The organism is Pseudoalteromonas sp. KG3 (assembly GCF_030436385.1).
Classification (GTDB): domain Bacteria; phylum Pseudomonadota; class Gammaproteobacteria; order Enterobacterales; family Alteromonadaceae; genus Pseudoalteromonas; species Pseudoalteromonas prydzensis.
Window position 1 is genome coordinate 57,672 of the sequence record NZ_CP098524.1, and the last position, 230,686, is coordinate 288,357.

At 40.7% G+C, this 230,686-nt stretch carries 181 protein-coding genes, 9 pseudogenes, 2 CRISPR repeat arrays and 1 other annotated feature (2 of these 193 only partly in view); of the genes and pseudogenes, 100 read left to right on the forward strand and 90 right to left on the reverse strand.

Going from position 1 to position 230,686, the window contains the following annotated elements; genetic code table 11:
* Positions 1–248, reverse strand: partial view of a VF530 family DNA-binding protein gene (locus tag NDQ71_RS18815; RefSeq protein WP_084448010.1) — the 5' portion only. Its footprint begins 16 nt before the window's first position; the window shows 248 of its 264 coding nt (coding positions 1–248); it begins with the start codon at positions 246–248; its stop codon lies off the left edge, out of view.
* A 60-nt stretch (positions 249–308) separates the two neighbouring features.
* Positions 309–611, reverse strand: a complete 303-nt coding sequence (locus tag NDQ71_RS18820; RefSeq protein ID WP_064665298.1) for a DUF1496 domain-containing protein — start codon at positions 609–611, stop codon at positions 309–311.
* Positions 612–795: 184 nt separating this feature from the next.
* On the opposite strand from NDQ71_RS18820, the gene NDQ71_RS18825 reads away from it, so the two are divergent.
* Entirely contained in the window at positions 796–1,029 is a 234-nt protein-coding gene (locus NDQ71_RS18825; protein WP_192540297.1) for a TIGR02647 family protein, read from the forward strand.
* Positions 1,030–1,036: 7 nt separating this feature from the next.
* Here NDQ71_RS18825 and maiA read toward each other — a convergent pair whose 3' ends face one another.
* Entirely contained in the window at positions 1,037–1,666 is a 630-nt protein-coding gene (gene maiA, locus NDQ71_RS18830) for a maleylacetoacetate isomerase (RefSeq protein WP_301562911.1), read from the reverse strand.
* 7 nt (positions 1,667–1,673) lie between these two features.
* The gene (gene hmgA / locus NDQ71_RS18835; protein WP_301562912.1) at positions 1,674–2,975 is read right to left on the reverse strand and encodes a homogentisate 1,2-dioxygenase; all 1,302 of its coding nucleotides are present in this window, start codon (positions 2,973–2,975) and stop codon (positions 1,674–1,676) included.
* A 129-nt stretch (positions 2,976–3,104) separates the two neighbouring features.
* Here hmgA and NDQ71_RS18840 point away from each other — a divergent pair, with 129 nt between their 5' ends.
* Positions 3,105–3,536 (forward strand): MarR family winged helix-turn-helix transcriptional regulator, encoded by a 432-nt coding sequence (locus NDQ71_RS18840; RefSeq protein ID WP_301562913.1) that lies wholly within the window; start codon positions 3,105–3,107, stop codon positions 3,534–3,536.
* Positions 3,537–3,599: 63 nt separating this feature from the next.
* Here NDQ71_RS18840 and NDQ71_RS18845 read toward each other — a convergent pair whose 3' ends face one another.
* The 3 genes from NDQ71_RS18845 to NDQ71_RS18855 all read right to left on the reverse strand — a co-directional run bounded on the left by NDQ71_RS18845 (position 3,600) and on the right by NDQ71_RS18855 (position 11,023).
* On the reverse strand, positions 3,600–6,677 hold the full coding sequence (locus NDQ71_RS18845; RefSeq protein ID WP_301562914.1) for a carboxypeptidase regulatory-like domain-containing protein: 3,078 nt from the start codon (positions 6,675–6,677) through the stop codon (positions 3,600–3,602).
* Between the two features lie 275 nt (positions 6,678–6,952).
* Positions 6,953–10,129, reverse strand: coding sequence for a TonB-dependent receptor (locus NDQ71_RS18850; RefSeq protein ID WP_301562915.1), 3,177 nt, complete (start codon positions 10,127–10,129; stop codon positions 6,953–6,955).
* Between the two features lie 27 nt (positions 10,130–10,156).
* Positions 10,157–11,023 (reverse strand): S1/P1 nuclease, encoded by an 867-nt coding sequence (locus tag NDQ71_RS18855; protein WP_301562916.1) that lies wholly within the window; start codon positions 11,021–11,023, stop codon positions 10,157–10,159.
* A 221-nt stretch (positions 11,024–11,244) separates the two neighbouring features.
* Between NDQ71_RS18855 and NDQ71_RS18860 the strand changes: the two genes are divergently transcribed.
* Complete coding sequence (locus tag NDQ71_RS18860; RefSeq protein WP_301562917.1) at positions 11,245–12,141, forward strand: hypothetical protein; 897 nt, start codon at positions 11,245–11,247, stop codon at positions 12,139–12,141.
* Positions 12,134–13,081: a hypothetical protein gene (locus tag NDQ71_RS18865; RefSeq protein WP_301563112.1), complete on the forward strand. Its 948-nt coding sequence runs from the start codon at positions 12,134–12,136 to the stop codon at positions 13,079–13,081. The genes NDQ71_RS18860 and NDQ71_RS18865 overlap by 8 nt, the downstream gene beginning before the upstream one ends.
* Before the next feature lie 42 nt (positions 13,082–13,123).
* On the opposite strand, the gene ushA is transcribed toward NDQ71_RS18865, so the two are convergent.
* Positions 13,124–14,758: a bifunctional UDP-sugar hydrolase/5'-nucleotidase UshA gene (gene ushA, locus NDQ71_RS18870; RefSeq protein ID WP_301562918.1), complete on the reverse strand. Its 1,635-nt coding sequence runs from the start codon at positions 14,756–14,758 to the stop codon at positions 13,124–13,126.
* A gap of 77 nt (positions 14,759–14,835) precedes the next feature.
* Complete coding sequence (locus NDQ71_RS18875; RefSeq protein WP_301562919.1) at positions 14,836–15,033, reverse strand: hypothetical protein; 198 nt, start codon at positions 15,031–15,033, stop codon at positions 14,836–14,838.
* A gap of 261 nt (positions 15,034–15,294) precedes the next feature.
* Between NDQ71_RS18875 and NDQ71_RS18880 the strand changes: the two genes are divergently transcribed.
* Positions 15,295–16,044 (forward strand): peptidylprolyl isomerase, encoded by a 750-nt coding sequence (locus NDQ71_RS18880; protein WP_301562920.1) that lies wholly within the window; start codon positions 15,295–15,297, stop codon positions 16,042–16,044.
* Positions 16,045–16,094: 50 nt separating this feature from the next.
* Here NDQ71_RS18880 and NDQ71_RS18885 read toward each other — a convergent pair whose 3' ends face one another.
* Entirely contained in the window at positions 16,095–16,514 is a 420-nt protein-coding gene (locus tag NDQ71_RS18885) for an MAPEG family protein (protein ID WP_064665286.1), read from the reverse strand.
* 174 nt (positions 16,515–16,688) lie between these two features.
* Between NDQ71_RS18885 and NDQ71_RS18890 the strand changes: the two genes are divergently transcribed.
* The 4 genes from NDQ71_RS18890 (at position 16,689) to NDQ71_RS18905 (ending at position 21,693) form a co-directional block, all read left to right on the forward strand.
* On the forward strand, positions 16,689–19,568 hold the full coding sequence (locus NDQ71_RS18890; protein ID WP_301562921.1) for an insulinase family protein: 2,880 nt from the start codon (positions 16,689–16,691) through the stop codon (positions 19,566–19,568).
* A gap of 214 nt (positions 19,569–19,782) precedes the next feature.
* Positions 19,783–20,625, forward strand: coding sequence for an alpha/beta fold hydrolase (locus NDQ71_RS18895; RefSeq protein ID WP_301562922.1), 843 nt, complete (start codon positions 19,783–19,785; stop codon positions 20,623–20,625).
* A gap of 50 nt (positions 20,626–20,675) precedes the next feature.
* Positions 20,676–21,263: a DUF1287 domain-containing protein gene (locus NDQ71_RS18900; protein WP_301562923.1), complete on the forward strand. Its 588-nt coding sequence runs from the start codon at positions 20,676–20,678 to the stop codon at positions 21,261–21,263.
* Between the two features lie 25 nt (positions 21,264–21,288).
* Positions 21,289–21,693: a DUF1801 domain-containing protein gene (locus tag NDQ71_RS18905; protein ID WP_301562924.1), complete on the forward strand. Its 405-nt coding sequence runs from the start codon at positions 21,289–21,291 to the stop codon at positions 21,691–21,693.
* 64 nt (positions 21,694–21,757) lie between these two features.
* Here NDQ71_RS18905 and NDQ71_RS18910 read toward each other — a convergent pair whose 3' ends face one another.
* On the reverse strand, positions 21,758–23,938 hold the full coding sequence (locus NDQ71_RS18910) for an OsmC domain/YcaO domain-containing protein (RefSeq protein ID WP_301562925.1): 2,181 nt from the start codon (positions 23,936–23,938) through the stop codon (positions 21,758–21,760).
* 364 nt (positions 23,939–24,302) lie between these two features.
* Here NDQ71_RS18910 and NDQ71_RS18915 point away from each other — a divergent pair, with 364 nt between their 5' ends.
* Together NDQ71_RS18915 and NDQ71_RS18920 are read left to right on the forward strand one after the other, a co-directional pair.
* The gene (locus NDQ71_RS18915; RefSeq protein ID WP_064665281.1) at positions 24,303–24,737 is read left to right on the forward strand and encodes an antitoxin Xre/MbcA/ParS toxin-binding domain-containing protein; all 435 of its coding nucleotides are present in this window, start codon (positions 24,303–24,305) and stop codon (positions 24,735–24,737) included.
* Positions 24,737–25,210 carry an RES family NAD+ phosphorylase gene (locus NDQ71_RS18920; protein ID WP_064665280.1) on the forward strand — a complete coding sequence of 158 codons (474 nt, stop codon included), beginning with the start codon at positions 24,737–24,739 and terminating at the stop codon, positions 25,208–25,210. Before NDQ71_RS18915 ends, NDQ71_RS18920 begins: the two co-directional genes overlap by 1 nt.
* A gap of 165 nt (positions 25,211–25,375) precedes the next feature.
* Here NDQ71_RS18920 and NDQ71_RS18925 read toward each other — a convergent pair whose 3' ends face one another.
* Positions 25,376–26,758, reverse strand: a complete 1,383-nt coding sequence (locus tag NDQ71_RS18925) for a Na+/H+ antiporter NhaC family protein (RefSeq protein WP_301562926.1) — start codon at positions 26,756–26,758, stop codon at positions 25,376–25,378.
* A gap of 307 nt (positions 26,759–27,065) precedes the next feature.
* Positions 27,066–27,968 (reverse strand): AraC family transcriptional regulator, encoded by a 903-nt coding sequence (locus NDQ71_RS18930; RefSeq protein ID WP_301562927.1) that lies wholly within the window; start codon positions 27,966–27,968, stop codon positions 27,066–27,068.
* A gap of 188 nt (positions 27,969–28,156) precedes the next feature.
* Between NDQ71_RS18930 and NDQ71_RS18935 the strand changes: the two genes are divergently transcribed.
* The 3 genes from NDQ71_RS18935 to NDQ71_RS18945 all read left to right on the forward strand — a co-directional run bounded on the left by NDQ71_RS18935 (position 28,157) and on the right by NDQ71_RS18945 (position 31,628).
* Positions 28,157–29,677 carry an aldehyde dehydrogenase family protein gene (locus tag NDQ71_RS18935; RefSeq protein WP_192540272.1) on the forward strand — a complete coding sequence of 507 codons (1,521 nt, stop codon included), beginning with the start codon at positions 28,157–28,159 and terminating at the stop codon, positions 29,675–29,677.
* A gap of 148 nt (positions 29,678–29,825) precedes the next feature.
* Complete coding sequence (locus NDQ71_RS18940; protein WP_301562928.1) at positions 29,826–31,328, forward strand: S41 family peptidase; 1,503 nt, start codon at positions 29,826–29,828, stop codon at positions 31,326–31,328.
* A 102-nt stretch (positions 31,329–31,430) separates the two neighbouring features.
* Positions 31,431–31,628: a CPXCG motif-containing cysteine-rich protein gene (locus NDQ71_RS18945; protein ID WP_192540269.1), complete on the forward strand. Its 198-nt coding sequence runs from the start codon at positions 31,431–31,433 to the stop codon at positions 31,626–31,628.
* 35 nt (positions 31,629–31,663) lie between these two features.
* Here the strand turns inward: NDQ71_RS18945 and NDQ71_RS18950 are convergent, their stop codons facing one another.
* The 7 genes from NDQ71_RS18950 to NDQ71_RS18980 all read right to left on the reverse strand — a co-directional run bounded on the left by NDQ71_RS18950 (position 31,664) and on the right by NDQ71_RS18980 (position 46,366).
* Positions 31,664–32,671, reverse strand: coding sequence for an alpha/beta hydrolase (locus tag NDQ71_RS18950; protein ID WP_192540268.1), 1,008 nt, complete (start codon positions 32,669–32,671; stop codon positions 31,664–31,666).
* A gap of 164 nt (positions 32,672–32,835) precedes the next feature.
* Positions 32,836–35,829: a TonB-dependent receptor gene (locus tag NDQ71_RS18955; protein ID WP_192540262.1), complete on the reverse strand. Its 2,994-nt coding sequence runs from the start codon at positions 35,827–35,829 to the stop codon at positions 32,836–32,838.
* A gap of 72 nt (positions 35,830–35,901) precedes the next feature.
* A complete protein-coding gene (locus NDQ71_RS18960) occupies positions 35,902–38,565 on the reverse strand; it encodes a glycoside hydrolase family 16 protein (protein ID WP_301562929.1) in 2,664 nt (887 codons plus the stop codon).
* Between the two features lie 449 nt (positions 38,566–39,014).
* Positions 39,015–41,339, reverse strand: coding sequence for a TonB-dependent receptor (locus NDQ71_RS18965; RefSeq protein WP_301562930.1), 2,325 nt, complete (start codon positions 41,337–41,339; stop codon positions 39,015–39,017).
* 224 nt (positions 41,340–41,563) lie between these two features.
* The gene (gene cobN, locus NDQ71_RS18970) at positions 41,564–45,484 is read right to left on the reverse strand and encodes a cobaltochelatase subunit CobN (RefSeq protein WP_301562931.1); all 3,921 of its coding nucleotides are present in this window, start codon (positions 45,482–45,484) and stop codon (positions 41,564–41,566) included.
* Positions 45,481–45,837: a DUF2149 domain-containing protein gene (locus tag NDQ71_RS18975; protein ID WP_301562932.1), complete on the reverse strand. Its 357-nt coding sequence runs from the start codon at positions 45,835–45,837 to the stop codon at positions 45,481–45,483. Before NDQ71_RS18975 ends, cobN begins: the two co-directional genes overlap by 4 nt.
* Position 45,838: 1 nt before the next feature.
* Positions 45,839–46,366, reverse strand: a complete 528-nt coding sequence (locus NDQ71_RS18980; protein WP_301562933.1) for a MotA/TolQ/ExbB proton channel family protein — start codon at positions 46,364–46,366, stop codon at positions 45,839–45,841.
* 173 nt (positions 46,367–46,539) lie between these two features.
* Between NDQ71_RS18980 and NDQ71_RS18985 the strand changes: the two genes are divergently transcribed.
* Positions 46,540–48,720 carry a TonB-dependent hemoglobin/transferrin/lactoferrin family receptor gene (locus tag NDQ71_RS18985; protein WP_301562934.1) on the forward strand — a complete coding sequence of 727 codons (2,181 nt, stop codon included), beginning with the start codon at positions 46,540–46,542 and terminating at the stop codon, positions 48,718–48,720.
* Positions 48,721–48,790: 70 nt separating this feature from the next.
* Here NDQ71_RS18985 and NDQ71_RS18990 read toward each other — a convergent pair whose 3' ends face one another.
* The 4 genes from NDQ71_RS18990 to NDQ71_RS19000 all read right to left on the reverse strand — a co-directional run bounded on the left by NDQ71_RS18990 (position 48,791) and on the right by NDQ71_RS19000 (position 54,189).
* The gene (locus NDQ71_RS18990; protein ID WP_301562935.1) at positions 48,791–49,216 is read right to left on the reverse strand and encodes a hemerythrin domain-containing protein; all 426 of its coding nucleotides are present in this window, start codon (positions 49,214–49,216) and stop codon (positions 48,791–48,793) included.
* 185 nt (positions 49,217–49,401) lie between these two features.
* Complete coding sequence (locus NDQ71_RS18995) at positions 49,402–51,450, reverse strand: S9 family peptidase (protein WP_192540254.1); 2,049 nt, start codon at positions 51,448–51,450, stop codon at positions 49,402–49,404.
* 105 nt (positions 51,451–51,555) lie between these two features.
* Positions 51,556–51,792 carry a hypothetical protein gene (locus NDQ71_RS24450; RefSeq protein WP_367318018.1) on the reverse strand — a complete coding sequence of 79 codons (237 nt, stop codon included), beginning with the start codon at positions 51,790–51,792 and terminating at the stop codon, positions 51,556–51,558.
* A gap of 12 nt (positions 51,793–51,804) precedes the next feature.
* Positions 51,805–54,189, reverse strand: a complete 2,385-nt coding sequence (locus tag NDQ71_RS19000) for a TonB-dependent receptor (RefSeq protein ID WP_367318019.1) — start codon at positions 54,187–54,189, stop codon at positions 51,805–51,807.
* A 758-nt stretch (positions 54,190–54,947) separates the two neighbouring features.
* Here NDQ71_RS19000 and ltrA point away from each other — a divergent pair.
* Positions 54,948–56,303, forward strand: a complete 1,356-nt coding sequence (ltrA, locus tag NDQ71_RS19005) for a group II intron reverse transcriptase/maturase (protein ID WP_301561782.1) — start codon at positions 54,948–54,950, stop codon at positions 56,301–56,303.
* 545 nt (positions 56,304–56,848) lie between these two features.
* On the opposite strand, the gene NDQ71_RS19010 is transcribed toward ltrA, so the two are convergent.
* The 3 genes from NDQ71_RS19010 to NDQ71_RS19020 form a co-directional block, all read right to left on the reverse strand.
* Positions 56,849–58,075, reverse strand: a complete 1,227-nt coding sequence (locus NDQ71_RS19010) for a threonine/serine exporter ThrE family protein (RefSeq protein WP_192540253.1) — start codon at positions 58,073–58,075, stop codon at positions 56,849–56,851.
* Between the two features lie 128 nt (positions 58,076–58,203).
* On the reverse strand, positions 58,204–59,424 hold the full coding sequence (locus tag NDQ71_RS19015) for a glycosyltransferase (protein ID WP_192540251.1): 1,221 nt from the start codon (positions 59,422–59,424) through the stop codon (positions 58,204–58,206).
* Positions 59,421–60,428 carry a LacI family DNA-binding transcriptional regulator gene (locus NDQ71_RS19020; RefSeq protein ID WP_192540249.1) on the reverse strand — a complete coding sequence of 336 codons (1,008 nt, stop codon included), beginning with the start codon at positions 60,426–60,428 and terminating at the stop codon, positions 59,421–59,423. The genes NDQ71_RS19015 and NDQ71_RS19020 overlap by 4 nt, the downstream gene beginning before the upstream one ends.
* Positions 60,429–60,593: 165 nt before the next feature.
* Between NDQ71_RS19020 and NDQ71_RS19025 the strand changes: the two genes are divergently transcribed.
* A complete protein-coding gene (locus NDQ71_RS19025; RefSeq protein WP_301562936.1) occupies positions 60,594–63,056 on the forward strand; it encodes a prolyl oligopeptidase family serine peptidase in 2,463 nt (820 codons plus the stop codon).
* A gap of 248 nt (positions 63,057–63,304) precedes the next feature.
* A complete protein-coding gene (locus NDQ71_RS19030; protein ID WP_192540245.1) occupies positions 63,305–63,922 on the forward strand; it encodes a LysE family translocator in 618 nt (205 codons plus the stop codon).
* Between the two features lie 62 nt (positions 63,923–63,984).
* Here NDQ71_RS19030 and NDQ71_RS19035 read toward each other — a convergent pair whose 3' ends face one another.
* The 6 genes from NDQ71_RS19035 to NDQ71_RS19060 form a co-directional block, all read right to left on the reverse strand.
* Entirely contained in the window at positions 63,985–64,545 is a 561-nt protein-coding gene (locus tag NDQ71_RS19035; RefSeq protein ID WP_013463046.1) for an LPP20 family lipoprotein, read from the reverse strand.
* Complete coding sequence (locus NDQ71_RS19040; protein WP_225736433.1) at positions 64,535–65,710, reverse strand: transglycosylase SLT domain-containing protein; 1,176 nt, start codon at positions 65,708–65,710, stop codon at positions 64,535–64,537. Before NDQ71_RS19040 ends, NDQ71_RS19035 begins: the two co-directional genes overlap by 11 nt.
* 132 nt (positions 65,711–65,842) lie before the next feature.
* Positions 65,843–66,628 (reverse strand): ETEC_3214 domain-containing protein, encoded by a 786-nt coding sequence (locus NDQ71_RS19045; RefSeq protein ID WP_013463048.1) that lies wholly within the window; start codon positions 66,626–66,628, stop codon positions 65,843–65,845.
* Between the two features lie 67 nt (positions 66,629–66,695).
* Positions 66,696–67,532, reverse strand: a complete 837-nt coding sequence (locus NDQ71_RS19050; RefSeq protein WP_138765091.1) for a TonB-dependent receptor — start codon at positions 67,530–67,532, stop codon at positions 66,696–66,698.
* A gap of 54 nt (positions 67,533–67,586) precedes the next feature.
* Positions 67,587–68,654 (reverse strand): hypothetical protein, encoded by a 1,068-nt coding sequence (locus tag NDQ71_RS19055; RefSeq protein WP_192540244.1) that lies wholly within the window; start codon positions 68,652–68,654, stop codon positions 67,587–67,589.
* Positions 68,655–68,928: 274 nt separating this feature from the next.
* Positions 68,929–69,288 carry a MarR family transcriptional regulator gene (locus tag NDQ71_RS19060; RefSeq protein ID WP_225736432.1) on the reverse strand — a complete coding sequence of 120 codons (360 nt, stop codon included), beginning with the start codon at positions 69,286–69,288 and terminating at the stop codon, positions 68,929–68,931.
* 345 nt (positions 69,289–69,633) lie between these two features.
* Here NDQ71_RS19060 and NDQ71_RS19065 point away from each other — a divergent pair, with 345 nt between their 5' ends.
* Positions 69,634–70,254: a haloalkane dehalogenase gene (locus NDQ71_RS19065; RefSeq protein ID WP_301562937.1), complete on the forward strand. Its 621-nt coding sequence runs from the start codon at positions 69,634–69,636 to the stop codon at positions 70,252–70,254.
* Between the two features lie 265 nt (positions 70,255–70,519).
* Here the strand turns inward: NDQ71_RS19065 and NDQ71_RS19070 are convergent.
* Positions 70,520–71,128: pseudogene (locus tag NDQ71_RS19070) on the reverse strand (excinuclease ABC subunit A); the annotation flags it as partial.
* A gap of 102 nt (positions 71,129–71,230) precedes the next feature.
* Between NDQ71_RS19070 and NDQ71_RS19075 the strand changes: the two are divergent.
* Positions 71,231–72,448: an IS4 family transposase gene (locus NDQ71_RS19075; RefSeq protein ID WP_301563113.1), complete on the forward strand. Its 1,218-nt coding sequence runs from the start codon at positions 71,231–71,233 to the stop codon at positions 72,446–72,448.
* A gap of 163 nt (positions 72,449–72,611) precedes the next feature.
* Entirely contained in the window at positions 72,612–73,058 is a 447-nt protein-coding gene (locus tag NDQ71_RS19080) for a hypothetical protein (RefSeq protein ID WP_283709071.1), read from the forward strand.
* A gap of 305 nt (positions 73,059–73,363) precedes the next feature.
* On the opposite strand, the gene NDQ71_RS24455 is transcribed toward NDQ71_RS19080, so the two are convergent.
* On the reverse strand, positions 73,364–73,756 hold the full coding sequence (locus tag NDQ71_RS24455; protein ID WP_283709072.1) for a GreA/GreB family elongation factor: 393 nt from the start codon (positions 73,754–73,756) through the stop codon (positions 73,364–73,366).
* A 790-nt stretch (positions 73,757–74,546) separates the two neighbouring features.
* Between NDQ71_RS24455 and NDQ71_RS19085 the strand changes: the two genes are divergently transcribed.
* Positions 74,547–75,764 carry an IS4 family transposase gene (locus NDQ71_RS19085; protein WP_301562640.1) on the forward strand — a complete coding sequence of 406 codons (1,218 nt, stop codon included), beginning with the start codon at positions 74,547–74,549 and terminating at the stop codon, positions 75,762–75,764.
* Complete coding sequence (locus NDQ71_RS19090) at positions 75,754–77,085, forward strand: DUF4105 domain-containing protein (protein ID WP_225736696.1); 1,332 nt, start codon at positions 75,754–75,756, stop codon at positions 77,083–77,085. The genes NDQ71_RS19085 and NDQ71_RS19090 overlap by 11 nt, the downstream gene beginning before the upstream one ends.
* Here NDQ71_RS19090 and NDQ71_RS19095 read toward each other — a convergent pair.
* Entirely contained in the window at positions 77,057–77,983 is a 927-nt protein-coding gene (locus NDQ71_RS19095) for a LysR family transcriptional regulator (RefSeq protein ID WP_192542427.1), read from the reverse strand. The two genes, NDQ71_RS19090 and NDQ71_RS19095, sit on opposite strands and share 29 nt — an antisense overlap.
* Positions 77,984–78,104: 121 nt before the next feature.
* Between NDQ71_RS19095 and NDQ71_RS19100 the strand changes: the two are divergent.
* Positions 78,105–80,083: pseudogene (locus NDQ71_RS19100) on the forward strand (ligand-gated channel protein).
* Positions 80,084–80,323: 240 nt separating this feature from the next.
* Here the strand turns inward: NDQ71_RS19100 and NDQ71_RS19105 are convergent.
* The 3 genes from NDQ71_RS19105 to NDQ71_RS19115 form a co-directional block, all read right to left on the reverse strand.
* Positions 80,324–81,013 (reverse strand): VC0807 family protein, encoded by a 690-nt coding sequence (locus tag NDQ71_RS19105; protein WP_301562938.1) that lies wholly within the window; start codon positions 81,011–81,013, stop codon positions 80,324–80,326.
* Positions 81,014–81,213: 200 nt separating this feature from the next.
* Entirely contained in the window at positions 81,214–81,516 is a 303-nt protein-coding gene (locus tag NDQ71_RS19110) for an outer membrane beta-barrel protein (RefSeq protein ID WP_301562939.1), read from the reverse strand.
* A gap of 87 nt (positions 81,517–81,603) precedes the next feature.
* A complete protein-coding gene (locus NDQ71_RS19115) occupies positions 81,604–81,801 on the reverse strand; it encodes a hypothetical protein (protein WP_301562940.1) in 198 nt (65 codons plus the stop codon).
* Between the two features lie 316 nt (positions 81,802–82,117).
* Here NDQ71_RS19115 and NDQ71_RS19120 point away from each other — a divergent pair.
* Both NDQ71_RS19120 and NDQ71_RS19125 read left to right on the forward strand, forming a co-directional pair.
* Positions 82,118–84,142: pseudogene (locus NDQ71_RS19120) on the forward strand (ATP-binding protein).
* A gap of 207 nt (positions 84,143–84,349) precedes the next feature.
* Complete coding sequence (locus tag NDQ71_RS19125) at positions 84,350–85,234, forward strand: sensor domain-containing diguanylate cyclase (RefSeq protein WP_301562941.1); 885 nt, start codon at positions 84,350–84,352, stop codon at positions 85,232–85,234.
* 30 nt (positions 85,235–85,264) lie between these two features.
* Here NDQ71_RS19125 and NDQ71_RS19130 read toward each other — a convergent pair whose 3' ends face one another.
* From NDQ71_RS19130 to NDQ71_RS19140, 3 genes are all read right to left on the reverse strand, one after another.
* Positions 85,265–86,128, reverse strand: coding sequence for a DMT family transporter (locus NDQ71_RS19130; RefSeq protein ID WP_192542422.1), 864 nt, complete (start codon positions 86,126–86,128; stop codon positions 85,265–85,267).
* Between the two features lie 130 nt (positions 86,129–86,258).
* Positions 86,259–87,833: a PepSY domain-containing protein gene (locus tag NDQ71_RS19135; RefSeq protein ID WP_192542421.1), complete on the reverse strand. Its 1,575-nt coding sequence runs from the start codon at positions 87,831–87,833 to the stop codon at positions 86,259–86,261.
* Positions 87,830–88,126 carry a hypothetical protein gene (locus NDQ71_RS19140; RefSeq protein WP_192542420.1) on the reverse strand — a complete coding sequence of 99 codons (297 nt, stop codon included), beginning with the start codon at positions 88,124–88,126 and terminating at the stop codon, positions 87,830–87,832. Before NDQ71_RS19140 ends, NDQ71_RS19135 begins: the two co-directional genes overlap by 4 nt.
* Positions 88,127–88,482: 356 nt before the next feature.
* Here NDQ71_RS19140 and NDQ71_RS19145 point away from each other — a divergent pair, with 356 nt between their 5' ends.
* Positions 88,483–90,561, forward strand: a complete 2,079-nt coding sequence (locus NDQ71_RS19145; RefSeq protein ID WP_192542419.1) for a TonB-dependent receptor — start codon at positions 88,483–88,485, stop codon at positions 90,559–90,561.
* Between the two features lie 103 nt (positions 90,562–90,664).
* Here NDQ71_RS19145 and NDQ71_RS19150 read toward each other — a convergent pair whose 3' ends face one another.
* From NDQ71_RS19150 to NDQ71_RS19165, 4 genes are read right to left on the reverse strand one after another with little or no spacing between them, the layout of a single operon-like run.
* The gene (locus NDQ71_RS19150; protein WP_301562942.1) at positions 90,665–91,651 is read right to left on the reverse strand and encodes a Gfo/Idh/MocA family protein; all 987 of its coding nucleotides are present in this window, start codon (positions 91,649–91,651) and stop codon (positions 90,665–90,667) included.
* A gap of 2 nt (positions 91,652–91,653) precedes the next feature.
* Positions 91,654–92,451: a class I SAM-dependent methyltransferase gene (locus tag NDQ71_RS19155; RefSeq protein ID WP_192542417.1), complete on the reverse strand. Its 798-nt coding sequence runs from the start codon at positions 92,449–92,451 to the stop codon at positions 91,654–91,656.
* Positions 92,451–92,822, reverse strand: coding sequence for a hypothetical protein (locus tag NDQ71_RS19160; RefSeq protein ID WP_064665213.1), 372 nt, complete (start codon positions 92,820–92,822; stop codon positions 92,451–92,453). The genes NDQ71_RS19155 and NDQ71_RS19160 overlap by 1 nt, the downstream gene beginning before the upstream one ends.
* A 57-nt stretch (positions 92,823–92,879) precedes the next feature.
* Entirely contained in the window at positions 92,880–93,299 is a 420-nt protein-coding gene (locus NDQ71_RS19165; RefSeq protein ID WP_192542416.1) for a DUF3429 domain-containing protein, read from the reverse strand.
* 240 nt (positions 93,300–93,539) lie between these two features.
* Between NDQ71_RS19165 and ahpC the strand changes: the two genes are divergently transcribed.
* From ahpC to NDQ71_RS19180, 3 genes are all read left to right on the forward strand, one after another.
* Positions 93,540–94,109, forward strand: a complete 570-nt coding sequence (gene ahpC / locus NDQ71_RS19170) for an alkyl hydroperoxide reductase subunit C (RefSeq protein ID WP_192542415.1) — start codon at positions 93,540–93,542, stop codon at positions 94,107–94,109.
* Positions 94,110–94,232: 123 nt separating this feature from the next.
* Positions 94,233–95,807 (forward strand): alkyl hydroperoxide reductase subunit F, encoded by a 1,575-nt coding sequence (gene ahpF / locus NDQ71_RS19175; protein WP_301562943.1) that lies wholly within the window; start codon positions 94,233–94,235, stop codon positions 95,805–95,807.
* A gap of 129 nt (positions 95,808–95,936) precedes the next feature.
* Positions 95,937–96,341: a GFA family protein gene (locus tag NDQ71_RS19180; RefSeq protein ID WP_283709083.1), complete on the forward strand. Its 405-nt coding sequence runs from the start codon at positions 95,937–95,939 to the stop codon at positions 96,339–96,341.
* A 7-nt stretch (positions 96,342–96,348) separates the two neighbouring features.
* Here NDQ71_RS19180 and NDQ71_RS19185 read toward each other — a convergent pair whose 3' ends face one another.
* Positions 96,349–96,819: a DM13 domain-containing protein gene (locus NDQ71_RS19185; protein WP_301562944.1), complete on the reverse strand. Its 471-nt coding sequence runs from the start codon at positions 96,817–96,819 to the stop codon at positions 96,349–96,351.
* Between the two features lie 264 nt (positions 96,820–97,083).
* Here NDQ71_RS19185 and NDQ71_RS19190 point away from each other — a divergent pair, with 264 nt between their 5' ends.
* On the forward strand, positions 97,084–98,613 hold the full coding sequence (locus NDQ71_RS19190) for a methyl-accepting chemotaxis protein (protein ID WP_301562945.1): 1,530 nt from the start codon (positions 97,084–97,086) through the stop codon (positions 98,611–98,613).
* 115 nt (positions 98,614–98,728) lie between these two features.
* On the forward strand, positions 98,729–99,280 hold the full coding sequence (locus NDQ71_RS19195; protein ID WP_225736695.1) for a YdeI/OmpD-associated family protein: 552 nt from the start codon (positions 98,729–98,731) through the stop codon (positions 99,278–99,280).
* Positions 99,281–99,340: 60 nt separating this feature from the next.
* Here NDQ71_RS19195 and NDQ71_RS19200 read toward each other — a convergent pair whose 3' ends face one another.
* The 9 genes from NDQ71_RS19200 to NDQ71_RS19240 all read right to left on the reverse strand — a co-directional run bounded on the left by NDQ71_RS19200 (position 99,341) and on the right by NDQ71_RS19240 (position 109,425).
* Positions 99,341–101,542, reverse strand: a complete 2,202-nt coding sequence (locus NDQ71_RS19200; protein WP_301562946.1) for a carbohydrate-binding family V/XII — start codon at positions 101,540–101,542, stop codon at positions 99,341–99,343.
* An 87-nt stretch (positions 101,543–101,629) separates the two neighbouring features.
* Entirely contained in the window at positions 101,630–102,502 is an 873-nt protein-coding gene (locus tag NDQ71_RS19205; protein WP_301562947.1) for a patatin family protein, read from the reverse strand.
* A 5-nt stretch (positions 102,503–102,507) separates the two neighbouring features.
* A complete protein-coding gene (locus NDQ71_RS19210) occupies positions 102,508–103,743 on the reverse strand; it encodes an ABC transporter permease (protein WP_301562948.1) in 1,236 nt (411 codons plus the stop codon).
* Positions 103,743–104,936 (reverse strand): efflux RND transporter periplasmic adaptor subunit, encoded by a 1,194-nt coding sequence (locus NDQ71_RS19215; RefSeq protein ID WP_301562949.1) that lies wholly within the window; start codon positions 104,934–104,936, stop codon positions 103,743–103,745. Before NDQ71_RS19215 ends, NDQ71_RS19210 begins: the two co-directional genes overlap by 1 nt.
* Positions 104,933–106,102, reverse strand: coding sequence for an HlyD family efflux transporter periplasmic adaptor subunit (locus tag NDQ71_RS19220; protein WP_064665201.1), 1,170 nt, complete (start codon positions 106,100–106,102; stop codon positions 104,933–104,935). The genes NDQ71_RS19215 and NDQ71_RS19220 overlap by 4 nt, the downstream gene beginning before the upstream one ends.
* Positions 106,095–107,063 (reverse strand): HlyD family efflux transporter periplasmic adaptor subunit, encoded by a 969-nt coding sequence (locus NDQ71_RS19225; RefSeq protein WP_301562950.1) that lies wholly within the window; start codon positions 107,061–107,063, stop codon positions 106,095–106,097. The genes NDQ71_RS19220 and NDQ71_RS19225 overlap by 8 nt, the downstream gene beginning before the upstream one ends.
* The gene (locus tag NDQ71_RS19230; protein WP_301562951.1) at positions 107,057–107,731 is read right to left on the reverse strand and encodes an ABC transporter ATP-binding protein; all 675 of its coding nucleotides are present in this window, start codon (positions 107,729–107,731) and stop codon (positions 107,057–107,059) included. Before NDQ71_RS19230 ends, NDQ71_RS19225 begins: the two co-directional genes overlap by 7 nt.
* 270 nt (positions 107,732–108,001) lie before the next feature.
* Positions 108,002–108,454 carry an NfeD family protein gene (locus NDQ71_RS19235; protein WP_301562952.1) on the reverse strand — a complete coding sequence of 151 codons (453 nt, stop codon included), beginning with the start codon at positions 108,452–108,454 and terminating at the stop codon, positions 108,002–108,004.
* Between the two features lie 17 nt (positions 108,455–108,471).
* Positions 108,472–109,425, reverse strand: a complete 954-nt coding sequence (locus tag NDQ71_RS19240; RefSeq protein WP_192542409.1) for a slipin family protein — start codon at positions 109,423–109,425, stop codon at positions 108,472–108,474.
* 229 nt (positions 109,426–109,654) lie between these two features.
* Between NDQ71_RS19240 and NDQ71_RS19245 the strand changes: the two genes are divergently transcribed.
* A complete protein-coding gene (locus NDQ71_RS19245; RefSeq protein WP_301563114.1) occupies positions 109,655–109,714 on the forward strand; it encodes a hypothetical protein in 60 nt (19 codons plus the stop codon).
* Between the two features lie 129 nt (positions 109,715–109,843).
* Positions 109,844–110,351: a CRISPR direct-repeat array (repeat unit 28 nt; unit sequence GTTCACTGCCGCACAGGCAGCTTAGGTG).
* Between the two features lie 902 nt (positions 110,352–111,253).
* Complete coding sequence (locus NDQ71_RS19250; protein WP_192543180.1) at positions 111,254–111,691, forward strand: hypothetical protein; 438 nt, start codon at positions 111,254–111,256, stop codon at positions 111,689–111,691.
* A 43-nt stretch (positions 111,692–111,734) separates the two neighbouring features.
* Here the strand turns inward: NDQ71_RS19250 and NDQ71_RS19255 are convergent, their stop codons facing one another.
* Complete coding sequence (locus tag NDQ71_RS19255; RefSeq protein WP_301562953.1) at positions 111,735–111,992, reverse strand: DUF4879 domain-containing protein; 258 nt, start codon at positions 111,990–111,992, stop codon at positions 111,735–111,737.
* Positions 111,993–112,174: 182 nt separating this feature from the next.
* Here NDQ71_RS19255 and NDQ71_RS19260 point away from each other — a divergent pair, with 182 nt between their 5' ends.
* Together NDQ71_RS19260 and tkt are read left to right on the forward strand one after the other, a co-directional pair.
* Entirely contained in the window at positions 112,175–112,699 is a 525-nt protein-coding gene (locus NDQ71_RS19260; protein ID WP_192543179.1) for a cytochrome b/b6 domain-containing protein, read from the forward strand.
* 203 nt (positions 112,700–112,902) lie between these two features.
* Positions 112,903–114,903 carry a transketolase gene (gene tkt, locus NDQ71_RS19265; protein WP_301562954.1) on the forward strand — a complete coding sequence of 667 codons (2,001 nt, stop codon included), beginning with the start codon at positions 112,903–112,905 and terminating at the stop codon, positions 114,901–114,903.
* A 130-nt stretch (positions 114,904–115,033) separates the two neighbouring features.
* On the opposite strand, the gene tal is transcribed toward tkt, so the two are convergent.
* Positions 115,034–115,987 carry a transaldolase gene (tal, locus tag NDQ71_RS19270; RefSeq protein ID WP_192541334.1) on the reverse strand — a complete coding sequence of 318 codons (954 nt, stop codon included), beginning with the start codon at positions 115,985–115,987 and terminating at the stop codon, positions 115,034–115,036.
* A 238-nt stretch (positions 115,988–116,225) separates the two neighbouring features.
* Here tal and NDQ71_RS19275 point away from each other — a divergent pair, with 238 nt between their 5' ends.
* From NDQ71_RS19275 to NDQ71_RS19305, 7 genes are all read left to right on the forward strand, one after another.
* Entirely contained in the window at positions 116,226–117,878 is a 1,653-nt protein-coding gene (locus NDQ71_RS19275; RefSeq protein WP_192541335.1) for a ribulokinase, read from the forward strand.
* A complete protein-coding gene (locus NDQ71_RS19280) occupies positions 117,875–118,576 on the forward strand; it encodes an L-ribulose-5-phosphate 4-epimerase (RefSeq protein ID WP_301562955.1) in 702 nt (233 codons plus the stop codon). Before NDQ71_RS19275 ends, NDQ71_RS19280 begins: the two co-directional genes overlap by 4 nt.
* Positions 118,577–118,598: 22 nt before the next feature.
* Complete coding sequence (araA, locus tag NDQ71_RS19285; protein WP_149980044.1) at positions 118,599–120,098, forward strand: L-arabinose isomerase; 1,500 nt, start codon at positions 118,599–118,601, stop codon at positions 120,096–120,098.
* A gap of 93 nt (positions 120,099–120,191) precedes the next feature.
* Positions 120,192–120,782, forward strand: coding sequence for an HAD family phosphatase (locus NDQ71_RS19290; protein ID WP_064665183.1), 591 nt, complete (start codon positions 120,192–120,194; stop codon positions 120,780–120,782).
* 216 nt (positions 120,783–120,998) lie between these two features.
* Positions 120,999–122,066: an aldose epimerase family protein gene (locus NDQ71_RS19295; RefSeq protein ID WP_225736544.1), complete on the forward strand. Its 1,068-nt coding sequence runs from the start codon at positions 120,999–121,001 to the stop codon at positions 122,064–122,066.
* 137 nt (positions 122,067–122,203) lie between these two features.
* Positions 122,204–124,174, forward strand: coding sequence for a family 43 glycosylhydrolase (locus tag NDQ71_RS19300; RefSeq protein ID WP_192541337.1), 1,971 nt, complete (start codon positions 122,204–122,206; stop codon positions 124,172–124,174).
* 406 nt (positions 124,175–124,580) lie between these two features.
* Positions 124,581–125,552 carry a calcium/sodium antiporter gene (locus NDQ71_RS19305; RefSeq protein WP_192541338.1) on the forward strand — a complete coding sequence of 324 codons (972 nt, stop codon included), beginning with the start codon at positions 124,581–124,583 and terminating at the stop codon, positions 125,550–125,552.
* Positions 125,553–125,610: 58 nt separating this feature from the next.
* Here the strand turns inward: NDQ71_RS19305 and NDQ71_RS19310 are convergent, their stop codons facing one another.
* On the reverse strand, positions 125,611–126,918 hold the full coding sequence (locus NDQ71_RS19310; protein WP_192541339.1) for an ATP-binding protein: 1,308 nt from the start codon (positions 126,916–126,918) through the stop codon (positions 125,611–125,613).
* A complete protein-coding gene (locus NDQ71_RS19315; protein WP_192541340.1) occupies positions 126,918–127,589 on the reverse strand; it encodes a response regulator transcription factor in 672 nt (223 codons plus the stop codon). Before NDQ71_RS19315 ends, NDQ71_RS19310 begins: the two co-directional genes overlap by 1 nt.
* A gap of 206 nt (positions 127,590–127,795) precedes the next feature.
* Here NDQ71_RS19315 and NDQ71_RS19320 point away from each other — a divergent pair, with 206 nt between their 5' ends.
* Both NDQ71_RS19320 and NDQ71_RS19325 read left to right on the forward strand, forming a co-directional pair.
* Positions 127,796–128,605 carry a TlpA disulfide reductase family protein gene (locus NDQ71_RS19320; RefSeq protein ID WP_192541341.1) on the forward strand — a complete coding sequence of 270 codons (810 nt, stop codon included), beginning with the start codon at positions 127,796–127,798 and terminating at the stop codon, positions 128,603–128,605.
* 4 nt (positions 128,606–128,609) lie between these two features.
* The gene (locus NDQ71_RS19325) at positions 128,610–128,921 is read left to right on the forward strand and encodes a hypothetical protein (RefSeq protein ID WP_192541342.1); all 312 of its coding nucleotides are present in this window, start codon (positions 128,610–128,612) and stop codon (positions 128,919–128,921) included.
* A 340-nt stretch (positions 128,922–129,261) separates the two neighbouring features.
* Here the strand turns inward: NDQ71_RS19325 and NDQ71_RS19330 are convergent, their stop codons facing one another.
* From NDQ71_RS19330 to NDQ71_RS19355, 6 genes and pseudogenes are all read right to left on the reverse strand, one after another.
* On the reverse strand, positions 129,262–130,248 hold the full coding sequence (locus tag NDQ71_RS19330) for a methyl-accepting chemotaxis protein (protein ID WP_367318021.1): 987 nt from the start codon (positions 130,246–130,248) through the stop codon (positions 129,262–129,264).
* A pseudogene (locus tag NDQ71_RS24460) lies at positions 130,225–131,084 on the reverse strand (Cache 3/Cache 2 fusion domain-containing protein); the annotation flags it as partial. The gene NDQ71_RS19330 and the pseudogene NDQ71_RS24460, both read right to left, overlap by 24 nt.
* 116 nt (positions 131,085–131,200) lie before the next feature.
* A complete protein-coding gene (locus NDQ71_RS19340; RefSeq protein WP_225736546.1) occupies positions 131,201–131,620 on the reverse strand; it encodes a hypothetical protein in 420 nt (139 codons plus the stop codon).
* 120 nt (positions 131,621–131,740) lie between these two features.
* Entirely contained in the window at positions 131,741–133,324 is a 1,584-nt protein-coding gene (locus NDQ71_RS19345) for a carboxylesterase/lipase family protein (RefSeq protein WP_301562956.1), read from the reverse strand.
* A 199-nt stretch (positions 133,325–133,523) separates the two neighbouring features.
* The gene (locus tag NDQ71_RS19350; RefSeq protein WP_301562957.1) at positions 133,524–136,949 is read right to left on the reverse strand and encodes a LamG-like jellyroll fold domain-containing protein; all 3,426 of its coding nucleotides are present in this window, start codon (positions 136,947–136,949) and stop codon (positions 133,524–133,526) included.
* 284 nt (positions 136,950–137,233) lie between these two features.
* A complete protein-coding gene (locus NDQ71_RS19355; protein ID WP_301562958.1) occupies positions 137,234–138,193 on the reverse strand; it encodes a glycoside hydrolase family 43 protein in 960 nt (319 codons plus the stop codon).
* A 544-nt stretch (positions 138,194–138,737) separates the two neighbouring features.
* Here NDQ71_RS19355 and NDQ71_RS19360 point away from each other — a divergent pair.
* From NDQ71_RS19360 to NDQ71_RS19375, 4 genes are all read left to right on the forward strand, one after another.
* Positions 138,738–141,575: a TonB-dependent receptor gene (locus NDQ71_RS19360; RefSeq protein ID WP_301562959.1), complete on the forward strand. Its 2,838-nt coding sequence runs from the start codon at positions 138,738–138,740 to the stop codon at positions 141,573–141,575.
* A 299-nt stretch (positions 141,576–141,874) separates the two neighbouring features.
* Entirely contained in the window at positions 141,875–143,212 is a 1,338-nt protein-coding gene (locus tag NDQ71_RS19365) for an MFS transporter (RefSeq protein WP_192541347.1), read from the forward strand.
* A gap of 59 nt (positions 143,213–143,271) precedes the next feature.
* Positions 143,272–145,725: a beta-L-arabinofuranosidase domain-containing protein gene (locus NDQ71_RS19370; protein WP_301562960.1), complete on the forward strand. Its 2,454-nt coding sequence runs from the start codon at positions 143,272–143,274 to the stop codon at positions 145,723–145,725.
* A 10-nt stretch (positions 145,726–145,735) separates the two neighbouring features.
* Entirely contained in the window at positions 145,736–146,167 is a 432-nt protein-coding gene (locus NDQ71_RS19375) for an FKBP-type peptidyl-prolyl cis-trans isomerase (RefSeq protein WP_064665165.1), read from the forward strand.
* An 82-nt stretch (positions 146,168–146,249) separates the two neighbouring features.
* On the opposite strand, the gene NDQ71_RS19380 is transcribed toward NDQ71_RS19375, so the two are convergent.
* Entirely contained in the window at positions 146,250–147,260 is a 1,011-nt protein-coding gene (locus NDQ71_RS19380; RefSeq protein WP_192541348.1) for an arabinan endo-1,5-alpha-L-arabinosidase, read from the reverse strand.
* Positions 147,261–147,412: 152 nt separating this feature from the next.
* On the opposite strand from NDQ71_RS19380, the gene NDQ71_RS19385 reads away from it, so the two are divergent.
* The gene (locus NDQ71_RS19385; protein ID WP_225736553.1) at positions 147,413–148,393 is read left to right on the forward strand and encodes a family 43 glycosylhydrolase; all 981 of its coding nucleotides are present in this window, start codon (positions 147,413–147,415) and stop codon (positions 148,391–148,393) included.
* A gap of 55 nt (positions 148,394–148,448) precedes the next feature.
* On the opposite strand, the gene NDQ71_RS19390 is transcribed toward NDQ71_RS19385, so the two are convergent.
* From NDQ71_RS19390 to NDQ71_RS19410, 5 genes and pseudogenes are all read right to left on the reverse strand, one after another.
* Positions 148,449–148,799: a hypothetical protein gene (locus NDQ71_RS19390; protein WP_301562961.1), complete on the reverse strand. Its 351-nt coding sequence runs from the start codon at positions 148,797–148,799 to the stop codon at positions 148,449–148,451.
* A gap of 242 nt (positions 148,800–149,041) precedes the next feature.
* Positions 149,042–149,713: pseudogene (locus NDQ71_RS19395) on the reverse strand (BNR-4 repeat-containing protein); the annotation flags it as partial.
* 166 nt (positions 149,714–149,879) lie between these two features.
* Positions 149,880–150,260, reverse strand: coding sequence for a glycoside hydrolase family 88 protein (locus NDQ71_RS19400; RefSeq protein WP_225736549.1), 381 nt, complete (start codon positions 150,258–150,260; stop codon positions 149,880–149,882).
* Positions 150,226–150,804: a DUF4861 family protein gene (locus NDQ71_RS19405; protein WP_225736550.1), complete on the reverse strand. Its 579-nt coding sequence runs from the start codon at positions 150,802–150,804 to the stop codon at positions 150,226–150,228. The genes NDQ71_RS19400 and NDQ71_RS19405 overlap by 35 nt, the downstream gene beginning before the upstream one ends.
* Positions 150,805–150,948: 144 nt before the next feature.
* Positions 150,949–152,577 (reverse strand): sodium:solute symporter, encoded by a 1,629-nt coding sequence (locus NDQ71_RS19410; protein WP_192541350.1) that lies wholly within the window; start codon positions 152,575–152,577, stop codon positions 150,949–150,951.
* A 232-nt stretch (positions 152,578–152,809) separates the two neighbouring features.
* On the opposite strand from NDQ71_RS19410, the gene NDQ71_RS19415 reads away from it, so the two are divergent.
* From NDQ71_RS19415 to cas2e, 16 genes are all read left to right on the forward strand, one after another.
* On the forward strand, positions 152,810–153,556 hold the full coding sequence (locus NDQ71_RS19415) for a FadR/GntR family transcriptional regulator (RefSeq protein ID WP_064665161.1): 747 nt from the start codon (positions 152,810–152,812) through the stop codon (positions 153,554–153,556).
* A gap of 40 nt (positions 153,557–153,596) precedes the next feature.
* Positions 153,597–154,376 carry an SDR family NAD(P)-dependent oxidoreductase gene (locus tag NDQ71_RS19420; RefSeq protein ID WP_192541351.1) on the forward strand — a complete coding sequence of 260 codons (780 nt, stop codon included), beginning with the start codon at positions 153,597–153,599 and terminating at the stop codon, positions 154,374–154,376.
* 97 nt (positions 154,377–154,473) lie between these two features.
* Positions 154,474–155,181: a sulfite exporter TauE/SafE family protein gene (locus NDQ71_RS19425; protein WP_064665159.1), complete on the forward strand. Its 708-nt coding sequence runs from the start codon at positions 154,474–154,476 to the stop codon at positions 155,179–155,181.
* A 37-nt stretch (positions 155,182–155,218) separates the two neighbouring features.
* Positions 155,219–156,094 (forward strand): SMP-30/gluconolactonase/LRE family protein, encoded by an 876-nt coding sequence (locus NDQ71_RS19430; protein ID WP_192541352.1) that lies wholly within the window; start codon positions 155,219–155,221, stop codon positions 156,092–156,094.
* 80 nt (positions 156,095–156,174) lie between these two features.
* Positions 156,175–157,392, forward strand: a complete 1,218-nt coding sequence (locus NDQ71_RS19435; protein ID WP_192541353.1) for a J domain-containing protein — start codon at positions 156,175–156,177, stop codon at positions 157,390–157,392.
* Between the two features lie 103 nt (positions 157,393–157,495).
* On the forward strand, positions 157,496–158,341 hold the full coding sequence (locus NDQ71_RS19440; protein WP_301562962.1) for a WYL domain-containing protein: 846 nt from the start codon (positions 157,496–157,498) through the stop codon (positions 158,339–158,341).
* Positions 158,342–158,443: 102 nt separating this feature from the next.
* A complete protein-coding gene (gene cas3 / locus NDQ71_RS19445) occupies positions 158,444–161,188 on the forward strand; it encodes a CRISPR-associated helicase Cas3' (RefSeq protein ID WP_301562963.1) in 2,745 nt (914 codons plus the stop codon).
* 297 nt (positions 161,189–161,485) lie between these two features.
* Complete coding sequence (locus NDQ71_RS19450) at positions 161,486–161,812, forward strand: CRISPR-associated protein Cas2 (protein WP_301562964.1); 327 nt, start codon at positions 161,486–161,488, stop codon at positions 161,810–161,812.
* Positions 161,813–161,865: 53 nt separating this feature from the next.
* Positions 161,866–163,461, forward strand: coding sequence for a type I-E CRISPR-associated protein Cse1/CasA (gene casA / locus NDQ71_RS19455; RefSeq protein ID WP_301562965.1), 1,596 nt, complete (start codon positions 161,866–161,868; stop codon positions 163,459–163,461).
* Positions 163,461–164,021, forward strand: a complete 561-nt coding sequence (gene casB, locus NDQ71_RS19460; RefSeq protein ID WP_283709108.1) for a type I-E CRISPR-associated protein Cse2/CasB — start codon at positions 163,461–163,463, stop codon at positions 164,019–164,021. The genes casA and casB overlap by 1 nt, the downstream gene beginning before the upstream one ends.
* 24 nt (positions 164,022–164,045) lie before the next feature.
* Positions 164,046–165,101, forward strand: a complete 1,056-nt coding sequence (gene cas7e, locus NDQ71_RS19465; protein WP_283709109.1) for a type I-E CRISPR-associated protein Cas7/Cse4/CasC — start codon at positions 164,046–164,048, stop codon at positions 165,099–165,101.
* Between the two features lie 10 nt (positions 165,102–165,111).
* Complete coding sequence (gene cas5e / locus NDQ71_RS19470; RefSeq protein WP_283709110.1) at positions 165,112–165,897, forward strand: type I-E CRISPR-associated protein Cas5/CasD; 786 nt, start codon at positions 165,112–165,114, stop codon at positions 165,895–165,897.
* The gene (gene cas6e / locus NDQ71_RS19475; RefSeq protein ID WP_283709111.1) at positions 165,887–166,561 is read left to right on the forward strand and encodes a type I-E CRISPR-associated protein Cas6/Cse3/CasE; all 675 of its coding nucleotides are present in this window, start codon (positions 165,887–165,889) and stop codon (positions 166,559–166,561) included. Before cas5e ends, cas6e begins: the two co-directional genes overlap by 11 nt.
* Positions 166,562–166,593: 32 nt before the next feature.
* On the forward strand, positions 166,594–166,926 hold the full coding sequence (locus NDQ71_RS19480; RefSeq protein WP_301562966.1) for a KilA-N domain-containing protein: 333 nt from the start codon (positions 166,594–166,596) through the stop codon (positions 166,924–166,926).
* Positions 166,926–167,846: a type I-E CRISPR-associated endonuclease Cas1e gene (gene cas1e, locus NDQ71_RS19485; RefSeq protein WP_283709113.1), complete on the forward strand. Its 921-nt coding sequence runs from the start codon at positions 166,926–166,928 to the stop codon at positions 167,844–167,846. Before NDQ71_RS19480 ends, cas1e begins: the two co-directional genes overlap by 1 nt.
* A 9-nt stretch (positions 167,847–167,855) precedes the next feature.
* Entirely contained in the window at positions 167,856–168,164 is a 309-nt protein-coding gene (gene cas2e, locus NDQ71_RS19490; protein ID WP_301562967.1) for a type I-E CRISPR-associated endoribonuclease Cas2e, read from the forward strand.
* 76 nt (positions 168,165–168,240) lie between these two features.
* Positions 168,241–171,324: a CRISPR direct-repeat array (repeat unit 29 nt; unit sequence GTGTTCCCCGTACTCACGGGGCTGAACCG).
* 354 nt (positions 171,325–171,678) lie between these two features.
* Here the strand turns inward: cas2e and NDQ71_RS19495 are convergent.
* A complete protein-coding gene (locus NDQ71_RS19495; protein WP_301562968.1) occupies positions 171,679–173,121 on the reverse strand; it encodes a diguanylate cyclase in 1,443 nt (480 codons plus the stop codon).
* Between the two features lie 219 nt (positions 173,122–173,340).
* On the opposite strand from NDQ71_RS19495, the gene NDQ71_RS19500 reads away from it, so the two are divergent.
* A complete protein-coding gene (locus NDQ71_RS19500; RefSeq protein WP_301562969.1) occupies positions 173,341–174,228 on the forward strand; it encodes a cation diffusion facilitator family transporter in 888 nt (295 codons plus the stop codon).
* An 89-nt stretch (positions 174,229–174,317) separates the two neighbouring features.
* Positions 174,318–175,745, forward strand: coding sequence for a cache domain-containing protein (locus tag NDQ71_RS19505; RefSeq protein WP_301562970.1), 1,428 nt, complete (start codon positions 174,318–174,320; stop codon positions 175,743–175,745).
* A 1-nt stretch (position 175,746) separates the two neighbouring features.
* Here NDQ71_RS19505 and NDQ71_RS19510 read toward each other — a convergent pair whose 3' ends face one another.
* From NDQ71_RS19510 to NDQ71_RS19525, 4 genes are all read right to left on the reverse strand, one after another.
* Positions 175,747–176,055, reverse strand: coding sequence for an EAL domain-containing protein (locus NDQ71_RS19510; RefSeq protein WP_301562971.1), 309 nt, complete (start codon positions 176,053–176,055; stop codon positions 175,747–175,749).
* Positions 176,055–177,272, reverse strand: coding sequence for an IS4 family transposase (locus tag NDQ71_RS19515; protein WP_301562645.1), 1,218 nt, complete (start codon positions 177,270–177,272; stop codon positions 176,055–176,057). Before NDQ71_RS19515 ends, NDQ71_RS19510 begins: the two co-directional genes overlap by 1 nt.
* Positions 177,273–177,330: 58 nt before the next feature.
* Positions 177,331–178,539 (reverse strand): bifunctional diguanylate cyclase/phosphodiesterase, encoded by a 1,209-nt coding sequence (locus NDQ71_RS19520; protein ID WP_301562972.1) that lies wholly within the window; start codon positions 178,537–178,539, stop codon positions 177,331–177,333.
* Between the two features lie 405 nt (positions 178,540–178,944).
* Positions 178,945–181,626 carry a two-component regulator propeller domain-containing protein gene (locus NDQ71_RS19525; RefSeq protein ID WP_301562973.1) on the reverse strand — a complete coding sequence of 894 codons (2,682 nt, stop codon included), beginning with the start codon at positions 181,624–181,626 and terminating at the stop codon, positions 178,945–178,947.
* Positions 181,627–181,923: 297 nt separating this feature from the next.
* Here NDQ71_RS19525 and NDQ71_RS19530 point away from each other — a divergent pair, with 297 nt between their 5' ends.
* The 3 genes from NDQ71_RS19530 (at position 181,924) to NDQ71_RS19540 (ending at position 186,124) form a co-directional block, all read left to right on the forward strand.
* Positions 181,924–182,487, forward strand: a complete 564-nt coding sequence (locus tag NDQ71_RS19530) for an isochorismatase family protein (protein ID WP_301562974.1) — start codon at positions 181,924–181,926, stop codon at positions 182,485–182,487.
* Between the two features lie 257 nt (positions 182,488–182,744).
* Complete coding sequence (locus tag NDQ71_RS19535; protein WP_301562975.1) at positions 182,745–184,892, forward strand: TonB-dependent siderophore receptor; 2,148 nt, start codon at positions 182,745–182,747, stop codon at positions 184,890–184,892.
* 17 nt (positions 184,893–184,909) lie between these two features.
* Complete coding sequence (locus tag NDQ71_RS19540; RefSeq protein ID WP_192542547.1) at positions 184,910–186,124, forward strand: PepSY domain-containing protein; 1,215 nt, start codon at positions 184,910–184,912, stop codon at positions 186,122–186,124.
* Here the strand turns inward: NDQ71_RS19540 and NDQ71_RS19545 are convergent.
* Positions 186,121–186,678, reverse strand: coding sequence for a TMEM165/GDT1 family protein (locus tag NDQ71_RS19545; RefSeq protein WP_301562976.1), 558 nt, complete (start codon positions 186,676–186,678; stop codon positions 186,121–186,123). The two genes, NDQ71_RS19540 and NDQ71_RS19545, sit on opposite strands and share 4 nt — an antisense overlap.
* 493 nt (positions 186,679–187,171) lie before the next feature.
* Here NDQ71_RS19545 and NDQ71_RS19550 point away from each other — a divergent pair, with 493 nt between their 5' ends.
* The 6 genes from NDQ71_RS19550 (at position 187,172) to NDQ71_RS19575 (ending at position 196,348) form a co-directional block, all read left to right on the forward strand.
* Positions 187,172–189,874: a TonB-dependent receptor gene (locus tag NDQ71_RS19550; RefSeq protein WP_301562977.1), complete on the forward strand. Its 2,703-nt coding sequence runs from the start codon at positions 187,172–187,174 to the stop codon at positions 189,872–189,874.
* Between the two features lie 76 nt (positions 189,875–189,950).
* Entirely contained in the window at positions 189,951–190,727 is a 777-nt protein-coding gene (locus NDQ71_RS19555; protein ID WP_192542550.1) for a family 16 glycosylhydrolase, read from the forward strand.
* Between the two features lie 49 nt (positions 190,728–190,776).
* Positions 190,777–192,837 carry a glycoside hydrolase family 3 protein gene (locus NDQ71_RS19560; RefSeq protein ID WP_301562978.1) on the forward strand — a complete coding sequence of 687 codons (2,061 nt, stop codon included), beginning with the start codon at positions 190,777–190,779 and terminating at the stop codon, positions 192,835–192,837.
* Between the two features lie 119 nt (positions 192,838–192,956).
* Entirely contained in the window at positions 192,957–193,772 is an 816-nt protein-coding gene (locus tag NDQ71_RS19565; RefSeq protein ID WP_301562979.1) for a TnsA endonuclease N-terminal domain-containing protein, read from the forward strand.
* Positions 193,756–195,855: a Mu transposase C-terminal domain-containing protein gene (locus tag NDQ71_RS19570; protein ID WP_301562980.1), complete on the forward strand. Its 2,100-nt coding sequence runs from the start codon at positions 193,756–193,758 to the stop codon at positions 195,853–195,855. Before NDQ71_RS19565 ends, NDQ71_RS19570 begins: the two co-directional genes overlap by 17 nt.
* A 22-nt stretch (positions 195,856–195,877) precedes the next feature.
* Entirely contained in the window at positions 195,878–196,348 is a 471-nt protein-coding gene (locus tag NDQ71_RS19575) for a hypothetical protein (RefSeq protein ID WP_301562981.1), read from the forward strand.
* Here the strand turns inward: NDQ71_RS19575 and NDQ71_RS19580 are convergent.
* Positions 196,335–197,471: an ISAs1 family transposase gene (locus NDQ71_RS19580; protein ID WP_024602346.1), complete on the reverse strand. Its 1,137-nt coding sequence runs from the start codon at positions 197,469–197,471 to the stop codon at positions 196,335–196,337. The two genes, NDQ71_RS19575 and NDQ71_RS19580, sit on opposite strands and share 14 nt — an antisense overlap.
* A 172-nt stretch (positions 197,472–197,643) precedes the next feature.
* On the opposite strand from NDQ71_RS19580, the gene NDQ71_RS19585 reads away from it, so the two are divergent.
* From NDQ71_RS19585 to NDQ71_RS19595, 3 genes are read left to right on the forward strand one after another with little or no spacing between them, the layout of a single operon-like run.
* Complete coding sequence (locus NDQ71_RS19585; protein ID WP_367318022.1) at positions 197,644–198,786, forward strand: AAA family ATPase; 1,143 nt, start codon at positions 197,644–197,646, stop codon at positions 198,784–198,786.
* Position 198,787: 1 nt separating this feature from the next.
* A complete protein-coding gene (locus NDQ71_RS19590; protein ID WP_301562982.1) occupies positions 198,788–200,335 on the forward strand; it encodes a TnsD family Tn7-like transposition protein in 1,548 nt (515 codons plus the stop codon).
* The gene (locus NDQ71_RS19595) at positions 200,332–201,900 is read left to right on the forward strand and encodes a Tn7-like element transposition protein TnsE (RefSeq protein ID WP_301562983.1); all 1,569 of its coding nucleotides are present in this window, start codon (positions 200,332–200,334) and stop codon (positions 201,898–201,900) included. Before NDQ71_RS19590 ends, NDQ71_RS19595 begins: the two co-directional genes overlap by 4 nt.
* Before the next feature lie 55 nt (positions 201,901–201,955).
* Here the strand turns inward: NDQ71_RS19595 and NDQ71_RS19600 are convergent, their stop codons facing one another.
* Entirely contained in the window at positions 201,956–202,510 is a 555-nt protein-coding gene (locus tag NDQ71_RS19600; RefSeq protein WP_110957775.1) for an IS630 family transposase, read from the reverse strand.
* Positions 202,507–202,998, reverse strand: a complete 492-nt coding sequence (locus NDQ71_RS19605; RefSeq protein ID WP_110957776.1) for a winged helix-turn-helix domain-containing protein — start codon at positions 202,996–202,998, stop codon at positions 202,507–202,509. Before NDQ71_RS19605 ends, NDQ71_RS19600 begins: the two co-directional genes overlap by 4 nt.
* Before the next feature lie 64 nt (positions 202,999–203,062).
* Here NDQ71_RS19605 and NDQ71_RS19610 point away from each other — a divergent pair, with 64 nt between their 5' ends.
* Positions 203,063–203,383, forward strand: coding sequence for a hypothetical protein (locus NDQ71_RS19610; RefSeq protein WP_301562984.1), 321 nt, complete (start codon positions 203,063–203,065; stop codon positions 203,381–203,383).
* Between the two features lie 78 nt (positions 203,384–203,461).
* Here the strand turns inward: NDQ71_RS19610 and NDQ71_RS19615 are convergent, their stop codons facing one another.
* Positions 203,462–204,799, reverse strand: a complete 1,338-nt coding sequence (locus tag NDQ71_RS19615) for an FAD-dependent oxidoreductase (protein ID WP_089111068.1) — start codon at positions 204,797–204,799, stop codon at positions 203,462–203,464.
* Positions 204,800–205,008: 209 nt separating this feature from the next.
* Between NDQ71_RS19615 and NDQ71_RS19620 the strand changes: the two genes are divergently transcribed.
* The 3 genes and pseudogenes from NDQ71_RS19620 to NDQ71_RS19630 all read left to right on the forward strand — a co-directional run.
* Entirely contained in the window at positions 205,009–205,890 is an 882-nt protein-coding gene (locus tag NDQ71_RS19620; RefSeq protein WP_089111072.1) for an IS982 family transposase, read from the forward strand.
* 804 nt (positions 205,891–206,694) lie between these two features.
* Positions 206,695–208,242, forward strand: a complete 1,548-nt coding sequence (locus tag NDQ71_RS19625; RefSeq protein ID WP_301563094.1) for an AbgT family transporter — start codon at positions 206,695–206,697, stop codon at positions 208,240–208,242.
* Between the two features lie 118 nt (positions 208,243–208,360).
* Positions 208,361–208,510: pseudogene (locus NDQ71_RS19630) on the forward strand (IS982 family transposase); the annotation flags it as partial.
* 37 nt (positions 208,511–208,547) lie between these two features.
* Here NDQ71_RS19630 and NDQ71_RS19635 read toward each other — a convergent pair.
* From NDQ71_RS19635 to NDQ71_RS19650, 4 genes and pseudogenes are all read right to left on the reverse strand, one after another.
* Positions 208,548–209,754 (reverse strand): annotated as a pseudogene (locus NDQ71_RS19635) (IS3 family transposase).
* Positions 209,363–209,479 (reverse strand) — a sequence feature (AL1L pseudoknot). It overlaps the preceding pseudogene by 117 nt.
* Before the next feature lie 188 nt (positions 209,755–209,942).
* The gene (locus NDQ71_RS19640) at positions 209,943–210,338 is read right to left on the reverse strand and encodes a lysozyme inhibitor LprI family protein (protein ID WP_089111069.1); all 396 of its coding nucleotides are present in this window, start codon (positions 210,336–210,338) and stop codon (positions 209,943–209,945) included.
* Positions 210,339–211,001: 663 nt separating this feature from the next.
* Positions 211,002–211,793 carry an acetoin reductase gene (locus tag NDQ71_RS19645; protein ID WP_197709576.1) on the reverse strand — a complete coding sequence of 264 codons (792 nt, stop codon included), beginning with the start codon at positions 211,791–211,793 and terminating at the stop codon, positions 211,002–211,004.
* Positions 211,794–212,017: 224 nt separating this feature from the next.
* Positions 212,018–212,137 (reverse strand): annotated as a pseudogene (locus tag NDQ71_RS19650) (integrase core domain-containing protein); the annotation flags it as partial.
* A gap of 73 nt (positions 212,138–212,210) precedes the next feature.
* Here NDQ71_RS19650 and NDQ71_RS19655 point away from each other — a divergent pair.
* The 15 genes from NDQ71_RS19655 (at position 212,211) to NDQ71_RS19725 (ending at position 225,852) form a co-directional block, all read left to right on the forward strand.
* A complete protein-coding gene (locus NDQ71_RS19655; protein ID WP_301562985.1) occupies positions 212,211–212,477 on the forward strand; it encodes a transposase in 267 nt (88 codons plus the stop codon).
* Between the two features lie 52 nt (positions 212,478–212,529).
* Positions 212,530–212,841, forward strand: a complete 312-nt coding sequence (locus NDQ71_RS19660; RefSeq protein ID WP_201608430.1) for a transposase — start codon at positions 212,530–212,532, stop codon at positions 212,839–212,841.
* A complete protein-coding gene (locus NDQ71_RS19665) occupies positions 212,841–213,719 on the forward strand; it encodes an IS3 family transposase (protein WP_238063625.1) in 879 nt (292 codons plus the stop codon). Before NDQ71_RS19660 ends, NDQ71_RS19665 begins: the two co-directional genes overlap by 1 nt.
* 97 nt (positions 213,720–213,816) lie before the next feature.
* Positions 213,817–215,286 (forward strand): ATP-binding protein, encoded by a 1,470-nt coding sequence (locus NDQ71_RS19670; RefSeq protein ID WP_301562986.1) that lies wholly within the window; start codon positions 213,817–213,819, stop codon positions 215,284–215,286.
* Between the two features lie 293 nt (positions 215,287–215,579).
* Positions 215,580–215,999 (forward strand): putative glycoside hydrolase, encoded by a 420-nt coding sequence (locus NDQ71_RS19675; protein WP_301562987.1) that lies wholly within the window; start codon positions 215,580–215,582, stop codon positions 215,997–215,999.
* A 61-nt stretch (positions 216,000–216,060) separates the two neighbouring features.
* Entirely contained in the window at positions 216,061–217,113 is a 1,053-nt protein-coding gene (locus tag NDQ71_RS19680) for a sensor histidine kinase (RefSeq protein WP_283709125.1), read from the forward strand.
* The gene (locus NDQ71_RS19685; protein WP_301562988.1) at positions 217,113–217,907 is read left to right on the forward strand and encodes a LytTR family DNA-binding domain-containing protein; all 795 of its coding nucleotides are present in this window, start codon (positions 217,113–217,115) and stop codon (positions 217,905–217,907) included. The genes NDQ71_RS19680 and NDQ71_RS19685 overlap by 1 nt, the downstream gene beginning before the upstream one ends.
* Before the next feature lie 15 nt (positions 217,908–217,922).
* On the forward strand, positions 217,923–218,381 hold the full coding sequence (locus tag NDQ71_RS19690) for a GNAT family N-acetyltransferase (protein WP_301562989.1): 459 nt from the start codon (positions 217,923–217,925) through the stop codon (positions 218,379–218,381).
* Positions 218,382–218,734: 353 nt separating this feature from the next.
* Complete coding sequence (locus NDQ71_RS19695) at positions 218,735–219,877, forward strand: ISAs1 family transposase (RefSeq protein ID WP_301562990.1); 1,143 nt, start codon at positions 218,735–218,737, stop codon at positions 219,875–219,877.
* Positions 219,878–220,011: 134 nt separating this feature from the next.
* A complete protein-coding gene (locus NDQ71_RS19700; RefSeq protein WP_283709128.1) occupies positions 220,012–220,815 on the forward strand; it encodes a hypothetical protein in 804 nt (267 codons plus the stop codon).
* 559 nt (positions 220,816–221,374) lie between these two features.
* A complete protein-coding gene (locus NDQ71_RS19705) occupies positions 221,375–221,794 on the forward strand; it encodes a hypothetical protein (RefSeq protein WP_301562991.1) in 420 nt (139 codons plus the stop codon).
* A gap of 97 nt (positions 221,795–221,891) precedes the next feature.
* Positions 221,892–222,206, forward strand: coding sequence for a hypothetical protein (locus tag NDQ71_RS19710; RefSeq protein ID WP_301562992.1), 315 nt, complete (start codon positions 221,892–221,894; stop codon positions 222,204–222,206).
* A gap of 526 nt (positions 222,207–222,732) precedes the next feature.
* Positions 222,733–222,939, forward strand: a complete 207-nt coding sequence (locus NDQ71_RS19715; RefSeq protein ID WP_192542554.1) for a hypothetical protein — start codon at positions 222,733–222,735, stop codon at positions 222,937–222,939.
* Between the two features lie 1,155 nt (positions 222,940–224,094).
* Positions 224,095–224,289 carry a (2Fe-2S)-binding protein gene (locus NDQ71_RS19720; protein WP_016706844.1) on the forward strand — a complete coding sequence of 65 codons (195 nt, stop codon included), beginning with the start codon at positions 224,095–224,097 and terminating at the stop codon, positions 224,287–224,289.
* 102 nt (positions 224,290–224,391) lie between these two features.
* The gene (locus NDQ71_RS19725) at positions 224,392–225,852 is read left to right on the forward strand and encodes a phospholipase D family protein (protein ID WP_301562993.1); all 1,461 of its coding nucleotides are present in this window, start codon (positions 224,392–224,394) and stop codon (positions 225,850–225,852) included.
* 72 nt (positions 225,853–225,924) lie between these two features.
* On the opposite strand, the gene bfr (NDQ71_RS19730) is transcribed toward NDQ71_RS19725, so the two are convergent.
* The 3 genes and pseudogenes from bfr (NDQ71_RS19730) to NDQ71_RS19740 all read right to left on the reverse strand — a co-directional run bounded on the left by bfr (NDQ71_RS19730) (position 225,925) and on the right by NDQ71_RS19740 (position 229,248).
* Positions 225,925–226,389, reverse strand: coding sequence for a bacterioferritin (bfr, locus tag NDQ71_RS19730; protein WP_301562994.1), 465 nt, complete (start codon positions 226,387–226,389; stop codon positions 225,925–225,927).
* Positions 226,390–226,399: 10 nt separating this feature from the next.
* Positions 226,400–226,873 carry a bacterioferritin gene (gene bfr, locus NDQ71_RS19735; protein WP_064665139.1) on the reverse strand — a complete coding sequence of 158 codons (474 nt, stop codon included), beginning with the start codon at positions 226,871–226,873 and terminating at the stop codon, positions 226,400–226,402.
* Positions 226,874–227,102: 229 nt separating this feature from the next.
* Positions 227,103–229,248 (reverse strand): annotated as a pseudogene (locus tag NDQ71_RS19740) (TonB-dependent receptor).
* 462 nt (positions 229,249–229,710) lie between these two features.
* Between NDQ71_RS19740 and NDQ71_RS19745 the strand changes: the two are divergent.
* Complete coding sequence (locus NDQ71_RS19745; RefSeq protein WP_301562995.1) at positions 229,711–230,238, forward strand: hypothetical protein; 528 nt, start codon at positions 229,711–229,713, stop codon at positions 230,236–230,238.
* Positions 230,239–230,268: 30 nt separating this feature from the next.
* Here NDQ71_RS19745 and NDQ71_RS19750 read toward each other — a convergent pair whose 3' ends face one another.
* On the reverse strand, positions 230,269–230,686 hold the end of the coding sequence (locus NDQ71_RS19750; protein ID WP_301562996.1) for a PepSY domain-containing protein. The gene runs 662 nt beyond the window's last position; the window shows 418 of its 1,080 coding nt (coding positions 663–1,080); its start codon lies beyond the right edge, outside the window; its stop codon occupies positions 230,269–230,271.

Sequence of the window (230,686 nt, forward strand, 5' to 3'; positions counted from 1 at the left end):
GGCCAAACAAAACCGCTGTTTTGTGGTGGTGTATCAACACAGTGATCTAGGTATAACTGCTCAACTTTAGTACGTGCCCAAGGCGTTTTGCGCAAAAACTTAAGGCTTGATTTTACGCTCGGATCTGATTTAAAGCAGCGAATATCAACGTGCTCACCCATTGCTCTCCAGCCGAGTGTTTGCTCGAGTTTTACTACTATTTGTTCAAGTGTAATACCATGTAATGGGTTGTTTGCTTGTTGATTCATAATTCACAGTTGCTTGATAAAAGTCGCTGCTATTGTAGCGTAACTGAGTATTGATACCAATTAGTTAACCCGAATTGTTTTAGGCGCACTTGGATAAATGATTTCATTTTGCTCATTGAGCATTAACCAAGTCAATGGACTATTATTATGGCTTGGCGTTTTTGCTGTGCAGATCACACGTACATCAGCCATCAAAATAATAGCTCCTTCACTGTAGCGTTTATCTTCAAACCAACAAATTGACTGCTGAGTAAGTGCCTCTTGTGGATTGAGTAAAAACGTTGTTTTTGGCGTATTGCTAAAACTAGTTACAGAGTAAATAAAACAAATAAAACAAACACCTATAATACTTAAAATTCGCATGTTCAGCCTTTGCATAAAAAAATAATTACACTAAGCTTATACCTAAGTTACCTAAAAATACTAGTTTCAGTTGGAATTAAATGCTTTAAATCCCAGCCCTAGGGGTTTTAGGGTGACTTGGCAAAAAAATGTGTTAGGGTAAATAATCTACAAAAAAATAATTTTCTAAAGATAAGGTGAACACATGCAATTTAACCAAACCATGATTGACGAATTTACACTGTTAGCAAAATTCCCATTAACTAGCAAAATGCAGGGGCTAAAACTACACAGTGACGCAGATGAAAGCTTATTAAGTGCGGCACAACGATTATTTGATAAAGGTATTATTGATAGCCCAGATGGCGGATATTTAACGGATCTGGGCTTAGACTTGATAGAGCACGTAACCGTGCTCCACAGTGCGCTGGGTAACTAAGAGAATATCAGGCTGCATCCGGTTGGTTTTGTGGTGCAGCATCAATAAATGCAGCCAACTTGTTACAGCGCTCATAAATGGCTGCTATCTTAGGATATGCAGTCATATCTACGTTAAAGCGATATGCATTAAATACTTGCGGTACTAAACAGACATCGGCAAGACTCGGTTTATCGCCTATGCAATATTGATGGTTACTGTCTAGTAACAGTTCAAGTTTTTCAAAACCTACTTCAACCCAATGCCGATACCAAGCATTTTTAGCCTCATCATTAACGCCTAACTCACCGCTTAAATACTTAAGCACACGTAAGTTATCTACTGGGTGAATATCACAGGCAATAGCGAAACATAAATTACGGATCTGCGCTTTTTGCCACGCATCACCAAATAACAGCGGGGTTTCTGGGTACGTTTCTTCAAGGTACTCTAAAATAGCCATAGATTGCGCCAGCACACCGTTATCGGTTTCTAGCGCTGGCAGTAATCCTTGAGGATTTCTATTAAGGTATTCAATGCCTTGTTGTTCTGACTTTAATAAATTAACAGTGATTAATTCATGGGGAATATTTTTTAAATTAAGGGCAATACGCACCCGATATGCCGCTGATGAACGAAAATAACTATAAAGTTTCATGCTGTAATTATCCTTGTGGGCCGCTGTAATGTTTTTTAATGGTACGCCAGCAATCAGTGTAGTTAGGTTGGCGCTGTTTGCCCTCTAATGCGTACTTGGTTGGCGAAATAATGTAACGCGACTCAAACATAAATGCGAGGGTGTTTTCGTAGCGTTGTGGCGCAAGTTCTGCATTTGAGGCCTTTTCAAACACATCGGCTTCTGGGCCATGCGGTGACATACAATTATGCAAACTCATACCACCGGGTACAAAACCGTGCTCTTTGGCATCGTATACGCCTTCAATCAAGCCCATAAACTCACTCATAATATTACGGTGATAATAGGGTGGGCGGAAGGTATTTTCTGCTACCATCCAGCGCGGTGGGAAAATAGCAAAATCAATATTAGCAACGCCTTCAGTACCTGATGGTGAAGTGAGTACTGTAAATATTGATGGATCAGGGTGATCAAAACTGACCGTATTCATCACATTAAAACGAGCTAAATCATATTTATAAGGGGCACTGTTACCTGTCCAAGCAACTACATCCAGCGGTGAATGGCCAATATCACAGCGGAACATATTACCGTTGAACTTAGCAATCAGTTCAAACTCACCTTCTTTATCTTCAAAGGCAGCTACCGGGTATTGAAAATCGCGGTCGTTAGCGTAGCCGTTGGCGCCCACCGGACCACGCTCAGCTAACACATAAGCATGACCATAGTTTTCACAGATATAACCACGGGCGCTATCACTAAGTAAAATCACTTGGAATTTAATACCACGTGGAATAACTGCAATTTCACCCGCTTTAACCGTTAAGTTACCACATTCGGTTTTAAGTAATAATTCACCTTGCTGCGGCACAAACAACATTTCACCGTCGGCATTGTAGAAATAGCGATCAGTCATCGACTTATTCGCGACATAAACGTGAATGCCAATACCGGTTTGACCATTGGCACTGCCGTTTGCAGCCATCGTTATTAAGCCATCAATAAAATCGGTTGGTGTAGTCGGAATATCAATCGGGTTCCAACGAAGCATTGTTGGTGGCGTTGGTACTTCAGTGATTGGTGCGGTACGAATTAAACCATTATCAATGGCACTATAGTCACCTTGTACAACTGATGGGCGAATACGATACATCCACGTTCGACGGTTATCAGCACGCGGGGCAGTAAATGCAGTGGTGCTAAATTGCTCTGCGTATAAATCGTATTTTACTTTTTGTGGGCTAAATTGGCCGATCGGTAGGGCACCTGGCAAGGCTTCGGTTTCAAACTCATTACCAAATCCGGTCATATATTCTAATTCGCTGGTCATCACTCGACTCCTTTTAGTTTTACTGTAAGATACTCTCAAGTGAGACTAAATTCAAACATCACAGTTTTTATCACTGTACATATTTATGAACAGCGAAACTATGATTGTAAATTAAGAGGATATCCTGCTATGGCACTCGAGTTAGAGACTTTTTTACCGTATCGTCTGGCTAACTTAGCCAGTAAAATGAGTGAACAGTTTGCACCCGTGTATCAACAACAAAGTGATTTAAGCATTCCTCAGTGGCGTATTTTGTTTAATTTAGCCCAGTTTGGACAAAGCAACGCAAAAGCATTATGTGAGCAAGCTGCAATGGATAAATCCACTGTATCACGGGCAATTAAGGCATTGATAGATAAGCACTATGTAGAGAGTTTAATCGATCCGGCAGATAAACGCGCCAGCTTGTTAGCGTTGAGTGAGCAAGGGTTGGGCTTGTATCAGCAGTTAGCCCCCGCTGCTTTAGCGTGGGAGAAGAATCTGTTGGATGTTTTAACTCAAGCCGAGTATCAAACCTTGCTTAGTTGTTTAGATAAGTTAACTAGTAAATTAGATGAATAAAACAAAAAGCCCATCAAAAGATGGGCTTTAAAATTAATTTAATTTGTAAGTTACCTTAGCAAATTAGAATGTGTATTTAACACCTACACGCATTTCCCAAAGTGACGGCTTAGTTTCCACACTTGCACCTGCTGGATCATTAAAGCTGGTGTAAACGTATTGACCATTAACAATTTCAGTCGTTACAGCACTTTGTAATGCACTGCCGCTTTTCAGCACGCCCCAATCGTCATTTAGCATGTTACCGATGTTTTTGATAACAAAGTATGCTGAGCCTTTTTGATCATCAGTAAAGCCCATAAATTCTTGCTCAACTTTGAAATCGAACGTAACCCACCAATCACCATCAATACTATTACGGTTATTGATTTTACCGCGAGTTAGGCCTTCGCTTTCAACCCACTCATTAAAGGCTGCTTGATCAAAGTCAGCACCATACACAACTTGGCTGTCGTCAAGTGTTGGTACATATAATAATTGCCGCGCAGCATCATTATATCCAAGAGCATAGTTATTGTTGTCATCAAAACCATAAGAATACGGCGTGGTTTGTTGAGCTTGACCAAATAAGTTGAACTTAGTCTCGTAACCATCAAATAACTCATGGCTATACGCTAAACTCATTGTAAAGCGGTGCGGAATTTCATAGTTAGATGTTGCCACACCTGGGTTTTCAGAATCAGACACCGCAACGTAATGATAGTTAGAAAATGCTACAGAGCTAGTCATCGGGTTAACATCTTTAGACACTGTATATGCATAAGAAAGAGCAAAGTCAATGCCATTATCAAATGACTTATTCATTGCAAGAGACAGAATATGCGAGTAAGCATCATCACCTTTAACATTGGTTAGCAAGAAGTCAGAACCACCATTATAAATAGGGCGACCATCTGGTGCTGTGCCAGTTTTGTTATACGATATGTTTTTAACAATGGCTGAGTCTTGCTTATCGGTATAAAGATAATCAACATTAAACACATAATCGCTTTCAGTGATATAAGTACCACCTAGTGAGAATTTCCATTCTGATGGAATCTCAAAGTTAGGATCTGTCACATTTACTGGAGCATCTGCGCCACCTTGACCAACTTGATCGTATAGATTTTGCGGGATATCGTAACCAGGTTGGCCACCACCATTAAATGCTACCGCATCTGGACCAAGGATTTGCATACCTTTTTGGTCAACTTGGATGTTACGAACGCCATCATTTGAATAGCTGTTAGAAATCCATACGTTAGGGTTACCACCTGAATATAAGCCAATACCGCCGCGCAATTCTAACTGATCATTATATATCCAGTTAACACCTAAGCGTGGTTGAAGTAAGTCAACCCCATCAAGGTTTTGGCTATTCGAATAGCCATAACGGTCTTCAAAGTTTTGATTATGGGTAGGTTTATCGTTACTTGTATACCAATCATAACGAAGGCCTGCAGTAAATGTTACATCATAATCAATTAGATCAAATTTGTCTTGGAAGTATAACGTATTTAATGCGTACTTAAATTCACCTGCTGCATCGTCAGGGTTTTGACTTTCGGCATTGCCGTAATAAACGCGAGCTAGACCTTCTTCAAAATCCTTAATTGAAAAGAATTGATATTCCCCTTCCGAATGCGCTACAAATAAATTATATACATCGAGTTCTTCACGCTCATAGCCAAATGATAGCTCATGGTCTTCAAGGTAATATGTACCACCTAATTTGAGTGATAAATTATCATAACTTAATACGTTTGATTGGCGAGAATCATCTGGACCTAAGTAAACATTAACACTTCCAGTAAACACATTAAATTCACCAAAACCAGATGCTGCATCAAGTGAATTTTGACGGTTATCAAGTTTTGAATAGCCTACACGTACTTCAGTTGAGAAATCATTAGTCCAATCTGAGTATAATGACGTTACATATGACTCAAGTTTTGCGCCACGTTCATAAAAATGATTAGACAGAGATAATCTGCTTGAACCACCATCCGATTGAGCGATTGAGAAGCCATCATTGTAGTTATATACAAAGCTTGCACGATGTTCGTCGTTTATGTTCCAATCTAGTTTAACTAAGATTTTTTCATCTTCAACGGGCATGCTAGGTATCATAGTACCTGGATCATAGTTATACGTGTCTTTAGCGATTTGGGTAATATGATCTATAGTTGCTTGGTCAATTCTTTTGTTTACAAATGGCGTATATTCGAAAATCTCAGCGCCTTCAAGCTTCTCATAAGAAGTGAATAAAAATAGCTTATCTTCAAAAAGAGGAAGGCCTACGTTAAAGCCGTAACGTTTTTCTGAGTAATCACCAAGCTCTTGTTTCTCGCCTTCAATTGAGTCACCTGACATTGAGTCATTGGTATAATCATAGAAGAAACCACCAGTGATTTCGTTAGTACCTGACTTTGTTACGGCGTTAATGTTACATGAAGTAAAACCACCGTATTGAACATCAAATGGTGCAAGTTCTACTGCAACTTGTGCAATTGAATCAAACGAGAAAGGCATTCTTTCAGTAGGGTAACCACTTGAGTTTAAGCCAAAGTTATCGTTCATACGAACGCCGTCAACAGTTAAGCTGTTAAAACGAGGGTTACCACCCCCACAGTTAATGGCGCCAGCATTAGTTTCATCAATATAAATGCGTGGATCAGCGCGAATAATATCTTTTAAGTCACGGTTAATAGCTGGTTTGTTTTCTAAATCATCTAAAGTGAAATAAGCAGCTGGACCTGTGCTGCCTGATTGAGCGCTAATTGGTGCGCCACTAACAACGATTTGTTCCATTTGTTGCGAGCGAAGTGCAACAGTTACTGGGTAAGTTTGACCAAGAGTTAAATAAACATCATCAAGTTGAGTATCTTCATATTTATCAGAATCAACAATGATTTTATATGGGCCGCCTACGCGTAAACCTTTTGTAGAGAAGTTACCTTGTTCATTTACTGTTGTTGTTTTTGTTGAACCAGAAGGTAAGTGGATAATAGTAATTTGAGTACCAGTGGCTGGGTTGCCATTTGGACCTGTGATTTGGCCTTTTACAGATGATGCAGTTTCATTTGCAAACGCTGCGCCACTTACGCCAACACAAGCTGCGATAGCGAGTGAAAGTGCTGTTTTGCGTAGTTGAATTTTCATTATTAATTTCCCGTGTAAGGTGTAATATTTTTTAGTTTTGGTATTAATTTACTCGGATTTTCCAAGCAGCTAAATTGTACCCTATTATTTCATTACAAATAAGTTACATTGCTCATAAATTTGTAATAAAAGTAGTTTAGAACAAAACTGCGTTTTTTCGAGCAATTTAGTACCCATGAGTCAATCTACTCATTAAATATGACAAAAGTATGAAACCCAGTGCTTTATGCATAAAAAAACCCGCTAAAAGCGGGTTTTACATAGAGTTTTAAAAATTAGAACTTGTAGCTGATACCAATCTTAGCTTGCCAAGCCGATGAGCTACTAATTCGCGAGTAGTTCCTTACATCAGCGCCGCCATAGGTATTATCAAGTTTATATCTACCTTGGTCGTCAAGCCCACCAAAATCATAAATTGTTTGATTTGAATAGCTTAGACTTTTCTCGATGCCCCAATCACTATTTAAAAGGTTAGCGAAATTATCAATCATAAGGTATAGCTCGCCACTATGGCCGTTAGCAAAGCCAGGGATTTCCTGCTTTATACTTACATCCATGGTTGTAACCCATGGTTGTGTAGCTGTGTTTTTAGCTAAAATACCGCCACGTTGAGAAATACCAGCACTTTGCAGTAGAGGCTCTAACTCAGCCCAAGAAATTTTTGACTCGCCCCAGTTTACATTTGGATCGTCAGCACCGGTTGGTATGTAAGGTAAGTAAGCACCGTTCTTAAACAGTGAACTAGTATCCCCTAAATCACCATCTTTATGCATATCCATTGTATAACTAAATGGACGACCAGAACGGCGTTCAAAATACATATTAAATTTAGTCGCATAACCGGCAATAAATTCAGCATTGTAGCCTAAGTTAATTTTGAAACTGTGCTCAACTTCATAAAAGCCACGTGCTGCCACATCTTGATTACGATTAGCAGTAATATTGTGCTTATAGTTACCTTCGGCTTGCGACGCTGATCCAACTGAAGACTCAGTAACATCTTGATGAGCATAACTTGCAGAGGCAAATAAACCGTTATCCCATTCTTTGGCAATGCCCGTTGAGATGATGATAGAGCGACCATCGTCGGTTGAATTAGTCATTGCAATATCAACGTTATCTTTCAATGCACCACTGTAGATGGTTTCATTAATTACACGCTCGCCATCAGCAGCTAAACCGATAGGATGGATAGAGGTATTATGCCATACAGCTTCATTTTCTTTTTTGTGGTAAGCAATTTCAGCCTGCCATTTAAAGCCATTACCTAATAGTTCAGAATCAAATTCATATTCAAAGCCAACTTGAGCACGAATACTTGAAGGTAACTTGAAGTTAGGATCAATGTAAGCGGTACTTCCAGCGCCTTTCTCTAACGAATTTTTAATAACATCAGGGACCTGAGTAATATCTGCTGGGTTATTTTGGTAGTAGTCGTTTATTACACTATTTGGTGCAGAAACGAGGGTAATACCATCTTTTTGAAATGAGTTGTTATACCAAACATTTGGAATGCCACCTTGGAAACGACCAATTCCACCGTTGATAGTTAATGCTTCAGTTGCATAATACTTAAAGCCAACGCGAGGTAGAATAATATCTAAACCATCTAGGTTTTCTTGGTTACTATAACCATAGGTGTTTAGAAAGCTTTCATTAAGAGTTGGTTTATCATCAGATGATAAGCGCTCATAGCGAAGACCAGCTGTCACTTCTAGGTCATCATTTAAGTAAAAGGTATCTTCAATATATAAAGCTAATTGACTACGAGTTACATCATAGGCGGTATCTGCTGAATTATTAGTGTACGCATTTTGATAAGAGAAATCATAAGCACCTACTTCGCGGTTTGCAAAACTTTCTAGGCTATCAAACTTCCATGTACCTAGTGAGTTCTCTGCAAAGAGGTTATATAAACGAAGAGATTCATATTGAGCACCAAAGTTTATTTCGTGCTCGTCCATTAGGTAAGTTGCATCAAGTGTCAGGGTTAAGTTTTCAGTTTCAGATCTGTTGGCATGACGATATTGGTCAGTACCAAAGTTATAAGATGGACCATTTCGGCCATCTTCTTCTACGGTAATGCTACCTAAGTTTGAGCGAGTAACACTGTCAGAGGTTACATCTTTATAGGCAACCCCAATCTCTGTTGAAAAATCTTCGGTCCAATCAGAGTATAGCTTAGTGGCAAAATTATTAAATTTAGTTACATAGGCATATGTATTTGACTTCAATACAATATTATTACCACCTTTACTAAAGTTACGCTCATCTTGGTCGTCTTGCCATTGATATGTGAAATCTAGGCGGTGCTCATCACTGGCATTCCAACTAAGTTTAACCAATAGATTTTTATTAGTGTCTTCAGGCGCGCCTGCTAATGAATCTGTTAAACCATATTCGTCATTTAAAATAGAAATAAAGCGATTAAAGTTTTCTTCAGAAGTATTGAATTCATTCGCTGCACCTGAATCTTCAAAGCCATAATCTAAATCCTGCTCACTTGACCACTGTGCGTAGTTTACAAAGTAAAACAGTTCATCTTTAATAACTGCGCCACCGACATTAAAACCAAAACGTTGTTCAGTTTGAATCGGTTTTACTTTATTGGTTGAATAAGTTTTATAACCGGCTTCATCAGTTTCTTCTTCGTTAATTGTTTGAACATCGCCGGCCATATCAGGTGTCGATGTTTCATAAAAGCCTGAAAATTTGAATTCATTAGTACCAGACTTCGTTACGGCGTTAATTGTACCGCCGCCAAAGTTACCTTTAGAAGCTGAAAAAGGCGATACGTCAACTGAAACTTGTTCTATTGCATCAAGAGAAACTGGAGGTTGAGAAGTCGGATAGCCACCAAAATTCAAACCAAAGTCATCATTTTGACCAATACCATCAACAGTTAGACCGTTAGTACGAGGATTGCTCCCTGCAAAAGTTAACTCGCCATTACCATTGATACTTGCTAAAGGGTTTAGTCGGGCAATATCTTTAATGTCACGATTAAAGCTTGGCATGTTACTGATTGTATCTTCGCCAAAGGTACTGCTTGAACCACCAGATTGTTGAATAATTTTATAGCCAGATACTTCAATTTTTTCGATGTTAGCTGCTTGAAGCTGAGAATTAAGACGATAGGTATCGCCTAGCTCTAAATATATATTTTCAAGCATGGTATCGGTAAATTGGTCTGAATCAATAAACACAGTGTAAGGACCGCCAACACGCAAACCATTGGCAATAAAAGTACCGCTTTCGTTGGTTGTTAATTCGCTTACAGTGCCAGTTGGTTGGTGAATAACTTTAATTTTCACATTTGCAGCTGCAGTACCTGAAGGTGTAGTAATTTTACCACGCATAGCGGATGAGGTATCTGCTGCCATTACGCTTGTAGAAACACCTAAGGCTAGGATCACAGCCCCGGTTAATTTCGAAAGGCGAAGCTTATTCATTTTGTTAATTCCCGTGTAAGTTAAGGTTTATTGCTTTTTTGTGCTAGCTGACATCTTAAGTGCCTTTGCTAACGGTTTTGCTGAACTATCAAATAACGTATTTAATAATCCTGCTAATCGAATACCGGCTTGTTGTAAGCGAGTTTTAATAATCGGTGTGTTTTCGTAAATGTAGCTAAAGCCAATCTCGTCATTATCTAGTTGGTACAGTTTGTTAGCTAGATTATGTGACTCTGTTAGCCACTGCTCTGGAGAACTGGCTAGATATTCTGCAATTATTTCTGCATTATCAGTATCAATAAACTGTGCGAATTCAGTGAATGATAGGTTCTCATTTTCGATTAATTTAGTGTCCCACAAGGAATGTAGATTGGTTGGTTGGCCAAAAAAGGTAACGTTAACACGGTTACCGCCTCGGTCTTCTGCACGTCCGGCATGAAACGGCTGATGGCTATCGCCAACTAAATGCACAAGAAAACGTAAGCTAAAACGTTTGGCATCTATTGAGCTGTTTTTGTTTTGTAGTGTATCAATGGCAAAATACATCCCTTCAAGAATGTTGCTTACATTATCTTTATTTAAATTTTCATCGTGGCTGTGAGTAAATGTAGTTGAGTTGCTTGGCGCGTTAATGTAATGCCAACGAGAAGATTTTTTTTGCCAAAAAGGACTCGGATCAGAGCGCATTTCATCAGCCCAAGTAGCAATTTGCGCTAGGCTTTGCCCTTCTAAAAGTTCTTTAAGCTCTGCTTTAGTTGCGTCTGTTATGTGATTTTCGGCAATTTTACCGACAATTCTGTGGCCATTTTGTCCCCAAGCCAATACATTTTGTGATGATAAAAGTACTGCGCCGACTAAAAGATAACTAAATCCATGTGTAATTTTGCGTAACATTTGTGTTTTCCTCAATGATCTTATTTGACAAGAGCGGCCTCTTCTATGGCGCGAATTGTCCTGATTTTTAAATAAATAGAAAGGACTCAAAGAAATTCATAATTTCTCATTGATAGTTCTTTTAATTCATAAGCTTAACCTTTTTGGGTAAAATTACTTGTTGTAATAAGTAATTTAAATTGGTCAAATAGCAGGATGAATCGTTTTGGATTGTTGAACTTTTGAAAATTAAACAGTTGCTTTTACAGCAAAGCTTATTTGTTACTATTTTGTTGTTGTTTTTTCTGTTGGTTTGGCTTTACGGCCAGCTTAATACTGTTACACCTATGGGGCCGTTAAAGCCTATAATTGAAACCTCTAGCCGCTGCCAAACAACGGCAACAGAAAACCAAGCGCAACTGATTGTCTATGCTCCATCGCAAAAAGTTGTACGTTCTTTAGCGCAAAGTTTGTGTGAAGATCCTATTGTTGCAAAACAATATGGCGAAGTTGTTGCTTTATGGGGTTACCGTACTGCCGATAGTATTGAGTTTATAGGTAAAGGTATTGCTGATTTAATTTTAGCAAAAAACAACATTATGTCTGCTTTCAAAGCTGAGTCTACCTATAACTATCAGCCTGTGGTTGGTTTTCCGAGTTATACTGCTTTTTTTATTTCAGCTAAAGAAAAGCCAAAAATTAACAAGCAATACTTTTTGGGGAAACGGATTGGCTTACTTGATTATCCAACAAGCCGATCGGGGCATATACTACCTAAACAAAAGTTTAAAGATTTAGGGATCAACCTTGAAAATTTAAACATTACTTACGCTAGTTCACATAATGAGCTTAGGGAGTTATTAGCCAATGGACAGGTTGATTTAATAGCCTCTTTTTGGAAGGAAGCAGATCAGGCGCATTTCTCTAAAAATTATATAACTCCAATTAGCGATAATGTAATAGGCACACGTTGGTACTTTAAAATGCAGCATGAGAACACTGATTTGCTGTGCGCTATCCAATCTCAATTAATCCAATTATCTAAGCAGCAAGTGTCGACTTATTTTAATCATGTTGAACCATACTGGCATTGTTCAGCGGGTAAAGCTGAATTTTTAGGAGAACAACGTGATGAATAATAAGCGCTTTTTCGGCGTGATACTGCTTATTTTTAGTGCTGCGCTATTGATGTTTAAACTCTCTAGTTATGTGCAGCAGGCGCAACATAACGATTTAATAATGGCTGATATTGAAAACCGAATTGCACTAGATTTACCTCGCTTAAACTTATCAAATCGTTTTTTGAAACACTCGGGTAATCATGATGCTATTGTTGGTTATCTACAACGTTTGAATATGCAATTGATACAACAGCCAATTCAAGTTAATAGTATTAATGATGTCTCACTGGCATTAACAAAGAATGGCCGCGAAAGTCGGATAGAGTATCTTGAAACAAGTGATCAAAAAGTTGCGATTACATTTTTAATTGAGACGCATTGGTGGCATATAAGCGATCTTTATATCATTATTATATTGTTATTTATGGCTTTTTTGTTTGCTAAGTGGGCAGTAGTTATTAAGCGAGCATCGCTGCAATACTCAGCATTAAAAGAACAAGTAGAGCAACTTCCGCTAGTTAATGCACAAGTTAAATTAGTGATTGATTTGCAAGACAAAGTTTTGGCTATTAATGATAATGCTGAGATAAAAGTCAGTTTAGCTAACAAACCGTTGTGTTTTTATTTGGCTTTAATCGAGTTTTGCGTTGAGCACCCCGACGTGACACTGTATCAAAACAAAGATGTGCCAGATGAGTTAGTTGAGCTTGCCAATAAGTATTTTTATCGATTAACACAACTTGGGCATACTATTCGTAAACGGCCTAATTTTACTAATAGTTTAGATAAAACATTGAGTGAAATTAGGGCTGCATTGGATGAAGTGTTGTATGCACACCCTGAGCTGAAAGAAATATATTACCCACCGAAAGCGCACGGAGAAGGTTCGCGCTCACGGTTACATAGTTATAGTTTATTAAAAATTACAGCAGCTGATATTGAAGTGATTGGTAAGTGATGGAGAACAGATCTCACTGAATGTCAGTGAGATCTTTTTTAATTATTGTGGCGTAAACTCGCTGGCTTTAACTGGGCTGTTTTCCATAAAGAAGCGTTTTAATGCGTTAGAATCCGTTTCATCTGTGCTTATATAGCCTTTACGATTAAGCAGTATTGGGTATCCATCACCACCGGATGCATTATAACTATTAATACTCATCCTATACGTGCCGTTTACGTCAAGTGGCTGATTGTTTATAAATACACTGACTAATTTACCGTTCTCACGCTTGAAACTAAGCTTATGGTACTGTAAATATGCACCCGCATCTGGTGGGAAATTAGTAACAACCTCTAAGTAGTCCCATAGATCTTGACCTTGCCAATCCATATAAGCAATGCGGTTTTTAAATGGGTGAACTTTTAAAATATCTTTATAACTAACGTCACCAGCAGCAATACTGTCACGTACGCCACCGCCGCTGATAATACCAAAATCGGCGCCAACAACATTCATTTGTGATTGCACAATAACGCGAGCAAGGTTTGTTTGTTGATAACGTACTTTATTACGGTCACCTTCGAGTTTTGCATCAACATAGCCAATTTTACCTTCAATTTGCTTTGCACCTTTGGCTTGGTAATCAGCCAGAAATGCCTTTAACTCAGGGTTTGGCGTAATATACTCATTTGCGAGGACCGGTTTTGTAGTGCCGTCTGCTTGTTCTTGATGAATGTATAAATTTACCGGCAGTAATTTATAGTCAAGCAAAGTGAGCTGGCCGTTTTCTAACTTAAATTCAGCTTTACCAACGTACTTTCCCCATTCATGGGCTTGCATGATCCAGGTACCATTTTGTTGATCAGGTTTACATGCCATACCGGGTTTAAAGTTATCGTCGTTTGTATTCTCGCTTGCCATGCACACAGGTTCTTGCGAGTGACCACCGATGATCATATCAAGAGTGTTTTTTTCAAGAGAGCGTGCCAGTGTCACATCACCAGGGGCATTAATCCCATAATTAGCATCGACGTAATGGCCCATGTGGGTTACCGCAATGGTGATATCAGGTTGGTACTGTTGCTTGATTTTATCAGCTAATGCTTGAGTCACTGCCACAGGCTCTTTAAATTCTAGGCCACCAATATACTGAGGATTACCAATTTTAGCTGTGTCGGTGGTGGTTAAACCGATAACCGCAATTTTGAGCCCTTGCTTGTCGAAAACCTTGTATTGCTCAAAGGCGTTTTTGCCAGTTTGTTTATCAATAATGTTTGCAGATAGTAGTGGGAAGTTTGCCCATTGTTGTTGTTGTTTTAAAACACTTAATGGATTATCAAATTCATGGTTACCAATTGCCATAGCATCGTAACCAATTAGTGACATCCCTTTAAAATCAGGCTCTGCAAATTGTAGATCAGACTCGGGAATACCTGTGTTTATATCACCACCGGAAAGCAATAGTACAGCATGACCCTTTTGTTTGGCTTCATTACGTAATTGGTCAATTAAGGTTTTACGTGCAGCCATGCCATATTCGCCTTTTTCATTGTGCCAAAAGCGACCATGGTTATCATTGGTGTGTAAAATTGTTAGGTAGTGGACATCATCGGCGGAAGGGGGGGCCGTTGGAGATTGATTAGTACTACATGCACTAATGCTCAGTAATAAAAAAATAGACAGTAATATGCGCATAATGTTGACCCGTGTTGTCAGAATTAGCAGTTCATTAAACGCATAGTTTAAACTAGTTTTATTGTAAAATAACGTAATTATTCCGTTTTCATGCCATCTGGGCAATTTAATTTTCTTGATGCGGCTAATTGACGCCGTTTTAGCTCTTGCTTTGCCAATGCTGACTTTTCATGGTTATTGCCTACCATCCAGTTCAAAAAACTTGCAGGCAACTTGGTATAAGACTCACCTTGATGTAAGCCAAAATCGCATATCTGTTGTTCTCTATTTGACATGATGGTTAATCCAATTGTGTGTTTTATTGTTAAAAATAATACTAACAAAATAAACACAGGCATTAAGATGATTTTGTTTTAAATAAACTTTATCTATAACGTGAATGAATAACAGCTCAATGTAATGGTATGTAATTAATATGTAATCAACTTGGTTTGATTTGTTTAAAGGTACGTTTTACTATCGTATTTAATGCATTTACCCTTTAATATTTTCATTAAATTTACATAACCACAACATCAGTCAGGATATATAAAATAATGAAAAAACGATTTCTGTGCAGTTTGTTCGCTGCAGCCTCCTTTGCAAGTCAAGCCAGTGTGGTTGAAATGCAAACTTCGCAAGGCACCATCAAGATTGATCTATTCGATCAGCAAACCCCTAAAACTGTCGCTAACTTTTTGAGCTATGTTGAGAGTGAAGCCTATAATCAAACCGTGATCCATCGCTCAATAGAAAATTTTATCATTCAAGGCGGTGGGTTTAAGTTTACTGATGACTTTGAAGCGGTTGAAACATCTCCCGCGGTAGCGAATGAGCCTGTATTATCAAATGTAAAGGGCACAGTAGCGATGGCTAAGTTAGGTAATAACGCAAACAGTGCTACAAGTCAGTGGTTCTTTAACCTTAAAGATAATAGTGCAAATTTAGATGTGCAAAATGGTGGTTTTACTGTTTTTGGTCAAATCCGCGAAGATAGTTATGCAGTGTTAGATAAAATATCGGGACTTGTTCATTGTGGTCCCGCTAAAGCACCTTATCCTGTTGTTAATATCACTAAAGAGCAGTGCGCAAATGCGGATACGACTTTAACGATCGCCAACTTAGTGGCTATCAACAGCGTTGTTGTACTGGACGATGATCCTAACTCTTCAGTAAATCTATCACCGAAAGAAAACACCCTAATTAACGATCCGACTCAGCCTGATGCGAGTGACAGCTCAAGTGGTAGTATGAGCTGGTTATTACCATTATTATTATTGGGCTTTAAGCGTCGCCGTGTAGCTTAATAGTATGTGCTTGCTATCGGGTTATATGTCCCGATAGCAAAGGTAACGGTTTAAAGTGCAAATACCTGCATTACTAATAACACCCACATAGTTAAAACCAGTAAACAGCCAAGCAAAAAGCTATAATAACGCGGTTTTACGCTATTACTGCCTAAATGAATAATACTGTGAATGACGCGGGAAATCACAAATCCCCATGCTAAAGCGACAAACACGTAACCTGCAGCATTGAGTTGTAGCCCTGTCACACTGGCAACAAAAAACAGCACAGGTATTTCAAACTGGTTTATAAAGTTGCGACCCGCAATATGCACATCATCGCCCGCTTTATCTAATTGCATGGTGGCAAAATCTTGCATTGAAATTGTTTTGTTACGAGCGGCACTAAAGCGTCGCCGGCCCATTACCACCATGACTGTAAAAGTCAGCATGACTTGAGCGAACATAGCAAGTAATAGATATTTTTCCATTTTAGTTTCCTTTATTAATTATTTTTGTGTAAAGCTATTCAATTGCTTGTTTAGACTAACAGTTTGTTTTTGCAATTTACAATGTGTTACAAAGTATATAGGAAAATGATTGCATGCATTTTGATATTTACTGATCATTCAAATAATAAAACAAGTGATGGATTAACTCTCGATATGAAAAAAATAATTACTCTAAGCGCGATTGCCCTTGCGGTATTAAGTGGTTGTGGTACCACAACCACTTCAGTACAACAACAAACCGCATTATTGTCAGATACTCTGGTAATTAGCCCAAATGATACTCGCCAATATAAAACCCTTAAATTGGCAAATGAAATTGAAGTAATTTTAGTCTCAGATCCAACGGCTGAAAAATCAGCCGCTGCGCTTAGTGTCGGAGTTGGTTTGTTACATGATCCAATGAGTCAACAGGGAATGGCACATTACTTAGAACACATGTTATTTTTAGGCACTGAGCGTTACCCCGATACCAAAGGGTACTCTGACTTTATGACCAAAAATGGTGGCGCGCACAACGCTTATACTTGGCTTGATATCACTAACTACATGTTTAAAGTTAATAACGATGCTTATGACGAAGCACTAGATCGTTTTGCTGATTTCTTTAAATCTCCTAAGCTTTACCCAGAATACACAGATAAAGAAAAAAACGCGGTAAATGCTGAGTGGTCAATGCGCCGTGAAATGGACTTTTTTGGTCAGTTTAAACTTGCCCGTAAAATGATGGGGGACCATCCTGCCAACCGCTTTTTAATCGGTAACCTTGAAACACTCGGTGATAAAGAAGGTAGTTCATTACATAAAGAGACGGTTGATTTTTATAATAAATATTACTCTTCTAACATCATGAAAGTGGCAATGATTTCAAACCTGCCATTGACAGAAATGGAAGCCAAAGCACAGAAGTACTTTGCTGATATTGAAGATAAAAAAATCGACAAGCCAACCGTTACTAAAAAATTAGACTTTGAAAATGTAGGTGGTAAACGCGTACATTATTCGCCAAATGAAGATGTAAAACAGCTACAACTTGATTTTACCATTACCGATAATAGCGATGAATTTGCGGTTAAACCAAATCGTTTTGTCGCGTATTTGCTCAGTAATGAAATGCAGGGCAGCCCTGCACAAATTTTGCGTGATAAAGGCTGGGTTTCACAATTATCGGCCAGCGCAACGCCAACTCATTACGGTAACTATGGCGCGCTGACAGTTGATGTGCAATTAACTGATGAAGGCATGAAAAATCGCGAAACAATCGTCGCAACGATTATGCAATACATAGACCTAATAAAAAAAGAAGGCGTGGATAGTAAATACTTTAACGAAATTCGCACTTCACTTAATAATGAATTTAAATTCTTAGAAAAAGGCGATGAGTTCGGCTATGTCAGTAATCTTGCTGGCAGTATGCAGGATTATCCGCTTAATCATGCGATCAATGCGCCATATCATTATGCTAAATTTGATGCCGCTGCCATTAATAAAGTACTTAAGCAATTAAATGCTGATACGCTACGTATTTGGTATACCTCGAAACAAGAAGAAACTGACTCGCAATTGCATTTCTACGATGGTAAATACCGCATTGAAGATATCAGCGATACAGAGATCGCCAGCTGGAGTAAACCAAGCCAATTTGCGTTAGCATTGCCAACTGTAAACCGTTTACTACCAGAGAGCTTTGCAATTAAAACTGCGCAATTTACTGAGCAAAAGCACCCAGCGTTGGTCTATGATAAAAATGGCGTAAAAGTATGGCGTCAAGCCAGTCAAAACTTTGCCGAGCAACCTAAAGGGTTAGTTGAAGTTTATTTAAATACGCCGGATGCATTGACGGATATCAAAGCAAAAGTACTTTACTCAGTATGGGCTGATTTATATAACCTACAACAAAGTAAACTCAGTACTGAAGCCGCAGTTGCTGGTATGAGTGTGGGCCTTGAAGCGAGTAATGGCCTTATTTTATCACTGAGTGGTTTTACTGATAAACAGGATTTATTACTAGCACAGGCGCTGGAAAACATAAATGTAAAAGTGACAGAGCAAGGCTTTGCACAAGCACTTGATCGTTACCAACGCGCTTTATTAAATGCACAAAAACAATTTCCTTTCTATCAAGCGTTCGATGAATATTCAAAACTGATCAGAACAGGTAGCTTTGATACGGATGCATTAGTAAATACAGCTAAAACATTAACGATTGCCGATTTTGAGCAGCTCAAACAGCAGACATTTGGCAATAACGAACTACGCGTATTTACTTTTGGTAACTACAACCAGCAAGATGTTGACGCGATTGCTAAAGCGCTAACTGCCGTGTTACCAGCAGCGCACAAAGCAACTGAATTCGCACGCAGTAAAGCATGGTTGCCGCAACCTGGTGAAACCATCGTATTGCAAAAAGATATAGATGTGGCGGATGTCGCGATTATTGATATGACCGTACACCCGATTGCAGGCTATAAGCAAAAAGCGCAAGCGCAAGTGCTACAAGGTCACTTTAGTACTATTGCATTTGATAAATTACGTACCGAAGAGCAACTGGCTTATGCGGTAGGTGGCTTAGCGCGCCCAATTGAAGACTATTCAGCAATTGGCTTGTTTATTCAAACGCCAGTAAAAGATGCCCAAACAATGCAAGCGCGCTTTGAGGAGTTTAAAAAGCAATACGCCGTAGAGCTTGATACCATGAGTGAAGAAACCTTCGCACAGCTTAAAAATGCCGCCTTAGTATCACTCAAAGAGCAACCTAAAAACCTCAGTGATGAAATGAGCCCGCTAATTGGTGATTGGTATCGTGAAAACTTTGCTTTTGACTCAAAAGAGAAGTTAATTGCAGAAGTTGAAAAAGTCACCCTTGCAGATATCAAAGACTACTACCAGCAAACGATGTTAAACCCGCAAGCGGCGCGTTTAAACGTACAACTTCGTGGTAGCAAATTTGCCGACAAACCGTTTGCCGATTTACCAAAGCAAACAAAAGTCACAGACCTACAAACGTACTTTAATGGCATTAAACTGCAAAAGTAACTAAGTGGTTCAAGTGTTAATTTACAATAAGCCTAAGCAATTGCTTGGGCTTTTTTGTAAAGAATAAAGCTGTTGCTGTTTATGGGAATGAACCGACAATCGATAATTAAAGAAATTAAGCGAAGCGAGCTTGAAATTAGGCTGTTGCTCAGTGAGCATTTTACCTCCAACAGTTAAACCTAAGCTAAAATGTAAAATGTAAAAGGAAAATGCAATGCAGTTAAGATCTCTAGGTGTTAATACTAATACCTTCTTGTTACTCGCTCTCTCTTTATTGTTTGCTGCAAATGTTAAAGCAGCATTTGTGAAAGTGGGAGAGTTTGAGTTGCAATATGAAATAGCAGGTAGTGGTAAGCAAATTGTTGTTTTGGAGGCGGGTGGTAGCGCAGGGCTAGATGATTGGAACTCGGTTTTTAGTTCCATAGCTGAACAAACGAAGGTTATTCGATACTCGCGTGTTGGTAATGGTAATTCAACCGCAATTAAAAGGCATTTCACTTCAATGGAATATGCTGATCATCTTAGTGAGTTTTTGTTGGCGCTGGATATTTCAGAGCCGATAGTACTGGCTGCACATTCTTATGGCGGCAGTGTTGCGCGAGATTTTGCCGCAAAATACCCACAGCAACTGAATGCTTTACTCATGCTCGATCCTTCTTCTGAGCACGATGTAGATATACTGCGTGCCATAAATTTAGAGCAGGGTAATAAAGAAATCGCGCAAATAAAACTAAGTGATATGGAAAATGGGATGTCGAATCAATATTTAGATTTTTGGAGTAAACGGCCCTTACCAGACTATCCGCAGATTAAAGATATGCCTGTCACCGTTATTGCGTCAGTACGCAAAGTGGCTGAACCGAGTAATTTGTTTTTTACAGACAAGGGCCGAATGATGTGGGGGGAGATGTGGCAGAATTGGGCTGCTGAATTTCCTCAAGGGCGCAGTGTATTAACAGAAAAAAGCGGTCATTTTATTCAAAATGATGAGCCTATGCTGGTGCTTCGAGAGTTAAAGCGACTAATGAAGATACTGGATGAGAATAAGCAGCCATGACTGTATAGCTATTGAAGTTTAAATAGCGTTAAAATTTACAAGGAATGACTATGACTTATGTACTTTGGTTTTTGCTGTTATTGTTTTCTGCTTATAGTTATAGCAACTCATTTACAGATGACTTGGTTAACGCTGCAAATGATAGAACAACACAAAACGTGCGTTATGACGGCGCTTATCACCGCATTGCTTACCCAAACGGCGATGTACCCGACAATATTGGCGTATGCACTGATGTGATTATTCGCAGCTACCGAGCGCTGGGTATCGATTTACAAAAGTTAGTGCATGAAGATATGCGCGATAATTTTTCAGCGTACCCTTCAACAAGAATATGGGGGTTAACTAAACCCGATAGCAATATTGATCATCGCCGAGTGCCAAACTTACAAACCTTCTTTAAACGCCATGGCACAATGCTCCCTATAACTAATAATGCTGATACCTATAAAGCGGGCGATATTGTTACATGGATGCTGCCGGGTAATTTGCCACATATTGGTATCGTGGTAGATACATACGCAGCAGATAACAAAACGCCGCTTATTGTGCATAACATAGGGGCAGGGCCGCAGCGTGAAGACGTGCTGTTTCGCTATAAAATTACCGGGCATTATCGGTATCAGCTATCAGAGTAAATGCTTTTTAAGCAAGGGTGATCAAATGGATGAGCAAGTAAAACAAAAGTTTACGACTTACCCTTCACAGGTTGCAGTTGTCTTAAGTCAAGTTCGAGAGATTATATTCCGTGTTGCAAAGCAAGATGGCATCACCGAGCTTGAAGAAACTTTAAAGTGGGGGGAACCGAGTTATATTTCAAAAATAGGCTCGACCATTCGTTTTGATCACAAACCAAAATCAGCTGGGCAATTTTGTATTTACTTTAACTGTAAAACTAAACTGATTGAAACATTCAAAGAGCTTTATGGCGATACGTTTATCTATGAGGGTAACCGTGCTTTGGTGTTTAAGCTCAATCAAACGCTACCAAGTAAAGAGCTCGCGCATTGTATATCGCTGGCTTTGCGCTATAAAAAAATAAAGCACCTGCCATTGCTAGGTGCTTAGATAAAATGGGTTGCTTGCGCGCTATAAAGAGCAAAAGCGTGAGTTTACCTCGTGCGCACAATACTTATTTAGCTCTTGCTGCGCGTGCGGCGTGTAGCTTTTTATAGCTGTCAATTAAACGCTGATGACGCTCTAACCCTTCAAGTTGCATGTTGGTAGGAGTTAAACCGTAGAACATCACATCACCATTGATTGAGCCGACTACTGCATCCATGACCTGTTGGCCAAACATACGGGTGAAGCTGTGCATGTAGTCTTCAATCTCTAAATCATCACTAAGCGCAACTTCTAGTGTCGCGTGCATTGCTTGATAAAATAACCCGCGTTCAACGGTGTTATCGTTAAACTGCAAGAAGGTCTCAACCAGTTCCATGGTCGCTTCTAAATCACCCAGTGCCAAATAAATTAGCAGCTTAAGTTCAAGAATGGTTAACTGACCCCAAACAGTGTTTTCGTCAAACTCAACGCCAATTAAAGTAATAATGTCGGTGTAGTTATCAAGCTGGCTGTCTTCTAAACGCTCAACTAAATCGGCAAGTTGATCTTCATCTAAACTATGTAGGTTTAAAATATCTTCACGGTATTTAAGTGCTTTGTTGGTGTTATCCCAGATCAAATCTTCTACTGGGTAAACCTCTGAATAATCAGGCACTAAAATACGACACGCAGTACCTAAATCTGAAAATTCAGCAATGTAGGCTTCTTTACCTAAATCTTTTAAAATACCGAAAAGGCTGGCGGTTTCTTGTTCGTTAGTGCCTGAGAAATCCCACTCAACAAACTCATAATCGTGCTTCGCACTGAAAAAACGCCATGAGATCTTACCGGTAGAATCAATAAAGTGCTCAACAAAGTTTTCAGGCTCAGATACGGCCATGCTGTTGAAGGTTGGCTTAGGTACATCGTTTAAACCTTCAAAGCTGCGACCTTGTAACAACTCGGTTAAACTTCGCTCTAGGGCAACTTCAAAACTTGGGTGGGCACCAAATGAAGCAAATACGCCACCGGTTTTCGGGTTCATTAAAGTTACGCACATCACGGGGAATTGTCCGCCTAGGGATGCATCTTTCACAACTACTGGAAAGCCTTGCTCTTCTAAGCCTTTAATACCGGCAACAATACCCGGATATTTAGCAAGCACTTCTTCTGGTACGTCAGGCAGTACTAGTTCTTGCTCGATAATCTGGCGTTTAACAGCACGCTCAAAAATCTCAGATAAACATTGTACTTTGGCTTCGGCAAAGTTATTACCGGCGCTCATACCGTTACTTAAAAATAAGTTTTCAATCAAGTTTGATGGAAAATACACCGTTTCGCCGTCAGAGTGGCGAACATACGGGATCGAGCAAATGCCACGCTCAACATTGCCTGAATTCGTGTCAATAAGATGAGAGCCACACAGCTCATCTTCAGGGTTATAAATGCCCAGCGTGTAGTCGTCTAAAATACCTTGCGGTAGTGAATCATCATCGGTGAGCTGAAACCATTTTTCATTCGGGTAATGCACAAACTCGCTATTGGCAATTTCTTCGCCAAGGAATTGGTCATTGTAGAAAAAGTTACAGTTTAAACGTTCAATAAATTCGCCAAGGGCAGAGCATAATGCGCTTTCTTTGCTAGCGCCTTTACCATTGGTAAAACACATCGGTGATGCCGCATCACGAATATGCAATGACCATACATTTGGTACGATATTGCGCCATGATGAAATTTCAATTTTCATGCCTAACTCGGCCAAAATCGCGGTCATATCAGCAATGGTTTGCTCAAGCGGTAAATCTTTACCTAAAATAAAGGTGTTATCGCTGCCTTCAGGTTTTGCCATCAGCATCGCTTGTGCGTCATTATCTAAGCTTTCTACTGCGTCAATTTTAAATTCTGGCACAGTTTGAATCACGCGCTTAACGGTACAGCGGTCCACCGAGCGTAAGATGCCAGTACGATCTTTTTCAGAAATGCTTTCAGGAAGCTCAACCTGAATTTGGAATATTTGGTTGTAACGATCTTCAGGATCAACAATGTTGTTTTGCGCAACACGAATACCATCGGTCGAGATATCTCGGGAATTACAATACACTTTAATAAAGTACGCAGCACACAGAGCTGAAGATGCTAAAAAGTAGTCAAATGGACTTGGCGCAGAGCCATCGCCTTTGTAACGGATCGGTTGATCCGCAATGACTGAGAAATCGTCAAACTTAGCTTCTAATCTAAGATTATCGAGAAAATTAACTTTAATTTCCATTGAGTTGGTCCACCTTCGTGCGCACTAATAAGTAAGGCTTGCAGGTGTTTGCGCCAGACTTTGTCAGTGTATTTTCATTTGACTGCAATTATCCGCTTTTTAGGGGAGTACATACAAGTAATTGTCGCGGTTAATTGGAAAAAGGCGAGAGTTAGCTAGGTTAAAGTTGTTAGTGTGTTTGAATTTACTCAAAAGAGAGTACTTTACATTAGACTGATACAGAATTAGACAAATTGCATGGTGCGCATGAGATGCAAGAACCCCAGTGGCCATCTCGTTCAGCTATCAGTGAATAGCGTTATGTCACCTTGCTAGTTTTGACACTTGGTATTATAATTAACGACAATTGTCGCTGGAGGTGTTTATGGAAACTTTAGAGTTTGATTTTATAAAAGTAGTGAGTGGTGGGTTAATCACTAACAACTCTAATGCATTAGAAGAAATTACTGTTGCTACTACAGGCTTGAAAGCTTCGTCCATTTTCCTTCTTAGTAAATCGCTTGGATGGGAACAAAAACTAATAGCTAAGACTATTGGTACTACTACGCGGACATTAGAGCGACATGTAAAAGAGCGCAAACGTTTAGGTATTAACTTAAGTCAAAATGCATTGGAAGTTGCACGTTTGTCATCTATAGGTATTTCATACTTTGGTGATGTAAAACGTTGGAATGAGTGGCTGAATACCGCTCATACACAGTTCGATGGCAAAGCGCCAAAAGAATTTTTGCATACTATTCGCGGTCGTGAATTAATTAAGCGGATTATTAATGGGCTAGAGTATGGATTCACTGCCTGATGATTTGTTACAGGATTGCCCCTACTGAACATAACAATGCAAATAACGCACTGTCAGGCATGGGTGGGCTTTATGCAGAAGGTAGATGGCACATGGTTGGTAAACCTGTTGTTTATACAGCAAGTAGCCGCTCCCTTGCAATGCTTGAGAGGTTAGTGAACGACTCTACGGATATACTTAACAAGCAACTATCAGTCACATCGATATTAATACCTGATAAACTGAAAATTAAACGCTTGGTTGTATCTGATCTACCAAGTGACTGGGATGATCACCCTTATATATTAAAAACCCAAATAGTGGGTAGCGACTGGTTAACGAGTATGGGAGAAGCTGTACTGCAAGTTCCTTCGTCTGTTTGTTCAGATGAATATAATTTTATCATAAATCCCGCGCATACTGATGCAGATGAAATTAAATGCGTTGAATGCCAACCATTTAGTTACCCTAAAAGATTGGCTTTAAAACTTTAGTGATTTAGTAAGCGGCTGATTCGAACCACTTACTATCTGGTACAGTGTTGCTTGCTCAATTAGAGTGGCTGTCTAGTTAAATGATGGGTTTATTTTTAACCTTTAACCTTTAACCTTTAACCTTTAACCTTTAACCTTACTAACTTTCCTCTTAAACCTATCTGCTTAAGCAATTACTAAAAACCCAACAAATGCACATGCTGCTGCGATGAGCGTATAGGGCAGTTGAGTAATAGCGTGACTCATTAAGTTACAGCCTGAGCCTTGCGCTGCAAGTACCGTTGAGTCTGAGTAAAAGCATGCTTGGCTACCAAATGATGATGCTGACAATAGCGCACCTATAACCAGCGGTATATTTGCATCAACCGCCACAGCCAGTGGCATCACAATAGGAATGGTTACCGCAAAAATACCCCAGCTTGAGCCCGTAGCAAACGCCAAAATCGCCATGGCTAAAAACACCACGGCAGGTAAATAGCCTGCGGTCATAAATGGGCTCAGTGATTCAATGACAAACTGTGGTAATAGCAGTTGGTCGCAGACATCTTTAAAAATAAATGCGGCGATCACAGTTCCTATCGCTGGCAACATGCTTTTAAAACCATCGAGCATTTTTTCAATCATTTCGGCAAATGGCATTAGTTTTTGCAGCATATAAAATGGGATCGTCACGGCGAATGTCGCTAATAACCCTTTGTACACGTCGATGTCAAAATACACAGTAAAAGCAACCAGCAATAAAATAGGCAGTAAAAAGTTGTACAGTTTGCCGTGGCTATCTGCGCTTTCAAAGCTTTCTTCAACGGCTTTAACTGCGTATTCATCGGCTGTTTGCACTTCGTTGTACTGCGCAGGATCGACTTGCGGTTGCTCTTGCATTGCCTGTAATTGGGCTTTTTTCATCGGCCCAAATAAAGGGATAACGCCAAGCACCACTAATGGGACTATTAATACCGCAAACCAAGCGTACAACATATAGGGTATGGCTTGAATATACACAGCAATACCTTGGCCTTCACCAGCGATATTGTTATCAACCAATAAGCCACCAAAAAATACTGCCCAGGTAGACAGTGGTACTAGTACGCAAATTGGCGCGGCGGTAGAGTCGACCACGTAGGCAAGCATTTCACGGCTGATTTTAAATTTATCGGTAATGCGTTTCATGGTTTCGCCCACGGTAAGCGCATTGAGGTAATCGTCGATAAAAATCACGATACCGAGCAAAAAGGTCATGATCAACGATGAGCGTGGGCCTTTACAAAAGCGCAGCGCAAAACTGCCAAATGCTGCTGCACCACCGGTGCGCACGAGCAATGCGATTAACGCACCAAAGCCACCACATACCAGTATTAGCCAGCCGATGGTTTCATCGACCATCACTTTTAATGATGCCGCAGCAAAGTTGCTAAGCATGTCAACAGGGTTAAGCATAGCGAGGCCAACAAGGGCGCCGATCAGCAAAGATAAAATAGGACGACGTAACACGATCGCCAAAATCACCACCACAATTGGCGGCACAAGACTTAACGCAGAAGGTTCAAGCATTTAAGTATTCACAAAATAAAAAGCATTTGAGTAATTGGCTCAAACTGCTTAACAAAAACAAAGAATGTTAGCCCAGCGGCTGATATTCCAAGTCACTGCTTTTGCACGCAATCATTACTGTTGGCTTTCGCGGTGGGATGAGCACAAGTGCGACACAGTAAAGTGCGTTGGCTTGGCGCCAGACGGTGCAGGGGATGCATGCCGCTATTGTTTATGCCGATAAAAACATCAGCGGGAAAGTAATCCGCAATTGCGTTTGAGTCAACAAAAATTTTTAGTTTAGTTAAAAATTCTTAATAGATGAATATTAATGCTTACATTGTTTAGGTGAAACACCAAATTTTTGCTTAAATAAACGGCTGAAGTGGCTGGGGTTGGTAAAGCCAAGATCGTAGCAAACTTGACTTATTTGTTGCCCTGATTGCAGAAGTTGGCGAGATTTCTTTAACCTTAGCTGTTGTTGCCACATGGCCGGAGTTTGCCCAAAGGCGAGTTTGAATTGCTGGTAAAATTTACTACGGCTCATGCAGGCAATTTTACATAAAGTATCGATATCTAAAGTTTGATTAAGATGTTCTTTAATAAAGTGCAGGGCATCGGTTAATGGGCACGCAATAGTTTGTTGGCAATTGGCGAGCATTAAATCGCGGCTTTGTTGTTGTAATAATCGAGTGATTAATTCATTAACCGACAGCTCAATTAAATAATGGCGATCTTGCTCGTTTTCACTGAATAACCCAATCATCCGTTCAAGCAACTGTTGGGTTTGTTGATTATGCTCGGTATGCACCAGCTTTGGAATGTAATGAAAAAAGTCATCGCTGCTTATTTGCTGCTGTATATTTAGCGCGTCAGCGACTTGGCTGATTTTATCGCGGCTAATTTCGATTGCCAAACAGGTGGTAGGTTGCAGCATTGATGCTTCAGGAAAGTCGATTAACACCCCTTGCTCGGGTGCTAATACAAAAGATTGCTGGGGTAAAAACTCTTCATGGTAGTTACTGTCGGCAACGTGCATGATTTTTTTACCGCTGATCATGCCGCAAAATAGCAGTTCACTGGAATGCAGTGCTACTTTTTGTGCATCTTGGTAGGTGTCATAAATGCTCAGCTCGGCGTTGTCTGAGGCAAACGTAATTTTATTTTCGATCAGTACATCAACTGCTTGGCGCTTTTTAGTCAGTTTTTCAGTCAATAACGTGGTATTCATTTTATTTCCTTTAAACACGACCAACAGAGTTTGGACGCACAGACATGTTTTTTGGACAGCTAATCAAGTTTTTATGCCTGTTATGAGCTAATGTCAATAGATGGCGGATAAATAAACAACAATCTCCCGCCAAACTTAGTCAATTTGATTAAATTAAAAAGCAACATTTTGAATAAAGGATACACACAATGATCTATGCAAATCCTGGCAGCGACGGCGCACTCATTAACTTTAAATCTCAGTATGGTAATTATATTGGTGGGCAATGGGTCGAGCCAGTTAACGGTCAGTACTTTGAAAATATTAGCCCCGTTAACGGTAAGGTATTTTGTAAAATACCACGCTCAGATAAAGCGGATATTGAGCTTGCGCTTGATAAAGCCCACGAAGCAAAAGCAGCGTGGGGCACAACTTCAGTGACGCAGCGCAGCAATATTTTATTAAAAATAGCTGACCGTATTGAGCAAAACTTAGAGTTACTTGCGGTGGCGGAAACGTGGGATAACGGTAAAGCAATTCGTGAAACATTGGCTGCAGATATTCCACTGGCAGCGGATCACTTTCGGTATTTTGCCGGTTGCATTCGCGCGCAAGAAGGCAGCATTGGCGAGATAGACGAAACCACAGTCGCGTATCATTTTCATGAGCCACTGGGCGTAGTTGGGCAAATTATTCCGTGGAACTTCCCAATTTTAATGGCCGCATGGAAACTTGCGCCAGCGCTTGCAGCGGGTAATTGTGTAATATTAAAACCGGCGGAGCAAACACCTGCCTCGATTTTAGTGTTGATGGAGATCATTGGTGATTTACTGCCTGCTGGCGTGCTTAATGTTGTAAATGGCTTTGGTAAAGAAGCGGGCGAAGCGCTGGCAACCAGCACGCGCATCGCTAAAATTGCTTTTACCGGCTCAACTCCAGTGGGCTCACACATTTTAAAATGTGCTGCGGATAACATTATTCCATCAACTGTTGAGCTCGGTGGTAAATCACCGAATATTTTCTTTAACGATGTAATGGAAAAAGACGATTCCTTCCTAAGTAAAGCCATTGAAGGCGCAGTACTTGCGTACTTTAACCAAGGTGAAGTGTGTACTTGCCCATCGCGACTATTTATCCAAGAAGATATTTACGAGCAGTTTATTGAGCGTATTTTAGAGCGTACTTTAAAAATTAAACGCGGTAACCCGCTTGATAGTGAAACCATGGTGGGTGCACAAGCATCAAAAGCCCAATTTGATAAAATTCTCAGCTACATCGAAATTGGTAAAAAAGAAGGCGCACAAGTACTTACTGGCGGCAATGTAGAACAATTAACGGATGAGCTAAATGGCGGTTATTATATTCAGCCAACGCTGTTAAAAGGCACGAATGATATGCGGGTATTCCAAGAAGAAATTTTTGGTCCGGTTATTTCTATGTCGACTTTTAAAGATGAAGCTGAAGCGCTTGAACTTGCTAATAGTTCAGAGTTTGGTTTGGGGGCAGGGGTGTGGAGCCGAAATATGAACCGTGCTTATCACTTTGGCCGCAAAATAGAAGCAGGGCGTGTATGGACCAACTGTTACCATATGTACCCAGCTCATGCTGCATTTGGCGGCTATAAAAAGTCAGGTATTGGCCGCGAAACCCACAAGCTTGCGCTTGATCATTACCAGCAAACTAAAAACTTGCTGGTAAGCTACAGCGAAGATCCACTGGGCTTTTTTTAACAGGGACTTAAGCGAAAAACAATTAATTGAGTAATGCAAAGCGTGGCCACTGGCTGCGCTTTTTTGTATAAACTAGTTACATTTTACAGCTGAGTTTGGTTTACTTAAGTATCAGTAAGTTAGAATATAATAATTAAAAAGGATTTAGATGAGAATGGTGATTAAATCGTCCCCTAAGATACTTGTGGTCGTTATGTCTTTAATGGCACAAAATGTTTTTGCACAAGATGATAAAAACAGCTCTTTGCAAAGCTTACCAAGCACCGCTGCGCAGTGGCAAACAACAGCTAAGCAAGATATTGAAGCAGCGTATCAGCAATCAGTTGCCAATCACCCCGGTATGTTTGACAGCCACAACCCTGATTTCCCAACATTACTTGAGAGCGCTAAACGAGAAGGATTAGCGCTTGCGAGCCAGATCAATAATGCGCAAGGCTATGCTGCAGCCATCGCGCGTTTTAATATGGTTTTGCAAGATGGTCATGCCGGAGCTGTGGCGCTTTTACCTAAAGAATTAAAGCAACCACGCCGCTGGCCCGGCTTTTCTGCTGTTTGGCGAGGGGATGGCTTAAAAGTGTATTACAGTGAACACGCTAAAGTGAGCAAAGGTGATAAAATAATACGCTGTAATAACACGCCAATTGAGCCATTAATGCGTAAAACCATTTTTACTTTTCATGGTCAAGTTGAGCAGCCTGGCCATTGGTGGCATCACGGGCGGCGCTTACTCGTTGATGATGGCAACCCCTTTTTACCCAAACTTAAAACATGTGATTTTGCCAAAGCGAATGGTTCCACTTACAGTGTGCAATTGAAGTGGACTGAGCGGCCCGAAAGTGTAAAACAGCATTTAGTGAATGCGTATAATGGCGATGAGTTGGCGATCGGACTACATTGGCCAACGGAAGGTATTGCGTGGATAGCCATGCCAACATTTTCTCCCAATGAGCAACAAAAAGCAGATTACCAGCAGCTGTTTGTTGATTTAGCAAAACAGCGCGCCCAGTTATTAACGGCGAAAGCGGTAATACTTGATCTTCGTCATAACCAAGGGGGGTCCTCTTATTGGAGCCTAAAAGTTGCAGAGCAGTTATGGGGGCAACAAGTTGTTACCTATCGTAAAGAGCAAGCGAGCGAAAAAACGCAAGTCTGGTGGCGCGCATCAAAAGACAATACCGAATATGTAGAGTCATTAAAGGTAATATTAAAAGACCAGCCGGAAATGTACGAAATGGTCAAGGAAGTATCTGCAGGTATGCAGCTATCGTTAGATGAAGGTGCGCCGTTTTATGTAGAGAAAAATCAGCCTTCAGAACATAGTGCTGGTGAAGTAACTGGCAGCGATTTTCAAAACAAAGCCATGGTGATTGTTCCAGGACAGTGTGGCAGTGCCTGCCTTGATGCTGTTGACACCTTTAAGCTGTTTGCAAATACAGTGTTATTTGGCGCGCCAAGTAGTTCTGACTCAACCTACATGGAAGTAAGGTTAGTTGATACACCTTCTGGGTTGAGTAAGGTGATCATTCCTAATAAAGTGTATGTCGATAGACCTCGCGCAAACGGATTCTATTATCAACCGGATATCCCATATTACGGACTTGAGTGGGCAACCGAGGCCTTGCTTAAGCAACTTAAAAGCACCTTAGAGTAGCTGTATTAGCTTGTTTAGTAGCATATTAAACAAGCTAGTTAATTTAAGCTCAGATTATTTACAGCGTATTTCACAAATAAAACACCTACAGGAGCTTCATTTATGAATCAATTAACCGAGAAAACCATCGCATGCCCGTATTGTGGTGAACATATCGAAGTACTGCTAGATCCGGCTGATATAGACCAACAATACATCGAAGACTGCCAAGTGTGCTGTAAGCCGATTAACTTTTTAGTTTTTGAAACGATGGATGAAGAACTCTCTGTCACTGTATTTAGCGATGACGAGAGTTACTAATAGCGATAAAGCGTGTGCTTTAAAAACAAATAGAGCTAGCTGTCATTGTTATCTTTTAGTGCTTTTGAAAATACTACTTTAAAGCGCTCAAAATCTTCAATGTGCGGTAGATGGCCTAAATCAGCTAATTCAAATAGTTCTGAGTCTGGGATCAATGCCGCTGCTGCTTTGCCTAATTTATCGTAACGGCCAAGCTCATAATCAACGCCTTGTTTTTTCCAATTACGGCCAGGGCCGGTTCTGTCGCGTGTACCAATAATTAATGAAACAGGCATAGTGAAATTTTTAAACTCAGTGATCACTGGCTGGGTAAAAATCATGTCGTAGGTTTTGGCGTTAACCCACGCCACTTGCTCTTTATCAGGGCCTTGTATTTGGCCAGTAATAAAGTCGGTGAGGGCGGCGTAATCACTATTCCATTTACCATCATAATAGTTCTTTTGTTGGTACGCTTTAACGCCAGCGGGTGTTTTAGCAAGCTCATTTTTATAGAAAAAGTCGGTGTCTTTGTATTGCACATATTGCAAGTAGTTTTCAAGGCCGATGGGGTTAAGCAAAACCAGCTTTTCTGTGGTTTGCGGATACATCAGCGCAAAGCGACTAGCCAGCATCCCGCCCATAGAATGCCCTAAAATAACCGATCTTTTAATATTTAATGACGTCATTAAAGCGTGAGTATGCTGCGCTAAAGCTGCAAATGAAAACTGATAATCGGCTGGCTTTGACGATTTACCAAAACCAATTTGGTCGGGGATCAGCACACCATAGCCTAATTTTTGTAAGTAATTTGCTGTTGCTGTCCAGTAGTGGCCGTTAAAGTTTTTACCGTGGAGTAAAGTAATAACGGGCTTGTCGCCTTTGGCGGGTAAGTAACTGTAGGCCATTTTAAGTTGTTGGCCTTGGGATGAAAAATTATAATATTTAACGTCAAAGTCATAGCTATAGTTACTTAATATAGCATCATATGCGGGAACTTTTTGTGGCGCGGCCAGTAAGTTGCAGGCAAAAAATATGAGCCCTAGTAATACCAATATTTGCTTCATTACGATACTCCATTCATTGTTGCTATAGGCTGTTAGCTTAGCACGGAATTTTTAGGTTTCGTAAGTTAAGTAAAGTTTAGTTAGATTCATTAATGTAATAAAAAGCCGCTTATTGATAAGTGGCTTTCGTAGGGGTAAATCAAATGGTTGGTTAAAATAGTGTATTAATTGCCCATAGAATACCTAAATCCTATTGCGTACCTAGGTCCGTATTGAGCAGCGCTCAAGAATTGACTTTCAAAGCGACTAAAAGAGCGCTCAGTTTCGTTAGTTAAGTTAATGCCTTCAAAGAACACTGTAGTGTTTTCTGTAATATCATAGTTAATGCTAATGTCCCATTGTAGATAGTCTTGTGCGTATTGTGGTGGAGCGGATGCACCAGAGTCTGGCAAGCCTTGTGCGATTAAATACTGATCACGCCAAGCGCCAGTTATCTTCACAGATAAACCATCTTTTTCATAAAAGCCTTGGATGTTTGCCGAATCACTTAGACCAGATAGAACTGCTTGAGAAGCAAGGTAATAGTTGTCGTACTCAACATCACCATCAACCATTGTTGCGTTAAAACCGGCACCAAAACCTGACTCGCCGAATAAGTGTTGAATCGCAACCTCTATCCCGTTGACTTTACGTGAACCAACGTTTTCAGGTGAATTTATGGTCCATTCAATTAGTGGATCAGTTGCAGGGTCGGGCAAAATACGATTGTTTTCACCAATACCGATGCCATTTGCAACAATTTCATTATAAATTGCTGAGTCTGTTGCTTGTTCGCCTCGTCCTTCAATTGCGGCGACTGCGTTGTTCCAACGTTCACCTAAATAGACATCATGCAAACCTTCGAAAGAGGTTTTAACTTGGGTGTTATCAATCCAGTTATCAACATCTTTCCAAAACAGGCCTACAGCAGCGTAACTACCTTCGTTGTAGTAATACTCAAGACTTAAATCAAAATTAGTTGATTTAAAAGGCTGCAAATTAGGGTTACCACGGCTACCACTTCTTGAGTTCAACTTAGGTGATGGGGTTAAGCTGAGGTTGCCTAACATATCACCAAGAGTCGGTCTAGTAATAGTTTGACCCCATGAGATTCTTGAAACTAAGTCATCGGTTAAATCAACTTTAATATCAATCATAGGTAGCAGTAAGTCATATTGACCTTGGTAATCAACTTCTACGAGCTCACCACCACTGGCAAATTCAGTTAACCACTCTGAGCCACCTGCCCAATATACTTGTTCAGCCACACGGCTTTTTGCTGGGCTGACAATATCAGTTTCTTCGTAGCGTAGACCTAGGTTAACAAATACGTCGTAGTCGCTAACATTAAATACCCAATTACTCGATAAGTATAAGCTGATTGTTTCTTCTTCAACCTTATTTAGTGGAAAGTCATCAAAGCTACCAATTTGATATACGTCACTGCCAATAACATCTTCAGTTAAATAAGCACTTTGGCGGGCGAATGCTTCATCAAGATCGTAGCTGTATGCATAACCTGGAGCTACACCATTAGGGCCAAATGAAAACTCGTCTAAAAAGTTGCTTAAATCAACTCTTTCAAACATTGCATCTGGGAATATTTCAGCAAATACGCCGTTGTTAAAGCCCGGCGCATTAGCATTATTTGATCCACCCCAGCCACTAAGTGTTTGCTTAGTGTATGCAGCACCGAACTTAATTGTTTCAAGGCCAAAATCAGTCTCTGTAAATAGCTTACCATCTAACTGTACTTGTGAGACTTCTGACTCGCCAGGTGTGCGGGTAAAAATACTGAAGTTAGAACCAATTTGATTTGGGTTTACTTCTTGAGTGCCATTATTCCAATTAATGTTATAGCCAGGAATATCTCCTTCTTTGAAAAAGTATTCTTTAGAACGCAGCTCTGCTGAGCCTAAAATGATTCGAGCATTGGCATTTAATCCTTTGTCTTTACCATTGTCAGTTGTGGTTTTTGAGGTGTGGGCGTCAAGCTTAAAACTAAGGTCTTCAGTTGCTAACCATTCAATATTAATACCTGTGGCTTTTGAATCAACTTCAGATGTTTCACGAAAAGCGGTGAATGAAGCATCATCACCTGCAGAATTGTAATAAACCGCCGTGCCATTTTCATCCAACTCATAAGCATTGCCGTTACCGCCAAATGAGCCATTCCATATACCCCACGATAATGAGTTATTGCCAGTGATTGCATTGGAAACTGTGTGGTCGAGTGTGAAGGTTAAATTATCTGTCGGGGCAAATTGAATGGTTGCCTGCGCATTAAAGCGCTCACGTTGGATATCGTCTTTTGCAAAACTCACCTCTTGGGGAAAGAAAGCAGCGGATACAAATTCACCATTATCACCAGCATTTGGATCAAAATATTGTTTCGCTGGATTGCCATCAGCATCCATTGGGCGATTATCAATAATATTTTCAGCATCAACAGATAAACTAGGATTGACTAGCCAAGATCGAACATTTGCAGCTTGGCGTTGAAAATCGCGGCGATGGTAGGAAAAGTTGGCAGAGACACCAAACCTGTCATCGGCAAAAGTGTTACTGTAAATACCGGCAATTTCTGGAGTAATATTATCACCTTCTTCTACTGAAGAGTCGTGAATACCTTTAGCCATAAAAGAATATCTTTCACCTGGCTTTTGCAATGGCTTTGCCGTAACAATATTGACTGTGGCACCAAGTCCTCCAGTTGGGGTTTCTGCCCGAGCAGTCTTTATAACCTCGAGTGAACTAACACCTTCTGATGATAAATTTTCAAAATTAAATGAGCGGGTAAAACCAGTTCCCGCCATTTGGCGGCCGTTAAGCGTTACTAAGTTAAATGACGGGCCAAAGCCACGTACAGTAATTTGGCTACCTTCACCGTTGGCGCGACTTACAGTTACACCTGTAATACGTTGCAAAGATTCGGCTAAGTTAGTATCGGGGAATTTCCCCATTTCTTCTGCTGAAATTGCATCAACGACACCTGAGGCGTCACGTTTTACATCCATTGAACGTATAAGAGAGCCGCGAATACCTTTTATTTCAATAACTTCTATGTCAGGTTCTGCAGTGCTTTCTTCAGCGGCATAAGCTAAATTGACTGTACTTGCTGCAATAACAAATGAAACTGCGGCTGCTAGTTGACTTTTTTTAAAATTAATCGTGTTCATAATAGTCTACTTATATACAAATTTGTTACTTTGGTTGGTAAGCGCACTTACCAACCCGTTGAATTGACGCTATTAGTTTCGTGTGATCATGGCATTATCAATACGATACACCGCACCATTGCCGGTGCCCCATGCAGGGAATATCATCACAACGTTAATGGCACTAATATCAAGGCCTGCGTCATACAAGTCTTGTACATTAAAGGTAAAGGTTTGCCATTGGCCAACAAGTACGTTTTGTCCTTCATTACTGGCTGTTAAAGGAAATTCGGCAAAGTTATCATCAAGTGTTGATTCTATTTTAAATAGCCATTGCGAGTCAGGGTTTGAAGGCGCTGAGACTACCTTCATATCAAATTTCACAACACCATCGGCTAATAAATGTGAGGCATCAAACGATACCTCGTCATCGGCTAAAAAGCCCATAACAGTTGGCTCGCTACCAATCATAAATTGGGCAACTGTACCGTGATCCGCGTCATCTGCTTCTTCGGTTGGTGTAGAGCCACCACAACAATCCCAAATACTCCATTGCTCAGGTGCAGTGTCTTTAAATAACACTAAGTCACTACCGGTTGGCATGGCTTCTGGGTCGTATATTTTTGCGTTATCAACACGATAAACAGCCCCTTCGCCGCTGCCCCAAGCAGGGAAAATCATCACTACATCAATGGCGCTAACATCAAGGCCGGCAGCTGCTAAATCGACTAATTTGAAGGTATAAGTTTGCCATTCGCCTGCGCTTGGAACTGCGCCCTCAACACTGTCTGACAAGTTTACTTCAGCAAAGCTTGCTGTACCTGGTGATTCAAGTTTTAGTAACCATGGAGCATCCGCTGTATTTGGCATTGATGTTACTTTCATGTCAAATTGCACAACGCCTTTTTCTAAAATTGCGCTGGCATCAAATGGGGTTGCACTGCCACCAAATTCACTGCGATTAGTAAAGCCCATCACTGTTGGTTCTGCACCGATGCTAAATTCAGCTGTTAAACCGTGCTCAGCGTCATCCATTACTTCAACTGGTGTTGAACCACCACAACAGTCCCACATTGGCCAATCTAGGTTTTGTCCGTCAGTGAAAAGGTCGACTTCTGGCGATGCGCCTACATCGCCTTCAATCGCAACATTAGCGATTAAGTATTCTGCACCTTCACCTGCGCCCCATGCTGGGAACATCATAAGTACATCGATAGCACTTAAATCTAAGCCTCTTTCTTGCAGTGAAGCAAGTGTAAAGGTATACGTTTGCCATTGACCAGTAACAGGCTCCACACCTTCTACACTTTCACTAAGGGGTACATCACCGGTGCTAGGGCCGCCATCACCTGCTTCGGCTTTGAATAGCCAAGGTGTACCTGCTGCAGGAGGAGTCACTACTTTCATGTCAAATGTTAAGCGACCATTTAATTCAAGTAATGGTGACGCATCAAATGGCGCCGATGTTCCTGCAAAGTCATCAGGGAAATGACCGCCACGCGTTGAAAAGCCCAAAACAGTGCCATTGTTGTCATTAATATTAAACTTAACAACCTCGCCTTTATCTGGATCAGCAATGATCTCTGGTGTTGTACCGCCACAACAATCCCAAGCAAGCCAATTAGCATTTAGGCTGCCATCAAATATATCAAGATTTTTTGCCACGCCATCGCTCGGTGGTGTAGGCACTGGTGCTGCACCTTCTACTAACGCATCGTCTAAGCTATCGTAGCCTGGGCGCACTGTCTCACAGCCTTTACCGGTTTCTGGGTCTGATGCACATTCGTAAACACGAACGTAATCAATAGAGTAAGTTTGACCGTCGGCAAAGGCACCAGCATCGACGCCTAAGTTATTAACGTTTTCTGGCCAATCACCGCCTACGGCTAAGTTTAGGATCATAAAAAATTCTTGATCGAATGGTGCACTGTCCCAATGAGTAACTAGCTCTCCAGAGCCTTGCTCATAGTATTCAGCAAACCAACCACGATGTTTTAAGCCAACTGCTTCGTCTTTTGAATTATAACGAACTTCAGATTGGCGTTGTGTTGCAAATAAATAGTCGTCTATATACCAACGAATTTCACCTTCTTGCCATTCAATTGCATAGGTGTGGTAATCATCGGCAGGATTCATGTCTTGTGGAAATTCGTAAGCTTTACCAGAGCTGGCATTATTAGGCCATTCGCGACCATAATGTAAGGTGCCGTGGACATGTGATTCAAGGCTGCCGTCTTCGTTTGCTACCTTAAGGTTCACCGCCTCAAGAATATCAATTTCCCCAGAGCGCGGCCAACCACCATAAACAGAATCTGTTGGCATCATCCAAAATGCAGGCCAGCTACCTTGGCCTGATGGTAATTTGGCACGCATTTCAAAGCGACCATATTTAAAATCAGCTTTGTACTGGGTGGTGAGTCTTGCTGAGGTGAAGGGTTTTTCTGCACCTTCAGCCGCTGGCAGGGCAACAATGTTGAGCATGCCATCGTTGATGAAGGCATTGTCTGGGCTGTTGGTATAACATTGTTTTTCGTTATTGCCGCCGCCATCGCAGTTGATTTCGTAGTTCCATTTAGCTGCGTCAATTTCGCCACTGTCGAATTCATCGCTCCATACCATTTGCCAATCAGAAACAGGCTCTGTTGGATCGACCTTAGTTAAATTAGTTTCGGTTTCGGCGCCACCGCCACATCCCGCAAGCGTTGCTATCGAAATAGCAGCAACAAGTCGGCTTAATTTGATTGTTGTCATGTTCATCAGTTGAACCCCAGTTCGACAAAAAATTGTAAGAACATCGTTGATAATTATAATTGTGTATTCCAACGAATTTGTAAGCGCTTACATTACGAGATAAAAAACACACCTCAAGGTGTAAGCGCTTACAAAAGCGTATGCCAATGTTGATATTTGGTCAACAAAATTAAGCTATTTTTTTAACTTATATTTAACGCTTAGTGTGTTTTCGGTCTTTTAGTATTGGTTATTTATATTTATTTAGTTGTTTATTACTGAATAAACAACTGAACTTGCTCAGTTAACCATTATATAAATACGCGTGTGCGCTTAGAAAGCAGAAGCTGGAGTTGATGAAGCGGCAGCACAGGGAGCAAAAGCGGTTGCTATACAATTAGATTTAAGTGTTATTTTGGGTTTTGAGGCGTTTTAGCCCAGCATTGCTGCTGGGCTGTATTCTTATAGATCTTTATTTAGAAACTGTAACTCATAGATACCCAAAAACTACGCGCTTTTTGCGTGGTATTATAATCTGAGGTACATTCATATTCTTCTTGTGATGTTGCTAACAAGCAAGTGCGGCTTGATAAGTCGTCATCCAATAGATTATTAATACGTGCATTCAGTGCTAGGCTATCATTAATTTTATAACTCGCGGCGAGATGATATAAATCATAGGCTTTGTAATATAACTTTTGTGTTTCAGGGCCTTGTGGACCAGATACATTAGCAGTCCCGCGGTAACGATCACTGCGAATTTCTGAAATAAGTGAAATACTCAAATCATCTAATGGCTGCCATGCAAGCGTTAAGTTATACATGTTTTTAGGTGTATTAACCAAAGGAAGCCCTTCATCACGGCCACTTTTCACTTCACTGTCGGTATAAGTAAAGTTACCACGCAGTGCAAGGTTGTCGATAATTTGCCAATTAGCAGCGACTTCAACGCCGCGAGTTGCTGATTTATCAACGTTAGCAGCTTGCGTAAAGGTGGTGCTACCGATGCCAGCCCAACCTGCGCCAATTTCAACACAAGGTTCATCAGCGATGGCCACTTCACAGTTTGGCAAGTTATCTTGGTTAATGATTTTGTCTTTAAAATCATTGTAAAACACCGTGATATTACCGCTAAAGTTATCATTACCGTTAAAGTAAGCGGCCATTTCGTAGTTTACACTGGTCTCAGGTTGTAGATCCGGCGTGCCAACAAAAGGTTTAGTACCTTGGCCACCAAAGCCGGTGATGCCTGGGAATAATTGGTTTGGCTCTGGTGTTTTATAACCAGTACTGATACCACCTTTAAAGGTCCATTCATCTGCAGGAGAGTAAGCTAAATAAGCACGCGGACTGACTTGTGAGCCAAAAATATTATGGTGATCATAACGGGCGCCGAAAGTAGCGGTTAGATCTGTGGTTATTTCCCAGTTATCTTCTGCAAAAATAGCGGTTTGGCGGTGATTTTGAGTCGTACCTTTACGGAAACCATCCCCGTACATACCAAATACACCATCTTCCATTTCGGCATCAAAATACTGTGCGCCAACTACAAAATAGTGGTTATCTATATTTGATTCAAACTTAGTATCAATAATTAAGTTATCAAGTTTTAATGTACGCATTGGACGAGGTAAAAAAGTCTCATCAAGTTGAGCGTAAATTGCATCTGTTAACTCAGGCTTGTCAGTGCCTTGATCTTGTACCGCTTGATCCCAAATGGCTTGCACACCTAAGCGCTCTTGTACATTAAGCGGTAATGAGCGACCAAAGTTTTCGCTGCTGCTTTGGGTAATGCTGCTGGTAAGCGTGCCAGCATCATAGCGACCAACATGGGCGAGGACAAATTGCTCACGTTCAACACGTTGATAAGGTGTATAACCAACGCGCGGTTGTACAATGCCTTTACTAACACGCCATAAGCTGACTGGGCTATCTAGCGTACCCGTTTGACCTTCGGTGTTATCGTAGCGTTGTTTAGCTATATCGTACTCAAAGGTAATTTCGTTTTGTTTATTGAGCAGATAGTTTATTGTGGCGCCCGCATTCCAGTTACGCGCTGCAACGATTTTTTTATCGCCAAAGCTGCCATCATCAACCCACATGCTGCCATCTGGTAGCGGTAAGTTTTCGCTGTATGTAGGCTCACTTTCTTGGCGGTCGTAAAAACTACCACGGATCCCATATGTTAACCCTTCGATACCACTTGGGCCGGTTAAATATAGGTCGATTTTGTTATCGTTACCGTATTGGTCGTCGGTTTGAATATTGCTACTTACAGTCACGCTACCATGGGTGCTATCAAGGTTTTTACGGGTGATGATATTAATGACCCCACCGATGGCATCGGCACCGTATAACGTAGACATTGGCCCACGTACAACTTCAATGCGCTCAATTGCTTCCAGTGGTGGCATGTACATAAATTGGCTATTGCCAAAATTATTTGGTCCGATATTGCCTACATCACTTTGACGACGACCATCAATCAACACGAGCGTATAGCTAGCCGGTAAACCACGCATAGTAATGCTGATATTACCGTTTTTATCTTGCCCTGCGCCGACATCAATACCTTCGATATCACGAAGTGCATCAGCAAGGCTGGTAAACGGCTTATTTTGGAGATCTTCGCGAGAAACAACCGAGACACTCGCGGGTGCATCAATTAATTTTTGCTCGTAACCAGACGCCGTGACAACCATAACTTCCATATTTTCAGCGGTGTCATCATCAGCGATAAGCGTTGTTGATGTTAATAATGCACTGATCAGTGAGGCCAAATAAAGCGGACGGGATTTCATTGTACTTCCTTCATGAAAAGAATAAAGATTATAAATCTAATTAGTAACCGAGGTCGGCATGATAACAATTATCAGTTGCATGTTCAATTGTGTAAGTGAAAATATTTACATTTAGTGAATAATATTCATATTAAAATAAACAAGGGTGAAATTACTTCAGTACTTAGTACGGGTGGTTAGGATAAAATAGAAAAGCCCAGCAAGAGGGATGCTGGGCAAATAAGTTAACGTTTTTTGCTCAGTAGCGGACTGGCTGCGCCAAGGGTAAAAATTGCAAATAATATGTACCAAAGCGTGTAGTCATGTTCGCTATCTTTACTTTTTTGCTCTACCTGTGCTAATTTTTGACCGCTTACTTGCTGTTGCCCCGCAGCATTAACTGAGGTTTGCGTACTGCCAGGGAGCAGCGGCGCTAAACCAAAGCCTGGCGCTTGGTTTTTAACAAACTCAGTGAATTTTTCATTATCGGTCACCACATCATGCTGGTTGGCTATGTCAATGTAGGTTTCAAGCATTTTCTTTAATGTCTGTGCATCCGCTGGCCAATAACCTTTGCGTACCGCTTCAACCATACGTTCGATGATTTGCGCGAGTGCTTCTGGATTGTGTTGTTCAAAGAACTCACGCATTTGCATTTCATACTTATCATCAACATAGACTTCAAAAAACGCTTGCCATTGGTCATCTCTAATTGCTTCTGGTGTCATAACTTCCCAGCCCCACATATTATTCATGCGATCAAATATGGCTGTGGCTCCGGCATAACCAGACTCTTGCATGGCTTTGATCCAACGAGGGTGGAAATAACGGCTACGCATTTCAGCATTGACAAATTCACTGAGGGTTTGTGCTTTGACATTATCTTTACGGCGTAAGTTAGAGACGTACATCTCTGGCGTGTTACCATCTAAATGACGTACGGCAAGGCCGATACCGCCAAAATATTGGAATGGATCATCATTGGTCAGCAGTGCATATAAGTTAGTTGAGCGTGAGAATATAACGCCATCAGTACCAGAGAGCACTTGGCTATATAAATTGCTATCGCTAACATTTTCGCTCCAGCGCTGTTCATCTTTGCCAAACGCAAAACCCATCCGATCAAGATACAAATTAGCGAGTTTACTCTCTTCATCCCAGCTATCTGACGCTAAACTTGCACCAGCAAGACCGGTTCCATAGTTACCAGTTTCGTTGGAAAATAACCGGATTGACGATAGGTAATCAGCATCTGCTGCGCTTTTTCCTTGCGCTAAAAGTTGCTCTTTTAGGCTATTGGTATGGCGATAAACAAAGTTATTGTCTTCTTTCATTTTGGCAATTTTATCAATCGCTTCAGCGAGCCATAACATGACATTTGGAAATGCATCGCGGTACAAACCGGTGGCAGATATCACCACATCAATGCGTGGCCGGCCAAGCTCTGAATAGGGAATAACCTCAGTATCAATCACATTACCTTGATGATCCCATTTTGGTTTTAACCCCATGGCATGAAGTATTTGTGCTTCCAGTGCCCCTTGATGACGCATGGTTTCTAATGACCATAATGAGAAAGCTAGCTTTTGTGGAAAGCGACCATGTTTACTGTGATAGTCATTAATGGTTTGCTCCATTAACGTCACACCGGCTTGGTAAGCTTCTTTAGACGGCACTTTGGCTGGGTTAAAACCAATTAAATTACGACCTGTAGGCACAGCTTCAGGACTGCGGATTGGATCGCCACCATAACTGACCGGAATATATTCGCCGTTAAGCGCATTTACTAAACCACTTAGCTCAGCAATATCATGAAAGTTATCCCAATATTTTTTAGCTTCATTAAGTTGTAAGTTCAGTTTTGCTGGTAATGCTGCTAATACAGGGTCGTTACTATTACTGTTTTGAGCAATAAATCGTTTAACGAGTTGATAGCCTTCAAGTGCTTCAAGATTAACCACATTGCGCTGATCTTTTTGTTGTTCAACAGACAGTGTAAGGTGATGTTGTTGTTCAAACTGCGCGGCGGCTTGGGTAAATTCATCTCCGAGCATTTGCAAAATAGTGCTGTATAAGTGTTGTTCTTTGGGTAATTCACCAAAAATATGAATGCCTAATGGCTGGCTCATTTGGGCAAGCGTATTAAGGTGATCTTGAATATGGGTGACTGCATTATCAAAATCAGCACTGAGTGCATCGGGTGTTAGCGCCAAGTCAGTTAAAATATTGAGCTCACTGGCAAGTTCAGTAATTTGACGCTGCGTATTTTGCTTTGTTTGACCTTGTTCAAGCATCATGAAGTTAGTGAGCAATTCATTTAATTCAGCGACTTGGGTATATAAACCTGCTTTAGCAAAACCGGGGGTTAGATGGCTTATCATTGTTGCGCGCCCACGGCGTTTGGCTTGCATTGCTTCACCCACGTTATCAATAATATACGGATAAAATACAGGAATATTACCGATAGCTAAAGTTGCTGCGTCGTATACGGATAAACCTCGCTCTTTACCGGTTAACCATTCTTGCGAGCCATGAGTGCCTAAGTGGATCACGGCATTGGCGCCAAAGGTTTCACGCGCATATAAATAAATAGCTAAGTAGCTGTGGTTAATTGGCGTTTTAGTGCTGTGGTATAACGAGGAGTGTTCTTGCTCATTTTGCCCACGTACACCCTGCGGTAATACAATTAAGTTACCTAATTTCATACGTGGGATCACAAAGGCTAGTTGGCCATTATGTTCAGTAACCATTGGGTTATCGCGCGGCTCACCAAAGCGTTCAATAATTGGCTGAGTAACGGATGTAGGTAAGGCATTAAACCATGTTAAGTAAGTATCAAGAGGCAGCCAATCGGCTAAACCTTGCTCAATAAGTGCGCTGGTATCTTCATTACGATAATAGGGACGCAATAATTGACCGGCATTGGCAATAATTTGCTGCGGGCTTAGGCTGTCAATTTGATAGCCTTGGGCTTTTAGTGCTGTGGCAATATTGGTGATTGATGAGGGCACATCTAAAAATGCAGCGCCAATGTTTTTCTCTCCTGGCGGGTAGTTCCAGATGAAAGTGGCCACTTTTTTATCTTCGGCTTTGATATGGCTTAAGTTTGCATGATTATAGGCACGTTCAATTAAGGCATCAAGTTGGGCCTTCATCACCACTTTTTTACCCTCTTGATTGGCCGCGATAATAGTAGGATCGGTACTGCCGGTATCTTCAGGCATTACTAAAAAGAATGGGGTGAGGGAGGGAGATATACCAGCATGGTCTTGCTCAAAAGCATGTTCATCACCTGCGGTGTAATTGAGAGCATGGATCACGGGCACACCAATCTGAGCAAATTCAGCTCGGCGTTTTTCAACATAATGTAATGAACGATAATTGATTAGTAAGTCAACCCGCGCGCCCTTGTCATCAGTGAGTAAATCAGGGTATGCGAGGCTTTCATCATTGCCCTCAAAAAAGAATGCGATGGCTTTTGCTCCTTTTCTTTCGAGGCCACGTATTAACGCATCTACAACCTGTTGTTGTTCATAATCAATCACTGAACGGTGTACGCCAATCGCTATCACCGGTTGATTGAGGGCAGGTTTAAGCCACGAAAAGAAAGCTTCCTCATCTGCGCTAACGAGCGTATCAAAATCGGGATGATATAGGCCTACATTTGGCACGATTGTAGGGGCTTTTGCTGTGGTGTTTGATAATTTAAATACTTGGTTACTTAAAAAAAGCATTAAATTGCGATAGTTTTCGCGCCCTGCATTATTATAGTAAAGGCCTATTTGTTGATGTTGCTTAGCTGTTAGCCCTTGGTTCATAGCGCTGCTCTCTAGATCGCCTAATGACACGACAGGCACGTTTGAAAACTGACTTAAATAAGGCTGATATTTTGCAAACATGAATTTAGATAAAGCTGGATTGATACCATCAAGTAGGATTAGATCCGCATTTTGCCAATCTTGCATTATTTGTTGCTCAGATTTACCTTTGGCGCTGTAGTTGGTGAATGTAAAAGGTTGATCGGCGCTTAATGAGGTTAATAAATCCCCCTTGGCTTTTGATACATGGCTCGACATCATCATTAGCACTTGGGGTTTATCTTCAGCGGCTATACTTGGCGTAACTATGCTTAGATAACATAAGCATAAAATGATAAAACGCATCATGGGATTTTTTTCTCGTTGTTATTGTTAGTGTTTTGATCTTGCGATCCGGCTTCTGGCACATACACAAAACTGCCATCGGCCATTTTATAAGCGACCCCAGCACGCATTCCTGCACCTGAGCCAATATCACCCGTTGATTGATATTGTTTTATTTCTTTTCCTTCTTTTACAATTACTTGCATATTTGGTTTGCCTGCATTTTTTACCACAGTGACATTTTCTGCAGTAAATGGGCTGAGAGGGTTTTGTGCGATGGCGATCAGTAATGCTGCAATGATCACTAAAAATACATCCACTAGATTAACCGCACTTACAATTGGGTTTAACTCTTCATCTTCATCTAAAAAGCGCATCTCACTGGCCTCTAAACTTACGAATGTTAATTAGCTCTTGGGCACACCAGCGTTTTTTTACTGACGCAGGCCAAAAAGTAATAGTCGAAATAGTTAACCCCCAAATCACCGCTGCAAATGCAATGATCAGATTTTCACTAATACCCTGAATGTTGCCATCGGCTAATGCTTTGAGTGCAGGCCCCATCGGGATCATAGTGGCAATTAGCCCTAACATTGGCGCAATACGGGTGACAATTCGTAAGGTTTCGAGTTGTTTTAGCGCAAAAACTTCGTATTCATCCTCGCTCGCGTTGGGGTGTTTAATAAAGTAATTATGAATATCAAAGCCGCGCAACCAGCTGGGACTTTTAGTGTCTATTTGACGTTGATAGAGCAGGCTGTGTTTTTTACGAATACAATATTCGCTGATGAACCGCCCCAATGCAAAAATTGCATAAATAAATAACACTACAATAGCGATGATCACCGGTGTCATTAAAATTTCAGAAACATTAGCCATTAATACTTCAATGGTTTGAATACTCACAGTAGTTACCCCTTTTATTAGTAGGCGGCAAATTTAAAGCATTGCATATAATTAATCAAGAATCTAAATGAAATTTATTATCATTAGTGTTGATCAATTTTCATAATGGCGTATTATTCTCTCGTTTTTTGCAGGAATTCACTGCTTTACTAATAAAAATTAAGGATGTAAAAATGTTTAAGCCGACACTCTCTTTGATCACACTGGCTATTAGCAGTGTTCTTTTTCATGCTAGTGCGATTGCAGATGATACGCAGTCAATTACCAATGATGAATTAGAAGTACTGGTTGTTTCAGGCTCTCGTATTGTAAAGCCTTTAAAAGATGTGGCTGCGAGTATTTCAGTAATGACGGCTGAAGAGATGCAAATGCAAGCAGTAACCGACATCAATCAATTATTTAAATATGACCCGAGCATTCAAATTACGGGTCGCATTGGTGGTGCGCAAAATATTACAGTGCGTGGCATGGGCTCGGATCGCATTTTAATGATCAAAGACGGCATGCGCATGAATGAGGGTTATGGGGCAAATGGCTTAAACGATATTGTAGGGCGCGGTTTTATTGAAACAGATACGTTAAAGCAGGTTGAAGTGGCAAAGGGTGCATCGTCATCATTGTATGGCTCAGATGCATTAGGCGGTATTGTGGTGTTTACCACTAAAGATGCCAGCGATTATTTACAGCCGGGTGAGCAATTTGCAGGTAATGTTAAAGCCGGTTATAGCGATTTAAGTAGCCAATATACGCTTGCTGGTACTTTGGCTTTTATTACTGGCGATGTTGAACATGTGCTTAGTAGCACCTTACGCGATGGTGAAGAAGAGCAAAGTTATGATGGATCACTGAGCCCATTTGACATTGAATCAAGCAGCTTCATGTATAAGGGCAAGTACAATATCAGTGAAACTGACTCGCTAGATTTTAGCGTTGATCTTTGGCGCCAAGAAGCGAAAGGTGATAGCGCTGATGGTTTATTGGCTTATTTTCGTTCATTAGCACAATACGGGTATAACATTGTCGATGAGCACACTATTACTGATAAAGAAACTAACTCGTATCAATTAAGCTATCACAGCAACGCGCAAACCTTGCTGTGGGATCAATTTAATGTGAGGGGGTACTACAATGAAAGCAGTCAAGAAGATGAAGAGTACGCATTTTTAGATATTAATGCGCCGATGTTTGGTACCGTTGAAAAGCGTGACATGTTTAAAACAGGTCTTTATAAGCAAACCACGAAAGGCTTGTTATCGAACGCCAGTAAGCAGCTAAATCAGCAGCACACGTTAGGCTTTGGTTTAGATATTGAAACAACTGATAGTTTGCGTACCGTGCACGAATACCGAGAAGCGGATGGTGTGGTCAGTAAAGATGACTCAACCAGTAAATTTCCGCGCAATGATACCTTCAGAGCAGGCTTTTTCATTAATGATGAAATTTCGTTCATGGATAAACGTTTAGTGATCACCCCAGGCGTTCGGTTTGACTATTATGAAATGGACCCTAATGGTGCATTGAAAACGGATGGCACTCAGTTTGCAAAAATTGATGATCAACACCTATCGTTTAATTTGGGTGCACTTTATTACATTAACGATATGCTGTCGGCGTATGCGCAATATGGCCAAGGTTTCAAAGTGCCAGCCTATGATTTAGCGTACATTGAGCACTATAATCAACCGACCTCAGAATACATCTATGAAATCATGCCAAGTGATGATCTATCGGCGGAAGAAAGTGATAGCTACGAACTAGGTTTACGTGGCCATATTGGTAGCTTTACAGTTAATGCTGCTGTTTTCTACAATGAGTTTGATAACTTTTTGGCCACTGAGCTGGTTAACCGTGACAGCGTTTTTAATGCTGATGGCTCATTTTCGTATATACAAGATACGTTTCAATACCACAACCTTGACTCTGTAACGATTAAAGGTGCGGAGTTTGGCGCGACCTTTTATGCAACAGACAGCCTTGATCTATTCTTTAATGTGGCATATCAAGATGGTAAAGATAACAGCACAGATGAATATATTTCCAGTATCAGTCCGCTGTCAGGTAATCTAGGTATTAGTTACAAACAGGATGATTTTGCCAGCAATGTGATTTTAAACTGGGCAAAACAAATGACGAAGGTAAATGAAGGAAAATACCAAACCCCAGGTTATGGCACGGTTGATTGGCAGTTAAGTTATCGATTAGCTGATACACAGCTAAATTTAGCGGTAAATAACATATTTGATAAAGAGTATTACCAGCATAATAATCTTGCTGGTCATGATGCTGGCGACAGCTTAGCAAACCTTGCCAGCGCAGGGCGTAACTTTTCTGCCACGATTAAATATAACTTTTAATGAGCAAAACACGCTACATTGCTCGCGTTATAAAGGGTGCTTTTGCTAGCAAAGCACCCATCTATAAGGCTTAATTCATCGCATCGTTATATTTTTCGGCTAAGCTTAGTTTTTGCTCTTCGCTCAGAGCTTTCCCAGCTAACTGAAATATTTCATGCTCTTCTTCAGTTAAATGATGGTGCACAAGATGATGAAGCTTTTTCGCGGTAACTAACCAGGCGGGTGAACTCATATCTGTTTCTTCAAGTTGTTCAATTAACTCGTCAAGCTCATGATGTTCGGCTATTCCATGACGGGCTTTTTCATGGGTTAAATCGTCAAACATTAAGGGGTTATAAAAATAACGTTCTTCAAATTTAGCATGCTCTTCAAGTTCATTTTTTAGGTTATCCATCAATGATTGACGGTTTGGTGAATCTCCATGCGTTTCAATAAGGGCGTCAACCAGTGAACGCTGTTTATCGTGATCGTTACGTAATGCTTCAAAAATATTCATGATTAATCCTTGCTTTACTTATTTACAGTTAACATAAGCAAGTGACGAGCCATGTTTTAATCTATTGTTTTATATTGATATTTAAAGCTTTAGTAGCAAGAATATATAAAAGCAATGTAAAAGTTACAGGTTAAAATGAAAAAGGCCAACACTGTGGTTGGCCTTTCAAGAAGTAATTTTAGATGCTACTTATTCGCGTCTTTTACTGCTTTTAGCTTCGCTGCGTGGTCAATCTCAAATGCTGGCATATCTTTGTTGCCATCAATTAAGTAATTATCCATCCAACGCATTAGGCGTAAGCTGTAATCGTATTGGGCAGCCACTTTTCGGTTACCGTGTCCTTCACCCGGGTAGTATACAAGACGTACATCTTTGCCTTGTACTTTCATATAACGGTATAGTTCCATTGATTGTGCTGGGTGTACACGTGGATCGTCTTTACCGTGCATAATAAGCAGCGGTGTTTTTGATTGACCAGCCCAGTAAATAGGGCTGCGCTCTAAATACCACTGCCACTTATCCCACGGGTAAGAGCGGGCATGTACTAGGTTCATTTCATTGGAAATATCAGTCGTACCAAACTTTGAAAGTTGATTAGTTACGCCCACAAACATAACACTTGCGGCAAAGTGTTCAGTCAGCTTTGTTGCGCCCCATGCAGAGGCATAGCCGCCGTATGAACCACCGGTGATGCCAACACGTTTGCCATCTACTAAGCCCATTCCAACAAGATGATCTTTAAAATCAACTAGATCATCAAACTCTTTACCTGCGTAATCGTTTTGGCCAAGTTTCGAGTAATCTACCCCTTTACCGGTAGAGCCGCGGTAGTTAGGGTAAAACACCGCATAACCGCGTGCTGCACCCATTTGACCTGGGCGAGAATAGTTAGTTACCCAACCATCTTTATCATGACTTTCTGGGCCGCCGTGCACAGACATGATCAATGGATAACGTGTGCCTTCGCTGTAATCGAGTGGGTAAACTAATACGCCATCAATCTCAACACCGTCACGGGCTTTTAAAGAAATAGTCTCTTGTTTAGCAAAACGTTTGTCATTTAACCAAGTGTTTGAATCGGTTAAACGTTGCGCTTTAGAGCCACGAACAATAAATACTTCATTTGGGTGCTTAGCTGTATTACCGCGCAGCGCTATGGTTTTATCAGAGTCAGAAATACTTAGGTTTGAGGCAATAAGCTCACCTTCTTTGATAAGTTTTTTATATTTATTTGAACCAGTTTTAATACTTGCGACAAAGCTTTGTGTGCCTACATTGGCAATAAAGTTTAGTGTATTACGTTTATTAGACCATTCAAAATCAACGATATGCCCCATAAAGTTGGGTAACCAGTCTGTTACTTCACCGGTTTTAGTATCCGCTAGAAATAAGCGGCCAGTCGCCGGATCGTGCTTATCTTCTGCACCTAAAATCGCAATATAACGACCATCATGAGATAACTCAGCGCCATCAAGTTTACCTTCGGTGGCAAATGACATGGTTACTTGGTTGCTGGCAATATCAAATAAATGCCATTGTGATTTAGTGTATTTATCGTCAATCAGTGCTGTAGGCTGAGTTTTAACTAATAATTTGTCGCCTTGTGCTGCCCAGTTAACGTCGCTGACATAGTTCGCAACATTTAGAGGTTGCGGGGTTAATGGCTGGTCTGCGTTGGCCAAATCTACAATAAACAGTTGTTTATTCTTTAAACCTAACTCGTAAACTTCAGCCATAAAGCCGAGTTTTTTCAGCTCTTTTTCAGACTTATCAGCCGCTGGCATAGCTAAAATAGCAAGTTGCTTGTTGTTTGGGCTTAACTGATAACTAGAAATAGATGTGTCTTTTAGTGACAACACTTTTTGCGCTTGACCACCATCAACCGGGATTTGGTATAGCGCGCTAAATTTGTCATCTTTCAGCTTTGCTAAAAAATAAATGGTTTTGCTGTCGTTTGTCCATTGAATACTCTTGATACTTACAGTGCCGGTAATGAAAGGGCGCTCAACACCTTCATCATCAACAACATAAAGCTCGCTGTAATTCGTGCCATTTTCATCTACGTATAATTCACGTGGTACAGAGCGGGTAAAGGCCACAGTCTCGCCATCTGGGCTGATACTGGTTTGTAGCACAGATTGAATTTTTGGAATATCTTCAACGGTTAACGATGTGGCAGCAACCGCCAATGAGCTTGAAAGCCCAATGGCCAGTGCTAAGCTAGTTTTTAGCATGATTTTTCCTTCGCTTGTTTTATTCACTTGTTTTAATTATCGAAGGATTATAACAGCACGTACCTAGAATGTTAAAATTTGCGGTCAACACGCAAGCGTGAACGATTAATGGCTGTAACGAACACCAACATAGAAACGTCGACCATTTTGGTAAATGCCCGTAGGTGCATATTCATTTCGCTCATACAGGTAAGTGATTTCATCGGTGAGATTGATTGCTTCTACTACAAAATCAAGCTTGTCAGATAATTTGAAGGTAATGCTGCCGTCAAGTTGACCAAAATCATCCATCATGGTCTCCCCTACACCGGTGGCAAAATGAGTGCGATAGTTATAGGCCAAACGCGAACTTAACTAGTCATTTTCGTAGTAACTGGTTAAATTTATTGTGTGTTTTGAAGTGCCAGGTACGTAATTTTCACGCCCTGAGATGCTATCAGTGCGATCGCCATCAACAAAAGTATAGTTAGTGATCAAACCAAAACCATATATAAGCTCTTGTTGATAGCCAATTTCTACCCCTCTGATTGTGCCGCCGCTGCCATTGATGGGCCTGTCAATGGTCATATCAATGCCTTCGTGTTGCTCAATGGTGCGCTTAAATTCGACAAAGGATTCAACGTCTTTATTAAATAATGCCACAGAGAGCAGCGCGGCATCATCAAAATACCATTCAACGCTTAGATCAAATTGATTGGCACGATAGGGATCTAAGTCTGGGTTGCCGCCTTGGCCTTGCGCCTGCGTGACGTTGTAGTTAGTTGACGGCATTAAATGATTATATTGCGGACGAGACATTACCCGCGCGGCACTGACTCGGGCAATTAAGTCCTCACTTAAATCAAAGCTGATATTGGCACTGGGTAAAATATCTACATAATTTTTGCTGTGCTGCTGCCAGACAAAGCTTTGTTGTTGCTCAACCGGTGAGCCAATACGTTTATAAGCACCGGCGTCTTGTTCAGTATTAACAACGCGTACCCCCAAGTTTGCTCGGTAGTCATTGCCATCAAGCATTAATTTAACATAACCTGCTGTTGTGCGTTCTTGAATATCGAAACGGCTGGCTTTTTCTTCCTGCTGTATAAAGTCGATCGTTTTAAAATCTGTAGATAATGCGTTGATATCGACATAGCTGTAATTTTTGAGAGTGTGTTGATCGCCAATTTCGGATAAAAATCCACTGGGAAAAGCCGCCGGGTAGTCAGCTAAGCTCCAATCAAGTTGCTGGGCTATGCCATCAAATGCGCCGTTAAATGAACGATAACGAATAAAATCACGTTGATGATCGCGGTACTTTGCGCCAACTTTTATAGCGCTGATAATAGAATGATCAATTGCGCGTTCAAAATCACCTTGCAAATAGAACTCTTGATCGTTTGAATCTTGGCTGTCGTTACGTGCTTCTGTAAGTTGCCAAGCCTGTCCATCAAGCGGGGATACATCATAGTTGGCGATTATATTTTTACGTTCTGTGGTATCAACGGTATAGGCGGTATTGGCTGAGAATTGTGAGGTGTGATCTTGTTTTGAGCCGCCACCCCCTTTGGTAAAACCAATTTGATATTGATTTTGCCAAAGGTGTGCTTGCTGGCTAACAATTAAATGCACACTACTGGTATTTATTTCAGATTCTCGCCAAATAGCTTCCATAGCAGTACTAAATGGTAAATTTTGTGCGTTTTGTTCAGGAACTTTTGAGTAGCGGGCAAAGGCGAGGGTGTTATCAATAATCTTCGCATCGCTGATATGACCGCCACGGGCAAACACACTACTAGGCTGCCATAAAAAGTTTTGGTTACTGTTATCAGCGTTAAGCACTGAATACAAAGTATTCAGTTGAATATTCCAATCTAAATTAGGTTGGTATTCAAAATTTGCGGTGGCACTGGTTAACACCCGCTGTTGCTGGAATATTGCTGAGCCACCACCACCTGGAGTCCAGATGTTTTTTATATTGGCAGTGTCACTGTCTGTTGCGGATAGGCTACCATCGGCATTTCGTTGAAAGTTTTGTTCATGCCAGCCCCATGACTCAAGCCCATCACGACGTAATGAACGTTGATTACGGGTAAAAGTGATTAATGCACTAATGTCTTTGTCTGGGTTAGTCCAGTTATAAAAAACGGCTAGCTGAGGATCAAATTCCCCTGATAAATCATTGTATTGTACTTGCGCGTTGGTAACAAACTGATTGCTTTGCGTATGCAAGGGTCGTTGCGTTTTAATATTAACAGAGCCGCCTAATGAGCCTTCGTTATGATCTGCTTGCGGGGTTTTATATACTTCTAAAGAAGATACTAGTTCAGCGGGTAATAGGGTGTAATTAAAACCACGATCAGGCTGGGTTGAGATCCACCAATCTGCAGAGGCAATCGCTTGACCATTTAAAAAAGTACGGTTTTGTTCTGGCGTGGTGCCACGCACACCGACACGTTCACCTTCCCCTTGGGCACGGGAAAGTGAAATACCGGTAATGCGTTGCAGTGCTTCTGCGACATTTTTATCAGGGAATTTACCGATATCCTCGGCAGTAACAGCATCCACAATCGCGTTTGAGTAACGCTTAGTGTTGAGTGATTTAACAACACTGCCACGAATACCGCGAACTTGGATCACTTCAACTTCGTCCGTGCTTTTAAGTTCAGCACTGTGCGCTACCATAGGTAAGCTAAGTGCAGATGTAATTAGTGATGCACTCACTGCTAAATGCAGTTTATTTATTTTTACTTTTAACATCCTCGATTCCCCTTGAATCAAAACTTTATTTTGTTGTGTCAAATAAGGGCTTACCATTCGTACATATTTAGTCATTTTACTCGTCGAATGTGATAAGACCGTTCTTATACCAATCGACTTAAATATTTAACCATTCTAGCGTGCTAAATAAAGCGCTAACTGCGTTATAAATTTTTCATGTAGAACAACTACATGTCAAAATTTATGCCTTGTGTACGCCCGACATGGGCATTGACTTATGAGGTGAAAGTCCTCTGTAGGAAGATCACCGTTTAAATAACATACTGTTATTAAACGATAACTACTAGCGAATGGCAAGGGCTAAATCGCGAGAGATAGTCTGAAGGAAGCCGCTAGCAAATCTGTGAGCTGATGAACAAAAACATCATATGAGGCGTAGGCTGGAGACGAGCTAGCACAAGATAGCGAAGTCATGTGATCTAACGGCCACCGTAAATGATGCAGTTGTGCAGAGAAAGTCGATGCATCTTATTCGGGGAGATCTGATAAACACGCATCCGCGCTAACGCTTGGAGATTACCAGTTAGGGACTGGTTGTTCAACCCTTGGCGCTTTGGTTGCTGCGACCTACAGCGAGCGAAATAGCAGTAAACAAGCGTTAGTTTTAGACGCGCTTTATCGAGTAATCGCTAGAGTGATTTATCAGAAGTCAGCAGACGGCATAGTAGCCAAACGCCCATCGTAATGGAGGGGACACGGTGAAGGCCTGAACATCTTAACCAGAGGAGACACTACAAATGAACTTGAATTCACATAGATCACCGTGTTGTGATAGTGATGAACAGCGTTCGACTGTGAATAATACCTCGAATGAATATAACCAAATAGATCATGACCTTATGGCAAAGGTACTAAGCAACCACAATATTAGCGCAGCATGGCAACATGTTAAGCGCAATAAAGGGGCTGCGGGTATTGATAATATGAGTATTGAGGAATTTAATGACTTCGCTAAGTTACATTGGCTGGGTATTAAACAACAATTACTTAACGGCACTTATCAACCCTTGCCAGTCAAACGCGTGATGATACCCAAACCTGATGGCGGTGAGCGAATGCTTGGGATCCCTGCTGTTATCGACAGAGTGATCCAACAAGCCATTGCTCAAGTGATCAGCCCTTACTTTGAGCCTCAATTTTCACCACATAGTTATGGTTATCGCCCTCATAAAAGAGCCAGTCAAGCAGTGAACCATGTTCAGTCTTGTGTTAAACAAGGTTATAAAACAGCGGTTGATATCGACTTGTCTAAGTTCTTTGATGAAGTAGATCATGACATGCTGATGAATCGTGTTAGCCGTAAAATCAAAGACAAAGCACTCATGCGCCTACTCGGTAAATACTTACGAGCGGGGATCGCAGAGCGCGAAACAGGTCTGTGGTTTGAGTCAACCAAAGGAGTCCCTCAAGGTGGGCCATTATCCCCTTTGCTTTCCAACATCTTACTCGATGAATTAGATAAGAAGCTAACCTACAAACACCTTAAGTTTGCACGTTACGCTGATGACATAATCATTTTAGTAAAAACGAAAAGCGAAGGATTAATAATCCAGCGGGAAATTACTGCGTTCATCACTAAGCGATTAAAGCTCAAAGTGAACGAATCGAAAAGTCGAGTGGGTCCAGTATCAGGCTCAAAATTTCTCGGGTTCACATTCCGTTACGGTCAAGTGCAGATCCACGAACAGGCGCTAAAGAAATTCAAAGCAAATGTCAGGGAACTCACTAACCGCAACTGGGGGATCTCAATGACCCTACAAATTCATAAACTCACGCAGTATTTGCGCGGCTGGGGACACTACTACCTGATAGCCAACGCTTATCAGCTAACGGTGGATTTAGATCATTGGATCCGACGTAGGATAAGAATGTGCTACTGGCGGCAATGGCGTAAACCTCGCACCAAAGTACGCAGTTTAATGAAATTGGGTGTTAGCGAACGACTCGCCATAGCCTGTGGTATCACCAGTAAAGGCCCTTGTAGAAGCTCAAAAACAAAAGGTATTAACATTGCGCTAGGCAATAACTACTTAGCTTCACAAGGTTTAGTGTCATTGAGGGATATTTGGATCAACATTCATTACGGGAGATGAACCGCCCATTGCGGACCCGCATGATGGGTGGTGTGGGGGCTGGAGGTTAGAGACCTCCGGCTACCCGATTATCACTCCATTTATCTGTCGCTATAAATGGTCAGTAACTTAACACGATTGGTATCACAAACTAACGCTGGCAGCTTTATGATTCTTTTTTGGCTTGTTTTATGAGCCCAAATAGCCACTGACAACTTAGTTTGTGGCTCTATTAAACGCCTTTTTAAAACGAGAGTCTTGAATCGAAGTGAATAGTTGTGAAAGTAATAAATTTTAAAATAAAATCAAAAGTTATAAATATTAATTTTTATATATCAGTGTTTTATATTTTCATTATTTTGTTTTTTATTTAATAAGTTAAGTTTACTTAATCGTTCTTATGCTCTTAATTGTGCTAATTCACAACTAGTGGATTAAAAAATGAAAGGTAAATGGTAAAGGGGCTGGCAAATCATCAATGGCGAATACACACTTTTCGATGGGTGAAGTAACTTTGCTAGGCTCTTTGCAATTAAGAGCCTAGAAAATGAGGTGTTTATTGTGTGTTACAAACTCTTTTTCGGTGGGAGCGCAACATTGGCAAAGATTAAGCCTGCCACTAGCGACATAAATATTAAGAATGTTTGTTGACCAATATGCTCAGCGTAAACAAAATCTTGTCCTTCTATTAATGAATTTAAACCTATGTAGGTTTTGCTACCTGGGACTAATACAATTAGGCCTTGCATGGCAACAATTGATGCCGGAGCATTGGCAATACGGTTAAACAAATTGCTAAATACACCAACAGAAAATGCACCCACAAAGGTTCCCAAGGTGTAATCTAAATACATGGCCGAGCCGATACTGGTACCGTAAGCAATAAAGCCAGAGGCAATTGACCAAGCCGCATGTTTGAGTTTGGTTCTAAAGATAACAATTAAACTGCTACAGAGTAAAAATATTGCCAGCCAAGCAGTCCACTTTGGTAATGGTTCAGGTTGTACAAAATCCGCTTGACCAAATAAAGCAAAACCAATTGCTATCCCTATAAATGCGCCAAAATAGAGTTTAAACAACAGCATAAACGAGTCCATTACCCTGGCTGTTCCTGATACTAAGTGGCGCGCTGCAAGTTCAGCTAAACCAAGCGCAAGGGCAAGCCCAGGTATAAATACTATGATAGCTGACAGGACAATTAACCGAATATTAATGTGTGCATCGATATAAACACTAATCGCACAGGCCAGTATTGCTGAAATAATTGCAACGAGTGGCTCAAGCATATGGGCAACCCGTTTTGAGCGTGTTGACCAAAGAACAAATAAATACACAATAAACGTAAGCAAACCAGACCAGAGGACGTCGTTCCAGCTAGTACCCATAAGCATTGCAAATGCGCCGCCAGAGGTGGCAAAAGCAATACCAGTGAGTACTTTGTTGTAGGGGTTTGGTGCGTCAAAAATGATATCAAGCTGTTTATCAACGTCGTGTAAAGTTAATTCACCATTGAGCATTTTATTGACGAGATCATCGGTGTCAGCCAATGAGCCTAAATCATGATCACCAGGATCAACACGGGCAACATGGGTGTATTCGTCTTCGTGGCCATCGGTCCAGATCACAAAAGTAACCGAAGTAGGGGACATAACAAACGATGATTTTAGATCAAGATAAGTTGCCACTTCCATTAAGTGGGCTTCGAGTCGATAAGCTGGTGTGCCGTATTTATGAAGCATTTTTCCCAGTTTAACGATGAATTTGCGCTTTTCAGTAAAGGTTGCGGTTTTCAAATGTGTATTGAACCAAAATTTAAATTATTCAGTTAAAAAATATAGACAATACATCTAAATTTGCCTACCTAGTTTGGCGGGAATTTTAAACACAAATCCCCGCCTGTCTAGTTTTTTCTAATGGGAAGTTACTTATTTTTTGCTTCAATCCATTGCGCCATATATTGGGTGCTCCGCATGGTATGGTGTTTGAGCATTTGACCAGTAAAGTTTGCTTCTCTGTGCGCTGTTAACTGATCCTCTGTAGTGATAATTTTATCGATTAAATTAGCAGTGAGCGCGGTTTTATCATAAGTCGCGTTTAGTATGGCTTGCGCATTTTTTTGCGCTTTTTTAAATAGCAGTTGCTCTTGATAAAGCGTTACAGCGGCATCAGCAAACTGCTGTGCTTCATCTGCAATTGTGCCAGCCCAGGGTAAATCATTATGCATAGCTTCGCTGCCGATTGATGTTGTGACACTTGGGGTTTGCATGATCATCGCCTCTAATAGTTTACCTTTTATACCTGCACCAAAACGCAGCGGTGATAAACAGACTCGGGCATCTTCCATTACTTTATAAGCATCATCGGCCCAGCCTTTTATTAAAAAGCCAGTTTTGGGATTATTTAAGGCTGTCGCTTTAGGCGGCGGATAAGAGCCATAAATATGTAGCTCAGCTTGGGGGAGTTGTTTACGAATGAGTGGCCAAATTTGTTGTAAATATAAAACGGCGTCCCAGTTTGGCGCATGGCGAAAATTGCCAATGGTCATAAAGTGTTGACGTTGTGCAAATGATTTTGTTTGCACTGGCAGCGCAGTTAAATCGACCATAAAGGGTAAATGGTGTAATAAACGGCTATCGACCTTAAATACATCTGCTAACAACTGCATTTCAAAGCTGGAAATAATTAAGCTTATGTCACAGCGTAAAATGGCGGCGATTTCTCGTTTGGCGATGTCTGAATGCAGATCGCTGTGGTTAAATTCACGGTTGCCTTTATGTGCTTCATGGCGGGCATTGCGTAAGCATTGTAAATCTTCAGTGTCGAGAATTTTTAATGCATTTGGGCAGTGTTTATCTACTCGCCAGCCAAATTGCTCTTCCATCATGAAGCGATCAAACATCACCATATCGGGTGCATAGTCGCTAACATATTCATCAAAACTTGAACAATTAAGGGCAATTGTTGCACTGCTGATCCCGTAGTCATCAAGATTAACCATATGCTCGGTTTTTTGTGCGGGGCTGGCAAATTCAACTTGCCAATTTTGTGCCCTAAATGCGTTTAACAGCGACATCATGTGCGTGCCCGCAGCAGATGAATTTGGTTCAGGCCATACATAGCCAATTACTAATACTTTTTTCATTGACTTGAATCTCTTACCTGTAATGTTACATCGACTAAGGTACGTACCGCAGGCACGCTTTGATTGAGTAATTCTTGTAATACTTGGCATGTGCGCTTACCGATATCATCGGCATTGATAGTGACACTGCTCAATGATGGCGACATTAAACATGAGTCGGCTAAATCATCAAAACCCACTACTTTTATATCTTTACCCGGCACTAAGCCTTGTTCACGTATCGCTTCAATAACCCCATAGGCGATAACATCGTTAAAACAGATTATAGCTTTCGTGTTAGGGTGCTGTGCGTATAGAGTATTAAATGCATCCCGCCCGCCTTGGCGATTAGTGGCGGCGGTAATGATTGGTTTACCCAAAGGCAAATTAAATTGTTGTAGGGCGCTGTGAAAACCACTTAAACGTTCATGGTGATCGGAAATATCCTCTGTACCACCGACAAATGCAACCTCAGCAATGCCTTGTTGTAAAATATGGCAGGTCGCTAAGTGAGTGCCTTTTCTATTGTCAGGCAATATAGTTGGCGCGCCGCAAAACGGCACTTCTCGCATAATGTGAATAACTGGAAAGCCACTCTCAATGAGTCCGTCTACCCATTGCTGGGTCGTACCAGGGGCAGGGCACATAATAAATGCAGCCACATTATATTCTTTGAGTGTTTTAACTACTTGAGTTTGCCGCTCCACGCTTTCAGCCGTATTAACCAACATGGGCAACATGCCTAGTGCATGAATGTGGTTTTCAAGGCCAACAGCAAGTTGCGCTGAATAAGGATTGGTTAAATCGTTGATCACTAATGCGACTAAGTTGGAGCGACGGCTGCGCAGAGCGGCCGCATCACGGTTATAAACATACCCTAATGCATCAATGGCTTGTAACACTTTTGCTTTGCTTTTATCACTGACTTTGTCACTTTGGGTAAGCACTAACGACACCGTTGACTTTGAAACCTCGGCCTCTCTGGCAACGTCAAAAATAGTTATTTTATCGGTTTTAATTTTCATGTTAATTATGCGTCAGCAATTGCTTGAACTAAGTAGCCAGTTTAACGCAGTTTGAGCTAATAAGTCACCTAATCGGCTCTGTTAGCTAAATGATCGCAAAAACTTTATGAATGTATCAAAACATGTTTAGATACAGTCATTAATAATAAAAATCAAGGATAAACCATGAAAGGTATCAAGCTTTTATTGGCATTTGTGTTGAGTGTTAGTGTTACTGGCTCAGCACTTGCTGCACAAGGCTATCAAACCCCCTCCAGTGATTTAGCAGCATTAGTTGACGCAAAATTAGCACCTAGCAGTTATTTATCGGGCGATGGTCAATGGTTGGCGCTATTTGATCGTAAACGTGTAGAGACACTGGATGATTTAGCGAAAGAAGAACTAAAATTAGCAGGAATACAGCTAAACCCAGCTAATTTTTCCCGCTCTCGTCCTCGTACTAAATTTAGTGGCCTGCAATTAAAGCACATTGCGACGGGAGCTGTGATTGCAGTTAATAATTTGCCAAACGGGGTGATCCGCTCGCCTAAATGGTCAAGTAATAGTGAGTACCTCGCGTTTATTGTTGAGCAGCCAACACAAGCAAACTTATGGGTTTATAACACGCAAACAAAACAAGCACGACAGTTGTCAGATGTCGTGCTTAATTCTGTGTTAACCGCAGCTCCCTATCAGTGGTTACCAGATAGTACAGCTATTGTTGCTAACGTAGCTGTTAATTTGGGTAAACCAAGATTGACTAATGACAGCAATAGCGTAGTGCCAGTTATTCAGCAAAGTACTGGGCAAAAGGCGCCAGCGCGGACTTACCAAAATTTATTAACTAGCCCATTTGATGAACAGCAATTTAAGTTTTATGGTCAAGGGCAGTTAAGCTATATTCCGATGAGTGGTGTTGCCTCAGCAATTGGTCAGCCAGCATTATTTAAATCATTTTCAATTTCACCTGATTCAACCAATATATTAGTAGCAAGCATTGATGAACCTTTTTCTTATCAAGTGCCGTATAGCCGTTTTGCAACAACATGGCAGGTATGGGGAATGCGCGGTTATGCGTTGGTAGAACTAGCTAAACAGCCGCTTGCCGATAATATCCCGCAGGGTTATGACAGTGTTCGCACCGGGCGTCGTGATTTTCAGTGGCGCGATGACCAAGGTGCTGAAGTTATTTGGGCGCAGGCGCAAGATGGCGGCGATATGAAAACCGATGTGCCTCATCATGATTATTTATATAGCTTACGTTCACCATTCAAGCGCGAAGCAAAGCTATTTGCTAAAGTTGAACGCCGCTTTTCAGGCATGCAATGGGCCAATGAAAACGTTGCTTTATTAACCGAATGGCGTTTTAGTGATCGCCAAGTGCGCACTTATGTTATCCAACCGCGTAATGCTGATCGCAACCGCGTATTATTTTCACAGCGCAGTTATAACGATGCTTATAAGGATCCTGGTGATGCAATTTATGAGCACAATGATTTAGGTGCGAGTGTAATTAAAGTCGTTGGTGGACGTTATATATTCTTGCGTGGCGATGGAGCGTCAGAGCAAGGTAATATGCCGTTTTTAGATCAGTACGACATTAAAACCAATACAACCAAGCGTTTATGGCAATCAAAAGCGCCTTACTATGAACGCGTACGCGCTATGCTTGATGATGAAGGTGAGCGATTAATCACTATTCGCGAATCTAAAACGCAGCAACCTAACTTTTTCATTCGTGATTTAGACGATGACACGCTGACTCAACTTACTATGTTTGAGCATCCGTATCCGGCGTTTAAAGGCGTAACAAAAGAGCTGGTACGTTATAAGCGTGATGATGGCGTGGAGTTATCAGGCACACTTTATTTACCACCTGGCTACGACAAAAGCCAAGGCCCATTACCGGTGTTAATGTGGGCATACCCACTGGAATACAAAGACAAAGCGGTTGCTTCACAAGTACGTGAGTCTCCTTATGAATTTACCTATGTTGGTTATTGGGGACCGATGCCATACCTTGCTAAAGGTATTGCGGTGTTTGACGATCCGAAAATGCCCATCGTCGGCGTTGAAGGCAAAGAGCCAAATGACTTGTTCAGAAAGCAGTTAGTTGCAAGCGCACAAGCTGCGGTAGATGTGCTGGTCGAAAAAGGCATTGCAGATAAAGATAAAATCGCCATTGCAGGCCACTCATATGGCGCCTTTATGGTAGCAAACTTATTAGCCCACAGTGATTTATTCAAAACCGGTATTGCCCGCAGTGGCGCCTATAACAGGACCTTGACACCGTTTGGGTTTCAAGGAGAAGAACGTGATTTTTGGCAAGCACAGGATGTATACGCCAATATGTCACCGTTTTTTCATGCTGAAAAAATTAACGAGCCGATGTTAATGATCCACGGCCAAGAAGACCCGAATTCTGGCACCTTCCCAATGCAAAGCGAGCGTATGTACGCAGCGCTTAAAGGCTTGGGTAAAGAAGCGCGTTTAGTGATGCTTCCTTACGAAGCTCATGGCTACCGTGCCCGTAAAAGCTTATTACATGTACTGTGGGAGCAAGAGCAGTGGCTTGATAAGTATCTGTTTACAGATAAAGAAGCAGATACTGAAACAACTGAAGCGGTTGTAGACGTAAACGCAAATTAATTTGCTTAATGCCGTGAGATTAAGAATATCCTCTCTTAATCTCACGGCACATTGCGCTGAGTTATAGGCTTCGAGCTTCGAGTATCGGGCTTAGAACCTCGGGCTAAGCTCGGTGCTCTTATCCCGATCCTCGAAGCCGTTATTTCTACCTTACTGATAGTTGTTTTATCTTTCACCTTTGGCCCTTTTCATTTACCCTCTGGGATGAACCTATCACGACTTTATTTTTAACTTATTGCGAGCTTTAAATGATTGATGTAGCTGCACTTGCGGTATTTATTCCTACCTTCTTTTTTGTATCAATTACACCCGGTATGTGTATGACACTGGCCATGACCTTAGGCATGAGTATTGGCGTGCGCCGAACATTATGGATGATGATAGGTGAACTACTCGGTGTAGCAACAGTTGCGGTAGCCGCGGTGCTTGGTGTAGCCAGTGTTATGCTTAATTACCCCAGTGCATTTGATATTTTAAAATGGCTAGGTGGCACTTATTTAATCTACATTGGCATTAATATGTGGCGTGCGAAAGGAAAAATGTCGGTTGATACGCATAACACAACAGCCGTGAGCCGATATTCATTATTTTCACAGGGGTTTGTAACCGCCATTGCCAATCCAAAGGGATGGGCGTTTATGATTTCCTTATTACCTCCTTTTATTAACGTGCAATACAGTGTTGCGCCGCAATTAGCGGTGCTGGTGGCCATTATTTTGCTCTCAGAGTTTATCTGTATGATGATTTACGCAACAGGCGGAAAAAGCCTGCGGTTATTTTTAAGTAGAGGCAACAACATTAAGTGGATGAATCGTATTGCCGGGAGTTTAATGGTGCTAGTGGGGGTTTGGTTAATACTAGGGTAATTTATTGTAGTTATTTAATTAATATAACAACCCTAACTTATATTAGGGCTGTTATGAAACGCTTATTTATCTAGCGCTTTAAGCTCATCAGTTGTTGTTTTTAATTTGAATTCACGATAAAGCATATCTTCATCATTAGGGCTTAAATTCTTTCCTGACGTTTCGATTAATTTATCAAATAAAGGCTTAGTATTTTCCATAGTTACAAGCGCACATAACTGTTTCTTTCCATCTAAGCGAGCAAAACCAATTTCTTTAGCAATAGCCCCTACTAAGCTTTGCTCAGCTACCTGTTTACTTATTTGCGTAAATGATGAATTAGTCGTCGTTGAGTCTTGCTGTTGGGTTTGTTTGTTTATTAGTGTATCCATTACTTGCGCTTTAGCACTAATTTGAGTTGCTAGATCGGCACGTGCATTGGCAATAGCTTGTGCTCTACTTGCAGCCATATTTCCCGTCCATACTACACAGCTAGATGAAGCCAAACCGCCCTCGGGTGCTGTAGGTTGTAAAACCCAGCTTGGAACAGAATCGTTTTCAGCAAGAGGTTGAGACTTTTGTGGTGTTGTACCACATGCTGTAATAACTCCAGCAACTGCCAATATTAAAAGTTTATTTCGCATGATTTACTTCCTTATTGTTAAGGTTCCATTGTTCTAAGTTTTTTTGATATTGAATATCTAATTTACTTACCTTTTGTAAGTACTTTTTTGTTTCGTCGTACGGTAAATTATTTATAAGTTGTGCGTATACACCTTCGCTATCTAATTGGTTTATTAAGGCTACCGCTTTATTTATATTCGTACTTCTATTTAAGTTAAATGCTTTAGCTACGTTACCAGCGCCAGTATTATAAGCTGCAATGGCACAATATCTTCGGCTTATGGGATTATTAATTTTGCGCAAATATCGAGTCGTTAAAATGTCTAAGTACCCAGCACCGTAAGTTATATTAGTTTTTGGGTCGAATAATTCTTTAGCTGTAGGAGCTATATCCTTTTTAAATTGTTTGCGAGCAACATCTAAGCCTGCTGAGTTTGGCACTATTTGCATTAATCCAAATGCTGGAATATGCGATTTTGCATTAGGATCAAATGACGACTCAGCATGTGAAATAGCTAATAGTAAAGATAATTGGTCTTTAGAAAACTGGCTATAATAAGTAACAAAAGGCGCTACTTTTTTTTGTAAATAAGTATCGGGTAGAGCGAAAGTATGCGACTTAATGCGTTTGTAGGTAAGGTTTTGCTCTTTTGTTTTTTTTAGCGCATTATTTAAATTACTAATACGTTGTTCTTTTTCTTTGGTAAGCTGCTCTTTTTGGATATCAATTTGTGCTTTAGGTAATTGCTCGTTTTTATCTAAACTACTCAATGATTGCTCGTGTTGAGAAGTAATTTCATTAATTAATGCGACTTCGCTTTCATGTTTGTCTGGCTGTGCTTTTATATCAACTTTTGCTGTTTTTACTGCTTTATCGAGTAAGCTAAGGTCTTTAAAAATATCAGTTAAAACCGGCGATAATTTAACATTATTTAACAATTGATTTGTTGTTAATGCTTCTTCTTGAGAAGTCGCTTTTAGTCCTGTTTCATTTGAGTCTTCAAGTGTTTGTACAGTCACGGTCGAATTTTGTTCATCAATAATAATACGTGTTTTTTTATCCGCACTATATTCAACACGTTCTAATAATGAGCTTTGTACAGGTCTTGACCAGTTTTGCAATAATCTATCTCTAAATTTATCGTATTCCTCGAGATATGCTTGTCTGAATGCTTGATATTCCAACTGATGATCGTTTTTAAAAGTGGTTTGTTTTGCAAGTTGCTGTTTTTTAAATTCTTCGAACGTCGGCGTGGTAGCCCCGCTGTAAGCACTAAATAAAGCAAAAAATAATAAAGTGTGACGCATTTTTTATCCTTAAAAATAAGCGTTAAATTCATACTTGGTCAGTAATGAATCAGAGATGTATTCACTAGATAGCTCAGATACTGCATAAAATGTAGCCGCAGTGTTAGCAAGTATCTCGGTTGTTTTAGCTAAGGCTTTTTCGTCATCTTGAGTAAGCATTAACTCATCAAGTTTAAATAAAGCTTTTTGCGTTTCATCAAGTAATGGTGCGTAGTTACTAAAGCCAACGCTAAGGTTCAAAAACATACCTTGAGCATTTAACTGTTTTGACTGCATATAATATTTAATATTATGAGAATCAAAATAAAATTCGTTACTTGATTTTATAACATCGCTTAGACTATTAACTCTGAGCATTTTTTTATTAAAAGGTATTAAGGGTGTAAATTCCGGTACCATAGCTTTATCGTATTTTAAGCTATGTACGGCGATGCCGACTATACGAGTATTTTTATTAATAAGTGTGAGTAAATATTTCGTATTTTTGTAATACCTATATTCGTAATCAGTATTCAAAGATGATGTTTTAATTACTTGCGGAATACCTATTTTTTTTTCAGCGTAAGGTAAGTAGTTGCCAATATCTAGCGCAGTAATCTTTTTTTCTTCGATTTGGTTCGTAAAGTGAGTAATGAATCCGTTGTACCCTTCAATTATGAGTGCTTTACTATCGGCCCAATTTCCAAGACCCATTAAAGTAACCATAAGTAAAATAAAGTAACCTTTCAATTTAGCTAACAAAGATTTATTTTCTTCAGTGTTAGCCTCAGGCTCTAAGTTATTTCCTACAGACATTTTCATCCTTAAAATATAGTTTATCAGTGTTAAATATAACTGTTTAAAACATGGCTTAATATAATCGCTAATAAGAATCGATAGCAGTATTTTTTAACTTTACAATGCTATTTATTAAATTAGTTGTGCTGTCTTGATTGGCTAAATGAATTAACTCGGTTTTTGAGCGTTTAGAGTAGCTCAAACCTTTTCCTTCAAAACGTTGTTGCCAAATAGACTTTTTGCTTTGTGTATCTATTTGAAGTTTTAACTGTGTAATTACAAGTTTACTTTGTGCTTTTATTATCGAGTTTTTAACTAAATAGGTCACTTCGCAAGCCGAGTTTGTTAATTTATATCCATGCTGTAAAAGTTGCTCAGTGAGTAACTCTGTAAGTTGAGAGCTATTTTCGCCCGTTACTTTTAAGCAACTATTTTTTGCGCCTAGCATTGCTTGTTGTTGTTTTATTTTTTCTTGTTGGCCTTCTTCAAGATCGGCTTTACTAATTGAAATAGCTGCATATACAGTACAGTTAATAGGGTCTACATAACGATCATATACTTTTGCGCTTTTTAATAGCTGATTGGTTTGAGACTCAATCACCGATTTGTAATCAGAATGGCTTACTGTGCTTGATGAGGTGTTTTTAATTATTTCTTTCACTGAAATATCAGTACTTAGTAATTTTGCGAGCTCTTCACGCGCATTTTTAGCTGACCGACGTTCATCAATTGTTTTTAAACCAGAGCATTGTGAAGAGCCTGAGCTAGCTAATTTTTCATCATCAACAATATCTATTCCTACCCACTTAGGCTGGGCATTCTTTGCATAGTATGAGCTGCAACTACAATGTGATGCTGCATTAGTAAGGAAAGGACTTAGCGCTATTGCCGCTAATAGTAGTGAGGATGTTCTAGTAGTCATAGTTTTACCAACAGCAATAAGGCCTAACACAAAATTGGTAGGCCTTAACTTAAATTACAAACGGTTTGAAGTTGTTGCTAGAGTTAGCTTTGCGTTATCCGATTCACGCTCGACAAGCCGTGTTTGGCCTTCAATAACAAACTTAAGTTCGTCAACGTCTAATGTTAAGTTGCTCGCTTTTTCATAATATGCTTTTGCTAATTCTAAATCATTCGCTCTTTCTGCGCACACACCATTGTTGTAGTTTATAGCCAGTGATTCTGAATACTGGCTTTGAGCTTTTGCAAAGGTTTTGCAGGCGTGGTCAGGCATGTCTTTTTCTGCAAATTCAACAGCGAGGTCTAATAACTCTTCTGCTTTATCAGTTAAATCTGAATCATCAGATTCCATCAACTTTACATTTTTAGTCACTTGGTGTGGTGCAACATCTTGTTTTAATTCTTCTATTACAGCGGCAAGTGCTCTGCCTCGTAATACAGAGTCAGATGGATGAGGGTCGTCACCTTTACATACTTTACTACTTGATAGGCGTGAATATTGTTTAGTAAAAACAATTTGCCCTGTTTCTACAGATACAGCCTTAGGTTTAAAATTTACTTTCGCAATTTTTTCTGAACACTTAATGGTTATTTCTCTAGACTTCTCACACTTGTACCATTTATCACCTTTTTGTATACATTCACTGTCTTTTTCGTAGTAAGTAGAGGTATCTACATCAGCAGTGTAGTCAGCAGTGATAAGTGTATCTGCGCCTGTAAGTTTACCTAGGCGGGTTCTGTTTTTTGAGTTACTGATATCACTTTCATTAAACCGTTGTTGTTCTATAATTTTACTAAGAGAAGCTTTATCAACAAAGGTAAAGTAAGGTTGGCCATTCACACGAATATTTGCAAGGTTTGTTTCAATTATACCTGTAGCTGCGTTTCTGTTATTTGAAATAACTGCAAGACGCTTCATTTTCTCAGTGCCACTTTCTTTAGCCGCTTTTGTGTATGTAATAGGTAATTCAGCAGTTGTGAAAGAGTTATTTAAACTAGCAATACCTCCATTAATAGTTTCAGTAACTACACAGCCAGAGAGCATTACACTTGATACTAAAGCGATTTTTATTCCCTTTATCATACAATTATTCCTTTATTAAGTTAGTGTTCATTTTTACTTTTTAACACTTGCAACTAGATGGGTCAACCTTATAGCTGAAAACTCTCATTAAAACGGTTCTTTTTTCTTATTTTAAAAAAGGTACAAGGGGGGAATACCTTTACAATTTAAAAAGATGCATGAATTTTATAACTATAATCGAATCCATCTTTACCTAATTTCATGTAAGAAAAACGACTAAAGTGGCTGTTATCATTCTTTAACTTATTGGATAAATTTTTAAGTGGGGTGTACTTTATTTAATAGCATTTTCTACTGGGCAACCACGCTTTCTACATACACCTTCGTTACATAGTTTGCATATTTTACGGGCTTCTATCTGCTCGCTTGTTAGGCTGCTAAGCGCTAGTTCTATCAAACTTAAAAAGCTTTGTTTTTGTTCATCATTAAAGCTATTTAGTATTTTAGAGGTGGCTGTTTCTCGGCTGTTTAGTACTCTTTTAACCCTTTGACTTCCTTTATCAGTTACGTATAAAACAACAGAGCGAGCATCCTTTACCGATTTACGCCTCTCTACAAGCTCTTCTTTTTCAAGCGTATTTATTAATCTAACCGCACCAGAGTGCGTTAAGCCTAAAACCTGAGCACAGTACATCTATGGTTTCATTTGGGTGGTTGTAAATAGTGACGAGTGCCGATTCGTGGCTTAAGCTTCGCCCGCCTAATTCGGCAATCTGCTTTTTCAATGTCATTAGAAACAAAGGTGGCAAACGTGCCGATTAAATTTGATATGTATTTTTCATTTTTCATTAATTCAATTGTATGTGATTCGATCACATAAATATAGTGACAAGTTAAGTACGCTCGTTTATTGTGTGATTCAGTCATGTATATCAATTAAATAAAAAATGATTCAGAAACATTACGTTATACAAAAAAGTTTAAAACTATATTAGATAAAAAAATGGCCTAAATAGATGAAGGCGAAGGCGATCCTATTGTGTTTTTACATGGTAATCCTACATCTAGCTACCTTTGGCGAAATGTTATGCCATATTTACAAGGAAAAGGGCGTTTAATTGCTATCGATATGATTGGATTAGGAGATTCGAAAAAGTTAGATAACACCCATGAAAGCAGCAAATACACATTTGCACTTTTAGAAGCGTTGGGCGTGAACAGTAATGTTACTTTAGTACTGCACGATTGGGGCTCTGGTGTTGGTTTTAACTGGGCTAATACACATCGTGATGCAGTAAAAGCGATTGCCTTAATGGAAGCAATTGTTACCGATTTTCCAACATGGGATGACTTTCTTAAGGACTTACATGGCCCAATTAGCACCTTGCGCTCTGCTGAGGGTGAAAAAATGGTGCTTGATGATAACTTTTTTATTGAAACAATATTACCAGCGACTATTTCGCGTCAATTAACGCAAAAAGAACACGACGAATATCGTAGACCCTTTATAAATCTAGGGGAGGATCGCCGTGCAATTTTAGCAGGGCCTCGCCAACTTCCCATTGCCGGAGAGGCTGCCGATACTGTCGCTTTAGTAAAAAGCTATGCGAGTTATTTAGCCAACTCTCATGATATTCCAAAGCTATTTATTAATGCATAACCAGATGCTTTTTTAGTTGGTTACGCAAGAGACTTTGTGCGCACATGGCCAAACCTAGCTGAGGTAACCGTGAGCGGTATCCACTATCTTCAAGAAGATTCGCCGAATGAAATAGGCGAGGCTATTTCTAATTGGTTATCAAAATAAAAACGGCGTGTATAAATTAATCTGAATTGCAGATATTGAATTCATCCCAAGAAGTTATTTTAAGCGTTAACTACTCTATAGGTAACGCTTTTATAAAATTAAAAGCGTTATTCTTTAACTATTTCAGTAAAAATGGTGCTGTTTTACTCGCTTTTACATTTGCCACTTTTTCAGGTTTACCTTGTGCAACTATATACCCGCCTTCGTCGCCGGCTCCTGGGCCAATATCAATAACCCAATCGCTGTTACTGGCTACTTGCATATCGTGCTCAACCATAATAACGGTGTTGCCGGCATCAACTAAGCCATTTAACTGCGCCATCAACATGGCTACATCTTTTGGGTGTAGGCCGGTGGTTGGTTCATCTAAAATATACAGCGTATCGCCGCGCTGCGCACGTTGCAGCTCTGTGGCAAGCTTTATGCGCTGGGCCTCTCCGCCCGAAAGCTCAGTAGCAGGTTGGCCTAAACGTAAATAGCCAAGGCCTACTTGTAAGAGCGCATTTAGCGCACGTAAAATAGCGGGTTCGTCGGAAAAAAATGTATGCGCTGATTCAACGTTTAAATTAAGCACATCGGCAATAGTTTTATCTTTATAGGTAATGTCGAGTGTTTTTTGGTTGTAACGCTTGGCGTTACATACAGGACAAGGCGAATACACGCTAGGCAAAAATAACAGCTCCACGCTTACAAAGCCTACGCCTTCGCAATTTTCGCATCGACCCTTTTTAACCTAAAGTATCCCCAAAATTAGCCTTTATATATCAATGAACTAATAGTGTTAAAAAATATGGGTAGTGAGGGAACATTCATGGTGTTTTGTGATCTTATGAATCGCTTAAAAACAACAGAACTAAACACCATGAATGCGTCTACTATTTTGCACAATATGCTCCGCGCTGTCACCCCTAACTCTATTCATAAAGCCAGATTTAATACTCTAGTCGCTGCCGTTAAATCTCTTTTGCACTGTCAGCAATGCACCTTGACATCTATTGGTCGCAATTTGGATTCAAAAACAACTGAAAAACATGATATTAAGCGTATTGATCGACTACTCAATAACCACGAGCTTTTGCGTGAATCGACATCGGTTTATGTTCGCTTAAGCCGTTTTGTGGTCACTGAAAAGCATCCCGTCATATTGGTTGATTGGAGTCATGCAGATACACAAACCAAATACTGTATTCTGCGTGCTAGCATTGTCAGTGAAGGTCGCTCTTTGACCTTATACCAGGAAAGTGCATTCAGCTTTCAATATCATTGCCCAAAAGTACAAAAACGGTTCTTAAAGATGCTCAAACTGATCTTGCCGAGTGATTGCCGCCCCGTCATTGTGACGGATGCGGGCTTTAAAGTTCCCTGGCTCAAAGCCGTGCGGAACAATAGCTGGCATTATATCAGCCGGGTTCGAGGTACGGCACACTTGAAAACGCAGGACAGCGATGAGTTTATTCCATGCCAGTCACTATTCAAGAACAATCAACGTAAGAGCCGGTATCTTGGCGCGACCGAGCTGACCAAAAGTGCAAAATATCAAACGCATGCAGTGTTGGTTGGCAAGGGACATAAGTTATTAAAAAGAGATAAAGAACGCGGTTATAAAGAGCCTTGGCTACTCGTTTCTTCACTTCCAAAAAGGCACCATTTTCTCGAAAAAGTGCTCAAGCTATATGGTATGAGAATGCAGATAGAGGCAGGGTTTCGAGATCAAAAAAGTGTTAGATTCGGCTTAGGCTCAGATCTGCACAGAACGAACAAACTCAATCGATTAGACATACTTTTACTGCTCGCAACTCTGGTTCATTGGTTCTCAATGATGCTGGGGGCAGTGATAGACAAAGCAGGAAAGACAGGCGCTTTTCAAGCTAATTCAACCAAAGAAAGACGAGTAGTGTCATGGGCATTTGTTGGGCTGCGATACTTCAAAAAACAGTCCATTAAACTGCGACGGCGAGATTATTTGGCAGGACTAGCCTATTTCGTACAGGTGGTAGTGCAACTCGATTGGAAAAATATGGATGTGAGTGATGTAATTGAAATTTAATAATTATTTTTGGGGATCCCTTAGCTATTTCGTGCAAGTGGTAGTGAAACTCGATTGGAAAAATATGGATGTGAGTGATGCGATTGAAAATTAAAGATTATTTTTGGGGATCTCTTAGGTCTATAGTGAAAACAACGAAGGCAAGTTTGATTTTGCATCACGCTTGTTAATTGAAGGTGGTGAAGGCGCCGCAGAGATCACGGCTTATGATGCACAAACAAAACGTTTATTCGTAGTAAATAACGGCAGCTTGCTTAACGCTCCTCGTATTGAAGTGATTGATTTTGCTAACCCAAATAACATTGCAACACTTGGCGCAATTGATATTAGCTATTACGGTGCAGGTGTTAATTCTGTCGCAGTATCAAACGGAAAACTTGCCGCTGCGATCGAGTCAGGCGTGAAAACTGATACTGGCGTTGTTGCTATGTTTAACACGAGTAGTTATGAGCTTGAAATGATATCTGCGGTCGGAGCACTGCCAGATATGGTAACTTTCAGTCCCGATGGTAAATTAATCATCACCGCTGACGAAGGCGAACCGAGTGAAGACTATAACGTAGATCCGCTAGGCTCTGTATCAATTATTACCGTGCCAACAATACAGTAGCTAATTCAGATTTATTTAAACTTCATCTATAACAAAGGTCTCTATTGAGGCCTTTTTTATTAATATGTTTAAACGATAAAAGCCCGACATTTTTATAATGCCGAGCTTTGGACTTTATTAAGGTTTCCATGAAACGTTATATGTAAAGTGACAACTCTTTACTTTTCGGTTGTCTTTGTTTTCTCTTTACGTATTTTTCGCTTTTCTTTTAACGTCATTTTTGCTGGTTTTTTAGCTTTTTCTTTACTCATTATAAATAACTCCAATTAAATATATAAAAATTAATAAATAAAAATTGAAATGATTTACTCTATATAATTCTCCTTACTATTAATTGCTAATATTTGCCAAGAGTGAAAACATCCATATTCTTTACACTCAAAAATGTGACCTATTTTATGTCCTAAAAGATCAGTACCTATAGAAGAGTGTAATGACACAACATTATTACATAGCCCCTTTTCTGTAGCTGGAACTAATCTTATACGGCGTTTATAACCCGTATCAGTATGCTGGATGACTACGGTACAGCCAATTTGTACATGTGGGCTAAACTTTGACCAAGGTCGTTGTGAATACTCTATTTTTTGCAACACATGCGCGAGTTTCAGCGGATGTAAAAATGCTGAACTTTGGCTTAAATAGTTTTTATACTTATAAAAAGCAGGGGTTTTGTACCCGAACAGAAAAGCAAACACGGACTAAATCTCCACGAAAACTGAACCGAACTTAAATTTAAAATAATACAGTGAGACTGCCGAGTGTAAGAGTTACACTCGGCTTAAATGTCGAAGGTGAGATTTGTTTTTTGTGTATGAGATATTAATATAAACATGATGTTCCTCTTATTTAAAGTAATCATACCTAATAAAAATATTATATCAATGGTGTTTTATAATTTAAAAATAAAGATATTAATTTAAATTTACTAGTGTGCGTTAATTCAAGGGCAAGATCATGAACTTTACCTTGACATAAATTTATGATCTTATACTACTTTTCAGATTAAGCAGCCCAATTATGTCAGCCAATACATTATTCGAACATTTTTCTCTAAAGTATCCCCAAAATTAGCCTTTATATATCAATGAACTAATAGTGTTAAAAAATATGGGTAGTGAGGGAACATTCATGGTGTTTTGTGATCTTATGAATCGCTTAAAAACAACAGAACTAAACACCATGAATGCGTCTACTATTTTGCACAATATGCTCCGCCTAAAGTATCCCCAAAATTAGCCTTTATATATCAATGAACTAATAGTGTTAAAAAATATGGGTAGTGAGGGAACATTCATGGTGTTTTGTGATCTTATGAATCGCTTAAAAACAACAGAACTAAACACCATGAATGCGTCTACTATTTTGCACAATATGCTCCGCGCTGTCACCCTAAAGTATCCCCAAAATTAGCCTTTATATATCAATGAACTAATAGTGTTAAAAAATATGGGTAGTGAGGGAACATTCATGGTGTTTTGTGATCTTATGAATCGCTTAAAAACAACAGAACTAAACACCATGAATGCGTCTACTATTTTGCACAATATGCTCCGCGCTGTCACCCCTAACTCTATTCATAAAGCCAGATTTAATACTCTAGTCGCTGCCGTTAAATCTCTTTTGCACTGTCAGCAATGCACCTTGACATCTATTGGTCGCAATTTGGATTCAAAAACAACTGAAAAACATGATATTAAACGTATTGATCGACTACTCAATAACCACGAGCTTTTGCGTGAGTCGACATCGGTTTATGTTCGCTTAAGCCGTTTTGTGGTCACTGAAAAGCATCCCGTCATTTTGGTTGATTGGAGTCATGCAGATACACAAACCAAATACTGTATTCTGCGTGCCAGCATTGCCAGTGAAGGTCGTTCTTTGACCCTGTATCAGGAAAGTGCATTCAGTTTTCAGTATCATTGCCCAAAAGTTCAAAAACGGTTCTTAAAGATGCTCAAACTGATTTTGCCGGGTGACTGCCGGCCCGTAATTGTGACGGATGCGGGCTTTAAAGTTCCTTGGCTCAAAGCCGTGCGAAACAATGGCTGGCATTATATTAGCCGTGTTCGAGGTACGGCACATTTGAAAACGCAGGGCAGCGATGAGTTTGTTCCATGCCAGTCACTATTCAAGAGCAATCAACGTAAGAGCCAGTATCTTGGCGCGACCGAGTTGACCAAAAGTGCAAAATATCAAACTCATGCAGTGCTGGTTGGCAAGGGACATAAGTTATTAAAAAGAGATAAAAAACGTGGTTATAAGGAGCCTTGGCTACTCGTTTCTTCTCTTCCAAAGAGGCACCACTTTCTCGAAAAAGTACTCAAATTATATGGTATGAGAATGCAGATAGAAGCAGGATTTCGAGATCAAAAAAGTGTTAGGTTCGGCTTAGGCTCAGATCTGCACAGGACAAACAAACTCTATCGATTAGACATACTGTTGCTGCTTGCCACACTGGCTCATTGGTTCTCAATGATGCTGGGTGCAGTGATAGACAAAGCAGGAAAGACAGGCGCTTTTCAAGCTAATTCAACCAAAAAAAGACGAGTAGTGTCATGGGCATTTGTTGGGCTGCGATACTTCAAAAAACAGTCCATTAAACTGCGACGGCGAGATTATTTGGCAGGACTAGCCTATTTCGTACAGGTGGTAGTGCAACTCGATTGGAAAAATATGGATGTGAGTGATGTAATTGAAACTTAATGATTATTTCTGGGGATCCCTTAGCCTGTATGCATTAAAAGGACTGATCGGTAAATACCCTAGTAACTTTAGCCTGATGCCGTACTATCGCAAGGTGCGTGAATACAGTGATATTGAATCACGAGATATTTGGGAATACCCGCTGAGTTTTTCTGAATCTGAGGTTGAACGTATTTTATGGCATTTATGGGAAATGCAGTCGGCAACGTTTGATTATTATTTTGCCGATGAAAATTGCTCTTATCAGTTGCTGGCGTTATTACAATTGGCTCGCGATGATCTGGATTTAACCAGCTCATTTAACTTTCACGCGATCCCTTCAGATACGGTGGCGGTACTAAATGAACAAGGTTTGCTCCAAGCACCAGATTATCGCCCTGCATTTGGTACTAAACTGCATCATTACGCAAAACAGCTTACTCCACAAGAGCTGGCGGCAGCAAAGCAGTTAATGGCAGGTGCAGAGTTTGATAACAGCCAGTTTACTGCCCAGCGTAGCGTCGCAATTTATGAAGTAGCTTATGAGTGGCTTAATTTTAATTTTTATGATCAAGGTTTAAACCGAGATGATATTGCGCCGCGCTTAACTAAACTGCTAAGAAAACGCAGTCAGTATAAAATTGCCTCGCCGCTAACCAAACCACCAAAGCCTACAGTATCACCAGAGCAAGGCCATGGCTCTGCTCGTGTTGCTTTGGCAAGATCTGACTCTAAAAACTATGGGCAAACTACAGAGCTGGCTTATCGATTAGCCTACCATGACTTGCTCGACAGCTCTGCTGGGTTTATACCCGGCGCACAAATTAGTTTTTTAGATATCAACGCCAGTTATACAGATGAGCATTTACAGCTTGAGCACCTTTACTTAATTGATGCAATGTCACTTGCACCAGATAACCAAGTGTTTAACACTTGGTCATGGAACATTCGGCTAGGTTTTGACCGTACAGCTGGTAATACTAAGCAAGTAGGGCGCAGCTTTGTTGAAGGTGGATATGGGAAGTCAATTGGCGATCCCAACTCGTTGCATGCTTATCTACTGGGCACAATTGGTTTAAATGGCGGTGATTTTAGTACTGGAATTTCCCCCGCCGCAGGGGTTGAAGGAGGGGTTATTTGGCAATTGAATCCAGCCCATAAATTTGCTGCCAGTGGCCAATATCAGTGGCTGGCGAATAATCAACAAGCCCAGCGAAGTCAAGCAAAGCTGAGCTGGCATTGGTCCTTAGAAAAAGATTTAGCACTGCGTACTGAGTTTAATTATAGCCGTTGGCAGCAAGCTGATCATGGTGCTAAATTAGCGCTTTATTATTATTTTTAACTGTTTTTGGTCGTGATAAAGCCGCAAAATTTTCTTTGAGTAAGGAAATTGCGGCTTTTGTTTTCGCAGCTAAAATATCCCGCGCAGGTGTAACTGCAAATACGCTGTAATGTGGTAACTGCCAATCAGTGCACAACAGTTTTAACTCACCTGAATGTAATAAACCGCGCACTTCAGGCTCGGGTAAAATAGCATAACCAACACCATCACATACCAGCTGAATGATGCTTTGCATATTGTTAACAGTGATCCGTGGCTCAGGTAATTTTACGCTTTGTTTAGTTGTTGTATGTGTTAGCGCATATTCAGCGCTGATGTGGGCAATGCGTGGCATTTTCGTTAATTGCTCAATATCGTTACTGATCTCATTGGCTAACAGGTGGCTGTGGTGTACACATAACACTAAAGGCCAGTCAACTAAGTGCCTTGCTATTAAGTTTGAGTCTTGCAAAGGGCCAATGGCAAGTGCTAAATCAGCTCCTGCTTTTATCATATCAACCGGCTCGTCAGATAAGGTGAGCTGAATATCAATATCTGCGTACTGGTTGATCAATTGTTGTAATGGGGCACTCAAAAGCCCACCACCAAAGCCTACCGGTGCAACTAATTTTAATTGTCCACTTGGGTTGTTTTGTAACTGCTGCATTTGTTCAGAAGTTGCAGCGCTTAAGGCCAACATCTGAATACAACTTTGATAATACAGCTGACCTGCTTCCGTTAAGGTTAAAACGCGCGGGCTGCGATTAAATAAACTCAAGCCAAGTTCATGCTCAAGTTGTTTGATCTGTTGACTGACAGCTGATGTCGTCATGAGTAACTCTTGTGCAGCATGGCTCATGTTGCCGGTTTCGACTGTACGAGCAAATACATTGAGTGCCTTGAGCAACTTTCCATTCATAGCTTTAAGTCCTGCTTAAGATAGCTTTAAGAATTCACACATTGTGAATGTGGGAGCTTCTAATTAATATCGCAAACGCTAATTATTATCATTTATAAAATAAAAGTCACGGAGAATCATCATGAATACGGTAAGCCGTAAATTAATACCGTTAACAGCAGCAATTTTAAGCGCTTTAAGTGTGTCAGCCCATGCGGATGATGCCAAGCAAGATATGGAAGTGATAGTAGTATCTGCATCCGGCAGTGAACAAATGCTGAAAGAGGCACCAGCCAGTATTAGTGTAATAGACAGAGCCCAGCTCGAAAAACGTTTCTATCGTGATTTAACGGATGCATTAACCGATGTACCCGGTGTTGTTGTCACAGGCGGTGGTGATAGAAAAGATATAAGTCTGCGTGGTATGGCGAGCCAATATACCTTGATATTAATAGATGGACAGCGACAAACATCACGTGAAACACGCCCTAACAGTGATGGCCCAGGCGTTGAAGGTGCTTGGACGCCACCTATATCAGCTATTGAACGCATTGAGGTTATTCGCGGCCCGATGTCATCGCTTTATGGCTCAGACGCCATTGGTGGTGTGATCAACATTATTACCCGTAAAACGCCAGAGCAATGGTATGGTGAAGTACGCCTTGATAGCACAATTCAACAGCGTAGTGAGTCGGGTAATATTAATCAAGGCAGCTTTTTACCGCTGGTGGACTCATTCCTGAGCTGCTAGGCGTGCAGCTATCTGGCCAGTTTTCAAAACGAGATGAAGATGATTTCACAGCAGGGTTTCGTGGCAAAGAGCAAAGTAACATTAAAGCGAAGTTTATTTTAACTCCCACCGCTAACCACGAAATTATGTTTGAAGCAGGCACAGGCCAGCAGACTTTGGATGCTACACTTGGTAAAACTGTTGCTGCACTTGCCCCAGGAGAAAGCTGCGGGCGTCGTGGTTGCCCGGAATCATCAACCACAGAATATGAGCAACAAACCTTTTCATTAAGTCATAACGGCTTTTATGACTTTGGTTCTTCTCGCAGCTACTTAAAGTACGATAAGTTCGACAACACCTCTCGTGAAATGTATGTTGAAAACACTGATGCACAAACTAGCTGGACCTTGCCAATTATTACCGATCATAATGCCACGGTAGGTGCTGCGTACTTAAAAGAAACACTGGACGATTATACCAGCAATAAAATTAGTGATTTAACACACGTAGAGAATGAGCAATGGTCTATCTTTGCAGAAGACGAATGGAGCGCGACTAAGGCATTTAAGTTAACTACTGGACTTAGATACGATCATGATGGTAATTTCGCCGGTCATTGGAGTCCTCGTTTATACGTTGTGTATAGCGCGAGCCATGATCTCACTATTAAAGGCGGTATCTCAACAGGCTTTAGAGCGCCAAATATTCGCCAATCTACTCCTGATTGGGGGCAAGTAAGTCGCGGCGGAAATATTTATGGTAATGCAGATTTAAGTCCAGAAAAGTCCGTTAACTATGAAATGGGCATTTATTACGATGTGAGTCGTGATCTGAATGTGTCAAGTACCGTGTTTTATAATCAGTTTGATGACAAAATCACCCGTATTGCCTGCCCGCTAACTCAGTGTACAGATGGCCCTAACGACTTTGGTTCATTGCCCACTACGTATGTCAATGTGGATGAAGCAGTTACTCAAGGTTTTGAATTTACCCTGTCGTATGACATCACCAGCGATATCGACGTCAGGGCTAATTACACTTACACCGATTCCGAACAAAAATCGGGTGAGTACAAAGGCAGCCCATTAAACCAGTTACCAAAGCATATTTTACAAACATCTTTTAACTGGCAACCCAGTGATAAATTTGGCAGCTGGTTACGTGTTCATTACCGTGGTGAAGAAAGCCAGCCAACAACTGGACCTTCGCAAAGTAGCCTTATTGCGCCAGATTATACCTTGGCCGATATTGGTGGTAACTATAACTTAACCAACACAGTAAAACTTGGCTTTGGTGTGTATAACATGTTTGATAAAGACATCACTGAAGATGAGTATGGTTATGTTGAAGACGGCCGCCGTTATTGGGCGTCACTGAGCTGGGAGTTTTAATTTAACATAAACAAGGCCTCAATCGAGGCCTTGTCTGGTTTGAGAAAATACTGTGAATGCTTATTTACAGCGTAACTTTCGTTTTGATAGTAAATAATAAGCCACGGGTACAAAATAAAACGACAGTATAGTGGTCAGTACTGTGCCGCCCGCAATAGCTGACGAACTTCCTCCGCCAGACTACATTGCTGATTGTGTAACGCGATTTATTAAAATGTATCGTTGATCTCTTCTGTGCGCTTATTGCAGTATGAAATCATCGACTGGTTGCTTAGTTAGTTTACCAATTTGTTTAAAAGTGAAAATAATAGCACCAACGAGTAATACCATAGTAGGTGCTACAATCACTGGGTAACTTAGCCATGTCATACGTCCTAACTCTTCTGCGTAGGCGGTAGTACCAGGCATACTCACTACGATTGCTTTAGCTAAAAAGTAATTAAGAGTTGCCGATAAAAAGAACGCACTGGCAACAATAAAGCCAGCTAAACGCATTTTTGCGTCAAATACTGCTGTATTGTTTTGTTGCTCAAGTGACTGAGTTAGCTTTTCTATATCTAACAGTTCAGGGTTAATTAATAGCTTACGGATCAATGGGTAAGGCGTGTATTGGCTCACTAACACAATGATACCGATAATAGCGGGCACCATGGCTTCTTTAATGGCAATGTATTTAGGGTCGAGTTCAAATAAACTAATACCGCCAGTAAGCAGTACGCTGATGATGCCAAGTACTGAGAAAAAGTTTACTTTGCCTGATTGCTTAAGCTCCCACAACCCAAATAACAGTGGAAAGGCAAGTGCCACTACCACCGCCCACACTGGGCCTAAGGTATCTGGTGTACTGAAGCGGCTTAAAATCACCGCCGGTAAAATAATATTAAAAATAAGGTTACTGAAAAAATTACTTTTCTTTTTTGGTTTTGTCATTAGTTAGTCATTACAAGTACTCATGCTAGGAAGTATATACTCAAGTTACTTTAAGATATAGACGCATTTGCGGGCAATATTTTAAGTAATAAACGGATGATGAAAGGTTGAACTGTGGTTTTGCAACACAGCAGGGCGTTTTAGTCATGAGGCTATAAAATACAGCTTCAATTGAAGCCGTATTTTATAAGTGAATGTACTTAGAAGCGGTAGCTAATACCAACACCTAATGAGCTGGTGTATAATTCATCCATATCAATGTATTGCAACGCAACATTCATAGCCAATCCATTATTCCAATCATATTGCCAACCACTTTCTAAAAATAAACCAAAACCACTAATGTCGGCGGTTTTTCTACCTTTTTCGAACATTGAATAATTATAAGATTGGCCACCCACCTTGCCATAGAGCGAGTTATTCTCAGTGATCTTGAATTGCCCTTTTGCTGCAATAACGTAGTTAGAAAATCCCACTTTATCAATGTTTCTGTTAAAAAACATATCGTTACTTTGGCAATTATATTTAGTATCAATTCCTTTGCATGCTTCATCACCGCTTGACGCACCATTTAAACCAAATTCTAATGCCTATGTTTTGTCAAATTGGTAATTATAATAAAGGTATAGTTGCGCTATCTCATCGCCATTATTGCTTGAATTATAGTATGAAGCCGCGCCCGCAGAAAGTTGTGCTCCAATCCTATGGGTTTCATTCTGCTCGTCAGCTGTTGCTTGGAAGCTTGAAAGGCTGATTGTTGCTAAATGTATTAAAATTAATTTTTTCATTGTTTAAGTCCTGATGTAATCTGCAGGCACTTTAAGTAATTAATCTATAAAAATCTGTGGCAGCAATGTAATGGATTGTCTAGGAATGTAAGGAAGTGTTGTACCTTTAATGGTTAAGTGTTGGCGTTGGAAATTTACTTAAACCTTTTTACTTATGTGAGGCTGAAGCTAGGTAGTTTATTTATTCATTTTAAAAAAGTTGTAAGTTAAAACTGGCTATATACTAAAGCACAAATTTACTTTATTTATTAGTACTTTAATAGGCTTTTTGTTATGTCGTGGTTTCGGCATTAGTTAACGCGCGAGGAGTGGCAATTTGAATTTTCTCAGAAGCTTTCACAATATCGTATCTGATCAACAGCAAAGTTTTGATGAAAAAATAGATAATTTATTGAAGTTTGGACTCAATGTTTTTGATTTAGAGATTGCTATTATAAGTGAAGTAATCGGCAGCCAATATGTGGTACGCCATGTTATCACTGCTGATAATTCGTTAGCTGTAGGCACGGTATTTGATTTAGCGGGAACTTATTGTGTTCATACTTTAGCGGCAAGTAAAGCATTGGCTTTTCATCAAACTTCAACAAGTCGTATCGCACATCATCCTTGCTACGTAAATTTTCAATTAGAATCCTACATTGGTGCGCCTATTAAAGTTGGTAAAGATATCTATGGCACCGTAAATTTTTCATCCCCTAATTCCTCGACCCCTTTTTCAGAGCAAGCTCATGACTATGTTGAATTATTTGCTCAGTGGTTAGGTTCTGAGTTTGCACGAAAAAGCGCTAATCAACAACTTTTAAAGAACAACAATAGATTAGTAAAATTGGAAAGTATTGCCAACATTGGTTCGTGGGAAGTTGATTTGTTGACCAATAAAGTGACTTGGAGTGAGCAAACACGGCGCATTTACCAAGTTGATGATGCATTTATTCCTGATTTAGATTCCGCTATTGGCTTTTTTAAAGAAGGCGAAAGTCGCAACAGTATTACTCATGCGGTTGAAGTCGGTATGAAAACTGGCGGAAAATGGCATTTAGATTTAGAACTGATTACCGCTAAAAATAACAGCGTATGGGTCAGTGCATTTGGTGAGGCTGAGTTTGTCGATGGCACCTGTGTGCGCTTGTTTGGTACTTTACAAGATGTCACCGAATCAGTGTTACTACGAGAAGAATTAAAAAATAAAAAAGCCCAAGCTGAACGAATGTTAGAAGATAGGAGTATGTTGCTTGCAAAAATTAGTCATGAACTACGAACGCCATTAAATGGCATTACAGGCATGTTAACGACGCTGTTAGGTGAGCAAAGCGAAGAAAAAAGAGTCGAAAAGTTAAAAGTTGCATTACGTAGCGCAGATATTTTATTGAACATTATTAATGAAGTGCTTGATTTTTCAAAAATAAATCACGGTGAGTTAAAACTCGAACCTAATCATTTTTTATTAAAAACAATCTTTGTAGATTTAGCGTCTTTGTATATTCCGCTATTTAAGGCTAATAATATTGATTTTAAAACTCAGCTTGAGATAACCGATGATTGCTGGGCGTACTGTGATAATACGCGTCTGAGTCAAATAACTTCTAATTTATTAAGTAACGCTTTAAAGTTTACAGATGCAGGAGAGGTACATTTTAAGGTAAACGTTACCCAGGCTAATAACCAATTGAACTTGCGCCTTGAAGTTAGTGACACCGGCAGAGGAATGACAAAACACTTTCTTGCATCATTATTCTCTCCTTTTACTCAAGAGGTAGACGCCAAAAGCAATAAAGGTGGCACAGGTCTTGGTTTAGCGATTGTAAAAGAGTTAATCGAATACATGGGCGGAGTAATTAAGGTCAACAGTACTTTTCAACAAGGCACAACATTTGTCGTTGATATTCCACTGGCAATTGGCACAATGCAAGTTGAGATGAATCAATATGCAGGTACCACAATCGATACGAGTGGTTTATCGGTGTTGGTTGTCGATGATAATCAAATAAATAGGTTTGTGCTTGATGCGACGTTAGAAAAGCTCCAAATTAAGGCTGACTTTGCAGTAGACGGCGAAGACGCGATTTTAAAATGTAAGCAAATGAAATATGACCTTATTTTTATGGATTGTGTTATGCCGCAACTCGACGGACTAGAGGCGACTAAAATTCTCAGAGCTGAAAATATCTGTCGTCATTAGGACACCTTAATAGTGGCTTTAACCGCTAATACATCAGCCTCGGATAAAATAGCCTGTAAAGAAGCGGGTATGGATCTGTTTATATCAAAACCATTTAAATTACATTCGGTCGAAGAAGCTGTGGTCAATGCACTAACAAGGTTAGTTATTCATAGTAACTAACTTTAGCAATGTAGTGCGCTAGCTGTATGGTGTGGTTGTTTGTTGCAGTAAAAAATATGTTGGCCTACTATTTGTTTATTCAATAGAAAGCCATTATTGGTAATAAACATTGTGCTGTGCAACCTTACAATAGGGCAGTATTTCAACATTTACGAAGCGTACTCTTGCTAGTATAAAAATAACAACTTTACCGTTCAAGGCGAGCGAATGAAAAACACAGGGTTAGTTTGTCTTACAGATGTATTAGAGCTAATGCTTGATGCTGTTTGTGTAGTCGATAAGCAAGGATGTTTTATTGCCGTCAGTGCGGCGTTTGAAACTATTTTTGGTTACACACCGGCTGAAGTGGTCGGTAAACCGATGATTGACTTTGTGTATAAAGATGACCGTGAAATAACTCTGGATACGGTTGCGACCTTGTTATCTGGGGTATCAAAACCGCGTTTTGAGAACCGCTGGGTAAGAAAAGATGGCCAAGTAGTGCATATTTTATGGTCAGTACGTTGGTCTGATCTTCATCAGGTGAGAATAGCTGTTGCACATGATATAACTGAACGTAAAGAATTTGAAAAACAATTACAGCACTTGGTTGGCCACGATCAACTCACAGGCTTAGCTAACCGTACGTTATTACTCGATCGCGTGCAAAATAGTTTAGCCAGTGCAGATCGTACTGCCGTGGAGTTATCGCTTTTGTTTATCGATATTGACGGCTTTAAAGAAGTTAATGACACGCACGGCCATTTAGTGGGTGACAAGCTATTACAAAAAATAGCGGAGCGGTTACTTGAGTGTGTACGTGGCTCAGATACCGTCGGGCGCTTTGGCGGTGATGAATTTGTAGTGGTATTAAATGGTATTAAAAGCCGTGCTGATGTTCTGCATGTAGCCGAAAAAATACGTTATAAATGTGCAGAGCCTTTTATTATTGATGATAAAAAGCTAACGCTTTCAAGCAGTATTGGGCTTGCTAGTTATCCAGAGCATGGCAGTAGTGATATGCAACTAATCCAATATGCGGATCAAGCAATGTACATTGCTAAAGTCGCTGGTGGTAATCAAATTGTATCTGAGTTACCACCGAGTGAATAAAGCGCACTAGAGGTGTGCAATTAAGTGATGTTAAGCGTCATTTTTAGTCGCGGATATTGAACTGCCAACAGAAGCGATGATCACTAATAAAATCGCCAGCCACTGCCAAATACTCAACAGCTCAGCTAAAATTATAAACCCAGCCATCGCTGCAATCGCAGGCTCTAAACTCATCATAATACTAAAACCCTGCGCTGGCATATTACGCAGCGCCACCATTTCAAGAGTATAGGGCAGTGCGCTTGACATCACTGCTACTAATATCCCTAAAGGCAATACTTCCCAACTAAGTAAAGCCATACCTTGATTGATTGCCCCATAAGGCACTAATATAATAGCGGCCACACTCATGCCGAGTGCGACTGTCATACCACCAGAGCCTTGATTGCCGGTTTTTTTGCCAAATAAGATATAGCCCGCCCAGCAAGCACCAGCACCTAAAGCAAGAATAACCCCCACTGGATCAAGGCTTTCTGCGCCGCTCATATCAGGCAGTAGTAGCACTATGCCGGCAATTGCACATGCCACCCAAAATAAATCTCGTTTTTTACGCGATGATAATAACGCCACGGCAAGTGGGCCGGTAAATTCCAGTGCAACACCAATACCGAGCGGGATACGGGCAATGGCGTAGTAAAATAATATGTTCATTCCCCCTAGGCATAAACCATAAACCACAATGGGCATGCGTTGCCCAAGCGGTGGAAATGCTTTCCAAGGCTGGAATACTAAACATAAAATAGCAGCAGAAAACCCTAAACGAAGTGCTGTTGTTCCTTCAGGACCTATCAAGGGAAATAATTGTTTTGCGATTGAAGCCCCTGATTGAATGGTAACCATAGCCAACAGTACACAAATAACAGCGATGAAAAAAGGCGGAATAACTCGAGACATAGCGTATAAAAATGAAAAAAGAAATTATCTGTAGAGTGTACAGATTAATGTAACAATTTAATATATTTGCGATAAATAGCAGCCATTAAGTGATGCAGGCTCACGTATTAAACAATGCGTGAGCCTTCATTTACCTTATGAACTCTATTGTTTTGTTATCCAGAATTACTTTATCTTTAATGGGTTTTTGCTTTAAGCGTTTAGCGATAAAGAAAAACATAACTGAGAAAAGTGAGGCTATAAAATCAACAGGATAGCTTTCGTAATAGGGGAGCAGAGCTAAATTATTCAGGCCTTGAATAACACTCGAGATGGGTAAACATACGGTTAAAATCGATAACGTTATTAAGCCAGTGTAGCTTGCTTTGTTAGCCCCTAGTGTAAAACAACAGGCCAAGGAAATAAAAAAAACAACATAATAGCACAGCATATAATGGTGATTAATGTTGCCTATCAGTAAATTAGCCCATTTTGCTAACAGTAATACTGCAACAACAGCGAGCATGAACCCCAAACACACGCCAATCGTTAGTTTTGCCATAAGGTGTGTGCTGGTTTTATTTGCATCTTTTTTCATCCGCTTGTCTATCCATAGTAAATTACCTGAATAAAAAAGAAATGCGCCGAATAGCCCCATAATAAAATAAGCCCACCGGCCCCAGTCACCACCATAGGTGCCAAAGTGTAAGGAAAATAGACTGGCGGTAAAATTGCCCCAAAAACTATCTTCTCCTTGCGGGTAACTGGTATACAGTACTTCTAAGCTATATGGGTTAATGGCTAAGTAATCGCTGTCTGGTCCTCTGCTTACAGCGGCTGCATTACTCATTTTAAATAGCGCTGAAGGACTAGTGGAATTTAACGCATTGTAACTAATATGGATCGGTTGATACCCTGGAGCGTAACTTTTTGCTGCGATTATCTGTGTTTCAATCGTTTTTAAATCGTTGATCTGGTGAGCATGTGCAGCAGCCAGGGGGCGTTCAAATAAGGGCTTATCGCCATAAAACTGGGCTAAACCATCATATATTAAATCATGAAAGGCAAATACCACAACGGTAAACGCAATGATCAAATGAAAGGGCAAACTCGCAACGCCGATAAGGTTATGGCTATCTAACCAAAAGCGACTCGGACCTTTTTCTTTTCGCAGCGCAAAAAATGTTTTTGCCAGTGTTGGTAAAAGGATAATTACACCGGACACTAAGGCTAAAAAATACAGTCCTGCAGCAATACCAAGAATGTAAACGCCTGATTGGTCGTGACCAATTTCACCAATAAATCCTGCGGTACGGTGTAGGTAATCGATTAGATCGGCAAGTTTATGTTCAGCTTGATCAGCAATTATTAGCTTTTGATCGGCATCAAGGTATGCTGTTTGTTGTTGATTATCTAAGTGCATACCACGAGCTTGACCTTGTGTATACCACGACAGTGGCGCAGCTGTTGTTAAAAGGTCGAGTTCAAAACCTTTTGCCATTTGCTCAGGATAAACAGCGATGGCTTGGTCGACTAAGCTTTGATAGTTTGTAGTTGTGGGATCGGTAAGCGGTGCAGTAGTTGGCTCTGCCCATTGTTGAATTTCATGTTTAAACATGGTCAAACTACCAGCATAAAAGCCGATGAAAAGTACTAAACCTGCAATAATCCCCGTCCATGTATGCACACCTTGGTAGGTGCGTAAAATATCGGCTCTTACTTTCATAATCCACCCCTTAACAGCAAAAATAAACTATATAAAATAATATTTGCACCACCGAGTATCAGCCAAGCTTGCCTTGCTGAATTAAATAAATAAGTAAAACTAAAGATCGTGAGCCATAAAATCGGGATCATCCACATATTAAATTGAACCTTGTCTTGGGCATCGATTCCGCCTGGGCCGTACCAAGCAAAAAAAGCAATCAGAATATAAGCCAGCGCTAAACCCAGCAATCCACCAGCTAAACTTTTACCAAGCCAAGTTGGTTGAATTTTTTGTCTTTGCTCAGGTGTCATTTCTTAGCCCCTTCACTTTAATTAAGCTTGCAAATGGCATGACCATTAAAGCGAGCATCAGTATTAAAATAACAAAGAAGCTTGCTGCTAATTTAGACAGTGTAGAAAAGGCAATGATAATTGCGGTTAAAAACAGTATTAGCGCAAGTGTACGCCAGTGCTTAGAAATAGGTTTAGTAAGTAATCTTTGATGGCGATTACTGCAGTAAAGCACAGTTATAGCAAGGAGTAAGATAACAATAACGGTAAATTGAGACATAATAGTAATAAAAGTTTATTTTTAATGGTATTCTAAATGATAACTAAACTCAATTGCAATAATGTGGTTGGTATGATATTTTTCCGCGCAATTTAAAATGTCTCAAAAAAAGGAAACTATTTTGGCTGCTTTATTTAAACGCAATAAGCTTTCACTATTTATTGCCAGCGCGCTGTTATTTACTCAAGCTCAGGTATTGGCGGATGATGATGAGGGCAATCGCGAATCAATGGATACTATCGTTGTTACGGGTGAAAAAATAGCAAAATCACTTAAAGACACTATTACCTCAGTTGCGGTCGTCGATAAGTCGTTATTAGAAAATGGTCAGTTAGCATCTGTTTCAGAAGCACTTGCTGATATGGCCAATGTAGTAGTGTTAACGGGATCAGTTCCTGATATGCGTGGTGTGTCAGGTAACGGTGGAGCAACAGGGTTTAATTCGTTTAGTGGCGGCTCAAAAGCGCGAGTATCAACGCTAGTTGACGGTGTAAGCCAGCCGTTTGTCGCTGATTTAACGGGTGATACTGGTTTGTGGGATATGGAGCAAATAGCAGTGTATCGAGGTCCACAATCAACAAGTAATGGTCGTAATAGCATTGCTGGCGCTGTTTATATGACAACCAAAGCACCGACTCAAGACTTTGAAGGCGCAGTGCGAGTCGGTTACCGTAATCAAGATAACTACCTTGACACCGCAGCCGTTATTTCCGGTGCATTAGTTGAAGATGTATTTGCTTTTAGGTTATCGACTCAATATGTTGATGGTGAAACTTACAGTAACCCAACTGTCTATGAAACAAATCCGACTGATCGCGATCTGAATAAATTAAACACTTCAAGCACCCGAGCAAAATTACTTTATACTCCATTTGATGATCTATCAATTCAACTAAGTTATTCAAACTACAGTGAAAAAGGAAATTCTGGTCGTCAGTATTATGAAGGTGACAACCCATCTGATTATATACCACTGTTTCAACGTATAATGGATACAGATTCAGATACAACACAAATCGATTTTGAATATAAGATTGATGAGAACTTCTCTGTGGATCTGCTCGTGGCGTATATGGATTACCACTGGGCTTTTGATGCTTATGAGCCACTAGAAACAGCAGAATCTGATGTTACTATGGATGAAAAAAATATTACCATTGATGGTAAATTAAACTTCGGTCTTAGTAGTGACTTTTATTCAGGCTTTATTGGCTTAGCTTATTTCGATCGAGATCAAGATTTTGACAGTGTTGGAGCAACAGATTATTTTGGTGATGATAGTAGTGATTCGATGGCGATTTACTCAGAGGCAAGCTTCAATCTGACTGATAAGTTAATAGTAACAGGTGGCTTGCGAGTTGAACGTGAAAGCCAGCTTCGTAACTTTAACATGGCATTTAGAGGCGATACCTTAGCTGAACAGCTAGATGATTCTAATACTATTAAATTACCTACCTTAGCTATTCAATACAAAGTTACCGAAGCAACTACTTTATCAGCTAGTGCGCGGCGTGGTTATAATTCCGGCGGTGGTGCACTCGACTTTAATGCTGAAGATTATTATTACTATGATGAAGAAACCGTTAATACTTATGAGGTAGGCACACGTAGTGTATTAAATAACGGTGATATCAACATAAGTGCGAATGTGTTCTACAATAATTTTAATGGCTATCAAGCTTTAAACTCAGCGCGAAGAATAACCAATATTGATGATGCCCACAGTTATGGTTTAGAGCTCGAAGCCTATAGTATGTTGGGTGAACAATGGCAGTTACATGCTGGGCTAGGGCTATTAAAAACTGAAATTGATGTATCTGACAGTTATTCTGAGGCTGTTGGTAACGAACTTAATTCAGCCCCTTCATTTACGGCCAGTTTAGGTTTGTCTCATTGGTTTACTGATAGCTTTAAGATAAATGTCAGTGCAAATTATGTCGATGAGTATTACGGTGATCTTACTAACACTGAAGAGCGCATGGCAGGTGATTACACTATTACTCGCGCTACAATAAGCTATGACACAGTGAATTGGTTAATTAGCGCTTATATTAATAATGCCTTTGATGAACAGGGTTATACCAGTGTAGAGCCTGTAAGTGGCAGGTATCCAACTGGCTATGTCTCCGTTGTTAGCCCACAAACATTAGGTGCTTCAGTTATTTACCGTTTTTAATTACAAGAAAATTTAAGGCTGTTGATATACAGCCTTAAATGGTTTCGCTAGTTTAAGCTAAATATATGCAGAGTTACTGAAGACTTACTAAATACGATGCCTACTATAAGTCGGCTGGATAACTCACGCCAAGCTGCTGCCTTGTTTTATCAAGCACATGCATAACATCTATACTCAGTTGATGAGTATTGACTGACGACTCTAATTGATTGGCTTTTGCCGTGGCAATAAAATGGGCAACTTCGTGACGCATAAAATGCTCATCAAATGGCTGTGATAATTCTTCTACAGTGCCATCGTTGGCGATAAACTGCATACGTTTTAACAACGAAACAGCCTCTATGCGAATACGGCCTTTTTCACCTTGGATCTCAGTAAAATTGTCCCCTTGAGATATTTTTGAATAACTGATCACTGCTTGCTTATCACTGTAATTAAGTAACACATCACCGGCGCCATCAACACCTGTTTCAAGCAATACCCCACTGGCTTGTACGCTGTTTGGTGCTCCCCATAGCGCAATTAAAATATACAGTGGATATACCCCTAAATCGACCAAAGCGCCATTGGCAAACTCAGGTAAAAACGTATTAGGGCGTTCGCCATTTTTGTATTTATCGTAACGAGATGAATATTGACTGTATTGGCCAATGTATTTACGAGGAACGCCAATTTTCTCAATTGCTTGGCGTAATACCGTGAAATTTGGTAGATGAGTGGTCATCATCGCTTCCATGTAGAGGCGATTATTGCGCTTTGCTGCGGTTAAAATCGCAGCTAATTCTTGGCTATTAGCGGCAGCCGGTTTTTCACCTAATACGTGTTTACCTGCATTTAAACAGGCTACAGCATAGCTTTTATGCAAACTATTTGGCGCTGCAATATACACCGCATCAACATTCTCATCGGCACACACTTGTTCAATATTGGTAAATATTTTTGCATCACTGATTGCATGTTTAGCTAAAAAAGCTGCGCCACTTTCAGTGGCTCGTGAGCACACGCCATAAAGTGTAAAGTCGCTGACGGTTTTTGCAGCCGCAAGTAAAGTATCACTAATAAAATTGGTGCCGACGATTACAAAATTCATGATTACTCCTGAGGATTAAATTGTGCAAGCCATGCTTGCCAGTCTGCTTCAAAGGCTAACATTTGTTGATGCTTTTTAGCTAATAGGTGTTTTTGTTTATCTTCTTCGCCGTGAAAGGGGCCTACACGGCAAAGTGGGCAACTGTCTGCGGTTAGGTAGCTTGGTATGGTTAATTTGCTCTCCACTTCAGGCACGGTTTTAGGGCTGAAAACATAACTAATACCACTGGTGTCTTTAACGTGTTTATCACGGTCAACGTTACGAATTTTATAACCGGGAAATAAGCTAATATCAAATGGCATTTGACCAAGGTAACGAGCCGCTAGTCCCTTGTTTACACTGCCTTCAATATTCCACTCACGATACGGCTTTACATCTTTAGACGTGATGTAGCAAAGCATAGGGCCATTTTTATCTAGAGCAAAGTCAGTGGCGTATTTAATAAATTGATGCAGTAATGCGCGGTTAAGTGTATTAATACTGGCCGTATTTTCTCGAAAAGCCGCTTGCCCAACAAATGCAGGGATAAGTGGAAATTGAAACACCACCATATCAAATAACTCACCGTTTAGACGTTGCCAGGTTTTTGGGTTTGTTACATCAAAGCTATTTAATACAGTTACATTGCTTGCCTTAAGTGCAGTTAACGCGTTATCAGTATATTTTTTGGTAAGTGTGGTTGCATCGTCATAGGTTGAAGCAACCAATTTAGTTGGTTTGATATCAGTTGCTAAAGCATAGGAAAACGATAAATCACCATCGCCAACCGTAAGGATGCGCCAATTTGGATTTAAATACATTATTCTGCAGGTGTTTTTTTAGCGTCATGCTCAACCAAACGGCAAAAAGCGAGGCGAGTTTTTAGTCCTTCTATGGCAATCTGTTTGATGATTAAATTGAAGCTGATTAATACCGCAACTGCAATATGAATTGGACCATGGGTAAAGCCTGCATTGGTGTCAAATAGCATCAAACCAAACAGTAAAAACAGCACGACTAGTGCAATTTCGAGCCATTGATTGGAATAAAATGAAAGCCGACCTTCACCTTTGTGATCTTTTTTAATTTGAATCGCACAAAAAAAAGGGATCACTTTAATTTTGAAGTGAGCGTTTTTTTCAACGTAGTTTTCACCGAGTTGATCAAGCTGTTGGCGCAATTGGTCTATCATAGTTTATCCTCAAAAAGCAGAGCCCGGATGGTACATTAATCCGTTTTAAAGGGCGAGTTAGTTAGGGTATAAACTAATACCAATTACAAAAACATGGCAAACGAACACCACTGACGTTAATACAAAGCGCATTTTCTGATAATCAGCATGGTAGCTCTGCCATTGCAGGGTGGTTTTTTCAAATAACAGGACTAGCCAAAAGCTAAGCCCCAACCAAGCTAACATCCATTCAGTCGGTAAAAATGATAAGAAAGGGATTGGAATAATCGGTGCGACTGCTTTAATTGCGTCACTATAATTTTGCGAACCTGCCCGCCATAAATTACCTGCCATAAAAGCCAATATCGCGATGCTATAAAAAGTGAAAAATTCTAAGTTTACGCTATTGCTGCCTAATAAAAGCGGCCAAGCAACACAACCTAAAAAGGGCAGCAGACCTAGATAGCCAAGTTGAATGTGGTTAACAAATTTTTCCATAACAGCATGCCCTTGTTTGCATATTTTAAGCGCCGCTATTGTAGCAGCATTATGAACAACAAAGAAAATACGAATACTGTAATTAAATAGTTCAATCCTAAAAATCGATTGAATTAATCTAAACAATCAATTTTATTTAATTTTCCTTTCGCCTTATTATACTAATCAAGCCAACGCAGAAGGCCTTTAATAGGCTGTGTTGAGTAACTTAAATACTTTTATATATAAATGAGGAATACTATGAGCACTTCATTAATTAACACAAAAATCCAACCTTTTAACGCAACTGCATACCACAATGGTGACTTTGTAGAGCTATCTGAAAAAGATGTACTGGGCAAGTGGTCAATCTTCTTCTTTTACCCAGCAGATTTCACATTTGTGTGCCCTACGGAATTAGGTGATATTGCAGATCATTACGCACAGCTTCAAGAGATGGGCGTTGAAGTGTACTCAGTATCTACTGACACACACTTTACTCATAAAGCATGGCACGACACGTCAGACACAATCGGTAAAATCACTTACCCAATGATTGGCGATCCAACGGGTCGTATTACACGTAACTTCGGCGTGATGATTGAAGAGGAAGGCCTTGCACTTCGTGGTACGTTTGTAATGAACCCTGAAGGCGAAATCAAAGTAATTGAAACGCACGACTTAGGCATCGGTCGTAGTGCCAAAGAGCTAGTTCGTAAAGTACAAGCAGCCCAGTACATTGCAACGCACGATGGTGAAGTATGTCCAGCTTCTTGGCAGCCAGGTGAAGACACACTTGCACCTTCACTTGACCTAGTTGGCAAAATTTAATTGCTAATCTGTAGCTTAGCTACATTAAGCGCGGCTTAAGTCGCGCTAACAACTCCCACCACGCGATTTTTAAGCACATTAGCATGTGGTGGGTTTTCTTTCGCTGAAAACAAGGGCGCAGCCATGTTAGATAACAACATTAAAAATCAATTAAAAAGCCATTTTGAATCGCTTACTCAACCTGTTGAGCTGCTTATCGCCTTGGATGACAGCAACAAATCAACAGAACTTGAAAACTTGGCTCACGATCTCGCATCGTTAAGCGATAAAATTACAGTATTGAACAACCCTGATATTGACGCTCGCCGTCCTTCTATGGTTGTACATTCCTCGTTAAAAGAGACCTATATCACTTTTGCCGGTGTACCAATGGGACATGAATTCACTAGTTTAGTGTTAGCCTTATTACATACCGGCGGCCACGCAAGCAAAGCGAAGGCAGAAGACATTGAACAAATACAATCACTGGATCAAGCGCTTAATTTTGAAATTTACATTAGTTTAAGCTGCCAAACTTGCCCGCAGGTTGTACAGGCACTCAATACTATGGCGGCTACTAATAGCCAAATTAAAGCCACTATGATTGATGGTGCGTTATTCCAAGACGAAGTTGAAGAGCGCAACATTTTAGCTGTTCCAGCGGTATACCTAAACGGTGAACCATTTAGTCAAGGTGCATTGAGCCTGACTGACATTCTTAATAAAGTTGATGCAAAAGGGGCGGCACGCCAAGCCGCGTCACTCAGTGAGAAAGCGCAATTTGACGTGCTGGTTGTCGGTGGTGGTCCCGCAGGCGCATCGGCGGCAATTTATTCAGCGCGCAAGGGGCTTAATACCGGTATAGTTGCGGATAGATTTGGTGGCCAAGTTGCTGATACCTTAGCAATTGAGAACTTTATTTCTGTGCAAGCTACGCAAGGACCAAAACTGGTCGCTCAACTTGAAGAGCATGTTAAAGAATACGATGTAGATGTGATGCATAACCAACGCGCGGCTTCTCTTCAGCGTGCTAATAATGGTTATGAAATTACACTTGAAAATGGTGCGACGCTTAAAGCTAAGACGTTAGTCCTTGCTACGGGCGCACGCTGGCGTGAAATGAACGTACCGGGTGAGCAACAATACCGAGGCCATGGTGTGGCGTACTGCCCGCACTGTGATGGGCCATTATTTAAAGGTAAGCCGGTTGCTGTTATTGGTGGTGGTAATTCGGGCATTGAAGCCGCCATTGATTTAGCAAACATTGTTGAACACGTTACGGTACTTGAATTTGCTGATACCTTGCGTGCCGATGAAGTACTTATTCGTAAAGCGAAAAGCTTAAAAAATATTACTATTATTAAGAATGCGCAGACGACAGCAGTGTTAGGTGATGGTAAGCGAGTAACTGGACTGACTTACACTGATCGTGTGACGGGCGATAGCAAAGAGTTAACGCTGGCAGGTATTTTTGTACAAATAGGTTTAATACCCAATACCGAATGGTTAAAAGGTGGTGAGCTTGAACTCAGTCAATTTGGTGAAATTTTAATAGACGCCAAAGGAGCAACCTCACTGCCAGGGGTTTATGGTGCTGGGGATGCAACAAATACCCCATTTAAGCAAATCATTATTGCTATGGGCAGTGGTGCAACGGCTAGTTTAGGGGCGTTTGATTATTTAATTCGCCACAGTGAGCAAAGCACTGAAGCTGCTTAACTACTCTTGATTTAGCAGCCATACACCCATGACTGTTATTCTCCAAAGTCGCCCTCTCCAAAGGCGGCTTTTTTTGTATTTAAAACAAGAGGCTTATGTTATATTTTTAAAAAACATCGGGGAAAGTGAATGTATCAAGGAAGTTGTTTGTGTAAAAAAGTAGCGATTCAAGTTGATGGCCCAATCGACAGTATTATTCATTGCCACTGCTCGTTGTGTCGTAAGTCCAGCGGCACTGCATTTGCTACTAACGGGTTTATTAATCGCGCTGATTTTAAAGTAACTCAAGGGCAAGATAATTTAACGGCATTTGAATTTAAGCCAGGGCGTATTCGTCATTTTTGTAGTGCCTGCGGCAGCCCCGTCTACAGTGAAAACATAGATGATATATCACGTTTAAGGTTAAGGTTGGGTATTCTTGACAGTGATATTACTGAGCGGCCAATTAGTCATAACTTTGTTAGTTCAAAGGCTAATTGGGAGTTGTTAAACAGTGATTTAGCCCAGTATGATGGATTTGAACCAAGCCGATAATTAACTTTTATTGGTATTGTGCAGCGCTGATGAATTCATTGAAACTTTCGCACCAGACAATCACAGTATTAAAGTCAGCAATATTTATTCCTTGCGGCACTGTGACTATAAAACCATCAAAGGTTTTAACGCTGGCAACACGTGTCATAGTGCCTTTATAAGCCAAAAAATCAGCTTCATTATCAATAAAACGATTGGCCAAATACAATTGATAATCCGGGCCTGGGCTTAATGTACCAGCAAAAGAAATCGCGCTATTAGTCAACCGAACTTCGCCAACTCCATAATGAAAGCTATCGGAGCCTGCCAGATCATCTCTAAACTCACCTTTGTATAATGCCTGCTGTGCATGGTTTGCGAGCTCTAACTGGCTGGGGCCGTCAGGTGCTGTTAATATTGGCAAAGCATATATACCTGCAGCAAAACCAAAGGCAAAAACGATTAAATATGTACATGTTCGGATCAGTGTTTTAGCCATGATCAAACCCCATTAAAATTACACTTTCTATATTCTTTTATAATCTAGTTCAACAATAACAGAAAAGCTAAATACAGATTAATTATTGCAAAAAAGATTACAAAATAACGAGAAGCTTGCAAATTAAGTATTATACTTTAATTTTTACAGGTGCAGTCGTTGGAATACTATGTTAAATAACTACTTGGTTCGTTCTCGTTTGATTGTGTTAGCAATTTTACCGGTAATAATTTTTATGATTACTGCGATATTTTCGATTAACCTATGGGAGGATTAGTCAAAGGAATTGATGATTTATACAATAATCGTGTCGTACCGTTGAAGCAGATAAAAACGGTATCCGATAGCTATGTCGTTAATATTGTTGATTTATTTCATAAATTCTGGGCGGGCACGGTGACTCAAGCTGCATTGTTGAGCGCTGTTGAAAAAGCGAAAAATACCGCCGATAAAGAGTGGGAAAATTATCTTAGTACGGAGTTAACCAACAAAGAAAAAGGCTTAACGGCGACTGTTGAACAAAAGCTGGCTCCTGTTCAACAGCACCTTGAAAACTTGTTAAGTCAAATACGTAATGGGACCTTTGACTCCCTTTCTCAACAACAGTTTGTTACTGATTTATATAGTGTATTTGACCCGCTCAGTGCAAGCTATCAAGCGTTAATAGATCTGCAACTAGAGGAAGCTAACCAGTTTAAAAATCAAGCAGATGAAAATTTTGCATTAATTAGCTTAGTCATGAAGTTGTTAGTATCGGTACTAATTATTTTGTTATTGGTCATTGGCTACTTTATTTATCGTTCGATTCAAAACCCATTGATGGCACTGCGCGATACAATTAGCCAAATTGCCAGTAATGCAGATTTAACAATAAGAGCAAATGTACTCGGTAACGATGAAATTGCGGACACTGCTCGTAATTTTAATCATATGTTGTCGCGTATTCATACTTTAGTGACGGATGTAACGGGGGCAACACTAACACTGTCGTCCGCAGCCGAAGAAATGAATTCAATCAGTGAGCAAGTGGCCACTACCGCTACTGAGCAAGAGCAACAATCAGCCATGATTGCCACTGCAATTACGCAAATGAGTAGTGCCATTGAGCAAGTTGCACAAAATGCCTTAGCAACCTCAGATAAAGCCACTAATGCAGATCATAAAGCACAGCAAGGGCAGCAAGCTGTTGCTGATAATATTGAGTCAATTCAAACCTTGTCTAAGCTTGTCAATGCGAATACCCAATTAATCACTGATCTTAATACGCAAACGAATGATATTAATCAGGTGGTGATGATGATCCAAGGTGTTGCTGAGCAAACTAACTTGTTAGCACTGAATGCTGCGATTGAGGCCGCTAGAGCTGGGGATTCAGGGCGAGGCTTTGCTGTAGTTGCGGATGAAGTCAGGCAGCTTGCGCACAATACCCAAAAAGCCACCGCGAGTATTAATGACATGATCAGCAAGCTGCAAGGCATGGCTCAGCAGGCAGTGAGTGCTATGGGTAATGCAGAAAGCAGTGCCCAAGAAAGTGTTGAGCACGCGCAATATTCCTCTCAAGTGTTGACTGAAATAAACCAAGAAGTAACAGAAATTGCTGAAATGAATACGCAAGTTTCAACTGCAACGCAAGAGCAAAAAATGGTTGCCAATGAACTGAGCAGTAACATAAACGAGTTTAGCGCTAGTATTGCCTCTGTTAGTGAAAGTTCGCAGCAAAATGCACAAGCTTCACAAGAGCTGGCAATGCTCGCAGCGACACTGCAACAGCAAGTGAATGAGTTTAAAATATAGCCAACTGGAACTTTCTATAATCCTATTCCAGCATCAAGATTGAATGGAAATTCATAAAATTAAGGGGTACAGTTGTAATTCGGTGTCGCAAGCTCTGACAGATTAACGTTTTAGTATGAAAGATATGACCAACGAACACAGCAAAGCACAATTTACGGCTCAGCCACTGAAACCTAATACAGGTCAATCATGGGCCTTTGTGGTGCTGCCTCAAGCAGTAAGCGCAGTGCTGGCCAGACGCGGCCGTATAACAGTCATCGCAACTATCAACGGCTATGCTTTTGAAGCCTTGTTAGAGCCAGATGGTAAGAAAAGTCACTGGCTACGCATTGATAAGGAACAACTTGAGTTATCTGGTGCGGTGATCGGGGCGGATGCACTATTTGAAGTTGTTGCTGTAGATAAAGAACCTGAGCCTGAAGTACCCGCTGATCTTGCTAATGCATTGCAGGCATCAAGTGAAGCTCAAACTACATGGCATGCGACAACCACAATTGCTCGCTTAGATTGGATCCATTGGATCACGTCAGCTAAGCAACAAAAAACGCGAACAAAACGCATTAATGATGCATGTAATATGCTAGCGTCGGGTAAAAAGAGAGTCTGTTGTTTTGACTCTTCAGGTTTTTACAGTAAGGCGTTTAGTGCACCTCAAGCTGCTGATTAAGCTTAAAATTGTAACGAAAAAGAGCGGCTAATGCCGCCGCTCTTTTAATTGTGAACTAAACTAATGCCCGCGTCTGGGTAATTGACGAGGTAGTTGGCGCATTTGTTGCTGGCGCTGAAAACCTTGCTGACGTGCTCTATTGGCGTTATTGAGTTGTTGCATACGTTGGTTCGACAGTGAACGGGCCAAGTCCTGCGCTTGGTTATTTTGTAACGCTGAACGCGCTTTATCACGGTCAATGGTGCTGGCTCTGTCTTTTAGTTGTTGGCGGTCAATATTATTGGCTCTATCTTTGATTTGTTGCTGCTGTGCGCTATCAAGTTCCTGCCATTTGTTCTGACTGCGCAGTTGCCATTTATCGCCGTCGTGTTTTAAAACATTGCCTTGCTGATCAGCAAACAGGTTATTTTTAGCATCACGGTTACTGCGGGCGGTTTTAAAATTACGCTTTACTTGTGCTGGTGCTGCATTTCGCTTGATGTTATCGCCACGTTTGTACAAGTTATTGGTATGGTTGTTACTACCAATGTTGATATTATTACGATTACCAATATTCACTTTATTACCAATATTAATATCACCGGTGTTGATCACTACAGGACCGCGATAGCCACCACCATACCAACCCGAACAGCAATAAATGCCAGGGCGAGCACCACTTGGGAAACCGGCATTCCAACCAATACCTATGCTAAAGAAACCGTTACTCCAACTTAAACCAAAGTTCCAGCCCGTCCAGGGGTTATAGCCGACATTAAAGCCCCATGTTGGTGGGCGAGGGTAGTAATAACCGCCGCCCCAATACGGTGGGTAGTACCAACCAGTGCCATACACAGGCACGCCATAGTAAGGGTATGACCACATGTAACCTGGGTAATAACCTACGTAAACGACTTCAGGGGTTGATTCATAAATATCGACGTAAGTCACGTTGTAGACCGGCGAGCTGGGTGGAATTTTTGCAATTTCGTCTTTAGGAATTTCATCGGCAACTTTCCAAGGGCCTTTCGGGGAATCTGCTTTAAACCACACCGCGTTATCAACTGCATAGTATTTTTTGTCTACCAATAGCACTTGTGCACCGGTGTTTACTGCATAAGCTACTTGGGTGCCAGGGATTTTTTCAAACTTAGGTTCGCTATCGTAAGTCACTGTTAAACTAGTATCTTTACGGCTAATGGCTGCTGTTTGTGGAATATGTGCATCGAGCACTGCTTCGTTTGCTTCTTCCGTGCCTGCAACTGACACGCGTAATCCAGCTAAATCAGACTCCGGGGGAATATTGGCAAAACTGCTTGATAACTCATCTGCTCTAACAAAGGTCCAAGGGCCGGTTTGTTTTTTAGCGCGATACCAGCGTCCTGAAAGCAGCACATACATATTGCTGGTTTTAAGCTCACGTAACCATGGCGTTTCGGTATTATTAACATACATAAGCTCGCCACCAGTGAGGCTTTTCCAGTTAGCGGTGCCATCGGTTACGATGAGTTCTGTGGGTTCGGTCGCAACAATTATCTGCGGTGCAACTTGGCTTACTGGGGCATCATCTTCTGGTTTTGGGACCATTTTAACAAGATCCGCAGGTGGTGTTTTCGTTTGCACATAGGGGCCCATAACATCTTTAGCTTGATACCAAGTATGGCCGCTGGTGAGGTAAACGGCTTTTGATTTAGTGTCACGAACTACCGTCATGGGGGGATTTAAAGCGCGCTCGTAAGGGCTGTTTTCAATTGCGTTAAATTTAGGTTTACCGTCAAAACTTAAAAGCACCGCGAGTTTGTCGGCAAAGATTATTTTTGGCGGGTCATTTTTAAGTTCAGATAAACTCTTTTCTGCGGCTTCGGCACTTTCGAGACTAGCCGTGAGTTGCGATAGTGATGTAACAAACTGCACTTCTTTGAGCGCGTTATTAACCGCAGCGGTAAAGCGTTGCTCGCCGGCGTCTTTTGAATCAGGCCAGCGCACTTTAGTAACATCTATATTATGCACTGTTGCGCTGTCGTTGCTGCGATCGGTATCAATTTTGGCATTAAACCAAAAAACCCCAAAAATTGGATCGCTATCTTTTAATTTGAATGACATAGCAGATCGCGCGGTAAGCGTGTTGCCTTTGAGTGTCTCGGGCTGTGGTTGGTAAACCACAATCGTGCCTTCTGAGGTGTCCACTTCTTGAGGCCATTCAACAGCAACGCTATTGAGAGATAAAAGGCAGGTGGTCAAGGCGATAAAATACACAAGCATTTTTGGCCTTAGTAAAAGCATTCATACAGGTTTCCTTACTAACTGTTGATGTAGTTACTATGCCAGTATAGGTTATTATTGAACAGAAAAAGTTCAATGGATGAATTATTAGCTGCTAAGCATGTTTTTTAAGTATTGCGCTGCGGCTGTAACACCCATTTCATAACCTGCGCTGAGCTTTTGATAGTTTTTGGTGGTACGCCCCACTTTAAAATCAGTGGGGGGGGCAATGATATTGATTTTACACCCTGCAGGGGGGCTGTGGATAAAGTCGATACTGGCATTGTAGTTATCAGCACGTGCTATGGAGGCACGCGCAAGAGCAGGGTGATCTTTATAAAGCCTTTCAGTAAGCCAAGGTGCCTTGCTGGGTTTTTTGCGATAACCAAGTGGCTGCGATAACACCACGGTGATTTCTTCGGCTCCCATAGCAAACGCTTTGCGCACAGGAATTGAATCTGCAACGCCGCCGTCGGTCATGGTAATGCCATTAATTTCAGGGTAATCACGATAGGCGATAGGTATCGCACATGAGGCTTTGAGTTGTTGCTCCATCAGCTCAGGTGTTGCTTTTAAATATTGCGCCGTTGCTGTGGCGATATCTGTTGCTACAATAAAAAACTCACTGTGCTGTTTAGCAAATTCGGCTAAATCTAGTCTAATTTCCGCCATTGTAGTTTGCCATAGCCAATCTAAATCAAACAAGTGACCGCCACGTATAAAACGCGTTAAATTGATAAACTCAGGCCGACAAGAATAGTCAGTGATCACTGCATGATTACGTTTATGTTGGCCACATAAATAGGCTGCAATATTGGTTGCTCCCGCAGATACTCCAAAGCACTGGTTAAATGGCTGATATTGAGCTGTTAAAAACGCATCGAGTACACCAGTGGCAAAGATACCACGCATAGCACCGCCTTCTACAACAAGGGCGTGTTTGTTGCTGTTCACCGAATTGTCTCCTTTAACGACTAACATTTAAGTTAATCACTTTGTAGTGCTTCAATTGGATCAAGTTGTGACGCTTTGATTGCCGGATATACACCAAAAATAAGGCCGACTAGCGCACAAATACTAAACGACAGCACGATGGCGGTCATTGACCACGATACAGCCCACTGCGAGTACATTGAGATAATTTCAGACAAACCAATACCAAATACCACACCCAGTAGGCCACCTAAAATAGAAATGGTAAAGCTCTCGGCAATAAATTGAACACGAATGTCTTCTTGGGTGGCGCCAACGGCACGTAACAAACCAATTTCTTTGGTGCGCTCAAGCACAGTGGCCAGCATGATATTCATAATACCGATACCGCCGACCAACAAGGAAATACCGGCCACACAGGACATTACAATATTAAAAATCTGTTGCGTTTGTTTTTGTTGCGCCAATAACGCCGCAGGTATTACTAGTTCAAAATCGTCGATATCGCTGTGGCGATTTTTTAATAAATGCTCCAACGCTTGCGCGGCTATAATCGGGTCCACGGTTTTATCTATCGCCAGTTTTAAACTGCTCACTTCACTATCAAGCAGGCCACTTTCAAAGCGATGTAAAGCGGTGCTCAAAGGAATAAATACTTGGTTTTGTTCGTTACCAAGTTTTACCCCTTGGAATTCTTTTTTCTTTAAATAGGGCGCTTGTAAAATACCGATCACTTCAAACCATAGATGGTTAATCTTTATTTGCTGGCCAAGTGCATCCCCCAGTGGAAATAGCTGCTTAGCGGTATTAGCGCCTAGTAACGCTACTTGAGCAAAATTTTTATCATCAGCTTGGTTTAGCGCCCGACCTTGAAATAACTCAAAGTGAGACAGTTGAAAATAATTAGCGCTGACCCCTACCGCACGGCCATCACTATTATTATATTGGCTAAAAATATGGTAAGTTTCGATGTTTTTTTGTGCGGAAAATGCGGTTATAAACGGCAGTGAGTCGTGGGCCACTTCGGCGTCACGTAAGCTCAAGCCCGCGGAGTGTTTACGTTGCTCTTTTAGCTCTTTTTCATCAAACTCTTTGGCATTAACGATTAGGTTGTATAAGCCCATGGAGTCAATCATTTTCATTGCTTCGCGCTCAGCGCCTTCACCAATATTTAGCATGGCTATTACTGCACCGACACCAAAAATCATCCCTAGCAAAGTGAGTAGCGTGCGCAGTTTGTGCTGAGCAAGCTCTAAAGTGGTGTCGATAAATAAACTTAAATACTTCATTAGATGTCCTTTATATCTATCAGAGAAACCACATCACTACTTGCTAAGCCGTCGAGAATTTCAACATGGCTGAGGTTATGTTTGCCTAATGTAACGGCGGTTTTTATAAATTCACCACCGTGTTCTGCATAGACATAATGGGCATTTTGTTCAGTGAACACACTTTGCTTTGGTACTACTAAACGCTCGCTTGCGGGGGTCACTAAAATGCGCGCATTGAGCTTTAAACCTGGGCGCAGGACAGTGGTTTGTTGGGTAATATTTGCTTTTAGCTCGTAGTACTTTTGCGGATCGCCGCGTTTTATCGACTTAGGAAACGGCGATACCTCAATGAGCTCACCACTAAATTGCTGCTCTGGCAAAGCAATCAGTTGAAATTGCAGAGCTTGTCCTGGAGCTAAATCAATGGCTTCGCGCTCAGACACATATAACACTAATTGCATTTGGCTAACGTCAGGCAGTGCCGCTATTTTTTGCCCCGGCCATAAGGTCTCACCAGCGCGAGGTTTTTCGCCGCGCCAATTGGTACTGTGAGTTAACAGGCCATCATGTGGGGCAATAATTTCCAGCAGCGATAAATTCGTGTTGAGCATTTCAAGCTTTTGTTTATATTGATTCTCTTGCATCTTTAGTAACATGAGTTCACCAGCCGCACTTTGCTCAAAGCGAGTCGTTTGCCAATCATAGTAATCGTGTTTAGCATTTAAAAATTCAACGTTTTGTTGTGACTCTAAAATATCCAGTTTTGAACGAATACGCTCATCTTCAATCGAGTAGTCTTCGGCAAACTGTTTCTCTTCATTCACTAACACAATGTCATGCTTTAAAATTGCTTTGTCTTTATCTATTTCAGCGGATTTTTGTGCTAAATCTTGTGCGGTTAAGGCTGCTTTATTGGTGTTTTTCTGGCTTTGACGACGCATTTGTTCGCCGTCAAAACGGGCAATCACGTCACCTTTTTTAACTTGGCTGTATTCGGGCATCAGCCAGGCTAAGGTTTGCGGCCCTCGCGAAGAAGCCGGTGCAGTGATAATGGTTTCATTCGCTGCAATCAGATGGCCTTTAGCTTCAACAACGGTTTCAAATTGATGTTTATTGACTGTATAGGTCAGCGCGTTTTGAACTGTGTTATCTGGTGCGCAGCCGGTCAATACCAAAATGGCAAGTAAACTTAGGCTCAACTTTATGTTCATAATTTCACCTCGTCACCTGCGTTTAAACCGCTTTTTACCACTGCAAGGTTATCGGTAAAGTGGCTGATCTCTATAAATTGCTTATTGCTTTTAGTCGTCTCAACATAAGGCCCTTGCTGGTCGTACTGTATACTGGCTAAGGGAATACTCAATACTTGGGGGAGGGCAGCTGTGGTTATTTCTAAACGGGCTGTAAGACCTGGGCGGATCACACTGGTATCAAGGTCGTCAATACTGACGATGGCATCGACAATCCGGCGTTTATCTTGTGGGGATTTTTCTCTAAATACCCGTCCTAAGCTGTCAATTTTACCTGAGACCACGATTTCAGTACTGCCATCAATAGTGATTTTAACCACTTGGCCGGGGGCAATTTTACCGCTATCTGGCTCGTCTATTTGCGCTTTGACTTGCATGTTTGCTAATACGGCAAGTTCGATAACCGGTTGGCCAAATTGCACGCTTTCGCCTATTGATGACTTTTCGCCTTCGTAATTAGTTTTGTAAATGACTAAGCCATCGATCGGTGCTTTTACTTTCAAGCGTTCAATATCTTGCAAGTAACCATCAACTTCACTTTGCAGGCGAGCAACTTTACTTTGCACCATTTTTAAATTGAGCTCTTTGCTTTGTTGTTGGTACGCTTGTTTGCTTTTTGCTAGGGTTAAGTCGTTACTGGCAATGGTAAAATCGATTTGTGATTTTTTGCGTTCGACCTCAGAGCGCGAGTTATCAACAATTTGTGCTTTACGTTTGGCTTTATCGTAGTTCATTTTCATTTCAGCGACTTGCAGAGTCAGCTCTTGCTCTTTTATTAGCTCTTTGTTTTTAGCGTTCTCAAGTTGTTTTTTAGCGCGCTCTAGATCGCCTTGTTTATCGATTAGTTTGTCACGCACTTGCTTATCGTCGAACGACACCACCACATCGCCTTTTTTTACTTGGCTGTTTTCCGGTTGCATGGTTTTTATTTGATATTGCCACATGCGCGCAACGGAAGGCGGGGCGATGATTGCGCTGGTTGATGACTCAAGTTCACCATTTGCTTTAACGGTTAGGACAATATCACTGTTTTTAACATGGAAGTTTTGCTCGCTTTGCTCATCACAGGCGGTTAATAACAGCACTGAGCTTATTAGTAATGTTTTAAAATAGAGAGAATTATTCATCAGCACTCGCTCCTATAGTGAGTTTTGCGCTCATACCTGGCAATAACTTTAATCCTGAAGCGCTGAAATTAAAACGCGCTCTAAAGTAGGCGTCTTTACCCCATTGCAGTCGCTCTTCTGGCTGAGTGGATATTTCGGTTAATTTGGCTTGCAGTGGTTGCTGTAAATAGGCATCAAATAGTAGTTGAGCTGGTTGATCGAGCTTGAGCTTTTGATAATCAATTTCGTGCACCCAAGCTTCAATATAAAGCTCACTCATAGCGGGAATTTCAGCAATTTTCCAGCCGGGTTGTGCTGTCATGCCAACAAAGGCTTTTTCACCATTCCATGGATGATTTGCATAAAGTACTGGGCCTGTGCGCTGCGCTTTAATGCTCATACTGGCCAGTTGGGTTTTATTATATTTTAAGTTGGTTTCTAATTGCTCAATGGTGAGCAGCTGTTTATTGTGAGCGACTTTATTTGCTGTTTTAACTTGGTACAACTCTTCGGATGACTTCTGTCTATTGATCAGGGCTTTTTCAAGTTCAAGCTGGTTTTTTTGATAATCATAAGTGCTTAAATTTGCCTGCGGTATCGCCGCATCAATGCGAGCTCGCTGCAATAATAATTCGGTGCGCTTAAAGTTAAACTCGGCTTCAATCTGTTTTTCTTCATTACTGGTGGTAACTCGAACCAGTTCTTCCTTTGCCGCTTCCAAACTTACTTCATCTTGTTCAATTTCGCTGGCAATAGAGCCGCTATCAAATACCACCACCACATCGCCTTGCTGGGCAATCTCGCCTTCTTCCATCATCCATTGTACTTGCACTCGCCAGTTATCAGACTTTGGAGCATAAAAAAGCTGCTGCTCACTGGCTTTGAGTTCGCCGCTCAACAGTAAGTTCTGGGCAACGCTTGCGTATGAAGCGATGCTTAGTGATAACACTAGGCTGGTTTTGATTAATTGTTTGATTAACATCCACTGTCCTCAATGACCACACCATCTTTCATGCGAATGATGCGTTTTGCGTAGGCTGCAATATCTTCTTCGTGGGTTACCATTACTAAGGTATGGCCTTGTTGATGAAGCGTGCAAAGTAATTCCATGATCTCATGGGATGTTTTGCTATCAAGATTACCGGTCGGTTCATCGGCAAAAATGACTTTTGGCTCGTTTACCAATGCCCTGGCAATGGCAACACGTTGGCGTTGGCCACCGGACATTTCAAACGGTTTATGATGTGCCCGAGAGCTTAGGCCCACTTTATCAAGCATTGCCAGTGCGCGCTCGCTAGCTAGTTGTTTTGGAGTATCGGTATAACGCAGTGGCAGGGCGACATTTTCTTGTGCACTTAAGCGAGTAAGCAAATGGGAGGTTTGAAAAATAAAGCCAATCTTCTTATTACGAATAGCTGAGAGGCTCACATCATCAATTTCTTTGATGCTTTCACCGGAGAGTAGATAGCCTCCTGATGTTGGTGTATCTAAACACCCTAAAATATTCATTAGGGTAGATTTGCCTGAGCCAGAAGCCCCCATTACAGCAACAAATTCACCTTCCTTGATATGCAACGACACATTTTTTAATGCCGTTACTTGCGTCTCACCAGCACCATAAGTACGGCAAAGATTTTCAACCCTGATCATAGTGTACTTTTTATTTTTATAATTTATAACAGCCTAAACTAGCGATAAATGTGCTACGAAACAAGTAAAAATTCAGCTCGCAGTCAGATTAAGGAAGGTTTATTTGCAAATAAAATCAATGGTTAACAATTTGTTATCAAAAAGGATTTGCGTGGTTAACGTGTCGTAGGTGCAAATTGCAGCTGTTTTGAATCTAGCTGTTTAGCTGTTTTGCAAGGGGACAGGTAGCGCGAAAATGACTTCGCGCTACGTTTTGTAAAGTATACTAACTTAGATGGCTTCAACCCATATTACGCCGACTTCTTTTTTCACCACTTTTACATGGGTACCGGCGGTTAATGGTTGATGGCTTTTTAATTTCCAGTTTATTCCTGAGTACGAATAAGTACTCAGGCCTAATTCATTAACGTCATTAGTAAGTACAAAATCGAGCTCAGCGAAGTCACTTTTTACATCTTTGCTGTCTACGTTTTCTTGCATGCGTTTTAGCGGCTTCCATAATAATAATGCGCAAGCTGCGGTTATTAGTGTGTTACTCCAAAGTGCGGTGGTGAGTGATGCATCGAGTAAACCAAAGTTCATCATCAAGCCTGTAGCAAATAAAGAGATACCTAAAAACAATAATATAAATGTAGACATACCCAGTACAGCTACTTCTATTATCAGCGCTAGTACACCTAATATCATTAGTGCTTGCGGTAAATTATCTATAATAAACTGCATACTTCGCTCCTTTGCAACTAACCTTTTTGCTTGGTATTTAAGGTGTTAATAATCGACATTGCTTGCGCCACCATGGAGCTGGCATCGGTGCCGTTATCTGGTAATAAAACCACTGACGACTCTTTAGCAATAGCTTGTTTGGCGGCAATGGCTTTGGTAGCAAGGTCTAACTGAATCGCTTTTTGACCTTGTTCAGTATCCGCCGCTTCACCGACTTTGCGCAGTGCATCAGCTTGTGCTTGTGCAACAGCTGTAATGGCTTGGGCTTCACCTTCTGCACGTAGTATTTGTTCGGCCTTTTCGGCTTCTGCAGCAAGTACTTGTGCTTGCTTTCTACCTTCAGCAACGTTAATGTTTGCTTGGCGGTCACCTTCTGATTCTAAAATTTGCGCACGCTTAACACGTTCCGCTTTCATCTGCGCTTCCATCGCTTCCATTACTGACTGGGGTGGCACAATGTCTTTAATTTCATAACGTAATACTTGAATACCCCAAGGCTCAGCTGCCTGGTTAATAGAGGTGACAATATTAGTATTTAGCACATCACGTTCTTCGAATGTTTTATCCAGCTCCATTTTACCGAGCTCTGAACGCATAGTGGTTTGTGATAGTTGTGTTACCGCAAACACATAGTCATCAACGCCATAAGTGGCTTTGTACGGGTCAAGTACACGAAAATACAAAACCCCATCAACAGACAGCGAAATATTATCTTTGGTGATAGCCGATTGTGAAGGTACATCTTGCGCTTGCTCTTTTAAGCTGCGATCAGCGGCAATACGATCAACAAATGGCACAATAAAGTTCAAACCGGCTTCCTTAGTTGATTGGTATTTACCAAAACGTTCAATGAGCCAAGCACGGTTTTGTGGTACAAATTTAACACTGCTCTTTAGCAGCACTAAAACAAAAATCAGTAAAAACGCTTCAACAGTAAATAACATGTTGAGAATTTGCGCGATAGGGTCCATAGATACTCTCCTTAATAGTGGCCAGTACGGCGTGTCACACAATTACTTATGTACTTATTTGCGTGACTAAACCTAGGTTACCATTGAGCTGCAAGCTCACCTAGTGAAAAATCGTGACAAAGTATGTCGGTAAGTTGATTGCGATAGCAATATTATGGCCATGTTTTTTTAAGATGCGCACAAAAAGCATGTGTAATTCTTTGCGTTTAGTAGTTTAAAAGATAAACCTATTGATGGTAAGTTTGATTCATATGGATTAAGTAAAGTCGCCACGATACCTTGGTTTTAACCCTTTATTTTTGATCTTTAAAAATATAATATAAAAACAACAAGTTATAATATGTCGTTTTTTATAAGGTAAAATAGCAATATTTCACCTAATGCCTTGTTGTAACTTACTTTTATGCTGGTATTCTATGTTCACTGCCGCACAGGCAGCTTAGGTGTTTACCATTGGCGCTGTAAACGTAACTTGATTGTTCACTGCCGCACAGGCAGCTTAGGTGTCATGTTTTTCTATCATGTATAGATAGACTCTGTTCACTGCCGCACAGGCAGCTTAGGTGTTCCATCATATGGTATTCGAGGGTGCTGTCATGTTCACTGCCGCACAGGCAGCTTAGGTGGTTTAGAGCTATTCAACATATTACAACCGATCGTTCACTGCCGCACAGGCAGCTTAGGTGATCAGCGATTCTTCTTGAGAAACTGATGGTTTGTTCACTGCCGCACAGGCAGCTTAGGTGGAAGATAGCGTTACTTCTAAAGCTAAAGAAATGTTCACTGCCGCACAGGCAGCTTAGGTGTGGTGATTGGGTGCAGTTTGCAAATCATACTAGTTCACTGCCGCACAGGCAGCTTAGGTGAAACGCTCTTACTTTTTCTGGGTTAATACCTAGTTCACTGCCGCACAGGCAGCTTAGGTGACGAGGGACCGAAACGGAGTTTCGCAGCCTGAGGAAGTGAGGTCATGGATGACCGATGTGACCAAGCTCCATGGATGGATTCTTGACACAGAAGATTATTTTTAAATTAAGTCACTTTCGCGCTAAAGCACGACCTACAACACAGGCAGTTTAGGTGACGAGGGAGTGACAAAAATATCGGGAATATTTTTGAGCTGCGAAGCAGATCTTTATGGCGAAGGGCAGGATGCCTAAAGTAAACGACATATCTAGTAAAGAGTGCAGCCTGAAGAAGTGAGGTCATGGCAGATTTTTGTTCCCGACAAAATCTAAGTACCTAAATCCATTTAGGCAATGACCGATGTAACCAAGCTCCATGGATGGATTGTTAACACCGTGGTTTATTTGGAGTTCAGAACGTTGGTACCCACATACTAACGACGGAGAGAAACTTAAAAAGCTATGTTGATAGTATTGAAAATTAGCGCACATCTTTTAGGAGACCGTACGCGAAGTTGAACTAAATATTCATCGACTAAATGAATCGCATTAAAAATGCCAATCACCTAAAAGAACTCAAAAAATTGAAATGGATATTCATTTCTATATCCCTCATTTTTGTATCAACCTCGCTCCCAATATTTCACTTTAATATTGCTTATTTAAAAACCTTCTTTTATTAGGCTTTATCCTGAATAATTTAAGGCCTACGAGCCAAGCCTATTAGTAAATATTCCAGTTACCGGAAAATCTTTGCCGTCCAACACCTCTGTATTAAGCCTTTCACTTTACGATGAATTACCTTCAACAACTTAATTTAAATAAACTTTTTAAAGGCGTTTTCAATAGACTATAAGTGTATAATTATGGCGCAGGTTTTGCAGTTAATATCACTCATACGATCACACTAAGGAAAAGAACCGATGCGAGTTGATGCAAACGTACATTATTTTCATGAGAACCAGCGTACCAAGCCTTCAACAGAGGCCTCAACGTCATTTTCGGCTGCATTAACAGCAGCACAAACAGACAATAATAAGACTGACAGCAGCACAAAACAGGCGAATTTCACCAGTATGACCCGCCAAGAAATGCGGGACTGGGCCAACACTCAAATCCGCAATGGAGAAATGTCTCTCGATGACGGCAGGCCTTTCATGGCTATGACTATGAAAATACCCGTAAATGGAGGAGAGCTGGCAGGTACACACAGTGATGAAACACGATATAACTTCATTCAAAAAACGCGTGATGGCATCCAAGGCGCACTGTCACGCAATGACGAGGCTACTTTGAAGATGTTAGAATCCGCTATGTCTATCATGCAAGACAAAAGTACTGGTGTTAATATTCATATTTAGAAATATAAAAAGGCCAGACAGTCTGGCCTACATCATTAATAAATCAAAGAATACTGATCTGGACTGACATAGTATTCCATGGCGAATTAGTCGAAGTATTTTGGTATTTGAATAATCCGTTTTGATGACCATCGATAATGTATTCATTGAGGAAACCCACGACAGTTTGCCCAGCGGTACAAGGCCATGTGTAATTACTACTAGTCACACAAACAGGCAGGATTACATTTTTCGCGCTAAAGCACGACCTACAATTTAAAAGCTTCGCTTTCGCGTGAGCAAGCTCTACGCCTACATTCATAAACACCAAGCTACCAAGATGCACCTGTTACTATCGTAGGAACTGGCGCTAGGATAAGCCGCAGCTCGTTACCTTTTGTCTTCTCATTTACTCTCATTTACTTTTTGTGCTGCTCTGTTAGGTGCTAAAAACACGGAAGCAGGCTATCTTGAATGAAGTGTAGGTAAATAATGGAGGGTGTTATGCTTTATGACTCGCAAGAAAAATATGGCGCGGTCTCACGGTTTTTTCATTGGGTAATGACAGTGCTTATTTTTTGGCAAATGTTAAAGCTATTTGATCGTATTAATGAGGGCGAGCATTGGGTAGGTCAAGTGCTTGTGCCCTGGCATATATCGATTGGTGTATTACTGCTGGTACTTATTATTGGGCGCCTTGGCTGGTTTATTTCACAGCGTGCAAATCGACCGCCTGCGGACGAACAGTTGGCTGTTTTTGTAAAAGTAGGGCATGGGCTATTATATTTAGGAATGCTGTTAATGCCTGTGACTGGTCTTGCCTACATGGTGGGTAAAGGCTATGGCTTAACCGTGTTTGGTGTGCAACTAGTTGCAAAAAGTGATGGTATTGCATGGCTTGCCAGTATAGGGGGGTTACATCCTTATATTGCATGGACTTTGCTTGTACTTATTGCAGGTCATATAGTGATGGCATTTGTACACCAGTTTATAAAAAAAGATGGTTTATTACAGCGTATGTTAGGCTGAATGAGCTCGTTGCTTGTTCGCAGCAAACTCTCATAGTCTGCTCTTTGTGCAAAAAATAGTTAAGCTCTATAAAAATAACTAGGAAAACTGCATATTAGGCTGCCTAATATGCAGTTTTTAGCGAGTTTGGGTGATTTCTGATTGCTATTTATATTACATTTTGAGATATTATTTATAATATAATATTAACAGGGTAGGAAAAGATGACTCTGCCCAGTTCTCAATCTGCAAATGCAATCCGCATGCTTGCTGTCGATGCCGTTCAAAAAGCTAACTCTGGCCACCCCGGTGCGCCAATGGGAATGGCCGATATTGCCGCGGTACTTTGGCAAAACTTTCATCGCCACAACCCATCTAACCCTAATTGGGTTAACCGCGACCGTTTTGTATTGTCAAATGGCCATGGTTCAATGTTGCAATATGCGTTATTACACCTAAGTGGTTATGACGTTAGCATTGAAGACATCAAGCAGTTTCGCCAATTACATTCAAAAACGCCTGGTCACCCAGAGTACGGTTATACACCTGGGGTTGAAACAACAACAGGGCCACTCGGGGCCGGTATTGCTAATGCGGTAGGTATGGCAATTGCTGAAAAAACCTTAGCAGCGCAATTTAATAAGCCTCATTTTGATATCGTTGATCACTTTACTTATTGCTTTTTAGGCGATGGTTGTTTGATGGAAGGTATTTCTCACGAAGCATGTTCATTAGCCGGTACTTTAAAGTTAGGCAAACTGATTGCTTTTTGGGATGACAATGGCATCTCAATTGATGGTGAAGTAGAAGGCTGGTTTACTGACGATACGCCAAAGCGTTTTGAATCATACGGTTGGCAAGTTATTCGTGGTGTTGATGGCCACGACATGGCCGCGATTGCCAGTGCAATTGAAGCAGCGCAAGCGAACCCTGAGCAACCGACGCTTATTTGTTGTAAAACAGTGATTGGTTTCGGCTCACCTAATAAATCAGGTAGTCACGATTGTCATGGTTCACCACTAGGTAATGATGAAATTGCTGCGGTTCGTGAGCAACTAAATTGGCCACATCCAGCATTTGAAATTCCACAAGATGTATATAATGAGTGGAACACGCAAGCTAAAGGTCAAGACTTAGAAAGTGCTTGGCAACAAACGTTTGCAGCATACAGCAAAGCGCACCCAGAGCTAAGTAAAGAGTTTAATCGTCGTGTAACAGCTAAATCATTACCGAGCAACTTTGCAGAAATTGCTGATCAATACATTGCAAAATGCCAAGACGATATGCAAAACATTGCAACACGTAAGTCATCACAAAATGCCATTACCTTCTTCGCTGAGCACTTGCCGGAGCTAATGGGTGGTTCAGCCGATTTAGCAGGGTCAAATTTAACCTTATGGCCTGACGCCAAAGGCTTGCAAGATGACGCTGCCGGTAACTATGTATTTTATGGCGTACGCGAGTTTGGCATGAGCGCGATTATGAATGGTATTGCGCTACATGGTGGATTTATTCCGTTTGGTGCAACCTTCCTAATGTTTATGGAATACGCTCGTAACGCAGTGCGTATGGCGGCATTGATGAAAGCACACAGCATTTTTGTGTACACCCATGATTCAATTGGTCAAGGTGAAGATGGCCCAACTCATCAGCCGATTGAACAAATTGCCAACCTGCGTATGACGCCTAACATGACTACTTGGCGCCCATGTGATGAGGTTGAAACTGCCGTTGCATGGCGTCAAGCTCTGATCAATGAAGCAGGGCCTAGTGCGTTGATCTTTAGTCGCCAAGGCACTAAAGCAATGCCACGTGCAAAAGAGCAATTAGCCAATGTTGCAAAAGGTGGCTATACCTTAGTTGAATCGGAGCAAACGCCAGAACTTATTCTAATGGCGACTGGCTCTGAAGTTGAATTAGCGGTGAATGCAGCAGCTGAACTAACAGCTCAAGGCAAGCAAGTTCGCGTTGTTTCTATGCCATCAACCAATCAGTTTGACTTGCAAGATAAAGCTTACCGCCAAAGTGTATTACCTGCGGGCGTTGCTAAAATTGCCGTAGAAGCTGCGCACAGTGATTTTTGGTATAAATACGTTGGCCAAGATGGCGATGTATTAGGCATGACTACTTTTGGTGAGTCAGCTCCGGGTGCTGTATTGCTTGAGCATTTTGGTTTTACCGTTGAGAACTTAGTTGCTAAGGCAAATGCGTTACTAAACGCTTAAGTAACTTAAGGTTAAGATATTTACCTGAACAAAAAGCCCGCTGATTTAATTAAATCAGCGGGCTTTTTTATGTCTTTAATTTGAGCTCTTGATAATGATTGATCATCAAGAGCCCAATTTAGTTAATGATTTAGACAAGCTCAGCTAAAATGGCTTCAAGCTTTTCTTGGTCAATTGCAAACTGACGAATGCCTTGGCTTAGTTTATCTGTTGCCATTGCATCTTGGTTCATTTCCCAGCGGAAAGCTTGCTCACTCATAGGCGCAGGCGCCGCAACTGTTTCAGTTGTATGAGTAAGTTGACGTTCTAAAGGCGCATCGGTTGCTGCCAGCTCAGACAATAGACCTGGGCTGATAGTTAGTCTATCGCAGCCTGCTAGTAGTTGAATTTCGTTGATGTTTCTGAAACTTGCGCCCATAACGATGGTTTTATAATCATGCTTTTTGAAAAAGTCATAAATGTGCGTAACTGATTGCACGCCCGGATCGTTAGCACCACTAAAATCAGTATCAGCATTATTGGCTTTATACCAATCAAGAATTCGACCAACAAATGGTGAAATTAGGTAAGCACCGGCTTCAGCACAAGCACGTGCTTGAGCAAACGCGAATACCAGCGTTAAGTTACAACGAATACCTTGTTGCTCAAGTACTTTTGCCGCTTGAATACCTTCCCATGTTGACGCTACTTTGATCAACACCCGTGAAGTGTCAATGTCTTGCTCTTTATATAGCGCAACCAACTCAAGCGCTTTATTAATAGTTGCTTGCGTATCAAATGATAAGCGCGCATCGACCTCAGTTGAGACTAAACCAGGCACTTGTGCCATTAAGTTTGCACCAATTAATACTGATAACTTATCTGCGGCTTTACTGATCACTTGTGCATTGTCATTGGTTTGTTGCTTAGCCCAAGCAACGGCTTCAACAGCCAGTGGACGGTATTTTTCAATTTTAATCGCATTGAGCAATAACGATGGATTTGTAGTGGCATCTTGCGGCTTATATTGATCGATTGCTTCAAAATCACCGGTATCAGCAACCACAGTGGTCATGGTTTTTAATTGTTCTAATTGGCTAGACATAGACATCCTATTTTCATCATACAAAATAAATTAACGGCTTTTAGCATTGCTTGTGACATGGTTTAAGCCCTTTATAAGTGCAAAACATTAGTTTAAAGGGCACAGGTGTCACGAATATTTCAGAATTAATCTGTTAATAATATTTTTATAATACCTTTACAATCTGTCATTATTGATATTATCATACAAATAACAGTAATGACTAACATTGTTAGTATCCAATTAGTGAAAGGTATTTATGTCTCGTTATACATTGGGCTTAGATTATGGCTCTGATTCAGTAAGAGCACTGCTTGTTGATGTTACCACAGGTAAAGAGCTGGCTAGCCATTTAGTAAATTATCCGCGTTGGGCACAAGGCTTATATTGTGATCCGAGTAAAGACCAGTTTCGCCAGCACCCACAAGATTATATCGACAGCTTAATTGAGGTTGTAAATGGTCTATGGCAACAAGTGCCAGCAGGTACTGCAGATAACGTTGTTGGTATGAGCTTTGACACCACAGGTTCAACGCCAGTGGCGATTAATAGCCAAGGCACACCTTTAGCGCTGACGGAAGAATTTGCTGAAAATCCAAATGCTATGTTCATTCTTTGGAAAGACCATACGTCGATTAAAGAAGCGAATGAGATCACCAAAGCCGCGACCAATAACGAGGTTAATTATCTTTCACATATGGGCGGTATCTATTCATCAGAATGGTACTGGGCTAAAGCACTGCATATCTTCAGAGATGACGCCGCTGTAAAAGCCGCTACTTACTCGTGGGTAGAGCATTGTGACTGGATGACGGCTTTAATGTGTGGCACCACACACCCTGAAGTATTAACGCTGGGTCGTTGTGCTACAGGCCACAAACAAATGTGGAATGAGCAATGGGGTGGTTTCCCACCAAATAGTTTCTTCAGCAAAATTGACCCATTATTAGATGGTGTGGTTGATACGCTTAATGCAACAACTCAACCGAGTGACCAAGTAGCGGGTAAATTAACAGCGCAATGGGCTGAGAAACTGGGTTTACCACAGAGCGTCGTTGTAGGTTACGGTGCTTTTGACTGTCACATGGGCGCAGTTGCCGCTAATGTGCGCCCAGGCGTACTGACTAAAGTAATGGGTACTTCTACCTGTGATATTACCGTTACTTCAAAACAACAACTTGGCGATACCTGCGTAAAAGGTATCTGTGGTCAGGTTGATGGCTCGGTTATTCCAGGCATGATTGGCCTTGAAGCGGGTCAATCTGCATTTGGTGATTTATATGCATGGTTTAAAAACCTGATGCTATGGCCGACTCGCCAATTAACAAATTTAAACGACGTTGAACAAAGCTTGATCAACAAAATTGAAGACTCAATTTTAGTTGATTTATCAAAAGCTGCCAGTGCGTTACCGGTTAAAAATACCGATGTAACGGCACTTGACTGGGTCAACGGTCGTCGCACTCCTGATGCTGATCAAAGCGTAGCAATGGCCATGACGGGCATGAAAATGGGCACTGATGCGCCGCAGTTCTTTAAAGCATTAGTTGAGGCGACGGCCTTTGGCGCACGCGCCATTACTGAGCGTTTTCAAAGTGAAGGCGTACCGATTGAGTCAGTGGTTGTGATTGGCGGTATTTCGAAAAAATCTGATTACGTAATGCAAACTTGTGCTGATGTATGGAACTGCCCAATTGACGTACTTGAAAGCGAGCAAAGCTGTGCGCTTGGTGCTGCAATTATGGCTGCTGTGGCAGCGGGCGAATATGCAACAGTGGCGGATGCTCAGCAAGTTATGGCTTCTGCTGTATGTCATCAGTATTTACCTAACCCAGAGCGGGTTGCGGTTTATAACGAACTCTATGCTAACTATCAAGCGTTAGCACAGTATGTTGATGGAGCAAAAGCATGAACTACACAGAATTAAAGCGCGAAGTATTCGAAGCAAATATGGAATTACAACGTCGTGGTTTGGTGATTTATACCTTTGGTAATGTATCGCAAATCGACCGCGACAAAGGCGTGATTGCGATTAAACCAAGTGGTGTATCGTATGACCAAATGAAAGCAGAAGACATGGTGATTGTTGATTTAGAAAACAACATCGTTGAGGGCAGCATGCGGCCGTCTTCTGATACCAAAACCCATATTCATTTGTATCGTCATTTTAATGACATTGGTGGCGTAACGCATACTCATTCAACGTATGCCACTGCATGGGCACAAGCAAAGCAGAGCATTCCTTGTTTTGGTACTACACACGCTGATTATGTGCACGGTGACATTACCTGCACCCGCGAGCTTACTGATGCGCAAGTAAATGGTGATTATGAGCTTGAGACCGGTATTCAAATTACCGATGCTTATAAAGACCGTGATCCGAAAGCGGCACCTATGGTGATTGTGGCAGGACATGCACCGTTTACTTGGGGTAAAGATGCTGCGCAGTCTGTGTATCACGCTGCACTACTAGAAGAAATTGCTCGCATGGCTTACTTAACTCGCACCTTAGATCAAAATGCCGGTGCACTTAAGAAGTCTGTGATGGATAAACATTATTTAAGAAAACACGGTAAAGATGCCTACTACGGCCAAAGTAACCGTGGCTAACAAGTACAAGAGGAATTTATATATGCCGTCGTCAATGAAAGAAGTTTGGTTTGTAACTGGGTCACAACATTTATATGGCCCAAAAGTGTTAAATACCGTTGCAGATAATAGCGCTGCAATTGTGGCTGGTTTAAATAGCGAAGCTAATTTACCAGTTAACTTAGTGTGTAAGCCAACGGTGAAAACGCCTGAAGAAATTCATGCCGTGTGCCAAGCAGCCAACACCGATCCTAACTGTGTGGGTTTAGTATTATGGATGCATACGTTCTCACCAGCGAAAATGTGGATTGCTGGATTAAACGAGTTACGTAAACCATGGTTACACCTTCATACGCAATTCAATGCCGCGCTACCGTGGGCTGATATTGATATGAACTACATGAATACCCACCAAAGTGCCCACGGTGACCGTGAATTTGGTTTTATCGGCACAGTGATGCGTAAAGAGCGTAAAGTGGTTGCAGGTCATTGGCAACGCGCTGACGTACAAAAGCAAATTGATGATTGGTGTCGCGCAGCTAAAGGTTGGGCTGAAAGCCAAACACTTAAAGTGGCTCGTTTTGGCGATAACATGCGTCAAGTTGCGGTTACTGAAGGTAACAAAGTATCAGCACAAATCACCTTTGGTTATGAAGTACATGCCTTTGGCGTAGCGGAGCTAGTTAAAGTTGTTGATACCGTCACTGATGCCGAAGTAGATGCACAGCTTGAAGTATACAAAACTGACTATGTGATTAGCGATGAAACGCTGCAAGATGATTACAAAGTATCGATGCTACGCAACGAAGCACGTTTAGAGCTTGGTATGGAGCGCTTTTTAGAAAAAGGTGGCTTTAAAGCATTCACTAACTGTTTTGAAGATTTATCAGGTTTATCAGGTTTACCGGGCCTTGCAACGCAGCGCTTAATGGCGAAAGGTTACGGCTATGGTGGCGAGGGCGACTGGAAAACAGCTGCTATGGTTCGCATCATGAAAGTAATGGGTGAAGGCCGTGAAGGCGGTTGTTCATTCATGGAAGACTACACCTATAACATGGGTGATACTGACCAAGTATTGGGTGCTCACATGTTAGAAGTGTGTCCATCAATTGCAGCGCAAAAACCGCGTCTAGAAGTTCACACTCATACAATTGGTGTGAAATGTGATGTAGGTCGTTTATTGTTTACTGCTAAAGCTGGTGCGGCAATTAACGTTTCACCAATTGATATGGGTAACCGTTTCCGCATCTTAATTAACGAAGTAGACACGGTAACACCACCGGCTGAATTACCACACTTACCAGTGGCGTCAGCATTGTGGGAACCAAAGCCAAACCTTTCAGTAGCGTCTGCTGCGTGGATCCATGCTGGTGGTGCACACCACACTGCATACAGCCAAGCGGTCACTACAGATATGATTGTTGATTTTGCTGAAATGGCTGGCGTTGAAACCATGATCATCGATGCTGATACCAGCATCCGTGGTTTCAAAACAGAACTACGCCATAATGCAGCGTATTACATGCTAAAGCGCGGCTTATAATTTTATAGCGCAAGTAGACAATAATATGTTGTTTTCATAAGCCAGCCTAGCGCTGGCTTATGCTATTGTGGGCTTTTAATTTTAGGAGTAACAATGCTAAGTCTAACAAAATACCAAGGCATTATTTTTGATATGGATGGTACGCTAATCGATTCGATGGGCGCACATTTGCAAGCGTGGGAGCTGACCTGCCAAGCTTTTGGCTATCCGTTTGACTACGACTACATGTATGGTTTAGGTGGCGTGCCAACGCTTGCAACCGTTGATATTCTCAATGAAAAATTTGGCCTTAGCCATAATGCGGATGAAATTGCGCAGCAAAAACACCAATTTTGGTTAGGTTTAAACCAGCAACCAGAAATCATTACTGAGACAGTCGATATATTAAATTATTACCATGGCAAAATGCCAATTGGTGTAGGTACTGGTGCAGACCGCGAGCATGCCATTGATCATTTAACTCATACCGGGTTAATCGATAAAATTGATGCGTTAGTCACGGCCAGTGATGTTCGTCACGGTAAACCACACCCAGAAACCTTTTTAACGGTTGCCAAACAAATTGGTATACAGCCAAATCATTGTGTGGTGTTTGAAGACACGCAAATAGGTTATCAGGCAGCGGCGGCGGCAGGTATGGACTGTATTTTAGTTAAAAACGGCAAAATACAATTAAAAACTTAGGCGAATAAATTTGCAATTGACTACTGTATTGTATTATAAAAGTATAAATACAATTATAAAAAGGTTATTGGTATGTCATTGCAATGTGTAACTCAGCGCCTAACAGCGGTTCATCAGTCGTCAGCATCTATTAAAAAATTCTCTCGCGGTATCTTTGCAGTGGCAGTGTCCTTTTCAATTGCCTTAACCCCCGCGTGTGCTCACCAAGGAGACAATATGAGCAATTCACCTTCTGCATTACTGCACGCTTATGGCAAGCTTGCAGATCAAACTCCGATCAACCAAGTAACGCTAACCAATAGTAATGGTGTGAGCGTTGATGTGATCAATTATGGTGGCATCATAACGCGCATCGAAACGCCAGACAGCAATGGCAATATGGGTAACATTGTTTTAGGCTTGGATAACTTAGAAGATTATACCAATGCAACCACTTACTTTGGCGCGATCATTGGCCGCTTTGGTAACCGTATTGCCAATGGTAAATTTAGCTTAAATGGCACCGACTATCAGTTAGCCACAAATGACGGTGATAACCACTTGCACGGTGGTGTACAGGGCTTTGATAAAAAAGTCTGGACCATGGTGCCATTTAGTACAGAAAACAGTGCGGGTGTCACACTCAGTTTAGTGAGCCCTGATGGCGACCAAGGTTACCCTGGCGAGCTTACAACACAAGTTACCTACACACTGACCAACAAAAATACCCTAGATATGCAATTTGTGGCAAAAACTAATAAGCCAACCATCATTAATATGACCCAGCATAGTTATTTTAACTTAGCCGGTAAGGGCGATATTCTTGATCACCAAATGCAAATTAACTCAAATGCAATTACCCCAGTTGATGGCGGTTTGATCCCAACGGGTGAGTTGATGCAAGTGGCGGGTACGCCGTTTGATTTTAGAAATCCAAAAGCGATTGGCAAAGATATTAATATCGATGATGAGCAGCTCAAGCTTGGCAAAGGTTATGACCATAACTTTGTGCTTAAAAACAAGCCTAATCATGATTTGATTGAAGCTGCTAATGTGTATGAACCAAGCTCAGGGCGTACCTTGACTGTGTATACAGAAGAGCCAGCGGTACAGTTTTACTCGGGCAACTTTTTAGATGGCAGCAGTAAACAAGCCTCTGGTTTAGTACATAAATTAAGAAGTGGTTTTTGTTTAGAGCCACAGCACTTCCCAGACGCGCCTAATCAGCCAACATTCCCAAGCACGACACTGCTCCCTGGTGAGGTTTACTCAACTCGTATCGTGTATGAGTTTGGTACTAAGTAATGCACGTTGTTAATCAAATAGGGCTGCTGTTTGCAGCCTTAGTGATAACAACTGCGGCGCAAGCGACTCAAAACAGCTTTCTATAAAATTAAACCCCAATAGTGGGTTTGTTATAATAACTAAGGGTGATACCAACAATGAATGTACAACATCAGTTGCGCACTAAGCTAAAGCGTACCGCTAAAGCAACAGGCCTGTTAGGCTTATTCGCTTTGTCTTTAAGCTCGCTTAGTGGTTGTGAATCTACAACTAGCGCAGACACACAAAAAACAGCAGATAAGGCGCCAATTACGAGCGCCAAAGCACCCACGCAAGACGATGGCGTGTTCACTAATCCACTGTTTCCAAATGGTGCCGATCCATGGCTTGAGTACTGGGATGGTAACTATTACCTGACTACAACAACATGGACATCTGAATTGGTGATGCGTAAGTCACCGACGTTAGCCGGACTTGCCGATGCAACTCCAGTAAATGTATGGTCAGCAACCGATCCTGCTCGCTGTTGTAACTTTTGGGCGTTCGAATTTCATCGTGTTAAAGGCCCTGATGGCTACCGTTGGTACATGATGTACACAGCCGGCACTGATGGCACATTAGATAACCAACACCTTAATGTATTAGAAAGTGCTGGTGACGACCCAATGGGCCCGTATGAGTACAAGGGCGCGCTCATGCCTGACGTATGGAATATTGATGGTAACTATTTAAGCTACAAAGATAAACTCTATGTTATTTATTCACAGTGGCAGGGCGATCAACAGCTTAATATTATTGCTGAAATGGAAAACCCATGGACACTGAAAAAAGGCACGCCACATACTGTGATCACACGTCCTGAACTTGATTGGGAGATCAGCGGACGTAAGGTAACTGAAGGTGCTGAAATTCTGCAGCATAACGGTCGCACGTTTATGACTTACTCAGCAAGCTTTTGTAACACGCCAGATTATAAGTTAGGGATGTTAGAACTTGTTGGTGATGATCCGCTTGATGCAAACAGCTGGAAAAAGTTTGATCAACCAGTATTTGAACGTACCACTGAAGTATTTGGCCCTGGTCACAATGGTTTCTTCACTTCTCCAGATGGCAGTGAAGATTGGCTGGTATATCACGGTAATGACTCAGTAGAACATGGTTGTAGTGCCACACGTTCTTTACGTGCGCAAAAATTTACTTGGCATGATGATGGCACGCCAAACTTTGCAAAACCTGTAACACCGGGTGTTGAAGTAGCTCCGCCATCAGGCGAATACGGACCACTGGTTACTCGTGTTCAAGGTCAGCGTTATAACCTCGTAAATGCAACTAGCGGTTTGTGTTTAGACATTGCAGCCGATCCTCAAGATGCGCGTGCTGTGCAACGTCAATGTGCTGCAACCAATGGTCAGTGGGTGATTGATGCCACTACAGATGGCTTTGTCCGTTTAGCAAATCGCGAAGACAGCAAGTTTTTAGAGTTGGCTAATTGTAGCGATGCTGATAATGCGAAAACGCAATCTGCTGCTTGGCGTAACAACTTCTGCCAACAATGGAAAGTTGCCCCAAGTACTGATGGAAATGTCACCATTACGAACCGCTACACTGAAAAACCATTAGCCGTAGCAGGGTGTTCAGCTGCACAAAATCAAGCAGTGTTACAGCAAGGCAAAGACACGGCATGTGGTGACTGGCAATTACAGCCAGTTGGCAGCGTGGCAGTAATGAGTCAACAAAGCGGTAAAGCGTTGAGCGTTGCAGGTACTGTTAAAGCAGGCACTAATGTTGAGCAACAAGCGTTTACTCATAGCGATGCCCAGCAGTGGTTTTTTGCACCAACAGATACTGGTTACGTTGCTCTAAAACAAGACCTTGAAAGTGATTATTGCGCCGCGGTGGCAAACAATGCTTTAGTACCCGGTGCCAATGTTGAAATGGCGTCGTGCGAAACTAAAACAGCACAATGGCGTATTGCTCCTGTTGCAGGTGGTGGCGTGATGTTGATCAACCGCTATACAAAGCAAGCACTAGGATTAAGTGACTGTGGCCTTGCAGATAAAACTAATTTTGCGCAACAACCTGATTTAGGTAACAAGTGCCAAATTTTCCACCTCCGTGAGCCTAACTAACCTGAGCTTAGGTTAACTGGCCAAGAAACATGTTCGACTTTCACCAAGCCACTACTTAACTTAGGTAGTGGCTTTTTTGTTTATGCTATAAACTTTGACAACCAGACAGACAAGGAATAAGCAGGCAAAAAAGCCCCTTAAATTGTATCTGCATTGTATTTACTGACAGCGTTTGCTGTTTGTTCGCGTGGTCCAGAGGCTAGATTTTTCAGGTTTACTTATTTCACACCAATTATTGCATTAGCATCAGCACAAATCTCTTTGCGATATTATAATCACTGGTTAATATTAACTCGTATAAAGGTTTAGTGTTAAAACGGTTATGCTTGTTTACTATGTCGCTTAATGCGATTTATTGCTGGTGCTAACTAACCAGTATTATTTATTTTTTACTTAAGGAATCATCATGATCCTCGCCAGCTTGGCTATTTTAGGTGGTTTTATATTGTTAGTCTGGAGCGCCGATAGATTTGTTGATGGCGCGGCGGCTACGGCTAAGTATGCTGGTATGCCTTCGCTGCTTATTGGTATGGTAATTGTCGGGTTTGGTACATCAGCACCTGAAATGGTGGTGTCGGCAATGGCGGCAGTTGATGGTAATCCTGATTTAGCACTAGGCAATGCGCTGGGTTCAAATATCGTTAATACAGGGCTGATCCTTGGTGTTACAGCACTAATTGCGCCTATTGTTGTGCACTCTAAAATTGTTCGTAAAGAGCTCCCTCTGTTGTTGATTATCGGGCTTTTTTTTGGGGCTTTACTGTGGAATGGCGCTTTGGAACGCTTTGATGCAGTGCTCTTACTGATAGGCTTTTTTGTTTTAATCGCATGGAGTATTTATTCGGCAATGAGCAATAAAGGTGACTCATTAGAAACTGATACTGAGCAAGCATTACATAGTCACGAAATGACATTAGGAAAAGCCATTTTCTGGCTTATATTTGGGCTTATTATATTGGTTATTAGTTCGCGAATACTGGTGTGGGGCTCTGTAAGTATAGCCCAAAGTTTGGGCGTGAGTGACTTAGTTATTGGGTTGACTATTGTTGCATTGGGCACTTCATTACCGGAATTGGCGGCATCAATAATAGCGGTGCGAAAAGGAGAGCATGACATTGCAATTGGTAATGTAGTTGGCTCAAATATGTTTAATATTCTAGCTGTTGTGGGCATTGCAGGCCTGATCACACCGATAACCTCAGTCGCCCCCGAAGTGTTGTCACGTGATTGGCTGGTAATGATGGCAATGATGGTTGCGTTATTGATGATGGCATATGGTTTTCGTCGCCAGGGACGGATCAACCGAGTTGAAGGCGCAGCGCTATTACTCGCTTATATTGGTTACACTATTTGGTTAGTGATGTCAGTAATAAGCTAATACGAGTGGTTAGTATATGGCCGGTCTGTATTGGGCCATATATTAATGATTTAGAGGGCTAAGCTGCAGGGATGGTAAATTCGGCTGTAAATATTTCATCTTGCTGCTGAAGTTTTATCGAGCCATGATAACTTTGCGCGATTGTATCTACGATGGATAAACCTAGACCTGCGCCTTGCGCATTTCCTTTTCGCCAAAAACGAGTTGTCATTAATGGCACATCCGCAGCTGGGAGTGTGGCTTCATTCCTGACTCTAAGACTAATATGCTCGTCTGTGACTTCACTGATAATAATAATCGGTGTATTTTTTTTGCTGTATTTGAGCGCGTTATCAAGCAGATTCTTACCAACAATAGCCAGTAGCATAGGTGGCAGCGCCGATGTATATTCGTCACCTTGTATCATATAAGCTACGCGCTCTTCGTTAGGTGCGAGCTCTTGAATGATGCTTTTAAGTAATGCCTCAATAGAGTAACTTTCTTTACTGCGCATTAATGGCGCAGCATCAATATTGGCTAATAAAAGTAAGTTATCCAATATAGCCGTTAATTTTTTGCAGCTTAATTCTACTTGTTCTAACGCGTGTAGCTGTTTATCGCCGGTGCTCAAGTGCGCAATTTGGGTTTGCGATAAAATGCCTGCCAATGGTGTACGCAGCTCATGTGCAGCATTACTGGTAAATTGCTTTTCACGTTTTATGGTTTGCTCTAAACGCGCCATGAGGGCATTTTGGCTATCAAGCAGAGGCTGCAATTCTTTGGAAGGCTGTGTGAGCTCTATGGGGGCTAGATCATTACTTCCGCGCTTTTTTAGGGCTGTGGTAAGTTGCATTATGGGTTGGATACCTTTACCAATGGCAAACCAAAGTAGCGCCAACGTAATGAAAATTGCCAGAGTAGGTGGAATAAGTATGCTTTTTAATAAATCATAATAAAGTGACTGCCGCTCTGATACCTTGTCTGCTATGGTGATCTTGCGTTGCTTGGTAATTAAAGTAAATGTCCGCCAACGAGCGTTGTTGCTAGTGAGATAATCGAAACCAGCACTAAAAGCGTTGTTATTTGGGAAAGGCCCACTGTTACTGGTTGTAAGAATAGCACCATGCAAAGAGCTAATTTGGCATGTTAGCCCTTTTTCAGTGCCAATTTCATTTTCTGTAATTATGTTTGGTACACCAGCTTTAAGTGAATCATGGGGGACATGCCTTAAAATGTTACTCAGCATCATTGCGGTGGATTCAAGACGTTTATCAAAGCTGTTTTCTAGCTTATTATTTAAACCCGCTACCATCCAGATACTGACAATAAGCCAAAAGGCAATAAATACGATGGCAACTAAAATTGTTAGACGTATGCGTAAGCTCATTATTTAAACTGCTCTGCGGGACCTAAACGAAAACCAAAATTGCGGATTGTTTCAATTGCTTTTGAACCGAATTTTTTACGCAAGTTGAATATATGCACATTCAATGCATTACTAGATACGTCGTCGTAGGTGCCATACAGTACATTTTTTAATTGGTTTTCCGATAAAATTCGTTGCGGATTATTGAGCAGGGTTTTTAACAGTAAATCCTCACTGCGCGAGAGACTTATATGTTCACCGTTAAGCTGAGCCTTATGTTGCTCAAGGTCATAATTTAACTGTCCATGGGAGAGTATATTTGTTAATCGATCATTGGCTCGTCTTTGTAAACTGTATAAACGGGCAAGCAATTCTCTTAGATCAAACGGCTTAACTAAATAGTCATCTGCGCCACTTTTTAGGCCCGCGACTTTGTCGTCAATGGTGTTACTGGCCGTAAGTACTAATACAGGTAAAGCGTTTTGTTGTTTACGTAACCAGGTTAACCAACTGAGTCCATTGCCATCTGGTAAATTTAAATCAAGTATTGCTATATCAAACTGACTTGCAGCAATAATGTTTTTAGCGCCGCTGATAGACCTTACATGTTCTAATGCAATGCCTTCATTTGCTAAAAACGTGCTAATTGCATCGGCAATAATGTCATCATCTTCAACCAGTAATACGAACATTTTTACCTACTTTTATGCGTGAAATTATTTTGCTCGCATTGTCACTAATGATGAATGAAAAGCGGCATGGTTAATCGCGTAAGTGAGTAGAGTAACTCGCTATGAATAGCTAAAACAAGTAAAGGATTGATAATTTATATTCTTAATATTGACTTAATCTAAGTGAGTTATAGTGGCTGGCAATACGCAATTGGATTATAAAATAAATGCTAAGTATTTCTTTAGGGCCATTAGTGATCCCCTTATCACTGTTAATTATTTTCGTTGGCTTGTTTGCTTTTTGGAGTTTTACCTATTTGCAAACACGCAAGAATCCTCAACAAAAAGCAATCTTAGACGCTGTATCTAGGGCGATTATAGTGGGCTTTTTCGCTGCACGGGTGGCTTTTGTGATCACAATGTGGCAATCCTACAAGGCTAACTTATGGCAAATTATAAATATTAGCGATGGTGGCTTTGTCGCTTTTTATGGTTGGCTGAGTGGTGGTGTCGTGCTGCTATTTTATGCGCGTAAGAACAAGCAACTCATCAAGGTTTATTTTATTTCTGCGATGTTAGCGGCTTTAGGGATGGCGATTCCGACCTTTAGTTTGGCGATCTATCAAACGGGCATCGAGCTACCCAGCGCCAAAGTTCATAATATGCAGGGCCAAGAAATTGATTTAACAGATTATAAAGGTCAACCTGTAGTTATTAACTTTTGGGCCTCATGGTGTCCCCCGTGTCGCAGAGAAATGCCTGTATTAGCAAGTGCACAACAGAAATACGCTGACGACGTAGTGTTTATATTTTTAAACCAAGGAGAGAGTAAAGCAACCGTTCGTCAGTTCATTAACTCTGAGCAGTTGGCATTACAGAATATGTTTCTTGATCCTGCCAGTAGGGTCAGTCGAGAGTCAGGCTCAGCAGGCTTACCCACCACATTGTTTTATGATGCCCAAGGTGGGCTGGTGGAGAGCCACATGGGTGAGTTGTCGCAGGCGAGCCTCAATTACAATATCCAAAAAATAAGGTAGCTTTATGAATAAGTTCGCTTTTTTAATATTTTTAGTGCCATTTCATTTAGTTGCTGCGATTCTTGGTTCAGATAACCCGGAGGGAGAATTTAACAAGTTTGAAAGTGGCATAACTTTTAATTCCTTAAAATCTTTAGCAACAATACCTGAAGAACTTAGAGCCAAGCTAGAGCAGAATCATCAGATCATGTCTGCTATGGGGGCAAGAGCAACACCTGCGACTTTTTATCATAACCAAGCTGGGCAGTTGAAAATGCAGATGGGCTTACCGCCACAGGCTGCGATGGAAGATATTTTAGGAACGCTTGAAGATTAGCCGTGTTTGCACTCCTCATATTTAATTGATGATCTAACTCTTTAAGCGAAGCGGCTCTTAACCTCTTTGTGAATAAATCACTTAAATCTTTCGCGGTGGCAAGCCACTCGCTTACAAAACCATTTTACACAAAGAGAAGACAATGAGAGGAAATGAGCGCTTCAATCTTAGAAAACAACTTAACACGATTGGTATAACATATGAAAAGCTAAGTCTAGACCACTTATTAAAAAGCATTAGTATTACATGGCGTCTTAAACAACAAAACACAGCCCTCATTGCTGTAAAGTGGTCAGGACTACTCGTCATGAACTTAGATGACAAGTAGCCATTGGTATGTTTATTTAACTTTAAAGAAGCTGATTTGCTGTTTTATTTTATTTGCTAATTGAATCAACTCATCAGCCGAATAAATTGTTCCTTCTGTTCTTGATTCAGCATCTTTGGCCAGTTGGCTTATCAAGTGTAAGTTTTGCGTGATCTCATTAGCAACGGTACTTTGTTGCTCGGTTGCTTCGGCTATATTACTGGAAGAACGGGTTAAATCACCGATGCTTGCGGTGATCAAGTTAAGTTGTTCTCCAGTTTGTTTACCTTCATTTGCTGACTTTGCTGCATTTAGCGCTAATAAGTTAGTTTGCTCTGCAATCGCATTAATCACTTCAGTGACTTTACTGATTTCATTACTCGCCAAATTAACTTGTTCAACCGCTTGATGGCTACTATTGAGTTGTTCACTAAGTTGCATTAAATCTTCGATCACTTGATTAAGCTGTGAGCGGCCCGATTGTGCATCTTTATCTACTTGTCCAGTGCGTTCAGCACCTTCATTGGCGTTGTTTGCAACATCTTTAATTGAACATGACATTTGCTCAATCGCAGTGGCGATTTGTGCTGTTTGCGCCATCATTTCATGAGCTTCTTGACCATTGGTTTGCGCTTCGGTTTGACTTTTTACTGCGTGGGATTCAAGTTGTTCCATGGATGATTGCAGGGCAAAAATAAGCTTACGTAATTCTTCAGCCATAGCACTGACACTGACGGTGATTTGATCAACTTCATTGTTACTATGTCTATCTGAGCCCGATAGTTGCTCAGATAAGTCGCCATTACCCAGTCTATCCACTGTTTTAGTGAGTTGCTTTAATGGTTTGAGGGTTTTCACGAGTACCCATGACAGTAATGCCGTTATCATAGCAATACCAACAACAGATGCTATGGCATTGACCGTCATTAGCTGAATACTTTCATCAGCTAGTTCATTTGCATTTACTCGTGAGAGTATGGTCCAGTTCCAGCCTTTAATTGGCTCGCTATAAGAAAACATCGCCTTACCTGCGGTATTTGTATAGAACAATGGGGCATGCATGTGTACTTGTTCTGGTGTTAGCCCTTCAAGTAAACTACTTGACACTTCTACATTAGGTTCTGCATTTTTGGCAACAATAACCGTGTTATTGGCATTATTAAAAATAGCCACGTGGCCTGTTTCTTCCATAACTAATGCATTGACCGTTTTCCTTAAAGAGCGCATTGAATCGTTAATATTAAAACCGATATAAAGAATACCAATGACTCTGTTAGCGTTATTCATAATTGGCTTATACACAGTCATATATTCATTGCCAAACAATTGGGCATAGCCTTGATAGGTATCACCTGCCATTAAGGTTTGATAGCCAGGGTGCTTTTTACCTAAGTAAGTGCCTACAGCTCGTTGACCGTCCGATTTTTTTAAAGAAGTCGCAATACGGAAAAATCATCGCCATCTCTGACGAACACAGTAGCATTGCCTCGTGTGAGTGCCGCATACTGATCAACGACTGCCATGTCATTATTTACGGCTTCATTATTGTGTAATAGTACTGGCACTTGCTGATTAACCACAGTTACTCTTTCATTTGAGAGCTGAAAGTCACCTGGGTACATGGTTTTAAAAACATCGGCGTTTTTTGATGCTATTGCCAGCAGACTGTTGTATTGCAGTTCGAGTAAGTTAACGATTTGATGGGTTTCAGATTCAATGGCTGATTCACTTTTATCGGTGAAAATCGCGGTGGCGACCATATAGGAAGAAACACCAACGATACTAAAAACACACAGTGATAGCAAAAATGCCAGTGCACCAATCTGTTTGGCAATAGGCCAGTTTCTATAACTCATATTAATACCCACTTGTTGATATTGCGCTTATTTAAGTATAGTGAAAAAAACACTAATGCTAATAATAGAATATGAGCAGTACTACAATAGTAATAACTAATCGCGTTTTCAGCTGATCACACCATGGCACTGACAAGCGAACCAGTGTCGGTAATACCAGCTTCTTTCATTGCTTCAGCGATTGTTTGCACTAACGAACCCATTTGAGCTTGCATTGATACAATCATATTAGTTTGTGCTTCGACTTGTGCTTTAACAGCTTCATCTTGCTGGTTATCTAGCGCTTTTAACTTAACGAGTTGTTCTTTTTGTTGTTCAATCTGTTCTTTGATTTTTTTCAGCTGTTCGATCATTTTAGCGATATGATCTGGCATATCTGAACTGGCCTCTTTTTCCGCTTTCTCTTTAGTTTCCCTGCCTGATAAGTTGTCTAACTCTTTTTCTGACAAGCGGTAGCCAGTAGTATCGTTACTTTTTACCGTTGACTCTGATGGTGACGCAATTGGCTGTCCCAGTGGTTTATGTATCTGCATCATAGCTATAGCTCTTTATAATGTGATTTAAGCATACTTATCGGCTGAATGAGGCGTTACTAAAGGGGAGACATGTAAATAAAAGCCAAATATTAATTTGGCTTTTATTTGGATAGCTGCAGACTAGCGAACTTGGTTAGCCCATTTTTCACCGATTGGTGTGCGGCGCCATTTAAAGTACTCATCAAGTGTTTCTAGCGCTTGTTTGTCGGGCACTGGGCCGACTTTAGGTTGCTGTTGAAAATACATAGTGCTTGGTTTGTTGTTATTAAAGGCAGGCCAATTGGGCAGTGTATCGTCATTTGGGTTGCCGTTTTTAGCAAAGTTAGTCCAGTAGGTGGCCATTGTATCTGACATCTTTAAATCATTTTCAGTTACATTCGGATCTGATTTATTGAGGTTGTTAAACATATAGGCAATTTCATGACCGTGGCCGGAGCCATGATCTTCGTCTTTAGCACCGGTTTTACGCTCAGGGTGGTGATCAAAGTAATATAGATAAACAGGGGCTTTGCCATGTTCAGTTTGTAACTTAGCCCAGCTCCAAGTATGCCAACCAAATGCCGCATCGCGTACTAGATTTCGGGCACTACGGGGGATGCTGTTTTTTGTTACAGGGTAAGCTTCAAGCAGACTCGGCGCAAATTGACCGAAACGAGTCTTTACTCCGTCAACAAAGTTATTTACATCAGGGTCCCATACAAAGCTGACGCCTTCATCCGAGTTATAACCAATTAAAGCGGGTACGTCATTAAACTTGCCTTGCTGATAGAGTTTATATTGATCGCCTTTGATCACATAACCGTCAACGATAGGCCAGCCACCAGGCAGCGACCAACCTTTTGGAATAAAGGTGTCTGCGCTCATTTTTCGCAGTTGTGTAATGGAGGTTGTGCCAAACTGTTTTACATAGTCGAAACCTTCTGCTTGAGCCTGTTGTAAGGTCGACATATTTTCACCGGGGTAATTTTTTATGCGAGTAGGGCCAAATGAACCGCCACTTTGTGAGATAACTTTGTTAATTAACCCTTTCGCTAACGGGGACGCTGCAAGCATACTCACTGAAATACCGCCCGCGGATTCTCCAGCAATAGTGACATTATCAGCATCACCGCCAAACGCAGCAATGTTCTGTTTAAGCCACTTTAACGCGGCAATTTGATCGAGTAAGCCGTAATTTCCAGAGACACCTGCTGGGCTTTCTTTGTTAAGCTCTGGGTGAGCTAAAAAGCCAAGTTGACCAACGCGATAAGCAATCGAAACAACTATCACGCCTTTATTCGCAAGTTCACTACCATCAAAAATGGGGTCTGATGAACTGCCAAAACTAAAACCACCCCCATATATCCAAACGAGTACAGGGAGCTTTTCATTATCGGATTGTGCGGGTGTCCAAATATTCAAATATAAACTATCTTCGCTGATCCCAGATACAGGGTCACCAGCTTGAATTGGGGCGGGTGCATATGCTTGTGCTTTAAGCACACCTTGCCATTTTTCAGCCGGTTGAGGGGCTTTCCAACGTAATTCACCAACGGGTGGTTTAGCAAACGGCACACCTTTAAAAACTGCCAGGTTTTGCTGTGCAGTGCCTTCAAGTTTGCCTTGTGCCACGCTTACTTGGGTTAACGGCTCAGCGTTTACACTGGCCGCTGTTGTAGCAAAAAATGCAGCCCATAAAAGCCGCTTAAGTGTTGAGGTGTTCATAATCATTCCTTTTAAAATTGCTTTGCTTTTAAGGTGATTAAAAAGTGTTACATAGCTCCTTTCTTAGTTAATATTGTATTATAAATATCGCTGTATATGATGTTGTGTTTGTTGAAAATAAAAAGTTAAAAAAAGCCAGACTCTCGTCTGGCTTTTTATGACAACAAACTATTGGGTAAGGCAGCTCACCCTAAATAGCTTACTCTTGTGCATTAGCTGCATCGTAGAGTGCTTTGATTGCGTCAGCATCGATTGCTCCGTTAAATATTTTTAACTCATCAACCGCGCCGTTGAAAGGTGTATCCCAGTAGTTTACACCTAACGCAAATTCATTGGTTTCGCCTGCAACAGTAAATACGCGAGGGAAGCCGCCTGCTTCAATTTTAAGCTCACCGTTTACATACATTTTCAGCGTATCACCATTATTACCATCTACCGTCATAACTAAATGAGTCCATTCACCTTGTGGGATACGGGTATCAAGTTCACCATTATCAAAGAACGCACCGGCAGTAGCCCATAGGCGCGTTTTGTTGGTGCCATCCATTGAAGGTACTAAGCTTATCCATGCAGACGAGCTTGCACCTGCGAAAAATGCTGTGGTGTAACTAGTAAATGCATCAGGTTTTAACCACAATGAAATTGAATAGTCATTGGTGGTGATCAAGTTATCAGGTAATCTTACCCCTGTGGAGCCATCTAGGTGAACCGCTTGGCCAATGATTCCGTCTGTAAAGGTGACTGCACCACCTTGATTATCAATACGGTTGCCTGTTGATTTGCCGGCCTCATAAGCTGCTTCAAGTTCCGCTAAATCACCTTCAAAACTATATTGTGCAGGCGCGAGTGATTTAACTGTGACATCAAAGGTTTTAGTATCTGTAAAACCTTTATAGTTAATAGTTGCGGTTAAAGTAACAACTTGGTCACCAGCATTGGCGCTTGGCTGATTAACAATGGCAGTGCCATTAACCGGTTTTAAGAACTCCTCATTATTTGATGTCCAGCTAATCCCTGACACAAATGGCCCAACACGGGGTAAGGTAAAGCTTTCACGGATAGCCGTTGTATCACCTAAATCAAGTGCATCAGTAATGAAGGTTTCAAACTTAGTTGGATCAGTTAGGTTGTTTATCGCTGCACCATTGATATCTAAATTACTCAGTGCATAGTCATAGACAATAAGCTCATCAATCTCACCTTGAAATGGCAAGTCCCATCCGTAATTTACACCAAGTGCAAAGTTACCAGTCGCATTACTAAAAAAATCAGCGCGAGGCATAGAGCCAGCTAAAGTACCATCTCGATAAAGCTTAGCTTCGCCGTTAGAATAGGTAATTGCAACATGGCTCCAATCAAGTGGGGCAGGTGTTGCAGAAATTATTTGGTTCCATTGTTCAACACCTGCATCATCTAAATATTTGCTCCACAGCATAGGCGTTGTCGTGAAGTGAGTGTTACCAGGGATCAAGCTCATCCATCGGTCAACCGTCGTCGCAGCAAAAAATGATGGTGTAAAATCAGTTAAAACAGTAGGTTTTAGCCAATAAGAAATGGTGTACTGTGAGCTAGTTACTAAGTCATCAGGTAACCTTACCCCTGTAGCGCCATCAAAACTAAAGGCTTGACCGCTTTTACCTTCGGCATAGGCTTCAACACCTGCGCCTGTGTTTAGCAAGTTATTATCTGTGGTTGTGGCCGTTGCTAAATTGTCTAAACCATCGGTAAGGGAATTTTCAAATGAATAGTGAGCAATTGCATTTTTAAACTCCGGACGTGCAGTTAAGTTTACCGTAAAGGTTTTACTAGTGGTTTGCCCATTAAGTTCAATATTAGCTGTTAATACAACGGATTTATTGCCACGATCAGGAGTTGGGATAAATACTGTACCATCACTCCCTATGTAATATTCGTCACTACTTTGCCAGCTGATCTGTGCGCCATCTTTAGCAAGTGTAGGTAATGAATAACCTTCATCTGTAATACTTAATTCAGTTTTAATATCCAAAGCTTGCGCAACAATGGCTAAAATATCATTAGTTGCGGTTATATCATCGACTTTTGTTGCCCATACCGTTGCTCCTTCTACAGAAACACCAGAAAGGGTAGGTACTAATGCTTTGTTTGCATCATCCCATTGCCATTTTGCTACAGCAAAGTAAGTACCTGACTCTATAACGAGTTTAATATTGGTATTACTATCATCGCTAGGATACCAAGTACCTTTATCACTACCTGTTACTGAGTTATCAGCATTAAGCGCAATATAGGTTGAGCGAATGGCGCTGGTGTTAACGGCTGTACCATGGTTTATGAACTTGTAATAACCTTGGATTTCGTCCATCGATAGTACATTCTCACCATTGAGTGGAATATAGCGCTGTGGTGAAAGTACAGGCCAGCCAAGTTGGTTGATAAACATTTCATGGCTACGAACTTGGTGCGCTTCAGCATTGTTAGGAAATTCAGATGAACTCAATGGGAAACGAGTATGAGTTACAAATATATGTTTGCCAGTAGCTTCATCATAGTAAGCAGAGTTATGGCCTGGTGACTGATAACCCCAAGCCGGAGCTGTTTCGCCAAGCTCTTGAGTGTACTCAAAACCACCAATTAGTTTTTCACCGATTTCAAGGCCGGCAGCAGTTGCAATATCATTGCCAGCATTATCTAAATAGGGACCTTGTGGCGTTTTTGAACGTGCAACACGTACGTTATACCCATCGTTTGCAGCAAACCCTGCGACAGAATAAAACAGATAGTAATAATCACTTTCTGGGCTATACATAGCAAACGCCCCTTCGATAGCCCTAAAGTCACCACCCACTAAGTGTTTACCATAGCCTTGGCCTGCTTCAGGCATACCCGTTTCTTCATCCATTGCCAGTACAAAAATACCGCCAGAATATGAACCATAAACCATCCATAATTGGCCGTCTTTATCATAAAAGGCGGCAGGGTCAATGGCATTCGGGTCAACCGCACCATTCCACGTTGTTTGGCCATTATCAAGAGGGTATGCAGTAAATTCTTCAGCATTTCGATAGCCACTGCGTAAAAATACCCCTTGGTCAATGTAAGGGCCCTCAATGGTATCAGCTTGAGCTAAACCTAAATAAGAGCGGTTCCAACACACTTCATCAACAACATCTGGAGTATCTGGATTATCTTGTGCACAGTGGTTGTAGTAAAACCAAAACTTACCATTGGGTGCTTGTACTACATCAGCAGCCCAGTTACCTGTGAAGCCATCAGTCCACTCAATACCTTCGGCGATTTCGCTAGTGTAATTAAAGTCAAAAAGCGGGCTTTCATTCACGGCTTCATTAGCGGAAAGACTTGAAATCATTTCCCAGTTTAATAAGTCGGTTGATTTTGCTGCCGCTAAATGTGAGCCAAAAATATAATAAGTATCATCGACTTTTAAAACGGATGGATCATGTACTGCAACGTTAGTTACTGCCACATTACCATCATCATTAAATTGCACACTGCTATTTAAAGTTGGTTTTGCAGTAACAACAGGTTGCGAAGCTAATACGCCTTCGGGTGTTGAGCTCTCGGAACCGCAGCCTGTGACTGCAAAAGCACAGCTTATTATGACAGCTATTTTATTAAGTTTCATTGTATGTGTCCTGTTGAATGAGATAGTTATATTTGTTTATTGGTTGATCCGACAAGTACCTATAACTTGTATAAAAATTAATTATTATAATTTTATAATACCAATTTAATTGCATGAATAAATCTATAAACTAACTAAATTGTTAGCTTGTGTTTATGTCACACTTAAATTTTTAAATAAAGTAGCGTCAATTCAACTTTTACCTTATTTAAAAGCGATTCTTCAGCCTTAAAGAATCGTTAAATTTGCCAAGGAAAGTTAAATTTACTCGGCAAAAATCTGTTTTACTGAGGTTCAATAATGCCTTCAGTTGTCATAATGACGCGTTGCAATGTACCATCTGCATTATAGTAAAGCGGCTCAATGGCAACTGAACGGCGAAACCGTCCACCACTTGGCTTGCCGTCTTTTGGTGGCACTGCGCCGGTATGGTAAATAAAGTAACTTTTACCTTTAAATTCGATAATTGATTGGTGATTGGTTTCGCTGTTACCGGCAATCTCATTAAGAATACCTTGGTACTGCCAAGGCCCATGGATACTTTTGCTCATTGCATAGCAGATTTTTTCAGGGAATTCACACGCATAAGAAACATAATAGTATTCATCTTTTTTATGAACCCACAGTGCTTCGGTAAAGTTTGGTAAATTAATGGTTTTAATTTCGCCGTCGAGGCTTAATAAGTCATCACTTAGTTTTACATATTTAGGCACTAAGTTGCCAAAAAACATGTAGGTATCGCCGTTTTCTTCTTCATAGATAGCCGGATCAATATCGTCCCAATCATTTGGAGTGTGTTTAGTCATGTCATCGGTGACCAGGGCATGGCCGATAGCATCTTTAAATGGCCCAGTAGGAGATGTAGAGGTGGCAACACCAATTGCAAAACCAGGTTTAGTATCATCATGGCGAACGGTAGTAAAAAAGTAGAAAGTGCCGTCGCGCTCTATCATATGCGATGCCCAAGCTTCACCTTTAGCCCATTTGAAATCAGTGGCTTTCATAATTGGGCCGTGTTTTTTCCAATTCACCATATCTGTTGATGAAAAGGCAAGCCAGTCGTGCATTTCAAAAAATACATCATTGTTTGGCGCTTCATCATGACCCGTGTAAAGATACACGGTATCTTTATGCACCAGTGCGGCAGGATCTGCTGTAAATTCATCGGTAAATAGCGGGTTTTGCGCCATAGCTAAGCCGCTGGTAAACATAATAGGTAGTGCTAGAGAGCTAAATTTAAACATAAAGATCCTCATGGAATGAAAATAAACGCTAGTTATTTCAAGCAATTAATAAGCGTTTGAGATTAATGCTTCGAATGAGATAAGTCAGTCAAAAAGCTTATTTATATTATAGTAATTTTATTTATAGTAGCATTAAATTTGAGCACGTAAATAGAATGTTATAGATATAATCCAACATTTAAAGCTAAACAAACAAAAGTCAACCATCATTTTGTCATTATTTACCAATGTTATATGTTGATTTTATTGGTTATTTTATTTCTTGTTAGGTGTGTGACGAATTTAAAAAAATTACTATTGTGGTGAACAATAATAATTGCTATTTAGCAATTTATAAAAATGACTGGCTAAAAGTAGCTTATTGATGTTGACTGTTAAATAATCATACAATATGATTAAAGTCAGGGCAGCAATATATTAACATAATAAAATAGAGACTAACTCAACGTGTTGCCTGACCATAAGCTCGTTGAAAGGGTCACTTATCGATTGCAAAAGTCATATATTTGTAGTCGTGATAAAAATAAACTGGAGAACATCGCTAATGTTTAAACGAACACACACAGCTAGCGCCGTTATATTGGCTCTTACTTGCCAATTATCTTTTGCACAAGCAGCAGAAGATAATAACACCGCAGCAGAAGATGATTCCTTAGAAATAATTCAGGTTACAGGAATTCGCGGTAGCTTAAATAAAGCACTTGCAGAAAAGCGTTTTAGCACACAAATTGTTGACTCTATCATCGCAGAAGACATTGGTAAGTTTCCGGATAACAATGTTGTTGAAGCCTTGCAGCGGGTAACCGGTGTACAAACTACCGGCCGTGGTGCCGGTGAAGTAAGCCAAGTATCTATACGTGGTTTGTCGGATGTGCATACCACTGTAAATGGCCGTGATATTTTTACTGGTGCAGGGCGTGATGTAGCGCTACAAGATATTCCTGCAAGCTTATTATCGGGCGTTACGGTTTATAAAACACGTTCAGCTGATCAAGTTGAGCGTGGTATTGCCGGTTCAATCGACATTAAAACTAATCGTCCTTTTAATTTTGACGGCAAAAAAGTTGTTTTAGCTGCACGTGGTATTTACTCCGATCAACCTGATAAAGTTGACCCAAATGTGAGCGCATTATTAAGCAACCGCTGGGAACTTGATGGTGGTGGTGAGTTTGGTGCACTGTTTAATGTGTCGTACTCTGAGACCCATTATCGTGATGATACGATAACAGCGGGTGCAGCGTTTCCATTTTTTACCGATAATCCGCAAGCAATGTATTCACCCTATTCACGTATTCCTGAATATGATTCGCAAGGAAATAAAGTTTGGCAAATAGGTCTGGAAAATGGTTTACCCTATGCACCGGGCTCTACATTAAATGTTGAGGGTGAGCCAACCGAGTATTTAATTGCCCGTGATGCGATATTTGGCACCTCTTTTACTGGTTTGCGTAAACGCCCAGCAGCTTCAATTTCACTTCAATGGGCGCCGGTAGATACGCTAGAAATTACCGCTGAAGGCTTCTACACCGGTTATGAAAATGAGTCACAAAACGCGATGTGGTTTTCAAATACCTTTGAAAACGGTAACGGTAATATTGAAACCCCGACTCTCTTTGACGGTACAAATATAATTAAAGAGAAACAAGCAATTGCTGCGGGTGGTTTCCAAAGTGGCGATTTTTCTTATGGTAAAACAGACAGCTATTTATACGCACTTGGTGCACAGTGGCAAGCCAGTGATTATTTAACTATTAACACTGAGGTCGTTTATCAAGAAAGTGAGTATGAAACAGACTTTTTTGCCATGCGCTTTGACCGTGTTGCAACTGGTTTAGATGTTGATTTTAACGACAATGATGGTGTTCCAGGTATCGCATTTTGGGATGATCCTAATACAGCTGTAAATGAAGCCGATATGGCTGCAATCCAAAACTGGAATGCGGGAACAGCCTATGATAATGGCGGCGGGAATCGCGGCGACTCAACAACATTTACCTTTGATGCTGAGTATCTAGTAGGTGGTAACTTTTTCGATAAAATTAAATTTGGTGGTCGTTACGAAAAACGCACCGCTGAAGAATTCACTCGAACAAATGAAGGTGGGATCGGAAATAGTACAAGTGTTGAAAGCCTGATCCAACAACTTGGTGCAGCTGGTGCAGCAGACGATGGCTCTGGAATTGTATTCCAAGTTGATGACTACTTTGATGGCCGCGCAGATACGTTTAATAGCTTTATCACCGCAGATGGTGGTTATATGCTAGATAACGCTGGCGCAGTTCGCAGCGTGTATGATCTAGAAGCAGAAGATGTATATAAGACCTTTGATATCGAAGAAAACTCTTATGCGCTATACGCCACAACAAACTTTTTCTTAACTGAAAATATCAGCGGGGAGTTTGGTGTTCGCTATGTGAGCTATGAGCAAGAAATGGATTTTACTGCTGAAACAGGGCTAAATACCAATGTATTTGAGTCAAGTTCTGCAAACGCAGATGTCAGTAAATTACTGCCAAGCTTAGTTCTAAACTGGAATATAACCGATGATGTGATAGGGCGTTTTGCATATACTAATACCTTACGTATGCCTAATTTCACAGATTTAAATGCCTTGCAATACTGGACTGAACCATTAACTGAAGGGACTAAAAACGGTACTGGGGTGGGGGGGAATCCGCAATTACAACCTGAGGAGTCTACAAACTATGATGTGTCACTTGAGTGGTATTTTGCAGATTCAAGCTCTTTATACGCAACGTATTTTTTACGTGACATAGATAGCCGGATTGTCCCAGGGCGTAAAATTGTAATGCGACCTAGAGCGTCAGATGGAAAGATTATTCCCTTTGCATTGAGTGCGCCTGTGAATGCCAGCGAAGGTGAATTATCTGGTTTAGAGCTTGGTTTAGTATATTTCCCAGATAATTTACCGGAGATGCTTAACGGAGTTGGTGTACAAGCAAGTTTTACTGCGCTAGATTCATCTCAACAATTACCAGAGTATAATGATGATGGAACTATTAGTGGATATGTTGAGTCAAGCATGGCTGGTGTATCTGACCAGTCTTATAGCGTGGTGGGTATATATGAACGAGATTCGTTCGATATGCGTTTGTCCTATGTGTGGCGCTCTGAATTCTATACTGGTAACGAAGCGGCTATTTTTGCTAATCCATTGCAATTTTGGAGCCGTCCAGAACAAAGTTTAGATTTCCAATTTAGCTATGATGTAACAGATGATTTTGTGGTGACATTCGATGCAACCAATATCTTAGATGATGTATATCAAAGTTATTATGGTGAAGGCAACGAAAACATCTATAACTTTGGTAACGGTATTTATTCACGCACTTTTGCAATAGGTGCTCGTTATTCTTTCTAAGTTTATATAATCTTTAAAATGCAAAACCTCGACTTTGGTCGAGGTTTTTATTTATCAACCCATTGAATTAATTTAACTTGCATTTATTAGATCTGAGATAATTGAGCTTCCAGAACTATGATTTTTCGAAAAAGTTGCGATTTAAATGGTATGATAATACTATCAATGGGGTTAGCATTAAATTTACAATAATAAGCAATACAATGGTCACCAATGTGATAAAACAAAGAATAGGTGACCTTTATTTTTTTAAATATGAAGTATTTAGGTACAACGTATTTTAAAAATCAGGTAGTTGTATGGAAAATCAAAAGTTATCAGTGGTAGAAAAAGTCGGTTTTGGTGCCGGCGATATGGCAGTCAATGTGATGGTTGCTGCGTTATTTTATTTTATGTCGTTTTTCTACACCGACATTTATGGCCTTGACCCTGTTGATATGGGTATCTTATTTTTAGTGGCGCGTTTTGTCGATGCGTTTACTGATCCATTAATGGGCGTTATTACCGATAAAGTAAAAACTCGCTGGGGTCAGTTCCGCCATTGGTTCTTATTTTTATCAGTGCCTTATGGTATTGCAATCGTTTTGCTATTCACCACCCCAGATTTTGATTACAACATGAAGTTGCTTTGGGCATACCTTACCTACCTATTTGCTACTTTGATGTTTACCGGTGTGGCTATCCCGTATATTTCATACATTGGTGTATTAACGGCTGATCCTAAAGAGCGTTTATCGGCGAATGGTTATCGGATGTTTTTTGCAAAAATTGCCAATGTAATCATCGTGTTTTCTGTGCCTTTGTTAGCATCAATGTGGGGCGGTGGCGATATTGCCCATGGTTATAAACTGGCTATGATTTTAGTATCTACTTGTGGTGTAGCACTATTCTTATTTTGCTTTTTTACTACGCGTGAGCGTATTACCCATGAACCACAAACTGAAAGTATTGCTACGCAATTTAAAGCACTACTGAAAAATGACCAGTGGTTATTACTGTGTGCAGCCTGTGTGCTTGGCACGTTAGGCTATGCAATTCGCGGCAGTGTTGCTATGTATTATGCCACCTATTATTTAGGTGAACCAAGCCTTGCTGGCGCGTTCACCAGTGCTGGTATTGCAGCCTCAATCGTGTCTATGGTTGCCAGTACTTGGATCACTCAGCGCTATTGCAAAATGAAGTTATTCCGCCAGTCACAAATCGCTGTACTCGTGATTTCTGTTGTGATGTATTTTGCTGTGCAACCTGGTGATGTTTACCTCGCCTTTGTTCTATACATTATCTTGTCTTTTGTGGTTGATTTACATGCGCCAGTATTTTGGTCTGCAATTGCCGAAGCTGTTGATTACGGGGAAATTAAAGATGGTGTGCGTGCGTCTGGTTTATCGTTTGGTGGCATCTCATTTTGCCAAAAAGCCGGTGGTGGTTTAGCTGGTCTTGCAGGGGGGTTATTACTGGCGTTTTTCGAGTACAAGCCTAATGTTGAACAATCTGAATTTACACTGATGGGCTTGGCTTTAATGCTTACCGTTATTCCAGGTGTATTCCATGCGTTGCTTGGATTTATTTTAAAGAAATACAAAATTACCGACCAGTACTATACCGATATGGTGATCAAACAAAGTTTACCTAAGTAACCAGCGCTTTGTTTAAATAACGTGATTAAAAGAATAATAAAATAATAAGGACTTTGGATATGTTTGCAGCAATAAAAGTAGGCTTGTGCCAACTGGTAAGTGTTGGTGCTATGTTAATGATGCTAACTGCGTGCAGCGAGCAAACTGAACATACTGGCACTGCCGTTAAAGATACTAAGCAAACTGACAAAAGTAGCCAACAGCTCTTTGCACTTGATCAAGTAAGTTTAAGTGCAGGTCCTTTTTTACACGCACAACAAACGAATGTGCGTTATTTACTCGCGTTACATCCTGATCAACTGTTAGCTCCCTACTTACGAGAAGCTGGTATCGAGCAAAAAGCGGCATCGTACGGTAACTGGGAAGACACAGGCCTTGATGGTCATATTGGTGGGCATTATTTATCAGCGCTAAGCCTTGCTTGGGCAGCAACCGGGGATGAAGAATTAAAGCGTCGTTTAGATTACATGTTAAATGAGCTACAACGAGCGCAACAGGCTAATAACGGTTACTTAGGCGGTATACCAGATGGCCAAGCAATGTGGCAACAAATTCACGATGGTAATATTAAAGCTGATTTATTTAGCTTAAATGATCGTTGGGTGCCACTTTATAATATAGATAAAATTTTCCACGGCCTGCGTGATGCTTATTTAATTGCTGGCAGTGAGCAAGCTAAAACCATGTTATTCACATTAGGTGAATGGTTTTTAAACTTAACGGCTAAATTAAGTGACGAGCAAATTCAACAGATGCTCTACTCAGAATACGGTGGTTTAAATGCGGTATTTGCCGATATGGCAACAATCAGTGAAGACAAACGTTACTTAAAACTAGCGCGCCAATTTACCCATAACAGCATTATCGATCCGCTTTTAGAAAAGCAAGATAAGCTAACCGGTTTACACGCGAATACGCAAATCCCAAAAATTATTGGTATGTTAAAAGTAGCCGATGCAAGTGATGATGAAGCGTGGCAGCAAGGCGCAGATTACTTTTGGCAAACAGTGACTAAACAGCGTTCAGTAGCCATTGGTGGTAACAGCGTACGTGAGCATTTCCACGATAAAAACGACTTTACCCCTATGGTTGAAGATGTTGAAGGCCCTGAAACCTGTAACACTTACAACATGATGAAACTCAGTAAATTACTGTTTCTCAAAACCGCTGATACCCGTTATTTAGAGTATTATGAGCGCGCAACCTATAACCATATTTTATCGTCGCAACACCCTGAACATGGAGGTTTGGTTTATTTTACCTCAATGCGACCAGGCCATTACCGCACCTATTCATCGGTGCAAGATTCAATGTGGTGTTGTGTCGGGTCAGGCATTGAAAACCATAGTAAATATGCTGAGCTGATCTACAGTAAACATGATGATAACTTATGGGTAAATCTATTTATTCCCAGTACGCTTGATTGGCAGCAACAAGGCTTGAAAGTAACTCAACAAAGCCATTTTCCTGATGCTAATAATATAACCTTAGTGATTAACACATTAGATAAAAAACATAACTCATCAGCGCAGCTGCATATTCGAAAACCAAGTTGGGTTAATGATGAGTTGCAATTTGAACTTAATGGCAAAGCAATAAATGCCACTGCAGAGCAGGGGTATTACGCAATAAAACATGATTGGCATGATGGCGACAAATTAACTTTTACTTTAGCGCCAAAGCTGTACACAGAGCAATTGCCGGATGGCCAAGATTATTATGCAGTATTGTATGGTCCTGTGGTTATGGCAACAAAAGTTCAGGCGTTTAAAAACGAGCAGTTGAATTTTGTGGCAGACAACAGCCGCATGGGTCATATTGCCGCGGGACCTACGTGTCCACCCGAAGCTCTGCCTATCATGCTCAGTGAACCTGAGCAGTTTATTGCTGATTTAAAGCGTACGCCTAGCGCAGAGTTGGCATTTACCACAGATAAAAATGTCGCTATTGCTCGCCAGGGCATAGGAAGTACACAAACAACTCAGTTAATTCCGTTTTTTAGGCTGCATGATAGTCGCTATCAAGTTTATTGGCCGCAGCAAAGTGAAGCTGAATTCACCCAATTTGTAAAAGATTCAAAAGCACAAGAACACGCAAAAGAGCAGTTACGATTATTGACGGTTGACCAAATTACTCCGGGTGAGCAACAGCCTGAAATAGAGCATGATTTTAAAGGCGAAAACACTCGCGCAGGCGTAAATAATGGCCACCATTGGCGTGATGCAACAGGTTGGTTTGAATACACATTAGCCAACCCAGATCAGCAAGCAGTGGCACTGCGTATTCGTTATTTTAATGCTGATGTAGGTCGTAAATTTACCATCACTATTAATGGTGAGGTGTTGGCAAAAGTCAGCTTACCTGCTAAGCAAACTGATACAGAATTTTATAGCATTGATTACCCGTTAACCGGTGTAATGCAACAAGCATCATCGTTAACACTGCGTTTTAGCGCCGAGCAAGGCTCTATTGCCGGTGGTATTTACGGTATTCGCTTAATTAATAATAAGTAGCAGAGTGAGCATGACTTTACACCATACCCAGAGTAAGCACTCAAAAGTGAGTGAACGACGCTACCCACTTGCAGAGCAATATATCACACAGCCTGGCGTGCACGTCACAGGTTCTGGCTTAATGTATCGCGTAATTGAGCTTGGCAGTGGCGAACCACCTTCATGGGATGCCACTGTTAAGGTGCAGCAACGGGTTATGACTGCAACAGGGCATGTGCTTTATGATACGCGGCAAATCGAGCAATTGGCAGAGTATGAAATTGCAGAAGCGATAGATGGTTTGCAAGAAGCACTCATGCTGATGCCTAAAGGCAGCCGTTATGAACTTTTGATTTTACCGCATCTTGCCTATGATATTTACAGTGTGGCACTTAACGAGTCATTAGCGGCCAGTAGTGAACAGCTTATTTTTATGGATATTACTCTAATCGATTTTAATTAAGACGCAAATTTAGTATTAAATTAAAGTGTAAAAAAACCTGCAATCTGCAGGTTTTTTTAGTTTCATTATTTATACCGTTGCATTACTTCTCAATCAGCTTAGTGGTGCGCTTGTTTAGATCTTTGCTATCAACTACTGGCCAGTTATCGTCCCAAGTCATTGGTAAAATACGTAATTTTTGTAAGCCGTTATCAGCGCTTTCGTAGGCATGAAGTACTAAATAGTCCTTGCCATCAAAGGTGTAGGCGGCATTATGGCCAAGTGCTGCCCAGTCTTTATTACCTTCGATCACCAGTGAACCACCGCCATTATTTAAGTCACGACCTTCTTTATCAAGGTAAGGGCCTTCTACATTCTTACTGCGCCCTACACGAACATTGTAAGTACTGTCTAAACCTTGGCAGCATTTATCAAACGATACAAATAAATAGTAATAGCCATTCTTTTTAAAGATATATGGCGCTTCTACAGGGCCGTGTTCAGTGTTAGGGCGTGCTGAAATACTATGCCATTCTTGCGGTTGTGCAATACGAACCATATCATCATCAAGTTTTACTAATTTAAGGCCACCCCAAAACGAACCAAAGCTCATCCACGGCGTGCCGTTGTCATCTTCAACAATAGCAGGGTCAATCGCGTTCCAGTTATCACGCTCAGGCACAGACTGTATAACTATACCGTGATCTATCCATTTATAATCTGGTGATTTAGGGTCTAGAGTTTCGTTAACCGTTACACCAATCGCAGAGGTGTTTTTACCAAACGCAGATACGGAATAATAAAGATAAAACTTACCGTCTTTTTGGTATACATCTGGTGCCCAAAGGTGGCCACCAAAGTCATTGGCCACTCGTTTTGCCCAGCTTGGCTCGTCTTTAAATACGCGGCCAGTAAGCTGCCAATTTTTCATGTCTTTGGATTCGTAATAAGTGATCCCCATACCCGTACTAAAGACGTAATATGTATCGCCTTCTTTGGTCATTACCGGGTCGTGTACTTCAACTTGTTTAGCCATGGCATTACTCGCTAAACAAAGTAATGTACTTGCACCGATCAGTTTACATGTATGAGCAAACTTTTTTGCGTGTTTCATAGTTGCCTACCTTTTTTATTTTAATCATTACACTTATTCAGCTACTATAATATATGTAATACAATATCAACAATGAAAACAAGATAAATAACAGGATAAAAATTATGCTAAAAAAGCGCTCTCTATTTCCTATTGTGAGTATGTTACTTGCTATGCCAACATTAAGTTATGCAGATGCTAATAGCAGCGCCAGTGTAACACCCATCGATAACCCAATTGTATTGCAACGTGCCGATCCTTGGCTAGTCCGCGATGACAAAACGGGTTGTTATACCTTTATTGGTACCTCCCCTAAGTTTGACGAAATAGAGCTACGCCAAGCGTGTAGACTTAATGATTTGAAGCTTGCAGAGCCAAAAGTGATTTGGCAAAAAAATGCCAAAGGCCCAATGAGTGCCAATATTTGGGCGCCAGAGCTGCATAAAGTCGATGGCAGTTGGTATATTCATTTTGCGGCCGGCGATGTTGAAAAGCCATTCAGTATCCGCATGTATGTCCTTAAAAATGACAGTGAAAATCCCATGCAAGATAACTGGCAAGAAATGGGGCAGTTAAAAACACACCTCGATAGCTTTTCGCTTGACGCCACAACATTTAGCCATAATGGCAAACGCTACTTAGTCTGGGCACAGCAAAACCAGCCTGCAACATATAACTCCGCATTATGGATCGCCGAAATGGATTCACCCACGTCAATCAAAGAGCCAATTGTAGCCATAACAGAGCCTACTCTAGATTGGGAAGTGCAAGGCTATAAGGTTAATGAAGGCGCTGCGGTGATGATCCGTGAGGGGAAAGTGCTACTTACGTATTCTGCCAGTGCGACTGATCATCGTTACGCGATGGGTTTATTATGGGCCGATGCTGATGCCGATTTACTCGACCCTGCAAGCTGGCATAAAAAGCAGCAGCCGATTTTTGCTAGTAACGAAAAAGTAGGGCGCTTTGGTCCTGGTCACAGTAGCTTTGTAAAAGCAGAGGATGGTGTCACCGATTTATTAATTTACCACAGCCGCGATTATAAAGAGTTACAAGGTACACCACTGACAGATCCAAACCGCCATGCGCGTGCACGTATTATTGAATGGGATGAAAATGGCTTTCCGGTTTTATCACCTGACAAACCAGACTAACACAAATGTAAATGGGAGCCTTGGCTCCCATTTTAATCAATAATTTAAGGGGCTATTATTCAACAATAATTCCCACAGCATCTAAATAATAGTCTGTCCAACTATTATATTGACCTTGTAACCACATAATGACTTTATGCTTATCTGAATTGACAATCATAGGGCGTAAATTTTCATTGTTTTTATCATGCGTTAACTGTTGCCACTGGATACTTTTAGTATCATCATCCAGCGCTACGCGTGCGCTAAATATTTGATGCGGCATCGCGAGCGATTTACCCGTAGTCGGATTTACATTGCTTGAAATAACCAGATGCGTTGGATCACTCGGATCAACCGGATCAACCGCTATAAGGCCTGTATAACTTGCTTCTCGGTCGTATAAACGGCTTCCAGCGAAAGCCACTTCTCGGTCGTGCCATTTATTGCCATCCCATGACGCTAAGCGATAACGCTGATCTTGGTTACTTAACCTGAACTCTGGTTAAGAGATGTACTTATGTATTGATATTAAATAACAAATATATTTCTCAGTCTCCAGCCGGAGACTTTTAGTGATAACAAGGCGAATTTACGCGTCAATAGCTAGCCTATTGCAAGTAAATTCAACGCAGTTAGCGTTAAAAGTAGCCGCTGGAGATAGATTTATTATCCAGGGTTCAGGTTACTTAGGTAATACGTGTAAGCGATATGTGGATAGCCTTTATCATCAAATGCGACAGAGCTGGTCCATGCGCTTTTTTCGACGCTTAAGTCATGGCCACGAAAATCACCGCCGCCACCTTGAAATATCTTTTTCGCTTGAGAGGGCTTAAGTGGACCGTCTTTTTTCAAGTTTTTAATAAAGCTCCCATCAACGTTGTAGAAATTGCCATCACGAAACTCAGCATAATAAATACTGTTACCAAAATCACGCGGGTGAGCGTCGGTAAACGATAAGCCAATGGTGTCTTTGCCATTTCCGGCATAGCGAGCATACGGTCGTTGCACACTTGGTACTTCATTTTGAATTAAATGGAGGTGTTCATCGTCCCACGTTGCACCATCATCTTTAGATGTTACATAAGTAGGGTTCCAATCAATACCACGATAAAGGTTATATAGTGTTTTTTCACCTGACAGGTTATACAAGTTCATGTAAGTAACGTTGGCGGGGCTTGGTATGGTTTTTTCTTCGCCCCAATTTAAAAAATCGGATGACGTTGAAATACGGTAATAATGCACTTTTTCACTATTATGGCGGGCATACACAGTTAATAGACTGCCATCTGGGCGGGTATAAAAAACCGGTGAGTTATGATCGTCATGATCAAAATCAGCTTTTAATGTGGTGCGCCCTAAAAGTTGCTTATTGTCGAGATCATATACACCTACTGCTGCATACCAATGCCGTTACCAGCAACACTGCCAATAACAAGTTTTCCGTCTTGGATAATAGCGCGGGGGTCTTGGAACCAACACCAGCCCGCGTTATACATTAAGGTTTTTACGGGGTTATTTGCGAGTTTTTTTTAGCTTCTTCACTGTCTAATAATTTATAGACTTCTGTGCCTGCGGCTAAAAATGCGCCCACACCGTAAACTTCTGTGTAATCAGGGAATGAATCACCGGGAGCGGCGCCTACAGGTTGGACAAAGCCAAGCATGCCTTCATCAGTGACTGACTTTTCCAAGGCGCGCCATGCTTTCATTAACGCTGGACGGTAAGTGGCTTTATCTAAGTAACCTTGGTTAATACCCCATGCAATACCATACGCATAAAACGACGTACCGCTGGTTTCTTTTATTGGGTAACCTTCTGTTCCGCCTAATAATCCCATTGACCAAGTGCCATCATCGCGTTGAATTTCGATTAACCGTGCGGCCATTTTGGCTAAATTGGCTTTGGGCTTTATAAAACTGATTGCCTTTTTCAAGGGTGATGCGTTTGATCTCATCAATATTTTTAGTGTTGTAGTGATAAGTTAATTCAAAAACCACTTTATCGGCGGACTTTTCTATTATTGTATAATCTGTGTAGACATTTGGCTGAATAAGTTTATCTGTGGTTTTTGCCTCAGTATCCCAAAGCGCAATGGAACCACAACCAAGGGAAGTACCTACATGATAAGGATCATAACCTTCGCCATGATCTTCATGATACGAAATACCTTGCTCATGGCCTTTATACCACTTATCAACAATCGGGTAATCAACCCGTTTTAACCAACAGTCCGTACCATTGTTTTCAGCGGAGTCTGTTAAAGCAGGGCCATAAACACGAAAGGCAACCTTGTCATTTTCAAACGCAAAGTCGTCCATACGCTCTGGTACATAGCGAGCATGTACGCTGGTTTGGGGTGTTTTAGTTGAGCAACTACTGAGTAATATCAGAGAACTTATAGATGCAATTTTAAGCAGTGTGTTCATCATTACCTCTTATTTGATTATTCATCAATCGGCATCGAGGCTAACAATACAAGAGGAAGCTAAATAGCCTGATTAATGAGTGTCTTTATCTGTGTGCAAAAAAAGGGGGGTGATAACACCCCCCATAAACGTGGGAACAATTAATTTTTACCAGAAGCGGTAGTAAATAAACGCAGTGATACCAATGATCCCAGCGGTATGAATGTAATCCCATTTATCTAAGCCAGCAGCGACTTCTTTTAATGTTGCTTTATCAAGGCTTGAGAAAGTTAAGCCTTTAAGCTGTTCATCACTGGCAGGTTTAGTGAAAATACTCACTACTATCATCAGCACCACAACCACTACAAACAGTAAAATACAGTAATATAACCAGTTCATATCGGTGATCCACGCCAATGGCGAACCAGCTAAACTATCTTTAAATGGCAGTAACACTAAGCGGATCATACCCAGTACAAAGCCAGACACTAAGCCAGCAAAACCAGCAGCGGGGGTGATACGTTTACTGCATAAACCTAGTAAGAATACGGCAGCAATACCAGGGGCAATCAGTGATTGCACGCTTTGTAGGTATTCATACAGTACGTCTGCAATTAAGCTCATAATAGGTATCCACAATAAACCTAAAATAACAATTGCAACGGTTGCCAAACGGCCTACTTTTAACAGGTGTTTTTCGCTTGATTCAGGTTTGAACTTTTTATAAAAATCGATAGTAAATAAGGTGGCTGACGAATTAAATAACGAGGCTAACGAGCTCATTAATGCGGCAACAAGACCACCAATTACAATGCCTTTAACACCAGAAGGGAGTAGCTCTGCAACTAATGTTGGAAATGCCTGATCGGCGCTATCATAGCTAATAATGCCTTTTGCTTTTAATGCGTAAGCGATCATCCCTGGTACTAAAAAGATAAAAATAGGCAGTAACTTTAAGTAACCTGCGAACATAGTACCGCGACGCGCTTCTTTAATGCCTTTCGCTGACAGTACTCGTTGTACAATATATTGGTCGGTACACCAGTACCAAAAACCAATGATGAATGAACCAAAAATGATGCCCGGCCATGGAAACTCTGTATCAGAGGCGCTGCGAATTAAATGCATATTTACATCATTTAAACGCTCAACTTCTGACCAGCCACCGACTTTATCTAAACCAACGACTAAGATAACCACAGAGCCGATGATCAGCACCGGCGTTTGTAATACTGATGTCCACATTATCGCTTTCATACCACCAAGTACGGTGTAGATACCGGTGATCACCACTAAGGCAATGGCGGAGATCCAGAAAAAATCAATGCCCCAAATGCTCTCGATACCTAGGATTGTTTTAAAAGCAATCCCCCCAGCATAAACGGTAACCGCGACCTTAGTGAGTACGTAACTGATCAGGGAAATAACCGACAAGAAAGTACGCGATTTGGAGTTAAAGCGGCGCTCTAAAAACTCCGGCATGGTATAAACTTTACTACTCCAATAAAATGGTACGAAGACCCAACCAAGTAATAATATTATCCACGATTGCATTTCCCAGTGCGCTAACGCCATACCTGATTGTGCACCCGCGCCGGATAAACCAACTAAATGCTCAGAGCCAATGTTGGAGGCAAATATTGACGCCCCAATCACTAACCAACTAGCATTACGACCCGCTAAAAAATAATCTGTAGTATCTTCTTCTTTTTGCCTCATTGAGACGACGACAACGGCTAACAACAAGACAAAAAATCCTGCCAGCACCAGCCAGTCTAGTGTACTTAATTCGATCATCTTTGATTCCATTTAAGCCCGAAATCGACTTCGGTAAATTTGTGTGTAATAAAAATATTATAATACAAATAAGTTAAATGAAAGATATTTGTTAAAAATAGTGTGGTTATAAGTTAAAGAACTTTATGAACGAAAATGACCCTACATTAATCTTGGTAAGTGATTTGTAAGATGACGCAGGAAAATTATAGTAGTATCATACAATAAGTATTTTTAAAGGAACTGTTTGTTTATGGCACGCATTGAAAATTTAAATTTGTCACAACAGGTAACCAATGAGCTCGGTAAAGCCATCATTAATGGCCACTACACAGCGGAATCAGGTTTACCTACAGAAGCAAAATTATGTGAAGAGTATGGTATTAGCCGTACTGCTGTTCGTGAAGCTGTAAAAATGCTTGCGGCAAAAGGACTTATATCATCACGACCACGCCAAGGCATTCGTGTTGAGCCTGCAAATACGTGGAATTTATATGATACCAGTGTATTAAAATGGCTACTCGAAAGCAGCCCATCACTGTATGTATTAAAAGAATTTTTACAAGTGCGTTTAGCGATTGAGCCACAAGCGGCGGCACTCGCGGCAAGGCGTGCAGATAAAGACGCGATTGCAGAAATAGCCCTTGCACTTGATAATATGCAAGCAGCTGCAGATGCGCCCGATGGTGAAATTCACGAAGCTGATTTGTCTTTTCATACCGCTATTTTATTTGCCAGTGGTAATCGGTTCTTTTTCCAATTACGCGACTTTATTCGCACCGCGTTAAATGTCAGTATTCAGCATACAACACCAGCCAAAGGCAGTAAAAAAGCGATTGCTGATGAGCATTTTAAAGTGTATCAAGCAATTTTAAATGGTGAGCCTGAACGCGCTAAAAATATGATGACCTATATGATTGACGAAGCGATGTCATTCATTGAAAAAGAAATAGTTGAAAAAGAAATTGCTGATCAACAGTCAAGCAAGGTATCAAAATAGCCGCGTTTATTAATGAATTATCTTAATATTTAAGGAAATCATGCCAGCTTCAACAACACAAATAACACGTTATCCAAGCCTAGCTGGTAAAAGTGTTTTTATTACCGGCGGTGCCACAGGCATTGGTGAAATAATGGTAAAACGCTTTTGCGAGCAGCATGCAAAAGTGACTTTTATTGATATTGCCAAACAACAAGGCGACAAGCTCGTTGCACAGTTGGCAGGGCAGTATCGCTTTGATCCACTCTATATTTACTGTGATCTGCGTGATATTGAGCAATTAAAAGCAGCCATTGAAACGACCGGTAAAACACAAGGCGAAATCAGTGTGTTGATCAACAATGCTGCTGACGACACGCGCCATGTTGCCGATAAAATGAGTGTTGAATATTGGGATGATAAACTTGCTGTGAACCTTCGCCCGTGTTTTTTCTCTGCACAAGCTGTGGCACCACAAATGCAACGCATTGGTGGTGGTAGTATTATAAATATGGGGTCAGTGAGTTGGCGGATCAAACAAACTGGTATGCCAGCATACACCACAGCAAAAGCGGGTATTGAGGGGCTGACACGCTCATTAGCGGCAACATACTGCAAAGATAATATTCGTATCAATACCTTAGTACCTGGCTGGGTGATGACTGAGCGGCAAATTACCCATTGGTTAACACCAGAAATGATTGAAGATGTTAGGCATAACCAATGTATTAATGAAACATTACAAGCTGATGATATTGTTAATGCGGCATTATTTTTAGCAGCCGATGACAGTAAAATGATGACAGCACAATCACTTGTTGTTGATGCCGGTTGGACCTAACACGAATAAAAAAATTTACCTTTTGGTAATAATATTATAATATTAAAATACTGTTGGCTGTATATTAGTCAAAACCAGCTTAAAAGGTAGAAAGGCGTTGCCCGATATTGTACTCGTTTATTTTATATTGATAATTGGCGCATGTTTACAGTGCGTAATTGGCTTTGGGCTAGGGTTACTCTGCGTACCAGTTCTGTATTGGCTAATGCCAGAGCTAGTGCCCGCGCCTATGATCCTCAACGCGTTGTTGATCACCGCATTACTGACAATAAAGCACCGCGGCGCAATTGATGTCAAACAAACTGGTTATTCCATTTTTGGCGGAGCTATTGGTGTACTTAGTGCCGCTGCTGTTATGGTCTATGTAGATTCTGAGCAATATCGGCTGCTATTAGGTAGCTGTTTATTACTTGCTGTCGGCCTGTCTTTAACAGGTTGGTCGCCTAAATTAACTATGCTATCAAACCTTGTTGCCTCCATTGCATCAGGTTTTATTGGCACCACCACCTCAGCAGGCGGCGCGCCGATGGGGCTGCTTTACCAAGCACAAAATAAAGATAAAATTAAAGCAAATCTCAGTATTTTTTTTGTGTTTATCAATCTGTTCGGCATCATTGCTTTATTAGTAACAGGCTCCGCTGATATGCAAGATATTGTATTATTTTTAAAGTGCTTACCAGCAATATTAATTGGCTGGGGAGCCTCGTATTTTGTTAATAATAGCATCAACGAAAAAGCCACACGGATACTCATTATTTTGGTCGCCAGTTTTTCAGGTCTAGCACTTATTTTTATTCACCGTTAATATAGTCGGCCTTTATGTGCTTTTAAGTTAGGTTTTCATGGCAGTTAACGCAATAAAAATGATCATCCCATGCCAATGCTTACTTGGCGAAGGGCCATATTTCAGCCGTACTTTTAACTGCTTGTTTTGGGTTGATATTTTAAGCAAAGTTCTGTATCGCTTTGATTGCACACAGCAAACATTACAGGCAGTGCAAATGCCTGAGTCTATCTGTTGGTTGATGGAAACCCACGATCAACAGCTTATCGCTGGGTTTGAAAATGCCATTTATTACCTCGATAGCAACACCCTGCAAAGAACATCGCTGTATTGCCAACTAAATGAGCCGCAAGGTAACCGTTTAAATGATGCCAAAACCGATCGCCATGGCAACCTGTTCTTCGGCACTATGGATAAGCTTGAGCAACAAAACGTGGGTTCATTGTATCGACTTGGCAATGGTAAAAGCTTGCAAAAAGTTGATAGCAATTATGTGATCAGTAATGGCCCTGCAATTAGTAAAGATGGTCGCACACTTTATTCAACAGAATCTTCAACTCAGACTATTTATCAGTTTGATTTAAATGCCCAAGGTGAGCTTAGCAACAAGCGCGTATTCGTAAAATTTGACCAAACAATGGGTTTTCCCGATGGCATGACAGTCGATAACGACAATCACTTATGGGTCGCGTCATGGAATGGTCATGGCCTTTATCGTTTTTGTGAAAATGGCACTATTGTGCATTTTTATCGACTCCCCGCACCTAGGATCACCAGCCTCACTTTTTTTGGCGATGATCTAACAACCATCGCCGTTACCTCCGCCCGTATTGGTCTTGAACCTGAGGTATTAACACAATATCCCTACAGCGGTGCTGTATTTATTTTACAAGCCGATATACAAGGAATAGCAGAAACGCCCGCGCAGCTGTGAGCACAATCGGTCAAGGCGTCTTTTTTAGTGCTAGGATAAAATGTTAGTATGTAAGTATATATTTGCATAAATGAGCCGCTATGAAAGCAAACACTACTTTTTTACAAAATGTAAAACAATCAACCACAGCAAAGCCAAGCTCTGAGTTAGAACTATTATGGCAACGCATAGAAAAACACACTAAGCGCAACGCTAATTTTGATACTAAAAAGCAAGGTTTATTTACTCAGTTCAAAGAACAAGTAGAGCCGCATGAGCAGTATCAAGCACAGATGATTGCACAGCAAGTTATTCATTTAAGTCAATTTATTCCCCGTAAGAGCTTAACTGTTGAGCAGCGAAGTGAACTGGTGGATTGGATAAATGCAGATTTAGATTATCTATCAAATCACCCGTTTACAGGTGACATAGATATAGCAGCAATATCACATACATTTCGCTCACAGCTGGATAAGCACAACCAAGCCGCGGTAAACGAGATCCCCGCATCTGAGTTGAATATGTTCAGGGCCATGCTACAGCAAGATTTTCCTGGTTTAGAATTAACCGATGAACAATTAAAGGAAATTACGCTTGATCCTAAACTGCTTTATCAACACTTAGATGAACAAGGCTTGGGTGATAACACAGAGCATGAGCCAAACAGCGCTGATGAAGCGTTTAATACCGGCGATGCGTATAGCGATGATGATGAAGATTGGGATGACTTTTTTGACCAATATGAACATTTTGATCGTGATGAAATTAAACAACAAAAGACAAACTCAAAATTAGAAAAACTCTTTAAGAGTTCGCAATTAAACAAAATGTATAAACGTTTAGCGTCAAAATTGCACCCCGATAAAGAGCCAGATCCAGCAAAAAAAGCTGAAAAACACCAGTTAATGCAACAACTCGGCGAAGCACGCAAAGCAAAAGACGGCTTTACCTTATTGCAGCTTTATATAACGCATTTTGATGACGATGTAGACTTTGACGAAGAAACCAAAGCAAACCTAGTACCGTTACTGCAAAATAAAATAGCTGAGTTAAATGCGCTTCATCGCAGGCAAAAACAAGGCAACGATGAACATACACTGGTATGGCGCAAGTTTAACGGCCGTAGTAAAGCACAGATCAAAGAAAACTTTGCAAACCATATAGCAGCTTTAAATAATGAATGTGATGAAATTGCAGAGCGCTTAGGCTATTGCACAACCGTAAAATTACTCAAAGAAGAGCTAAACGATCGGATTTTAGACAAACGCCATATGCCAGCATCTTTTCAAGCCGCGCTCGAAAGTATGTTTAATTTTTGATCTAAAACAAACCATTCACGCAGAAAAGGAATTCTGCTTGTAAACAATAGTTTTTCTGATAACTTATGTTAACAACAATAAAAATAAATAGTGCAGGGAATGCATGACCCCACAATTTGATTATATTTGCCAACGTCGTTTTCACTTTATTGAACTAATCGTACATTGGGAAGGGCGGTTAACGACCAACCACTTGCAAAAACATTTTGCTATTAGTCGTTCAAGTGCTTCTAACATCATTCAAGATTACGTTAGGTTTCACCCCGATTTCTTACGCTACAATAGTTCGCTTAAAGGTTATCAAGCGACTGAATATTTTAACCCATGCTTAAATGAGTTAGACCTAAGTGCGTACTTAAAAATCGCCAAGCAAAGTGAAGATACCGTCAGTTTGCAGCAGTTCACTTGGCTCAATTCACCACTTGCTGATATTGCCCCTAAAAAAGTACGGGGTGTATTACAAGCACTTAATAGCCAATTAAGAGTGGATGTAGGTTACGCATCGGTGTCGAGCCCTGACTTTGAAGCTAGGATCATCAGCCCGCATAATCTAGTGTTTGATGGTATGCGCTGGCATGTACGCGCCTATTGCGAGAAAAATCGCGACTTCAGAGACTTTGTACTCACCCGTTTTAATGGCGAATATGAATTTGAAGGTGATGCCGAATATGACCAAAGTCACGACACATTATGGCAAACACAATTAGACGTTGTTATTGAACCTGATCCTCGTTTAACCCCAGAGCGCGCCCATATTATCGCCCTCGATCATCAAATGACCAAGCAGGTCAATGGCCGTTACCAACGTACAATAAACGTACGCGCCGCATTATTACTCTACTTGTTAAAGCAATTACATCTAGACAGCTACCAAGCAAAACCCGAAGCCCAGCAAATTATTTTAAGCCCAGAATGTTTAGAGGCACTAAAACCCTATATGGAATGGTGATTTAAAACATGCGTAAAAGATCAGCAGGTGATAAATGTACAGTGTTGTTGAATTAATCTAGCAAGCGTAGGGTTAATAAATAGCCATCAAGGAACATAAATTATGGGAATTCCAAGTTATTTTAAATATTGGGGAAAAGCGAAAAAAGATCCGCTACAGAGTGGCGCTGATTATCATTTATTGGTGTACCACTGTTTGGATGTGGCAGCGGTTGGCAAAGTTTTACTCGCAGAAGAAAAACCACTAACTAAAGAGCTTGCAGAGTTTTTGGAAATAACACCAAAACAACTCCAGAGTTTATTAGTTTTTTTATTGGCTTTACATGACTTAGGAAAGTTTACATCTGCATTTCAAAAACTTTATAGCGCACCCAATGATGAGTTATTAAGTATTGAATCATGTTTTGATTACGATGGAAAAAAGTATCGGCACGATAGAATGGGGTTATATTTTTGGAATACATTGTTAGAAGATTTTTTTACATTTGTTTTAGGTATTGATGAGTTTAATCGTCGTACTCACGCTGATATTTCAAAAAACTTAATGGTGCTAATGAATTGCATGCTTGGTCATCACGGGGAGCCAATAAATAAGCAGGACCCACAATCAATAAAATCCTTTACTGAAGAACAAAATCTATTAGCGGTGAGAGAGTTTTATCAAGATCTCGTTCAAGTGTTAACGCTTGAGTTTCCTGTCGAAAAATTAGCTTCAAAATCATGGCGCAGAAAATTGGAATTAGTTAGCTGGCAAATTGCAGGAATTGCGGTTCTAGCCGATTGGATAGGCTCCGATCGTCAATTTTTCACCTATAAATCAAAAGCTGAAACATTAAGTGATTATTGGGAAATAGCGCAAAGAACAGCAGCTAAAGCTGTCAGTTCAACCGATTTAGATAAAGCACCTTTAGTTAAACCTTTTATTTCTATTCAGGAACACTTTGGTTATACACCCACACCGTTGCAGCATTGGGCGGAAACAGTAGACCTTGATGACAGTCCGCAATTATTTATTTTAGAAGATGTCACCGGGGCTGGTAAAACAGAGGCAGCTCTTGCATTAACACATCGTTTGATGGCTGTGGGCAGTGCAGATGGTTTTTATTTTGGTTTACCAACAATGGCAACGTCTAATGCTATGTTCTCTCGTGTTGCAAAACACTATTTACAAATGTTGGATAGTACTAGCGATAAACAACCCAGTATTGTACTTGCCCACGGTGCTAGAGAAATGAATGATGTATTTAGTGATGCTGTAAGAGACGCTAAATTTACATCAAAATATGAAGATAAAAATTATCATCATACCGACAGCACTGCTACCGCACAGTGTAATCAATGGCTAGCTGATTCACGAAAAAAAGCTTTGTTAGCGCCAGTCGGCGTTGGCACAATCGATCAAGCGTTACTTGCTGTCCTACCTAGACGCCATCAATCATTACGGCTCTTAGGTTTAAATAGAAAGGTACTCATTTTTGATGAGGTACATGCAGCCGATGAGTATATGTTTGAGTTATTAGAAAGCTTATTAGCATTACACTTACATCAAGGTGGCTCTGCAATTTTGTTAACGGCAACCCTTTCGTTAAAGCAGCGTCAACGACTTGCAAATATTTGGCTTACTACATCAGGACATAAGCCAAAGGCTTTAACTGAAGATTCATTTCCTTTAGCTACTAATGTTAATCTGAATTGTGAAAAACTAATTTTTGAAAAGCCTTTGGCAAGTCGTTCTGATGTCAGCCGTGAAGTATTAGTAGAGCATCTAACTTGTGTTGATGAATGTATCAATACAATCCTTAATGCAGTTGCACAAAATCAATGTGTTGTTTGGGTGAGAAACTCAGTTGATGACGCTTTACAAGCTTTTCAACAACTACAAGCTCATTTAGGCAATCCGCAGCAGTGTATTTTATTTCATAGTCGCTTTGTGTTAGCAGATCGTAAAGATATAGAAAACAAAGTGTTAGAGGTTTTTGGTAAAACGAGCACAGGTGAACAACGCTGTGGCAAAGTTCTTATTGCTACACAAGTATTTCAAGAAAGTTTAGACGCAGACGCAGATGTCATGATCTCAGATATTTGTCCGATTGATGATTTAATTCAGCGTACAGGCCGGTTGCATCGCCATACTCGTGATAAAATGGGCCATTATCAAGCTGGTATTATTGACACCCGTCAACAACCTACGCTGTATATTCATGCACCAGAATATACAGACACACCCTCAGGAGACTGGTTAAGTAAATCATTCATCAATACCCAATATGTTTACCGCTCTGCAGGACGTTTATGGCTAGGGTTGCGAAAGTTACTAGATCTAGGCGCTATTCGGATGCCAGAGCAAGCAAGAGATCTTATTGAAGCTGTTTATAGTGATGAGGCACTTTTACAAATTCCAGAAAGTTTAACCCATCAAGAAAATGAACTCTTTGCAGCAGAGCGTGCAAAAGCACATAAAGCAAAAGCAAATTTATTACAGTGGCAACAGTTTGGTTATTGCGATCAAAGTGCGAATGCATGGCATGAAGATATTACTGATATTAGTACGCGGTTCAGCGACATTGAAACTGTAGAGGTGTTATTACTCAAGCAAGATGAAAAAGGTAATTTAACTCCTTGGGTGGATGATGAAAAATTTGCAGTACAACTAAGTACTGTCAAATTATCGAAGAACAAATATGCCGACAAATTGATACTAATACCAGAGCATTTACAACCGGCATTAGAGCATCTTTATCAGCAACATAAATATTTGCAGTATATGCAGGTATGGTTACCAGAACTTGATACAAATTTTACTTATCACCCAATCACAGGATTTAGTGAGAAGATATCCCCGCTATAGCGGGGAACACCTGATTTTCTCATGCGAGATCTAATCAGTTAGCGGTTCAACTCAAAAATTTTGAGAACTTAAAAAGTATATCTCATTTTTAATCTAGATTAATCAATTGAGTATAAATTTAGTAAAAAACAAATTAAGAGATTTAATCAGTTAGCTTTTATTTATTGACTTGGTCTTGCTTTCTGTTTAATCTTTAAACTGTCGAATGCAAATGGGTGGAGCAAGTAGAGGCAGTAAACCACCCCCACAAGCGCCAGTCTGGAAAATTGATGATAAGTGGTTTCGATGTTGTAGGCAATGTTTGTCGCAGCTTTTTACAGCCTCATCAAAAAGGTATTAAAGATGTTAAGTAATTTAATTGTTTCATATGATTTACATGCTACAGGCCAAAATTATGATGCTGTAATAAAGTCTATTAAGTCTTTAGGAGGCTGGGCGCACATACAAGGTTCTATTTGGTATGTTAATTCTCAGTTTAATGCAGAGCAAGCAGCTAAACATGTTTGGGGTAATATGGATGAAAATGATTCGCTTATTATTGTTGATTCAGTAAAAAATGAAGCATATTGGTACAATTTAGCAAACGAAGTTTCTAACTGTATTCAAGCGAACTGGAATCGTTAAGGTAAATTAAGGGAATGGATGCCCTATTTATAAATTAAACCGAAGGAATAAATGTGAATATTTTACAAAACCCATGGTTGCCTTTTAAGTTAATAGATGGCACAGAGCAAGTGTTACCAATGAGCGCTATTTGTAGGAATAACGTTATTGACTTTGCTCTGCCAAGAGCTGACTTTCAGGGGGCTGCTTATCAGTTTGCTATTGGCTTATTACAAACTGTATTTGCACCAGAAGATGAGAATGAATGGATTGACTGTTATGAAAAACCACCAAGTGAGCAGGAGTTACAAGAGGCATTTAAAAAAGTTGAACATGCATTTAATGTGGAAGGTGATGGTCCATTGTTTATGCAAGACTATGATGAGCTTGCAACGGCAAAACCCACAACGGTGGCTGGTTTATTAATAGAAGCGCCTGGTGCTAATGGCCTTAAATTAAATACAGATCACTTTATAAAACGTGGTATTGGTGAGGTAATGTCGTTAGAAATGGCTGTCTTAGCATTATTTACCTTACAAATTAATGCCCCTTCGGGGGGCTCAGGTCACCGAGTAGGCTTGCGTGGTGGTGGGCCTTTAACTACATTAATCATGCCTTCAACCGCAAAATCAACGTTATGGCATAAGCTTTGGTTAAATATTATTAATTTAGAGCATTGGCGTTACCCAGTCCCTGATTTTACTGATGGTAGTGTATTTCCTTGGTTAGCTAAAACCAAAACCAGCGAGAAAAAAGGCAGTGAAATTTACCAAGATGATGTGCATCCTTTGCATATGTTCTGGGCAATGCCAAGGCGTATTCGCCTAGATGTTACTAGTACTGAAGCTGTTTGCAAGATATCTGGTTTATTCACTCAAAAAACAGTATCTACATACCGTACACAAAATTATGGTGGAAATTATTCTGGTACGTGGTCTCACCCGTTAACACCTTATAAATGGGATCCTAAAAAGCCTGATGAAGAACATTTATCTGCAAAAGGCCAGCCTGGTGGCATTACATATAAAATATGGGAGTTACTAAGTTTTACAAGTAATGAAGAAGGTCAGCGCTGTGCGGCTGTGGTTAACCATTATTATTCTATTAGTAATATGTTTGAAGAAACACATCAGCAAATTTCTCAATTATGGGCATTTGCATATGACATGGATAATATGAAAGCGCGTTGTTGGTATGCAAATAACTTTCCTGTTTTTCCTGTTTTACCCGAGCAGCATGACAACGTGTTAAGGCAAATCAAGCAACTACAAACGTTAAGTAATAACGCATTATGGCATTGCCGTTCGCAAATAAAATCGGCCTGGTTTGAGGTTCCTTCAGATGTTAAAGGTGATACATCATTTATCGATTTGACTTTTTGGCAGCGTACTGAATCAGTATTTTTTACTGCTGTGGCACAGCTTGTAGAGAATACTGAACAACAAATTTATACCCTTCAACCAGAACAAGCGAAAGCGTGGTTAAGTTCACTGCGTATTATCTGCTTAGATTTGTTTGATGAATATGCGTTATCTGAATTAGGTAATCAAAAGTCAATGGCAAAACGCATTAAAGCAAGACAGCAGTTAGCTGGTTGGCTATTCGGGGGGAAAGATATTAAAGCCTTTATCGCAAACCATAACATTGAATTTAATAAGGAGCTAGCTTGATGGATAACACAATAGAAATAGCCATATTACGTTGGTGGCAAAGTATGTTTTTATCTAATGAACAATTACGAGAAAAAGGTATAACACCAGCGCCCACTGCTCATAAAGCAAAATTAAAACGCTGCGACAACATAGATTCAGTCATGCTTAGTGATGGTTTTCGAGCTTTGTGGTTGAGCTTACCAGAGAATTTTATAGCAACCGCAAGTCCTGAAAAAATTGAATGTTTTGCCGCGATTGTTGCTGCTTTAGTGCAAGTAAAAAATAATAGTAAAGAGAAGTTAGCGACCATTGCGGGCAAAAAAAACGAAGGTGAAAAATCAGTGGTGAGTGAGTTACGTTTTTCACAATTACAAAATGCCAAATCACCGGATGATTTTGTACGTCGCTTACGTCGAATTCTACAGCAAGTAAAAGGGGAAGTGGCGGTAACTGCATTAGCTAAAGACATTGAGCGGTGGTTTGCTGAGCATTATGGCACACGACCAAACCAACCTAGCAAACGTGTTTCTGTACAGTGGGCGATGGATTACTACCGCGCCGCTGCAAGTTATAAATAATTTTAACAATTTAAGGATTTTACTATGAGCCAATTTATTCAACTTCATTTATTAACATCATACCCACCGTCAAACTTAAACCGTGATGATTTAGGGCGTCCAAAAATAGCCAAGATGGGTGGTTTTGATCGCTTACGTATTAGTTCACAAAGTTTAAAGCGTAACTGGCGTGTTTCAGATACTTTTGAAACTGCTATGTCGGGGCATATTGGTATACGTACCAAACGCTTCGGGGTAGACATTTATAATGCATTACTTGCAGAAGGCGTAGCTGAAAAGCAGGCTAAAGAATGGGCAGTTCAAATCGCGGGGGTATTTGGTAAAAGTAAAAAAGCAGACAAAAAAAAGCCATTTGAAGAACTCGAAATTGAACAACTTGCTCATATTAGCCCAACAGAAAAAGATGCAGCATTGACTTTAGTTAATATATTAGCGCAGGAAAGTCGTGCACCTAATAGTGATGAATTAAAGTTACTTAAAAATGAGAGTACAGCGGTAGATATTGCTCTGTTTGGAAGAATGCTTGCTTCTAGTCCTGAATTTAATATTGATGCAGCTTGCCAAGTTGCTCATGCCTTGAGTGTACACAGCGTTGTGATAGAAGATGATTATTTTACTGCTGTTGATGATTTAAATGATGGTAAAACTGATTCTGGTTCTGCGCATATTGGCGAAGCAGGTTTTGCAGCCGCTTTGTTTTACAGTAATGTTTGTATCAATAAAACACAACTAATTGACAACCTAAATGGTGATGAAGCGTTAGCAAATAGAGCTATTAAAGCCCTAGTTGAAGCCACTGTTACGGTAAGCCCTAAAGGTAAGCAAAATAGTTTTGCTTCACAAGCGTATGCAAGTTTTGCGTTAGCAGAAAAAGGCGCACAGCAGCCACGTAATTTATCTGTGGCTTTTTTAAAGCCAGTAAACGACCAAGATCAAGCGACGGCAGCAATAAAAGCGTTAGAAGATCAAGTAAGAAATTTTGATAAAGTTTATGGTAACTGTGCGGATGAACGTTATCAATTCAATGTAATAACGGGTGAGGGTACACTTGCAGAACTATTAGAGTTTGTCGCAAGCTAAGGGGAAAGTTATGAAAGAATATTTAGTCTTTCGTTTATATGGTCCTTTAGCAAGTTGGGGACAAGCCGCTGTTGGAGGTGATAGGCTCACTGGCTTGCAACCTACACGTTCAGCTATTTTGGGCTTGCTTGGTGCTGCTTTAGGGATAAAGCGAGAGCAGGCGGAACGACTGCAAGCACTACAAACTAGTGTGAATATAGCAGTAAAACAAACTGTACCGACTAGTTTAATGCGTGATTATCATACAACACAGGTACCAAGTTATAAAAATAAAGTAGTGCATAGAACACGCAAAAGTGAATTATCAGAAGATAAATTAAATACTATTTTATCGAGCAGAGACTATAGGTGTGATGGTGTGTGGATCATCTCGATTTATTTAACATCCGATGCAGTTCATACACTTGAGCAACTAAAAAAAGCACTTGAAACCCCTGTATATTTGTTGAGTTTAGGACGTAAATCCTGTCCATTGGCAGCGCCAATGATGCCAAAAATTGTTAAAACAACAAGGTTAAAACAGGCACTTGACACCGATTTTCCTTCATTATTAGCTACCGAAAAAGAAGAGTTTTTTAATAATGAAGAACGAATACGATTAAACGCTAATGGCTGGGTAAGTTATTTTTGGGAAGGTGAAAAGAGCGAGTTTATTGAACAAGGGGTTATAACAACCCAGCCTTGGGATGAACCTATTAGCCGAGATCGTTGGCAATTTAAGCAAAGAGTCATGCATCAAATTACATTAAAAGAAAATCATGAAAATAAGCTAGAAGGAGGCGCAGATGTTTCTTAGTAAAGTTACATTATTAACTACAACTCAGTCTGCTGCTGAATTAACTAAACTTGCAAGTAATGGTGTTTATGCGTCTCACCAGTTACTTTGGCAATTATTTCCTGAAGATAATCAGCGAAATTTTATTTATCGCCAAGAAGAAGGAATAAATGGGCGGCCTGAATTTTTTGTTTTATCACTGAATAAACCTATTGCGAATGACACTATTTTTAACGTGCATACTAAATCGTTTATGCCGAAATTAAATATAGGTGACAGACTCGCATTTAAATTAAGAGTCAATCCAACGGTGTGTATTACTGACGATAAAGGTAAAAGTTGCCGTCATGATGTGCTTATGCATGCCAAAAAACATGCTAGCAATGATGTGAAAAATGATAGTGCGGGTTTAAAAATTTCGATGGAGCAAGCGGCTACACAATGGATCTCAGATAGTAACCGATTGGCACAATGGGGTATATCATTTGATGTTTTACCTAATATTGAGTCTTATACTCAACATGATAGTAAAAAGCGAACCGGGCACAATGTACGCTTTTCGAGTGTCGATTTTCAAGGAATATTAACTATTACCGATCCTACAGTATTTTTAAATCAATATGCTTGTGGATTTGGTCGAGCAAAGTCTATGGGATGTGGCTTGATGATGATCCGTAACGTTTAGTTTAAAAATGTTACACATAAAAAGGAGTTGTTATGGCTGCGAAACTAACAGTACTTGAGAAGGATATTTCTACTTTTAAACAAGGTGATATTGAGTACATTAATATTACAGATATTGCTCGATATAAAAACACAGCTCGTACTGATGATTTGATACGTAATTGGTTGCGTAATTGTAACACCATTGAGTTTTTAGATATTTGGGAGCAACTTAATAATCCACATTTTAATCCCGTCGAATTCGACGGGTTTAAAAAGGAAGCTGGCTTAAATAGTTTTACGCTCAAACAAATGAGAATACTTAGTAACTCTGCTGCACAACAGTCAACGATAACGATGGCTACAACTTTAAAAGATGTAAAATAATGGCTTTTCTTCCGCTTAAACCAATCCCAATTAAAGATCGTAATTCGATGATTTTTGTGGCGATGGGCCGTATAGATGTGCGTGATGGCGCATTTGTAGTTATTGATGAAGTTAACGGCGAACGAATGCATATACCCGTTGGCTCTGTGGTGTGTATTTTACTCGAGCCTGGCACACGTATAAGTCATGCTGCGGTAAAGCTTGCTGCCACAACAGGCACATTGCTGATCTGGGTCGGAGAGGCGGGTGTGCGGCTCTATTCCGTTGGGCAGCCAGGAGGCGCAAGATCTGATAAGTTACTTTATCAAGCTAAGCTAGCACTAGATGAAACCTTACGTTTAAAAGTAGTTAGAAAAATGTTTGAACTTCGCTTTGGCGAAGCCGCACCAGAACGACGTAGTGTTGATCAGCTTCGAGGTATAGAAGGGGCGCGCGTTCGTAAAACTTACGAGTTACTAGCAAAACAATATAATATTGATTGGAAAGGTCGTAAGTATAATCCAAAGGATTGGCAAGCTGGCGACACAGTCAATCAATGTATTAGTGCTGCCACATCGTGTTTATATGGCGTTACTGAAGCGGCTATATTAGCTGCGGGTTATGCGCCAGCTATTGGCTTTTTACATTCAGGTAAACCACTGTCTTTTGTTTATGATATTGCAGACATTATTAAGTTTGACACGGTTGTACCCGCAGCTTTTAAAGTGGCTAGCAAGCATTCTAAGCAACCAGATCGTGATGTACGAATAGCTTGCAGAGAAGCATTTCGAAAAGATAGAACCTTACAGCGGCTAATTCCTTTAATCGAAGAGGTATTAAGCGCTGGTGAGATCACGCCACCGAAACCTTATGAAGATGCCCAACCGCCAGCACTACCAGAGCCTGAATCTATTGGCGATGACGGGCATCGCACTAATTAGGAGTGGATCATGAGTATGTGTGTTGTTGTAACTGAAGCAGTACCACCTAGATTAAGAGGGCGGTTGGCTGTTTGGTTATTAGAAATTCGTGCAGGTGTATACGTTGGTGATGTAGGTCGAAAAATCAGAGAGATGATTTGGTATCAAGTCAATGAACTTGCCGAGCAAGGTAATGTGGTGATGGCGTGGGCAACTAATACTGAGTCAGGTTTTGATTTTATTACCTATGGTAAAAATGCACGAATGCCGATTGATTTAGAAGGGTTAAGGCTCGTTAAATTTACCCCAATAAATAGTGAAATATCATCATTAGAATAGCTGTTTTGCTCTTTAATAATTTGGTAGATTTAACCTAACTGTTTTTATTTAGTAAAAACAAGCATATACTTTTAGAGTGTTCCCCGTACTCACGGGGCTGAACCGATGCCAGCCGCAGTGGCCAAGTAGAGCAAGAAGTGTTCCCCGTACTCACGGGGCTGAACCGTCTGGAGTATTTACAGTGGTTTTGTGACCGAAGTGTTCCCCGTACTCACGGGGCTGAACCGCCTTACTGTTAGCGCTGCTGGCTTTGCCAAAAGTGTTCCCCGTACTCACGGGGCTGAACCGTACAATCTCGCCACCTTCAATACCAGCATTAAGTGTTCCCCGTACTCACGGGGCTGAACCGAATTAGATGAAAAACTTTGGAGATGATTGTGGGTGTTCCCCGTACTCACGGGGCTGAACCGGCAGCGGCTCATGGCCTTTGTTGAACATTCTAGTGTTCCCCGTACTCACGGGGCTGAACCGCGTAAATGGTAGCGCTTTAAACGTTCAATTAAGTGTTCCCCGTACTCACGGGGCTGAACCGGCTTAATTGATGCTGAAACCAGTTATTTAAAAGTGTTCCCCGTACTCACGGGGCTGAACCGGGGTTTACAAACGCTGGGTAAAACTGCTCACCAGTGTTCCCCGTACTCACGGGGCTGAACCGTAATGAGCACAATAAAGTGTATTCAGCCATGGGTGTTCCCCGTACTCACGGGGCTGAACCGCGGCTTTAAATTCGTTTTTGCGTGCAATGCCAGTGTTCCCCGTACTCACGGGGCTGAACCAGACCGTTCTCAGGTGTCTACATAATATAGGTGTGTGTTCCCCGTACTCACGGGGCTGAACCGGCAGCGCAACATCGCCTTTGTTGAACATTCGAGTGTTCCCCGTACTCACGGGGCTGAACCGTGGTACCCGTGGGTGCAAGGTTTTGTGTTGGTGTGTTCCCCGTACTCACGGGGCTGAACCGGTTTATCTGATGTCAACATCAAAAAATAAAGAGTGTTCCCCGTACTCACGGGGCTGAACCGGATGGGGACAATGAAAGAGCTATTTGAAGCTGGTGTTCCCCGTACTCACGGGGCTGAACCGGCATTCCTTATTTGTCGTTCGATTTTAAAGGGCGTGTTCCCCGTACTCACGGGGCTGAACCGTTGATGAAGTTGATGCCATAGCCTGTATAGCCGTGTTCCCCGTACTCACGGGGCTGAACCGCATTTGCAAACGAGCGTACCGCGCGATCAAGTGTGTTCCCCGTACTCACGGGGCTGAACCGTGTTAGCCTAGCGACAGCTAATCAAAAGATCAGTGTTCCCCGTACTCACGGGGCTGAACCGCTCAGCTTATGTGGATGACAAAGGCTATCAAAGTGTTCCCCGTACTCACGGGGCTGAACCGACCGTGTAATACATCGGGCAATTTACAATGTAGTGTTCCCCGTACTCACGGGGCTGAACCGCGATACATACACGATTCTTACGCGTGCAGAACGTGTTCCCCGTACTCACGGGGCTGAACCGCCATGCCGACACGCACAGCATAAAGCTAAAATGTGTTCCCCGTACTCACGGGGCTGAACCGGGCCATGAGCACCCGCCTATCTAACACGCTAAGTGTTCCCCGTACTCACGGGGCTGAACCGTCAATCGGCGTTAGGTTTGTAGCGCTACTCATGTGTTCCCCGTACTCACGGGGCTGAACCGCTTTCCCGCCCCGCTTGCTATTCGTCACGCAAGTGTTCCCCGTACTCACGGGGCTGAACCGGGTAGATTATGAATAGCTTAATCACATCAACTGTGTTCCCCGTACTCACGGGGCTGAACCGGTAGTCACATACTGCGGGCTAGCATCAATAGGGTGTTCCCCGTACTCACGGGGCTGAACCGGTTAAAAACAAACAATAAAACACAGGTTTTTCGTGTTCCCCGTACTCACGGGGCTGAACCGTATGATTAAAAAAATAAAGTGGCCGGATAAAAGTGTTCCCCGTACTCACGGGGCTGAACCGTTATAAAAAGCATGGAGTACGAAGATGAGTATGTGTTCCCCGTACTCACGGGGCTGAACCGCTCGGGCGGGTTTAGGAAGGCAGAAGAGGTTAGTGTTCCCCGTACTCACGGGGCTGAACCGCCGGTTGATGCGTCAACCGGCTGCATTTTTAGGTGTTCCCCGTACTCACGGGGCTGAACCAGGAACACCACGATAGCCCATTACTGTCTCGCCGTGTTCCCCGTACTCACGGGGCTGAACCGGCGGATAATTCAGGGCCGCTATACACTGATAAGTGTTCCCCGTACTCACGGGGCTGAACCGTCAGCTTGCTGTTATTCGCCAAACTGATACCAGTGTTCCCCGTACTCACGGGGCTGAACCGTTCCAGAATCGGATTGGAATCATTTTATTTTTGTGTTCCCCGTACTCACGGGGCTGAACCGCCATGACTTAGCAAGGGCAGGAAGTAAGGACTGTGTTCCCCGTACTCACGGGGCTGAACCGCATGTTCTTCAGAGTGAACCAAAATAGCACCCGTGTTCCCCGTACTCACGGGGCTGAACCGCGGCTGCAAAATACGTTGATCACTTGGTCGGTGTGTTCCCCGTACTCACGGGGCTGAACCGCGGGTTTTTTTATGGGCTTAGCGTTTGTGGATGTGTTCCCCGTACTCACGGGGCTGAACCGGAAACCCGCGATTTTAGCTTTTTACATTTTAAGTGTTCCCCGTACTCACGGGGCTGAACCGCATTGTTTAACTCACTCAAACATAGCTGGCGCGTGTTCCCCGTACTCACGGGGCTGAACCGCACAATCAACGCTGAGCCTGATAAACCCACTGGTGTTCCCCGTACTCACGGGGCTGAACCGTGATAGACCCGCTAGAAAGCCACATTGACTGTGTGTTCCCCGTACTCACGGGGCTGAACCGTCTGAATCTATAAGCCCCACCCCGTTTGAAAGTGTGTTCCCCGTACTCACGGGGCTGAACCGCGGTTAATAATGCTGGGGTCACTAAAGCCATTAGTGTTCCCCGTACTCACGGGGCTGAACCGGTTTACATTGTCTAAATTAGTTTGCAGTGCAGGTGTTCCCCGTACTCACGGGGCTGAACCGCAGATTCTATGCATGGAGACTTACTACAAGGCGTGTTCCCCGTACCCACTGGGCTGAACCTGACAGTCAACACCAGGTAACCAAGCTCCAAGGACGGATTGTTGACACGATAGTTTGTTTGAAATTCAGTTCACTTTCGCGCTAAAGCACGACCTACAATTTAAAAGCTTCGCTTTTCGCGTGAGCAAGCTCTACGCCTACATTCATAAACGCCAAGCTACCAAGATGCACCTGTTGCCATGATGGGAACTGATACTAGGATAAGCCGCAGATCGTTACCTTTTGTCTTCTCATTTACTCTCATTCACTTCTCATTGTGCAAAATGATTTTAAGTGATGTATTCACAAAGAGGTTATGAGGCGCTGCGCTTTGGAGCAGTGATATAAAAAGCTGTTAGGTTTGGGGTATTGGAAGTTAATGTGTTTCGTCAAAAACTTGAATTTGATTGCGGCCGGAGTTTTTTGCCATATACAGTGCGCTGTCGGCGGCGAGGATCATCATATCTGCGGTGGTGTTTTGATCTGGTTTGCAGCTATAACATCCGATGCTGATGGTGAGGTAGTCGGCTACGTTTGAATTTGGGTGAGGAATTTTTAGTTGGCTTATTTGCTGTTGCAGTAACTTGGCAAATTTTAAGCAGTGGGTTTTTTCAATGCTGGGTAATACAATTGCAAATTCTTCTCCGCCATAGCGGGCTGCTAAATCACCTTGTCGCTTACATAAACTATGTAATGCATGGGCAACTTGTTTGAGTGCGTGATCACCTTGTCTGTGGCCATGGTTGTCGTTATACAGTTTAAAATAATCGATATCACAAATGATCAAACTCAAGGGTTGCTGTGAGCGTGTTGCTCGTTGAATTTCACTGAGTAAGGTTTGATCAAAGCATCGGCGGTTGGCGATATTTGTTAGGCTGTCGAGGTTGGCTTGTGATTGCAGTTCTTTATTCACTAACAGTAGTTGTTGTTGGGCATGTTCTAAACGTTGTTTATAAAAAACATTTTTGAGGGCGTTGGTAATAATTTCACCAACGAGTTTAATGCGCATCAGATCGGTGTCGGTCCAGTGGCGTATATGTGTTACGCAATCACAGCCAATAAACCCGAACAAAGCATTTTCTGAGCGCAGCCCAATACATAAAACAGACTTGATGCCTTCTGATTCAAATTCAGCTTTTTCGGCAGCGGCGGCGCTTGGCAGCATTTTAACGTCAGGCACGTTAAAAACGTGTTTTTTGTTCATTGTGGCAAAAAAATACGGTAATAAATCTTGTGGAATATTTTGTAGTTTTTCTTTAAATGGTTTGATTTGTGTATTAACCCACTCATGCGTGTTGCTCATGGCTGTGCCGTCTTCGCTAAATTGAAATAAATAGCTGCGGTCGGCATCACAAAATGTACCAATGGTTTTTAACGCGCTTTCAATTTGTTGATCTAAGTTGTCACTTTGTATATCGATTAACTGAGTTGATATTTTTGCGATCACTTCATCAAAATCAGCCTGTTGTGAGCTGGCTGACTGTGGCACACAGGCGAGCATCATCAAGTGCGGGGCAATCAAACTATAAGTAACTTTTATGCACAGAGGGGTCTTTTTTTTAACGATTGTGAAGATGTGTTCAGCGTTATTACTAGGTGCTAAGAATGATTGATAATCAATAGGTTCATTATTATCTAATTGTAAAATTGATAAGTGTTCAAAGGCATTTTTGACAGGGTTGGTTGCAGGCATTAAGCCTAATAATTGCTGGCAGGAGGCATTAGCATGCAGCGTATCAGCTTGATCATCAAACAGCATGATTGCAATTGGTAATGCTTGTATTGATTGCCAAATTTCATCGACTGAATACTGTTTCACTGGCTTTCCAACTTCCTATTAACATATGTAGCTTACATTCAATTATAGTCAAATGGTACTTTAATTGCGCATTTAACAGAGAAATTAGCGCAATATTAAGTTTTATAGTGCGTTTGAGCCTCGGAAGTATTACAATTGATACTGTATATCATTACTCCTTTTCGATATTTCTTTAATGATGATTTTTAGCACCCTTAAGCACAGGTAAAACCGCTTTTCATGACCGATATAACAACGCATCAAGCCTCTCGGCGCCGATTATTAATTGCATTAGCGATCACTTGCTCATTTATGATCATTCAGGTGGTTGGCGCTTATTATGCTAACTCATTAGCCGTATTGGCGGATGCCGGGCATTTATTTGTTCACAATAGCTCTTTATTCATTGCGTTAATAGCCTCGAGTTTAGCTATTCACTTGGCAAAGAATTATAACGATGGTTATCAAAAAGCTGAGCTAACCGGTGGTTTGATCAATGGTTGCTTGTATTTAGCGATCAGTTTAGTGATTTTATACGAAGGTGGAGAGCGCTTTTTACATCATCATGAAGGCCAAGGGCCTGAAGTAAATAGCTATTTAATGTCAGTGATTGCTGCAACAGGGTTTTTATTTCATGGTGCTGCAGCGTGGGTTTTATACAAAGGCCGTAAAGCCAGTATTAATGTATACGCGGTTTTTTTACATTCATTTTTTGATTTAATATCAACGGTTTCTACCTTTATAGCAGGGGTCCTTATTTACCTGACTGGATGGAGCGTGATTGATATTCTCTCCAGTATGCTGATCGCCTTATTTGTCCTGTTTACCGGTGTAAAAGTAATTGTTGGCTGCGTAAAAGGGCTGCGCCTTAATAAAGCTAAATTGCCAGATGTAGCCGATATTGAGCAGGCAATTTCGCATGTGGAACATGTAGAAAATGTACATAACGTAACGGTTACGCGTCGTGATAAAGAATTGGTCGTTGGTGCCCATGTGGTATTAAAACAACATTGCACTAAAGAAAAACATGACGAAGCATGCCGTTTGAAGGTTGAGCAGTTATTGGCGCAACAATTTAAGATTACCATTAGTGTGTTACAGATAGAAAGTAATGGCTGCAAGCATTAAATATAAGTAGCGTACTTGGCAAAACGGCTTTTTACTTTTACTTTTACTTTTACTTTTAGATATCGTTCGTATTATTTTTGGACAAGCTATTGTCAATTTCTCAGCATCGATATTTTGCAGTTTGCTGCTCCGTATTATTAGGTATATTGGCGGGCTTTGTAAATTTACTGCCTTTTTGGTTTCTCGATAGCTCTGAATTTTTATTTGGTCAGTTTTTTGTTTTAATTTGTTTGTTGTTGTTTGGTCTGCGTTATGCGCTGATCACTTGTGCAATTAGTGCCATGTTTATCTTTTATCGCTGGGGGCATTGCTGGCCGTCGTTGGTATTTGTTGGCGAAGTCATTTGGCTTTATTATTTTAGCCATAAAAAAGCGCGATTATTGTTTGTTCGCGGCATAGTATATTGGCTGGTAATTGGTATTCCAGTTTTAGCTGCGATCGGCTATTTTATTATTGCTTTGCCTTGGTTAGCGATTGTTACAGCGCTAGTCAAGTACCTATTAAATGCAGCAATTATATTATCTATTGTTGATTTAATTAGCTTTTTCTTTATTCACCAAGCCTGGCACAAACGCGCTTATTCGCTTTATCAAATCCTTAATTACATCGTTAGTATCCTTATCACTTTAGTTGTTTTACTCATTTCTATTGTACTGACTAATAACCACTACGCCCGTATTGAATATGAAGTAAAAGCACAGCTATCTAAAAAGTCGGAAGATATAGCGGCTAAAATAGATCTGTATTTAAATGACTATCGTCGAGGCATTGTATTAACTGCAAAAGCGATTGAGCAGGGGGTGGCTAAAGAGGTTGCACTGGATCATTTAATGACACTTTATCCAAGCTTTTTGACTTCCATAGTGACCGACGAAAACGCCATTGCACGTGTATTTAATCCTCTTAGTTTACAAGAAAGTTTAAAAGGTAACAGTCTGTCGGTAGCAGACCGTGATTACTATATCAAAGGCAAAGAGTCGCCTAACGGGTACATCTCTGATATTTTCCGCGGTCGCGGCTTTGGTAATGTGCCTATTGTAGGGGTTTCTGCACCTGTATATATCGACGAACGTTTTCAGGGCGTGGTAGAAGGCTCATTAACGTTGGGATCGTTTGAACAGTTTCGGCCGTCGATATTTGATAACCAAGGTGAGTTAGTGGTACTTGATGCCAAAAAGCAAGTGGTATTCAGTACGTTAACATCTCATTATAAAGTGTTGGCACAACTATCCGCAGAGGAATTTTCGCAATTAGAAGGGAACGATCAAGCGATTATGACCACCACTATTGATGGTGAACAATACTATGTAAAAGTGTACTTATCTCAACAGCAGGGTTGGTATGTAGCCAGTTTATTACAACGTAAGTACGCCAATTTAGTTGCAGCTAGTGCTTGGGGGCAGTCGCTATTACTTATTGTGTTGGTGATTTTATTGCCAAGCCAGTTGATCGTAGCCAACTTTATCGCTGCCTTAACAAATGGGCTAATCGCTAAAGCTCACCTGTATTTAGTGTAACTTAAACCGATCGTAATTGGTTATGGACAGTTTGGATATAATCGTCGTTCAGTAGGTTGTCGGCAGTGGTTGGCTTAGAAAAATAGTACCCTTGTAAATCATCACAGCCGATGCGATTTAAAAATTGTATCTGTTCAATTGTTTCTACCCCTTCAGCAATACAATAGAGGCCAAGATTTTCAGCTAAAGTGTGAATTGTTCTAATAATTGATTCGTTACCACTATCTTGCCCAATGTTACGTACAAAGCTTTGATCTATCTTAATTACATCAATGGGGAAGTGACCTAAGGGATCCCCAGAAATAATCATTAAGTTTCAATTACATCACTCACATCCATATTTTTCCAATCGAGTTGCACTACCACCTGTACGAAATAGGCTAGTCCTGCCAAATAATCTCGCCGTCGCAGTTTAATGGACTGTTTTTTGAAGTATCGCAGCCCAACAAATGCCCATGACACTACTCGTCTTTTTTTGGTTGAATTAGCTTGAAAAGCGCCTGTCTTTCCTGCTTTGTCTATCACTGCCCCCAGCATCATTGAGAACCAATGAGCCAGTGTGGCAAGCAGCAACAGTATGTCTAATCGATAGAGTTTGTTTGTCCTGTGCAGATCTGAGCCTAAGCCGAACCTAACACTTTTTTGATCTCGAAATCCTGCTTCTATCTGCATTCTCATACCATATAATTTGAGTACTTTTTCGAGAAAGTGGTGCCTCTTTGGAAGAGAAGAAACGAGTAGCCAAGGCTCCTTATAACCACGTTTTTTATCTCTTTTTAATAACTTATGTCCCTTGCCAACCAGCACTGCATGAGTTTGATATTTTGCACTTTTGGTCAACTCGGTCGCGCCAAGATACTGGCTCTTACGTTGATTGCTCTTGAATAGTGACTGGCATGGAACAAACTCATCGCTGCCCTGCGTTTTCAAATGTGCCGTACCTCGAACCCGGCTGATATAATGCCAGCTATTGTTCCGCACGGCTTTGAGCCAGGGAACTTTAAAGCCCGCATCCGTCACAATGACGGGGCGGCAATCACTCGGCAAGATCAGTTTGAGCATCTTTAAGAACCGTTTTTGAACTTTTGGGCAATGATACTGAAAACTGAATGCACTTTCCTGATACAGGGTCAAAGAACGACCTTCACTGGCAATGCTGGCACGCAGAATACAGTATTTGGTTTGTGTATCTGCATGACTCCAATCAACCAAAATGACGGGATGCTTTTCAGTGACCACAAAACGGCTTAAGCGAACATAAACCGATGTCGACTCACGCAAAAGCTCGTGGTTATTGAGTAGTCGATCAATACGTTTAATATCATGTTTTTCAGTTGTTTTTGAATCCAAATTGCGACCAATAGATGTCAAGGTGCATTGCTGACAGTGCAAAAGAGATTTAACGGCAGCGACTAGAGTATTAAATCTGGCTTTATGAATAGAGTTAGGGGTGACAGCGCGGAGCATATTGTGCAAAATAGTAGACGCATTCATGGTGTTTAGTTCTGTTGTTTTTAAGCGATTCATAAGATCACAAAACACCATGAATGTTCCCTCACTACCCATATTTTTTAACACTATTAGTTCATTGATATATAAAGGCTAATTTTGGGGATACTTTAGGGAAGTGACTCAAATAGGTTAAGGACGAGTAGCCAGTGCCAAAATCATCTAATAATAATTTAAAACCAGCACCTCTTAGCGCACGTAATTGCTTAGCAGCTTTGCTCTTGTCATCTAGCAAGGTGTTTTCGGTAATTTCTAACCGCAATTGAGCGGGCTTTATATGATGTTGATTGAGAATAAGCAATAACCGCTCAGTTAAATTAGATTTTAAAATATGCATGGGTGAGAGGTTGAGCGATAAGTAAAAACGTGAGTTAGCACGAAATAATGGTGCAAGCTCTTCAAGTGCACGGGTAAGCGCTTGCTCGGTAAGCACATCGATTAAACCAGTTTCTTCGGCAATTGGGATAAACACCGCGGGTGATATCAACTCTGCTTGATGTTGCCAGCGCATTAATAGCTCTACACCGTTTATTTTTTTAGTTTTATTATTAACGATGGGTTGATAATTATTAAAAAATAAATCGTCTTTGTAGGCATCTTTTAAGGCATTTTCAAGTAGTAACTTTTGCGTGAGCTGATTATTCATTTGCTCAGTGAAAAATTTAAAGCCATTACGACCAGATTGCTTCGCATGCATCATGGCTATATCAGCATTACGAATAAGTTCATCAGTGGTATCGGCATCAAACGGATAAAGTGCTACGCCGATGCTGGCGGATATATTGATGGCGAAATCGTTGATCACCACGCGTTTTGCTAGTTCTGCGATGAGGTTGCGTACTAAGTTACTTAAACTTTGTGGCGAGTCTAAGTTTTTAATCAATAATAAAAATTCGTCACCGCTTTGTCGCCCGACAATGGCATTTTTATCAAGCATATTATTCATGCGATAGGTAATATCGCATAACAGTTGATCGCCTACTGCATGACCAAAAGAGTCATTAACGGGTTTAAATTTATCTAAATCAATAAAGAGTAAAGCAACAAGGCTGTTACGATTATCGGCATCTTTAATGGCGTTGGCTATTTTTTGATACATTAATGAGCGATTTGGCAATTTTGTTAATGGATCATAGTTTGCCAAATAGCGCAGTTCATTTTCAGCGCGTTTTTGCTCAGTTAGATCTGATATCACCACCACATAATAACTTACAACGTCACTGTCTTTTGCCACTGCAGTAATACTAATATGGATTGGGTGCGATGAGTTCATTTTGGTCTTCACATATGCATCTCCTCGCCAATTTTGTTTGGGCGATAATGATTTTAATATTGTGAGGAATTCACGATACTGCTTTTTACCCATTGCAGTTAAAAAGTGCTTTAATTCAAGCTTAGTGGTGTTTGTGTTAATAGAGAACGCTTCGGCAAAACTATTGTTGACCGAAAACGGTAGTAGTTGAGAATCTAAAATTAGTAACCAATCGTTGATTTGACTAAAAGCTTCACCTAAAACGGCGGCTTGTTGGGCATTGGCTCTTTGCTCAGTGATGTTGGTATAAATTCCAGAAACTTTGCTAGGCTCACCTTGTTCATTTCTTTGGGTTATTTTGCCTATGTCTTGATACCATAGCCAATGCCCTGCAGCATGTTGAATGCGATACGTCGCCTGCCATTGTTGATCGCTATTTTATGATATAAAACGAGCCCATTCTTGCATCAAGTTACCGATATCTTCTGGGTGAATAAGTTTAGAAAATTCAGCAAAACCAATTTCCCCTGAGACGCTTAAATACCCTAACTCTTTGATTAAACGGTGTTGAGTTCCAGCATCTGTGGTTAAACTCACTTCCCATACGCCACTATTGCTACTGCTTAAAGCCAACTCTGTTTGTTGTTGTAAATGAAGGACTTTGTTATGAGATTGGGCAATTGTTTGTTGCTTTGTTCTGTATTGCCAAAAAATGAAAAATAACACCGCAAAAATAATCAATGCATAGGCAGTTATAGCGAGGGGAGAGCGCCATGGCGCATAAGCCACATTAAACTTCAGTGTTTTTGTATCTCCTAAGCCGGCACTATCTAAATTGTAAGTTGCAATTGAAAGTGTGTAGTCACCTGGTGGCAGTTTTGTGAAAAAGAGTTTATTGCTTTTATATTCATCATACTTAACCGAGCTTGGCCCATGTAGCGATATTTTGTAGCGCGTTTTATCAATATTTTGAAAGTCAAAATTTGAAAAGCTCACTTCCAGTCCCAAGTCTTCATCGCTAAGTTGTAAGTTTTTATGGGCGTATTGCTGAGGGTGATAATTCAGCTCCCTTGAAAACAATGTAATATCAGTGATCTCAGTTTCTGATCTATGGCTATCAGCTGGCACGGCTAAAAAGTCTTGTGGTGCGAGCGTGAGCATTCCACGAGTACTACCAAATGCTAACCGGCCATCCGACAGCTGCAGTTGAGAGTCATAATTAAATTCGTTGACGGTAAGTCCATCTTTTACTGTGTATGCATGTACTTGCATCGAATTTAAATCGAGGCGGTAGAGACCGTTATTGCTACTCATCCATAAAAAGCCAAAGTGGTCTATTTGTAGAGCCGTTAATGCCATAGCTTTTAAGCCCGTTTTACCATTAACTCGATATTTTTCTTCGTAGCTGGTAGCGTCAAGCCCTATTAAGCCTTCTTGGTTTGAGGCCAACCAAAGCGTGTTGTTGTAATCGATTACCCAATCTTCTGTTGTTACGTAATTCAGCGGATTATAGTTTTCAACAGCGTAAATAAGCGTCAGCAGTTTAGTTTTTTCATTATAACGGTATAAAGCCCCAGAAACGCTGATCATATATTCATCAGGGTGACTTGCTAACGGTTTTAAAAATTTATGTGTATTTAGCGGATCTAATTGCTCCTTTAAGCCCTCTATAATCCGAGTATGACCGGTTTTGCCATTGTACAAAAAGTAATTATTTTCGCTAAAAAAAGCAAAGGTATCAGTGTCCATCTGGTGATGGCCATACATAAAATCTTGTTGAAAAACTTCCTTTGTGGTGTCGTCCATTGGTAAAGGAATTCGTTGATTGGTATGAGTATCAAATAAAGCGAGATTGTCGTATAGCAACAACCACAAGTAACGCCCTGGCTCATTTAGATCTGCAGGAGTAATGCCAAATACAGCAAATTGACCGTAAAACGCTTTACTATCATCGGTTGTCAAAAAAATATTGCTGGTTGTGCCTTCACTGGTTATTTTTGCTAAGCCATTCTCTGTTCCTAACCAAATATTTTGCTCATCTTGGTACATAGCATGTATTACATTGTTATGTAACTTGTCGCCTGAGGTTACTTGTACATTACCAAAGCGCCTTGCCATGCTTGACCAAGTGAATACACCTTGAGAGCGTGAAGCTAGCCACATCAGCCCTGTTCTATCGACCATCACATCAACAATCGTATTATCGGTCATGTGAAATTTACTTTGGTCAAAACGTAATAAAAATTCGCTTTTACCAGTGTCACGGTGATACTGATACAAGCCATTTTCAGTGACAATAAACTCTCCATAGGAGGTGTTCACATAGTCCCAAATATTATGTTCAGGAAATATCACTTTAATAGCATCAAAGTTGAGCCTGTTGTTATCATCAAACGGAATCGCATAAAAGCCCTCAACGGTGCCCACTAACAAACCTAGCTGCGGATCGACTGCTAAAAATTTGGTATTGTTTTGATCTTCAGTAAGTTGCTCTTTAGGAACAAGAGGGATTTTAGTTATATACTCATCAATGAGGGATTTTGAATATAAGCCATCGCTTGTGGCGATGTATAAAAAATTGTCATGGATGGTAAGCGCTCGTACGATATGATCATCTTTATTGATCGAAAACTTATGGCTAAATTTTTTATGCTTATTATCAGAAGTATACACATGCTGGTTAATTGCATAGTAAAAATGTTGTTGGTATTCAGTAATGGCTAAAATAGGGGAGTAGTGGCTATCTTCGGCATTTAATTTACCAGAGTACACTTTTTCCACTTTAAGGGTTACCGGGTCGATAAGAAATGCACCAGAATACTCAGTAGAGACAAAGATATCGCCGTTGCTTGTTTCATATAAAAAATTAATCAACCACTGATCGAGGTTGTATTCACCAGCAAAGGTTTTTACTTGGTAGCCGTCAAAACGGTTTAAGCCTTGCAGCGTACCGATCCAAATAAAGCCGAGTTTATCTTGCAAGGTACTCGTAACATGACCTTGTGATAGCCCTTCATCAGTCGATATTCGCTGTAATTGTTGAGCATAATTTTGAGCATTGACAGCTACACTGCAAAAACTGAGAACGATGCTAAATAAGATGAGAAAAATGTTGCTCAACCGCACTTATGTTATTGCTCCACTCATGTAATAAACGTTAGTCGTTAGTAAATATAGCATAACAATTTGCAGTTCTATTAAAGAATTAGCCACAAATACACGCTATAACTGTCAAATGGAACTCTACAATGAAGACCGTAAGCATTGAATTAAGAATAGTGCCTCTATTCTTAAAATCAACAACATAAAATACTGCGCCTTTAAGTAAGATTGCCATTTTAATTGATTAGCTGTTTTTGATGGGGTGACTTGGCTATCACAAATGCATTATGCTGATCACAATGTTTATACTACAGGATGTTTAAGTTGTTGCACTCTTTTAACGCACATGCGGCGCAAAGCCTATTATTAGTTATCGATATTCAAGATAAATTACAGCCAGCTATGCAGCGCTATGAGCAGGTGAAGCAGATCACTTTACAATTAGCCAAAGTGGCTGATTTACTGGCCGTGCCGACCCTTATCACTCAGCAGTATAAACAAGGCCTTGGGGAGACTGATTTGCAATTACAGCAACAGTTTAATCAGGCTAGTTATTTTGATAAGACGCACTTTAGTGCCTGTAAAGAGCCAGGCTTTCTACAGCAAATTGCGGCCTATGAGCGACCACAAATCATTGTCGTCGGCATGGAAGCACATGTATGTGTGCTGCAAACATGCTTAGATCTGTTAGCAAATGGCTATCAAGTATTTTTAATTGCTGATGGAGTGAGTTCGCGTAATGATCTTCATCGAGATCTAGCTATCGCTCAACTTAGGCAAGCAGGGGCGGTGATCAGCTGCGCTGAAAGTGTGATTTTTCAATGGGCAGAAGTGGCGAATACCAGCTTATTTAAAAAAGTTTTAGAACTTGTGAAGTGAACTGTCATTTTTTAACTAGGTAAAGCTTTTAAAAGTGCGATGGCGGCGGTTAATGCTGATCTATATCAGCGCATCGTTATTGTTGTGCAAAGGTGCAGCTATATCATGTGGTTTGCGACTGAGCCTAAAAAAATAACTTAACAAAGTAAATAATAAGGCTGAAATGCTAGGATAAGATTAATGACTTTTTAGTATTGTAAATGATAGTTGTTTTCATTATCATGCGATGAATTATTTTGATTGCTGTATAAATATCAATGAAACACTCTTTAATCTCAATCGCACTAGCTAGCATATTTGTTACTCCTGTTGTAATAGCACAAACTGAAACCGAGCAACAACAATCGGTAACTGTTGCAGAAAAAGACATAGAAACCATTTCAGTGGTAGGACGTGCTTTTTCAATGTACCGGCCTACTGAGTCAACATTTGGCACGCGTACAGATACGCCGCTTGAAAAAATTCCGCAGTCGATACAGATTATTCCACAAGCATTGATAAGCGATCAGGCTGCACGTCAGGTGACCGACCTATATAGCAATATTGCAGGTGTAAATGGCTTTAGCTATTCAGGGGTGACGTTTCGTGGTTTTCGTCAAGACGAAATTTTGTATGATGGCGTAAAAGGTGACCCATTTAGTGGTTTTGCAGTACCGCAGTTATTTAATATTGAACAAGTGGCAGTATTAAAAGGCCCTAGTGGCGCGGTATATGGCAGTGGTAACCCTGGTGGCATTATCAATTACATGACCAAAAAGCCAAGCTATACCAGCAACACCACTTTAGCACTGGAAGTAGGCAATGATGACTTTTTTAGCGCAGCTTTAGAATCGACTGGCAGTGTTAACGATGAGCAAACACAAGCTTACCGAGTGGGCCTTTATAAAGACTCAGATAAGCCATTTCGTGAAAATACCAGTGAAGACAACACCATCATTGATTTAGGCTATCGTTTTGATTTTACAGACGACACCAACCTAGTATTGCAATATACCCATATTGATCAAGAGCTTGGTGGAGCACGATTACGCGGTGTGCCAGTGGATGAAAATGGCCATTTTATTGCCGATATTAGCTGGAATCATAATGAAGCAACAGATTACCAAACTGTGCTTGCCGACGTGTTTCAAGCCAGCTTTAAACATCAATTTAATGATGTATTTAGTACCGATGTCACTGCCCGTTATTTTAATAATGAAGCGAATCAAAATTATCATGAGCCGCGTGGACTCAGTGATACCGACGGTGATGGCGTATTGGATTGGAGTGAGCGAGAGTTTCGTGATCAACAACGCGAAAATACCGGGCTAAGCTTAACGGCTAATTTGATTGCACAAACGCAGCTGGCTGCTATGCAGCATGTCATGCTGGTGGGGGTTGATTGGTATCAACATGAGTTTGACTCAGAATATAGAACAGCGGTACAAGCCAGTAAAGGCGGTCCAGTGCCGGGTATTTCAATTTTAAACCCTGAATACGGACTTACCGCAAAAGATGATTATGATTTAGAAAACGTAACGCCGCGTCTATCGAGTACTGAATCAACACGAGTTGGTCTGTATGCACAAGATCAAGTTGACGTAACCGCTCACTGGAATGTCACTTTTGGCCTGCGCTACGACCGCTTTGAAGATACCGATGTACTTAATAACACCGAGTTTTCAGACAGCGATGTAACCTATCGTATTGGTACCAGTTATAACTTAAACGACACTTTCTTCCCGTATGCGCTGTATGGCACCGGTTTTATGCCACAATCGGCCAGTAACCAAAATCCTGATGTAGGCGGCCCATTTAAACCAGAGCACAGCAATATCGCCGAGCTAGGTTTACGTACTAAGTTATTGGATGACTCATTAGCTGTGAATATGGCAAGCTATCGGATCATTCGTAATAATATTTTGCAAGCCAGTACTGAGTTATCAGACACAGGTATTGACCAAATGGAAGCATTAGGTGAAGTTGATAGTCGTGGTTTTGAACTAGAGATTGTTGGCGATGTTACTGAACGTTTAGTGATCACAGCAAGTTACGCCTACAACGATACGCGTATTGTTGAGCAAAGTGAAAAGTTTTCAGCGCAAGCAAGTGGCAGCGATAAATTCGCCAATGCGCCACAAAATACCGCAGGAGTATGGACACGCTATGAGTTACCGCAATTACACTCATCAATCGCAGCGGGTCTTGATTATGTTGATGAACAAGTAAGCCTGGATGGTTATAAAGTGCAGCCGTACACCGTTTATAACATGGCATGGAAAACCGAGTACCAACAATGGATTTGGCAGCTTTCAGTGAAAAATGTGTTTGATAAAGAATACGCATCAAGCGGTTTTATAACCCGTGCAGGGCATTTCCCTGGTGAACCGCGCCGTGTTTATTTGTCAGCTAAATATACATTCTAAGCTGTTAATTTAGCAATATGAAAGCAAAGCAGTGGTTTAACTTACATGCTTGGGCAGGACTCTTTGTTGGCAGCTTGTTATTGATAACTTGCTTATCGGGCACGTTGGCAACCTTGAGTCACGAAATTGAGTATCTTAGTGATAGTAAATTTCGAGCGCTCTCGCATTCCCCTAACATTGACTTTACTGCTATAGAAAATACCCTGGCTGAGCGTTACCCTGGTAGTCAAATCATTAGCATATTGCGACATCAGCAATCTTACCTAGCAACCGAAGTGTCGCTTAAGTGGCAGCAACAGTTTTTGTTTGTGTATGTTGATGGAGCAACTGGTCAGTGGCTTGGCGAAGGGCAGTGGGGGCGAGTATCGCGCTTTTTACGTAACTGGCACATGAATTTATCCATGGGCTGGACGGGCAAGCTGATTGTCACTAGTTTGGCTATTTTATTGGTTATTTTAGTGTTTACTAGCCCTATAGTATACCGGCAGTGGTGGCGACATTTGTTAAAAAAACCACGGCAATTACAAACAACAAATCGCAGCAGCTGGGCTGATTGGCATAAATTACTAGGGCTTTGGAGCTACTGGTTTATTGTGGTTATGGCCGTTACTGGCGTGTGGTACTTAGTCGAGCATGGCTTACAAACAGCGAAAGTTGACCACTATGTAAAACCGCCTGCAACAGTTAGCCAATTGCAAAGTAATGCTCAACAACCACGCTCTAGCGCTACCATAATTAGTGCTGCACAGCAGGCATTTCCAAGTTTACATATTCGCGCCATACAATATCCAACTAAAGCAAATAAAGCGGTGATGGTATTAGGTGATAACAATGACATTTTAGTGCGCTTACGAGCCAATAAAGTGTACTTAGATGCAGCTTCAACAGATGTGCTAGCTATTCAAAAGGCTGCTGACTTACCGCTTGTCGCGCGCATTAAAGACACTGCGGATCCTTTGCATTTTGGTAACTTTGCGGGGCTTGGTACTAAATTAATTTGGGCGCTATTTGGTTTTTTGATGACGTTTATTTGTGTAGCGGGGCTTTATATGAATTGGCTCAGAGTAAAACGCAAGCAACCGTCATTATTAAAGTGGTTTGGTATTATGGGAGCGGTAAGTATGCTGCTGATAGGTTATTCACTGTTGCTTACCATACAAACTTTTAGTGTTCGCCAAGCACCGGCAACTGTGTATTCGCCAGTGCTTGGAATAACTCAGTCAAATAATTAACTAGTGACTAAGCCGTAGCAACCCAGTGCCACAAATACTAAGGCTGCTAGCATTCTAACTTTTGCCAGAGGAATACGTTTTAGTAACGCATTACCTGCAAAAATCACTGGCACATTGGCAAGCAACATACCGACTGTAGTACCTATAGTGACCCATAATACCGATTGATATTGCGCACCAAGTAACACGGTCGCTATTTGAGTTTTATCACCTATTTCAGCGATAAAAAATAGCACTAAAGCAACTAAAAATGCCCCATATTGATCGTATTTATTGCTTACTTCTTCATCCTTATCGGGGATCAAAAGCCATAAGCCAATAATAATAAAACAGCTGTTCACAATCCAAGGTAAGTATTCAGAGGTAAAGCTTCCCGCGAGATAATCTCCTAACCATGCAGATAAGCCATGATTGATGATAGTCGCGACCAAAATACCTAATATAAGTGCGGTTTTATTAGCAAAACGGGCAGCCAGTAACAAGGATAAAAGCTGGGTTTTATCGCCTATTTCGGCTAGGGCAACGGTGACGGTTGATGTGATAAAGGTATCCATTTTTACTTCTACGAGGCGGGAACATTAAACCAAGGTAAACACCTATCTCCCGCCATGAGGATAGTGTTTACCCAGGTCTTGCCGATAATGCTTGCTACATTACAAACTTACCATGCACATGTGGTGCAATTATGTTGATAAGTTTACTTGCCGCGCTTTAATAACAAAGCGGTCAAGCAGGCTACTCCCCCGAGAAGCGCGCACTTTGCCATAATTTATTTTTAAAGTAAAGGTACAAGCATGGCATTATGTATTAAATTGAAATGTGACCATATCAAGAAGCAGCCTGACATAATTGGCAGCAATAACGCTTTAAGCAGGCAATTTATTAAACCAGTTTGTTTATTGTGCTGTGTTTAACTTCGGCTTGTATTATATCTCACTCGCTTTAGCGTATTTGGCTAGTAATCAAAAAAGACCCTATGGATACTGTGTGACTGTTAAATAAAAGTAACAAAATTTAACGTTTACACACACATCAAAAAGGTCGAACATGCACACAATAAATAAAAAAGCATTATCAATAGCCGTCGCATTGGCTTGTTCATTCCCAGTACATGCCCAACAAGCAGCTACTGATAACGCAATAAATGCGAATGAAAGTAAAACTGCTGACGCACAAAGCACCTCATTAGAAGTTATTTCAGTTACAGCTACCAAGCGTAAAACCAAGTTAATGGAAACACCCGTTGCCATTACTGCATTATCAGAAGCGGATCTCAGGCAAAATGGCGTAAATAGTGTTAAAGACATTGCCAACCTAGTACCTGGCTTAGATATTTCTACAGCGACTGATCAATCAGCGCCAGTTATTTCTATGCGTGGTGTACGCTCCACTAATATTACTGAGCTTGGCGATCCCGCTGTTGGTGTGCATCTTGATGGTATTTACTCGCCAAGAATGCAAGGCGCACTTGCTTTGATGTATGACATTGATCGCGTTGAAGCACTGAGGGGACCGCAAGGTACACTATTTGGCCGAAATTCAACAGTTGGTAGCATTAATGTTATTTCAGCAAAGCCTGAATTCACGCATTTATACGGCAACCTAAATATTGAAGGGGGAAATTTTAACAGCAAAAATATTGATGCTATGATCAATATTCCAGTCAATGAAGAGTTTGCAGTGCGGTTTTCTGCCAAAGGCCTTAAGCGCGACTCTTATCTTGAGGGTTATTATGACCCCAACCAATATGACTCAAGACGATTAAGTGACGATATACTCAACGCACCAGTTATCTCTGAAGACTCTTATCAAGGTATCGGACAAACCGTTACACAGCGTGAAAACTGGTGGATAGATGGTGCAGGCACAGATCCAGAGGCGCAAAAAGTACGCCAATTAACACCGGCTGATAAAAGCGATTTTTACAATAATGCCAACGAGTACTCGTTCAGAATTAGTACTCTTTGGGAGCCATTAGATGGCAGTTTTTCGAACCATACGGTTTTTCAAAAGTATGTTAATGACAGCAATAACAACCTTGATTTAGTAAACTGCGACAAACTACGCGGACGCTCAGCTGAATTGGGCGGTGATTGCTCTAACTTTTTACCAAGCGATAATACCTACCAAGCTGTTGTGAATGTACCTGGTGAGCTTAATTTAGATATCACTTACCTGAGAAACACCTTTAACTACGACATTAATGATCAATATTCACTGGTGTGGTTACTAGGTTATGAAAATATGGAGCGCTCTTCAGCACAGGATAGCGAAGTTGGCCTTGATCCGTGGGATGGGGCAACCTACTTCTTAGATGGCACTGGCGCTGAATCTTTTTCAACAGAAGTGCAATTACAGTCAGATGAGTATGGTGATTTTATCTGGATTGTTGGTGCTAACTATTTCCACGAAAAAACCACCACCTTAGGTTATTACGATAACCCGATGGATGATAAAGCCTTTTGGGATCAACCAGATCGTTCAACAGATGCATTCGCTTTGTTTGGGCAAGGTACCTACAAATTAACCGATAAATTGCATGCCACATTCGGTTATCGCTTTAGTGACGAAACCAAACAAGACAAAGGCGGTAGAACATACCGTTGCTCTAATGCGGATGGTTGCGCGGTAGGCTGGTTAAATAGAACTGATCTGAATAATCTACCCGCTGATTATTATGAAGATCCCGCTATTTATGCTTCATACTTTGCAAACGACAATAAAGGTAGTTGGCAACATCATGATTTTCGTGTTGGTTTAGACTATGACGTTTCAGCACAAACCATGATTTATACTTACCTTGCCAGTGGTTTTAAGGCCGGTGGTATTGGTGATGTTTATGAAGTTGTCAATGATAGAACAGGCGATGTAACGCGCTTTGAAACCAAGTTTAACCCAGAAGAAGTACTCACTTGGGAACTTGGTGCTAAGTCTAGCTTTTTTGATAACTCTTTAAACTTAAAAGCGGCATTTTTCTACACAGATTATACCGACATGCAATACGCCTCTGTTGGCTCAATTGGTAACGTTGAGCGTTTATCGGTTGTTGAAGACGACAATGGTACACCGGTTTTAGATGAAAACGGGGAGCCAGTACTGGATTTTCAAAACCAGCCTGTGATTGCTTATTACACGCAAAATGTACCGGGCTCGACAATCAAAGGCCTTGAATTCGAATTTGATTGGAAGCCGTATCCAAACGGCCGTATTACCGGTTATATCACTTGGACGGATGCAAAAATCACTGAAGATTGGAATACTAAATGGGATTATGATTCTGAATACCTGTTTGATATCTCTTACGAGGAGTCGATTGATCCTGAAAATACCTTGCTTGCAACCAACCTTAAAGGCAACAACTTAGCAATGACGCCTCAGTACACGGCGAACATTAGCTATACCCACACATTTAATTTAGGTGAATATGGCTTTATTCATAGTTGGCTTAATGCTAGCTGGAAAGATGACTCGTACTCAACGGTATGGAATGTTGATAAACACTTAGATGACATGGATTTTAGTGTGTCGGATGAGGCAACTCAATATATTGACGATAGCCGTGATGCCTTTGCTGTCTATAACGCATCAATCAAGTATGAACCGCAAGGGCAAAACTGGTACGCAGAAGTATTCGTTAATAATGCCTCTGATGAAACGATTCAATATTGGAATAATACCAGCAAAGGCGTGCCAAAAGGCAGCTTTGGTATGCCAAGGTATTACGGTGTAAGAGCTGGTTTTTCATTCTAGATAACCTCACCACAATTAACCTTCCCACAGTCACGATGCCACTGTGGGAGGTATAAAATTCAAATAAGGATCAAATATGAAAACAACGCTTATTAGCTCGTTAGTTGCGGCTTGTGTGTTTATTTCGCCATGTACTTATGCAAATTATTTTAAAGATAATTTTTCGTGGGGTTACGATAATTCCATTTGGAATGCCCGAAGTGGCGACAATGGCTCGCCTTTTGGCTGTGTTTTTAGCCCCGCAATGATCAACCCAAGTGAACATGGCGTTACACTTTCCTTGGCTCAAGGTTCATGTGCAGAGCTGCAAAGCAACAATTTTTATAGTTTTGGTAAGGTACAGGGTAGCCTTAAGTCGGGCAATATCGCAGGAACGGTGTCTTCAATTTTTACTTACACTTCATGGTGGGATGTGCCTGGGCGTGCCTGGCAAGAAATTGATATCGAACTTTTGCCTTCTCTTGGTAATGTGGTTCATACTAATGTTATTTATCAGCCGCAAGGCGGTACGTATCAAAGTTGGGAAAAGGACATCGATCTCAGTCAATATGGGCTTGATTACCGAGAAAATTTATTAACTATTGGCTTTGATTGGTCTAGTTCATCAATTCGTTGGTATTTATATGATTCGCAAGGCACGGAGCAAACAATAAGAGTGCTTTACAAAGACAATGGCGATGGTCATTTAGCTGAAAATGAAATACCAGCGTATGCATGGCCGGTGGATAATACAAAAATAATGATTAACCACTGGAATGGCGATAATTCGACCGAAGGCAATTACTTTCCTGGTCAATACTATGGCAGCCCTTCGTGGGCGTATTATGATTTTATTGAATACATTCCTCAATAAAATTAATAAGTTTGTATTTATAAATAGAATTTAAACTCGAAGGTTTTTAATGTCTCAAATCAAATATTCTAAATTAGCACTGTGTTTATTGCCCGTCGTTGCCGCGCTTACTTGTCAATCATCATTTAGTGCAGTGAGTGAGCACGTCAGCTGGCCGTATGTAAACAACAAGCTTAAGCGCGACCCAGCTGTTGAAGCGCAGATTGACCAACTACTGGCAAAAATGACCATAGAGCAAAAAGTGGCGCAGATGATCCAGCCTGAAATTGGTTATTTAAGTTTTGAACAAATGCGTAAGTATGGTTTTGGTTCATACCTCAATGGTGGGAACACTGCGCCTTATGGTAACAAACGGGCGGATCAAGCAACGTGGCTAAAATATGCAGATGAAATGTACCTGGCCTCAATAGACGCAACCCTTGATGGGATTGAGATTCCTACTGTTTGGGGTACCGATGCAATGCACGGTCATAGTAATGTGTATGGCGCAACGTTATTTCCACATAATATCGGGCTGGGTGCTGCGCGCGATGCTGATTTGATCAAGCGCATCGGTCAGGCCACTGCAAAAGAAGTGTCAGCGACTGGTATTGAATGGAGTTTTGCTCCTACTGTTGCTGTAGTAAGAGATGGCCGCTGGGGTCGAACCTATGAAAGTTACTCAGAAGACCCTGACCTAGTGAAAAGTTATGCAGGGGAAATGGTTACGGGCATTCAAGGCACAATCGGTGATGACTTTTTAGCGGGCAGTAATCGTATTGCTACTGCAAAACATTTTGTTGGTGATGGTGGCACTGAGCGAGGCATCGATCGCGGCAACACACTGATCGATGAAAAAGGTTTAAGAGACATTCACAGCGCTGGTTATTTTTCAGCAATCAATGAAGGCGTGCAGTCGGTCATGGCATCGTTCAACAGCTGGAATGGTAAGCGTGTACATGGCGACAAATACTTATTGACTGACGTACTGAAAAATAAACTTGGTTTTGATGGCTTTGTGGTCAGTGATTGGAATGCCCATAAGTTTGTTGAAGGCTGCGACCTTGAACAATGCGCGCAAGCAATAAACGCGGGTGTTGATGTGATCATGGTACCAGAGCATTTTGAAGCGTTTTATCATAATACCGTAAAGCAAGTGAAAACAGGCGAGATCGCAGAATCAAGAATTAACGATGCCGTGAGGCGTTTTTTAAGGGCTAAAATCCGTTGGGGGGTGTTTTCTAAGGGGAAGCCATCAGCGCGTCCTGAATCACAGCATCCGCAGTGGTTAGGGGCTGCTGAGCATCGCACCTTAGCACGAGAAGCGGTGCGCAAGTCTCTGGTTTTACTAAAAAACAACGAAAATATCCTACCAATCAAAGCGAATAGCCGTATTTTGGTCGCTGGTAAAGCCGCAAACGCAATAAATATGCAAGCGGGTGGTTGGAGTGTTTCTTGGCAGGGCACAGACAATACCAATAGTGATTTTCCTAATGCTACGTCTATTTTTTCGGGTTTACAGTCGCAAGTAAGCAAAGCGGGTGGGAAGATCACTTTAAGCGAGTCTGGTGAATATACTCACAAGCCTGATGTAGCCATAGTGGTAATTGGTGAAGAGCCTTATGCAGAATGGTTTGGTGATATCGAGATGCTAGAATTTCAGCATGAAACTAAACATGCTCTTGCATTATTAAAGCAGCTTAAAGCTGATAATATCCCAGTCGTTACCGTATTTTTAAGTGGCCGACCACTGTGGGTTAATAAAGAGCTCAACGCATCTGATGCGTTTGTAGCTGCTTGGTTACCAGGCTCTGAAGGTGAGGGCGTTGCAGATGTATTGTTAACGGATAGCCAAGGTAAAACTCAGTCTGACTTTACGGGTAAGTTGAGCTTTTCATGGCCTAAATATGATGACCAGTATACGTTAAACTTAAACGATACAGACTATGAGCCATTATTTGCTTATGGCTATGGCTTAACGTATCAGGACAACATAACTGTGCCTGTTTTAAGTGAAAAAACGAGCCCTAAAAAAACGGTTAACCGTGATTCACATCCCTTGTTTGTAAGAAACTTAGCCAAAAGTATGACTTGGCAACTGACAGATACAAGCACGGAAAAAGTGTTGTGAGCAAGTAATAAAGATTCATACTGAGTAATAAAGATTCATACTGAGTAATAAAGTATCATACTGTTGACTCCACTATTACCCCCTGCTAAAGTTTATATAACTTTAGCAGGGGGTTTTTTATGCTTTCAAAAAAACAAGAGAAGTGGCTTAAAGAAGGTAGAGGACAGGGGGAGTTTGCCGATTACAAACCTTGGATAAAAATATCTGATATATCTTCGTCAGGTCGCTCTCATAGAGTTTTCGGTCACAAAACAAGACGTACTCATCATTTAATGTCTGATTTAGAGCTAGCAACATTTCTATTTCTTGAATGGAGTCAAGAAATAATAGATATTCGAGAGCAATTTCCTCTTAAATTTGATGAAACCCTTCAGATTGCAGAAAATATGCAAGTAAAGCATCCTGCTATTAGAGGCAATACTCATGTTATGACATCAGACTTTTACGTTGTGAGCTCTAATAAAAAGCTTAGTCAATTTGTTTTGCAGGCAAAATATTCAAAAGATCTAATGAAGCCCAGAACTATAGAGAAACTAGAGATAGAGCGTCGATACTGGCACTCTAAAGGTATTTCATGGCAGATAATCACTGAAAAAGACATACCTATAGCCGTTCAAAATAACATTAAATGGCTATATCCAGAAACTAATCTAAATAGGTCAATTGATAGTCAAGACAATTTGAATTTTTACGCTAAGGAATTTACCAGATATCCTGAAAAAAGCATTATTGCTGTGTGCAAAGATATTGATACTGCATATTTCAGTGAGGTAGGCAGTTCGCTTAATGAGTTGAGAGCATTATTAGGGCTGAGGTTCTTTACATTCGACCTCCGCATAGACTTCAGAAAGCTAAAGTGTAGCGACATTCAAATAAGTAACTCTCATTATTGGGATTTGATGACTGAGGAGCTTGGATATGCTGCGAATCAATGATGTTTATAGTAATCAAGGTTCAACGTATAGAATACTAAGCATTTTACCAGAGCAAGTTGTTTGGGTCGAGATTGATCGTACATCCGCATTGCCTGAACTTGTACTTATTAAGGATCTGGTAAATCTGATTGAAGAGGGTGTGTGTTATATCACTGACGATCCTCATCAAAATTTACTGTTACAAACTCCAAAAGATGGCAGTAAAGCTCAGTTAAAACGAGACGAAAGTTATGAGCTTATTAAGCCTATTGTAAGTCACCCTTTATATTACCTTCCAGAGGAACGTGCAAAGTTCATTAATGAGATTGTTGACTCTAAAAGAAGTACAAAGCAAACGCTATATCGGTTACTTCGTAGGTATTGGCAAAAAGGCCAAGTACCTAATGCTCTACTTCCGAACTATAAGAATTCTGGAGCGAAAGGAAAAAAGCGTATTGCTAAAGATAAGGAGCTAGGTAGGCCTAGGCTCTATAAGCAAGGGGTTACTGCCATTATTAACGAAGATGTAGAAAGGCTCTTCTCAATTACTATAAATAAGTATTTATTAAACGATAGCAAGCATACAGTAGTCTATGCTTACCGAAAATTTAAAACAATGTATCGCTCTTTAAATCCAAATGTTAAAGAAGAAGACTTTCCTAGTATCTGGCAGTTTAAATACTTTTATGACAAGAACTTTACTTCCGTTCAAAAACTTAAAGCCAGATATAATAAAATTAGTTATAACAAAGATGTGAGACAGTTAAGCTCGACTGTTAACACTCAAGTTCTTGGTCCTGGTTCACGCTATGAGATCGACGCTACTATTGCAGATATTTATCTAGTATCTGATTCAGATAGACAGAGTATTGTAGGTCGTCCAGTTATTTACTTCGTTACAGATGTGTTTAGCCGCATGGTAGCAGGTTTTTATATTGGATTTGAAAACCCTTCCTATGCCACGAGTATTCAAGCCTTAGAGATGGCAGTAGCGGATAAACAAAGTTACTGTAAAAATAATGGTATTAATATCACAGCTGACGATTGGCCCTGTATAGGCTTGCCAGATGCAATTCTCGCAGATCGTGGAGAGTTACTAGGTCATCAAATTGAGACCTTGGAAAAAAGCTTTTCAGTTCGAGTAGAGAATACCCCTCCTTATCGTGGCGACTTAAAGCCTATTGTGGAGCGTTACTTTAAAACCATGCAGGCAAAATTCAAACCATTTGCGCCAGGAGTAGTCACAGGGGTTAAAGAGAAGAAAAAAGGTGGCAACGACTACCGATTAGATGCTGCTTTAACAATTTCAGATTTAAAAAAAATTCTTATTAATTCAATTTTGATGCATAACAATGCTCATCAATTAAGTCACTATGATAGAGATAGTGATATGCCATCTGACTTACCTCTAGTTCCTATTGAATTATGGAAGTGGGGGTTACAACATCGAACAGGTAGGCTTCGTGCTGTCTCAGCGGATGCTTTATACATAGCGCTATTACCTCGAAAAAAAGCCAGCATTTCAGATTTAGGTATCAAGCTCTTTGGTAATTACTATATTTGTGCTGAAATAAGAGAAAAAGGCTGGCTTCATCGGAAAAACACAATCAATAGACCTAAATCGATCAAAGTTGCTTACGACCCTTTAGATGCAAATACAATTTTTATCTTTTATGAACAAGGTAGCCTCAATTATTGGAAAGCCCACTTATCCGATAGATCAAGAGAGTTTAAGGGCTGTAGTTTTTGGGAGGTGTGGCAAATACAAGAAGAGCAGAAAAAAACAGCTGCTAATCAAGAGCTTAAAAGTAGTTTCGCATTAGAAACCCTTGAACGAGAAAATGAAAAGATCATCAAAGAAGCTATGAAGGCTAAACCAACGGCATTTAAAAGCAAGTCAGCTCAGTTAGCTAATATTAATGATAACAAAAGGTTAGCTAAAGATGAGGAGCGACAGAACAGGCAGAAAAGTAATTTTAAAAAAGGTGAGTTAATTCAACTGCCTACGACAAAAAAAAGCATGAGAAGTCAGAGTGAACTGGATGATGAAGAACTAGCTCTTAAGTTCCCAATTTATCATGATATTTTATCTGAAGACGACTGATTACAGAATGTTGGAGACAGTAATGATTAATGCAGTTTATAAAAAAAGCTTTGGTTCTTACAAAGGGAACCCTTTTATTGAGGCATTGCCTGCAGTTTTAGAGCCAAAGCAAGTTGCAGAAAGAATACAAGGTGTCCTAGATTTCACGACTTCTGATACTCAGGCATCTACATCAGTAAGAGCTCATTTGATCTCACAAATGATGGGACAGTTTTTTTATCCTATTAATCGCCATATTGACCTTGAAAAGAAACTATCAATAATGATTCGTGAGGGGTATGTAGGGCGTAACCCTAAAGATGGCTCCTTAAATACTCGTCTTCAGAATGGTTATGAAAGATTAATGTCGGGCGAAGATGATTCATTTAGATTTCCAGCCGTCACCTCGACAGCTCGTAGCCTAGCCTTTATAGGTTGCTCAGGTAGTGGCAAAACGACTACCCTTAATAAAATCCTATCGACCTACCCTCAGGTCACGGCTAGCGCATTTTAATCCCAGATTCTAACAGGGTTGAGCGATAATCATCGTCTAGCCCTGCCATTTTCTTTTTTCTCGCCATACTGGCTGTTTTAGTTGTATCTTGTTTAAATAACGCCATGGCTATTTTTCTCATTACGTTAAAAACAAGGGGTCCTTGCTTCTTACGGATTCTTGATTCATCTTCCCTAAAGTTCATATCCAACATCCAATGCATACTTTCAACCTGCCAGTGGCTTCGTACCGCATTAAGTGCTTGCTCCGCACCTAACGCTAACGAACTAATATACCAACGCGTTTCTATCGTGTCTGTACCTGATGATTTATCGTGAACCTCAGCGGTTACTTGAATAACACTCTTTAAGCCAGACCATTGGTAGATTTTATCTAACCAGCTTTTATCAATAAGCAATTGCTGACAAACCCTTGTTTCAATGCGCCCATGCCCTGAGCTTATTTCGGTATGTTTATCATAGTTGCTATTGGTCAATCCTTCGCGCTCACTCTTGTGCCACCAAGCTTCTAATTCACTCTGCATACCTGAATGGTTACCTTTGAGCGCTAGGATATAATCAGCTTTTTGTTTAATTATTTGTTTCGCTATTTCTTGCTGGCAGCCCATAGCATCAAGTGTAATGATGCTATTTTCAATATCTAGCATGGTGAGTAACTCAGGTATGGCTGTGATTTCATTTGTTTTGCTATCAACGGCTGTTTGCCCTAAAACTAACTGGTGTTGGCAGCTCCATGCACTGACGGTATGTAAAGCACTTTTTCTATCTTTGGTTGTAAATGAACGACGTGCAGTTTTTCCATCCATAGCAATAATATCAGCACCCGTGGTTTCAATAAGTGAAGATATCCAAGATTGAAATGCATGCTCTATTTCATCTGATTTTAACCGACAAATGACACGGGCTATGGTGTCGTGTCTTGGAATACCCGCGTTGAAAGCGCCATATCTTTTTAACCAATCAAGTTTTAGATGCCCAAAGTCTTCAATATCCTCCCATCCTTGTGCACCGGAGATTACTGCACTAATGGCTAAAAGGAGAATATCGATAAGCTCATGCTTTTTACAGCGTTCAATGCGAGGATCGGTAATTGAATTAAAGTGTTTCAGAAAAGTAGCGCTCATATTTTACGTGACCAAGGTGATTATTATGCCTTGATCTGATCACTACATATTCTATAAGTTCAATTTATAATGATCTTGCCGTGACCCTCAGGTCATTTACCATTCAGAACTAAACTTTACTCAAATTGTCTACTTAAGAGTAGACTGCCCACATGACGGTTCACTTAAAAGCCTGTGCCTTCACTTTTTTAGAGCAATCGACCAAGCTTTAGACTCTAATTATGAAAAAAAGTATGCGCTAAAACGACATAGTATTGAAACTTTATTGAATTTGATGCGTCAGATATCTAATCATCATGCTATAGGACTGTTAGTAATAGACGAAATACAGCATCTCAGTGTTAATAAATCTGGCGGTGCTGAGAAAATGTTAAACTTTTTTGTGACGCTAGTAAATACGGTAGGTCTTCCTGTCGTTATGGTTGGAACACCAAAAGCTAGATTTATATTTGAAGGAGACCTAAGATCAGCTCGACGTGGAGCAGGTTTTGGCTCAGTTTTTTGGGAGCAGATGACACAAGACCCAAATATAATTTTAGCAGATGGCAAAATATATAAATCTGAATGGAACATGTTTACAGATAATTTGTGGAAATATCAATGGTTGAAAAAAGCAGATGTCATATTGCCTGATGATGTAAGAAATCGTTGGTATGACCTATCACAAGGCATTTTAGATATCGTAGTTAAGCTTTTTGTACTAGCTCAACTCAAAGCCATAGATTCAGGGATAGAGCGTATTACGGTTAAACTACTGCAGACCACTTATGATGAAGATCTAAGACCCATCCATCCTATGATAGAAGCCCTACAATCTGGTAGATCAGATAAAATTGCCGAGTTTTCAGATCTAGTAGTACCCGACATTGATAAAAAGCTATTGCAGCTTCAAAGTAAGCTACATCAAAAGAAGTCTGAGTTCGATGAGGTATCAGAATATCAGGGGTGCGAACTAAGCATTAGATTACATCGTATGTTAGTCGATATGGGGAAAGACTCCCCTGTACTAGTTCCTACAGTTAAAAAGGCAGTTTCTGAGCTACCTGAAGCCTCTATGCCCGAGTTGATGTCTATTATTTTAGAATGGTCGAAAGAGGTTAAAGTTGGAAACAGTAATTTAAAAGATGACTCTCAAACGATTGATCGTACCAAAAAATCGAATTATATCAAACCAAAGGATTGGCATACGCTTGATTCTGAAGATTTACGTTATCAGTTCACTCAAAAGGAAAAAGATCATTCATTTTATGAGCACTTAAAAGATTCTACATCGCTAATATTTGATATTAACGACTGGCTACCTAAGGTGAGTTAGTATGATTAATCTTCCTATGCCATACCCTCAAGAATTGATCTATAGCACAGTTGCTAGGTATAAGATTAGAGCTGGATTGATTAGTCCAAAGCAGTTATTAGATGATGTTTTTGAAGATAGAGGAGTAGTTGCAACTGTTGATTTGCCATGCCATTTATCTAAAATAGCGAATCACTATCCTCATAACCGTTTTAATCTGAATTATATTGCATACCAGCATACGCTTTTTCCTTTGTATGCTCCTTTTATCCCTGAGTCTAGGCGACAAGAATGTTTGAGATGGATGGCTAATCATTCGCAAGGCGCTATTCACTTAGCAATAGGGAGTAATGCATCAAGACTGCCCTCAGTAAAATATATCCGTTACTGCCCACAATGTTTTAATGAGCAGTTTAAAGATTATGGTGAATGGTATTGGTCACGTATGTGGCAAATTCCAGGCATAACTTGTTGTAGCAAGCATGGAACATTAGCGGATTCTTCAGTTGAATATCGTCCTAACTCCCGTCATGATTTTATTGCCCCTACTCCACATAACTGTAATATAAATCCACAAGGAAGTGTCAATGAAGATAATAGGTTCCTCATTTCTAAAATATCTGAGCTTTTATCCTTAGCTGAACAATCTTCTCCGACTTTTGAGCAATGGACTGCTTTTTACCACGGTTTAGCTCGATCTAGTAACTGTATAAGAGGGTCTAAACATATCGATCATCTTCGTATACTAGAAAAGGTGGAAAATAGATGGTCATTAGAGTTTTTGGAAACGAACAATCTTCATAGACTTAACAGTGAAACAGGTTGGCTTCGCGGTATTTTTCGTAAACATCGTAAATCGTTCAGTTATCTTGAACATATTATCGCTATTAGTTCATTATTGGAGCAAGAATGGACTTTTGAAGAAATAATAATGCAGGTGAAAAGCCAGAAAACCACCCTATCTGGTAAAATTACAAAAGCGAAAAATACCATAAAGCCTGACAGTGAATTGGTAAAGTCAAATCGAAACCTATGGTTAGACTTGATTAAAGAACAGCAATCGATTAAAGAAGCTAGAAAAGTTAATAAAGCTCTTTATGCATGGCTATATCGTAACGATAAGACATGGTTTATTAATACAAATAAAAACTACCATCAACGTCACATACCTAAAGGATTCACTGTAGATTGGCAAAAGCGAGATAGCGAGTTTGTGAGGTCTTTGATCAAAATAAACGATCACACATGTTTCGACTTAACATTACCTCGTAAATCAAAAAAGTGGTGGATGAATCAAACTGATTCAGTCTCAATGATTGAGAAGAATCAAGATAAGCTACCTTTAGTCTCAGCATTTTTGAACAGATATAGTGAAGACGTTAGTAACTATCAAATAAGACGGTTAAGCCAGATATTAATTGATAGTATATTGAACAATCAAACTTTACAGCGCTGGGAAATATTACGACTGGCTAAATTGAGTGATGAGCGAATTACTCCTGAGTCTAGTAGGTTCCTAGAGCATGCATACAGTATTGCAAATAAGCGAATAAACAAGGTAAGTATATGATCGCTAAAGGCTTTCCTGAAGACTCGAAAATAATGTATGTTGCTAATATTTTTAAGTTTAAACACTTGAAGTCATGGAACCTTGTGCTATGTGTAAGAAGTGATAGACAAAATAAAGTGTTACATACCAGGCTATCGAATCTACCAGCTCTCGCGAAAAGAAGGGTTATAAATCCTCCAGATGGGCAATCTCGTAAGGGTGGTTATCCGTTTTTTTTGAGTAATGTCTCTACTGCTAATTGGCAAGTAGGTATCGACTCAGAAGGTGGTGGTAATACCTTTGTATTTGACTATATCAGAGCAGATGAGTCAACAGTAACGGTCCATATACCTCAGATTGAGTTTGCACGAGTTTTATTTTTTCATAATGCCTATCTTGCTCGAAACTGTATTGATCACGGATTACTCAGTAGAGAGTTTTGGATTCAAGACATGGGAGATGATTCAGTATTGGTAAATGTTTTGCCTATAAGCTCTCTACCTTTAAAAACTTTTGATCACGAAGGACAGAGACGCTTACTGGCTTGGATACTAATAGATGGAAATGCGCGTTCTTCCTATGAAAGTATTGCCAAAAATTTTATTGAAGAAGTTCAGGAAACTGAAGACAAGGAAACATGGCGCTTTAAATTTAGTCCACCACGGCTTGATAACCTCTCACTAGACACTAGAGGTTGGATGCACAAGGATACTGGCAATTACTATGTCCATGAAATTATAGGGATCAGTAATATTCTCTCCTCTTTGCCCAAAAAAGTGCCATTTTATAGTGAGAAATTCAAAGCTGGTACGAGAGGTGGCGGTACAAGTAATGTAGCTAAGCCAAATGGTTCAGTCAGTAGTGATACCATTGATGATCAGCAAGAAGCAGATATTGACACTAAACCGAAAACGATAGAGGTGCCAACAACTTCCTTTAGCTTTGCAACTCCAATAGAAACTCGAAAAGTTGTCAAAAAAAGAGTTCCATGCGCACAAGGAGCAGAGACTGAAGATTATGAAGAGTTAGTAGAGCTAGATCTTGGTACAGATGAGGCCGCGATTGACGGCACAGCATGCCAAGCGGACTTCTCTGGGCTTGATGATGACAGCGATGTTTTAGAACTGTATATGCAACGATTTGAAGCCTTTAAGCTACTAATCAAGATGCTATCAGAACGACCTAAGACTGACTGTACTGAAAAACTACATTTTTTACCTGCTGTTGGGCGCTCTAGGCTACATAGAACGATGGACGGCAATAGACGGTCTTTACTTGAAGTAAGAGTCAAAACTGACACTTCTCAGTTCGTCATTTTAGAGATAGATACTACTGACAACTCTAAGCCAATATCGACCTTAATAATAAAAATCAATGATTTAGATTACTGGGACGATCATATGGATGAGTTTTTGAGCTTAGTTGTTAAGAGATCACTGCGTTGGCCTAAGGCCAGTTATTTAAAAAAATTTGACGATGTGTACACCTTGAACCATCCTAAAAGTATGCTTGAACTTACTGAAAGTAGTGACGATTTTATACGATGGCAAAAGCGATTGGATACAGTTCTAGGTTTGGCTGAATGATTGCGGATGCTTCATATAAAAAACGAGCATAATTATATAATACCAAACCCAATAATTAAAGCACTGCCCAATGACGAGCAGAGAGCGACTTAACCGTAGCCACCTGTTTAGCAAAATTACACCACGCCTGACAGGCGGCATCTACAATAGCTTCATAACTATCAAAACAGCGATTTGATAGCCAGTGTTGCTTAATATACTGCCAAACCTGTTCAATCGGATTTAATTCAGGCGAATAAGGCGGTAGCTTCAAGATAGTCAGGTTTGGTAAATTATAGCGCTCTTTATGCCATACCGCCCCATCCATCACCACAACCGCATGGCGACCTTTGGGTACAGCTTGGCTAATTTCTTGTAAATGCCGCTTCATACACTCGCCATTAGCATAAGGCATGATGAGTCCCACACTTTGACCTGTGGCAGGACATACTGCCCCATAAAGGTAAGTCGAGATAAACTGCTGTTGACGGACTACTCTGGGTCTTTTACCACGGTAATGCCATATTCGGGTGATTGAACCTTGCTGGCCAATCCGGGTTTCATCTTGAAACCAGATGTCAACATCGCTTAGCTTGGTATCTTCGGGCAGTATGGCAGTTACCTGCTCTATGAAGTTTTTTTAAAGGCTTCTTGGGCGTTAATGTCAGCTTGCGGATGCTGGCTTCTGGCACTTATCCAACTCATACCAATTCGAGCCAGTAGTTCATAAATGCCATTGACGCTATAGCTTGCTTGGTAATGCTCGTGAGCAAGCTTTTGGATGTCTTGTCCTGTCAGTCTGCCGCCGCCCCGTTTTGCTTGGCTGTCAACAATCAGTTGTTTAAAGCTTTCTATGTACTCGGGAGCCAATTTGCTGTTTCTGCCGCTTCTTGGTTTGTCATAGAGGCTATCAAGCCCTGATGCTTGGTAGCGTCTACGAGTACGTCGTGCGGTTTCAATGTTGATGTTGAGGTTTTCTGCAATCTCAAAGCTGTGTTTGCCAATGCGATATTGGTGAAGGATGTAAAGACGTGTTCTGGCTCTGGCGTTACTTTCAGTTTTGGCCAGTTCGCCAAAGTCATAATCATCTAGGTTGTGTTTTGGGTTTGATTCTTTCATATAGCTATAATACTATATTTTATGGGTTTGGTATTAGTTATGCAGTGCTACTATTAGTATTGCTTTGGACGCCAACTATGTTGACAAACACCGTGAGTCAGCGGCGATTAAAGCCCATGGTCAAGTAAATGTAAAAACTTACACTAATAAATTTATGCCCATGTTTCGTGCGGTTGCACACGATGATATAACATCATCGACAGTTAAAATTGTCTGTGCAGGTCGCGATGAGACCGTGGTGGGCATTCATGCCGTCGGGTCAGATGTGGATGAAATTTTACAAGGATTTGCTTTGGCAATGAAAGTTGGTATTACTAAAGCAGATTTAGAAGAGACATTTACCATTCATCCAACAAGTGCAGAAGAATTTTTAAGTTTTAACTAAGCGGATATAAAGTGAGTGAATATTGAAAGTAAATGAGGTTAGCCGTTATAAGCAACGTCTAACCTCGCTATAAAACAGTTAGTTGATAGCAGCAAACAAATCATTCAATGCTTCACTCATACTAGGGTGGGTAAAAATATGATCACGCACCTGCTGGTAGGTTAAGCCTTGACGGATTGCTAAATCCATAAAGTTAATCAATTCATGCGACTCGGCACACAACAGTTGCACACCCAAGATTTTATCAGTTTTAGCATCTACTACGGCCTTAAGCAGCCCATCAGCTTGTTCTAAGATATTGGCTTTAGGAATAGTTGCTGCATCTAGTGTGGCGGTTTTAATGTCATAACCTTTATCTTTTGCCATTTTTGCGGTCATACCGACATTAGCAAGTGGCGGATTGACAAACACCGCATAAGGGAAAGTACGGTCTTTGGTGGTGTAACTGCCATCGCCCAATACTTGGCTTTTAACTACACGATAATCATCGAGCGAAATATAGGTAAATTGGGGGCTGCCTGCCACATCGCCCATCGCATAGATATTCGGCACGTTGGTTTGTAATTTTTCATTGACAGCAATATAACCTTTATCGGTAAGCTCAATGCCCGCTTTTTCAAGGTTTAGCCCTTCGGTATTGGCTCTGCGGCCTGTAGCAACCAAAATCGCATCGGCATGCAGTTCGCTATCAGCGGTGGTAATTGTGGCTTGCTGTCCACTATCGCTTATTTTTTTGATTTGCTGATTAGTTTTGACTGTAATATGCTGTTTTGCCATGATAGCGAGTAAAGTTTTGGTGATATCTTCATCTTCTCGTGGTAAAAAGGTATCGCCTGTTTCTAAAATCGTCACTTCACTGCCAAACCCTGCAAAAATAAAGGCAAACTCTAGCCCGATATAGCCACCACCAATAATAACGAGCTGTTTTGGTAAATCGGTTAGTTGCATGATACGGGTGCTGTCGTAGGCAAATTTGCTGTCTTTTAACCCATCAATCGGCGGCTGCCAGTTATACGCCCCTGTATTGATGTAAATATAATCAGCAGTGATGGTCAATGTGTCAGTATCGGTGACGACCTGCACGGTTTTATTATCAATAAAACTGGCTTTGCCTGTAATCACTTCGGCATTATCTAGACTATCAACTTTCTCAAAGTTGGCATGATTAAGTTTATCAATTAAATCGTTCTTTTTGCTAACTGCTTGAGCAAGTGATGGTTGTACGTCATGACCATAAGCTAAGAAGGCTAATTTTTTTGAGGGAATACAGCCAATATTGATACAGGTACCACCATACATGGTAGCGGACTGCTCCACTAAAATCACGGATTTGCCTGTCTTGGCTAAAGCTTGTGCCAGAGTTTTACCTGCTTTGCCAAAGCCGATAATCAGATGTTCGATGTGTTTTATGGTCACTGTGAGCCCCTCTGTTTTTATGATTGATTATAAGTTTTATGATTAAATAGAACTTGCTCCATAGTGTAATGATATAGTAGAGATATGCAATTTTATTAATAAAATTTAACATATTAATACCCCACTCTCAACACTTTTAAGCGGGGTTGAAACAAAAAAGGCATGAACTTAAACTTTAATCAATGACCAAAAAGATTAGAGAACAAGCCATGCCCATCGACGAATTTATCATTAAAATCTATCTAATGGTAGATGACTACTACAAAAAGATTGTAACAAACCGGCTAAGACAAGGCGGATATGCACCAAAGCTAACCGACAGTGAAATTATTACCATGGAGATAGTGGGTGAGTTTTTACAGATGGACACCGACTCACAAATCCATCAGTATTTTAAACAGCATTGGCAAACATGGTTTCCACAAATAGGCTCATATCCCAACTTTGCCAAGCAGTGCGTCAATTTGTTACAGGTAAAAACTTTGATACAACAGCATATCGTTAAACAGTATGGACAAGACAACATTCATTTTATCGATGGCTTTCCCATTCCTGTATGCCAATATGCCAGAGCGTATCGGTATAAAACCTTCAAATACGAAGGTAGTTATAGTTACTGCGCCTCAAAGCAACAAAAATATTTCGGCTTTGAAGGACATTTACTCATTAATCTATCGGGCATGATAACCAATTTTACCTTTGCCTCTGCCAGAATAGATGAAAGATTAGTGGCACCTGATATGCTTGATAATATCAAAGGCTTGTTAGGTGCAGATATGGGCTATATTAGCCCTGATTTATCTGAGTATTGCTTTAAGCGATGTGTTGATTTGCAAACACCGCTTAGAAAAAATATGCCCGATAAACGACCAATCAGTGTACTTAATCGTCTTAAAAATGCTCGTCGCAATATTGAGACGGTGATTGGTCAGTTATCACAGCGGTTTAATATGCAAAAGGTGAGAGCGAGAGATTTATGGCATTTATCCCACAGATTTATGCGTAAAATCTTGGCTCATAACTTCTGCTTTGTAATCAATAAACAGTTAGGTAATCCCCCACTTCAGTTTGAGTTGCTTATTTCAAGTTGAGAGTGGGGTTTATCATCATAACTTGTACTGAAAGCCACCAAATCAGCTAATGCTCTGGTAGCGTCTTGATCCTTAGTGCTGGCTCTCACATAAATACGAACGGTCATAACGCTACCTCTATTACTTAGACTTAATAATTAATGTTCATTGATAACAGCAAGAGATTGCTATCATTTAATATCAGATACAAGTCTAATGATAGATAAATTATTATTTAAAGGTTTTATGTTTTAGGTATAGTGAAGTGATAGGGTGACGGAGCAGGCGGTAGTACTTTAATATTGGCCCGAACTCATATTACAACTTATGATCATTAATAAAATCAACCATCACTTGGGCGGTCCGCCCATTTCCTCCTAGGCATAAAAGCGCCCGCGTTCCTTATAGTTTCGTTGGCTTATTTGAGCTCTTTATTTTTGCGCTCAAGCGCTTTGATGACTGACCAAGAGGCATTATAGTTCGGTTAAGTTGTTCATGGAAGAAATCCTGTTTGCATAAGTTGGTCTTGGTAAACCTACTTTAGCAATTGTGAACTTCTTGTTTTTGTCTTTTTTGGCGCTCCCTTCTTCTGAACAGGGGTTACTTATTACTCAAAATTCTAAACAATTTGTTTTATGAGACAAAATTATTTGTTTCTGTTTTCCAATTATGTTCCAATCATAACCTTTTATCGGTGTTTTCATACACTTTAAGCGCATCAAAAGTACTTAATCTTGAAGGAGATAATCGGCTATGCAAGGAAGTAACTCGCCAAATGGCAATCCGCCACATAATAATTTTGATGCAGCAGAGCAAGACTCGCGCATGCAGCGGTTTTTAAAAGGAGTAGAGTGGCTCGGTAATTTACTACCGCATCCTGTTATTTTGTTTGTATGGATGTCAGTATTTTTACTGGTTCTTTCAGCAGTCCTGTCTTACTTTGGTATATCGGTAATCGATCCACGACCAGAGGGTGCAAGCGGCCGTAGCGCTGATGGAACTATTGAGGTCGTCAATTTATTAAACGGCGAGGGCTTAGCTCGTATTGTTGAAAACTTGGTGACCAACTTTACTGGTTTTGTGCCACTTGGTACGGTGCTGGTAGCACTACTTGGTGTTGGTATCGCTGAGCGCTCTGGAATGATATCAGCCGCACTACGTGGGCTAGTGTTAAACGCGCCAAAGAAAATGGTTACCTTTACTATTGTGTTCGCAGGTATTATGTCAAACACGGCCGCTGAGCTTGGTTATGTGGTTTTGATACCACTTGCTGCGGTCATATTTCACTCTCTTGGTCGACATCCATTAGCTGGTATCGCGGCGGCATTTGCTGGGGTATCTGGTGGCTATAGCGCTAATCTATTACTTGGCACAGTTGATCCTTTATTATCAGGGATTACTCAAGAAGCGGCACGTATCATCGATCCAGCTTACACTGTTGGAGCAGAAGCCAACTGGTACTTTATGATGGTGAGTACTTTTTTGATTAGTGGTTTGGGTTATCTTGTGACCGAGAAAATCGTCGAGCCAAGCCTTGGTAAGTACAATCCTACTGACGCCGATGATCCCTCAGTATTAGATACCAAAGCTGAGCGCGTATCTACTATTGAGAAAAAAGGACTTTTTTGGGCTGGTATTAGCATGCTGGTATTCTGTTTATTATTGGCTTGGACCGTGGTACCTGCTGACGGCATCCTGCGTAATGCTGAGACAGGTCTGTTGTCAGGTTCGCCGTTTTTAAAGGGTATCGTTGTCTTCATTTTTGTGTTCTTTGCCATACCTGGTTATATATATGGAAAGATTACTGGTAGCATAAAAAACAACCAAGATGTAGTAGATGCGATGAGCCATGCGATGAGCTCGCTCAGTATTTATATCGTCTTAGTCTTTTTTGCAGCGCAGTTTACCGCCTTCTTTAATTGGTCAAACCTTGGTTCTGTAATGGCAGTATCTGGTGCAACTTTCCTAAACGATATTGGTTTAACAGGTCCTTTCTTATTGATCGGTTTTATCTTGATATGTGCGGTGGTTAACTTGATGCTTGGTTCGGCATCTGCGCAATGGGCCGTGACAGCACCAATATTTGTCCCCATGCTAATGCTAACTGGCTATGCGCCTGAGATGATACAGGCCGCATACCGTATTGGAGATTCGACTACTAATATCATTACCCCTATGATGAGCTATTTTGGTCTCATTATGGCAGTTGCTATTCGTTATAAGAGAAATACTGGTGTTGGCACACTTATGGCGATGATGTTACCTTATTCAATTGCGTTCTTAGTTGGTTGGATTATTTTATTTTGCGTCTGGGTGTTTGTATTTGGTCTGCCAGTAGGCCCTGGTGCAGAGACGTTTTATCCTGCTAGATAGTAGTGAATCAAAGGTTTGCTAAATGACCCCAGTTCGGGATAAGGGAGCGCCAAAAAAGAAGTCCACAATTGCTAAAGTAAATTTACCTAGACCAACTTATGCAAAAAGGACTTCTTACATGGACAACTTAACCGAACCATACTGCTACATTGACGACCTTTACCAATCATTCAAGCCAGAGTTTGAAACGCAAATCATCGCTAGTGGCCGGCGTCGATTAAGAGCATGCCAGATAAATGTAGCAGAGATAACGGCCTTCTTGGTACTGAACCGCCCCGACTTTATCGGAGAGTGATTTACTTGAGTCAGGCAGCGATGCCTGACAGGGTTAAATTATCATAATACCGCTTTTCAAACTCAAAGGGTGACACATATCCAATCGTGTTCTATTAAACCAATCCACCCATTCAAGGGTTGCTAGTTCAACATCGTTCACACCAGTCCAGTTCTGTTTTAAATAATGAATCACCTCAGACTTATAAAGCCCGTTGACCGTTTCAGCTAATGCATTATCGTATGAATCGCCTGTCGTACCGACAGAAGCTATAACACCGCATGTAGCCATTTTATCAGTATAGCGAATGGATAAATACTGAACCCCTCGATCACTGTGATGAATCACATCTTTGGGATAGTTTCTATCTGCTATTGCTTGATTTAACGCCGCCATCACCATATCTGTGTTCATACGATTAGATACTTTCCAGCCCACAATAGCGCGAGCAAACACATCAATAATAAAAGCGGTATACACCCAGCCGCTTATCGTCTTGATATAAGTAAAGTCTGCCACCCAGAGCTGGTTAGGGCGATGAGCGCTAAAGTTACGATTAACCAAGTCATCAGCACGCTTTTGATCATCACGGCTGTGAGTTGTTATTTTACCCTTACCGCGCCAGACACCTTGTAGGCCATGCTGTCTCATTAAACGCTCTATGGTACAACGAGCAACCTTTAACCCGTCAGCTTTCATCTGCTGCCATACTTTACGCGCACCGTAACGGCATTTGCTGTCCTGCCAGATACGTTTAATCTCGCTGATGTAAAAGTCGTCATGTTGACTGCGCAGTGAGCGTTTTTCAGGGTAGCTCTCCAAGTCTTTAGCACGGTGATAGGTTGATGGGGCAATCGGTAATACTCTACAGATCAGCTCGACCCCATAATTATTCTTATGATCGTCGATGAATTGAATCATGATTTTAGTCAGCGGTCGAGCTCCGCCTGGGCGAAAAAAGCGGCAGCCTTACGTATGATCTCATTAGCTTGCTTGAGCTCTCTATTCTCGCGTTCAAGCTCTTTAATACGTTGATCTTGGCTTTGAGCTTGTACCGACGCAGGAACGGTTTGATCGTTGTATTTTTTATGCCATGATCGTAGGGTTTCAGGCGTACAGCCAATCTTAGGAGCAATGGCTTGAATAGCTGACCATGTGGAGGGATAGTCGCCTGACGCTTCAATAAGCATGCGAACGGCGCGTTCTTTAATCTCAGGAGTGTAGGCTTGTCTTTTCATTGTCGTATTCTCTCAGAATGTTGAGTCTCCGACAATCCCGGGGCGGTTCATAAATACCTAAATAGACTGTTATAAGTGGTTCCATTATAGCAGTCTGTTTTAAGTGGCCTGTTAATAGGTTCGAAGGGTGAAATAGCTGGTTCCGCTAGGGTATACTTTTTAGAACACCACCAATTATTTGATTTTTCTTATCTCTGAATGTTCTTAATTTCCTGGTCAAGCTGTATGCGTCTTTGCTGCGTATAGGTCGTTAAGCAACTGTTAAGGGCCATTGAGTGAGCACTACCACCACTAGAGCTACGGGCAGAAAATTTACAGGCTTTATCTCTAAAGTCAATCCATGCTAATTGCACTATTTTTAACTGCTTTTTCTCAGTTTTATTCAATCCATGCTGTAATTTGCTATAAGAGCTATTCAGCTTACTGTCTTCAGCCTTTAATTCAGCGGCAATACATTTGTTTATATCAGCTTGAGTAGTAGCCTTGTCGCATGTAGCTGCTGATGCTTGGGCAGTAGCAAATAAGCCTATTGAGAACAGCACAATACCAGATGCTTTTTTTAAATTAATTGTTATCAAATTCATATCATACTCGTGGTTAGAAATAATTTTTTATCTTATCATGCAGATTGTTTACCTTCGAGTTAATTACTGTATCTGCAGGCCAAAATAAAGCTTTCATTGAAAAACCAGTTTATTCGGTGAATGCGGCTCCCTAGTATAGAACCGTGTTCTTAGGCTTTGCTGAACAGGTTTTTTATAGCATACCTTTATCATACTAATTTTTCTAACAGTAGCTCTGCATTACTGATTGAATCTAGCTCAAAACTGAGGTTGTTAGGAAACTCTTCCCAAATAACGTTAATCCGTTCATTCTGAAAGCATATACAACCAAATCCCTGATCTATGTATTGCGCCCATTCTATGAAAACAGCCCCTATTAGCAGACATATATCTTTTACTAAATCATATATTTTATTAAATGAACTATACTGGAATTGTCGGCCACAAATTATCTTGAGTCACGCAGCATAGCCTGACGGAATTAATGAACAATAGTAGATATTTTCTGCGTCAATAGGCGACAAATATCCGTTGGTAGTCGACGGCTTTTTTCTTAACTTCTGTTTGGTATTTTTTGATTTCCATAAGGGTATTGTCTCAGAGTTTTAGGTCTCCGACAATCCCGAGACGGTTCATACAGAGTTCGGATCAAACAGCATAGATCACTTTTTTATTGCCCAATGATTATCTAAATACCATACCGCCATCGGTCAAAATAGTTTGACCCGTAATATAGTTGGCATCATCAGAAGCTAAAAATGATACTAAATTTGCTACATCTTCAGGTTCCTGTGGTCTTCCGACTAAAATACCCTGTGTAAATTCTTTCCACGCTTGTTTTGGCGCATAACCTTTATATTTGACAAATGCCGCATCAATTCGCTCCCACATAGGGGTATCAGCCACCCCAGGACAATAGGCATTTACACGAATATTATATTGGGCTAATTCTTTAGCAGTTGAGTGGGTAAATGAACGTACTGCGTGTTTAGTGGCGCTATATAAGCTTAGCATTTCATATGACTCATGTCCTGCAATACTACAAGCATTGATAATCTTACTCACGTTGTTTTGTTTTTTCATCTGCTCGGCGGCTGCTTGCGTGCCAAACACCACGCCTTTGATATTCACATTCATTACACGGTCAAGCTCTTTTTCTTCAATTTCTAAAAACGGCTCAACCGACTCCACCCCTGCGTTATTGACAAACACGTCAACCTGCCCAAAGGCTTTCACCGCTTCTTCGATAAGGCGAAATTGGTCGGCACGTTTTGACACATCGCCCACCACCGTGATGCTTTCATACCCTGCTTTGTCAAATTCGGCTTTGGCTTTTTTTAGATTATCTTCGCTGATGTCGTGTAGCACCACTCGAAAACCATCTTTGGCAAGACGAGTCGCAATGGCATTACCCAGACCCCCTGCCGAACCTGTTATGACTGCAACTTTTGCGTTGGATTTTGTAGATTTAGTCATTATGATTCCTTATTGGTGAAAAAAATTAAAAAATACATCGTATCAAAAAACGCTATCTTTTGAGTATAACAAACGTTGTAGCAATAATTTCAGCAAAATTGTTTGGCGTAAGTAATGTTTTTTTTACAAAGCGTAAAAGCCTGTTAGATATGATAATATTGCTACGACCAACCTTATCGGCAATGTAAATCCCCCAAACTTAAAACAACATCAAAGTAGAAACATTAAGCCACCTGTTTAAACTCAGCAGGTGTCATATCATTCAATGAATCATGCGGTCGTTCATGGTTATAAACATGGATCCATTCATCCGTTAATTGTCTAACCTCATTTAAATTACTGAACAGAGTAAGCCCCCGACCATCCCCTCTACTGGATTCTTAGATGAAGCGAGATAATGTCCATGATTTTCAGTAAATGGACATTAACATGGCAACCAACAAACCCAGACGCAAGACCTACAGTGACGAATTCAAAGAATTTCTAGTCCAAGAAGCGATAAGCTCAGGGCGGTCAATTGCCAGCATAGCCAGAGACAACGGCATCAACCAGAACCTATTGCACAACTGGAAACGAGAACAAAAAGCCAAACAAGCCCAAACCGACCAAATACCCGCACTTATTGACAATGACGCTTACCGCAATACACCAACATTCATCCCTGTCAGTATTGTAGTGGCATAATTAAATTGGACAACTGCTAAGAGGCTATACTAACCCAAAGAAGGAAAATAGTATGACCAACAAACGCAACCAATATACCCGAGAATTTAAATTAGAAGCGATTAGCTTAGTCACTGATCACAACCGCACCATACCTGATGTGGCAAGCTCACTGGGTATTGGCAAATCTACCCTGCAGAAATGGCTAAGTCAGTACCGTCAAGAAATGAGTGGCCAAGCGCCTAAAGTCGGCAACGCTTTAACGGATGAACAGCGCGAGCTTCAAGAATTGCGTAAGCAGGTTAAGCGGCTGACTATGGAGCGCGACATATTAAAAAAGGCTTCTGCTCTGCTGGCCTTGGACAGCCTGAACGGCTATCGCTGATAAGCAAGCTTGCAGAGCAAGACAAACAGGCCAGTAAAAGCCTTTTATGCAAGTTGTTTGGGGTATTGAGGAGCAGTTACTACTATGGACTAAAGCCCAAGCCCATCAGCCTTGAAGCCGTCAAAACTAAAGCATTAGTCCGCCAAATATTTAACGACTCAAAGCGCTCAGCAGGCGCTCGCAGCATTGCCGCTATACTAATGAATGAACACGGCATCAAGCTGACCCGTTATATGGTAGGTAAACTTATGAGCAGCATGGGGCTTAAAAGCTGTCAGTTAAAGACGCATAAATACAAGCACTGTGATGAAGAACACAAAGCTCATGACAACATACTGAACCGTAACTTTAGCCCCACATCGCCCAATCATGTCTGGACAGGTGATGTCACTTATGTTCGCATTAAAGGCGGCTGGTGCTACCTAGCTATCGTTTTAGATTTATATGCTCGTCGTATTGTTGGCTTTGCTGTATCAGATTCGCCTGACAGTATGCTGACAACCAAAGCGCTGCAGATGGCGTATCAGTCGCGCTTAAAGCCAAGTGGGGTGTTGTTTCACTCTGATCAAGGCACCCATTACACTAGCAAGAAGTTTGCTGAATCCGTGGCAAGTTGTAATGGCATGAAGCAGAGCATGAGCCGAAAAGGTAACTGTTGGGACAACGCGCCAACTGAAAGGTTCTTCAGGAGCTTTAAAACAGAATGGATGCCAAAGGGCGGTTATGAGAATATTGCTGAAGCTCGGACTGCCATTATTGATTATATTTGGGGCTATTATCAGTCAGTGAGACCACACCGTTTTAATGATTATTTAACACCGCTAGAAAAAGAGAAACGCTACTTTAACAAAAACCTCTTATCAGGTGTCCTAAATTAGTTGACCACTACATTCTGTAGCTGGTTTAATTCGCTGGTCACTTGATGCTGCTAAAAAGGCTAGGACTGACGATGGTGCACCTAATGCAAGGTTTATTGTGTTAGATCCTAATGGTGAGTATGCAAAAACCTTCGAGGACTTGACCACAGCTAAGATTTTTAAAGTTGATGCTTCTACATCAGACTCTACTGAAAGCAGCATAGAAAAAAATACGTCAGAGGCTTTAGAAGTACCATTGTGGTTCTGGAATAGTGCCGAATGGTGTGCATTTACTCAAGCAAGTGCAAAGACACAGCGTCCAACTTTAATACAATCCCTACGAAATGTCCGAGAGGGTTTTTTCCAAGAAGGTTTAACCACTAGTCAGGAAATGCGGAGACATTTAAAGATTTTGTTAAGTATCACACATATAGAGATGCACTCTAGTGGACCTTATACAAAGTTTCCACATCCAAAGAATTTTCTTGAGATGATCAAGAAATGGAGGGACGGCTTAAGTCCTCTTAATGAATTTAGTGAAGAGCAAAGTGAGTCTTTAAATGAAGTAATTATTAAAATTAATAGTTTTGAGCAATCTAGAAGTGGGAACTATCCAGTATGGCAGTTTACTAGACCCGAAGTAATTGAGTTTTATGGGTTGCTAAAAAAAGCACATTCAAGCTTTGGAGGGCGAGATACTGACGTTTTACCAATAGATGCGGATATCCCTAGAAAGTTTGAGGGTAATCAGCTTATCAAAAGTCTTGAGGCAAATGCTGAGCTTTTGAAAGTAACAGATCATGTTGAGACTCTACTAATGAGAGTACGTTCAATTCTTTCAGATACTCGAATGAAGTCTATTGCGAGCGATTCGAATATAGAATTGCATGAATGGCTAGAGAACTACATCGGAGATAATAAAGCCTCAAACGGTTCAGTGACGGTTATAGACTTATCCTTAGTGCCTGCTGATATTATTCATGTTTTAACGGCTGTTATTGCTCGGATAACGTTAGAGTCTTTACAGAGATATCGCAAACTAAATGATGGAAAAACACTACCGACAGTGTTAGTCATGGAAGAGGCGCATACATTCGTCAAGCGTTATAAAGATGATAATGAGTATCATGGCTCTGCGGAAGTATGTTGCAAGGTATTTGAAAAGATCGCTCGTGAGGGACGAAAGTTTGGGCTAGGCATGGTTTTGTCATCACAGAGGCCAAGCGAACTATCCCCTACTGTATTATCTCAATGTAATAGTTTTCTCTTACACCGAATAAGTAATGAAAGAGATCAAGAGTTGGTACACAAGCTTGTTCCTGATAACTTAAGAGGTTTGTTGCGGGATTTACCAGGGTTGCCTTCAAGAAATGCGTTTTTACTAGGATGGGCTTCTGAGCTACCAGTTTTAGTTGAAATGAATCATTTACCAGAAGGTCATCGCCCAAAATCAAATGATCCAGATTATTGGGACGTATGGACAGGTAAAAACTCTAAAGGTGAAGAGATACAAAGAGATGTTGATTGGAAGCAAATTACCGATGATTGGCAGCAGTTAGTAAACAATGTTGAAAATGACGATTACTAGGATGATTTGCCTAATCAGGACTATTAAACTAGATCATTTATGTCAACTCCTAAAGCCTCACAGATTTCTATAGTATAGATTAGCATTTTCTCAGTATGATACTTTATTACTCCAAAATGTAACTTAAAGTTCTGATTACTATCATCCAGTATGATACTTTATTATTTTTAGTGTTGATTCATAAGTAGTAAAATCAATACTTTACGATTCTCTCAGTATGATGCTTTATTACTCACTGACAAGTGTTATCCAGCGGTGCCTCTGCAACCAGTGGGGATAAACAAAGTTTACTGATGCAGTCAGTCAATCTATCGTATCAAGAAGATGGCCGAGGCTTTAATTGGCGTGCAAAATCTGTCGTTAGCTTGAGTTACTTAACGCCAGAGCAGCTAGATAGCAAATTTAATACAGGTTACCTTGAGTTGAAAATGCGCATAGATAAAGCCCCTAAACAGGGTGCTAATATGCAAGTGATGTGCAGCGAAAGCCACTGCTTAAGGAATATTGATTTTTCATCGTTTTCACAATCAATGGCAGATAAACGTTGGCATACTCTAGCTATACCTTTGCATTGTGATGACAGCGCAAAAGCTGAACAACCAATAACAGACGCGCTGCGCATTGCGAGTGAAAATTTAAGTTTAGCAATTGCAGATGTCGCGTTGATGATAAAACCGAGTGATGACTCAATATTATTAACGTGTGCAAAATAACACGCTCAGGCCGTTGATTAACCTTTGTTGATCAACGGCCTTTTATATTGGATTTAATAATGTGAATAGCAATAACCCTAGAAGTCAGTTGTTCTGGTTATTCCAAAGTTGTGGTTGGATTGTTTATGCAATGCTGACCGAATTAATGATCAAAATACCAAGCGAAGAGCCGTGGACAATACATATACCGCATCTCATAATTGATGTAGCGTGTGGCTTTTTGATCACTTTAGCTTTAAGGCGCTTTTATAATTGCTCTAGCCAGCAAGAGCTCAAAGTTAAAGTCGCGTTTCGAATTTTGCTGCTGTTAATTGCCACCCTATTGTGGACGCAAATTAAATGGGTTTCTCTGCAATGGTTATACGGCAACTGGTGGCAGCCAATGTCATGGTTTGACTTTGGAACGTGGACGTCGGCCTCATTAACTATGCTCTCCACTTGGACTGCTTTTTACTACGGCATTAAAATTTATTTAGACAACCTCGAGCAAACGCAAAAGGCTGCAGAAGCCACTCATTTAGCCAAAGAGTCACAGCTAAAAATGTTACGCTATCAGCTTAATCCTCATTTTATGTTTAACAGCATTAATGCCATTTGCACGTTAATTTTGAAAAAAGAAAGCTTGCAAGCCGTTACTATGCTTGAAAAACTATGTGACTTATTACGCCATAGTTTATACACCGATCCCCTTGAGAAAGTAGCGATCAAAGAAGAAATAGCAATATTAAGAACCTATCTAGATATTGAGCAATGCCGATTTGCCGACAAATTAGAGGTTAACATCACAGTTGCACAGCAGTGTAATGAGCTGTTGATCCCATCTTTATTAATTCAGCCCTTAGTCGAAAATGCGTTAAAACACGGTATGCGTGCCGATCAAAAAATGGTGATCACCATTAATATCGAAAAAACTAAAAATGCATTACTCATTAAGGTCGCCGATACCGGCAAAGGCTTTAATGACAATAAAAAAACCAAAAGAGGTATCGGCTTGGCGAATTGTGAGCAACGCTTAAAATTAATCTATGGTAATAGCCACCGAATTGAAAAAGGCAATGCCAGTACTGGCGGTGCATGGCTATGTATTTCACTACCTATTAATGAGTTGCAATAATGATTCAATTAAAAACGTTACTTGTAGATGATGAATACAGTGCTGTTGAAGGCTTACGTATTCGTCTTGAAGCATTTCCTGAAATTAATGTGATTGGTAGTGCTGCAAGCGTTGACGAAGCAATTGCATTGCTCAACAAGGTTGACGTAGATTTAATTTTTTTAGATATAGAAATGCCATCTAAATCAGGCTTTGAGTTAATTAAACATTTTCAACCTGAAAGTTGCCCTGCGGTTATTTTTGTCACTGCATTTCACCAACATGCAGTGCAAGCATTTGAGGTGAGGGCACTGGATTATTTACTTAAGCCAGTTAAATTAACGCGCTTAGCAGAAGCCATTGAAAGGGTTGTTACAACAGAAAAGCTGCACCGTAAAACGGCACTTATTGAAGCTCACCAATCACTGGTCAACAACGATCCTCAAGAAGTCGGGGTTACGGGGAATTCTGAGTATAAGTTTGAAGCTGAAAACTTAGTGATCCAAGATGCAAAAAACCCAATTCAAATCATTCCATTTAAAGATATTTTATGGATTGATGCGGCAGGGGATTATATGTGTGTACACACACCCGCTGAAACACACGTAATGCGCGCGCGTTTAAAAGAGCTTGAAAAAAACACCCTTCCTGAAGATTTCCTGCGAATACATAAATCAACGATTGTTAATTTAAGCCATATAAAGCAACTTAACCCACTGCGAAACTCTGAATACATGGCAGTATTACAAAGTGGTAAAACACTTAAAGTTAGCCGTACGTATAGTAAAAACTTAAAGAGTTTGTTTAAATATTAATGTGGAAAATGAATTATGAAAATAATAATAGGTGATTTATCGTCAGGTGAGGTTATTAAGTTATTAGAAGAGCACTTAGCGGATATGTACGCGACATCACCGCCTGAAAATGTACATGCTCTGGATGTTAATAAGCTAAAGTCGCCAGATATTACTTTTTTTAGTGGCTGGCTTGATGGCAATTTGCAAGGCTGCTTGGCTGTTAAAAAGCTCGATTCTTCGCACCTTGAATTGAAATCAATGCGAACTAGCACCTCCGCTCGAAAATCAGGTGTTGCAACAAAGCTGCTGCAGCATGCGCTGAACTTTGCAACCGAGCAAGGTTATCAAAAAGTAAGCTTAGAAACCGGATCACAAGCATTCTTTGAACCAGCGCGAAACCTCTATAAAAAGTTTGGCTTTAGTTACTGCGGCCCTTTTTCAGTTTATATTGAAGATCCACACAGCCGTTTTATGACGATAAACCTACATTAAATTATAAAGTAAATTAAATCAAAGCCAAGTTGATAAGGATGTTAACGGTTTAATACTGCAAAGAAATATAAGTTAAAGTTGCACTTTTTAGCACTTACTCATAAAAATGCACTAAGTACAAACAGTTTGCTCAGTTCCACATTTTTGCAAATAATTTAAAAAGACACACATCATAAATTTTCTTGTCATGCTCATCAATAGCGTGAAAACTAAACACTAATTTGGCTAAATCGATGTCAACTGCTTTAATTAAAGACATATGGACTCCTCCACGGCAAGATCATTATAAATTGAACTTATAGAATATGTAGTGATCAGATCAAGGCATAATAATCACCTTGGTCACGTAAAATATGAGCGCTACTTTTCTGAAACACTTTAATTCAATTACCGATCCTCGCATTGAACGCTGTAAAAAGCATGAGCTTATCGATATTCTCCTTTTAGCCATTAGTGCAGTAATCTCCGGTGCACAAGGATGGGAGGATATTGAAGACTTTGGGCATCTAAAACTTGATTGGTTAAAAAGATATGGCGCTTTCAACGCGGGTATTCCAAGACACGACACCATAGCCCGTGTCATTTGTCGGTTAAAATCAGATGAAATAGAGCATGCATTTCAATCTTGGATATCTTCACTTATTGAAACCACGGGTGCTGATATTATTGCTATGGATGGAAAAACTGCACGTCGTTCATTTACAACCAAAGATAGAAAAAGTGCTTTACATACCGTCAGTGCATGGAGCTGCCAACACCAGTTAGTTTTAGGGCAAACAGCCGTTGATAGCAAAACAAATGAAATCACAGCCATACCTGAGTTACTCACCATGCTAGATATTGAAAATAGCATCATTACACTTGATGCTATGGGCTGCCAGCAAGAAATAGCGAAACAAATAATTAAACAAAAAGCTGATTATATCCTAGCGCTCAAAGGTAACCATTCAGGTATGCAGAGTGAATTAGAAGCTTGGTGGCACAAGAGTGAGCGCGAAGGATTGACCAATAGCAACTATGATAAACATACCGAAATAAGCTCAGGGCATGGGCGCATTGAAACAAGGGTTTGTCAGCAATTGCTTATTGATAAAAGCTGGTTAGATAAAATCTACCAATGGTCTGGCTTAAAGAGTGTTATTCAAGTAACCGCTGAGGTTCACGATAAATCATCAGGTACAGACACGATAGAAACGCGTTGGTATATTAGTTCGTTAGCGTTAGCGTTAGGTGCGGAGCAAGCACTTAATGCGGTACGAAGCCACTGGCAGGTTGAAAGTATGCATTGGATGTTGGATATGAACTTTAGGGAAGATGAATCAAGAATCCGTAAGAAGCAAGGACCCCTTGTTTTTAACGTAATGAGAAAAATAGCCATGGCGTTATTTAAACAAGATACAACTAAAACAGCCAGTATAGCGAGAAAAAAGAAAATGGCAGGGCTAGACGATGATTATCGCTCAACCCTGTTAGAATCTGGGATTAAAATGCGCTAGCCGTGTGGACTCCTCATATTAGAAGCTTATTATCAATTTCACTATTGCACATTGGTAAAAATGTGCTAAGTGGGGGAGTCCAGAACATTCGTTAGGCTCAAAATTTCATTTTGGATAATATAAAGGTGAATCTTATGGGGAAAGAAATCGCAATAATCACACTTCATGGAATGGGCGACTATAAACCTAATTATTATGAGGAACTAAAAAGTAAGCTTGTGAAGGCACTAGATACTGACTGGCAGAAGGTTGCCTTCGAGCCTGTTCAATATCAGCCCATACTACAAAATAACCAAAATGATATTTGGCAAAGAATGAATCGTTTTCCGCTGGATGGTTCTATATTAAGACGCTTTTTACTGTTTGGTTTCTCCGACGCAGGTTCATTAGAATATAGTGCTAGATCTAACGTAAGCGACCAATATATTAAAGTTCAAAAAGAAATTATGCAGGCTTTGGATAAAGTATATATTGAGCTCGGGAGTAACGATAAACCTGTCATAATCATTGCACAATCGCTAGGGTGTCAGGTAATTTCAAATTACATTTGGGACGCAAAAAAAGGCTCTGGTATATTTAATGGGCTTTATTCTGATGCCTCTGATCAATTAAAGAGCTTTAGACGTCTCGAGAGCTGTGTTCATTTACTAACTACAGGGTGCAATATACCAATGTTTGTTGGCGGTCTCGCCCCTATTGAGGCGATTCAAAAGCCAAATGATGCGTTCACATGGTATAACTACTTTGATAGAGATGATGTTCTCGGTTGGCCGCTATCACCACTCAGTGACTCATATAATGCTCTAGTGATAGATCATGAGATTAACGCTGGCGGTATTTTTTCTAGCTGGAATCCATGGAGTCATGGGAAATATTGGACAGATAAAGATGTCATAAAGCCGCTAATTAAAAAAATACGTAGCTATATAATAGCCTAACACATATGAGCCTTAACTCAGTCAATAGGCAATAGTATTTTATTTGACCGTTTTCATTCAGTAACGGTCAATTCTTTCTAAATCAATAAACAAATTCGTTTACTTCGTCCGTCGATACACCAGTTAAGCAAAGTAGCTTACGGCAAATACATACAAGGAGCGCTACGCAATAATCCTTATGTTTTTAGCACTTCATCTGCTGATATTCCTCTAAAGCGAAGCGCCTCTAAACCTCTTTGTGAATAATTCAATTAAAGATCTTTTGCACAAAGAGAAGGGAATGAGAAGTAAATGAGGGTGAACTTGAAGGCTAATATTGATATGTGAAAACACGATGCATTAATAGAGGTAGCTGCTACCTCACCAAGTAAGCCATTCAAAGACCTGTGATACCTTCCAAAACGCCAATTAGAGCAACAGCAAATCCTTTTTATATTTTACGTATAATCGAAGTAACTGATTGAATCAAAATAGGAACTCGGCTATGGTTAATACATCAATAAAAATAAATTAAAAACGAGTAATTCTACAGGCTCGTTATGTATATATGAGAAATCCGATGATTAAGCAGTCCCTTAAATATTTTTTGATAGGTCTTTTAGCTTGGCCAATTTTAGCCGAGGTTATTGGTTTCATTTCTCCACTTTGGAGTGTATTTGTTTTAGGTGATACAACAGGGGAAACTGGACTTATTTTACTTGAAATATCTCGACCATATTTAGCGTTGGTTTCAGTTGTTTTTGCTTATTCTTTTTATTTGATTTCCCGTGTTAGCGAAAGCACAGTTAAAAAGAGACTTTGCGAGTTGTTGGGATTAGTCTACGTATGTGTTTCTATTTATGGATTTTTCCCTGAAGATGATGTTACTTATACGTTGTTAAGTAGTATTCATTATCTCGCTGAGTTATCAATGTTGTTTATTGGGGCTATGTTAATCTATAAAAATATTCAGGAAATACACAACAAGTCATTACAGTAACGTGACTGCCAACAGCTTGCTCAGTTTCGCTTCGCTACACAATTTAGCAAGCTATTATCAGCCCCTGAATGGGGAGTTATAAGTTTAAGGGGGATTCATGCGTTACATTTTGGTTTTAGTTATTCTTTTCATAACTAGTGGCAAAGCACTTGCCGATCAGTCAGTCACAATTTTTGTAAAGGAAGCCAGCTATTCAATAAACACCTCGGATGAAGAGCTGAACTCAGCAGAATTGGAAAGCAAGCTGAAACAGCTTAAGTTTTCATTGGTAATGTTAGACGTTGATTATTGTGCAGGCCCAGTCATGGTTGCTGAGGTTTATGTAGCAATTGCAAATGCAAACCCTTCAGTTAAAGACGTGCACCTAAAAGCAAGTGGCAGTCATGAACAAAGCAAATGTAAAAACGTATAACACATATGAGCCTTAACTCTGCCAATAGGCGCTAGTATTTTATTTGACCGTTTTTATACAGTGATGGCCAACTCTAAATCAACTCTAATTCAATAAGCAAATTCGTTTACTTCGTCTGTCGATGTGGCTGTTAAGCAAGTAGCTTACGGCAAACATATATAAGGAGGGTATTTAGCACTGCATCTGCTGATATTCCTCTAAAGCGCAGCGTCTCTAAACCTCTTTGTGAATAATTCAATTAAAAATCTTTTGCACAAAGAGAAGGGAATGAGAAGTAAATGAGGGTGAACTTGAAGGCTAATATTGATATGTGAAAACACGATGCATTAATAAAGGTAGCTGCTACCTCACCAAGTAAGCCACTCAAAGACCTGTGATACCTTCCAAAACGCCAATTAGAGCAACAGCAAATCCTTTTTATATTTTACGTATAATCGAAGTAACTGATTGAATCAAAATAGGAACTCGTCTATGGTTAATGCATCAATAAAAATAAATTAAACGGGTTATTCAATAGGCTCGTTAAATGGCAAACATGAACGAAGAAAATTATAGGCTCTACGCTGGCAAAGAAATCTTCTACTTTTCAACGTTCGAAGATGCTCAGTCAGTCGCAAAAGAATTCATGCCAAATAAAGTTGAGCTTCGAATTGAAATATTGGTAGAGCTAGAGCCATTTGAAGCTGATTTTTGGGCTTACGAATACGAGAATAATCAATGGGCACCATCATGAATTTGCAAGTTGGTGCCCATTTAACAAGTTTATTAACGAACGCCATTTCCACTTCCTGGCAGGACTGTTATGGTCAACTAATTCACTGTCCGGAATTAGTTGACCATAACATAGCGTTGATTCAGGAGCTCGTTTTTTAATTGAATTTGGCTGTTGGAGTTACTCTACAGCCTCTTTATGAAGCTAGGATGATTTCGTGAAATTTTCAGGTGTCAGTATAGAGTCAACAGAATATAGGCATATCGAGCGTCATAGTTATGGTGGAATGTCTTCTGACATGATCGCTCCAGAAATTTGGAAGAATGAAATAATTCCGCATTTGAAGGAAATAATCTACGGCGGCAATATCTAAAAATGACGTTTCGCATTCCCTAAATAGAAAAGGATAAGTTGTTAGCTGCTTTATGAAATATTTAACCAAATCTAAAATTGCAAGCTTAGCTAATATTCATTTAGTTTTAGGTGTTACTTTATATTTTTGCATATTAGGTGACTTTCATTTCAATAGTATTGAAACTTTTTCTGATTTTTGGTTTTTTATCCGGTTAGCTTTTCTAGTTAGTTTTTTTAGCTTTGTCATTGGGCTTACATATTTCTGTCCTGTTTTGAGCTTGTTATATCGATGTTCGGCTTTAAGCTATTTCAGCGTAAGTTTTTTTGCAATGCTACCGTGCTTTGCTTTGTATTATTTTGAACCTGTACGATTTTACCTGTTCTCAATGGCTGCTAGTTTGGTGTTGGGATTATGTTTCTACCACAAGAATAGGGATAGCAGCTCACAATGCAGTTAAGGCTAGACTAAAAAAGCTTGCCTTAGTTCGTGCCTTTCTAATTTTAGCTAAGCCTTTTTAGCTGCTTATTGCAGCGTTACTAACATCGGCTTATGGCACAGACCGGAAGTCGAGATACTCCATAAATTTCTTATTGATAGCTCCAGGGACTCTCAACTTAATTTATCAATTTTTATCCATTCAACCATTTACCTAAATCTAAACCTACTTAAATTAAAGGTGAGACTTTAGTTAATAAATCTCAATTTAAGTGGCGCTGGCCACAAATAAAAATAATTCTCAGTTTTGTGCAAATAGTAATTGCGAACCGTTTACGTTTAGATTAATATGCAAGCTCTAATGAAATTGAGAGTGGTTTGTATTCATGTATATCTGTTTATGTCACGGTGTGACAGATAAAAAAATTGAACAAACAATCGACGACGGCGCGACAACAATGCGTGAGCTTTCGAAAGAGCTTAAAGTCGGTAGTCAGTGCGGTAAATGCTGCGGCTGTACTAAAAAAATTCTCAATCGTAAGCTTATCGAAATCGCTGATATCACCGATCAAGTTGCTTAGTCCCTATTTACCCCTGCTAGTTTTCTCCATTATTTTAAGTATCTGCAATTCCACGTTATAGTTAATACATTATCGGGATTGCTGGATTTACAATCTCGAGATATGATTATTCCAAGCTATGCCATTGATGCCAGCACGAAAAGTAATTTAGGAGATTTAGTGGGTCATAACCACAATGATTTATCTGGGTTTTATCCGCTCGCTGATGGTGTTGATGCCTTTGTAGCGCGGCTTGCGTTAATTGAATCGGCGCAGCACACGATTGATGTGCAATATTATTTGTATCATCGCCAGCAGACCACTAAGTTATTTACGGCTTACTTATTGGCAGCAGCTAAACGAGGCGTAAGGGTGCGGTTGTTACTCGATGATATGTCTCAAGCTGATAGTGCCTTTGATTTAGGGGCATTGGCACACCATCCAAATTTTTCAGTTCGGTTATTTAATCCTTTTCCTAATCGCAGCTTGCCTGCACTAGGTTTTATCACTAATTTTAAGCTGCTGTCGCGGCGTATGCATAACAAAAGTTTTATAGTAGATAACCAAGTATTTATTACTGGCGGCAGGAATATGGGCAATGCTTATTATGCTGGCGAAGATCATGCTGAGTTTATTGATTTGGATGTGCTTGCGGTTGGTAAAATTGTACCAGAGGCATCAATTGCGTTTGACCTTTATTGGAATCATGAATTGGCTTACCCAATCCAAACACTACAAGGTGAGAGTGATGATGCTGCATTGCAAAAGGTGACGGATCACTTAGACAACTATGTTAAACAAAACCACGACAGCAATTATGTGCAGCGTTTAAGAGCGAGTAATTTAGTTACTTTGCTTGATTCTGGGCATTTAGATTTGGACTGGCAACAAGCTGAAATATTTTATGATCACCCTGATAAACTTTTAAATGAAGTAGGGCAGCGCTCTGCCAATATGTCGCCACATCTTTTTCAAGCGATGGGAGAACCAAAGCACAAAGTTATTATTGTTTCGCCTTATTTTATTCCCCAAGAGCAAGGTGTTAAGCGTTTGACTGAGTGGGCGCAGCGAGGGGTAGAAGTGATTGTACTAACCAATTCGCTGGCGGCGACTGATGTAGCTGCAGTGCACGCAGGTTACGGACATTATCGCGCAGCTTTGTTACGTGGCGGGGTGAAATTGTGGGAGTTAAAGCCCAGCGATTTAGCTGCACTGGAAATCCCAAGTAATAAAATACGGAAAACAGGTTCGTCCCAAGCGAGTTTGCATGCTAAAACCATGACTATTGACGACAGCCTTTTTTTCGTAGGTTCGCTTAATTTAGACCCTCGTTCATTTGAGTTAAATACTGAAATGGGTGTATTGGTGCACAGTGAAAAGCTGAGTATGATGCTCAGGGATTGGGTTGATAGCAAAATGAAGCTCTTTGCCTGGCAGTTAGAGCTTAAAAACCCGACGGAAGATGCATTAGTTTGGCGGGATATTGTGACAGGTGAAATCTTTAAAAATGAGCCTCAAACGTCGAGTTGGCGTCGTTTTCAGGTGTGGTTTATGTCGCTATTTCCTATTGAGGATGCGTTGTAATATTTTCTCTGTAAATGCTATAGCTAATACATAAAAAAAGCAGCCTAGGCTGCTTTTTTAACGCTAATTAAATTACATTTGCGATTGCAGGTAGTTTTCAATACCGGTGCTTTTGATCAACAGTTGTTGTGTTTCAAGCCAATCGATTTGTTCTTCTTGCTCGTTTAAGATGTTATCCAGCGCTTCGCGGCTGATATAATCTTTTTTGCTTTCAGCAAGTTTGATTGCATCTTTAAGATCAACCAATGAATCAACTTCAAAGGCCATATTACAGGCGATCATTTCTTCACTGTTTTCGCCAATGCGTAAACGGCCAAGATCTTGAAGGTTAGGTAAGCCTTCTAAAAACAAAATACGCTCAATTAAACGGTCAGCGTTTTTCATTTTTTGAATTGAGGTTTTGTAATCGGCTTTGTCTAATGCGCTAAAACCAAAATCTTTAAACATACGGGCATGTAAAAAATATTGGTTAATAGCGACTAACTCATTCGCCAATACTTTATTTAATGCAACAAGAACGTCTTTATCGCCTTTCATATTTTAGCTCCTATTCGCCCATTTGTGATTGATGGTAGTTTTGGCTACCAATTTTATCAATTAAACCAAGCTGTTGCTCTAGCCAATAAACATGATCTTCTTCGGTATCGAATAACAGTTTCTCTAAGATTTCACGCGATTGATAATCTTTTTCTTGCTCACATACAGCAATGACTTCTTTAACACATTCAACTACTTCAAGCTCAAGTGTGAGGTCGTTTTGCATCATGCTTTTTACGTCATGACCAATAATTAGGTCACGGCGTTTGGTCATATTTGGTATGCCTTCGAGGAATAAAATACGCTTGATCAACCAATCCGCGTGATCTTTTTCTTCTTCCATTTCATGATTTAAGCGTACATAAAGTTTATCCAAACCCCAATCATCGTACATACGTGAGTGGATAAAATATTGGTCGATTGCAGCAAGTTCGTTCGCAAGTAACTTGTTAAAGCTGTCGATAACTTTTTGATTACCTTTCATAATGGTGGCCTCTTAGAATACTTAATGCTGCTAGTGTAGTATAAAACTCAGTTATTGCAAGTATTTTCCTTGTAAATCAGTTGGTTACTATTGAGTGTGATTCTCGTTTAAGTTTGCATTGTTGGTTGCTTTATGAACAGATTGCTATTTATATTTAAGGTTAAAGGCGAAAGGTGAAATTAAGAGAGGCTCGTTCATTGCACTGGGCAATGAACGAATTTGATGATGTTTAAAACTGATATTTAACGCCAACTGTTGCTGTTGTTCCTAAACCTTTGATGTTGTAACCGCCGTATGTATACGACTGCGCGCGGGCAGGGAAGTAGTCTTCGTTAAATAAGTTTTCAATGCCGACAAAGCCTTGCCAGTTATCGGCAAATTGGTATTGACCACTTAGGTTAAAGATATTGTAGCTATCGACAGGGCCTTGATCGCCTACATACTTGCCTGCATCGTTTGCTGCAAAGCGCTTTCTATCGCCGACGTACAGGTAACTTAATGTCAGTGACATAGCATCACTTGGTTGCCAGTTTAAGTTTGCTGTCGCTTTTGGTGGGCTTATTTGTTTTGAGCCTAAGTACACTCCGCTTCGGTATTTTTACCTTCAACATAGCTATAGGTTGCCAGTAATTTAAGATTTGCGGCAATTGTGTAATCTACTAGCGTTTCGTAGCCCCAAATTTCCTGTGGCGCTCGCACTGGTTCGTACACGCCGGTCACTTCGTTAAATTTATTAGTTGTACCAAGTTCAGAAGTACTGCGATAGGCGGCAACTTCAATACGTAGATTGTCAAATTGTGAGTTAAAACCAATTTCGTAGTTGTCGATAATTGAGGCTTGGGTTTGGATCAGGCCAATATCGTTCACCGTGGCAGCGCGCAACAGACGACCAATGTCTGAAATATCAGAGCCTTGTGAGTAGCTTAAAAATGGGCTGAATTTTTCATCAAGATTGTATTTAATTCCGATATTATAGGTCGTAGCATCGTAATCAATGGTGTCACCTTTTACGTTGATTGGCACTGAGCATTGCGTTGGTGTTTTACATAGTTTAAGTGTGCGCTAATCGTCTACGCTTAAATCAATGCTTTCTTGGCGAACACCGGCTTTGACGATAAGGTCATTGGCGATCACCCATTTAGTTTGTAAAAAGCCTGCAATACTTTTCATATCCATCTCAGGAACCCAAACTCGTCCATCAACCAGCGGCTGCGAGGTAACGTCATTTAAGGCATCAATACCATAAACGAACGTGGCTTCGACAGAGTCAAAGTCTACTTGAGTATTCAATGTCGCACGCGCGCCTTTTTTGTCAGATCTGATAATAGACTGGCCACCTTCGTAATTTTCGTCAGGATTGGCGAGGTTAGGTGAGAAGAAAAATACATTTTCTATATCTTGCATGTAGAGATCTAAGGTCATTTGGGTATTTTCAAATAATGCGTAGTCCGTGTATTTTAAGGTGATATTTTCGTTGCCTTCAGGGCCTTGTGGCTTGCCTTGTTTTTGTAGCTCAGGTGGTACGTGGATTGCGTAGGTTTTTTCACCTAAGCTCATATCGCCATTAACATCACCAAGGTCGGTTTTTTGCTGTGAACTGAAATAGTTATAGCTAAACTGTAATTGCTTGTCAGCATCAAAATCATACCCTAACTTAGTAAAGTAGTTTTGCGTTACTGCATCAGATAAACCGTATTGCAACCCTAAAATATCACCCTGTGCGTCGCGTTGTACGCCGTTTTCTTCATAACTGGCTGTTACTAAATAACTGAACTTATCTGCACGACCATTAATCGCCGCTGATGCTCTTGCACCGGCACTTTCTTCAAGTTTGACTGCGCTAAAACGGCTCGATAGGCTTATTTCACCAGCTGTTTTATCATCGCTTTTAGCCTGTTTAGTGATGTAATTAATAATACCGCCCGATGCACCGTTACCATAAATCGAGGTTGCTCCTTTGATCACTTCAATACGAGCAATGGCACTTGGATCGAGGGTTTTAATGCCTAACGAGCCATTACGCAGCGGTGTTGATTGCGGTACTCCGTCAATCATCACCAACGGGGCGCGACCGCGCAGTGTTTGTCCGGTATTACTTGAGCTGCCGGTATCTGGAGCGAGGCCCGGCACCATTTGCGCAAGTAAGCTTTGTAGCTCTGGATTTACCTTTAAATGCTCTTCAATTTGCTTTTGATTGATAACGGTAATTGATGCAGGGACCTAGGGACCTCATCAATGCTTTCAAAAACGCGGCTCCCAGAAACAATGATACGCTCCATTTGCTCGTCAATGAGTTGTTTTTTATTGATAGCGTCATCAGCGAAAGTGGCTGTACTTATAGCGAGGGCTAATAAGGTTAACGAAGTTTTAAACATAAAGATCCTTTACGACAATGTAATTATGAAAGAGCTGTTTTAATTGGCGCAATAATAAATGTAAAGAACTGTAAAGGTAAGGGTAGTGATAGTTATTATCAATTGCATTTGGCTTGTGGCGATCGGTACATTTGAGATATCTTATAAAAATTTACTTCGTATGAAGTATTCATTGTGCGAAATATTTACCGCATTGTGTAAGTTCTACTTGGTGCTGATCCCAATTTTATATAATACAAAACTTGAAAGCTTGTTTTCTGTTTCAGTCTCGAACTGTGACTATATTTATTTTAACTATTGTCAATCAATAGCTTAATTATTTTTTATATTAATCTTATTTAGGAAACATGCAATCGCATTAGGTGTGAAGTGAACGGTACTTATTTTGCAGCAGACACTACATTGATTTTATTGGCGTAATCTTCTATTAAATATTCGCTATAAATCCTCTGGAGGTGCAACATGACAACCACGATAAGTAATGAAAATCATGCGACTAAAGTAGCCGCTGTTTTTGATAGTGAAGAGCAAGCAAATAGCGCATTTGAAACTTTGAGCCAACATACTCAGTTTGCGCAAAGTAACATAAATTTCATTTCTCCTCATGACCAAGACTTTGATGAAAAAGTAGAACCTGAAGATAAAAATATTGGAAAAACGTTACTAAAAACGCACCTATTATTTGCAGTGATAGGGCTTGTTGTAGGTATACTTATAAGCAGTGTTTTTCTTTTTGTTGACGTAGAATTCATGCAAAATTTTATATTTGAAACGTACGCTGGGATTTGCACTGTCAGTGTGTTTATTGCCTTGTTAGTCGCGGGCTTTATTTCAATCCGCCCAGATCATGATCCACTGATAAATGATGTAAGAAAAGCAACAAGTACTGGCAAGTGGGTGCTAATTGTTCATACGGATACAAGCAATAAAGCCGACCAAGCGCAGCAGTTGATGGAACCATTTGCTGCATCAACTACAGCTACGCTTTAACTATTGGCATTACCCGTTTTAGCAATAATATTAACGATAATGGCGTTTATACCAAAAGTAACCACCGCTTACTGTAAAAAGTACAGGCGTAAGGGCAATGAACAACCAGATTATTTGCAACAGTGGTCCTGCAAAGTCACCAATATGAAACTTATATTTAAAGTTCCATGCTTGGGTGGTGAGGTTGGCGCGTGAGGCATCGTAAGATTGCAACACTGTGCCAGTATATTGATTGGCCCATACCCAACTGTACGCGTGACTCTCGCCTGGATTTTTTACTCTCAATGCGAGCGGTTCGCTGGCTTTTTTCGGCATGTAAATACGAAACAGTTCTGCATCAGGATAAATAAGCAACGCCTTATGTAAAGCGATGGCCAAGTTATCATGATCAATTGTATCGGGGACTTCGATGCTTGGCGCTTTTGGCCTTGGCTCTACCGTGTTTTGT

What these genes read in the sequence shown, in the direction of transcription:
- NDQ71_RS18820 (WP_064665298.1), bottom strand. Translation starts at nt 611, where the DNA reads ATGCGAATTTTAAGTATTATAGGTGTTTGTTTTATTTGTTTTATTTAC.
- NDQ71_RS18825 (WP_192540297.1), top strand. Translation starts at nt 796, where the DNA reads ATGCAATTTAACCAAACCATGATTGACGAATTTACACTGTTAGCAAAA.
- maiA (WP_301562911.1), bottom strand. Translation starts at nt 1,666, where the DNA reads ATGAAACTTTATAGTTATTTTCGTTCATCAGCGGCATATCGGGTGCGT.
- hmgA (WP_301562912.1), bottom strand. Translation starts at nt 2,975, where the DNA reads ATGACCAGCGAATTAGAATATATGACCGGATTTGGTAATGAGTTTGAA.
- NDQ71_RS18840 (WP_301562913.1), top strand. Translation starts at nt 3,105, where the DNA reads ATGGCACTCGAGTTAGAGACTTTTTTACCGTATCGTCTGGCTAACTTA.
- NDQ71_RS18845 (WP_301562914.1), bottom strand. Translation starts at nt 6,677, where the DNA reads ATGAAAATTCAACTACGCAAAACAGCACTTTCACTCGCTATCGCAGCT.
- NDQ71_RS18850 (WP_301562915.1), bottom strand. Translation starts at nt 10,129, where the DNA reads ATGAATAAGCTTCGCCTTTCGAAATTAACCGGGGCTGTGATCCTAGCC.
- NDQ71_RS18855 (WP_301562916.1), bottom strand. Translation starts at nt 11,023, where the DNA reads ATGTTACGCAAAATTACACATGGATTTAGTTATCTTTTAGTCGGCGCA.
- NDQ71_RS18865 (WP_301563112.1), top strand. Translation starts at nt 12,134, where the DNA reads ATGAATAATAAGCGCTTTTTCGGCGTGATACTGCTTATTTTTAGTGCT.
- ushA (WP_301562918.1), bottom strand. Translation starts at nt 14,758, where the DNA reads ATGCGCATATTACTGTCTATTTTTTTATTACTGAGCATTAGTGCATGT.
- NDQ71_RS18875 (WP_301562919.1), bottom strand. Translation starts at nt 15,033, where the DNA reads ATGTCAAATAGAGAACAACAGATATGCGATTTTGGCTTACATCAAGGT.
- NDQ71_RS18880 (WP_301562920.1), top strand. Translation starts at nt 15,295, where the DNA reads ATGAAAAAACGATTTCTGTGCAGTTTGTTCGCTGCAGCCTCCTTTGCA.
- NDQ71_RS18885 (WP_064665286.1), bottom strand. Translation starts at nt 16,514, where the DNA reads ATGGAAAAATATCTATTACTTGCTATGTTCGCTCAAGTCATGCTGACT.
- NDQ71_RS18890 (WP_301562921.1), top strand. Translation starts at nt 16,689, where the DNA reads ATGAAAAAAATAATTACTCTAAGCGCGATTGCCCTTGCGGTATTAAGT.
- NDQ71_RS18895 (WP_301562922.1), top strand. Translation starts at nt 19,783, where the DNA reads ATGCAGTTAAGATCTCTAGGTGTTAATACTAATACCTTCTTGTTACTC.
- NDQ71_RS18900 (WP_301562923.1), top strand. Translation starts at nt 20,676, where the DNA reads ATGACTTATGTACTTTGGTTTTTGCTGTTATTGTTTTCTGCTTATAGT.
- NDQ71_RS18905 (WP_301562924.1), top strand. Translation starts at nt 21,289, where the DNA reads ATGGATGAGCAAGTAAAACAAAAGTTTACGACTTACCCTTCACAGGTT.
- NDQ71_RS18910 (WP_301562925.1), bottom strand. Translation starts at nt 23,938, where the DNA reads ATGGAAATTAAAGTTAATTTTCTCGATAATCTTAGATTAGAAGCTAAG.
- NDQ71_RS18915 (WP_064665281.1), top strand. Translation starts at nt 24,303, where the DNA reads ATGGAAACTTTAGAGTTTGATTTTATAAAAGTAGTGAGTGGTGGGTTA.
- NDQ71_RS18920 (WP_064665280.1), top strand. Translation starts at nt 24,737, where the DNA reads ATGATTTGTTACAGGATTGCCCCTACTGAACATAACAATGCAAATAAC.
- NDQ71_RS18925 (WP_301562926.1), bottom strand. Translation starts at nt 26,758, where the DNA reads ATGCTTGAACCTTCTGCGTTAAGTCTTGTGCCGCCAATTGTGGTGGTG.
- NDQ71_RS18930 (WP_301562927.1), bottom strand. Translation starts at nt 27,968, where the DNA reads ATGAATACCACGTTATTGACTGAAAAACTGACTAAAAAGCGCCAAGCA.
- NDQ71_RS18935 (WP_192540272.1), top strand. Translation starts at nt 28,157, where the DNA reads ATGATCTATGCAAATCCTGGCAGCGACGGCGCACTCATTAACTTTAAA.
- NDQ71_RS18940 (WP_301562928.1), top strand. Translation starts at nt 29,826, where the DNA reads ATGAGAATGGTGATTAAATCGTCCCCTAAGATACTTGTGGTCGTTATG.
- NDQ71_RS18945 (WP_192540269.1), top strand. Translation starts at nt 31,431, where the DNA reads ATGAATCAATTAACCGAGAAAACCATCGCATGCCCGTATTGTGGTGAA.
- NDQ71_RS18950 (WP_192540268.1), bottom strand. Translation starts at nt 32,671, where the DNA reads ATGAAGCAAATATTGGTATTACTAGGGCTCATATTTTTTGCCTGCAAC.
- NDQ71_RS18955 (WP_192540262.1), bottom strand. Translation starts at nt 35,829, where the DNA reads ATGAACACGATTAATTTTAAAAAAAGTCAACTAGCAGCCGCAGTTTCA.
- NDQ71_RS18960 (WP_301562929.1), bottom strand. Translation starts at nt 38,565, where the DNA reads ATGAACATGACAACAATCAAATTAAGCCGACTTGTTGCTGCTATTTCG.
- NDQ71_RS18965 (WP_301562930.1), bottom strand. Translation starts at nt 41,339, where the DNA reads ATGAAATCCCGTCCGCTTTATTTGGCCTCACTGATCAGTGCATTATTA.
- cobN (WP_301562931.1), bottom strand. Translation starts at nt 45,484, where the DNA reads ATGATGCGTTTTATCATTTTATGCTTATGTTATCTAAGCATAGTTACG.
- NDQ71_RS18975 (WP_301562932.1), bottom strand. Translation starts at nt 45,837, where the DNA reads ATGCGCTTTTTAGATGAAGATGAAGAGTTAAACCCAATTGTAAGTGCG.
- NDQ71_RS18985 (WP_301562934.1), top strand. Translation starts at nt 46,540, where the DNA reads ATGTTTAAGCCGACACTCTCTTTGATCACACTGGCTATTAGCAGTGTT.
- NDQ71_RS18990 (WP_301562935.1), bottom strand. Translation starts at nt 49,216, where the DNA reads ATGAATATTTTTGAAGCATTACGTAACGATCACGATAAACAGCGTTCA.
- NDQ71_RS18995 (WP_192540254.1), bottom strand. Translation starts at nt 51,450, where the DNA reads ATGCTAAAAACTAGCTTAGCACTGGCCATTGGGCTTTCAAGCTCATTG.
- NDQ71_RS19000 (WP_367318019.1), bottom strand. Translation starts at nt 54,189, where the DNA reads ATGTTAAAAGTAAAAATAAATAAACTGCATTTAGCAGTGAGTGCATCA.
- ltrA (WP_301561782.1), top strand. Translation starts at nt 54,948, where the DNA reads ATGAACTTGAATTCACATAGATCACCGTGTTGTGATAGTGATGAACAG.
- NDQ71_RS19015 (WP_192540251.1), bottom strand. Translation starts at nt 59,424, where the DNA reads ATGAAAAAAGTATTAGTAATTGGCTATGTATGGCCTGAACCAAATTCA.
- NDQ71_RS19020 (WP_192540249.1), bottom strand. Translation starts at nt 60,428, where the DNA reads ATGAAAATTAAAACCGATAAAATAACTATTTTTGACGTTGCCAGAGAG.
- NDQ71_RS19025 (WP_301562936.1), top strand. Translation starts at nt 60,594, where the DNA reads ATGAAAGGTATCAAGCTTTTATTGGCATTTGTGTTGAGTGTTAGTGTT.
- NDQ71_RS19030 (WP_192540245.1), top strand. Translation starts at nt 63,305, where the DNA reads ATGATTGATGTAGCTGCACTTGCGGTATTTATTCCTACCTTCTTTTTT.
- NDQ71_RS19035 (WP_013463046.1), bottom strand. Translation starts at nt 64,545, where the DNA reads ATGCGAAATAAACTTTTAATATTGGCAGTTGCTGGAGTTATTACAGCA.
- NDQ71_RS19045 (WP_013463048.1), bottom strand. Translation starts at nt 66,628, where the DNA reads ATGTCTGTAGGAAATAACTTAGAGCCTGAGGCTAACACTGAAGAAAAT.
- NDQ71_RS19050 (WP_138765091.1), bottom strand. Translation starts at nt 67,532, where the DNA reads ATGACTACTAGAACATCCTCACTACTATTAGCGGCAATAGCGCTAAGT.
- NDQ71_RS19055 (WP_192540244.1), bottom strand. Translation starts at nt 68,654, where the DNA reads ATGATAAAGGGAATAAAAATCGCTTTAGTATCAAGTGTAATGCTCTCT.
- NDQ71_RS19060 (WP_225736432.1), bottom strand. Translation starts at nt 69,288, where the DNA reads ATGTACTGTGCTCAGGTTTTAGGCTTAACGCACTCTGGTGCGGTTAGA.
- NDQ71_RS19075 (WP_301563113.1), top strand. Translation starts at nt 71,231, where the DNA reads ATGAATCGCTTAAAAACAACAGAACTAAACACCATGAATGCGTCTACT.
- NDQ71_RS19085 (WP_301562640.1), top strand. Translation starts at nt 74,547, where the DNA reads ATGAATCGCTTAAAAACAACAGAACTAAACACCATGAATGCGTCTACT.
- NDQ71_RS19095 (WP_192542427.1), bottom strand. Translation starts at nt 77,983, where the DNA reads ATGAATGGAAAGTTGCTCAAGGCACTCAATGTATTTGCTCGTACAGTC.
- NDQ71_RS19105 (WP_301562938.1), bottom strand. Translation starts at nt 81,013, where the DNA reads ATGACAAAACCAAAAAAGAAAAGTAATTTTTTCAGTAACCTTATTTTT.
- NDQ71_RS19110 (WP_301562939.1), bottom strand. Translation starts at nt 81,516, where the DNA reads ATGTTTTTTAACAGAAACATTGATAAAGTGGGATTTTCTAACTACGTT.
- NDQ71_RS19115 (WP_301562940.1), bottom strand. Translation starts at nt 81,801, where the DNA reads ATGAAAAAATTAATTTTAATACATTTAGCAACAATCAGCCTTTCAAGC.
- NDQ71_RS19125 (WP_301562941.1), top strand. Translation starts at nt 84,350, where the DNA reads ATGAAAAACACAGGGTTAGTTTGTCTTACAGATGTATTAGAGCTAATG.
- NDQ71_RS19130 (WP_192542422.1), bottom strand. Translation starts at nt 86,128, where the DNA reads ATGTCTCGAGTTATTCCGCCTTTTTTCATCGCTGTTATTTGTGTACTG.
- NDQ71_RS19135 (WP_192542421.1), bottom strand. Translation starts at nt 87,833, where the DNA reads ATGAAAGTAAGAGCCGATATTTTACGCACCTACCAAGGTGTGCATACA.
- NDQ71_RS19140 (WP_192542420.1), bottom strand. Translation starts at nt 88,126, where the DNA reads ATGACACCTGAGCAAAGACAAAAAATTCAACCAACTTGGCTTGGTAAA.
- NDQ71_RS19145 (WP_192542419.1), top strand. Translation starts at nt 88,483, where the DNA reads ATGTCTCAAAAAAAGGAAACTATTTTGGCTGCTTTATTTAAACGCAAT.
- NDQ71_RS19150 (WP_301562942.1), bottom strand. Translation starts at nt 91,651, where the DNA reads ATGAATTTTGTAATCGTCGGCACCAATTTTATTAGTGATACTTTACTT.
- NDQ71_RS19155 (WP_192542417.1), bottom strand. Translation starts at nt 92,451, where the DNA reads ATGTATTTAAATCCAAATTGGCGCATCCTTACGGTTGGCGATGGTGAT.
- NDQ71_RS19160 (WP_064665213.1), bottom strand. Translation starts at nt 92,822, where the DNA reads ATGATAGACCAATTGCGCCAACAGCTTGATCAACTCGGTGAAAACTAC.
- NDQ71_RS19165 (WP_192542416.1), bottom strand. Translation starts at nt 93,299, where the DNA reads ATGGAAAAATTTGTTAACCACATTCAACTTGGCTATCTAGGTCTGCTG.
- ahpC (WP_192542415.1), top strand. Translation starts at nt 93,540, where the DNA reads ATGAGCACTTCATTAATTAACACAAAAATCCAACCTTTTAACGCAACT.
- ahpF (WP_301562943.1), top strand. Translation starts at nt 94,233, where the DNA reads ATGTTAGATAACAACATTAAAAATCAATTAAAAAGCCATTTTGAATCG.
- NDQ71_RS19180 (WP_283709083.1), top strand. Translation starts at nt 95,937, where the DNA reads ATGTATCAAGGAAGTTGTTTGTGTAAAAAAGTAGCGATTCAAGTTGAT.
- NDQ71_RS19185 (WP_301562944.1), bottom strand. Translation starts at nt 96,819, where the DNA reads ATGGCTAAAACACTGATCCGAACATGTACATATTTAATCGTTTTTGCC.
- NDQ71_RS19190 (WP_301562945.1), top strand. Translation starts at nt 97,084, where the DNA reads ATGGGAGGATTAGTCAAAGGAATTGATGATTTATACAATAATCGTGTC.
- NDQ71_RS19195 (WP_225736695.1), top strand. Translation starts at nt 98,729, where the DNA reads ATGAAAGATATGACCAACGAACACAGCAAAGCACAATTTACGGCTCAG.
- NDQ71_RS19200 (WP_301562946.1), bottom strand. Translation starts at nt 101,542, where the DNA reads ATGCTTTTACTAAGGCCAAAAATGCTTGTGTATTTTATCGCCTTGACC.
- NDQ71_RS19205 (WP_301562947.1), bottom strand. Translation starts at nt 102,502, where the DNA reads ATGTTAGTCGTTAAAGGAGACAATTCGGTGAACAGCAACAAACACGCC.
- NDQ71_RS19210 (WP_301562948.1), bottom strand. Translation starts at nt 103,743, where the DNA reads ATGAAGTATTTAAGTTTATTTATCGACACCACTTTAGAGCTTGCTCAG.
- NDQ71_RS19215 (WP_301562949.1), bottom strand. Translation starts at nt 104,936, where the DNA reads ATGAACATAAAGTTGAGCCTAAGTTTACTTGCCATTTTGGTATTGACC.
- NDQ71_RS19220 (WP_064665201.1), bottom strand. Translation starts at nt 106,102, where the DNA reads ATGAATAATTCTCTCTATTTTAAAACATTACTAATAAGCTCAGTGCTG.
- NDQ71_RS19225 (WP_301562950.1), bottom strand. Translation starts at nt 107,063, where the DNA reads ATGTTAATCAAACAATTAATCAAAACCAGCCTAGTGTTATCACTAAGC.
- NDQ71_RS19230 (WP_301562951.1), bottom strand. Translation starts at nt 107,731, where the DNA reads ATGATCAGGGTTGAAAATCTTTGCCGTACTTATGGTGCTGGTGAGACG.
- NDQ71_RS19235 (WP_301562952.1), bottom strand. Translation starts at nt 108,454, where the DNA reads ATGCAGTTTATTATAGATAATTTACCGCAAGCACTAATGATATTAGGT.
- NDQ71_RS19240 (WP_192542409.1), bottom strand. Translation starts at nt 109,425, where the DNA reads ATGGACCCTATCGCGCAAATTCTCAACATGTTATTTACTGTTGAAGCG.
- NDQ71_RS19250 (WP_192543180.1), top strand. Translation starts at nt 111,254, where the DNA reads ATGCGAGTTGATGCAAACGTACATTATTTTCATGAGAACCAGCGTACC.
- NDQ71_RS19255 (WP_301562953.1), bottom strand. Translation starts at nt 111,992, where the DNA reads ATGAATGTAGGCGTAGAGCTTGCTCACGCGAAAGCGAAGCTTTTAAAT.
- NDQ71_RS19260 (WP_192543179.1), top strand. Translation starts at nt 112,175, where the DNA reads ATGCTTTATGACTCGCAAGAAAAATATGGCGCGGTCTCACGGTTTTTT.
- tkt (WP_301562954.1), top strand. Translation starts at nt 112,903, where the DNA reads ATGACTCTGCCCAGTTCTCAATCTGCAAATGCAATCCGCATGCTTGCT.
- tal (WP_192541334.1), bottom strand. Translation starts at nt 115,987, where the DNA reads ATGTCTAGCCAATTAGAACAATTAAAAACCATGACCACTGTGGTTGCT.
- NDQ71_RS19275 (WP_192541335.1), top strand. Translation starts at nt 116,226, where the DNA reads ATGTCTCGTTATACATTGGGCTTAGATTATGGCTCTGATTCAGTAAGA.
- NDQ71_RS19280 (WP_301562955.1), top strand. Translation starts at nt 117,875, where the DNA reads ATGAACTACACAGAATTAAAGCGCGAAGTATTCGAAGCAAATATGGAA.
- araA (WP_149980044.1), top strand. Translation starts at nt 118,599, where the DNA reads ATGCCGTCGTCAATGAAAGAAGTTTGGTTTGTAACTGGGTCACAACAT.
- NDQ71_RS19290 (WP_064665183.1), top strand. Translation starts at nt 120,192, where the DNA reads ATGCTAAGTCTAACAAAATACCAAGGCATTATTTTTGATATGGATGGT.
- NDQ71_RS19295 (WP_225736544.1), top strand. Translation starts at nt 120,999, where the DNA reads ATGAGCAATTCACCTTCTGCATTACTGCACGCTTATGGCAAGCTTGCA.
- NDQ71_RS19300 (WP_192541337.1), top strand. Translation starts at nt 122,204, where the DNA reads ATGAATGTACAACATCAGTTGCGCACTAAGCTAAAGCGTACCGCTAAA.
- NDQ71_RS19305 (WP_192541338.1), top strand. Translation starts at nt 124,581, where the DNA reads ATGATCCTCGCCAGCTTGGCTATTTTAGGTGGTTTTATATTGTTAGTC.
- NDQ71_RS19310 (WP_192541339.1), bottom strand. Translation starts at nt 126,918, where the DNA reads ATGAGCTTACGCATACGTCTAACAATTTTAGTTGCCATCGTATTTATT.
- NDQ71_RS19315 (WP_192541340.1), bottom strand. Translation starts at nt 127,589, where the DNA reads ATGTTCGTATTACTGGTTGAAGATGATGACATTATTGCCGATGCAATT.
- NDQ71_RS19320 (WP_192541341.1), top strand. Translation starts at nt 127,796, where the DNA reads ATGCTAAGTATTTCTTTAGGGCCATTAGTGATCCCCTTATCACTGTTA.
- NDQ71_RS19325 (WP_192541342.1), top strand. Translation starts at nt 128,610, where the DNA reads ATGAATAAGTTCGCTTTTTTAATATTTTTAGTGCCATTTCATTTAGTT.
- NDQ71_RS19330 (WP_367318021.1), bottom strand. Translation starts at nt 130,248, where the DNA reads ATGTTTTCTTATAGCGAGCCAATTAAAGGCTGGAACTGGACCATACTC.
- NDQ71_RS19340 (WP_225736546.1), bottom strand. Translation starts at nt 131,620, where the DNA reads ATGATGCAGATACATAAACCACTGGGACAGCCAATTGCGTCACCATCA.
- NDQ71_RS19345 (WP_301562956.1), bottom strand. Translation starts at nt 133,324, where the DNA reads ATGAACACCTCAACACTTAAGCGGCTTTTATGGGCTGCATTTTTTGCT.
- NDQ71_RS19350 (WP_301562957.1), bottom strand. Translation starts at nt 136,949, where the DNA reads ATGAAACTTAATAAAATAGCTGTCATAATAAGCTGTGCTTTTGCAGTC.
- NDQ71_RS19355 (WP_301562958.1), bottom strand. Translation starts at nt 138,193, where the DNA reads ATGTTTAAATTTAGCTCTCTAGCACTACCTATTATGTTTACCAGCGGC.
- NDQ71_RS19360 (WP_301562959.1), top strand. Translation starts at nt 138,738, where the DNA reads ATGTTTAAACGAACACACACAGCTAGCGCCGTTATATTGGCTCTTACT.
- NDQ71_RS19365 (WP_192541347.1), top strand. Translation starts at nt 141,875, where the DNA reads ATGGAAAATCAAAAGTTATCAGTGGTAGAAAAAGTCGGTTTTGGTGCC.
- NDQ71_RS19370 (WP_301562960.1), top strand. Translation starts at nt 143,272, where the DNA reads ATGTTTGCAGCAATAAAAGTAGGCTTGTGCCAACTGGTAAGTGTTGGT.
- NDQ71_RS19375 (WP_064665165.1), top strand. Translation starts at nt 145,736, where the DNA reads ATGACTTTACACCATACCCAGAGTAAGCACTCAAAAGTGAGTGAACGA.
- NDQ71_RS19380 (WP_192541348.1), bottom strand. Translation starts at nt 147,260, where the DNA reads ATGAAACACGCAAAAAAGTTTGCTCATACATGTAAACTGATCGGTGCA.
- NDQ71_RS19385 (WP_225736553.1), top strand. Translation starts at nt 147,413, where the DNA reads ATGCCAACATTAAGTTATGCAGATGCTAATAGCAGCGCCAGTGTAACA.
- NDQ71_RS19400 (WP_225736549.1), bottom strand. Translation starts at nt 150,260, where the DNA reads ATGGCCGCACGGTTAATCGAAATTCAACGCGATGATGGCACTTGGTCA.
- NDQ71_RS19405 (WP_225736550.1), bottom strand. Translation starts at nt 150,804, where the DNA reads ATGATGAACACACTGCTTAAAATTGCATCTATAAGTTCTCTGATATTA.
- NDQ71_RS19410 (WP_192541350.1), bottom strand. Translation starts at nt 152,577, where the DNA reads ATGATCGAATTAAGTACACTAGACTGGCTGGTGCTGGCAGGATTTTTT.
- NDQ71_RS19415 (WP_064665161.1), top strand. Translation starts at nt 152,810, where the DNA reads ATGGCACGCATTGAAAATTTAAATTTGTCACAACAGGTAACCAATGAG.
- NDQ71_RS19420 (WP_192541351.1), top strand. Translation starts at nt 153,597, where the DNA reads ATGCCAGCTTCAACAACACAAATAACACGTTATCCAAGCCTAGCTGGT.
- NDQ71_RS19430 (WP_192541352.1), top strand. Translation starts at nt 155,219, where the DNA reads ATGGCAGTTAACGCAATAAAAATGATCATCCCATGCCAATGCTTACTT.
- NDQ71_RS19435 (WP_192541353.1), top strand. Translation starts at nt 156,175, where the DNA reads ATGAAAGCAAACACTACTTTTTTACAAAATGTAAAACAATCAACCACA.
- NDQ71_RS19440 (WP_301562962.1), top strand. Translation starts at nt 157,496, where the DNA reads ATGACCCCACAATTTGATTATATTTGCCAACGTCGTTTTCACTTTATT.
- cas3 (WP_301562963.1), top strand. Translation starts at nt 158,444, where the DNA reads ATGGGAATTCCAAGTTATTTTAAATATTGGGGAAAAGCGAAAAAAGAT.
- NDQ71_RS19450 (WP_301562964.1), top strand. Translation starts at nt 161,486, where the DNA reads ATGTTTGTCGCAGCTTTTTACAGCCTCATCAAAAAGGTATTAAAGATG.
- casB (WP_283709108.1), top strand. Translation starts at nt 163,461, where the DNA reads ATGGATAACACAATAGAAATAGCCATATTACGTTGGTGGCAAAGTATG.
- cas7e (WP_283709109.1), top strand. Translation starts at nt 164,046, where the DNA reads ATGAGCCAATTTATTCAACTTCATTTATTAACATCATACCCACCGTCA.
- cas5e (WP_283709110.1), top strand. Translation starts at nt 165,112, where the DNA reads ATGAAAGAATATTTAGTCTTTCGTTTATATGGTCCTTTAGCAAGTTGG.
- cas6e (WP_283709111.1), top strand. Translation starts at nt 165,887, where the DNA reads ATGTTTCTTAGTAAAGTTACATTATTAACTACAACTCAGTCTGCTGCT.
- NDQ71_RS19480 (WP_301562966.1), top strand. Translation starts at nt 166,594, where the DNA reads ATGGCTGCGAAACTAACAGTACTTGAGAAGGATATTTCTACTTTTAAA.
- cas1e (WP_283709113.1), top strand. Translation starts at nt 166,926, where the DNA reads ATGGCTTTTCTTCCGCTTAAACCAATCCCAATTAAAGATCGTAATTCG.
- cas2e (WP_301562967.1), top strand. Translation starts at nt 167,856, where the DNA reads ATGAGTATGTGTGTTGTTGTAACTGAAGCAGTACCACCTAGATTAAGA.
- NDQ71_RS19500 (WP_301562969.1), top strand. Translation starts at nt 173,341, where the DNA reads ATGACCGATATAACAACGCATCAAGCCTCTCGGCGCCGATTATTAATT.
- NDQ71_RS19510 (WP_301562971.1), bottom strand. Translation starts at nt 176,055, where the DNA reads ATGATTATTTCTGGGGATCCCTTAGGTCACTTCCCCATTGATGTAATT.
- NDQ71_RS19515 (WP_301562645.1), bottom strand. Translation starts at nt 177,272, where the DNA reads ATGAATCGCTTAAAAACAACAGAACTAAACACCATGAATGCGTCTACT.
- NDQ71_RS19530 (WP_301562974.1), top strand. Translation starts at nt 181,924, where the DNA reads ATGTTTAAGTTGTTGCACTCTTTTAACGCACATGCGGCGCAAAGCCTA.
- NDQ71_RS19535 (WP_301562975.1), top strand. Translation starts at nt 182,745, where the DNA reads ATGAAACACTCTTTAATCTCAATCGCACTAGCTAGCATATTTGTTACT.
- NDQ71_RS19540 (WP_192542547.1), top strand. Translation starts at nt 184,910, where the DNA reads ATGAAAGCAAAGCAGTGGTTTAACTTACATGCTTGGGCAGGACTCTTT.
- NDQ71_RS19545 (WP_301562976.1), bottom strand. Translation starts at nt 186,678, where the DNA reads ATGGATACCTTTATCACATCAACCGTCACCGTTGCCCTAGCCGAAATA.
- NDQ71_RS19550 (WP_301562977.1), top strand. Translation starts at nt 187,172, where the DNA reads ATGCACACAATAAATAAAAAAGCATTATCAATAGCCGTCGCATTGGCT.
- NDQ71_RS19555 (WP_192542550.1), top strand. Translation starts at nt 189,951, where the DNA reads ATGAAAACAACGCTTATTAGCTCGTTAGTTGCGGCTTGTGTGTTTATT.
- NDQ71_RS19560 (WP_301562978.1), top strand. Translation starts at nt 190,777, where the DNA reads ATGTCTCAAATCAAATATTCTAAATTAGCACTGTGTTTATTGCCCGTC.
- NDQ71_RS19565 (WP_301562979.1), top strand. Translation starts at nt 192,957, where the DNA reads ATGCTTTCAAAAAAACAAGAGAAGTGGCTTAAAGAAGGTAGAGGACAG.
- NDQ71_RS19570 (WP_301562980.1), top strand. Translation starts at nt 193,756, where the DNA reads ATGCTGCGAATCAATGATGTTTATAGTAATCAAGGTTCAACGTATAGA.
- NDQ71_RS19575 (WP_301562981.1), top strand. Translation starts at nt 195,878, where the DNA reads ATGATTAATGCAGTTTATAAAAAAAGCTTTGGTTCTTACAAAGGGAAC.
- NDQ71_RS19580 (WP_024602346.1), bottom strand. Translation starts at nt 197,471, where the DNA reads ATGAGCGCTACTTTTCTGAAACACTTTAATTCAATTACCGATCCTCGC.
- NDQ71_RS19590 (WP_301562982.1), top strand. Translation starts at nt 198,788, where the DNA reads ATGATTAATCTTCCTATGCCATACCCTCAAGAATTGATCTATAGCACA.
- NDQ71_RS19595 (WP_301562983.1), top strand. Translation starts at nt 200,332, where the DNA reads ATGATCGCTAAAGGCTTTCCTGAAGACTCGAAAATAATGTATGTTGCT.
- NDQ71_RS19605 (WP_110957776.1), bottom strand. Translation starts at nt 202,998, where the DNA reads ATGAAAGAATCAAACCCAAAACACAACCTAGATGATTATGACTTTGGC.
- NDQ71_RS19620 (WP_089111072.1), top strand. Translation starts at nt 205,009, where the DNA reads ATGCCCATCGACGAATTTATCATTAAAATCTATCTAATGGTAGATGAC.
- NDQ71_RS19625 (WP_301563094.1), top strand. Translation starts at nt 206,695, where the DNA reads ATGCAGCGGTTTTTAAAAGGAGTAGAGTGGCTCGGTAATTTACTACCG.
- NDQ71_RS19640 (WP_089111069.1), bottom strand. Translation starts at nt 210,338, where the DNA reads ATGAATTTGATAACAATTAATTTAAAAAAAGCATCTGGTATTGTGCTG.
- NDQ71_RS19645 (WP_197709576.1), bottom strand. Translation starts at nt 211,793, where the DNA reads ATGACTAAATCTACAAAATCCAACGCAAAAGTTGCAGTCATAACAGGT.
- NDQ71_RS19655 (WP_301562985.1), top strand. Translation starts at nt 212,211, where the DNA reads ATGGACATTAACATGGCAACCAACAAACCCAGACGCAAGACCTACAGT.
- NDQ71_RS19660 (WP_201608430.1), top strand. Translation starts at nt 212,530, where the DNA reads ATGACCAACAAACGCAACCAATATACCCGAGAATTTAAATTAGAAGCG.
- NDQ71_RS19675 (WP_301562987.1), top strand. Translation starts at nt 215,580, where the DNA reads ATGCAGTCAGTCAATCTATCGTATCAAGAAGATGGCCGAGGCTTTAAT.
- NDQ71_RS19685 (WP_301562988.1), top strand. Translation starts at nt 217,113, where the DNA reads ATGATTCAATTAAAAACGTTACTTGTAGATGATGAATACAGTGCTGTT.
- NDQ71_RS19690 (WP_301562989.1), top strand. Translation starts at nt 217,923, where the DNA reads ATGAAAATAATAATAGGTGATTTATCGTCAGGTGAGGTTATTAAGTTA.
- NDQ71_RS19695 (WP_301562990.1), top strand. Translation starts at nt 218,735, where the DNA reads ATGAGCGCTACTTTTCTGAAACACTTTAATTCAATTACCGATCCTCGC.
- NDQ71_RS19700 (WP_283709128.1), top strand. Translation starts at nt 220,012, where the DNA reads ATGGGGAAAGAAATCGCAATAATCACACTTCATGGAATGGGCGACTAT.
- NDQ71_RS19705 (WP_301562991.1), top strand. Translation starts at nt 221,375, where the DNA reads ATGATTAAGCAGTCCCTTAAATATTTTTTGATAGGTCTTTTAGCTTGG.
- NDQ71_RS19710 (WP_301562992.1), top strand. Translation starts at nt 221,892, where the DNA reads ATGCGTTACATTTTGGTTTTAGTTATTCTTTTCATAACTAGTGGCAAA.
- NDQ71_RS19715 (WP_192542554.1), top strand. Translation starts at nt 222,733, where the DNA reads ATGGCAAACATGAACGAAGAAAATTATAGGCTCTACGCTGGCAAAGAA.
- NDQ71_RS19720 (WP_016706844.1), top strand. Translation starts at nt 224,095, where the DNA reads ATGTATATCTGTTTATGTCACGGTGTGACAGATAAAAAAATTGAACAA.
- NDQ71_RS19725 (WP_301562993.1), top strand. Translation starts at nt 224,392, where the DNA reads ATGATTATTCCAAGCTATGCCATTGATGCCAGCACGAAAAGTAATTTA.
- bfr (WP_301562994.1), bottom strand. Translation starts at nt 226,389, where the DNA reads ATGAAAGGCGATAAAGACGTTCTTGTTGCATTAAATAAAGTATTGGCG.
- bfr (WP_064665139.1), bottom strand. Translation starts at nt 226,873, where the DNA reads ATGAAAGGTAATCAAAAAGTTATCGACAGCTTTAACAAGTTACTTGCG.
- NDQ71_RS19745 (WP_301562995.1), top strand. Translation starts at nt 229,711, where the DNA reads ATGACAACCACGATAAGTAATGAAAATCATGCGACTAAAGTAGCCGCT.